The organism is Nocardioides mangrovicus, from assembly GCF_003674065.1.
Classification (GTDB): Bacteria; Actinomycetota; Actinomycetes; order Propionibacteriales; family Nocardioidaceae; genus Marmoricola; species Marmoricola mangrovicus.
Window position 1 is genome coordinate 288,683 of sequence record NZ_RDBE01000010.1, and the last position, 225,773, is coordinate 514,455.

General features: G+C 70.7%; 214 protein-coding genes, 4 tRNA genes and 4 pseudogenes (2 of these 222 running past the window's edge). 100 read left to right on the forward strand and 122 right to left on the reverse strand.

Annotation, left to right across the window (positions count from 1 at the left end; all coding sequences use genetic code 11):
• From D9V37_RS15990 to D9V37_RS16005, 4 genes are all read right to left on the reverse strand, one after another.
• Nucleotides 1–219, reverse strand: the 5' portion of a protein-coding gene (locus tag D9V37_RS15990) for a DUF2516 family protein (RefSeq protein ID WP_121807166.1). The gene continues 42 nt to the left of window position 1, outside the view; the window shows 219 of its 261 coding nt (coding positions 1–219); it begins with the start codon at nt 217–219; its stop codon lies off the left edge, out of view.
• 88 nt (nt 220–307) lie between these two features.
• Nucleotides 308–877, reverse strand: a complete 570-nt coding sequence (locus D9V37_RS15995) for a hypothetical protein (RefSeq protein WP_121807167.1) — start codon at nt 875–877, stop codon at nt 308–310.
• Between the two features lie 3 nt (nt 878–880).
• Nucleotides 881–1,201, reverse strand: a complete 321-nt coding sequence (locus D9V37_RS16000; protein WP_121807168.1) for a helix-turn-helix domain-containing protein — start codon at nt 1,199–1,201, stop codon at nt 881–883.
• A 74-nt stretch (nt 1,202–1,275) separates the two neighbouring features.
• Nucleotides 1,276–2,238 (reverse strand): asparaginase, encoded by a 963-nt coding sequence (locus D9V37_RS16005; protein ID WP_121807169.1) that lies wholly within the window; start codon nt 2,236–2,238, stop codon nt 1,276–1,278.
• A 30-nt stretch (nt 2,239–2,268) separates the two neighbouring features.
• Here D9V37_RS16005 and cysC point away from each other — a divergent pair, with 30 nt between their 5' ends.
• The 4 genes from cysC to cysN are packed head-to-tail and all read left to right on the forward strand — an operon-like array spanning nt 2,269 to nt 6,706.
• A complete protein-coding gene (cysC, locus tag D9V37_RS16010) occupies nt 2,269–3,483 on the forward strand; it encodes an adenylyl-sulfate kinase (protein WP_121807858.1) in 1,215 nt (404 codons plus the stop codon).
• Nucleotides 3,476–4,411: a sulfite exporter TauE/SafE family protein gene (locus D9V37_RS16015; protein WP_121807170.1), complete on the forward strand. Its 936-nt coding sequence runs from the start codon at nt 3,476–3,478 to the stop codon at nt 4,409–4,411. The genes cysC and D9V37_RS16015 overlap by 8 nt, the downstream gene beginning before the upstream one ends.
• 52 nt (nt 4,412–4,463) lie before the next feature.
• Nucleotides 4,464–5,378 carry a sulfate adenylyltransferase subunit CysD gene (cysD, locus tag D9V37_RS16020; protein WP_121807171.1) on the forward strand — a complete coding sequence of 305 codons (915 nt, stop codon included), beginning with the start codon at nt 4,464–4,466 and terminating at the stop codon, nt 5,376–5,378.
• The gene (gene cysN, locus D9V37_RS16025) at nt 5,378–6,706 is read left to right on the forward strand and encodes a sulfate adenylyltransferase subunit CysN (RefSeq protein ID WP_121807172.1); all 1,329 of its coding nucleotides are present in this window, start codon (nt 5,378–5,380) and stop codon (nt 6,704–6,706) included. Before cysD ends, cysN begins: the two co-directional genes overlap by 1 nt.
• A gap of 586 nt (nt 6,707–7,292) precedes the next feature.
• Here cysN and D9V37_RS16030 read toward each other — a convergent pair.
• The 5 genes from D9V37_RS16030 to D9V37_RS16050 form a co-directional block, all read right to left on the reverse strand.
• A complete protein-coding gene (locus D9V37_RS16030; RefSeq protein ID WP_121807173.1) occupies nt 7,293–7,664 on the reverse strand; it encodes a phosphomannose isomerase type II C-terminal cupin domain in 372 nt (123 codons plus the stop codon).
• Between the two features lie 44 nt (nt 7,665–7,708).
• Complete coding sequence (ygfZ, locus tag D9V37_RS16035; RefSeq protein ID WP_121807174.1) at nt 7,709–8,677, reverse strand: CAF17-like 4Fe-4S cluster assembly/insertion protein YgfZ; 969 nt, start codon at nt 8,675–8,677, stop codon at nt 7,709–7,711.
• Nucleotides 8,674–9,147 (reverse strand): Fur family transcriptional regulator, encoded by a 474-nt coding sequence (locus tag D9V37_RS16040; RefSeq protein WP_121807175.1) that lies wholly within the window; start codon nt 9,145–9,147, stop codon nt 8,674–8,676. The genes ygfZ and D9V37_RS16040 overlap by 4 nt, the downstream gene beginning before the upstream one ends.
• Nucleotides 9,140–9,646: an FABP family protein gene (locus tag D9V37_RS16045; protein ID WP_121807176.1), complete on the reverse strand. Its 507-nt coding sequence runs from the start codon at nt 9,644–9,646 to the stop codon at nt 9,140–9,142. Before D9V37_RS16045 ends, D9V37_RS16040 begins: the two co-directional genes overlap by 8 nt.
• A 120-nt stretch (nt 9,647–9,766) precedes the next feature.
• Nucleotides 9,767–10,591, reverse strand: a complete 825-nt coding sequence (locus D9V37_RS16050) for a BKACE family enzyme (protein ID WP_121807177.1) — start codon at nt 10,589–10,591, stop codon at nt 9,767–9,769.
• A gap of 24 nt (nt 10,592–10,615) precedes the next feature.
• Here D9V37_RS16050 and dtd point away from each other — a divergent pair, with 24 nt between their 5' ends.
• Both dtd and D9V37_RS16060 read left to right on the forward strand, forming a co-directional pair.
• The gene (gene dtd / locus D9V37_RS16055) at nt 10,616–11,044 is read left to right on the forward strand and encodes a D-aminoacyl-tRNA deacylase (RefSeq protein ID WP_121807178.1); all 429 of its coding nucleotides are present in this window, start codon (nt 10,616–10,618) and stop codon (nt 11,042–11,044) included.
• 83 nt (nt 11,045–11,127) lie between these two features.
• Nucleotides 11,128–12,633 (forward strand): P-loop NTPase family protein, encoded by a 1,506-nt coding sequence (locus D9V37_RS16060; RefSeq protein WP_121807179.1) that lies wholly within the window; start codon nt 11,128–11,130, stop codon nt 12,631–12,633.
• Here the strand turns inward: D9V37_RS16060 and D9V37_RS16065 are convergent.
• From D9V37_RS16065 to D9V37_RS16090, 6 genes are all read right to left on the reverse strand, one after another.
• Nucleotides 12,622–13,140 carry a hypothetical protein gene (locus D9V37_RS16065; RefSeq protein WP_147455974.1) on the reverse strand — a complete coding sequence of 173 codons (519 nt, stop codon included), beginning with the start codon at nt 13,138–13,140 and terminating at the stop codon, nt 12,622–12,624. The genes D9V37_RS16060 and D9V37_RS16065 overlap by 12 nt on opposite strands.
• Before the next feature lie 129 nt (nt 13,141–13,269).
• Entirely contained in the window at nt 13,270–13,569 is a 300-nt protein-coding gene (locus D9V37_RS16070) for a DUF1416 domain-containing protein (RefSeq protein ID WP_121807859.1), read from the reverse strand.
• Nucleotides 13,569–14,417: a sulfurtransferase gene (locus D9V37_RS16075; protein ID WP_121807181.1), complete on the reverse strand. Its 849-nt coding sequence runs from the start codon at nt 14,415–14,417 to the stop codon at nt 13,569–13,571. Before D9V37_RS16075 ends, D9V37_RS16070 begins: the two co-directional genes overlap by 1 nt.
• A 31-nt stretch (nt 14,418–14,448) precedes the next feature.
• Entirely contained in the window at nt 14,449–14,883 is a 435-nt protein-coding gene (locus D9V37_RS16080; protein ID WP_121807182.1) for a DUF4395 domain-containing protein, read from the reverse strand.
• A 223-nt stretch (nt 14,884–15,106) separates the two neighbouring features.
• Nucleotides 15,107–15,556 (reverse strand): thioredoxin family protein, encoded by a 450-nt coding sequence (locus D9V37_RS16085; protein WP_121807183.1) that lies wholly within the window; start codon nt 15,554–15,556, stop codon nt 15,107–15,109.
• Nucleotides 15,557–15,648: 92 nt separating this feature from the next.
• On the reverse strand, nt 15,649–15,951 hold the full coding sequence (locus D9V37_RS16090; RefSeq protein ID WP_232524958.1) for a MoaD/ThiS family protein: 303 nt from the start codon (nt 15,949–15,951) through the stop codon (nt 15,649–15,651).
• 100 nt (nt 15,952–16,051) lie between these two features.
• On the opposite strand from D9V37_RS16090, the gene D9V37_RS16095 reads away from it, so the two are divergent.
• Together D9V37_RS16095 and mshD are read left to right on the forward strand one after the other, a co-directional pair.
• Complete coding sequence (locus D9V37_RS16095; RefSeq protein ID WP_121807184.1) at nt 16,052–16,771, forward strand: winged helix-turn-helix transcriptional regulator; 720 nt, start codon at nt 16,052–16,054, stop codon at nt 16,769–16,771.
• A 5-nt stretch (nt 16,772–16,776) separates the two neighbouring features.
• Nucleotides 16,777–17,658, forward strand: coding sequence for a mycothiol synthase (gene mshD, locus D9V37_RS16100; protein ID WP_232524959.1), 882 nt, complete (start codon nt 16,777–16,779; stop codon nt 17,656–17,658).
• Between the two features lie 104 nt (nt 17,659–17,762).
• Here the strand turns inward: mshD and D9V37_RS16110 are convergent, their stop codons facing one another.
• Nucleotides 17,763–18,824 carry an alpha/beta hydrolase gene (locus D9V37_RS16110; protein ID WP_232524960.1) on the reverse strand — a complete coding sequence of 354 codons (1,062 nt, stop codon included), beginning with the start codon at nt 18,822–18,824 and terminating at the stop codon, nt 17,763–17,765.
• A gap of 174 nt (nt 18,825–18,998) precedes the next feature.
• Here D9V37_RS16110 and D9V37_RS16115 point away from each other — a divergent pair, with 174 nt between their 5' ends.
• A complete protein-coding gene (locus D9V37_RS16115; RefSeq protein ID WP_198412667.1) occupies nt 18,999–21,104 on the forward strand; it encodes an RNA degradosome polyphosphate kinase in 2,106 nt (701 codons plus the stop codon).
• Nucleotides 21,105–21,130: 26 nt separating this feature from the next.
• Here the strand turns inward: D9V37_RS16115 and D9V37_RS16120 are convergent, their stop codons facing one another.
• Both D9V37_RS16120 and D9V37_RS16125 read right to left on the reverse strand, forming a co-directional pair.
• A complete protein-coding gene (locus D9V37_RS16120) occupies nt 21,131–22,105 on the reverse strand; it encodes an ArsR/SmtB family transcription factor (protein WP_147455976.1) in 975 nt (324 codons plus the stop codon).
• Between the two features lie 50 nt (nt 22,106–22,155).
• Nucleotides 22,156–23,214, reverse strand: a complete 1,059-nt coding sequence (locus D9V37_RS16125; RefSeq protein ID WP_158604497.1) for a hypothetical protein — start codon at nt 23,212–23,214, stop codon at nt 22,156–22,158.
• 18 nt (nt 23,215–23,232) lie between these two features.
• Here D9V37_RS16125 and D9V37_RS16130 point away from each other — a divergent pair, with 18 nt between their 5' ends.
• The 6 genes from D9V37_RS16130 to D9V37_RS16155 all read left to right on the forward strand — a co-directional run bounded on the left by D9V37_RS16130 (nt 23,233) and on the right by D9V37_RS16155 (nt 29,429).
• Nucleotides 23,233–24,096, forward strand: coding sequence for an NUDIX hydrolase (locus D9V37_RS16130; protein WP_158604498.1), 864 nt, complete (start codon nt 23,233–23,235; stop codon nt 24,094–24,096).
• A 206-nt stretch (nt 24,097–24,302) separates the two neighbouring features.
• Nucleotides 24,303–25,406 carry a phosphate ABC transporter substrate-binding protein PstS gene (gene pstS, locus D9V37_RS16135; protein WP_198412604.1) on the forward strand — a complete coding sequence of 368 codons (1,104 nt, stop codon included), beginning with the start codon at nt 24,303–24,305 and terminating at the stop codon, nt 25,404–25,406.
• A 9-nt stretch (nt 25,407–25,415) separates the two neighbouring features.
• Nucleotides 25,416–26,351 carry a phosphate ABC transporter permease subunit PstC gene (gene pstC, locus D9V37_RS16140; RefSeq protein ID WP_121807189.1) on the forward strand — a complete coding sequence of 312 codons (936 nt, stop codon included), beginning with the start codon at nt 25,416–25,418 and terminating at the stop codon, nt 26,349–26,351.
• Nucleotides 26,348–27,418: a phosphate ABC transporter permease PstA gene (pstA, locus tag D9V37_RS16145; protein ID WP_121807190.1), complete on the forward strand. Its 1,071-nt coding sequence runs from the start codon at nt 26,348–26,350 to the stop codon at nt 27,416–27,418. Before pstC ends, pstA begins: the two co-directional genes overlap by 4 nt.
• A gap of 48 nt (nt 27,419–27,466) precedes the next feature.
• Complete coding sequence (gene pstB, locus D9V37_RS16150; protein WP_121807191.1) at nt 27,467–28,246, forward strand: phosphate ABC transporter ATP-binding protein PstB; 780 nt, start codon at nt 27,467–27,469, stop codon at nt 28,244–28,246.
• 130 nt (nt 28,247–28,376) lie between these two features.
• Entirely contained in the window at nt 28,377–29,429 is a 1,053-nt protein-coding gene (locus D9V37_RS16155) for a hypothetical protein (RefSeq protein ID WP_121807192.1), read from the forward strand.
• A 91-nt stretch (nt 29,430–29,520) separates the two neighbouring features.
• Here the strand turns inward: D9V37_RS16155 and D9V37_RS16160 are convergent, their stop codons facing one another.
• Nucleotides 29,521–30,525 carry an inorganic phosphate transporter gene (locus D9V37_RS16160; protein WP_121807193.1) on the reverse strand — a complete coding sequence of 335 codons (1,005 nt, stop codon included), beginning with the start codon at nt 30,523–30,525 and terminating at the stop codon, nt 29,521–29,523.
• Between the two features lie 5 nt (nt 30,526–30,530).
• On the reverse strand, nt 30,531–31,148 hold the full coding sequence (locus D9V37_RS16165) for a DUF47 domain-containing protein (protein ID WP_121807194.1): 618 nt from the start codon (nt 31,146–31,148) through the stop codon (nt 30,531–30,533).
• A 112-nt stretch (nt 31,149–31,260) separates the two neighbouring features.
• Here D9V37_RS16165 and D9V37_RS16170 point away from each other — a divergent pair, with 112 nt between their 5' ends.
• Together D9V37_RS16170 and D9V37_RS16175 are read left to right on the forward strand one after the other, a co-directional pair.
• Nucleotides 31,261–31,572, forward strand: coding sequence for a metal-sensitive transcriptional regulator (locus tag D9V37_RS16170; RefSeq protein WP_121807195.1), 312 nt, complete (start codon nt 31,261–31,263; stop codon nt 31,570–31,572).
• An 11-nt stretch (nt 31,573–31,583) separates the two neighbouring features.
• Nucleotides 31,584–33,722: a heavy metal translocating P-type ATPase gene (locus D9V37_RS16175; RefSeq protein ID WP_121807196.1), complete on the forward strand. Its 2,139-nt coding sequence runs from the start codon at nt 31,584–31,586 to the stop codon at nt 33,720–33,722.
• 47 nt (nt 33,723–33,769) lie between these two features.
• Here the strand turns inward: D9V37_RS16175 and D9V37_RS16180 are convergent, their stop codons facing one another.
• Together D9V37_RS16180 and D9V37_RS16185 are read right to left on the reverse strand one after the other, a co-directional pair.
• A complete protein-coding gene (locus D9V37_RS16180; protein WP_121807197.1) occupies nt 33,770–33,967 on the reverse strand; it encodes a hypothetical protein in 198 nt (65 codons plus the stop codon).
• A 183-nt stretch (nt 33,968–34,150) separates the two neighbouring features.
• Nucleotides 34,151–34,354: a cold-shock protein gene (locus D9V37_RS16185; protein WP_121807198.1), complete on the reverse strand. Its 204-nt coding sequence runs from the start codon at nt 34,352–34,354 to the stop codon at nt 34,151–34,153.
• Nucleotides 34,355–34,698: 344 nt separating this feature from the next.
• On the opposite strand from D9V37_RS16185, the gene D9V37_RS20300 reads away from it, so the two are divergent.
• Together D9V37_RS20300 and D9V37_RS16195 are read left to right on the forward strand one after the other, a co-directional pair.
• The gene (locus tag D9V37_RS20300) at nt 34,699–37,239 is read left to right on the forward strand and encodes a hypothetical protein (protein WP_158604499.1); all 2,541 of its coding nucleotides are present in this window, start codon (nt 34,699–34,701) and stop codon (nt 37,237–37,239) included.
• The gene (locus D9V37_RS16195) at nt 37,236–38,015 is read left to right on the forward strand and encodes an IclR family transcriptional regulator (RefSeq protein ID WP_121807199.1); all 780 of its coding nucleotides are present in this window, start codon (nt 37,236–37,238) and stop codon (nt 38,013–38,015) included. The genes D9V37_RS20300 and D9V37_RS16195 overlap by 4 nt, the downstream gene beginning before the upstream one ends.
• Here D9V37_RS16195 and D9V37_RS16200 read toward each other — a convergent pair.
• Nucleotides 37,985–39,586 carry a thiamine pyrophosphate-binding protein gene (locus tag D9V37_RS16200; RefSeq protein WP_121807200.1) on the reverse strand — a complete coding sequence of 534 codons (1,602 nt, stop codon included), beginning with the start codon at nt 39,584–39,586 and terminating at the stop codon, nt 37,985–37,987. The genes D9V37_RS16195 and D9V37_RS16200 overlap by 31 nt on opposite strands.
• A 101-nt stretch (nt 39,587–39,687) precedes the next feature.
• Between D9V37_RS16200 and D9V37_RS16205 the strand changes: the two genes are divergently transcribed.
• Nucleotides 39,688–40,392: an SDR family NAD(P)-dependent oxidoreductase gene (locus D9V37_RS16205; RefSeq protein WP_198412605.1), complete on the forward strand. Its 705-nt coding sequence runs from the start codon at nt 39,688–39,690 to the stop codon at nt 40,390–40,392.
• 29 nt (nt 40,393–40,421) lie between these two features.
• Here the strand turns inward: D9V37_RS16205 and D9V37_RS16210 are convergent, their stop codons facing one another.
• The 5 genes from D9V37_RS16210 to D9V37_RS16230 form a co-directional block, all read right to left on the reverse strand.
• The gene (locus tag D9V37_RS16210) at nt 40,422–41,909 is read right to left on the reverse strand and encodes a sugar ABC transporter ATP-binding protein (protein WP_198412606.1); all 1,488 of its coding nucleotides are present in this window, start codon (nt 41,907–41,909) and stop codon (nt 40,422–40,424) included.
• 29 nt (nt 41,910–41,938) lie between these two features.
• On the reverse strand, nt 41,939–43,000 hold the full coding sequence (locus tag D9V37_RS16215; RefSeq protein WP_121807202.1) for a sugar ABC transporter substrate-binding protein: 1,062 nt from the start codon (nt 42,998–43,000) through the stop codon (nt 41,939–41,941).
• Nucleotides 42,997–44,082 (reverse strand): ABC transporter permease, encoded by a 1,086-nt coding sequence (locus D9V37_RS16220; protein ID WP_121807203.1) that lies wholly within the window; start codon nt 44,080–44,082, stop codon nt 42,997–42,999. Before D9V37_RS16220 ends, D9V37_RS16215 begins: the two co-directional genes overlap by 4 nt.
• 91 nt (nt 44,083–44,173) lie before the next feature.
• Nucleotides 44,174–45,634 carry an aldehyde dehydrogenase family protein gene (locus D9V37_RS16225; protein WP_121807204.1) on the reverse strand — a complete coding sequence of 487 codons (1,461 nt, stop codon included), beginning with the start codon at nt 45,632–45,634 and terminating at the stop codon, nt 44,174–44,176.
• On the reverse strand, nt 45,634–46,761 hold the full coding sequence (locus D9V37_RS16230) for a 5-methyltetrahydropteroyltriglutamate--homocysteine S-methyltransferase (RefSeq protein ID WP_121807205.1): 1,128 nt from the start codon (nt 46,759–46,761) through the stop codon (nt 45,634–45,636). The genes D9V37_RS16225 and D9V37_RS16230 overlap by 1 nt, the downstream gene beginning before the upstream one ends.
• 122 nt (nt 46,762–46,883) lie before the next feature.
• Here D9V37_RS16230 and D9V37_RS16235 point away from each other — a divergent pair, with 122 nt between their 5' ends.
• Nucleotides 46,884–48,113, forward strand: coding sequence for an MFS transporter (locus tag D9V37_RS16235; RefSeq protein WP_198412607.1), 1,230 nt, complete (start codon nt 46,884–46,886; stop codon nt 48,111–48,113).
• An 18-nt stretch (nt 48,114–48,131) separates the two neighbouring features.
• Here D9V37_RS16235 and D9V37_RS20960 read toward each other — a convergent pair whose 3' ends face one another.
• From D9V37_RS20960 to D9V37_RS16255, 5 genes and pseudogenes are all read right to left on the reverse strand, one after another.
• Entirely contained in the window at nt 48,132–48,497 is a 366-nt protein-coding gene (locus D9V37_RS20960; protein WP_332835770.1) for an HPr family phosphocarrier protein, read from the reverse strand.
• Nucleotides 48,471–48,881: pseudogene (gene dhaM, locus D9V37_RS20965) on the reverse strand (dihydroxyacetone kinase phosphoryl donor subunit DhaM); the annotation flags it as partial. The gene D9V37_RS20960 and the pseudogene dhaM, both read right to left, overlap by 27 nt.
• Nucleotides 48,878–49,507 (reverse strand): dihydroxyacetone kinase subunit DhaL, encoded by a 630-nt coding sequence (gene dhaL / locus D9V37_RS16245; RefSeq protein ID WP_408636213.1) that lies wholly within the window; start codon nt 49,505–49,507, stop codon nt 48,878–48,880. The pseudogene dhaM and the gene dhaL, both read right to left, overlap by 4 nt.
• Nucleotides 49,495–50,496: a dihydroxyacetone kinase subunit DhaK gene (gene dhaK / locus D9V37_RS16250; RefSeq protein ID WP_121807207.1), complete on the reverse strand. Its 1,002-nt coding sequence runs from the start codon at nt 50,494–50,496 to the stop codon at nt 49,495–49,497. The genes dhaL and dhaK overlap by 13 nt, the downstream gene beginning before the upstream one ends.
• A gap of 44 nt (nt 50,497–50,540) precedes the next feature.
• Nucleotides 50,541–50,882: a winged helix-turn-helix transcriptional regulator gene (locus D9V37_RS16255; RefSeq protein ID WP_121807208.1), complete on the reverse strand. Its 342-nt coding sequence runs from the start codon at nt 50,880–50,882 to the stop codon at nt 50,541–50,543.
• 95 nt (nt 50,883–50,977) lie between these two features.
• Here D9V37_RS16255 and D9V37_RS16260 point away from each other — a divergent pair, with 95 nt between their 5' ends.
• Entirely contained in the window at nt 50,978–51,589 is a 612-nt protein-coding gene (locus tag D9V37_RS16260; protein ID WP_121807209.1) for a malonic semialdehyde reductase, read from the forward strand.
• A gap of 79 nt (nt 51,590–51,668) precedes the next feature.
• Nucleotides 51,669–51,741 (forward strand) — tRNA-Lys (locus D9V37_RS16265).
• A 176-nt stretch (nt 51,742–51,917) separates the two neighbouring features.
• Here D9V37_RS16265 and D9V37_RS21015 read toward each other — a convergent pair.
• Nucleotides 51,918–53,060: pseudogene (locus D9V37_RS21015) on the reverse strand (tyrosine-type recombinase/integrase); the annotation flags it as partial.
• Nucleotides 53,057–53,671: a helix-turn-helix domain-containing protein gene (locus tag D9V37_RS16275; protein ID WP_147455977.1), complete on the reverse strand. Its 615-nt coding sequence runs from the start codon at nt 53,669–53,671 to the stop codon at nt 53,057–53,059. The pseudogene D9V37_RS21015 and the gene D9V37_RS16275, both read right to left, overlap by 4 nt.
• Nucleotides 53,672–54,094: 423 nt before the next feature.
• Between D9V37_RS16275 and D9V37_RS20090 the strand changes: the two genes are divergently transcribed.
• From D9V37_RS20090 to D9V37_RS16295, 4 genes are all read left to right on the forward strand, one after another.
• Nucleotides 54,095–54,646, forward strand: coding sequence for a hypothetical protein (locus tag D9V37_RS20090; RefSeq protein ID WP_147455978.1), 552 nt, complete (start codon nt 54,095–54,097; stop codon nt 54,644–54,646).
• A complete protein-coding gene (locus tag D9V37_RS16285; RefSeq protein ID WP_147455979.1) occupies nt 54,643–55,497 on the forward strand; it encodes a bifunctional DNA primase/polymerase in 855 nt (284 codons plus the stop codon). Before D9V37_RS20090 ends, D9V37_RS16285 begins: the two co-directional genes overlap by 4 nt.
• On the forward strand, nt 55,481–56,662 hold the full coding sequence (locus D9V37_RS16290; protein WP_158604500.1) for an AAA family ATPase: 1,182 nt from the start codon (nt 55,481–55,483) through the stop codon (nt 56,660–56,662). The genes D9V37_RS16285 and D9V37_RS16290 overlap by 17 nt, the downstream gene beginning before the upstream one ends.
• Before the next feature lie 612 nt (nt 56,663–57,274).
• Entirely contained in the window at nt 57,275–58,018 is a 744-nt protein-coding gene (locus tag D9V37_RS16295) for a hypothetical protein (RefSeq protein ID WP_121807214.1), read from the forward strand.
• Between the two features lie 320 nt (nt 58,019–58,338).
• Here the strand turns inward: D9V37_RS16295 and D9V37_RS16300 are convergent, their stop codons facing one another.
• The 3 genes from D9V37_RS16300 to D9V37_RS16310 are packed head-to-tail and all read right to left on the reverse strand — an operon-like array spanning nt 58,339 to nt 62,828.
• Nucleotides 58,339–59,043 carry a hypothetical protein gene (locus D9V37_RS16300; protein WP_121807215.1) on the reverse strand — a complete coding sequence of 235 codons (705 nt, stop codon included), beginning with the start codon at nt 59,041–59,043 and terminating at the stop codon, nt 58,339–58,341.
• Nucleotides 59,040–59,315: a hypothetical protein gene (locus D9V37_RS16305; RefSeq protein WP_121807216.1), complete on the reverse strand. Its 276-nt coding sequence runs from the start codon at nt 59,313–59,315 to the stop codon at nt 59,040–59,042. The genes D9V37_RS16300 and D9V37_RS16305 overlap by 4 nt, the downstream gene beginning before the upstream one ends.
• A gap of 54 nt (nt 59,316–59,369) precedes the next feature.
• Nucleotides 59,370–62,828 (reverse strand): FtsK/SpoIIIE domain-containing protein, encoded by a 3,459-nt coding sequence (locus tag D9V37_RS16310; RefSeq protein WP_158604501.1) that lies wholly within the window; start codon nt 62,826–62,828, stop codon nt 59,370–59,372.
• Nucleotides 62,829–63,308: 480 nt separating this feature from the next.
• Here D9V37_RS16310 and D9V37_RS16315 point away from each other — a divergent pair, with 480 nt between their 5' ends.
• From D9V37_RS16315 to D9V37_RS20095, 3 genes are all read left to right on the forward strand, one after another.
• Entirely contained in the window at nt 63,309–64,694 is a 1,386-nt protein-coding gene (locus D9V37_RS16315; RefSeq protein ID WP_147455981.1) for a tetratricopeptide repeat protein, read from the forward strand.
• An 881-nt stretch (nt 64,695–65,575) separates the two neighbouring features.
• The gene (locus D9V37_RS16320) at nt 65,576–66,004 is read left to right on the forward strand and encodes a hypothetical protein (protein WP_147455982.1); all 429 of its coding nucleotides are present in this window, start codon (nt 65,576–65,578) and stop codon (nt 66,002–66,004) included.
• 569 nt (nt 66,005–66,573) lie between these two features.
• A complete protein-coding gene (locus D9V37_RS20095) occupies nt 66,574–67,038 on the forward strand; it encodes a hypothetical protein (RefSeq protein WP_147455983.1) in 465 nt (154 codons plus the stop codon).
• A 153-nt stretch (nt 67,039–67,191) separates the two neighbouring features.
• Here the strand turns inward: D9V37_RS20095 and D9V37_RS16325 are convergent, their stop codons facing one another.
• The 3 genes from D9V37_RS16325 to D9V37_RS16340 all read right to left on the reverse strand — a co-directional run bounded on the left by D9V37_RS16325 (nt 67,192) and on the right by D9V37_RS16340 (nt 69,270).
• Nucleotides 67,192–68,061 (reverse strand): hypothetical protein, encoded by an 870-nt coding sequence (locus D9V37_RS16325; RefSeq protein WP_147455984.1) that lies wholly within the window; start codon nt 68,059–68,061, stop codon nt 67,192–67,194.
• Between the two features lie 110 nt (nt 68,062–68,171).
• The gene (locus tag D9V37_RS16330) at nt 68,172–68,417 is read right to left on the reverse strand and encodes a helix-turn-helix domain-containing protein (RefSeq protein WP_198412608.1); all 246 of its coding nucleotides are present in this window, start codon (nt 68,415–68,417) and stop codon (nt 68,172–68,174) included.
• A 307-nt stretch (nt 68,418–68,724) separates the two neighbouring features.
• Nucleotides 68,725–69,270, reverse strand: coding sequence for a hypothetical protein (locus D9V37_RS16340; protein ID WP_121807222.1), 546 nt, complete (start codon nt 69,268–69,270; stop codon nt 68,725–68,727).
• A gap of 330 nt (nt 69,271–69,600) precedes the next feature.
• On the opposite strand from D9V37_RS16340, the gene D9V37_RS16345 reads away from it, so the two are divergent.
• The 7 genes from D9V37_RS16345 (at nt 69,601) to D9V37_RS16375 (ending at nt 78,734) form a co-directional block, all read left to right on the forward strand.
• Nucleotides 69,601–70,896 (forward strand): PDDEXK family nuclease, encoded by a 1,296-nt coding sequence (locus D9V37_RS16345; protein WP_121807223.1) that lies wholly within the window; start codon nt 69,601–69,603, stop codon nt 70,894–70,896.
• 9 nt (nt 70,897–70,905) lie between these two features.
• Entirely contained in the window at nt 70,906–72,027 is a 1,122-nt protein-coding gene (locus tag D9V37_RS16350) for a PGN_0703 family putative restriction endonuclease (protein ID WP_121807224.1), read from the forward strand.
• The gene (locus tag D9V37_RS16355; protein WP_121807225.1) at nt 72,021–72,743 is read left to right on the forward strand and encodes an 8-oxoguanine DNA glycosylase OGG fold protein; all 723 of its coding nucleotides are present in this window, start codon (nt 72,021–72,023) and stop codon (nt 72,741–72,743) included. The genes D9V37_RS16350 and D9V37_RS16355 overlap by 7 nt, the downstream gene beginning before the upstream one ends.
• A 291-nt stretch (nt 72,744–73,034) precedes the next feature.
• Nucleotides 73,035–73,826, forward strand: a complete 792-nt coding sequence (locus tag D9V37_RS16360) for a hypothetical protein (protein WP_198412609.1) — start codon at nt 73,035–73,037, stop codon at nt 73,824–73,826.
• The gene (locus D9V37_RS16365) at nt 73,823–75,382 is read left to right on the forward strand and encodes an Eco57I restriction-modification methylase domain-containing protein (RefSeq protein WP_198412610.1); all 1,560 of its coding nucleotides are present in this window, start codon (nt 73,823–73,825) and stop codon (nt 75,380–75,382) included. The genes D9V37_RS16360 and D9V37_RS16365 overlap by 4 nt, the downstream gene beginning before the upstream one ends.
• Nucleotides 75,379–77,976 carry a GIY-YIG nuclease family protein gene (locus D9V37_RS16370; RefSeq protein ID WP_147455985.1) on the forward strand — a complete coding sequence of 866 codons (2,598 nt, stop codon included), beginning with the start codon at nt 75,379–75,381 and terminating at the stop codon, nt 77,974–77,976. Before D9V37_RS16365 ends, D9V37_RS16370 begins: the two co-directional genes overlap by 4 nt.
• Before the next feature lie 149 nt (nt 77,977–78,125).
• Entirely contained in the window at nt 78,126–78,734 is a 609-nt protein-coding gene (locus D9V37_RS16375) for a DUF6642 family protein (protein WP_147455986.1), read from the forward strand.
• Between the two features lie 48 nt (nt 78,735–78,782).
• On the opposite strand, the gene D9V37_RS20535 is transcribed toward D9V37_RS16375, so the two are convergent.
• Both D9V37_RS20535 and D9V37_RS16385 read right to left on the reverse strand, forming a co-directional pair.
• The gene (locus tag D9V37_RS20535) at nt 78,783–79,751 is read right to left on the reverse strand and encodes a hypothetical protein (protein WP_198412611.1); all 969 of its coding nucleotides are present in this window, start codon (nt 79,749–79,751) and stop codon (nt 78,783–78,785) included.
• An 80-nt stretch (nt 79,752–79,831) separates the two neighbouring features.
• Entirely contained in the window at nt 79,832–81,715 is a 1,884-nt protein-coding gene (locus D9V37_RS16385; RefSeq protein WP_121807228.1) for a DUF262 domain-containing protein, read from the reverse strand.
• Between the two features lie 201 nt (nt 81,716–81,916).
• On the opposite strand from D9V37_RS16385, the gene D9V37_RS16390 reads away from it, so the two are divergent.
• Entirely contained in the window at nt 81,917–82,885 is a 969-nt protein-coding gene (locus tag D9V37_RS16390) for a PGN_0703 family putative restriction endonuclease (RefSeq protein ID WP_121807229.1), read from the forward strand.
• 44 nt (nt 82,886–82,929) lie between these two features.
• Here the strand turns inward: D9V37_RS16390 and D9V37_RS16395 are convergent, their stop codons facing one another.
• Nucleotides 82,930–84,420 (reverse strand): hypothetical protein, encoded by a 1,491-nt coding sequence (locus tag D9V37_RS16395; protein WP_198412612.1) that lies wholly within the window; start codon nt 84,418–84,420, stop codon nt 82,930–82,932.
• Here D9V37_RS16395 and D9V37_RS16400 point away from each other — a divergent pair.
• Nucleotides 84,419–85,561 carry a DUF4062 domain-containing protein gene (locus D9V37_RS16400; protein ID WP_121807230.1) on the forward strand — a complete coding sequence of 381 codons (1,143 nt, stop codon included), beginning with the start codon at nt 84,419–84,421 and terminating at the stop codon, nt 85,559–85,561. The two genes, D9V37_RS16395 and D9V37_RS16400, sit on opposite strands and share 2 nt — an antisense overlap.
• 246 nt (nt 85,562–85,807) lie before the next feature.
• Here D9V37_RS16400 and D9V37_RS20100 read toward each other — a convergent pair whose 3' ends face one another.
• From D9V37_RS20100 to D9V37_RS16445, 8 genes are all read right to left on the reverse strand, one after another.
• Nucleotides 85,808–87,769 (reverse strand): hypothetical protein, encoded by a 1,962-nt coding sequence (locus tag D9V37_RS20100; protein WP_147455987.1) that lies wholly within the window; start codon nt 87,767–87,769, stop codon nt 85,808–85,810.
• Between the two features lie 465 nt (nt 87,770–88,234).
• Nucleotides 88,235–88,837 (reverse strand): YkvA family protein, encoded by a 603-nt coding sequence (locus D9V37_RS21020; RefSeq protein ID WP_408636214.1) that lies wholly within the window; start codon nt 88,835–88,837, stop codon nt 88,235–88,237.
• Between the two features lie 144 nt (nt 88,838–88,981).
• Nucleotides 88,982–89,356: a hypothetical protein gene (locus D9V37_RS20305; protein WP_158604502.1), complete on the reverse strand. Its 375-nt coding sequence runs from the start codon at nt 89,354–89,356 to the stop codon at nt 88,982–88,984.
• Nucleotides 89,357–89,456: 100 nt separating this feature from the next.
• A complete protein-coding gene (locus D9V37_RS16425; RefSeq protein ID WP_121807235.1) occupies nt 89,457–89,789 on the reverse strand; it encodes a hypothetical protein in 333 nt (110 codons plus the stop codon).
• A gap of 224 nt (nt 89,790–90,013) precedes the next feature.
• Nucleotides 90,014–90,874 carry a shikimate dehydrogenase gene (locus tag D9V37_RS16430; RefSeq protein ID WP_121807236.1) on the reverse strand — a complete coding sequence of 287 codons (861 nt, stop codon included), beginning with the start codon at nt 90,872–90,874 and terminating at the stop codon, nt 90,014–90,016.
• Nucleotides 90,871–91,659: an N-acyl homoserine lactonase family protein gene (locus tag D9V37_RS16435; RefSeq protein WP_121807237.1), complete on the reverse strand. Its 789-nt coding sequence runs from the start codon at nt 91,657–91,659 to the stop codon at nt 90,871–90,873. The genes D9V37_RS16430 and D9V37_RS16435 overlap by 4 nt, the downstream gene beginning before the upstream one ends.
• Nucleotides 91,656–92,996 carry an MFS transporter gene (locus D9V37_RS16440; protein ID WP_121807238.1) on the reverse strand — a complete coding sequence of 447 codons (1,341 nt, stop codon included), beginning with the start codon at nt 92,994–92,996 and terminating at the stop codon, nt 91,656–91,658. The genes D9V37_RS16435 and D9V37_RS16440 overlap by 4 nt, the downstream gene beginning before the upstream one ends.
• A 77-nt stretch (nt 92,997–93,073) precedes the next feature.
• Complete coding sequence (locus D9V37_RS16445) at nt 93,074–93,709, reverse strand: TetR family transcriptional regulator (RefSeq protein ID WP_121807239.1); 636 nt, start codon at nt 93,707–93,709, stop codon at nt 93,074–93,076.
• Nucleotides 93,710–93,779: 70 nt separating this feature from the next.
• Here D9V37_RS16445 and D9V37_RS16450 point away from each other — a divergent pair, with 70 nt between their 5' ends.
• Nucleotides 93,780–95,579, forward strand: a complete 1,800-nt coding sequence (locus D9V37_RS16450) for a bifunctional sugar phosphate isomerase/epimerase/4-hydroxyphenylpyruvate dioxygenase family protein (protein WP_121807240.1) — start codon at nt 93,780–93,782, stop codon at nt 95,577–95,579.
• On the opposite strand, the gene D9V37_RS16455 is transcribed toward D9V37_RS16450, so the two are convergent.
• Nucleotides 95,564–98,071, reverse strand: coding sequence for a bifunctional FO biosynthesis protein CofGH (locus D9V37_RS16455; protein ID WP_232524961.1), 2,508 nt, complete (start codon nt 98,069–98,071; stop codon nt 95,564–95,566). The two genes, D9V37_RS16450 and D9V37_RS16455, sit on opposite strands and share 16 nt — an antisense overlap.
• Nucleotides 98,072–98,238: 167 nt before the next feature.
• On the opposite strand from D9V37_RS16455, the gene D9V37_RS16460 reads away from it, so the two are divergent.
• Complete coding sequence (locus D9V37_RS16460) at nt 98,239–98,805, forward strand: TetR/AcrR family transcriptional regulator (protein WP_121807242.1); 567 nt, start codon at nt 98,239–98,241, stop codon at nt 98,803–98,805.
• Between the two features lie 13 nt (nt 98,806–98,818).
• Entirely contained in the window at nt 98,819–101,008 is a 2,190-nt protein-coding gene (locus D9V37_RS16465; RefSeq protein WP_121807243.1) for an MMPL family transporter, read from the forward strand.
• Nucleotides 101,009–101,023: 15 nt separating this feature from the next.
• Here the strand turns inward: D9V37_RS16465 and D9V37_RS16470 are convergent, their stop codons facing one another.
• Complete coding sequence (locus D9V37_RS16470; RefSeq protein WP_198412614.1) at nt 101,024–103,126, reverse strand: MMPL family transporter; 2,103 nt, start codon at nt 103,124–103,126, stop codon at nt 101,024–101,026.
• An 11-nt stretch (nt 103,127–103,137) separates the two neighbouring features.
• Here D9V37_RS16470 and D9V37_RS16475 point away from each other — a divergent pair, with 11 nt between their 5' ends.
• Nucleotides 103,138–104,682, forward strand: a complete 1,545-nt coding sequence (locus D9V37_RS16475) for an adenylate/guanylate cyclase domain-containing protein (RefSeq protein ID WP_198412615.1) — start codon at nt 103,138–103,140, stop codon at nt 104,680–104,682.
• On the opposite strand, the gene D9V37_RS16480 is transcribed toward D9V37_RS16475, so the two are convergent.
• The 4 genes from D9V37_RS16480 to D9V37_RS16495 are packed head-to-tail and all read right to left on the reverse strand — an operon-like array spanning nt 104,610 to nt 109,874.
• Nucleotides 104,610–106,172, reverse strand: a complete 1,563-nt coding sequence (locus D9V37_RS16480; RefSeq protein WP_121807245.1) for a hypothetical protein — start codon at nt 106,170–106,172, stop codon at nt 104,610–104,612. The two genes, D9V37_RS16475 and D9V37_RS16480, sit on opposite strands and share 73 nt — an antisense overlap.
• A gap of 51 nt (nt 106,173–106,223) precedes the next feature.
• Nucleotides 106,224–107,549 carry a sensor histidine kinase gene (locus D9V37_RS16485; protein WP_121807246.1) on the reverse strand — a complete coding sequence of 442 codons (1,326 nt, stop codon included), beginning with the start codon at nt 107,547–107,549 and terminating at the stop codon, nt 106,224–106,226.
• Between the two features lie 43 nt (nt 107,550–107,592).
• The gene (locus D9V37_RS16490) at nt 107,593–108,264 is read right to left on the reverse strand and encodes a response regulator transcription factor (RefSeq protein ID WP_121807247.1); all 672 of its coding nucleotides are present in this window, start codon (nt 108,262–108,264) and stop codon (nt 107,593–107,595) included.
• A gap of 26 nt (nt 108,265–108,290) precedes the next feature.
• Nucleotides 108,291–109,874 carry an MFS transporter gene (locus D9V37_RS16495; RefSeq protein ID WP_121807248.1) on the reverse strand — a complete coding sequence of 528 codons (1,584 nt, stop codon included), beginning with the start codon at nt 109,872–109,874 and terminating at the stop codon, nt 108,291–108,293.
• A 98-nt stretch (nt 109,875–109,972) separates the two neighbouring features.
• Between D9V37_RS16495 and D9V37_RS16500 the strand changes: the two genes are divergently transcribed.
• Nucleotides 109,973–110,869 carry a MarR family winged helix-turn-helix transcriptional regulator gene (locus tag D9V37_RS16500; protein WP_121807249.1) on the forward strand — a complete coding sequence of 299 codons (897 nt, stop codon included), beginning with the start codon at nt 109,973–109,975 and terminating at the stop codon, nt 110,867–110,869.
• A gap of 85 nt (nt 110,870–110,954) precedes the next feature.
• Here the strand turns inward: D9V37_RS16500 and D9V37_RS16505 are convergent, their stop codons facing one another.
• Together D9V37_RS16505 and D9V37_RS20925 are read right to left on the reverse strand one after the other, a co-directional pair.
• A complete protein-coding gene (locus D9V37_RS16505) occupies nt 110,955–112,085 on the reverse strand; it encodes an NAD(P)/FAD-dependent oxidoreductase (RefSeq protein WP_269778387.1) in 1,131 nt (376 codons plus the stop codon).
• A gap of 109 nt (nt 112,086–112,194) precedes the next feature.
• Nucleotides 112,195–112,344: pseudogene (locus tag D9V37_RS20925) on the reverse strand (NAD(P)/FAD-dependent oxidoreductase); the annotation flags it as partial.
• A 112-nt stretch (nt 112,345–112,456) separates the two neighbouring features.
• Here D9V37_RS20925 and D9V37_RS16510 point away from each other — a divergent pair.
• Together D9V37_RS16510 and D9V37_RS16515 are read left to right on the forward strand one after the other, a co-directional pair.
• Entirely contained in the window at nt 112,457–113,839 is a 1,383-nt protein-coding gene (locus D9V37_RS16510) for a mycothione reductase (RefSeq protein ID WP_121807250.1), read from the forward strand.
• A gap of 135 nt (nt 113,840–113,974) precedes the next feature.
• Entirely contained in the window at nt 113,975–114,937 is a 963-nt protein-coding gene (locus tag D9V37_RS16515; RefSeq protein ID WP_158604503.1) for an ATP-binding protein, read from the forward strand.
• Nucleotides 114,938–114,975: 38 nt separating this feature from the next.
• On the opposite strand, the gene D9V37_RS16520 is transcribed toward D9V37_RS16515, so the two are convergent.
• From D9V37_RS16520 to D9V37_RS20930, 3 genes are all read right to left on the reverse strand, one after another.
• Nucleotides 114,976–115,049 (reverse strand) — tRNA-Asp (locus D9V37_RS16520).
• Nucleotides 115,050–115,088: 39 nt separating this feature from the next.
• Nucleotides 115,089–115,280, reverse strand: a complete 192-nt coding sequence (locus D9V37_RS16525; RefSeq protein ID WP_121807252.1) for a hypothetical protein — start codon at nt 115,278–115,280, stop codon at nt 115,089–115,091.
• Between the two features lie 3 nt (nt 115,281–115,283).
• Nucleotides 115,284–115,406: a hypothetical protein gene (locus tag D9V37_RS20930; protein ID WP_269778388.1), complete on the reverse strand. Its 123-nt coding sequence runs from the start codon at nt 115,404–115,406 to the stop codon at nt 115,284–115,286.
• A 171-nt stretch (nt 115,407–115,577) separates the two neighbouring features.
• Between D9V37_RS20930 and D9V37_RS16530 the strand changes: the two genes are divergently transcribed.
• Both D9V37_RS16530 and D9V37_RS16535 read left to right on the forward strand, forming a co-directional pair.
• Complete coding sequence (locus D9V37_RS16530; RefSeq protein ID WP_232524962.1) at nt 115,578–116,525, forward strand: proline iminopeptidase-family hydrolase; 948 nt, start codon at nt 115,578–115,580, stop codon at nt 116,523–116,525.
• A complete protein-coding gene (locus D9V37_RS16535) occupies nt 116,522–117,892 on the forward strand; it encodes an APC family permease (RefSeq protein ID WP_121807253.1) in 1,371 nt (456 codons plus the stop codon). The genes D9V37_RS16530 and D9V37_RS16535 overlap by 4 nt, the downstream gene beginning before the upstream one ends.
• On the opposite strand, the gene D9V37_RS16540 is transcribed toward D9V37_RS16535, so the two are convergent.
• Entirely contained in the window at nt 117,889–118,575 is a 687-nt protein-coding gene (locus tag D9V37_RS16540; RefSeq protein WP_147455988.1) for an ABC transporter, read from the reverse strand. The two genes, D9V37_RS16535 and D9V37_RS16540, sit on opposite strands and share 4 nt — an antisense overlap.
• 357 nt (nt 118,576–118,932) lie before the next feature.
• Between D9V37_RS16540 and D9V37_RS16545 the strand changes: the two genes are divergently transcribed.
• On the forward strand, nt 118,933–119,469 hold the full coding sequence (locus tag D9V37_RS16545; RefSeq protein WP_147455989.1) for a hypothetical protein: 537 nt from the start codon (nt 118,933–118,935) through the stop codon (nt 119,467–119,469).
• A gap of 80 nt (nt 119,470–119,549) precedes the next feature.
• On the opposite strand, the gene D9V37_RS16550 is transcribed toward D9V37_RS16545, so the two are convergent.
• Nucleotides 119,550–119,623 (reverse strand) — tRNA-Phe (locus tag D9V37_RS16550).
• 52 nt (nt 119,624–119,675) lie between these two features.
• Nucleotides 119,676–120,032 (reverse strand): metallopeptidase family protein, encoded by a 357-nt coding sequence (locus D9V37_RS16555; protein ID WP_121807256.1) that lies wholly within the window; start codon nt 120,030–120,032, stop codon nt 119,676–119,678.
• Nucleotides 120,033–120,225: 193 nt separating this feature from the next.
• On the opposite strand from D9V37_RS16555, the gene D9V37_RS16560 reads away from it, so the two are divergent.
• From D9V37_RS16560 to D9V37_RS16575, 4 genes are all read left to right on the forward strand, one after another.
• Nucleotides 120,226–121,344 (forward strand): sugar ABC transporter substrate-binding protein, encoded by a 1,119-nt coding sequence (locus tag D9V37_RS16560; protein WP_198412616.1) that lies wholly within the window; start codon nt 120,226–120,228, stop codon nt 121,342–121,344.
• Nucleotides 121,345–121,433: 89 nt separating this feature from the next.
• On the forward strand, nt 121,434–122,465 hold the full coding sequence (locus D9V37_RS16565) for an ABC transporter permease (protein ID WP_121807258.1): 1,032 nt from the start codon (nt 121,434–121,436) through the stop codon (nt 122,463–122,465).
• Nucleotides 122,458–123,240 (forward strand): ATP-binding cassette domain-containing protein, encoded by a 783-nt coding sequence (locus tag D9V37_RS16570; protein ID WP_121807259.1) that lies wholly within the window; start codon nt 122,458–122,460, stop codon nt 123,238–123,240. Before D9V37_RS16565 ends, D9V37_RS16570 begins: the two co-directional genes overlap by 8 nt.
• 29 nt (nt 123,241–123,269) lie before the next feature.
• Nucleotides 123,270–124,319 carry a LacI family DNA-binding transcriptional regulator gene (locus D9V37_RS16575; RefSeq protein ID WP_198412617.1) on the forward strand — a complete coding sequence of 350 codons (1,050 nt, stop codon included), beginning with the start codon at nt 123,270–123,272 and terminating at the stop codon, nt 124,317–124,319.
• A 76-nt stretch (nt 124,320–124,395) separates the two neighbouring features.
• Here the strand turns inward: D9V37_RS16575 and xylA are convergent, their stop codons facing one another.
• Nucleotides 124,396–125,571, reverse strand: a complete 1,176-nt coding sequence (xylA, locus tag D9V37_RS16580) for a xylose isomerase (protein ID WP_121807261.1) — start codon at nt 125,569–125,571, stop codon at nt 124,396–124,398.
• A gap of 39 nt (nt 125,572–125,610) precedes the next feature.
• Between xylA and D9V37_RS16585 the strand changes: the two genes are divergently transcribed.
• The 6 genes from D9V37_RS16585 to D9V37_RS16610 all read left to right on the forward strand — a co-directional run bounded on the left by D9V37_RS16585 (nt 125,611) and on the right by D9V37_RS16610 (nt 132,047).
• On the forward strand, nt 125,611–126,582 hold the full coding sequence (locus D9V37_RS16585) for an aldose epimerase family protein (RefSeq protein ID WP_121807262.1): 972 nt from the start codon (nt 125,611–125,613) through the stop codon (nt 126,580–126,582).
• Nucleotides 126,583–126,662: 80 nt separating this feature from the next.
• Entirely contained in the window at nt 126,663–128,312 is a 1,650-nt protein-coding gene (araB, locus tag D9V37_RS16590; RefSeq protein WP_121807263.1) for a ribulokinase, read from the forward strand.
• The gene (locus D9V37_RS16595) at nt 128,309–128,998 is read left to right on the forward strand and encodes an L-ribulose-5-phosphate 4-epimerase (RefSeq protein WP_121807264.1); all 690 of its coding nucleotides are present in this window, start codon (nt 128,309–128,311) and stop codon (nt 128,996–128,998) included. Before araB ends, D9V37_RS16595 begins: the two co-directional genes overlap by 4 nt.
• Entirely contained in the window at nt 128,995–130,500 is a 1,506-nt protein-coding gene (gene araA / locus D9V37_RS16600; RefSeq protein ID WP_232524963.1) for an L-arabinose isomerase, read from the forward strand. The genes D9V37_RS16595 and araA overlap by 4 nt, the downstream gene beginning before the upstream one ends.
• A 23-nt stretch (nt 130,501–130,523) precedes the next feature.
• On the forward strand, nt 130,524–131,954 hold the full coding sequence (gene xylB, locus D9V37_RS16605; RefSeq protein WP_232524964.1) for a xylulokinase: 1,431 nt from the start codon (nt 130,524–130,526) through the stop codon (nt 131,952–131,954).
• Between the two features lie 17 nt (nt 131,955–131,971).
• Nucleotides 131,972–132,047, forward strand: a tRNA-Glu gene (locus D9V37_RS16610).
• A 48-nt stretch (nt 132,048–132,095) separates the two neighbouring features.
• Here the strand turns inward: D9V37_RS16610 and D9V37_RS16615 are convergent.
• The 3 genes from D9V37_RS16615 to D9V37_RS16625 all read right to left on the reverse strand — a co-directional run bounded on the left by D9V37_RS16615 (nt 132,096) and on the right by D9V37_RS16625 (nt 134,850).
• Nucleotides 132,096–133,004 (reverse strand): hypothetical protein, encoded by a 909-nt coding sequence (locus D9V37_RS16615; protein ID WP_121807265.1) that lies wholly within the window; start codon nt 133,002–133,004, stop codon nt 132,096–132,098.
• A complete protein-coding gene (locus D9V37_RS16620; RefSeq protein WP_121807266.1) occupies nt 133,001–133,555 on the reverse strand; it encodes an RNA polymerase sigma factor in 555 nt (184 codons plus the stop codon). The genes D9V37_RS16615 and D9V37_RS16620 overlap by 4 nt, the downstream gene beginning before the upstream one ends.
• 110 nt (nt 133,556–133,665) lie before the next feature.
• A complete protein-coding gene (locus D9V37_RS16625) occupies nt 133,666–134,850 on the reverse strand; it encodes a TDT family transporter (protein ID WP_121807267.1) in 1,185 nt (394 codons plus the stop codon).
• A 93-nt stretch (nt 134,851–134,943) separates the two neighbouring features.
• Here D9V37_RS16625 and D9V37_RS16630 point away from each other — a divergent pair, with 93 nt between their 5' ends.
• Together D9V37_RS16630 and D9V37_RS16635 are read left to right on the forward strand one after the other, a co-directional pair.
• Complete coding sequence (locus D9V37_RS16630) at nt 134,944–135,840, forward strand: LysR family transcriptional regulator (protein ID WP_121807876.1); 897 nt, start codon at nt 134,944–134,946, stop codon at nt 135,838–135,840.
• Entirely contained in the window at nt 135,837–136,472 is a 636-nt protein-coding gene (locus D9V37_RS16635) for a uracil-DNA glycosylase (RefSeq protein ID WP_121807268.1), read from the forward strand. The genes D9V37_RS16630 and D9V37_RS16635 overlap by 4 nt, the downstream gene beginning before the upstream one ends.
• A 105-nt stretch (nt 136,473–136,577) precedes the next feature.
• Here D9V37_RS16635 and D9V37_RS16640 read toward each other — a convergent pair whose 3' ends face one another.
• Together D9V37_RS16640 and D9V37_RS16645 are read right to left on the reverse strand one after the other, a co-directional pair.
• Entirely contained in the window at nt 136,578–137,810 is a 1,233-nt protein-coding gene (locus D9V37_RS16640; RefSeq protein ID WP_121807269.1) for an acyl-CoA dehydrogenase family protein, read from the reverse strand.
• Between the two features lie 25 nt (nt 137,811–137,835).
• Nucleotides 137,836–138,591, reverse strand: a complete 756-nt coding sequence (locus D9V37_RS16645; RefSeq protein WP_121807270.1) for an SDR family oxidoreductase — start codon at nt 138,589–138,591, stop codon at nt 137,836–137,838.
• 79 nt (nt 138,592–138,670) lie between these two features.
• On the opposite strand from D9V37_RS16645, the gene D9V37_RS16650 reads away from it, so the two are divergent.
• Nucleotides 138,671–139,279 carry a TetR/AcrR family transcriptional regulator gene (locus tag D9V37_RS16650; RefSeq protein ID WP_121807271.1) on the forward strand — a complete coding sequence of 203 codons (609 nt, stop codon included), beginning with the start codon at nt 138,671–138,673 and terminating at the stop codon, nt 139,277–139,279.
• Here D9V37_RS16650 and D9V37_RS16655 read toward each other — a convergent pair.
• Nucleotides 139,259–140,134, reverse strand: a complete 876-nt coding sequence (locus tag D9V37_RS16655) for an amidohydrolase family protein (RefSeq protein WP_121807272.1) — start codon at nt 140,132–140,134, stop codon at nt 139,259–139,261. The two genes, D9V37_RS16650 and D9V37_RS16655, sit on opposite strands and share 21 nt — an antisense overlap.
• A 30-nt stretch (nt 140,135–140,164) precedes the next feature.
• On the opposite strand from D9V37_RS16655, the gene D9V37_RS16660 reads away from it, so the two are divergent.
• Nucleotides 140,165–140,668 carry a GNAT family N-acetyltransferase gene (locus D9V37_RS16660; protein ID WP_121807273.1) on the forward strand — a complete coding sequence of 168 codons (504 nt, stop codon included), beginning with the start codon at nt 140,165–140,167 and terminating at the stop codon, nt 140,666–140,668.
• A 167-nt stretch (nt 140,669–140,835) separates the two neighbouring features.
• On the opposite strand, the gene D9V37_RS16665 is transcribed toward D9V37_RS16660, so the two are convergent.
• From D9V37_RS16665 to D9V37_RS16675, 3 genes are read right to left on the reverse strand one after another with little or no spacing between them, the layout of a single operon-like run.
• Nucleotides 140,836–141,636: a carbohydrate ABC transporter permease gene (locus D9V37_RS16665; protein ID WP_198412618.1), complete on the reverse strand. Its 801-nt coding sequence runs from the start codon at nt 141,634–141,636 to the stop codon at nt 140,836–140,838.
• On the reverse strand, nt 141,633–142,526 hold the full coding sequence (locus D9V37_RS16670; RefSeq protein WP_198412619.1) for a carbohydrate ABC transporter permease: 894 nt from the start codon (nt 142,524–142,526) through the stop codon (nt 141,633–141,635). Before D9V37_RS16670 ends, D9V37_RS16665 begins: the two co-directional genes overlap by 4 nt.
• Entirely contained in the window at nt 142,523–143,827 is a 1,305-nt protein-coding gene (locus D9V37_RS16675; protein ID WP_121807274.1) for an ABC transporter substrate-binding protein, read from the reverse strand. The genes D9V37_RS16670 and D9V37_RS16675 overlap by 4 nt, the downstream gene beginning before the upstream one ends.
• Before the next feature lie 102 nt (nt 143,828–143,929).
• On the opposite strand from D9V37_RS16675, the gene D9V37_RS16680 reads away from it, so the two are divergent.
• On the forward strand, nt 143,930–144,754 hold the full coding sequence (locus D9V37_RS16680) for an LLM class flavin-dependent oxidoreductase (RefSeq protein ID WP_121807275.1): 825 nt from the start codon (nt 143,930–143,932) through the stop codon (nt 144,752–144,754).
• Here the strand turns inward: D9V37_RS16680 and D9V37_RS16685 are convergent.
• Entirely contained in the window at nt 144,751–145,254 is a 504-nt protein-coding gene (locus D9V37_RS16685) for an NAD(P)H-dependent oxidoreductase (protein WP_232524965.1), read from the reverse strand. The two genes, D9V37_RS16680 and D9V37_RS16685, sit on opposite strands and share 4 nt — an antisense overlap.
• A gap of 32 nt (nt 145,255–145,286) precedes the next feature.
• Here D9V37_RS16685 and D9V37_RS16690 point away from each other — a divergent pair, with 32 nt between their 5' ends.
• Nucleotides 145,287–146,510 carry an arylsulfotransferase family protein gene (locus tag D9V37_RS16690; protein WP_121807879.1) on the forward strand — a complete coding sequence of 408 codons (1,224 nt, stop codon included), beginning with the start codon at nt 145,287–145,289 and terminating at the stop codon, nt 146,508–146,510.
• On the opposite strand, the gene D9V37_RS16695 is transcribed toward D9V37_RS16690, so the two are convergent.
• From D9V37_RS16695 to D9V37_RS16710, 4 genes are read right to left on the reverse strand one after another with little or no spacing between them, the layout of a single operon-like run.
• Nucleotides 146,486–147,880: an MFS transporter gene (locus D9V37_RS16695; RefSeq protein WP_121807277.1), complete on the reverse strand. Its 1,395-nt coding sequence runs from the start codon at nt 147,878–147,880 to the stop codon at nt 146,486–146,488. The genes D9V37_RS16690 and D9V37_RS16695 overlap by 25 nt on opposite strands.
• 20 nt (nt 147,881–147,900) lie before the next feature.
• Nucleotides 147,901–149,076 (reverse strand): hypothetical protein, encoded by a 1,176-nt coding sequence (locus D9V37_RS16700; protein ID WP_121807278.1) that lies wholly within the window; start codon nt 149,074–149,076, stop codon nt 147,901–147,903.
• The gene (locus D9V37_RS16705; protein WP_198412620.1) at nt 149,073–149,819 is read right to left on the reverse strand and encodes an RNA polymerase sigma factor; all 747 of its coding nucleotides are present in this window, start codon (nt 149,817–149,819) and stop codon (nt 149,073–149,075) included. Before D9V37_RS16705 ends, D9V37_RS16700 begins: the two co-directional genes overlap by 4 nt.
• 33 nt (nt 149,820–149,852) lie before the next feature.
• On the reverse strand, nt 149,853–150,854 hold the full coding sequence (locus D9V37_RS16710; RefSeq protein WP_121807279.1) for a hypothetical protein: 1,002 nt from the start codon (nt 150,852–150,854) through the stop codon (nt 149,853–149,855).
• Between the two features lie 74 nt (nt 150,855–150,928).
• On the opposite strand from D9V37_RS16710, the gene D9V37_RS16715 reads away from it, so the two are divergent.
• The 3 genes from D9V37_RS16715 to D9V37_RS16725 all read left to right on the forward strand — a co-directional run bounded on the left by D9V37_RS16715 (nt 150,929) and on the right by D9V37_RS16725 (nt 153,790).
• Complete coding sequence (locus tag D9V37_RS16715; protein ID WP_121807280.1) at nt 150,929–151,711, forward strand: GNAT family N-acetyltransferase; 783 nt, start codon at nt 150,929–150,931, stop codon at nt 151,709–151,711.
• A gap of 10 nt (nt 151,712–151,721) precedes the next feature.
• On the forward strand, nt 151,722–152,738 hold the full coding sequence (locus tag D9V37_RS16720) for an NADPH:quinone reductase (protein ID WP_121807881.1): 1,017 nt from the start codon (nt 151,722–151,724) through the stop codon (nt 152,736–152,738).
• 107 nt (nt 152,739–152,845) lie between these two features.
• On the forward strand, nt 152,846–153,790 hold the full coding sequence (locus D9V37_RS16725; RefSeq protein WP_121807281.1) for a lipid kinase: 945 nt from the start codon (nt 152,846–152,848) through the stop codon (nt 153,788–153,790).
• 108 nt (nt 153,791–153,898) lie between these two features.
• Here D9V37_RS16725 and D9V37_RS16730 read toward each other — a convergent pair whose 3' ends face one another.
• Entirely contained in the window at nt 153,899–154,114 is a 216-nt protein-coding gene (locus D9V37_RS16730) for a BldC family transcriptional regulator (RefSeq protein WP_121807282.1), read from the reverse strand.
• A 161-nt stretch (nt 154,115–154,275) separates the two neighbouring features.
• Complete coding sequence (locus D9V37_RS20545) at nt 154,276–154,479, reverse strand: hypothetical protein (protein ID WP_198412691.1); 204 nt, start codon at nt 154,477–154,479, stop codon at nt 154,276–154,278.
• 9 nt (nt 154,480–154,488) lie between these two features.
• On the opposite strand from D9V37_RS20545, the gene D9V37_RS16735 reads away from it, so the two are divergent.
• Nucleotides 154,489–155,520, forward strand: a complete 1,032-nt coding sequence (locus D9V37_RS16735) for a Leu/Phe/Val dehydrogenase (RefSeq protein ID WP_232524966.1) — start codon at nt 154,489–154,491, stop codon at nt 155,518–155,520.
• Between the two features lie 47 nt (nt 155,521–155,567).
• Here the strand turns inward: D9V37_RS16735 and D9V37_RS16740 are convergent, their stop codons facing one another.
• The 3 genes from D9V37_RS16740 to purF form a co-directional block, all read right to left on the reverse strand.
• Nucleotides 155,568–155,759 carry a DUF3073 domain-containing protein gene (locus D9V37_RS16740; protein ID WP_121807283.1) on the reverse strand — a complete coding sequence of 64 codons (192 nt, stop codon included), beginning with the start codon at nt 155,757–155,759 and terminating at the stop codon, nt 155,568–155,570.
• 232 nt (nt 155,760–155,991) lie between these two features.
• Nucleotides 155,992–157,065 carry a phosphoribosylformylglycinamidine cyclo-ligase gene (purM, locus tag D9V37_RS16745; protein WP_121807284.1) on the reverse strand — a complete coding sequence of 358 codons (1,074 nt, stop codon included), beginning with the start codon at nt 157,063–157,065 and terminating at the stop codon, nt 155,992–155,994.
• Entirely contained in the window at nt 157,062–158,639 is a 1,578-nt protein-coding gene (purF, locus tag D9V37_RS16750; RefSeq protein ID WP_232524967.1) for an amidophosphoribosyltransferase, read from the reverse strand. The genes purM and purF overlap by 4 nt, the downstream gene beginning before the upstream one ends.
• A 22-nt stretch (nt 158,640–158,661) precedes the next feature.
• Here purF and D9V37_RS16755 point away from each other — a divergent pair, with 22 nt between their 5' ends.
• Nucleotides 158,662–159,090: a helix-turn-helix domain-containing protein gene (locus D9V37_RS16755; RefSeq protein WP_232524968.1), complete on the forward strand. Its 429-nt coding sequence runs from the start codon at nt 158,662–158,664 to the stop codon at nt 159,088–159,090.
• A 10-nt stretch (nt 159,091–159,100) separates the two neighbouring features.
• A complete protein-coding gene (locus D9V37_RS16760; RefSeq protein WP_121807286.1) occupies nt 159,101–159,514 on the forward strand; it encodes a VOC family protein in 414 nt (137 codons plus the stop codon).
• A gap of 148 nt (nt 159,515–159,662) precedes the next feature.
• Here the strand turns inward: D9V37_RS16760 and D9V37_RS16765 are convergent, their stop codons facing one another.
• The gene (locus tag D9V37_RS16765; protein WP_121807884.1) at nt 159,663–161,009 is read right to left on the reverse strand and encodes a dipeptidase; all 1,347 of its coding nucleotides are present in this window, start codon (nt 161,007–161,009) and stop codon (nt 159,663–159,665) included.
• 38 nt (nt 161,010–161,047) lie between these two features.
• On the opposite strand from D9V37_RS16765, the gene D9V37_RS16770 reads away from it, so the two are divergent.
• Both D9V37_RS16770 and D9V37_RS16775 read left to right on the forward strand, forming a co-directional pair.
• Complete coding sequence (locus tag D9V37_RS16770) at nt 161,048–162,433, forward strand: amino acid permease (protein ID WP_121807287.1); 1,386 nt, start codon at nt 161,048–161,050, stop codon at nt 162,431–162,433.
• 10 nt (nt 162,434–162,443) lie between these two features.
• Nucleotides 162,444–163,088 carry a M15 family metallopeptidase gene (locus D9V37_RS16775; RefSeq protein WP_232524969.1) on the forward strand — a complete coding sequence of 215 codons (645 nt, stop codon included), beginning with the start codon at nt 162,444–162,446 and terminating at the stop codon, nt 163,086–163,088.
• Here D9V37_RS16775 and D9V37_RS16780 read toward each other — a convergent pair.
• Nucleotides 163,061–163,429, reverse strand: coding sequence for a sterol carrier family protein (locus D9V37_RS16780; RefSeq protein ID WP_158604505.1), 369 nt, complete (start codon nt 163,427–163,429; stop codon nt 163,061–163,063). The genes D9V37_RS16775 and D9V37_RS16780 overlap by 28 nt on opposite strands.
• A gap of 54 nt (nt 163,430–163,483) precedes the next feature.
• Between D9V37_RS16780 and D9V37_RS16785 the strand changes: the two genes are divergently transcribed.
• Nucleotides 163,484–164,296 (forward strand): Fpg/Nei family DNA glycosylase, encoded by an 813-nt coding sequence (locus D9V37_RS16785; RefSeq protein ID WP_121807288.1) that lies wholly within the window; start codon nt 163,484–163,486, stop codon nt 164,294–164,296.
• A gap of 61 nt (nt 164,297–164,357) precedes the next feature.
• Here the strand turns inward: D9V37_RS16785 and purL are convergent, their stop codons facing one another.
• Nucleotides 164,358–166,682, reverse strand: a complete 2,325-nt coding sequence (gene purL, locus D9V37_RS16790; protein WP_121807289.1) for a phosphoribosylformylglycinamidine synthase subunit PurL — start codon at nt 166,680–166,682, stop codon at nt 164,358–164,360.
• A 172-nt stretch (nt 166,683–166,854) separates the two neighbouring features.
• Between purL and D9V37_RS16795 the strand changes: the two genes are divergently transcribed.
• Entirely contained in the window at nt 166,855–168,177 is a 1,323-nt protein-coding gene (locus D9V37_RS16795) for a glycoside hydrolase domain-containing protein (protein ID WP_121807290.1), read from the forward strand.
• 113 nt (nt 168,178–168,290) lie between these two features.
• Here D9V37_RS16795 and purQ read toward each other — a convergent pair whose 3' ends face one another.
• The 5 genes from purQ to D9V37_RS16820 are packed head-to-tail and all read right to left on the reverse strand — an operon-like array spanning nt 168,291 to nt 172,071.
• Nucleotides 168,291–168,959, reverse strand: coding sequence for a phosphoribosylformylglycinamidine synthase subunit PurQ (gene purQ / locus D9V37_RS16800; RefSeq protein WP_121807291.1), 669 nt, complete (start codon nt 168,957–168,959; stop codon nt 168,291–168,293).
• A complete protein-coding gene (purS, locus tag D9V37_RS16805; protein ID WP_121807292.1) occupies nt 168,956–169,201 on the reverse strand; it encodes a phosphoribosylformylglycinamidine synthase subunit PurS in 246 nt (81 codons plus the stop codon). Before purS ends, purQ begins: the two co-directional genes overlap by 4 nt.
• 21 nt (nt 169,202–169,222) lie before the next feature.
• The gene (locus D9V37_RS16810; RefSeq protein WP_121807293.1) at nt 169,223–170,707 is read right to left on the reverse strand and encodes an LCP family protein; all 1,485 of its coding nucleotides are present in this window, start codon (nt 170,705–170,707) and stop codon (nt 169,223–169,225) included.
• Nucleotides 170,708–170,732: 25 nt separating this feature from the next.
• Nucleotides 170,733–171,167, reverse strand: coding sequence for an SRPBCC family protein (locus D9V37_RS16815; RefSeq protein ID WP_121807294.1), 435 nt, complete (start codon nt 171,165–171,167; stop codon nt 170,733–170,735).
• A 10-nt stretch (nt 171,168–171,177) separates the two neighbouring features.
• Nucleotides 171,178–172,071: a phosphoribosylaminoimidazolesuccinocarboxamide synthase gene (locus tag D9V37_RS16820; protein ID WP_121807295.1), complete on the reverse strand. Its 894-nt coding sequence runs from the start codon at nt 172,069–172,071 to the stop codon at nt 171,178–171,180.
• Nucleotides 172,072–172,222: 151 nt separating this feature from the next.
• Here D9V37_RS16820 and D9V37_RS16825 point away from each other — a divergent pair, with 151 nt between their 5' ends.
• The gene (locus tag D9V37_RS16825; protein ID WP_121807296.1) at nt 172,223–173,194 is read left to right on the forward strand and encodes a sulfotransferase family protein; all 972 of its coding nucleotides are present in this window, start codon (nt 172,223–172,225) and stop codon (nt 173,192–173,194) included.
• Nucleotides 173,195–173,198: 4 nt separating this feature from the next.
• On the opposite strand, the gene D9V37_RS16830 is transcribed toward D9V37_RS16825, so the two are convergent.
• From D9V37_RS16830 to D9V37_RS16840, 3 genes are read right to left on the reverse strand one after another with little or no spacing between them, the layout of a single operon-like run.
• Nucleotides 173,199–174,089: a glycoside hydrolase family protein gene (locus tag D9V37_RS16830; RefSeq protein WP_121807297.1), complete on the reverse strand. Its 891-nt coding sequence runs from the start codon at nt 174,087–174,089 to the stop codon at nt 173,199–173,201.
• A gap of 32 nt (nt 174,090–174,121) precedes the next feature.
• The gene (locus D9V37_RS16835) at nt 174,122–175,228 is read right to left on the reverse strand and encodes a hypothetical protein (protein WP_121807298.1); all 1,107 of its coding nucleotides are present in this window, start codon (nt 175,226–175,228) and stop codon (nt 174,122–174,124) included.
• A complete protein-coding gene (locus D9V37_RS16840) occupies nt 175,225–175,797 on the reverse strand; it encodes an RNA polymerase sigma factor (RefSeq protein WP_232524971.1) in 573 nt (190 codons plus the stop codon). The genes D9V37_RS16835 and D9V37_RS16840 overlap by 4 nt, the downstream gene beginning before the upstream one ends.
• Nucleotides 175,798–175,848: 51 nt before the next feature.
• Here D9V37_RS16840 and D9V37_RS16845 point away from each other — a divergent pair, with 51 nt between their 5' ends.
• Both D9V37_RS16845 and D9V37_RS16850 read left to right on the forward strand, forming a co-directional pair.
• Entirely contained in the window at nt 175,849–176,400 is a 552-nt protein-coding gene (locus D9V37_RS16845) for a DUF421 domain-containing protein (protein ID WP_121807300.1), read from the forward strand.
• Nucleotides 176,401–176,405: 5 nt separating this feature from the next.
• Complete coding sequence (locus D9V37_RS16850) at nt 176,406–177,185, forward strand: DNA-formamidopyrimidine glycosylase family protein (RefSeq protein ID WP_121807301.1); 780 nt, start codon at nt 176,406–176,408, stop codon at nt 177,183–177,185.
• Nucleotide 177,186: 1 nt separating this feature from the next.
• Here the strand turns inward: D9V37_RS16850 and D9V37_RS20105 are convergent, their stop codons facing one another.
• Nucleotides 177,187–177,387, reverse strand: coding sequence for a hypothetical protein (locus D9V37_RS20105; RefSeq protein WP_147455990.1), 201 nt, complete (start codon nt 177,385–177,387; stop codon nt 177,187–177,189).
• Between the two features lie 17 nt (nt 177,388–177,404).
• Here D9V37_RS20105 and D9V37_RS16855 point away from each other — a divergent pair, with 17 nt between their 5' ends.
• Genes D9V37_RS16855 through D9V37_RS16865 form a run of 3 tightly spaced genes read left to right on the forward strand, consistent with a single transcriptional unit; the run spans nt 177,405 to nt 179,215 of the window.
• Nucleotides 177,405–177,989, forward strand: coding sequence for a TetR/AcrR family transcriptional regulator (locus tag D9V37_RS16855; protein ID WP_121807302.1), 585 nt, complete (start codon nt 177,405–177,407; stop codon nt 177,987–177,989).
• Between the two features lie 18 nt (nt 177,990–178,007).
• Nucleotides 178,008–178,616: a hypothetical protein gene (locus D9V37_RS16860; RefSeq protein ID WP_121807303.1), complete on the forward strand. Its 609-nt coding sequence runs from the start codon at nt 178,008–178,010 to the stop codon at nt 178,614–178,616.
• A 5-nt stretch (nt 178,617–178,621) separates the two neighbouring features.
• Nucleotides 178,622–179,215 carry a hypothetical protein gene (locus D9V37_RS16865; RefSeq protein WP_121807304.1) on the forward strand — a complete coding sequence of 198 codons (594 nt, stop codon included), beginning with the start codon at nt 178,622–178,624 and terminating at the stop codon, nt 179,213–179,215.
• 114 nt (nt 179,216–179,329) lie between these two features.
• Here D9V37_RS16865 and D9V37_RS16870 read toward each other — a convergent pair whose 3' ends face one another.
• The 5 genes from D9V37_RS16870 to D9V37_RS16890 form a co-directional block, all read right to left on the reverse strand.
• On the reverse strand, nt 179,330–179,599 hold the full coding sequence (locus D9V37_RS16870) for an acylphosphatase (protein ID WP_198412621.1): 270 nt from the start codon (nt 179,597–179,599) through the stop codon (nt 179,330–179,332).
• Nucleotides 179,600–179,874: 275 nt separating this feature from the next.
• Complete coding sequence (gene purB / locus D9V37_RS16875; protein WP_121807306.1) at nt 179,875–181,293, reverse strand: adenylosuccinate lyase; 1,419 nt, start codon at nt 181,291–181,293, stop codon at nt 179,875–179,877.
• 11 nt (nt 181,294–181,304) lie between these two features.
• Nucleotides 181,305–182,102, reverse strand: coding sequence for an alpha/beta fold hydrolase (locus tag D9V37_RS16880; protein ID WP_121807307.1), 798 nt, complete (start codon nt 182,100–182,102; stop codon nt 181,305–181,307).
• Entirely contained in the window at nt 182,102–183,328 is a 1,227-nt protein-coding gene (purD, locus tag D9V37_RS16885; protein WP_121807308.1) for a phosphoribosylamine--glycine ligase, read from the reverse strand. The genes D9V37_RS16880 and purD overlap by 1 nt, the downstream gene beginning before the upstream one ends.
• A complete protein-coding gene (locus D9V37_RS16890; RefSeq protein ID WP_121807309.1) occupies nt 183,325–184,614 on the reverse strand; it encodes an adenylosuccinate synthase in 1,290 nt (429 codons plus the stop codon). Before D9V37_RS16890 ends, purD begins: the two co-directional genes overlap by 4 nt.
• Nucleotides 184,615–184,803: 189 nt before the next feature.
• On the opposite strand from D9V37_RS16890, the gene D9V37_RS16895 reads away from it, so the two are divergent.
• On the forward strand, nt 184,804–185,718 hold the full coding sequence (locus D9V37_RS16895; protein ID WP_121807310.1) for a diacylglycerol/lipid kinase family protein: 915 nt from the start codon (nt 184,804–184,806) through the stop codon (nt 185,716–185,718).
• A 91-nt stretch (nt 185,719–185,809) separates the two neighbouring features.
• On the opposite strand, the gene mctP is transcribed toward D9V37_RS16895, so the two are convergent.
• Genes mctP through D9V37_RS16910 form a run of 3 tightly spaced genes read right to left on the reverse strand, consistent with a single transcriptional unit; the run spans nt 185,810 to nt 188,156 of the window.
• On the reverse strand, nt 185,810–187,474 hold the full coding sequence (mctP, locus tag D9V37_RS16900; protein ID WP_232524972.1) for a monocarboxylate uptake permease MctP: 1,665 nt from the start codon (nt 187,472–187,474) through the stop codon (nt 185,810–185,812).
• Nucleotides 187,471–187,725, reverse strand: a complete 255-nt coding sequence (locus D9V37_RS16905; RefSeq protein WP_232524973.1) for a DUF3311 domain-containing protein — start codon at nt 187,723–187,725, stop codon at nt 187,471–187,473. Before D9V37_RS16905 ends, mctP begins: the two co-directional genes overlap by 4 nt.
• Before the next feature lie 38 nt (nt 187,726–187,763).
• The gene (locus D9V37_RS16910) at nt 187,764–188,156 is read right to left on the reverse strand and encodes a DUF3151 domain-containing protein (protein WP_198412669.1); all 393 of its coding nucleotides are present in this window, start codon (nt 188,154–188,156) and stop codon (nt 187,764–187,766) included.
• 83 nt (nt 188,157–188,239) lie between these two features.
• On the opposite strand from D9V37_RS16910, the gene D9V37_RS16915 reads away from it, so the two are divergent.
• The gene (locus D9V37_RS16915; protein ID WP_269778389.1) at nt 188,240–189,781 is read left to right on the forward strand and encodes a DHA2 family efflux MFS transporter permease subunit; all 1,542 of its coding nucleotides are present in this window, start codon (nt 188,240–188,242) and stop codon (nt 189,779–189,781) included.
• 6 nt (nt 189,782–189,787) lie between these two features.
• Here D9V37_RS16915 and fbaA read toward each other — a convergent pair whose 3' ends face one another.
• Nucleotides 189,788–190,819 (reverse strand): class II fructose-bisphosphate aldolase, encoded by a 1,032-nt coding sequence (gene fbaA / locus D9V37_RS16920; protein WP_121807313.1) that lies wholly within the window; start codon nt 190,817–190,819, stop codon nt 189,788–189,790.
• A 322-nt stretch (nt 190,820–191,141) separates the two neighbouring features.
• Between fbaA and D9V37_RS16925 the strand changes: the two genes are divergently transcribed.
• Nucleotides 191,142–191,315, forward strand: coding sequence for a DUF2867 domain-containing protein (locus D9V37_RS16925; RefSeq protein ID WP_158604506.1), 174 nt, complete (start codon nt 191,142–191,144; stop codon nt 191,313–191,315).
• 54 nt (nt 191,316–191,369) lie between these two features.
• On the opposite strand, the gene D9V37_RS16930 is transcribed toward D9V37_RS16925, so the two are convergent.
• Nucleotides 191,370–191,996 (reverse strand): TrmH family RNA methyltransferase, encoded by a 627-nt coding sequence (locus D9V37_RS16930; RefSeq protein ID WP_121807889.1) that lies wholly within the window; start codon nt 191,994–191,996, stop codon nt 191,370–191,372.
• Between the two features lie 166 nt (nt 191,997–192,162).
• Here D9V37_RS16930 and D9V37_RS16935 point away from each other — a divergent pair, with 166 nt between their 5' ends.
• Nucleotides 192,163–192,870, forward strand: a complete 708-nt coding sequence (locus tag D9V37_RS16935) for a DedA family protein (protein ID WP_232524974.1) — start codon at nt 192,163–192,165, stop codon at nt 192,868–192,870.
• Here D9V37_RS16935 and pyrE read toward each other — a convergent pair.
• Nucleotides 192,836–193,357, reverse strand: coding sequence for an orotate phosphoribosyltransferase (gene pyrE, locus D9V37_RS16940; protein ID WP_198412622.1), 522 nt, complete (start codon nt 193,355–193,357; stop codon nt 192,836–192,838). The two genes, D9V37_RS16935 and pyrE, sit on opposite strands and share 35 nt — an antisense overlap.
• Nucleotides 193,358–193,380: 23 nt before the next feature.
• Between pyrE and D9V37_RS16945 the strand changes: the two genes are divergently transcribed.
• Together D9V37_RS16945 and D9V37_RS16950 are read left to right on the forward strand one after the other, a co-directional pair.
• Nucleotides 193,381–194,538, forward strand: coding sequence for a pyridoxal phosphate-dependent aminotransferase (locus tag D9V37_RS16945; protein WP_121807315.1), 1,158 nt, complete (start codon nt 193,381–193,383; stop codon nt 194,536–194,538).
• A 41-nt stretch (nt 194,539–194,579) separates the two neighbouring features.
• Nucleotides 194,580–195,452 (forward strand): methylenetetrahydrofolate reductase, encoded by an 873-nt coding sequence (locus tag D9V37_RS16950; RefSeq protein WP_121807316.1) that lies wholly within the window; start codon nt 194,580–194,582, stop codon nt 195,450–195,452.
• Nucleotides 195,453–195,506: 54 nt separating this feature from the next.
• Here D9V37_RS16950 and D9V37_RS16955 read toward each other — a convergent pair whose 3' ends face one another.
• From D9V37_RS16955 to D9V37_RS16975, 5 genes are read right to left on the reverse strand one after another with little or no spacing between them, the layout of a single operon-like run.
• Entirely contained in the window at nt 195,507–196,121 is a 615-nt protein-coding gene (locus D9V37_RS16955) for a DUF1638 domain-containing protein (RefSeq protein ID WP_198412623.1), read from the reverse strand.
• A 46-nt stretch (nt 196,122–196,167) separates the two neighbouring features.
• Complete coding sequence (locus D9V37_RS16960; RefSeq protein WP_121807318.1) at nt 196,168–198,114, reverse strand: ASKHA domain-containing protein; 1,947 nt, start codon at nt 198,112–198,114, stop codon at nt 196,168–196,170.
• Nucleotides 198,114–198,992: a dihydropteroate synthase gene (locus D9V37_RS16965; RefSeq protein ID WP_121807319.1), complete on the reverse strand. Its 879-nt coding sequence runs from the start codon at nt 198,990–198,992 to the stop codon at nt 198,114–198,116. The genes D9V37_RS16960 and D9V37_RS16965 overlap by 1 nt, the downstream gene beginning before the upstream one ends.
• Nucleotides 198,992–199,657 (reverse strand): corrinoid protein, encoded by a 666-nt coding sequence (locus tag D9V37_RS16970; RefSeq protein ID WP_121807320.1) that lies wholly within the window; start codon nt 199,655–199,657, stop codon nt 198,992–198,994. Before D9V37_RS16970 ends, D9V37_RS16965 begins: the two co-directional genes overlap by 1 nt.
• Nucleotides 199,654–200,421, reverse strand: coding sequence for an IclR family transcriptional regulator (locus tag D9V37_RS16975; RefSeq protein ID WP_121807321.1), 768 nt, complete (start codon nt 200,419–200,421; stop codon nt 199,654–199,656). Before D9V37_RS16975 ends, D9V37_RS16970 begins: the two co-directional genes overlap by 4 nt.
• A 78-nt stretch (nt 200,422–200,499) precedes the next feature.
• Here D9V37_RS16975 and D9V37_RS16980 point away from each other — a divergent pair.
• Nucleotides 200,500–201,951 (forward strand): annotated as a pseudogene (locus D9V37_RS16980) (trimethylamine methyltransferase family protein); the annotation flags it as partial.
• Nucleotides 201,952–202,124: 173 nt separating this feature from the next.
• Nucleotides 202,125–203,660 (forward strand): RCC1 domain-containing protein, encoded by a 1,536-nt coding sequence (locus tag D9V37_RS16985; RefSeq protein ID WP_121807323.1) that lies wholly within the window; start codon nt 202,125–202,127, stop codon nt 203,658–203,660.
• Nucleotides 203,661–203,864: 204 nt separating this feature from the next.
• Here the strand turns inward: D9V37_RS16985 and D9V37_RS16990 are convergent, their stop codons facing one another.
• Both D9V37_RS16990 and purU read right to left on the reverse strand, forming a co-directional pair.
• Entirely contained in the window at nt 203,865–204,092 is a 228-nt protein-coding gene (locus tag D9V37_RS16990; RefSeq protein WP_232525043.1) for a hypothetical protein, read from the reverse strand.
• Nucleotides 204,093–204,281: 189 nt separating this feature from the next.
• On the reverse strand, nt 204,282–205,172 hold the full coding sequence (purU, locus tag D9V37_RS16995) for a formyltetrahydrofolate deformylase (RefSeq protein WP_121807325.1): 891 nt from the start codon (nt 205,170–205,172) through the stop codon (nt 204,282–204,284).
• A 47-nt stretch (nt 205,173–205,219) separates the two neighbouring features.
• Here purU and D9V37_RS17000 point away from each other — a divergent pair, with 47 nt between their 5' ends.
• The 11 genes from D9V37_RS17000 (at nt 205,220) to D9V37_RS17045 (ending at nt 219,203) form a co-directional block, all read left to right on the forward strand.
• Nucleotides 205,220–206,002, forward strand: coding sequence for an IclR family transcriptional regulator (locus D9V37_RS17000; protein WP_121807326.1), 783 nt, complete (start codon nt 205,220–205,222; stop codon nt 206,000–206,002).
• 42 nt (nt 206,003–206,044) lie between these two features.
• Complete coding sequence (locus tag D9V37_RS17005) at nt 206,045–206,458, forward strand: hypothetical protein (protein ID WP_147455991.1); 414 nt, start codon at nt 206,045–206,047, stop codon at nt 206,456–206,458.
• Nucleotides 206,459–206,471: 13 nt separating this feature from the next.
• Nucleotides 206,472–207,062: a hypothetical protein gene (locus tag D9V37_RS20550; protein WP_198412624.1), complete on the forward strand. Its 591-nt coding sequence runs from the start codon at nt 206,472–206,474 to the stop codon at nt 207,060–207,062.
• Nucleotides 207,063–207,199: 137 nt separating this feature from the next.
• Complete coding sequence (locus tag D9V37_RS17010) at nt 207,200–208,669, forward strand: aldehyde dehydrogenase family protein (RefSeq protein WP_198412625.1); 1,470 nt, start codon at nt 207,200–207,202, stop codon at nt 208,667–208,669.
• 112 nt (nt 208,670–208,781) lie between these two features.
• On the forward strand, nt 208,782–210,512 hold the full coding sequence (betA, locus tag D9V37_RS17015; RefSeq protein ID WP_121807329.1) for a choline dehydrogenase: 1,731 nt from the start codon (nt 208,782–208,784) through the stop codon (nt 210,510–210,512).
• Nucleotides 210,509–211,588 (forward strand): quaternary amine ABC transporter ATP-binding protein, encoded by a 1,080-nt coding sequence (locus D9V37_RS17020; RefSeq protein WP_232524975.1) that lies wholly within the window; start codon nt 210,509–210,511, stop codon nt 211,586–211,588. Before betA ends, D9V37_RS17020 begins: the two co-directional genes overlap by 4 nt.
• Nucleotide 211,589: 1 nt before the next feature.
• A complete protein-coding gene (locus tag D9V37_RS17025) occupies nt 211,590–213,731 on the forward strand; it encodes an ABC transporter permease (protein ID WP_158604507.1) in 2,142 nt (713 codons plus the stop codon).
• Between the two features lie 51 nt (nt 213,732–213,782).
• Nucleotides 213,783–214,778 (forward strand): ABC transporter substrate-binding protein, encoded by a 996-nt coding sequence (locus D9V37_RS17030; protein WP_232524976.1) that lies wholly within the window; start codon nt 213,783–213,785, stop codon nt 214,776–214,778.
• Nucleotides 214,779–214,955: 177 nt separating this feature from the next.
• A complete protein-coding gene (locus tag D9V37_RS17035) occupies nt 214,956–217,472 on the forward strand; it encodes a GcvT family protein (RefSeq protein ID WP_121807332.1) in 2,517 nt (838 codons plus the stop codon).
• 1 nt (nt 217,473) lies between these two features.
• On the forward strand, nt 217,474–218,226 hold the full coding sequence (locus tag D9V37_RS17040) for an electron transfer flavoprotein subunit beta/FixA family protein (protein ID WP_121807333.1): 753 nt from the start codon (nt 217,474–217,476) through the stop codon (nt 218,224–218,226).
• Nucleotides 218,223–219,203, forward strand: a complete 981-nt coding sequence (locus D9V37_RS17045) for an electron transfer flavoprotein subunit alpha/FixB family protein (RefSeq protein WP_121807334.1) — start codon at nt 218,223–218,225, stop codon at nt 219,201–219,203. The genes D9V37_RS17040 and D9V37_RS17045 overlap by 4 nt, the downstream gene beginning before the upstream one ends.
• Before the next feature lie 99 nt (nt 219,204–219,302).
• On the opposite strand, the gene D9V37_RS17050 is transcribed toward D9V37_RS17045, so the two are convergent.
• The 6 genes from D9V37_RS17050 to clpB form a co-directional block, all read right to left on the reverse strand.
• Nucleotides 219,303–220,367, reverse strand: a complete 1,065-nt coding sequence (locus D9V37_RS17050) for a hypothetical protein (RefSeq protein ID WP_121807335.1) — start codon at nt 220,365–220,367, stop codon at nt 219,303–219,305.
• Between the two features lie 70 nt (nt 220,368–220,437).
• Nucleotides 220,438–221,160 carry a FadR/GntR family transcriptional regulator gene (locus tag D9V37_RS17055; RefSeq protein WP_121807336.1) on the reverse strand — a complete coding sequence of 241 codons (723 nt, stop codon included), beginning with the start codon at nt 221,158–221,160 and terminating at the stop codon, nt 220,438–220,440.
• An 82-nt stretch (nt 221,161–221,242) separates the two neighbouring features.
• On the reverse strand, nt 221,243–222,775 hold the full coding sequence (locus tag D9V37_RS17060) for an APC family permease (protein ID WP_121807337.1): 1,533 nt from the start codon (nt 222,773–222,775) through the stop codon (nt 221,243–221,245).
• 102 nt (nt 222,776–222,877) lie between these two features.
• Nucleotides 222,878–223,855, reverse strand: coding sequence for a carbon-nitrogen hydrolase family protein (locus tag D9V37_RS17065; protein ID WP_198412626.1), 978 nt, complete (start codon nt 223,853–223,855; stop codon nt 222,878–222,880).
• Between the two features lie 28 nt (nt 223,856–223,883).
• The gene (locus tag D9V37_RS17070; RefSeq protein ID WP_121807339.1) at nt 223,884–225,311 is read right to left on the reverse strand and encodes a glutamine synthetase family protein; all 1,428 of its coding nucleotides are present in this window, start codon (nt 225,309–225,311) and stop codon (nt 223,884–223,886) included.
• A 222-nt stretch (nt 225,312–225,533) separates the two neighbouring features.
• Nucleotides 225,534–225,773, reverse strand: the end of a protein-coding gene (gene clpB / locus D9V37_RS17075) for an ATP-dependent chaperone ClpB (protein ID WP_121807340.1). Its footprint extends 2,346 nt past the window's final position; only the last 240 of its 2,586 coding nucleotides appear in the window; its start codon lies beyond the right edge, outside the window — the gene reads right to left on this strand; the stop codon is at nt 225,534–225,536.

Consider the following 225,773-nt stretch of genomic DNA (forward strand, 5'->3'; position numbering starts at 1 on the left):
GAGGAAGTAGACCAGCATGGCGATCGCGCCGACGAACATGCCGAGCGTGCCGAGGAAGTACTCCGCACCGAGGGCCACCACGAGCAGCAGCACCCAGCCGTTCTTGGTCAGCTTGCCGGCCGCCTCGAAGAGCGGGGCCTTGCGGATGACGACGTCGACCAGCGCGACCAGCGTGGCCACCAGCAAGATGATCTGGATGATCGCGATCACGCTGTACATGGGTCGAGTCTAGGCGACGGGGACGACAACGGCCCCGGACGAGTCGTCCGGGGCCGTTGGCCGAGCCCCAGCAGAGCTCGGGCAGAGCTCAGCTCTCGTCGCCGACCTTCTGCGCGGCGTCCTCGACGGCGGCGGCGGTCTTCGCCGCGGCCTTCTTGGCCGCGGTGCCGGTGGCCTTCGCGGTGCGCTTGGTGGCGGTGGCGCTCTTCTTGGCCGTGGTGCGGGTGGCCTTGGCGCGCGAGGTGGCGGTCTTGGTGGCCGCGACGGCGTCCTGGGTGCTCTGCTGGCGGCGGATGCGGGCGACGAGCTTCTCGCCGCGGCTGGCCAGCTCGCCGTAGGTCTCGCCCAGGTCGCTCACGGCGTCGTTGACGTAGGCCTCGACCTTGCCGGGGATCGCCTTCGCGTCCTTGGTCAGGCCCTCGACGCGGCCGGTGACGGCGGCGCGGGCCCTGGCCTGCAGCGCCTTGGGCTCCAGGTCGGTGGAGCGCACGGACTTCTGCACCTTGCTGACGCGGCCCTGCACCTGGCCCTGGGCCTCGGTGACGTAGCCGCGCGCGAGCTCGACGGCGAGGTCGGTGGCGCCGGCGACGGCGTAGACCGGCTTGGGGACGCTCACCTTGGGGACGGTGACCTTCGGCAGCGTGGGGGTCTTCGGCATGGTTCAGCTTCCTTTCGNCTGCCGCTCGGTGAGCGCGGGGTCGGCCAGCACGGCCAGCTCCACCGAGCGGTGCTCGGCGCTCTGGTCGAGGGGCTGAGGGCTGACGATCCCGGCGCGCACGTAGAGCTGCTCGGCCGAGATCCGCAGCGCCTTCGCCAGCTGCTGCAGCACCTCGGCCGACGGCCGGCGAAGACCGCGCTCGATCTGGCTCAGGTAGGGGTTCGACACCCCGGCCTGCTCCGCCAACTGGCGCAGGGAGAGCTGCGCGCTGACGCGCTGCTCGTGGAGGTAGTCCCCCAGCTTGCCCTTCGCCATGTCCCCCATGGTGCTAGCAGCAGCTAGCAGACTCAACCGCGGCGCGCGTGAAAGACCTCACGATCGGCCTTGTTCACAAAGACTTAACCTGCGCTAGCGCTGCTAGCAGGGAGAACTGCTCGCAGCTCGCCCACCGGCCGGCCCGCGCCCAGGACGGGCACCTCGCCGGTGCGCTGCACGGCCTCCTCGACCAGTCCGACCTGCGCGAGCAGCGCGGCCATCGTGACCGGCCGCGCCCGCGCTCCGCCGTCGTCGTGCTTGAGCGCGAACGCCCGGCCGTCGGGCAGCGCCACGACGTAGCAGGACTCCGCGCCGGCCTTGCCGATGGCGCCGGGCAGGGCCCGCAGCAGCGCGAGCTCGTCGCGGGTGGTGCCGCTGACGTACTCGGGATGCTGCCGGATGGCCTCGGCCACCCGGCGCTCGGGTCCCTCGGTCGCTGTGGCGAGCCGCGCGAAGGCGCGGGCCAGGCCGCTCAGCGACGTCGACAGCAGCGGCGCACCGCACCCGTCGACGGCCACCACCTCGACCGCCTCGCCGGTCAGGTCGGCGAAGGTCGCCGCGATCTGCTGCTGCAGCGGGTGCGCCGGGTCGCGGTAGGTCGCGGTGTCCCAGCCGTTGGCCGCGCAGGTGGCCAGCATCGCGGCGTGCTTGCCGGAGCAGTTCATCAGCACCGGCTCCCGGTGACCGCCGTCGCGGATCACCGTCTCGCGCGCGTCGTCGTCGAGCGGGTAGTCCGGCGGCGTCTGCAGGTCGTTCTCCGCCAGCCCGGCGCCGGCGAGGATCCGGCGGACCCCCTCGACGTGGAACGGCTCGCCGGAGTGCGACGCGCAGCCGAGCGCCAGCAGCTCGCCGTCCAGCTCCAGACCCGCGCGCAGCATGCCCACGGCCTGCAGCGGCTTGTTGCACGAGCGTGGCAGCACCTGGCCGGCCACGTCGCCGACGGCGTAGGCGAGGGAGCCGTCGGCGGCCAGCGCGACGGCCGAGCCGTAGTGGTGACCCTCCACGAACCCGTTGCGGACGATCTCGACGAGAGCGGGCTGGATCATGCACGGAACGTTATGCGGCACGATGGCCGGGTGCCCGCGGTGCCCCAGTACTTCCCGAGCCAGCGCGAGCTGGACGACCTCGAGCTGCTGCTGACCGGCGCGCTCGCCCCTCGCGTCGGGTTCGACACGACCGGCCCGATCACCCTCGTGCTGCCCGACGAGGTCGCCGTCGCCGCCCGGGAGGCCGGCGGCGTCGAGCTGACCGACGCCGAGGGCATGCCGCTGGCCCGCGTCGACACCGACGGCACCGCGCACGCGCTCGCCGCGCACGTCACCGGCCCGTTCCGCCGGCTCTACCGCGCCCCGCAGCAGGTGCGCCAGGACCACGCCGACGCGCTGTTCGCCGCGCTCGCGGCGCCACCCTCGGAGGACGACCTGGCCGAGGTGCAGCAGGCGCGCGAGGGCCGCGAGGTCGTGCTGGTCGCGCTCGTCGGCGACGGCACCCCGCGCGGCGTCGGCCCGGTCGGGCTGCTGCGGGCGGCCCTGATCGCCGCCCGGATCCTCGGCGACGCGCACGTCGTGGCCGTGCCGCTCGCCTCCCACGGCGACGCCGCGCTCGACGCCCAACTCACCGCCCAGGTGCTCGAGGCCTACGCCGGCGGGCAGCCCCTCCTGCTCACCGGCGAGGGACCGCTCCCGGCCGACGTCGAGGACGTCGTCGCCCAAGACCACCCGCCCCGCGAGGAGCAGGGGCTGGTCGTGTTCTTCACCGGCCTGTCCGGCAGCGGCAAGTCGACCTTGGCCCGCGAGCTGCACGACCTCCTCCTCGAGGACGGCCGACGCACGGTGACGAGCCTCGACGGCGACGTCGTGCGACGCAACCTCAGCGCCGGGCTGGGCTTCTCCCGCGAGGACCGCGAGACCAACATCCGCCGCATCGGCTGGGTGGCCGCCGAGATCTCGCGGCACCGCGGCGTCGCGATCTGCTCCCCGATCGCGCCGTTCGAGCAGACCCGCAGCCAGGTGCGCGCCGACGTCGAGCGCGCCGGCGGCGCCTTCTTCCTCGTGCACGTGGCCACGCCGCTGGCCGAGTGCGAGCGCCGCGACAAGAAGGGCCTCTACGCGAAGGCCCGCGCCGGGCAGATCCCCGAGTTCACCGGCATCTCCTCGCCCTACGAGGAGCCCCACGACGCCGACGTGCGCGTCGACACCACCGGCCGCTCGGTGGCCGAGGCGCTCGCCGACGTGCTCGGCGCGCTGGCCACCGCCGGCTACCTGGACCTGCGGGAGGACCGCGATGACTGACCTGTTCACCACCGACGCGCTCTCGGTGCTCGTCGTGAGCTTCGGCGTCGGGATCGTGGTCGGGCTGACCGGCATGGGCGGCGGTGCGCTGATGACGCCGGCCCTGATCTTCCTGGGCATCAACCCGGCCGCTGCCGTGGCCAACGACCTGGTGGCGGCCTCGGTGAACAAGTCGGTCGGCGCCGCGGTGCACTGGCGCACCGGCACCCCGAACCTCCGGCTGGCCGGGCTGCTGATGGTGGGCTCGGTGCCCTTCGCCTTCGCCGGCGGCTTCATCGTCAAGGCCGTCGGCGAGCAGGAGGCGCAGACCACCTTCCTCACCTACGCCATCGGCGCGGCGCTGCTGTTCACCGCGGCCACCTACGCGCTGCGGATGTACCTCCAGCTGCGCTACACCACCTCGGGCAACCAGGTGCCGGCCCAGGAGCCGGCGATCCGGGTGGTCCCCACCATCCTCATCGGCGCCGTCGGCGGCCTGCTGGTCGGCATCACCTCGGTCGGCTCGGGCTCGCTGATCATGGTGGCGCTGCTGCTGCTCTACCCGACGCTGACGGCCGTGCGGCTGGTCGGCACCGACCTGCTGCAGGCGGTGCCGCTCGTGCTCGCGGCGGCGGTAGGTCACGTGTTCTCCGAAGGAGTCACCTGGGCGGTGCTGATCCCGCTCGTGCTGGGCGGCACGCCCGGTACCTACCTCGGCTCACGCCTGGCGGCCTGGGTCTCGCAGTCGGTGATCCGTCGTGGCATCGTGATCGTGCTCACCCTCACCGGCCTGAAGATGCTCGGGGTCCCACCCGGCTGGGTCGGCATCATCGGCGCCGCGATGCTGCTGCTCGGCCCGCTGGCCTGGGGCTTCGTCCGGCAGCGCCGCGGGCTGCCGGCCTTCGACAACAACCTGGCCGCATGGCGGCTACCCGACAAGACACCGTGAACACCACCGATACGATGCACATTGGCCCGGACCCCCTTCTCGAGAGTTCCCGATGACGCAGACCCATGCCGACTACCGGCTCAGCCAGCTCGACCAGCTGGAGGCCGAGTCGATCCACATCTTCCGCGAGGTAGCGGCGGAGTTCGAGAAGCCGGTGCTGATGTTCTCCGGCGGCAAGGACTCCATCGTGATGATGCGCCTGGCCGAGAAGGCGTTCTACCCCGCGAAGATCCCGTTCCCGGTGCTGCAGGTCGACACCGGCTACGACTTCCCCGAGGTGCTCGAGACCCGCGACCACTGGGTCAGCCGGCTCGGCGTGCGGCTGATCGTGGCCAGCGTCGAGCAGGCGATCGCCGACGGTGTCGTCGTCGACGACGGCAAGACCAGCCGCAACCGCCTGCAGATCGGCACCCTGCTCAACGCCATCGAGGAGAACGGCTTCACCGCGGCCTTCGGCGGCGGTCGGCGCGACGAGGAGAAGGCCCGCGCGAAGGAGCGGGTCTACTCCCACCGCGACGACTTCGGCCAGTGGGACCCCAAGAACCAGCGCCCCGAGCTGTGGAGCCTCTACAACGGCCGCATCCACGGCGGCGAGCACATGCGGATCTTCCCGCTGTCGAACTGGACCGAGCTCGACATCTGGCACTACCTGGCCCAGGAGCAGGTCGAGATCCCCTCGATCTACTTCTCCCACCAGCGCCGGGTGTTCCAGCGCGACGGGATGTGGCTCTCGGAGTCGGAGTTCAACCCCACGCGCGACGGCGAGGAGGTCCAGGAGCGGACGGTGCGCTTCCGCACCGTCGGCGACCTCACGCTCACCGGCTGCGTCGAGTCCGAGGCCGACACCATCGACAAGATCATCGACGAGATCGCCATCGCGCGCGTCACCGAACGAGGCGCCACCCGCGGTGACGACCGGTTCTCAGAGGCCGCCATGGAGGACCGGAAGAAGGAGGGCTACTTCTGATGGCCACCCCCACCGACAGCAGCACCGAGACCGGCGCCGAGACCGGCACCGAGACCGGCGCCGAGGAGCGTCCCTCGATGGACCTGCTGCGCTTCGCGACCGCCGGCTCCGTCGACGACGGCAAGTCGACCCTGATCGGCCGGCTGCTGCTGGACTCCAAGTCGATCTTCGAGGACCAGCTCGAGGCCGTGGAGGCCACCAGCCAGTCCAAGGGCTACGACTACACCGACCTGGCCCTCCTGACCGACGGTCTGCGCTCCGAGCGCGAGCAGGGCATCACGATCGATGTCGCCTACCGCTACTTCGCCACGCCGTCGCGCAAGTTCATCATCGCCGACACCCCCGGCCACGTGCAGTACACGCGCAACATGGTCACCGGCGCCTCCACCGCCGACCTGGGTCTGGTGCTGGTCGACGCCCGCCAGGGTCTGACCGAGCAGTCGCGCCGCCACGCGGTGATCCTCTCGCTGCTGCGGGTGCCGCACCTGGTGCTGGCGGTCAACAAGATGGACCTGATCGACTACGACCAGGCCACCTACGACCAGATCCGCCGCGACTTCACCGCGTTCGCGACGAAGCTCAACATCCCCGACCTCGAGGTCATCCCGATCTCGGCGCTCAAGGGCGACAACGTGGTGAACCGGTCGGAGAACATGCCCTGGTACCAGGGCTCCTCGCTGATGCACCACCTGGAGAACGTCCACGTCGCCTCCGACCGCGACCTGGTCGACACCCGCTTCCCGGTGCAGTACGTGGTGCGCCCCAAGTCCGATGAGTTCCACGACTACCGCGGCTACGCGGGGCAGGTCGCCGGCGGCGTCCTCAAGCCGGGCGACGAGGTCGTCGTCCTGCCCAGCGGCATGACCTCGAAGATCGAGGCCATCGACTTATTCGACGAGGAGATCGGCGAGGCCTTCCCGCCGATGTCGGTGACGGTGCGGCTGGCCGACGACGTCGACGTCAGCCGCGGCGACATGATCGCCCGCGTCAACAACGCACCGAAGCCGGCCCAGGACATCGACGCGATGATCTGCTGGATGACCACCGAGCCGCTGCGTCCGCGCCAGAAGCTGGCCATCAAGCACACCACCCGCACCGGCCGGGTGCTGGTCAAGGACATCCAGTACCGCCTCGACGTCAACACCCTGCACCGCGACCAGGAGACCAAGGAGCTCGGCCTCAACGAGATCGGCCGTGTCCAGCTGCGCACCACGGTGCCGTTGCTGGCCGACGCCTACTCCAAGAACCGGACCACCGGGTCGTTCATCCTGATCGACGAGGCGACCGGGGTGACGGTCGGGGCAGGGATGATCAACGGCACCGCCTGAGCGAGCCCCGGCGAGCGAAGGCGGTAGGAGCCGAGCCGTCGCACACCCGTAGGTGCTCCCGCGCGAAGCGCGCTTCCGCCTATGGGTATGCGACGGCTCGGCGAGACCACCGCAACGCGCGAGGAAGCCACCGCGTGCGGTAGGAGCGGGTTGGCTTGCAGCTGGGCACGGGGGTGTTCGTGCCCGGTGGCTCAGACCGGGGCTGCGTACCCGGCGTTTCAAACCCCGGCTCGTACCCGGGGTGTCAGACCAACTCGCTCCTACCGCACCCCTGCGGGCTCATGACGGCTGCTGGTGGTCTCGCCGAGTCGTCGCAAAGCGCGGGGTAGGCACGAGCGCGCTTCGCGCGGCGAAGCCGACTCCACCCTTTCCAACGACTCGGCTCCTAGGCAGACAAGGTCGCTAAGCGACCGTGCCTACCTTCCGTCCTCGATCTGCGACCGAATGATGCGGGCATCGAGCTTCGCGCCGAACAGCCGGATTCACTTTCCGACGACTCGGCTCCTAGGCAGCCAGGTCGCTACGCGACCGACCTGCCTTCCCACGTCATCGTCTACTGAACGGTCGGCCCCTACGACCTAACTGCCTACCTGCCGTAGTCGTCCTGCAACCGGACGATGTCGTCCTCGCCCGTGTAGCTGCCCAGCTGCACCTCGACGATGACGAGCTCCTCGTCGTGCTCGTTGGCGATGCGGTGCTTGGCGCCGAGGGCGACGTCGACGGAGTGGCCGACGTGCGCCACGACCTCGACGTCGTCGACGAGGCAGGTGGCCGTGCCCTTGACGACCACCCAGTGCTCCGAGCGGTGCTCATGGGTCTGGTAGCTCAACCGCGAGTGGGGTTGGACGCGGATCGTCTTCACCTTGAAGCCGTCCTCCACGTCGATCACCTGCCACGATCCCCAGGGCCGCTCCTCGGAGTCCAGGGGCGTGGTCGCGTCGCTCGTCGGCTCGCTCATGCACCCCATTCTCGCAAATGCGCGGTCCGCGGGCCGACCCCGGTTCAGCCGCGCAGCCGGGGCCGCACGTGCAGGCCCACCTCGGGGTCGACGACGGCCTCCTGGGCCACCGGCATCTCGCCGCCGTCGGTGGCCGCGAGCAGGACGGCGTCGAGCGGCACGTTGCGCTTGACCAGCCCCAGGGCGATCGGACCGAGCTCGTAGTGGCGCGCGGAGCTGCCCACGAAGCCGACGGCGCGGCCCTCGAGCGTCAGCGGGGTGCCGACGTCGGGTAGGCGGTTCTCGGAGCCGTCGAGGTGCAGCAGCGTCAGCCGGCGCGGCGGGCGGCCCAGGGTGTGCACCCGGGCCACGGTCTCCTGCCCGCGGTAGCAGCCCTTGTCGAGGTGGACCGCGGCCCAGGGCACGGCCGGGCCGTCGGCCACCCAGCCCACCTCGTTGGGGATGGTGCGCACGTCGGTGTCCAGCCCCAGCCGGGGCTCGCCGCGGGCGATGCGCAGCGCCTCGAAGGCCCACAGCCCGCACGCGGGGCCGGCGGCCTCGGCGAACGCCGCCAGGCGCTCGCGCGGCACGAGCACGTAGCCGGTCGTGGGCCGCCAGGTCACCGCCACCTCGTCGGTGACGTCGGTGACGTCGACCCGCATCATGAAACGCATCGAGTCCAGCCAGGCCACCAGCGCGGGCGCGGCGCCGGGCTCGACGTGGGCGGTGAACGCCTCACCGTCGTCGCTGCCCTGCATCGCGTGCTCCACGTGGCCCTGCGGGCTGAGCACCAGCGCGTGCACGGCCACCCCGGGCTGCAGCCCGTCGAAGAACTGGGTGGTCAGCGAGTGCAGCCAGGCCAGCCGGTCGGGTCCGCTGATGCGGATCACGCCGCGGTGGGAGAGGTCGACGAAGCCCTCGTCGGCCGCGAGCGTGCGCTGCTCGACGTTGAAGGAGCCGTAGTGCGCGGCGACGACCGCGTCGGTGCCCTCGCCGGCGACGGCCCCCGGGAGGTCCAGCAACGGACTGCTCATGACGTGCTAGAACCGCCCTCGGCGTCCGGACATTCCTGGCCCGGAGCTTCTTGGCACGACGCGCAGGTGCCGAAGACGGTGAGATGCCCGACGTCCACGGCGAACCCGTGGTCGGCCGCGGCCTGGAGCACGAACGGCGCGGCCTGGTCGGCGCCGAGGCTGATCACCTCGCGGCACTGGTGGCAGACCAGGTGGAAGTGCTCGTGGCCGCGGGTGGAGTGGTAGGTCGGGGTGCGGTCCTCGATGTGGGCGTGGTGGATCAGACCGAGCTCGTCGAGCAGGTCCAAGGTGCGATAGACCGTGGAGAGGTTGACCGCGGAGGAGTGCCGCCGCACCTCGGCGTGCACCTCCTCGGGCGTCGCGTGGCCCAGCGTCTCGACGGCGGCCAGCACCAGCTCGCGCTGGGCGGTCAGGCGGTGGCCGGAGGAGCGCAGCCGCTCCTGCCAGTCCTGCTCGGCGGTCTCACTCATGGATCCTCACGAGCTGGGCGTGCGTGTGTGACTGCAGGGGTTGGCCCATCGCCGCCATGTCGAAGGCGTAGAGCAGGTCGCCGTCGACGTAGCCGTAGAGCCGGGTGCCACCGGTGTACTCCTTGGCGCTGGAGGTGCGCACGACGGCGTCGGTGGTGATCTCGAAGCGCGGCTGGTCGGGGTGGATCTCGCCGTACCAGATCTCCACGAAACCGGTGTTGTGCGTCAGCAGCAGCTCGATCTGGCGGTCCGGCAAGCAGCGGATGAAGCCGGTCTCCTGCGCCGCCTGACGGACGGTCTCGCCGGCCTCGTCGACGATCCAGGAATGGCTGAAGTAGTGGATGAACGGCCGGCCGTCCTGCTGGAAGACCAGCTCCTGGCCGAACTGGAAGGGCTCGATGGTCGGGTACTCGCCGTGCCCGTTGCCCTGCCAGCGACCGATCAGCCACGCCAGCGGCGCGACGTCGGGGTGGATGTTCTCCGGGATCTCGAACGGCATCAGGGCTTCCTGACCAGCTTGAGGAACGCGGTGGCGCACACCAGCCCGACCACCACGACCGTGGCGACGACCGCGACCGCGGTGACCATGTCCATGGCGCCAGGTTAACGAGAGGTCGGGCTAACGAGAGACGCCGAGGAGCTCGCGGGCCTGCGCGCCGGTCATGGGCTCGCGCTGCGCGAGACGGCCGATCTCCACCACGCGCTCGACCAGCTGCCGGTTGTGCTCCACCGGCACGCCCTTGGCCAAGGTGAGCACGTCCTCCATGCCGACGCGCAGGTGCCCGCCCTTGGCCAGCGAGGCCAGCGCGACGGCGAGGGTGGAGCGGCCGATCCCGGTGGCCGACCAGCTCGTCACCGACGCCGGCAGCGCGGCCACGGCGGCCACCAGCGCGTCGGCGGTGCCGGGCATGCCGCCGGGCACGCCCATCACCAGGTCGACGTGCACGCGACCGCCCGCGGGCGGGCCGAATCGGTCCAGCAGCCGGTGCAGCGCCGCTACGTGCCCGAGGTCGAACAGCTCGAACTCCGGCACCACGCCGCGGTCCTGGGTCTGCCGGTAGAGCTCGGTGACGAACGGCCACGGGTTGAGGAAGACGTCGTCGCCGAAGTTGGTGGTGCCCATCGTCAGGCTGCACGCGTCGGGGGCGGCGTCGAGCACGGTGAGGCGCTTCTCCAGCGGGTCGTGCACCGAGCCACCGGTGGAGAGCTGCACCACCAGGTCGGTCGACTCCCGCAGCGCCGCCACGGTCTCCTTGAGCCGGCCGGCGTCCAGCGTGGGCTGGTGGTCGGCGTCGCGGATGTGCACGTGCACCATCGCCGCGCCCGCCTGCTCGCACGACGCCGCGGTCTCGACCAGCTCCTCCAGCGTCGTGGGGAGCGCCGGGCAGTCGGCCTTGCTCGTCTCGGCCCCGGTCGGGGCGACGGTGATCAGCAGCGGGTCCACGGGCCTATGGAACCATCGGCGAGCATGAGAGCCGTGGTCAGCCGCGTGAGGTCGGCGAGCGTCAGCGTCGAGGGTCGGGTGGTCGGCGCGGTCGAGGGTCCCGGACTGCTCGTCCTGCTCGGCGTCACGCACGGCGACGGGCCCGAGCAGGCCACCTGGCTGGCGGGCAAGATCGCCACGCTGCGCATCCTGCGCGAGGAGGTCTCGGTACTCGATGCCGGCGGCGCCGTGCTCGCGATCAGCCAGTTCACGCTCTACGGCCAGACCCGCAAGGGACGCCGGCCGACCTGGGAGGCAGCCGCGCCCGGGCCCGTGGCCGAGCCGCTGTACGAGGCGTTCTGCGAGGCCCTGGCCGCCACCGGCGTGCGCGTCGAACGGGGCGTCTTCGGCGCCGAGATGGCCGTGGCCTCGGTCAACGACGGCCCGTTCACCCTCGTCGTGGACTCTGTGTGAGGGGCTCCCGCACGGGACAGGAGTCCTCTACTGTGACGACGTCGGGGGGCCGGCACGCCCAGGAGCGGACCCAGGAGCAGACGATGTCACGACGACTGCGCGCGACCCTCACGGTGACGACCGCTGTCGTCGTCGGCCTTCTGGTCGCCACCCTGGCGACCCTGCTCGCCGGGCGGGCCTGGACCGCCCGGGGCGAGGTGTACTTCGCCCCCTCCGCCACGCTCGACGCCTCCGCACACGCGCGGGTGGCCTCCTACGCCCAGCTGGTCGACGGCGCCGACGGCGTGCGCGCGCGGGTGCTGCCCGACAGCCTGCTGGTCCGGTTGACCGCGACGTCGGCGTCGGCCGCCTCGGCCGCGAGCGAGCTGCGCTCGGCCGCCTCGCGCCTCCAGCAGCGCGCGGCCTCGCTGGAGCCGCGCCAGCGAGGACTCACCTCCACCGTCGTCGCCACCGGCACGCCCTCGCGCCCGGACGCCCCGTGGGCCCGCAACCTCCTGATCGGGCTCATCGCCGGGCTGTTGGTGGGCCTGGGCCTGGCCCTCGCCCTGCTCCGCCGGCCGCGCCGGCTGCGCACGCGCACCGACGTCGAGGCAGCGCTGCCGGTCTGGGTCGCCGACCGCGTGCCGGTGGCCGGGCAGGTCTCCGCGCTGGTGCAGCTGGCCGACCCCGAGGACCGCTACGTCCGCCTCGCCGCCGACTGGCGCTACCTCGACGTCGACACCGCCGACTCCGCGCTCGTCCTCGCCCCGGCGCACCCGAGCCACGACGCCACGGAGGTGGCGGTACGGCTGGCCGCGCGGCTGGCGGCGGCGGGCGACGACGTGGTGCTGGTCGACGCCGCGTTCACCCGACCCGAGGTGGCCGGCCTGCTGGGGCTCGACACCGGACATCACACCGGCCCCGGCCTGGTCGCGGTGCTCGCCGGCGAGGGCACTGCCGACGACGCGCTGGTGCACCACGGCCCGACCGGCCTCGCCGTCCTGCCGACGGGAGGCTCGGCGCCCGACCCGGCGTCGCTGGCCTCCTCGCGGGCGATGCTGCGCCTGCTCGACGAGCTGCGGCGCGACCACGGCACCGTCCTCGTGGTGGCCGATGCCCTCGACGTCTCCGACTCCGCGGCGCACCTGGCCGCCGGAGCCGACGGACTGCTGGTGGTGCTGCGCGAGCGGACCGGCACCGATCGCGAGCTGCTGCGCCGGACCGAGACGCTCGAGGCCCGCGGCGTCCGGCTGCGCGGGGTGATGCTCACCCGACTGGCCCCGGCCCACGGGATCGAACGCCCCGTCGCGGCCGAACCGGCCGGCGGCCTGGTCTTCCCCCGGGTCGAGGAGGAGCCGGCAGAGCCCGCCCCAGCGGTGCCGCGCATCCCCCAGCAGCGAGCGCCCGAGGCTGTGCCCGAGGCCCTACCCGAGGCCCTGCCCGACGCTCTGCCCGCCGATCTGCCCGCCGATCTGCCCGAGGAGGTCGACGAGTCTTTGAGCCTGTTCGACGACTTCCTGCGCGGCGACGAGCCGGCGCCGGCCGCCAACTGGGCCGTCGAGGACGACGAGACCCCCTCGATGTGGCGCCCGCGCGGTTCAGCGCGGTGAGGTGATCCGCGGCGCCGTGGCGAGGTCGTTGTCGGCGGTGACGCGGCCCAGCACGAAGGCGCCGGCGATGAGCATCAACGCCAGCGCGAGGAGCACCAGCAGCGGCACCCAGGTCGACCCGGTGCGCGGCACGCCGCGGTGCCGGTGGCGACCGGCCGGCGCCACCGCCACCTCCACCTCAGGTTCCGGCTCGGCGACAACGGGAACCACGGCAGCTTCGGCCGGGGGCTCGACCACGACCGGGGCGGATTCCCGGACCGGTACGCCCGCGCGCCGGGCGCCCCCGCGACGCTGGGAGCGCGGGACCGAGGTGGTCTCCGGCGACGAGCGCTGCCGGGGCACGGCCACCCGGCGACCCCGGCGCGGCGCGATCGGCAGCGTCGGCGACTCCTGGTCGACGCTCGTCGCGGCGCCGCCCAGACCCTGCTCGTAGGCGCGACGGTAGGCCCGCTCGTACACCTCGGCGTACTCAGGCGGTACCTCGAAGCGCGGCTCCGGAGTCGGCAACAGCAGTCACACCCGATGGTCAGTCGCTGGCCCCCGTGGCGCAGACGATCGGTCGTTTCAGGACAGAGAAAAAGCCCGAAAGGGACATTTCCGTATCCCTTCGGGCCTTTGCCCTGACTTCATTGTTGCTTATGACAGGGAAACCGTCACCTCAACCACGGAACCGATTTCGGCCACGACCTTTTTGTCGATTGTTTCCGATTTGGGGGCCAACGTCCGCAAGGTCCACTCCCCCGGCCCGGCGAAGAACCGGAAGTGCCCGGTGGCCGACGTCGGCACCTCGGCGGTGAACTCGCCGCTGCGGTCCAGCAGCCGTACGTAGGCGTTCGGCACGGGCTGGTCGCCACGGGTGACGACACCCTGCACCACGGCCTCCTTCGCCACGTCGACGCCGTCGAGGGAGAGCCCGCCCTCGGTCGCTCCGCACATCACAGGCTCCCGGGCTCGTCACCCAGCACGACCGGCACGCCGACCAGCGAGCCGTACTCGGTCCAGGACCCGTCGTAGTTCTTCACGTTGGACTGGTCGAGGAGCTCGTGGAAGACGAACCAGGTGTGGCTCGAGCGCTCACCGATGCGGCAGTAGGCGATGGTGTCCTTGTCCCAGTCGACACCGGCCTCGGAGTAGATCTGCTTGAGGTCGTCGTCGGACTTGAAGGTGCCGTCGTCGTTGGCCGCCTTGCTCCACGGCACGTTGGCCGCGGTGGGGATGTGGCCCGCGCGCTGGGCCTGCTCCTGCGGCAGGTGGGCGGGAGCCAGCAGCCGGCCGGCGAACTCGTCGGGGCTGCGCACGTCGACCAGGTTCTTGGTGCCGATCGCCTCGACGACCTCGTCGCGGAACGCCCGGATCGAGGCGTCCTGCTCGCTCGCGGTGTAGGAGGTGGCCTCGCGGCCGGGGACCTCATCGATCAGCTCGCGGCTGTCGAGCTCCCACTTCTTGCGGCCGCCGTCGAGCAGCTTGACGTCGCCGTGGCCGTACAGCTTGAAGTACCAGTACGCGTAGGCGGCAAACCAGTTGTTGTTGCCACCGTAGAGCACGACGGTGTCGTCGTTGGCGACGCCGCGCTCGGAGAGCAGGGCCTCGAACTGCTGCTTGTTGACGAAGTCGCGGCGGACCTGGTCCTGCAGGTCGGTCGTCCAGTCGAGCTTGATGGCGCCCTTGATGTGGCCCTTGTCGTAGGCGCTGGTGTCCTCGTCGACCTCGACGAGCACCACCTTCGGGTCGTCGAGGTGCTCCTCGACCCACGCGGCGGTGACGAGAGTGTTCTCGCGGCTCATCAGTTTCCTCTTCTCTTGGTGGTGGTAGGTCTCAGCGTGCCGGCGCGAGCCGGCGGATCAGCAGGTACATCTCGCAGCCCAGGCAGAACCTGAAGACCGCGTTGAGCAGGGCGGCGACCAGCGCCAGTCCGGTGGCCACGGCACCCAGCAGCCCGAGCCCGACGACGTAGCCCACGAGCCCGACGACGGCGAAGGCCAGGCCGACGCCCTGCGCGAACCGGGGCGGCTCGGGGTCCTCTAGGTGGTCGGGCGGGGCGAGCCGGGGGCGCACCAGGCGCCGGAAGACCAGCGACCACGGTCCGGCCTGCACGCCGCGGGTGGCCCCGATGGCGAACAGCACGGCCTGCGCGGCGAGCAGTGCGACGCCGACCGGGCGCGGCGCGGTGAGCAGCACGACGGCGAGCACCAGCGCCGTGACGGCGGCGGTGAACTGCGGCCCTCGTGGGTCGAGGCCGGGGGCTGACATGGGTCTCTCCTGGGTCCGGGCGGGCATGGGACGGCTACCGGGGACGCGCGAGGACGCGGGCTCCGGTCAGGAGCGCCGACACAGCGAGGAGCGCACGCGGCAGTGGTCCACTGCGCGCCGCTTCGTCAGCCAGGTCGTCGGCATGTCCACGACAGTAGGCGTAGCCAGCCACCCCTTCGTAGCGATGCGTCCGCATGATGGACAGCCGTCTCGCGATATGGGATCAGAGGGCGCTGTCCAGGGCTGCCAGCACCTGCTGCTTCGACGGTGCACCGCTGGCCCGGGTGATCTCGTCCCCACGGGCGTCGAGCACGATCGTCGTCGGCGTCCGCATCACCTCCAGGCGGCGCACGAGCGCGAGGTGCTGCTCGGCGTCGACCTCGACGTGGGCGACGCCCGGCACGGTCTCGGCGACGCCCGCGAGGACCTGCCGCGTGGCGCGGCACGGTGCGCAGAACGCAGAGGAGAACTGCAGCAGGGTGGCGCGCTCGCCGAGGCGATCGGCGAACTCCGTGCCGGCCAGGAGGCCGGCGGGCGCCGGCGCGGGGAGGCCCGGCGCGTCGGAGGGGGCGCCCGGAGCGGACGCGGCGAACCGGCCGTCGGTGAGACGACGCCAGACGCCGAAGGCCAGCGCGGCCACCACCGCCACGACGAGCACCACGACACCGGTCACGGCCAGGCCAACGCCGCCGGCGAGCCCGGTGTTCCTCGAGCCCGGTGTTCCTCGAGCCCGTTGTTCCTCGAGACCGGTGTTCCCGATGCCGGCTAGCCACCCGCGAAGGGCGGGAGCAGCTCGACCGACTCCCCCGGGCCGACCATCACCTCCGCCGGATCGCGCTGACCCACCGGCCGCTCGCCCACCAGCACCGAGCACACCCCCACCACCGACTCGAACCGGACGTCGGGGTGCAGCGTGCGCACCTGCTCGAGCACGTCGGCCAGGCTCACCGGTCCAGACGGGGCGGGCAGCCGATCGAGGGCGGTTCCCGCGGCGGCACGGGCCGCAGCCCAGTACCGGACGGTGATGTTCGTCCCGTCCTGCGGATCCACGGTGTCACCGGCGCTCACGTTCGTTATTCTTCCCGTCACCCCACGGAAACCGTGAGTCACGTCCGACGACGAGGTCGGCGCGGCCAGGATTCGCCCCCGCCCCACGAGCGGAGACACCATGAGCACCCTGCTCCTCCTGACCAGCGCCCTGCAGCCCTCGGCCGAGGTGCTGCCCGGCCTGGCGCTGCTGAACCACCAGGTCAAGATCCTCCCTGCCGAGGGCAGCGCGCTGCTCGAGGCGCCCGAGTGCGACCTGGTCATCGTCGACGGCCGGCGCGAGCTGGCCCACTCGCGCGACCTGTGCCGGCTGATCCGCACCACCGGCGTCGACCAGCCGGTGCTGCTGCTGGTCACCGAGGGCGGGCTCGCGGCCGTCTCGGCCGATTGGGGCATGGACGACCTGCTGCTGGTCACCTCCGGCCCCGCCGAGATCGAGGCACGCATCCGGGTCGCGCTGGAGCGGCTGGCCGCCCGCAAGGACGACGACGACCCCGAGGCCCACGTCATCCGCAGCGGCGAGGTGGCCGTCGACGACGCCACCTACACCGCCAAGCTCGGCAAGCGCACGCTCGACCTGACCTTCAAGGAGTTCGAGCTGCTCAAGTACCTGGTGCAGCACCCGGGCCGCGTGTTCACCCGCGAGCAGCTGCTCCAGGAGGTGTGGGGCTACGACTACTTCGGCGGCACCCGCACCGTCGACGTCCACGTGCGCCGGCTGCGCGCCAAGCTGGGCACCGACAACGAGGCGCTCATCGGCACCGTCCGCAACGTCGGTTACCGCTTCGTGGTGCCGCCGAAGGAGACGCGCGACGCGGTCGAGGAGTCCGTGGCACCCTGAGCGTCGTGCCCCGCCGCATCACCGCCGACGAGTTCGACTGGTCCGCCTCCACAGGCCCCGCCGCGCAGCTGCGCGCGATCGCGGCCGCGGCCGATGAGCACGACGGCGTCGTCAGCCTCAACGAGGCCGCGCAGCTGCACCTCAAGCATCGCGGTCTCGACGGCTCGACCCTCGTGCTCGACGAGGGCGGCTTCGCCCTGCTCACCGGCAGCGACCTGGACCTCGTCGTCGCCCCCGAGGCCCGGAGCCACGGGCTGGGCACGGCGCTGGCCCGCGAGGCGCTGAGCGGCGTCGACCGCGAGATCGACGCGTGGTCGCACAGCGACTGCGGCGCGGCCGCGCGCATCGCCGAGCGCCTCGGCCTGCCGCGCGAGCGCGAGCTGTGGGTGATGTCGCGCCCGCTCGACGCGACGCTGCCGGCGGCCGAGCCGAGCGCCGGCTACACCGTGCGCACCTTCCGCGACGGCGACGAGGAGGGGCTGCTGGAGACGAACGCGCTCGCGTTCTCCCACCACCCCGAGCAGGGCCACATGAGCCTGGCCGACTTCCGCGAGCGTCAGTCCGAGGACTGGTTCGACCCCGCCGGTCTGTTCCTGGCCGTCGACTCCGAGGAGCAGATCCTCGGCTTCCACTGGACCAAGGTGCACCGCGAGGAGAACCTGGGCGAGGTCTACGTCGTCGCCGTCAACCCCCGCGCCGCCGGCCGCGGCATCGGCAAGGTGCTCACCAACGCCGGCCTGCTCCACCTGCGCGACCTCGGCCTGCCCACGGTCATCCTCTACGTCGACGGTGACAACGCCCCGGCCATCGCCGTCTACGACGGCGCCGGCTTCACCCGGGTCCGGGTCGAGGCGCAGTACCGGGGCGTCCCGGCGCTGGCCGGATAGCGCCGGGCCGGCCAGCAGGACGGGTGGCAGGACGGGTAGCAGGACGGGTAGTCCGTGACGATCGGACCCCGAAAGGCCCCGGAAGAGGGTCCGTTCGTCACGGACTAGCGGTCCTGGCGGCTACCGGTCCTGGGGGTGGCCAGCGACCGCGCCACCACCCCGGCGATCTCCTCGGTCGCCGCGCGCGAGCTGGGGGCGACCAGGACGTTGAGGAAGCCGTGGATCTGGCCGTCGAAGCGGCGGCACTCGACCTCGACGCCGGCGGCGCGCAACTTCGCGGCGTAGGCCTCGCCCTCGTCGCGCAGCGGGTCCAGTGCCGCCGTGGCCACGTACGCCGGCGCGAGGCCGGCGGGCGGCTCGGCCAGCTGCGGCGAGGCGCGGGGGTCGGCGCGGTCGGCCTCCTCGGGCAGGTAGGAGGCGGTGGCCAGGTCCATGAACTCGGTGGTGAGGAACAGGCCGCGGCCGAAGACCTCCCGGCTGTGCGAGGCGGTGACCATGTCCGTGGCCGGGTAGACCAGCAGCTGCAGCGCGCACGGCAGTCCCTCACGGGCGGCCGTCGCGGCGGTGGTGGCCGAGAGCAGGCCGCCCGCGGAGTCGCCGCCGACGCCGATGCGCGCGGGGTCCGCGTCGAGCGAGGCGGCGTGCGTCACCGCCCACCGGTACGCCGCGGCCGCGTCGTCGACCGCCGCCGGGAACCGGTGCTCGGGGGCCAACCGGTAGTCCACGGCCAGCACCCGGACGCCGGCGCGCTCGGCCAGGAACCGGCAGACCGCGTCGTGGGAGTCCAGGCTGCCGTAGATCATGCCGCCGCCGTGGAGGAAGACCAGGAGTCCGGAGGGCCCGGTGTCGGCCGGCACCAGCGCGCCCGGCACGTAGAGCCGCGCGTCGAGCGGCCCGGCGGCACCGTCGACCTGCAGCACGCGGATCGCGGCGACCGGCTGCCGGCCGCCCACCAACGCGGCCTGCCGGTCCATCGCCCGCCGGCCGGCCGGGATGGGCAGCGACTCGATGGCGGGTTCGCGGGTCAGCCGCTGCAGCCGGAGCATCAGCTGGGTGTCGCCGGCCAGCCGTTGGCCGTCGACGTCGACCGCGCGCCCGGCCAGCCGCCGGACCAGCCGGGGCGACGCGCCGAGCAGCCAGCGCAAGAGCCGACCTCGAGCATCCACGGGGGGAACCTACCGTTCACCGGGGAGTGGGACACTCCAGGTGTGACCAACAACCCCTACCCCGGCCGGCACGTCAGCGAGGCCGACGAAGGCCCCCTCGACGCGGCGTACGACGGCGGGCTGCGGGTCATCTCCTCGAAGACCTTCGACGTCGAGCCGCCGTACGAGCCGGAGATCGACGACCTCGACACCGCCGACTTCGACGACCGCTTCTTGGACCGGGAGCTGTCGTGGCTCCACTTCAACGCCCGCGTGCTCGAGCTGGCCGAGGACGACACGCTGCCCCTGCTGGAGCGGGTGCGGTTCCTGGCCATCTTCGCCAGCAACCTCGATGAGTTCTTCATGGTGCGAGTGGCCGGCCTCAAGCGCCGCATCGCGGCCGGCGTGGCGGTACGGGCGGCCTCGAGGCTGATGCCGCGCGAGGTGCTGGACCAGATCTGGACCACCACGGCGGCCCTGACCTCGCGCCACGCCGCGCTGTTCCGCGACCGGATCGTGCCCGCGCTGGCCGAGCAGGGCATCGAGCTGGTGCGCTGGTCCGAGCTCGACACCGCTGAGCAGAAGCACTGCAAGAAGCTGTTCCGCGACCGCATCTTCCCGGTGCTCACCCCGCTGGCGGTCGACCCCGCGCACCCGTTCCCCTACATCTCGGGTCTCTCGCTCAACCTCGCGGTCATCGTCCGCAACCCCAAGACCGGCAAGGAGCACTTCGCGCGGGTCAAGGTGCCGCAGAACTTCACGCGGTTCGTGCCGCTGCCCGACGACGTCTCCCACAGCGGCGGCCGGGGCTCCCACCGCTTCGTCCCGGTCGAGGACGTCATCGGCGAGCACCTCAAGCGGCTCTTCCCCGGCATGGAGGTGCTCTCCGCCCACACCTTCCGGGTCACCCGCAACGAGGACCTCGAGGTCGAGGAGGACGACGCGGAGAACCTGCTGGCCTCGATGGAGAAGGAGCTGCTGCGCCGCAAGTTCGGGCCGGCGGTGCGCCTGGAGGTCGAGGAGTCGATCGACGCCCAGATCCTCGACCTGCTGGTCTCCGAGCTCGGGGTGAGCGACTCCGAGGTGTTCCGGCTGCCCGGCCCGCTCGACCTGCGGGGCCTGCACGACGTCGCCGACCTGGACCGCGACGACCTGAAGTACCCCACGTTCATCCCGGCCACCAACCCGCTGCTGGCGCCGGTGGAGTCGGCCTCGCCGGTGGACGTCTTCAAGGCGGTCTCGCGCGCTGACGTGCTGCTGCAGCACCCCTACGACTCCTTCGCCACCTCGGTGCAGCGCTTCATCGAGCAGGCCGCGGCCGACCCGCACGTGCTCGCCATCAAGCAGACCCTCTACCGCACCTCCGGCGACTCCCCCATCATCGACGCCCTCATCGACGCCGCCGAGGCCGGCAAGCAGGTGCTGGTGATCGTGGAGATCAAGGCCCGCTTCGACGAGGTGGCCAACATCCGGTGGGCCCGCAAGCTCGAGCACGCCGGCTGCCACGTCGTCTACGGGCAGGTGGGCCTGAAGACCCACTGCAAGCTGGCCATGGTGGTGCGCGAGGAGCCCGACGGCATCCGTCGCTACACCCACATCGGCACGGGCAACTACAACCCGAAGACCGCGCGCATGTACGAGGACCTCGGGCTCATCACCACCGACGAGGTCATCGGCGAGAACGTCGCGAACCTCTTCAACAACCTCAGCGGCTTCTCCCGCAAGCCCTCCTACGACGACCTGCTCGTCGCGCCCGGCTCCGCGCGCACCGGCCTCATCGAGCGGATCCGCGCGGAGGTGGAGCACCATCGCGCCGGGCGTCCGGCCCGGATCCGGTTCAAGGCCAACTCGATCGTCGACGAGGCGATCATCGACGAGCTCTACCGGGCCTCGCGCGCCGGCGTCCCGGTCGACCTGCTCGTCCGCGGCATCTGCGCGCTGCGCCCCGGCGTGCCCGGCCTGTCGGAGACCGTGCGCGTGCGGTCGGTGCTGGGCCGCTTCCTCGAGCACAGCCGCATCTTCTGGTTCGCCGACGGCGGAGCGCCCACGGCCTACATCGGCTCCGCGGACCTGATGCACCGCAACCTGGACCGCCGCGTCGAGGTGCTGGTGAAGCTGCCGGGCAGTGCCGAGGTCGACCAGGTGGGCGAGATCCTCGACCTGGCCTTCGACCCGCGGACGTCGGCCTGGCAGCTCGCGGCGGACGGCGAATGGACCCGACCGGCGACCGCTCCCGACGGCGGACCGCTGCAGGACCTGCAGGAGACGCTCATCGAGCAGCACCGCCGCCGCCAGCGCTGATCCGACCCCCGGGTGCGCGGGTGTCGCTACTCGGCCCGGCCGAGCAGGAGCTCCCCCAACGCCGTTGTGCGGTGCTCGATCGAGCGACCCTGTCGGCCGCTGGTCACCAGGCCCGCATCGCGCAGCACGGCCAGGTGCTCGCTCACCGAGGACGCCGGGAGCTCCAAGCGGCTCGCGACCGCTCCGGTGCTGCTGCCGGAGGAGACCGCAGCGAGCACCGCGGCACGACGGCGGCCCAGCAGCGCCTGCAGCGGACGCCCGGGGCCGCAGGTGGCGCCCACGGCGACGTCGCGGGCCGCGGGGTAGACCACGGTCGGGCGCCCGGAGGTCTTGGCCGGCGTGACGGCGCGCTGCCAGCAGAAGGTCGAGGGGATCAGCACCAGACCCCGCCCGCGCAGCTCGACGTCGGCTCCGGGGGCGAGCACGTCGAGCACCGGCGGGTCCCACCGCATGACCTCGGGGTCGAAGCCGTCGAACAGCGCCGCCACCCCGCGCCGCAGCGCCGAGCGGCGCCGCTGGCTCTCGCGGGCGACCGTCTCGACCAGCTCGCTCTCCAGCGGCTCGATCGCCAGCCGGTAGTACCTGCTCAGCGACGCCCGAAGCACGCCCGCGGTCGCCCGGGGGTCGCGCCCGAGGTCGCGGAGCCAGGCGGTGCGCGGCCGCCGGCGGCACAGCCGGTCGATCTCCTCGCGCACCAGCTCCGGAGGCGTCGAGACCACGCGCCGGATCGCCTTGACCGGCGAGAGGTCGGAGATGTCGGGGGTGAGGAAGTCCGGGAAGTAGGAGTCGTTCGGGTCCAGCTCGCACAGTCGCCGCACCGCCTCGCGCAGCGAGCTCTCGCCCAGGCCGTGCTCGACCGTGCGGCGCCAGACGTCGAACACGTCGGCGCCGTCGTCGTGCTGGAGCACGTGGAGGCTGAGCACGGTCTCCCACATGACGTGTGGTCGCTCGGCCACGGTGACCCGGTCAAGGTCGCCGTCCGAGAAAACGATCCGCGGCACCTCCTCGTCCTCCCCCGAGCAGCGCGCGTCAAACCTGCGCGACCCGCTGCTCAGCACGTCGCGAAGAGCACCGGCCCGTCGTCGACCTGGCTGAGCACGAACCCGTCCTTGGCCCGCGGCTTCGCGGTGAGCAGGACGGCGTCGCCGTCGGTGCGGCTGCGGGTCAGGCGGAAGTCGTCGGCGTAGGAGCCGGCCCGGCCGACCGCGGGACCCACGAACAGCCGCGCCCGCGAGCGCAGGTTGTCCTTGGCCTGCTGGTCGTTCTCGAAGCCCAGGGTGACGTCGAGGCCGCGGTCGGCGCGCATCCCCATGACGACGCCGTCCAGGGAGTCCACGCCGCCGGCCCGGCGGACGAGCCGGTCGGCGGTGCGCTGGTCGCTGGCGTCGGCCTGGCTCATCGAGAGGTCCTCGCAGGCGAAGCCGCCGCGCCACAGGTAGGCCGCCGCCGGTTCGGGCGACCTGCCCGCCAGCGACGGCAGGCTCGAGCCGGACAGCGAGTCGGCATCGCCGCTCAGCACTCGTGCCGAGCGCCCGGCGTACCCGGCGTTGTCGCTGGTGAGCACCAGGTGCTTCGCGGCGTCGACGACCACGTACTGCAGCTCCGGTGAGATCGTCGGGTCGATGGAGGCGACCAGGTCCACGCCGCCCTTCCACACCCCCAGGTCGCTGCCGGGCCGGGTGTAGCCCAGGGTCTCGAGGTGGTCCTGCACCGCGTCCATGTCGGTGTCGGAGGGCAGCTGCAGCACCATGACGGCTCCGCTGCGCGACTGCGCGTACGCCTCCCACTCGGCGTTGGCCGGTGAGAAGCCGTAGTGCTGGTCCAGGGCGGCCGCCGACTCGTCGATGCTCGAGGCAGCGCTCAGGTCGGTGCGGTAGCCGCGGTCCATGAAGGCCTGCACCCGCGCCTTGGTGCCCAGCTTCGGATGCAGCTCCTCGCGCACCAGAGCCCAGTCGGTGAACGCGATCCGCAGCGAGGAGGCGGGCAGCAGCGCCAGCGCCCGCTGCAGCGGCGAGCGGTCGTGGCGGCGCACCTCGACGACGACCGCGGCCACCGCGACGACCAGGACCAGGACCAACCCGACGACCAGGAGGTTCCGCCGGCGCCGCACGGTGGAACACTACTGAGTGTGGCCGAGGAGCCGGTGGTCGCTGCGGGAACGGTCGTCCTCCGCGACGGGGGCGTGCTGCTGCTGCACCGACCCAAGTACGACGACTGGTCCTTCCCCAAGGGCAAGCAGGAGCCCGACGAGCACGTCGTCACCACCGCCGTCCGGGAGACGCTGGAGGAGACCGGGCTCGCGGTGCGGCTGGGACGACCACTGCCGACCCAGACCTACGTCCAGCGCGACGGCCGCAGCAAGCTGGTCCACTACTGGCGGGCCGAAGTCGTCGGCGACCCCGGCGTCTCCGGCTACGAGCCGAACGACGAGGTCGACCAGGTGGCATGGGTGCCGATCGAGGAGGCCGCCGCGCGGCTGACCTACTCCCGCGACGTCGCGGTACTCGGCGACGCCGTGAAGCACCCCAAGCCGACGACGCCGCTCGTCCTGCTGCGCCACACCAAGGCACTGGGCCGCAAGTCCTGGGACGACGACGACCGGCTGCGTCCGCTCACCGAGCAGGGGCGGGCCCAGGCGCTGGCCCTGGTCCCGGTGCTGGCGGCCTACGGCATCACCCGGGTGGTGAGCTCCACGAGCACCCGCTGCGAGCAGACCGTGAGCCCGTTCGCCGCTGAGCAGGGGCTCAGCCTGACCGCGACCCCGGTGCTCGCCGAGGAGCACGAGCCCAACCCGCAGGACGCCTGCGCGCTGCTCGACGAGCTGCTGGCCGACCCCGAGCCGACGGTGGTCTGCACGCACCGTCCGCTGCTGCCGGGGCTGCTGGACCACCTGGGCATCGACGTCCCGACGCTCAGCCCGGGCGATCTGGTCGTCGCGCACCACCGCCGGCAGCGGCTGCGAGCGGCCGAGCTGCACGAGACCGACGTCTGATCGGGCGTCCCAGCAGCGGCGGCGACGACGGTTGAGCCGGCAACCACTGGTCGCCTGTTGTTCACCGAATGCCCCGATGTGCGCTGGGACACGGCGCCAAAGCCTCGGGCTGCGTTCACCGGCCGTTCATGCGGCTCCCCGGGTCACGTCACCTGTCGTCCCTACGTTCACTCCCGATACGTCATCGACGACTGTAGGAGAACCACGTGAAGTCCAGCACCTCTCGCCGGCTGATGGTGCCCGGCGTCGCCGCCCTCGCCCTCGGCTTCGCCCTGACCGGCTGCGGCGCAGGCAACGAGGGTGGCAGCAGCAGCTCCTCCGACTCGTCCCTGTCCGGGACCCTGAGCGGGTCCGGCTCCAGCGCCCAGCAGACCGCCATGCAGAGCTGGCGCAGCGCCTTCCAGACCAAGAACTCCAAGGTCACCGTGAACTACGACCCGGCCGGTTCCGGCGCGGGCGTGGAGAAGTTCAACGGCGGCGGCGTCGACTTCGCCGCGTCGGACTCCCCGCTGAACGCCGACGCCGGCGAGATCGACGCCGCGAAGAAGCGGTGCGGCGGCGACGCCATCGAGGTGCCCGACTACATCAGCCCGATCGCGGTGATCTACAACCTCAAGGGCGTCGACAAGCTGCAGCTCGACCCCAAGACGGTCGCCGGCATCTTCGAGGGCAAGATCACCACCTGGGACGACGCCGCGATCAAGGCCGACAACCCCGGCGTCTCGCTGCCCTCGACGAAGATCACGCCGGTGCACCGCTCCGACGACTCCGGCACCACCGACAACTTCACCGACTACCTCTCCCAGGCCGGCGGCGGCGCGTGGACCTCGCCGCACAGCAAGACCTGGCCGCTCAAGAGCGGTGAGGCCGGAGCGCAGAGCTCTGGCATGGTGGCTGCCGTGACCAATGCGGAGGGCTCGATCGGCTACGTCGACGACAGCGCCGCCGGCTCGCTGTCCAAGGCCTCGATCAAGGTCGGCGACGCTTACGTCGCCCCCTCGGCCGACGCCGCCGGCAAGGCGCTGGCCGCCTCGCCGCTGGACGACAGCCGCCCGGAGAACGACATCGCGGTCAAGGTCGACCGCACCACCACCGAGTCCGGCGCCTACCCGCTGATCCTGGCCTCGTACCTGATCGCCTGCCCGACCTACAAGGACAGCGGCAAGGCCGACGCGGTCAAGGCGTTCATGGCCTACATCGTCTCCGACGACGGCCAGCAGGCCGCCGCCAAGGCCGCCGGCTCGGCCCCGCTCCCCTCGGAGCTGGCGAAGAAGGCCCAGGACGCGGTCGACACGATCAAGGCCGGCTGACCAGCAGCCTTGTCCACCACCGCTCCGAAGACCAGGTCACCCCGGCGCCGCCTGGGTGACCTGGTCTTCTCCGGAACCACCTCCGGCGCCGCGCTGATCATCTTGCTGGCGCTCGCCGGGGTCGCGATCTTCCTGACCGCGAAGGGCGTCCCGGCCCTCAAGGCCACCGGCGACGACCTGTCCGGCGCGAAGAACATCGTCAGCTACACCGCGCCGCTGGTCTTCGGCACGCTGTGGGCGGCGCTGCTGGCGCTGCTCATCGCGACGCCCCTCTCGATCGGGGTGGCGCTGGCGGTCTCGCACTACGCGCCCCGCCGCATCGCCACGGTGCTGGGCTACCTCATCGACCTGCTGGCCGCCGTGCCCAGCGTCGTCTACGGCCTGTGGGGCAGCCTGTTCCTGGCGCCGCGGCTGGTGCCGAGCTACTCCTGGCTGGGCGACCACGCGCACTGGCTGCCGCTGTTCAGCGACAACTCCTCGGCCACCGGGCGCACCATCTTCACCGCCGCCATCGTGCTGGCGATCATGGTGCTGCCGATCATCACCGCGATCTCGCGGGAGATCTTCGCCCAGACGCCGCGGCTCAACGAGGAGGCCGCGCTGGCCCTGGGGGCCACGCGGTGGGAGATGGTGCGGCTCTCGGTGTTCCCCTACGCCCGCTCGGGCATCGTCTCGGCGGTCATGCTCGGCCTGGGCCGCGCGATGGGCGAGACGATGGCCGTGGCCATGGTGCTCAGCGCCAGCGGCGTCGTCACCTTCGACCTCAACTCCTCGACCAACCCCTCGACGATCGCGGCCAACATCGCCTTGAAGTTCGCCGACGCCACCGGGCTGCGCGTCAACGCGCTGATCTTCACCGGGCTCGTGCTGTTCGTCATCACCTTCGTGGTCAACTTCATCGCCCGGGCGATCGTCTCCCGCGCCGACCGGAGGCTCGCGGCATGAGCGCCACCCAGCAGAGCGTCCAGGAGCACATCCCGCTGCGTCACCCGCGGCTGCCCCGGTGGGCGCCGGTCCTGGTCGGCGTCGCCTCCCTGGCCCTGTCGGGCATCCTCTCGCTGGCGCTGGGCTGGCACGTGGTGCCGTGGGTGATCGTGGCGCTGCTGCTCTACGTGCTGATCCTGCCGGGCTGGTCGCGGGTGGTGGAGAACCCGCGCGCCGCCAAGGACCGGCTGATGACCAGCCTGGTCTGGGCCTCGCTCGGTATCGCCCTCGTGCCGCTGGTCTCGCTGCTCTACAAGGTGGTGGCCAAGGGGCTGCCGCAGATCGACGGCAACTTCATGACCTACTCGATGCGCAACATCGTGGGTCCCGGCGGCGGCGTCTACCACGCGATCATCGGCACGCTGCTCATCACCCTGGCCGCCACGATCGTCTCGGTCCCGATCGGCCTGCTCACCTCCATCTACCTCGTCGAGTACGGCTCCCGCTCGCGCATCGCGTCGTGGATCCGGTTCCTGGTCGACGTCATGACCGGCATCCCCTCGATCGTCGCCGGCCTGTTCGCCTACGCGCTGTTCGTCCTCATCACCGGCACCGAGGGCATCCACCTCGGGTTCGGCGGGTCCATCGCGCTCTCCCTGCTGATGGTGCCGATCGTCGTGCGCTCGGCCGAGGAGATGCTGAAGCTGGTGCCCGGCGACCTGCGGGAGGCCTCGTACGCGCTGGGCGTGCCGAAGTGGCTCACCATCGTGCGCGTCGTGCTCCCGACGGCGCTGCCCGGCATCGTCACCGGCGTCACGCTGGCCATCGCCCGCGTCATCGGCGAGACCGCGCCGCTGCTGATCATCGCCGGCTTCACCGACTCGGTGAACACCAACCTGTTCGGCAACGCCCCGATGGAGACGCTGCCGGTCTTCATCTACTACAGCTACACCCAGCCCGGCGTGGACGCCTCGGTCGGGCAGAACTACGCCTGGGGCGCCGCGCTGGTCCTCATCGTCATCGTCATGGTGCTCAACGTGGGCGCCCGGCTGCTCGGGCGGCTGTTCTCCCCCAAGTCGGGTCACTGACCGCGCCGTCCCTCGACGCAGCGCCCCCGGAAAGGAAGACTTCCCCTCATGGCCAAGAGCATCGACGTCTCTGACCTGAACATCTACTACGGCGACTTCCTCGCCGTGGAGGGCGTCAACATGACCATCCCGGCGCGGTCGGTGACCGCGCTGATCGGCCCGTCGGGCTGCGGCAAGTCGACCTTCCTGCGTTCGCTCAACCGGATGCACGAGGTGATCCCCGGCGCCCGCGTCGAGGGCAAGGTCGTCGTCGACGGCCAGTCCATGTACGACCCGGCCGTCGACCCGGTCGAGGTGCGCCGCCAGATCGGCATGGTCTTCCAGCGTCCGAACCCCTTCCCGACGATGTCGATCCGCGACAACGTGCTGGCCGGGCTGCGGCTGAACAACAAGAAGCTGAAGAAGGCCGACGCCGACGACGTCGTCGAGCGGTCGCTGCAGGGCGCCAACCTGTGGAACGAGGTCAAGGACCGGCTGGGCAAGCCCGGCATGGGCCTCTCCGGCGGCCAGCAGCAGCGGCTGTGCATCGCCCGCGCGATCGCCGTCCAGCCCCAGGTGCTGCTGATGGACGAGCCCTGCTCGGCCCTCGACCCGATCTCGACCTCGGCCGTGGAGGACCTCATCCACGAGCTGAAGACCGACTACACGATCGTCATCGTCACCCACAACATGCAGCAGGCGGCCCGCGTCTCGGAGGACACCGCCTTCTTCAACCTCGCCGGCGCCGGCAAGCCCGGCCGGCTGGTCGAGATGAACCCCACCAAGAAGATCTTCTCCGTCCCCGACCAGGAGGCCACCGAGGCCTACATCTCGGGGCGGTTCGGGTAGGTCGCCCGCTGGCGGGATAGTCAGAGACGAAATGGCTGTCGGATCGGTGATCTGACAGCCATTTCGTCTCTGACTATCCCGCCTGTGGATGACCGAAGCGAGGGCGGCCAGTTCTGGGCAGGATGCGCCCGTGCTGGAGCCCGCGTACCGACCGACCCGGAGCGACGTCGTCGCCCCGGTCATGGTCGACCCCTCGGGGCAGCGCGGGCCGACGCGCGCTCGAGCCCGCGGGCCGCAGTGGCGTCGCACCAGCCATGGTTTCTACGTCCCGGCGGACGTCGACGGCGACGCTCCGCTCCAGCGCATCGCCGAGGCAAGTGTCGCGATCCCCGAGATCGGCGGGCTGACCGGCTGGGCGGCCCTTCGCTGGCTCGGTGCCACGTGGTTCGACGGGACGGCCGATGGCGGCCGACGCCAGCGGCCGGTCACTCTGGCGACCTGCTACATGGACGTGCGCACCCAACCGGGCATCGAGATCTGCCAGGAACGTCTCGCCCCCACCGAGCTGGTGATCCATGAGGGCATCCCGGTGACCGAACCTGCTCGGTCGGTCTGCTTCGAGGCCCGCTACGCCAGGTCGAAGCTGGACGCTTTGGTCACCATCGAGATGGCGGCGTTCCACGATCTCGTGAGTGCCGCGGAGTACGCCGACTTCACACTCGAGCGCCGCGGCTGGACCGGAGTCCCGCAAGCGCGCGAGCTCATCGACCTCATCGACGAGAACAGCTGGTCACCGATGGAGACGCGCCTGCGCATGCGGTGGTGCCTGCACCTGGGGCTTCCTCCACCGCTGGCCAACCGGCCGTTGTTCGACCTGCAGGGCCGGCACATCGGAACCCCGGACCTCTTCGACCCGTCCCGGGCGCTGGCGGTCGAGTACGACAGCCATCTGCACCTCACCACATCGCGACGCGCCGTGGACCGCGACCGCGAGACACTCTTCCGCGACCATGGCGTCGAGGTGGCCACCATCTTGACCGCCGACGGCGCCCACAGCGGGGCTCTGGCCAAGCGTCTGGGAGAGGCCGTCGACCGGGCCGAGCGGACCCTGCCCTCCCGCACCGCCCGCTGGACCCTCCAGCAACCCGCCTGGTGGCTGCCGTCGCAGACCGTCGAACAGCGCCGTGCTCTCGCCGCCCGCGGCCTGTTCCGCTACCTGCCCAGTCACCGACATGCCGCGTAACCCCGCGGTGGCGGGATAGTCAGAGACGAAATGGTCGGCAGATCACCGATCCGACAGCCATTTCGTCTCTGACTATCCCGCTACGCCGGGCCTACGGCAGCTGGAGCACGTACCTCAAGACGGCATAGACGGCGGCGGCGGCAAGTCCGGCGGCGGGGAAGGTGAGGATCCAGCCGCCGACGATGGTGCCGGCCATGCCCCAGCGGACGGCGGAGAGGCGCTTGGTGGCCCCGGCGCCCATGATGGCCGAGGTGATGGTGTGGGTGGTCGAGACCGGGGCGTGGGCGAGCAGGGCCATGCCGTAGAGGACGGCGGCGCCGGTGATCTCGGCCGAGAAGCCGCGGGCGGGGTCGAGGTGGATGATCCGGCGGCCCAGGGTCCGCATGATGCGCCAGCCGCCAGAGTAGGTGCCCAGCGAGATCGCGCCGGCGGCGCTGATGACGATCCACAGCGGCAGGTCGGTCTGCTGCGGGGAGTAGTAGCCGGCGGTGACGACGGCCAGGAAGATCACGCCCATCGTCTTCTGGGCGTCCTGCAGGCCGTGGCCCAGCGCCAGGGCGGACGCGGAGACGGTCTGCAGCAGCCGGAACCCGCGTTGCACCCGGTGCGGGTTGCGCCGCCGGAAGATCCACATGATCGCCAGCATCACCACGAACGCCGCCGCGAAGCCGATCAGCGGGGAGAGCACCATCGGGATGAGGACCTTGTCGATGATCGTCGACCAGTGGATCTCGGTGCCCGAGGCCAGCGCCGCGCCGACCAGGCCGCCGATCAGCGCGTGGGAGGACGAGGAGGGCAGGCCGTAGTACCAGGTCACCAGGTTCCAGGCGATGGCGCCGAGCAGGCCGCCCAGCACGATCGAGAGGCCGTGGTTGCCGCCCGGCGGCGCGATCACGTCCTTGACGGTGTTGGCGACCTCCTGGCCCAGCAGGGCGCCGACGAAGTTCATCACCGCCGCCAGCCCGAGCGCGATCCGCGGGGTGAGCGCGCGGGTCGAGACCGAGGTGGCGATCGCGTTGGCGGCGTCGTGGAAACCGTTGGTGTAGTCGAAGGCGAGGGCGACGACCACCACCGCGACCACGATCGCGAGATCCACCGGGGCTACGACTCCTTGACGTGGATCTGCTCGACGATGTTCGCGACGCGCTCGAAGGCGTCGATGGCCTTCTCCAGGGAGTCGACGATGTCCTTGAGCTTGAGCACCTCGAGCGCCTCGTAGGCGCCGCTGAACAGGGTCGCGAGCGTCCGTCGGTAGCTCTTGTCGCCGAGGTTCTCCAGCCGGTTGACCTCGATCCAGTACTCGTCGAGGTCCTTGAGCGACTGCAGCCGCGGCATCGACTCGGCGGTGAGCACCGCACACCGCTGGATCACCTCGACCAGGGCGGTCAGCTCCTCGGGCAGCGAGGTGACCTCGTAGAGGGAGACGAGGTCGACCGCCTCCTCCATGTAGTCCATGACGTCGTCGAGGCCGGAGGCGAGCGCGTAGATGTCCTCGCGGTCGAACGGGGTGACGAACGTGGAGTTCACCCGCCGCACGATCTCGTGGGTGATCTCGTCGCAGGCGTGCTCGGCCTCGCGCATGCGCTGCGCGACCGCGGCACGGTCGGCGTCGCGCGCGAGCAGCTCGGCGAGCAGCTCGGCACCGCCGACGAGGGCGGTCGCAGAGCGGGTGAACAGCTCGTAGAACGTGCTGTCGACCGGGCGCAGTCGCAAGGCCACGGTGATGAACTCCTGATGAGCAGCGGATGGCCCGACGAGCGTAACCACCTCCTCGGCTCGACGCATCGTCGCCACCGGTTGAATACCCCGGGGGGGTATGTAGTATCGAGGGGTGACGACCACTCCGGGCTACACCGACACCAAGGCCGCGTACCTGCGTCGGCTGCGCCGCATCGAGGGCCAGGTCCGCGGCCTGCAGCGCATGGTCGAGGACGACACGTACTGCATCGACGTGCTCACGCAGGTCTCCGCGGTCAACCGCGCGCTGCAGGGAGTGGCCGTCGGGCTGGTGCAGGACCACCTCGCGCACTGCGTGAGCGACGCCGTGGGGCGCGCGGCCGACGGATCCAGCGAGGGCCGCGCCGAGGCCGACGCGAAGGTCGCCGAGGCCGGCGCCGCCATCGCCCGACTGCTCAAGAGCTAGGAGCACACCACATGAGCGAGACCCGGGAACGAAGCCACGTCGACCTGCGCGTGGAGGGCATGACGTGCGCCTCGTGCGTCAGCCACGTCGAGAACAAGCTGAACGGCCTGCCGGGCGTCCAGGCGAGCGTCAACCTGGCCACGGCCTCGGCCTCGGTCGACTACGACCCGACGCACGCCGACCCCGATGCGCTCATCGCGGCCGTCGACGAGACCGGCTACCGCGCCTCGGTACCGGCAGCCGACGCCCGCGGCGAGGACCTCGAGGCCGCCAACGGCACCCAGCTGCTGCGCCGGCTGCTCGTCGCGGCGCCGGCCACCGTCGTGGTCGTCGCGCTGACGATGACCCCCCTGGGTGACCACGCCTGGGCGCAGTGGACGGCGCTGGTGCTCACGCTGCCGGTGGTGCTCGGCGCCGGCTGGATCTTCCACCGCGCCGCGCTGGTCAACGCCCGGCACGGCACCTCGACGATGGACACGCTCGTCTCGCTGGGCACCCTGGCCGCGTTGGGGTGGTCGGTCGTCTCGCTGCTGCGCGGCGAGGGCCACCTCTACCTGGAGGTCGCGGCCACCGTGACCACCTTCCTGCTGCTCGGGCACTGGCTGGAGGCACGCGCGAAGTCCAGTGCCGGGGCCGCGCTGCGCGAGCTGCTCAGCCTCGGCGCGCGCGACGCCGTCGTCGTGGCGCCCGACGGCAGCGAGCACCACGTGCCGGTCGACCGGCTCGACGTCGGCGCGACCGTCCTGGTGCGCCCCGGCGAGCAGGTGCCGGCCGACGGCGTCGTGGTCGAGGGCAGCTCGGCGGTCGATGAGTCCCTGGTCACCGGTGAGAGCCTGCCGGTCGACAAGGCCGTCGGCGACGAGGTCGTCGGCAGCACGGTCAACGCCGACGGCCGCCTGGTCGTCCGCGTGACGCGGGTCGGCGCCGACACCGTGCTCGCCCGCATCGCCTCGGTGGTCGAGCGCGCCCAAGCCGGGAAGGCCCCCGTGCAGCGGCTGGCCGACCGGGTCTCGGCCGTCTTCGTACCCGTCGTCCTGGCGATCGCGGTGCTCACCTTGGCCGGGTGGCTGCTGACCGGTCAGCCCGTCGACGACGCCTTCACCGCCGCTGTCGCCGTGCTGGTCATCGCCTGCCCCTGCGCCCTCGGACTCGCCACGCCCACGGCACTGCTGGTCGGCACCGGACGCGCCGCACGGCTCGGCATCGTCATCCGCCGGGCCGAGGTGCTCGAGACCGCCCGGCGCATCGATACCGTCCTGCTCGACAAGACGGGCACCTTGACCACCGGCGAGATGACCGTGCACGACGTCACCGCCCTCGACGACGACGCGCTGCGGCTCGCCGCGGCCCTGGAGGCGTCCAGCGAGCACCCGCTCGCCCGCGCCGTGGCCTCCTACACCGATCCGGCCGGCGCCCGGGTCGAGGGCTTCGCCAACCAGCCGGGGTTCGGCGTCACGGGTCGCGTCGAGGGCCACGCGGTCACCGTCACCCGCACCGACGGCGACCTCCCCGACCCGCTGGCGCAGGCCGTCGAGCACGCGTCGCGGTCGGGACGGACCGCGGTCCTGGTCAGGGTCGACGACGTCCCGCAGGCGGTGCTCGAGATCGGCGACGCGCTGCGGGAGGAGTCCGCCGCCGCCGTCGCGGACCTGCGGGAGCTGGGACTCCAGGTGCGGCTGCTCACCGGCGACCACGCGGCGGTCGCCCAACAGGTCGCCGCGGCGACCGGGATCGACGAGGTCGTCGCCGGGGTCCGCCCCGAGGGCAAGCTCGAGGAGGTGCAGCGGCTACAGCAGCAGGGCCACGTGGTGGCCATGGTCGGCGACGGCGTGAACGACGCGGCCGCGCTGGCCGCGGCCGACCTCGCGGTGGCCATGGGCTCGGGATCGGCGGTGGCCATCGAGACCGCCGACATCACGCTGGTCCGCGGCTCGGTGGCGCAGCTGGGCCAGGCGCTACGGCTCTCGCGGCGCACCCTGCGGGTGATCCGACAGAACCTGGGCTGGGCCTTCGGCTACAACGTCCTGGGCATCCCGCTCGCGGCGGCGGGCCTGCTGAACCCGATGGTCGCCGGCGCGGCGATGGCGGCCTCCAGCGTCTGCGTGGTGGCGAACTCGCTGCGACTGCGCAGGCACGCCGCCCGGCCGTGAGCGGCGGGGTGGTCGGAGGAGCGAGGGGCTGATCCGGGTGGGGGCCCTCAGTGGCGCACGGTGTCGGGCCGGTCATTCACCGTGCGCTGACGAGGGAGCTCCGGTCTGACCCCGAGGACCTCGTCGATCTCCTGCTGGCTCAGCGGCCGATCGGCCCGGTTGGCGGCGACCATCAGGTTCGCGGTCAGCTCCACCTCGTCCAGCATCTCGTCGTCCTCGAGGGACACGTCGAACTGATCGTCCATCCGTCCCTCCCACTCCTGCGACCCTTGACTTCCTGATTCCCCGCCGCAGACCGGGCAAAACACCCAACCGCTCGACAAGATCAACCGGTCCAGACACTACAAAGGTTCCCTGGGCGGGGAGAAAACGGCAACGGACCTCGCCCCGGGGGTCCGGGGCGAGGTCCGTGACCTCAGCGGTTCCGACTAGAGCGGGCGGACGTTCTCCGCCTGCGGGCCCTTGGGGCCCTGGGTGACGTCGAACTCGACCTTCTGGTTCTCGTCCAGCGACTTGTATCCCTGCGTCTGGATCGCCGAGTAGTGGACGAAGACGTCGTCGCCACCGTTCTCCTGGGCGATGAAGCCGAAGCCCTTCTCGGCGTTGAACCACTTGACCGTGCCTTGAGCCATGCTGGTTGTACTCCTTGTTTCATGTGAGGCGCGAGGCGGACCCGGGTCGGGTCGCCCCCGCAGAAGCGGTGCACGCCGTCCCGCCTCGCAAAGCAAAGAGAAACGCCGTTGGCCGACAAAACCCCAACTGGCGTTGATGTAACCGCTGGAACTTGCCTCTTCTGCACCTCCCAGCCTAGCAAGAGACCGGCCCAGATCACCCCCCACAGGGGTGCGCGCAGTCATGAAGAACAGGTGAACGCCCACGAATCGCCTGCTCGCGATGGTGGGTTCGTTCTGCGATCCTGTGGTGGATGAGACAGGATGGACCTGTCTGGTCACATCGGAGTCAGAAAGGTGGGCGCGTGACGTCCGAGGGTCCCCGCACCCCGCCGTCGCCCCGCGAGGGCGGCAACGGGAGTACCGGCGCGCGTCCGGCCGCCGCCGCAGACCTGCTGCAGATGTGGGTCGGAGGCGGCGCCAGCACGTCCACCGAGCAGACGCCCGAGCAGACGGCGCAGGAGCCCGAGCCGACCTCGGAGCAGACGACGGAGACCGCCGCCGCGAGCGATCCGACGCTGTGGCCCGAGACCGAGGACGCCCCCGAGACGGGCGAGGCCGAGTGGTGGCCCTACGACGAGCGGGCGGTCACGCAGGCCGTCGGACAGGTCGCGGAACCCGAGCCCACCCCCGAGCTCGCACCCGAGCTCGCCCCCGAGCCCACCCCAGAGCCCACTCCCGCACCTGCCCCTCCCGTCGAGGCTCCGGCGGCCTTGCAGGACGAGAGCCTGCTCGACGAGCCGTGGGACGAGTCGATCGAGTCCGAGTGGACCGACGTCCAGCCCGAGACCGACCCACAGCTCGAGACCGACTCCCCGGTGGCGACCGAGCCGCTGACCGACTCCTCGGAGATCTCGGACGCCGACGAGACCCGCGAACGCGGCTGGGCCTCCTTCGGTGCCGCCCAGACCGCGGAGGACGTGCTCGACCAGCTGGGACGCGAGGACGGCTGGTCGCAGAGTCCGGCCGCCGCGGCCCCCGCCGACGAGCCGGTCGAGGAACCCGCCGAGGAGCCGGCCACCGAGCCGGTCGCCGAGGAGGAGTCGCCGGTCGAGGAGCCGACACCGCTGCGGCCCCGCCAGGGACTGGACCTCAGCGCCACGACGCACTGGAGCCTGGACGACTTCGAGTCCTACATCCGAGCCCAGGGCAGCAACGAGCTGGCCGGGTGGATGTCCGAGCCCGAGCCCGAGCCGGTTGCGGTCGAGCCCGAACCCGAGCCGGTCGCGGTCGAGCCCGAGCCCGAGCCGGTTGCGGTCGAGCTCGAACCCGAGCCGGTCGCGGTCGAGCCGGAGCCCGAGCCGACCCCCGAGCCGGAGCCGACCCCGGAGCCCGAGGCGGCCTCGTTCGCCGAGCCCGCTCCGGTCGACGTCGAGCCGCCCGGCGAGCAGACGGTGGCCTGGAGCCCGGCACCGGTTCCCACCACCGACGAGACCAGCGCCGACACCACCGACACCACCCCCGAGACCGATCAGGCCAGCGACGAGGACGCCGCCCCCCGCAAGCGGGGCCTGCTGGCCAAGATGGGCCTGACCCGCGACAGCGAGCCGGAGCCCGAGCCGATCGAGTCTGATCTGGCCCAGTCTGATCTGGTGGAGCACGACGTGGCCTGGGAGGCCGAGGAGCCGGCCACCGAAGCGCCGTCGTTGTTCTCGGTGCCCGACCCCGCTCCCACCCAGCCCGGCGGCGCTGTCGAGCCCGCCTGGGACCCCGACGCCACCCAGTACTTCGACTGGACCCTGTACGACGTCGAGGAGAGCGGGGCGCCCTCCGAGCCGGAGCCGCAGGCGGCAACGCCGGAACCGCAGCGCGAGCCCGAACCCGAACCTGAGCCCGAGGACCACGACTACCAGGAGTGGTACGACGACCAGGGGCTGCGCTGGGTCTCCCGCGACGGCGGCTACACCTGGTTCTCCGACGACGGCCAGGGCTGGGACGCCGAGGTCGGCGAGCCCATCGACGTCCCCGCCGACACCGCCCCGGCGCCGGCAGCAGTGGCCGCACCGGTGGTGACCGAGGCGCCGGCATGGTCGGCCCCGGCGGCACCGGTCGCGCAGACGCCCGAGGAGGCTGAGGAGGTCTGGCCGACGGGCACCCAGCCGGCGGTCGACCCGGCCGACGACCACACCAGCGCCGAGGACCAGACGGGCGACCAGACGGGCGACCAGACGGGCGACCAGACCAGCGACGACGGCTGGCCCGCACCCGAGGCCGACACCACCGCTTCGGCCGCGGACCCGTACGCCTCGCTCTACGCCGAGCCCGCTGCCGCCCCGAGCCCGGCCGCCGACCCCGACGTCACCACCACGCAGCCGGCGGTCGCGGAACCGACCGCACCGGGCGCACCGGGCGCACCGGCCGCATCGGCGTCGGCCGCGGCGGAACGGCCCGGCAGCCCCGAGATCCCGCCGTTCGTGGAGTACAAGCCTCGCGGCGCCTACCGACCCATCCTCGGTGTGCTGTTCGTGGCGGCGGCGATCCTCGCCGTCGTGGCGATCTTCTGGGCCGTCTCCAAGGGTAGCCAGGCCGCTACGGGCATCGCGGCCGGTGTCACCGGATTCGCCCTGGCCTTCTGGTGGGGCCTGCTGAGCTGGACCCCGACGGTGGTCTCGCTGAGCGGGTCGGTGCTGGAGGTCTCCCGCGGCTCCGACGGCGAGCGCTTCGACCTGCGCAGCCCGAAGCTGGTGATCGAGGTCGACGACGACATCGACTCCCGCAACTGGCGCACCACCATCACCCGGCCCAACGGCACCGAGCTGGTCATCCCGGCCTCGGCGGTCGACCCCGAGGAGTTCAGCCGGATCGTGCGCCACTACCGCGCCGAGGTCACCGCAGCGGGCCGGTGAACCAGCCCGCCCGGTCGGTGATCGGCCGGGTGCTCGACGTCGTCGAGGCCTTCGAGCACGCCGAGTGGCAGGTGAGCCTGGCCGAGCTGACGCGCCGCACGGGGCTGCCCAAGGCGACGGTGCACCGCATCGCCGGCGACCTCGTCGAGCACGGCGTGCTCGAGCGCTGCGAGAACGGCTACCGCCTCGGGATGCGACTGTTCGTCCTCGGCGAGCGGGTGCCGCACCAGTTCAGCCTGCGGGCCATGGCGGTGCCCTACCTGGAGGACCTGTACGAGGCCACGCACGAGAACGTCAACCTGGGCGTCCTGCACGGCCGTGAGGTGCTCTACCTCGCCCGCGTGCAGGGCCACCGCTCCTCCGACGTGGTGCTGCGGGTCGGCGACACGCTGCCGGCCCACAGCACGTCGATCGGCAAGGCGATCTTGGCCCACGCCGCACCCGAGGTGGTGCACGACGTGCTCCAGGCCGGGCTGACCCGGCTGACGCCGCGCACGGTCACCATGCCCGGGATGTTCCTGCAGCAGCTGCGAGGGGCCGCCGAGCGCGGCTACGCGGTCAACGACGAGGAGACCCACGTCGGCGTCGTCTCCGTGGCGGCGCCGGTGCTCGACGCACGGGGCGCCGCCATCGCCGCGATCTCGGTGACCGGCCGCGCCGGCCGGGTCGACCCGCACCGGCTGGCCCCGGCCATCCGCACCGCGACGCTGAGCCTGGGCCGCCGGCTGGCCAGCAGCGGCGCGCCCTACGACGAGGCCGGCGCCGGCCCCTCGTAGGGCGTCACGGGCACCTCGATCAACAGCGGACCGTCACCGTGCCCGGCCCGGCCGACCAGCGCGGTCAGGTGGTCGGTGCTCTCGGCCACGACCCCGGGGACACCGAGGGCGGCGGACAGGTCGGTCCAGGCGACCCGGGGCGGCTCGAGGTCCATGCCCACGAACTTCTCCTGCTCTCCCCCACGCATCGTGGTGAGGGTCTGCTTGAGCGTGCGGTACTCGCCGTTGGCGAACACCACGAAGGTGGTCGACGTCCCCTCCCTGGCGGCGGTCCACAGCCCCTGCAGACCGAACATGGCGCAGCCATCGCCCAGCGCCGCCACCACCGGTCGGTCGGGACGTCCCAACGCCACCCCCACGGCGGCACCGATCCCCCACCCCAGGCCGCCCCCGACGGTGTGCTGGAACGACCCGGGCTCGCGCAGCCGCAGCCGTTCGCGCAGCAGTAGTCCGGTGGTGATCGACTCCTCCACGAGCACCGCGCCCTCGGGCAGGCCGGCGGCGAGCGCGCCCGCGGCCGCCCGGGGGCTCAGACGCCCGGTCTCGGACGCCAGCGGTGCCGGCGGGACGGGTGCGTACTCCCGCGAGGTCGCCGAGAACGCTTCCGCGAGGCCGGCCAGCACCGGTCCCACCGCGCCGACCAGACCGACCTCGACCGGGTAGGTGCGCCCGACGGTGGCCGGATCCTCGTCGATCTGCAGCAACCGGGTGCCCGGTCCCACGGCGGGCGGATCGGAGTAGTGGTGGGGCACGAAGGCGCGCAGGCCGGCCAGCAGCACGACGTCGTGGCGGTCCAGGACGGCGCGGATGCGCTCGTTCTCGGGCACCAGCATGCCGGCGTAGGCGGGGTGGTCGAGCGGGAAGTCCAGCTGGTCGTACATCGGGGCGCCGTAGACCACCGCGCCGAGCGACTCGACCAGCCGTACCGCAGCGTCGACGCCGCCCGACCGGCCGATGCCGTCACCGGCGACGATCGCCGGGCGCTGCGCCTCGCGCAGCAGCTGCACGGCGCGGTCGAGGTCGAGCGCCGGCTCTCCGGGCTCGAGCACCGACCCGGGTGGGATCCCCTCGACGTCCTCCTCCATCAGGTCCATAGGCACCGACACGAACACCGGCCCGCACGGCGGGGTGGCGGCCGCCCGGAACGCGCGACGCAGCATCGTCGGGACGTCCTGCGCGCGGCGGGCCTCCTCGGCGTGCTTGCAGGCGGCCGCGGCGAGACCGACCAGGTCGCCGGCGAGCATCGGCTCCTGCACCAGGTGCCGGCTGTCCTGCTGCCCGGCGACGACGACCAGCGGGATGCGCGAACGCATCGCGTTCAGCATCCCGATCAGACCGTTGGCGGTGCCGGCGGCGACGTGCAGGTTGACGAACGACGTGCGTCGAGTGGCCCGGGCGTAGCCGTCGGCCATCGCCACCAGCGGGCCCTCGTGGACGCCGAGCGTGTAGGGCAGCGCGTCGGCGCCCACCAGGCTGTCGACCAGCGGCAGCTCGGTCGTGCCGGGGTTGCCGAAGACCCGGTCGACACCCTCGTCGCGGAGCACCTCCACGACCACCTCGGAGAGTCTCATCGTCCTCCTCCGTTCCGCTGTCCGGAACGCGTGGCCGTCGGCTCCGCACGGCGCCGACCACACTGGGCCGGGTGAACGGGATCGCAGGACGAACGGCCGTCGTGACGGGAGCAGCCGGTGGTCTGGGGCACGCCTTCTGCGTGGGCCTGGCCGAGGCGGGAGCAACGACGGTGGTGGGCGTCGACCTCGCCGACCAGTCCCGGGTGCAGGCGGCGGTGCAGACCACCGGCGCCCACTACGTCGCGGTGAGAGCCGACGTCACCTCGGAGGCCGACTGCGCGGCGCTGGCCGCGCAGGTGGGCCAGGTCGACATCGTGGTGAACAACGCCGGGATCTTCCCCTCGATCCCGTTCCTCGAGACCAGCCTCGAGGAGTGGCGCCGGATCCACCGGCTCAACGTCGAGGGCACGTTCCTCATCACGCGTGCCCTGCTCCCGGGCATGATCGAGGCCGGCTACGGCCGGGTGGTGATGGTGGCCAGCGCGGTGGTCTGGCTGGGCCCACCCGGCATGGTCGCCTACACCGCGTCCAAGGGCGCCCTGGTCGCCATGGTGCGCAGCCTGGCCACCGAGGTCGGCCACACCGGCGTCACGGTGAACGCCATGACGCCCGGGCTCACGCGCACCGAGACCGCGCTGAGCAGCGCGGTCAACGAGGACTTCCCCCGCGTGGTCGGCAACCAGGCCGTGCCGCGGGCCGAGGAGCCCGAGGACCTCGTCTCCACCCTGCTGTTCCTCTGCGACGAGGGCAGCGGCTTCGTGACCGGCCAGGCCATCAACGTCGACGGCGGGTTCGCCAAGCACTGAGGTGCGCCGGGCGTCGCTCGGGTGGGCGTTCACGACACCACCCCCGCGACGAAGCCGGCGTTCATCGCTCGGCTCAGGCCCAGCTGCTCGAGGTCGGCTCCGCCCAGCTCGGCGACGATGCGGCCTCGCTGCAGCACTGCCACACGGTCGCACAGCTCGCAGAGCTCGGCGAGATCGGAGGAGGCGAGCAGCACCGCGCGGCCGCGAGCCGCGAGCCGCCGGATGACGTCGTGCATCTCCGCCCGGGCGCCGATGTCGACGCCGCGCGTGGGGTCGTCGAGCACCATCACGGCCGGATCGGTCTCCAGCCACTTGGCGAAGACGACCTTCTGCTGGTTGCCCCCGGAGAGCTCCTGCGTGGGCGCGTCGAGGTCGCCTCGGAAACCGAGCGAGCCCAGCACCTCCACAGCCCGTGCGCGCTCGGCCGAGCGTCGCAACCACGGGCCGCCCCGGCCGATCCCGAGCCACCGCGCCGCCGCGACGTTCTCCCACGCCGACCGGTCGAGCATCAGGCCCACGCCCTTGCGGTCGCTGGGGACCAGGCCGACGCCGTGGCACAGCGCGTCGCGCAGGCTCCGCGGCTGACGTCCGCCCGGCAGCCGCACCCGCCCGGCACTGGGCCGGACCTGCCCGCACACCGCCCGCAGGACGTCGACGTGACCCGCGCCCTGTAGCCCGGCGACCCCGACGATCTCGCCGGGCGCCACCTCCAGCGACACCCCGTGCAACCGGCCGGGCACCTCGACGTCGACCAGCCGCAGCCGGCGGTCGTCGGCCTCACGCATCTCGGCCGGCGCCGGCCGGGCCGCCTCTCCCGTCGGCTGCTCGCCGATCATGGCGACGACCAGCCGGTCGAGGTCGACCTCGGGCCGCGCGACGTCGTCGAGCACCGTGCGGCCGTCGCGGAGCACGGTCACCCGGTCGGCGAGGCTCAGCACCTCCTCGAGGAAGTGGGAGATGTAGAGCAGCGCCATGCCGTCGTCGGCCAGTCCACGCAGCACCCCGACCAGCCGCTCGACGCTGTCGCGGCCCTGGGCCGACGTCGGCTCGTCGAGCACCAGGACGCGCGGGTCGCTCAGCATCGCGCGGCCGATCTCCAGCAGCTGGCGGTCGGCCAGGTCGAGGTCGCCGACAGCGCCGGCGGGGTCGACGCCGAGTCCGAGCCGCTCCAGCACGGGCGCAGCGCGGCGGTCGAGGGCCTTGCGGTCGACCAGCCCCAGACGGCGCTCGGGGCTGAGCGGGAAGAGGTTGTCGCGCACCGAGAGGTCCGGGAACAGGCTGAGCTCCTGGGCCACGAAGCCGATGCCGTGCGCGGTCGCCTCGCGCGGGTTGGCCAGGCTGAGCCGGGCCCCGTCGAGGGTGACCTCACCGGCGTCGCTGGGCGTGATGCCGCACAGCACCTTGACGAACGTCGACTTGCCCGCACCGTTCTCGCCCACCAGCGCGTGGATCTCACCCTCGCGCAGCGTGATCCGGCCCTCCCGCAGCGCGGCCACCCCGCCGTAGGACTTGGCCACGCCGCGGGCGAGAAGGACCTCCCGGGCGGTCAGCGCGCGTCCTTCAGCGGCTTGAGGTTGGCCTTCTCGTCGCCCAGCATCGAGTCGATCTGCTTCTCGTAGAAGTCGTAGGCGGCCGTCGGCGACTTCTGCCGGGCGATGATCGAGTCGACGTTGGCGGAGTTCACCACCAACCCCGTCGTCTTGAACCAGCCCGTCGGCATCTTCTTGCCGCGGTTGCCGTCGATGAGCAGCTTCATCGCGATGTAGCCCTTGAGGAAGTGCTCGGGGTCCAGGGTGCAGAACAGCACGCCCTGCTTGACGTACTCCAACGTCTTGGCGTCGACGTCGAAGCCGGCCACGAGGTACTTCCCACCCTGCTGCTGCTTGATCTTGGCCAGGTCGTAGCTGTCGGCGTCGCCGACACCGAGGTAGGCCAGCGCGCCGGAGTGGGCGTTGACCAGCGACTGCCAGGCGCCGAAGTTCTGGCTGGGGTCGGAGTAGGTCTGGTAGGGGCCGAGCACCTTGATGTTCGGCGCCTTCGCTTCCAGCTCGTCCTTGATGCCCTTCGCACGGCTGTCCAGCACCGGGGTGCCGGGGTTGGGCACGCCGACGACGACGGTGCCGCTGGTGTTGGAGCCCAGGTTCTTCAGGGTCTCATCGGCCAGCATCTGGCCCAGCTCGTAGTTGTCGTTGCCGACGTAGAGGTCGACCTTGCTGCCGTCGGTGGGCGAGGTGTCGAGCGCGACCACCTTCACCCCGCTCTGCACGGCCTGCGCGGCGGGCCGGGTGAAGATCGGCGGGTCGAGGTTCTCCAGCACGACGCCGTCGGTGGCGGTCTTCACCAGGGAGGAGAACAGCGCCTGCTCGGCCGGGCCGTCGGTGTTGGGCGGACCCACCACCTTGAGGTCGACGTTCTTCGAGTGCGCGGCGGCCTGCTTGGCGCCGTCGGCCATGGAGGAGGCGAAGTTGAGGCTGATGTTGGCCACCGCCATGCCCAGCTCGAGCTTCTTGTCCGACGACGACCCCGAGCCGCCGCTGCTCCCGCACGCGCTCAGGCCGAGCGCCATGACGCCGGCGACGCAGCCGGCGCGCAGCAGGTTCTTCTTCATCGGTTCTCCTCGGTGGACGTGACGGGGGCAGGGGTCGAGGTGGAGGTCGAGGTCGCGGTAGCGCGGCCGCGGGAGCGGCGCAGGCCCGCGTCGAGCGCGACGGCGAGCAGGATGACGGCGCCGGTGGCGAAGGTCGTGAAGTTGATCGGCACGTGGAAGAACACCAGGCCGGTGGCCACCACCGAGAGGATCAGCGAGCCCATGAGGGCGCCCGGCACGGAGCCCTTGCCGCCCATCAGCGGGGTGCCGCCGATGATGCAGGCGGCGATGGCGCTGAGCTCGTAGCCCTGACCGATCGTGGGGTCGCCGGCGATGAAGAACGCCAGCCCGAGCGCCGCTGCGACGCCGGCGGCGAGGCCGGAGACGGTCAGCGCGAGCACCCGGACCCGGGCGATCGGCAGCCCCGTGTAGACCGCTGCTGCCGGGTTGGACCCGACGGCGCGCACCTGGGCGCCGAAGCGGGTCATCGTGAACACGACGCTCAGCACGACCGCGAACACCACCAGCACCCATACCGACGTCGGCACCCCGGCGACGTCGCCGCCGACCACGTCGAAGAAGGAGCTGCCGGCCGGCAGGTCGGCGATCTGCTTGCCGTTCGCGAGCGCCAGCGCGCCGCCGCGGAACAGCAGCGACGAGGCCAGCGTCACGATGAACGACGGCGCACCGATGAGGGTGGTGACGATGCCGTTCAGCGCGCCGAGCAACGCGCAGGCGACGACCAGCGCCACGGCCGCGAGCCACGGCGTCCAGCCGTGCTGCATGAGGACCGCCCCGAGCACGACCCCGAAGGCGTAGTTGCCGCCGACGGAGAGGTCGACCTCGCGCATGGCCAGCGGGAACACCATCCCGCAGGCCATGAGCCCCACGTAGGACGAGCTCTGCGCGGTCGAGAGCAGGTTGCCGGTGCCCAGGAAGGCGGGGCGGACGATGCCGACCGCCACCACCAGCAGCGCCAGGACGACCACCACGCCGAGCTCGTCACGCAGCAGCCGGCGCCCCCAGGTCCGGCTCGAGCGACTCCGGCGCGACGGCGTGCTCGCCGTCGCGCCGGGTCGGGTGTGCGTGTCGGTGCGGGTCACCCACGCAGCCTGGAGTGACTCCCGTCACGCGGAGAACGGTGGCGTTCCACTCAACGGAACGCCGCCGCCGCGCCTCTCGAGGTCGAGGCCCCTAGAACGGGTACTGTGCCGGCTCACCGCGCACGGTGATCCACCGGGTCTCGGTGAAGGCCTCGATGTTGGCCTCCGCCCCGCCGAACCGGCCGATGCCCGACGCCCCGACGCCGCCGAAGGGCGCGTTCGCCTCGTCGTTGACCGTCTGGTCGTTGATGTGGACGATGCCGGTCGGGATCTGCTCGGCCACCGCCAGGCCGTGCATGACGTCGCGGGTGACGATGCCCAGCGACAGCCCGTACTCGCTCGACGAGGCGAGCCGGATGGCGTCCTCGACCCCGGAGACCTTCGTGACCGGAGCGACGGGGCCGAAGATCTCCTCGGTGAAGACCGGAGAGGTCAGCGGGACGTCGGCGAGCACGGTGGGGCGGTAGAACAGCCGGTCGTACTCGCCGCCCGTGGCCAGGCGGGCGCCCTGGTCGACGCTCGCGGTGACCAGGCCGTGGATCTTGTCGCGCGAGCGCTCGTCGATGACGGGGCCCATGACGACCTGCTCGGTCGACGGGTCGCCGACCGGCAGGTGGCCGGCCTTGGCGGTGATCGCCTCGACGAAGTCGTCGTAGAGCGGCTCGGCCACGAAGTAGCGGCCGGTCGTCATGCAGATCTGGCCCTGGTTGAGGAACGAGGCCCAACCGGCCAGGCCGACCGCCTGCTCCACGTCGGCGTCGTCGAGCACCAGCAGGGCGGAGTTGCCGCCCAGCTCGAGGTGGGCGCGCTTGAGGTGCTTGCCGGCCAGCTCGCCGATGCTGCGGCCCACCGCGGTGGAGCCGGTGAAGGAGATGACCCGCACGTGGGGGTCGGTCACCAGCGCCTCGCCGACGTCGGCGCCACCGGGCAGCATCTGCAGCACGCCGTCGGGCAGCCCGGCCTCCTGGAAGATCCGCGCCATCAGCGTGCCGCCGGTGACCGCGGTGCGCGGGTCGGGCTTGAGCAGGACGGCGTTGCCCAGGGCCAGAGCCGGCGCCACCGAGCGGATGCCGAGGATGATCGGCACGTTGAAGGGCGAGATGACCGTGACGACGCCGGCCGGCATGCGCTTGGCCATCGACAGCCGGGGCTGCTCGCTCGCGAGCAGCTGGCCGATCGGGTGGCTGGGCAGCGCCGCCGCCTCGTAGCACTCCTGGCCGGCCGTGTGGATGGCGAACTCGGCCATCGGCGGGATCGAGCCGACCTCGCGGACGTTCCAGTCCCGGATCTCCTCGGCGTGCTCGGCCCACAGGTCGCCGGCACGACGCAGCACGGCCGCGCGGGCCGGGTGCGGCAGCGCCGCCCACTCCCGCTGCGCCTCGGCGGCGGACTCGGCCGCCGCCGCGACGTCGGCGACGCTGACCTGCCCCATCCGGCCCAGCTCCTCGCCGGTCGACGGCGAGACGACGGCGTAGTCGCCCCCGCCTCCGGCGCGCCACTGCCCGCCGGTGAAGACGTTGCCCTCCCAGGCGATGCCGTCCAGCAGTCCCATCACTGACCTCCCCAGACCTCATCGGCGATCTCCACGATGAGCGCGAGCTTCGCCTTCTCCTCCTCGACGCTGAGCACGTTGCCCTCCACGGTGGAGGAGAAGCCGCACTGCGGCGAGAGGCACAGCTGCTCGAGCGGCACGTACTGCGCCGCCTCGTCGATGCGCTTCTTGACCGCGTCCTTGTCCTCCAGCTCACCGCTCTTGGTGGTGATGAGCCCCAGCACCACCTGCTTGCCCTCCGGCACGAACCGCAGCGGCTCGAAGCCGCCCGAGCGCTCGTCGTCGTACTCCAGGAAGAACCCGTCGACGTCGAGCTGGCTGAAGAGCACCTCGGCGACGAAGTCGTAGCCACCCTCGGCCGCCCACGAGGAGCGGAAGTTGCCGCGGCACATGTGCGTGGTCACCTGCATGCCCTCGGGGCGCCCCGCGATGGCGGCGTTGACGTTCGCGACGTACTGCTCGTGCAGGTGGTCGGGGTCGCCGCCCTGCGCGGAGACCATCGCCCGCTGCTCGGGGTCGTTGAGGTAGGCCAGGCTGGTGTCGTCGAGCTGCAGGTAGGTGCAGCCGAGGTCGCCCAGCCGCCGCACCTCCTCGGCGTACGCAGCGGTGAGGTCGGCCCAGAACGGCTGGAGGTCGGGGTAGACCTTCTCGTCGATCGCAGCGCGACCGCCGCGGTAGTGGACCATGTTGGGCGAGGGGATGGTCAGCTTCGGCGTCTGGCCCTCGGCCACGACGCCCTGCAGGAACCCGAACGCGTCGCCGAAGATCGTGTCGGTCAACGAGACCTTGTCGTGCACGCTCAGCGCGGCAGACTCGAAGTCGAGGTCGCCCCCGGCGTTCTTGAAGTGCACGGCCAGCTTCTCGTCGGTGCTGTCGATGCCACCGAGCTGGTAGATGAAGTCCATGTGCCAGGAGGTCCGGCGGAACTCCCCGTCGGTGGCCGTCCGGATGCCCGAGGCCGCCTGCAGCGCGACGACGTCGCGGATGGCGGCGTCCTCGACCTCGCGCAGCGCCTCGGCGTCGATCTCGCCGGAGGCGCGTCGGGAGCGGGCGTCGAGCAGGTCCGGCGGGCGGAGCAGGCTGCCGACGTGGTCGGCGCGGAAGGGTGGAGCTGTGCGAAGCGTCATAGGGGCAACCTAGCCATGCCGCCCAGCGCACCGGTGAGGCCTCTTCCGCTGAGCGGGAGCGTCGGCTTGGCGCGATGATGTGACCGCTGTCACGGTGTCGGTTTCCGCTCGAGGAGGACCCCGTGACCGACGCCGACCCTCTGTCCGACACCGGATCACGGGCCTCCGCCACGAGCTGGCCGATCGTGCTGTGCTGGCTCGCCGTGGCCCTCGAGGGGTTCGACCTCGTGGTGCTGGGCGCCACGATCCCGACGCTGTCGCGCACCGACGCACTCGGATTCACCGACGCCTCGCTGACGACCGCCTCGACCGTGGGACTGGTCGGCGTCGGGATCGGTGCCGCCTCGATCGGCCCGGTCACCGACCGCTTCGGCCGGCGGCGCACCCTCCTCGCCTGCGTCGCGTGGTTCTCGCTGCTCACCATCGCCACCGCGGTCGCGCCCACCAAGGAGGCGTTCGTGCTGATCCGTTTCGTCGCCGGTCTCGCGCTCGGCGCGGTGCTGCCGATCGCACTGACCTACATGAGCGAGCACGCTCCGCGTGGCGGGAACGCCCGCGCGGTCACGCGCACCATGACCGGTTACCACGTGGGGGCGGTCCTCACCGCGCTCCTCGGGCTGCTGCTGCTCGAGCCGCTCGGCTGGCGCGCGATGTTCTGGGTGGGCGGCCTGGCCGGGCTGCTGGTGCTGCCGCTGATGTGGGCCCGGCTGCCCGAGTCGCAGGCGTACCTGCGCGCCGACCACGACGAGCGGACCCGCACCTCCGACGTCGTGCGCGGCCGGCTGCTCTGGGTCAGCGTCGGGCTGTGGGTCGCCTCGTTCATGGGCCTGTTGCTGGTCTACGGGCTCAACACCTGGCTGCCCAAGATCATGGGCGAGGCTGGCTACTCCATCGAGGCCGGCACGGCGCTGCTGCTGGTGCTCAACGTCGGCGCGGTGCTCGGCCTGCTGCTGGCCGGCGTCGTCTCCGATGCGCGGGGCAACAAGCCCACCCTGCTGGTCTGGTTCGCGCTCGCCGCGGTGTTCCTCTCGCTGTTGTCCATCAAGCTGCAGGCAACCCCGCTGGTCTACGTGGCGGTGCTGCTCACCGGCATCTTCGTGTTCAGCGCCCAGGTGCTGGTCTATGCGTTCGTGGGGCAGCTCTACCCGCCGCAGATCCGCGGCACCGCGCTCGGGCTGTCCTCGGGCGTCGGGCGGCTCGGCGCCATCAGCGGACCGTTCCTCGGGGGTGTCCTCGTCACCGCCGGGATCTCCTACCCGTGGGGCTTCTACGCCTTCGCCCTCGCGGCCGCCCTGGCCGTGGTGGCGCTGGTGCTGGTGCCCGCGCGGACGGAGCCGGCCACCGCCGGCTGAGCCCACTCGGGCGTGCGGTCAGCCCTCGTCGCCGAAGCCCGCCGCCGCCAGCGCCTGCAGCTGGGCGAGGGCCTCGGCCGCGCCCGGGCCGGACGCGTCGACCCTGACCTCGTGCCCGTGCTCGGCGCCCAGCGTGCTCACCCACATCATGCTGTCGCCGGGCACCGGCCCGGCGCCGGTGGTGAGGTTCCTGAGCGTGACGGTGGCGCCCAGCCCGGCCACCGCCTCGACCAACCTGGCCGCCGGGCGGGCGTGCAGGCCGTGGGCGTTGCCGACCGTGAACGTGCCGGTGACCTCGGCGTCCTTCCCGGCCGACGGCTTGGGCTCCGGCTCGGGCTCCGGCTCTGGCGCAGCGACGTCGCCGAGCTGGGAGGTCTTGCCCAGCAGGCCCTGCGCGGCCTCGGCCGCCACCTCGTCTCGGGTGGCGCCGCCGGCGGCCGCGACGACGGCCGCCACCAGGCCCTCCACCAGCGGCGCCGGCGAGAGCAGCACCCGCTCGCGCGCCGCGTCGTCCTCGAGCAGCTCCAGGGCCATCTCGGCGCTGAGCACCGCACTGCCCAGATCCATCAGCACGACGACGCCGCTGGGATCGTCTGCCTCCTCGATCGCGTCCTTCACCGCCACCGCGTCGGTGCCGAAGGTCGTCTCGTCCAGGCCGGCGGCCACGCCGATCGCGACCTCGCGCCCGTTCAGCATCTCCTCGGCCAGCGCCACGGCTGCCGTCGCGAGCGCCCGACTGTGGGAGACGACGACGATCCCGACGCTCACAGCGTCTGCGCCGCTGCCGCCACGAGCAGCGCGACGCTCGTCGCGCCGGGGTCCTGGTGGCCGGCACTGCGTTCGCCGAGGTAGCTGGCGCGACCCTTGCGGGCGACCAGCGGCTCGGTGGCGTCGCGCCCGGCGTCGGCGGCGGTGCTGGCCCGGCCCAGCGCCTCGCTCAGCGACGCTCCCTCGGCCAGCACCGCGTCGAGCTCGTCGACGGCCGGGGTGAGGGCGTCCAGCAGCGTCTTGTCGCCCACCTCGGCCTTGCCGCGGGCGGCGACGCCCACGAGGCCGGCACGCAGCGCGGCCGCGAAGGCCGGGCCGTCGACGTCGGTGGCCTCGCCCAGCGATGCGCCCATGCGCAGGAACAGCGTGCCGTAGAGCGGTCCGCTGGCACCGCCGACCGTGGAGACCAGCGTCATCCCGACCTTCTTGAGCAGCTCGCCCGGAGCGGCGTCGCCGAGCTCGCCGGCCGCTGCGGCCGCCGCCTTCATGCCGCGGTCGAGGTTGGAGCCGTGGTCGGCGTCGCCGACGGCCGCGTCGAGCTCGGTGAGCCGGTCGCGCTCGGCGTGCACCAGCTCGGCGAACCGGTCGATCCAGCTGCGTACGTCGGGCACGCTCACGCCCCCCACCGCAGCCCGGGGGTGCTCACCGGTGCGTCCCAGAGCCCGACCAGCTCGTCGTCGGCCTTGAGCAGCGTCACGGAGGCGCCTGCCATGTCGAGGGAGGTGATGTAGTTGCCCACCAGCGAGCGGGCGACGCCGATGCCGTGCTGGTCCAAGATCGACCGCACCTCGTGGTAGAGCACGTAGAGCTCCAGCAGCGGGGTGCCGCCGAGACCGTTGACGAAGGCGATGACGCCGTCGCCGCTGCCGAACGGCAGGTCGGCCAGCACCGGCTCGACCAGCAGCTGCGCCATCTCCTTCGCGCTCGCCATCGGCACGCGCTCGCGCCCGGGCTCGCCGTGGATGCCGACGCCGAGCTCCATCTCGTCCTCGCCGATCTCGAAGGTCGGCTTCCCGGCGGCCGGCACCGTGCACGAGGTCAGCGCGAGCCCCATGCTGCGGCCGTTGCCGTTGACCTTGCGCGCCAGCTCCGCGACCGCGGCCAGGTCGCGCCCCTCCTCGGCCGCGGCGCCGACGATCTTCTCCAGCAGCACCGTGACGCCGACCCCGCGCCGGCCCGCCGTGAACGTCGAGTCCTGCACGGCGACGTCGTCGTCGGTGACCACCGAGACCACCTCCACGCCGGTCTCGGCTGCGGCCATCTCGGCGGCCATCTCGAAGTTCATGACGTCGCCGGTGTAGTTCTTCACGATCTGCAGCACCCCGGCGCCGTCGTCGACCAGCTTCGTGGCCGCGATCATCTGGTCCGGCACCGGCGAGGTGAAGACCTCGCCCGCGCAGGCGGCGTCGAGCATGCCCAGCCCGACGAAGCCCCCGTGCAGCGGTTCGTGCCCCGACCCGCCGCCGGAGACCAGTCCCACCTTGCCCGGTCGTCGCTCGTCACCGCGGTAGACGACCTTGTTCTCGTGGTCCACCCGCAGCTGGGGGTAGGCCTCCTCGATGCCGAGCAGGGCGTCCGCGACGACGGTGTCGGGGTCGTTGATGATCTTCTTCATGGGCCCCAGCGTGGCCCGCCGGGCCCCGACACGCTAGGTGCGCGCTAGCCGCGCTTCGGCAGGTTCTCGCGAGCCCACTGGCCCAGTGACTGCAGCGAGGGCAGCAGGGCCACCCCGGCGTCGGTGAGCCCATAGGTCACCGCCACCGGCGGACCCGGCTCGACGGTGCGCTCGACCAGGCCGAGCCGCGTGAGCTCCGAGAGCCGGTCGGAGAGCACCGAGTCGCTGACCCCCAGGCTGCGCGCGATGGCCGAGAAGCCCGCCGGGCCCTGGCCCAGCACGCTGAGCAGCATGCCGTTCCAGCGCTTGCCCAGCACCTCGAAGACCGCCGACAACGCGGCGTCGCAGACCCGGGGCTCGTGCTCCACCGCGGGCTGCGCCTTCATGTGACCCACGGTACAACCACTTCTGTCTTGACACCTACTTTGTTTTTAGTAGTAACCTCGTGATCAAGAGCAACCCGCCGATCAGGAGTGATCCCATGAGTCTCACCGCCACCGAGCCGCTCGACGACACCGGCCGCGCGCTGCTGTTCACCGAGGCCCGCACCGCCAACGCGTTCTCCGACGAGCCCGTGACCGACGAGGAGCTGCAGGGCATCTGGGAGCTCACCCGCTTCGCCCCCACCATGGCCAACAGCCAGCCGCTGCGGGTGCTCTTCGTCCGCACCGAGGGGGGCAAGCAGCGACTGATCCCCCACCTGGCCGAGGGCAACCGCGCCAAGGCCCTGTCCGCCCCGGCGGTGGCCGTGCTCGCCTACGACGCCGACTTCCACGAGCACTTCCCCACCACCTTCCCGGCGCGCGGCGACGCGATGCGCGAGCAGTTCGGCTCGATGCCCGGCGACGCCCGCTCCCACGTCGCCACCTACAGCGCCGCCCTGGCCTCGGGCGTCTTCTTCCTCGCCGCACGCGCGCACGGCCTCGCCGTGGGCCCGATGGGCGGCTTCGACCGCGAGGGCGTCGACGCGGAGTTCTTCGCCGGCACCACCTGGCGCAGCCACCTGGTGGTCAACATCGGCCACCCCGGCACCGACCCCTGGTTCGACCGGCTCCCCCGCGTCGCCCTCGACGACGCCGTCAGCTGGGCCTAGGGTCAGGTCCGGCCCCGACCTCCTAGCCCCGCGCTGGCTTAGACTCGCCCGGACGCGGGGCACGTACACCGCAGGTCGCGGGCCTCTAGCTCAACCGGCAGAGCAGCGGACTTTTAATCCGCGGGTTCAGGGTTCGATCCCCTGGGGGCCCACCCACTTGGGATCCGTCATCGGCGCTGGTCAGGCCTACGTCGTCGCGGTCAGGCGCGATCATCGCGCCATCGTCCGAGGGGTGACTGGTCACCGATTGGTCACAGCTTTCTCGTGAGACGAGCCCGTCGATGAGCTCAGCGGCCTCCCGTCCGGCGCCTGGGAGCAGGTGTCCGTAGATGTCGGAGGTGATGGCCAGGGTGGAGTGGCCCAGCATCTTCGACACCTTGGCGATGTCCATGCCTGAGCCGAGGGCGAGCGCGGCCCATCCGTGTCGTAGGTCGTGAAACCTAACCCGGCGCACTCCGGCCGCCTCGACCGCTCGGGTGAAGCTCTTGGTGATGAACTCAGGCCGGAGGGGGTCACCGTTCCCGCGGCAGAAGACCAGATCGTGGTCGCGGTAGGCCCGAACGAGCGCCCCCTGCTCGGACTCCTGGCGAGCTCGGACGCCGACTAGGCGTTCGACCATCCGCCTACTGACCTCGACCCGACGCGCCTCCCCGCACCTGGTCTTGGGTGGTCCGAAGACCAGACCTCTATGCCGAGCACCACAGACCGCGCACGGCGCGGGTTCGTCATCGACCTGGACGATCTGCTGCCGCACGACGATCAGACCGGTCCAGAGGTCGATGTCCTTCCATCGGAGTCCGACGACCTCTCCCCTGCGCATGCCGGTCATCGCGGCGATCTCGAAGACGGGACCCAGAGGCGTGCCGTTGACGTGGTCCAAGAAGCGCCCCAGCTCGCTGGGGCTCCACGGCTCGATCAGCGGTCTGCTTGCTGACGGGAGAGAGACGTTCGTGGCGGGATTGCTGCGCACCAGTCCGAGTCGGACCGCGTCATGCATCGCACTGCGCAACGTCGCATGTATCCGGCGGAGATTGGCCGGGGACATCGAGCGGCGGTGGCGCAGGTCGTCGTAGGCGCGCTGGATCGTGAAGGTGTCGAGGTCCGAGAGCCATTCGTCGCCCAGCATGGGGATGAGGTAGGAGGAGACGTGTCGCCGGTACTCGCGCATGGTCGTGCCGCGGACCTCCGCCGACTTGCGATCCAACCAGTCCTGCAGGTACGCGCCAAGAACCTGCCTTGCATCCGATCCAGAGCTGCGATAAGCGCCGGCCGCCATCGCCTCGACGAGGGCCGCCTCCGCGGCCGACCGGGTCGGGAACCCGCCCCTCTTGATCTGTTCGCGTGCTTCACCGCGACGCGCGGACCTGTCGAAGACGAAGTACCACGAGCCGTGGTCCTTTCGGCAGGTAGATCCCGCGCCCTCCTTATCCCGGGTGAGACAGGGGCACCTCTTGAACACTGAGCCCCTCATGCCTGGTCCTCTGCGTGATCGGCGATCGCTTTGATCTTCACCAGAAGCTCGATGAGCTTCTCGACATCCTCACCGCTCAGCGCGGCCACAGCTTTCGCGACCCGACCAGCGCCGTCCTCGAGGGAGGCGAGGCGGTCGTCCCAGACCTGATCGGTAGCGCCCAGCGCGGTCGCGATCCAATAGAGCTGGTCGCCACCGATGGCAGCCGATGCGTGGCCCGGATCAGCCCGCCCCAGGGTCACCTGGACGTCATTCGGATTCCTGGCGGTGCCAGGAGCGGTCGGATCGGGCGGGAGGAAGAACCAGGGCAGCGGGACCCGAAGCGCCAGCGCGAAGGACAACAGCTCCTCGGCGTCGAACGCTCGCGGTCGAGGGGCGTCGGCGCTCCACGTACCCTCGGCAGCGCTGACCGCGGCGTTGGTCCATGTTCGACCTGTCTGCTCCTGCAGCCTCTGGGCCAACTCCCCCTGGTTCCAGCCCCGCTGCTTCCGGGCACGCCGCACGTTCCAAGCCACCACCTGACGGATGTTGACCGTTCGCGGCCTCTCCGATCCCAGCGAAATCGGGGGATGCGAGAAGTACACCGAGCGGTGCTCCGGGGGCTTGCGCATCATTGCCTCCTTATGCTTACCCTGTTGATGCGATCGCGAATCAACTTCGCATCTGTCAGAAGTACCTTAGGAGAGCAGTGGCCAGATCACAAGCATGGACGCCTGAGTCGGTGCGGGCGCTAGGGGTCCAGACCGACCTGCCGACCGCCGCGTCGGTGCTAGGCGTCGGTCGCACCACGGCGTACGAGCTCAACCGCCGAGGGCAGTTCCCAGTGCCCGTCATCCAGCTGGGCCGCAGGTTCATCGTTCCGACGGCGCCCCTCCTGCAGCTCCTTGCGGCAGCCGAGGCCTAGCCGGAGCTGATCAACGCGCTCGTTCCACGCCAGCGGCGGCCGCCGTTGATGGGGTCATCGAGTTATGCCCAACCGACCAATCGGACACCATCAAGACGATCGCCACATCGGCGGTTAGAGAGGTACAAACATGGAGCTTTCATCGACCCTCCAGATCAGTCGTGATCCCCTGCTCGCTGCGCTGCAGTTCGTGCGACAGGGGCTGACGGTGCGTGCCCTTGAACCTGGACGTACGCGCCTGCTTCAAAGCAGCTCGGTCGACCCTTCATCCATCACTACCGAGGAACAGGTCCGGGAGGCATGGGGCACCGAGCGCACCCCCAACCTCGGGCTGTGGACAGGTGAGGCCAGCTGGGACAGGGTGACCGTGGAGTTCTGGCACCCGGCGTTCCGCCGCTGGCACGAGATCCTTCAGGCCGCCGGCGTGTTCCGCAGCGCCTGCGCGGTCGTTGCGGTCGGAGATCGCCGGGTGGACTACTGGTTCCGAGGCACGAGCCGCGGGTGCGTCTCCTACGGTGGCGACTTCATCCGGATCGTCGGAGCGCGCGGCACCCTGATCGCGCCTCCGTCGCGCAGGGCGACGTTCGGCTGGACCTTCACCAAGCAACCCGGTCCAGGCAACGTCGCGCCGCGGGCGGAGATCAAGAAGATCGTCAGCTCGCTCGAGGCCCTCGAGCGGTGAAGGGCGTGGTCGACAGCTGGAACAGCACCAGAGCGCGCGACGGCACGTATGCCGAGGCCCTGCACCTGGAGCTGCTGGCGGGTGCCCTGCGTCTGGCCCGCCTGGGTTTCCGGGTTCACCCGTGCGCCCCGGGCGGCAAGGCCCCGATGCTCCGCGACTGGCCGCGCCGCGCCAGTAGCGACGCCTATACCATCACGGCCTGGTGGGACCGCTACCGGATGGCCAACGTCGCCGTGGTGACAGGTGCGCCTGGGCCGGACGTCCTCGACGTCGATGTGAGGCCGGGCGGTAACGGCTTCGACGCCCTGGAGGTCCTGCGCTCGCACGGACTCCTCGCCGGGGCCACCGCTGTCGTCGACACACCCTCGGGCGGTCAGCACCTCTACTTCGCCGGCACCGGACGGCGGACGTCGTCACCGGCGGGCCGCTTCCTCGACTACAAGGCGACCGGCGGCTACGTCCTCGTGCCGCCATCGCAGATCTGGTCGGGTGACGACCTTGTCGGGGGCTACCGATTTCGCGCGGAGCTCACCGGACTCGACACAGCTCTTGACTGGCCCGCCGCCCTGGACCTGCTGCGTCCCCCGCCGCAGCCACGTCCGGCAGCAAAGCCGGGCACCCGGTCGTTCGGTCGACGAGTATCCCTGTGGCAGCTGGCGGCGTCGGTGCGATCAGCACGCGCAGGGGAGAGGAACAATATCCTCTTCCGCGCCGGATGCGCGGCACGTCGCCACGGTCTCGACCTCGAGACACTAAGGGAGCCTGCACGGGAGGCCGGGCTGTCCGAGGCAGAGATCGACCAGACCCTCGACAGCGCCAAGCGAATGGTGGACCGTGAGCGAGGCGCCTGACAGCGGAACCGGGCCGCATCGTGCCGCGGCAGAGCGAGCAGACGAGAGTTCGCCGCATGGCGGGACCGAGGTCGCCCGGGACCTTGGCCGCGCCTGGAACACCGCCGACGTGCGTCTGTACCTACGAGGGGACCTGCCCGGTATCCGGCCGACGGTCGGTCGGCGCAGCGATGGGCAGTGCCTGCTCTATCCGGGTTCCACCCATTCCCTGGCCAGTGAGCCGGAGGCCGGGAAGTCGTGGCTCGCGCTCGCGATCTGCGTGCAGGAGATCAAGGCCGGCCGGCCCGTCGTGTACCTGGACTACGAGGACGGACCGGTCGGCATCTCACAGCGCTTGGTCGCGCTCGGGGCAACCGCGGAGGACCTAGCCGGGTTCACTCTCATCCACCCACAGGACGGTGCGTCCGGTGATGACGTGACCCGACTGTGCGAGGCGGTCACCGCGCACCACGTCAGTCTTGTCGTTCTCGACGGCATCACGGAGGCGTTCACCCTCCAAGGGCTCTCGAACGAGAACAACCAGGACGCCGCATCGTTCTTCGGTTTCCTCCCCAACCGGCTGGCCCAGGCCGGGGCAGCGGTCCTCCTCCTAGATCACGAGGTGAAGCGGTCCAACGACCGAGGGCGCTTCGCGCTCGGCGCCGGGCACAAGCTGGCCGCCATCCGAGGGGCGGCCTTCAAGCTGCGTTCGCGGGAGCGGTTCAGCATCGGACGATCGGGCAGCTCGGAGCTCTACGTCGTGAAGGACCGGCCGGGTGCGGTGCGCCGCCTCGGGACACAGATCGGCCGCGACGACGTCCTTGTCGCCACACTGAACGTGCGAAGCGGAGGCCCTGACATGGTTGAGGTCTCTATCGACCCTCCGGACCTCGACCTCCACTTCCGCGAGGAGGAGTCGAACAAGGACCGCATCAAGAAGGAGATGGCCCTGGCCCTGCAGGAGTCCCAGGACGACCAGGAGGGAGGCTTCGAGAAGAAGAGCGACGTCTATGGCCTCATCCAGGGCCGGACGCAGGACAAGAGCGACGCCCTGCGCGAACTCATCGAGGACGACTTCGTGAGTCCGAAGCCATACCGCCTGCTCAGGCCTTATCCCATTGACGGGGATGACCGGGATGAGGATCGCGTCAAGGACCTGCCAGCAGAGCCCGGTCGGGCTTCCTGATCCTCTTCATCGGTGCTGTTCCCCCTATCCCGCCATAGGGGCGGGGGAAAGGGGAGAACACGGCGCACCCTGCCCCTCCACGGGGCGCAGGAACGTTCCGGAAAGACTCGGCACACGGCCGAGTGATCGGATGCGATCTCCGATCGCCCCGAGGGGAAGGCCAGAATCACGACAAACGCTCAGCGTTGTCGAGTCGCAGAAGACGTTCGCCCGAGCAAGCCGCGCCCGGTAGTCCACGCAAACAGCCGGGCCCAACTGTGGGGCGGGTGCCTCTCGAACTCAATCGAGCCCGAGGAACCGCAGCGTGGTTGCAGTCCTGCCGCAGTTGCCTGCAGGCGCCCTTTGCGTCTCGTGGGCTGAACGTCGACAGTGCTACTTGCAGCCGCCGTACGACGAGCAGGCTCCGTGCCTTCCCTGCTTGCAGTGAAGGCACTTGTTGCCAGCACCGCGGTCCTTCTCACAAGCACAAGCCATGATCGGTCCCTTCCTCGGCGGGGCCCTACGCCCCGAGGTGGAGTCATCGTCAACTGGCGAGCGGTGGCGAGCAAGGGCTGCATAGACAAGGTCGGTCCAGGACTCAGTCCGACGTCGATCCTGCCTTAACCTCCTGCCGTGCCGCTGTTCTCACGCCGACCCCGGAACCTCGTCCCGCAGGAGATCGTCGAGCAGCTCAACTCGTTCGGTAACGCGTCCTGGGAGGCGAAGCTGAACTCAGAGACCCTCGTCGACGACCGCTTCAACTGGCCTAACTTCTTCGCCAGGTTCCTGCCGGCCTATCAGACTGATCTCGCTCGGTCGATCGCTGAGCTGCATGCGGCGGCCGGAGCGGACGGGCTCGCCCGCTACGGCGGCTACCGCTTGGTGGCGGAGTTCGATGCCGCCTGCGAGGACCCCAATTACCTCGAGATGATGGACGCGGCCCTGGACCTCATGTACGAGCACGACTTGTCGAGCATCCATCTCACGGGCTATGAGCGAGATCGGTGGATGACTACGCGCGGCGACGTGAAAACGACGTTCGACCGCATCGTGGAGGTCGAACTCGACCCGAGGCTGGTGTCCGGGCTTGAGATCGAGCCGGGGCAGAGGATCATGCTCGCATTGATGGGTCCGAAGCCTCTAGACAACCAGTTCTGGATCGAACGGCGCGAAGACTCGATGTACGAAGGCTTCTCGATGCGTCAGTGGGACTCGGACGCGGGCGTGTTGACGCGATGCGAGGAGAAGGAGATCGGTTCCTCGGCGACGGTGGAGGAAGCGCTCGCGAGCCTTGGTCGCTACCTCCGTCGAGCCCCGTACTGGGCGCATTCCGCACTCGATCCGTTCTTCCCTGAGAAAAGGGAGACCTCAGGCTGATGTCCGGCGAGCTCGTTGACGTCGAACCGATCCTCGCTGTGACGTTCCACGAATCGTTGTTGCGGCCGATATCGCTTGCTCGTTTAAGGTCAACAAAGTGCCCCGGGTGCTGCGCTACCTCAGAAGTTTGCTCGCGGCTTCGCATTGCTGGGATGCCTTGGCGAGCGCCTGCAGCAATGTAGCTGCGGAGTTGCCCAGTGGCAGCAGCCGCTGCTTGTCGAACTGGTGGCGTTGAGGGTCCGACCAGGCGCTAGCAGCCTGGCTGGCGTTAGCGAGCTCGGCCCTCGCGCTCTCGACGCGACGCGTGGCTTCGTCAAGCACTAGTCGCCCCCCTGCAGGTCGCCCCAAAGTCGCTCACTTTCGGCCTTTCTGGTCTCGTCCAGCACGTAGTGCCGATTGGTCTCGTTCTGACGCTCGACCAGATCAGCGATACTGGCGTCCCCGCCAGACGTGCTGATGTCAAAGGCATGCGCCGCGTTCGAGAGATCCATCGCTGCTCCGTGACCGGCACCGAATATCTCGGCGCCTACCACTAGTCCGGTTCCGGCGCTGCGGAGATGCTGTTCGAACGTACCGCGCAGGGTGGCGATCTTGGCATCGAGATCCGCGAGAGCCGAGGATGCCAGTGAGGAATGTTCAGCCACCTTGCTCTCGATGCCGCGCATGACACCGCCTAGATCATGATCGGCCTGCGCGATCAACTGAACCGCTCGGCGACTCTTGTCGAGCTGTTGTTTGCACTCCGCTGTGCGCGCGGTCAGAGCTGAGACCCGGGCTCGCAGCGGACCACAGTTGTCCCGGCACTGCGATAACGCCGACTTTGCGTTCTGGAGTTCTCGTTCAGCCCGCTGCAACTGGCTACGCCGCGACTCCACAGACTGCTCGGCGCTACGGCGCTGCGCTGCCAAGTCCTTGCGGGCGAGCGCCATCGCCTCGCGCATGGTTTCCGCGAATCGTGTTACGCCGGTCCTCAGACTCTTGACGGCCGGGCGCTCGTTCTTGACCTGATCAGTCAATGCCGTCACATCCTGACGTTTCGGATATCTTCAAGCTTGCTGGCGAGCTGCTTCAATCCCTTAGCCATCTGATCGACGTCACTGGACATGAAACTGTCGATCTTCTTCTGCAGGTCGCGATACTTGCCCTCGAACTGTTGCTTGCGCGAGTCGTGCCAGTTGGCTTGGGCGAGGGCTCCCTGCACCTTCTTTGAGGCCTTAGTCACCTCATCCCTGTAGGCAGCCAACGCGCCCGCCAGCTTCCGGATGTCTTGCGGGCTTGCATTGACCATGTCACTCATTAAGAACTCCTACCGTTGTGGTGGTCGCCGCCGAGAGTCGGCCGTTGATCAATGTCATTGTGTTGCGCGCGCTGGCGAGTTGCTCGGACGCTTGTCCCCTCTCAAGAGGGGGCGGTACCCGCGGACCCGCTTGGCCGTGCCTTTCAGACGGTCGCCGATCAGGAGCTGTCCGTATCGCAGCGGTGGCACATCGCCGTAGTCGCCGCTCACCAGCAAGAGATCTCGTTCGCCTACGGAGCTTCCGGCTATGCGCAGGGTTAACTCGTTGATGAGCTCGGGGCCGAGGCGCATCTCTACAGACCGCGCTCGGTCAGCGGCGACCACCACATGGATGCCAACCTCGGGACCGTTGATAAGAATGCGGGCGAGGTGGATCGCAGGGCCAGAACTATCCTCGGCTGCGTCATAAGGGTCGAACGGTGTGAGGGCCAGAGCTCGTTGCACCCCGCATAGGACGAGGAGTCTCCCTGGCGCTCCGAACTCCTCGGCGGTCTGCCTGGCGTTTACGGCGTCGCGGAGGTCGCGCAGGGTGGCCTCCATCGCTCTCGACCTGAGGTAGCGCGCACTTGTCAGTTGAGCGATTTCAGCGACACGTAGGTCGTCTTCAGCAGGGTCTTCACCAAGGAAGTCGATCAGGGTGACTTCGACCTCGCGCTGTCGAGCAGCTAGCAGCACGGAGTGGAGTGCTCCGCGTATAGCGGGATCGGTGGACTCTTCGTCGACGTTGTCGCCTAACAGGAGCAGGTTGGATCCCTGCATTCGTGAGAGAACGATGGATTCGGTGTCGGCGAGACTGAAGGGCTCGCCGATGTCGATCGTGAATCGCCCTCCCACGATCGGATCCATCCGCGGCGAAGGTCGCGAGACAGCGGCGTCCCCATCGAAGACCCGCGGACGGCGTGTCCACCCGAAGGCCGCGGCTTTGGACGCGAGGTCTCTGAGGATGGCGCTGCGGTCGGCGGTCGGCACGTAGAGCCCTTGGAACGGCTGGTTCCTCGACTCCTCACCTCGAGAGGGGTTGAATAACCCCTCTCCTGTCTTAGTAAGCAGTCGTGTTGCCTTGTTGCTCTCACCCATGACGATCTCCGCGTCGTACTCGTTGCACATGAATGCCACGCGCTGGGGGAGCAAGGTCAACGTCGGGCGGTCCATTGCTGGCATGTTGGAGAGAGTCTGGGAAGCCACGACGACATGCGCACCCGAGAACGGGCCCATCCTGACGATGTTGCTGAATGCCGCGAAAGCTGCAAGACCGATATCGTCGGCTTCCTCGAAGAGCTCGTGAAACTCGTCGACAATCACGACGATCCGCGCGAGCTTCTCGCCGGTCGTCGCGCGGTACTCGGTGATGTTCGCTATGCCTGTGCCATGGTGCTTCATGAGTTGTGCGCGGCGTTGAATCTCCCGCTCGATGCCGACGAGGACTGCAAGCGAGAACTCACGTTCTGAGCGGATAGAGACCATGCGCGCGTGAGGAAGGTTCTCGTACACCTTGAACTCGACGCCGTGCTTGGCGTCGATGAGATATAGCTCGAGCTCCTCTGGCGAGTAAAGCATCGCCAAGGTGAGGATCATGGAGTGAAGCGAGGTGGTCTTGCCCGAGCGAGGCAGGCCGACCATGATCGCACCGCCCGCGACCTCGGTCGACGAGAAATACATCGAGGTCACCCCCTGCGCACCGGAGCGGCCGATGGGTGCGACGGCGTTATTGACGGTGGACCCCTGCCACCAAGAGTCTGGATCGGTGGACAACGCCGGCCTCGCTTGGTCGAGGTCGGGGAGGATCCCCACGCGCGCTCGGTTGAAGACGGGCAACAAGGAGTCCAGGGTGACCGCGGCAGGGTTCGCCTGAACCTCTCGAACCGCTGCGCCGATGCGGGTAAGGAGTCGCGCAAAGCCCGTCTCGGGGTTGCCATCGGCATCGAACACGAGTGGCGCCGGGGGGTCGGGGCGGAGATATAGAGCCACCTTGCCGACGGGCGCGCCAAGTTCGAGCCGCGCAACTGCGCCTCTCGCCGGGTCCACAAGAGGCGGCGCCCGCAGGATAACTGGCTTCAGGTTCAGCAGTCCGTCCTGGTTGCCGCCGGTGACCTCGACGGTCAACTTCTGCCCGGCGCTGAGACCATTCGGCCAGCGACCCGGGCTGAGGGCCTGAAGCTCGGACAAGTCGATCGTGCCGCGCTCGCCGTCGGGAAGCGAGAGGACGGCGTGCGTGGAGGTCGAGCTGACGACCGTCCCTGAATATTTGGCTCGGGGAGCGGATTCAAACGGTTCACGGACCGGTTGCAAGGTGTGCCCGAAGTCGACCTTTTGCATGCTGCGAATCAGACGGTTGATCTCGATGTCGTCGTATGGCTTGGCCCTCTCCACTTCCTTGTTGTACTGCAGGACCGTGTAGACGCCGCAACGCGGACCGTTCTCAATCAGACTCAGAAGCTGTTTCGCCGCCTTGGTCGAGAAGCCGGTCGGGTAATCGAAGATGGCGATTAGGCGATAGGGCTGCGCAACCTCGCCAGCGTGCTCGTTGTAGTCGTCGATCGACTCGAACTGTCCTCGGAGATACTTGGAGATAACGACCTCGAGGTGGTCGGAAAGATCGTCCATAAGTCGTTCGATATCCCGCTCGGTGGTCCAAGTCTTCTCATCGACCAGTTGCCCGTCGTAGTCCGCCAAATGGCGAAACCCGGCGACCGACTGACCGAGAGCGACCGGGTCAACAGCCTTGACATGAAGGGCACCCGGTGGGACAGCGGCGAAGAGGCGGAGCAGGAGAGATTTCACCAGGTCGATTGCCTGCTCCCGATCGCCGACGTCGGCTCCTACCGACAATCCGGCCTCGAACGGGAACGAAATGAGTGCAGGGATGGGGAGGACGCTGAGAGCCTCAGGCAGTTCGGGGACCAGTTCGCCGAGCCGGATCAGTCGCTGGACCTCGTCGACTGTCGATGGTGAGTCCCAGCGGGGATCGGACCAGCCTGCACCGGAAAGGTTCAGGCTCACCTCCACGTCACTGATGGTCTTGTTCAAATCGTCTGTAAGTTCGCGCTGGCGCGCCCGTTGCTTCTCGCGCTCCGCCTGCAGGAGTACATCGACCGACGCAGACACTTCGCTGACCCGCTCAGAGATCCAGTGCTGGGTCAGAGACGGGATCGCACGGTGAATCAGGTCCAAGCGATCGAGGTCCTGCCACACTGCGTCGGGGACTTGGGGACAACTTGAAGCTCTCTTGAACACTTTCGCGCTCCACGCCTTGTGCTCAGCCTGGAACTTGCCAGCGGTGTCGTTGACCCGCGAGAAGATTGCCTTCCACTGCTCGACTGCTTCCCACAGAGTGGAAGGCAGGTCTCCGGGCGGCATGTGCTTGATGCGTACGCCCTCATAGGAGCCGAACTTTGCACGCAGGATTGAGCCGTAGGAGCGAGCAGCGCCAAGTTCCGGTGCTGCCTCGACAGCACGGCTCGCCTGTTCGCGCGCGTCGGCCTCGGCGCTCGCCATGCCCGTCCGGCGGCTCATGCCCAGTGCCTCGATCGCTGCGCAATCATCGCGGTAGGAGCCTTGAAGCCGAACAGTTTCGTTCAGCATGCGGCGCATGAGTTGGTCCGCGCTGACTCGCGGGCCGGCGTCTGGGTCACTCACGGGCTGCCCTCGGATCTTCGCGGTTCGCTTCTACAGGATTTGGGCCGCGCGGAACACTCGGCGCCGGCTGGCACGCTACGTCTTCCCGGTGCTGACAATCCGTGTTTTGGCGGTTCTGATTCTGCCTGCTCTTCGCGGCCACAGGTCGCGTTCCATCGACTCGACTGGGCGAGGGGGCGCCGACTACGCGATGCATTTGACTGGATGCTCCAGCAGAGCCCTTGCACGTCGTCTAGGCCAGCCAGATGGATAAATCGGTCGTAGCGCACCACGGTTGGGCATCTGCAGCCAAGCTCTGGACGGCCGTGTAATCGTGCGCAGGACTCGCTCCATTGTCTGCGCATCATGGGTCGCTGAATGGATGACCCGGCGCACTCAGCGGTGCGCGTGCCCGCAACAGGAACCCACGACCGCAACCGGATCACCCATCGGTGGTCCTCGGTGCCGACTTGGAAGGTCACGAAGATGGGATTATTCAACCGCGCCAAGGCGCAGGAGTCCGTCGCCAGATCAGCAGGACACCCGCGACCCCCGGCGGTGGACTGGGCTGACATCGACAGCGTCCGAGCCGAGTGGCCGCGCGCCGAACTCGAACCCAGCCGCGACCTGCAGCAGTGGCAACGTGCCGTTGCAATATATGAGGCGCGCGACGATTACTCGTCGATGATGCAGTGCGCGACGATGCTCGGCAACGCACTCGCGCATTCGCTGTACGGAACGGGGATTCTGAGGGGCAGCGATCTCCCCGAGACAGCACACAAGGTCCTCTACTGCTCTCTATGCCCGCCACCCGACGGCCAGACCTTCGCCGACAGCGCTCAGCGAGCAGCGCGACTCGCCCTGACGGTCATCCGCGAGAACGGTTGGCGTCCTCCATCGATGGGCGGGACCGAGGGCTACTTCGAGGCCCTGATCATGGACCGCGGCAATCGCATGCTCCTAAGTTCAGCCATCGGACCCGCGGACGCGCCTTGGAGCGGGGATCTAAGGGCGTTCTTCGAGGTCCCCCCACAGCCGATGGTGGGCGAACTTCCGCCCCACGGCCAGCCGGCTGGCGAGGTCGTCGCACGGATTGCGGAAACGCTCCGACAGGCCGAGGACGGCGACCAAGGCAGCACCCTCTACGCAGACGCTATGGCTCGCCATGCCGCGGGCGATCCGCACGGTGCGCTCGAGCTCTACGGGCAAGCGGGGCGCCTAGGCTCGGTGGAGGCCATGGCAGCAGCGGGTGACCTTGCGAGCGACCTGGGTCGGACCGAGGAGTCCGATTTCTGGTACGAGACTGCAGCCAGTGCTGGCCACACTGTCTCAATGTTCAACACGGGCGCAGCAGCCTATCGCCGGCAGGATCTGGCGACCGCAATGCAATGGTTTCAGCGGTCCGCCGAAGCCGGCAACGTGGAGGGCTATGCGGCGCTGACACAGCTGTCGAGCGAGGCCGGTGATGAACGATCCGAGGCATATTGGGCCCGGCTCGGAGCTGAGGCAGGCCATACCTTCTGCATGGGCCGCCACGGGCTCCTTCTGGCGCGCGAGGCAGACGGTGACGTCCCGACACTTCGTCGTGCTCGAGATGTCGTGGAGCAGGCTGCCGATCGGGGTGACATCCAGGCTGCCACGTTGGCGGTCGATCTCAACCACCAACTTAGCGACGCGCCCCGCGCGCAGCGGTTTGTGACAATGGTCGTGCAGAACGGCGATGCCGAGGCGAACGATCGCCTGCGGCGATTCGGCTACCTCTGATTCTCGGCCAGAAACGGACCCAACTGAGAGCCGGCGTTCCGCGGGGTTTGTATCGCTGACAAGGGCTGGTCGCCCGGGTCCGGCGCCGGAGCTGCGGGCCGGTCTCGTCCGTAGAGGTCGGGCTCGAACATTGATAACGCATACCGGCCGTGCACGGACGGGCTCCAGCTCATTCGAGCGAGCTTGTGAGCAATCCGGGGCCGGTTTGCTGATGTGCCTCGGCGTTGCTCCCTTTGAGCCAGTCAACTTGGACTCGACGCCCAAAGTGCCTTGGCAAGCAGGCCGTCTAGGCCGGACCGACGACAAAACGGGCACCGCCGAGGTTCCGGCCCTGCCGGGGCCGTGCTCGTGCCAAGGTCCCACTCGTAATCGAAACCGAAAGGCGCTCGTGGGAACCGCAGTCCAGATCATCATCGGGTGGTACTTCGTCACCGCGATCGCGTGCGGCCTGTACTTCGGGTCCCGGTTGATGAAGCAGGGCCACAACGACCGCGATATTCACATGGGCGCCCTGTCGTATCCGGGTCGCACGGTCGCCTCGGTCACCCGATCAAGAGCCCGATAGGACCTCTGCGTCGGACCGACAGTCGAAGGGAGTCAGCCATGGCCACATCCAAGTGCTGCGGCGCACCGACCGAAAAGTGGAACGACGGGACGGTGCGCTGCTCAGAGTGCAGCAAGAAGCAGTGATTCATAGCAAGACATCGGCGCAGAGCGAAGCATCGAGATCTGCGACCGGCTGCGCGGCGGGACAGCGATGGCCTGCTGCCACGGTGCCTCACCGTCCAGCGTCCGCGGATGGCGACGCCGTTACCGGCGCTCGGCCATTCGAGTGCTCGACTCGAAGCGCATAACTATCCGAAGGAGCAGGAGGTACGTCCATGGGTCTCTTCTCGTCCAAGAAGCCTTCGGCACCGAACCCTAACGAGGTGGTGCCGATGCAGATACGCGACACATTTATCGAGGAGCTGTTGACGAAGGCAGGATTTCCGAACAGCCCCGATAACCGCGCGGTCATAGCGGATCGACTGACCTCGATGGTCCAGATGCAGTGCTCATCGTGGCTCGCGACCATCGCGGGGCAGGCAGAAGCAGATCGCAGGCGTCTTATCTGGGAGACCAACTCGGCGGTGGGCGCGTCGGGGACCAAAGCATGTTCCTACATTTTGGGCGACATGCTCCTGTGGGCCGCCGTGTTCCCCGCCCAAATGCCCACCGAGATGCTCACTAGTCTTCCTGATCACGTCGCCGGCATCATGCTGGAGAGCGTCGGGGACTCTGGGACGTTCTGGGATTGGGTCTCGACGTAGCTAGCTGGCTAGGTCTTCTGGTGTCGCAAGCCCGTCTACGTCTCGGCTGGGAACAGGCTGCGACGGCGAGAGCCAGCCATCTAGCAAGACCTGCCGTCGCTGCGGGAGCGAGCGGCTGCCCGTTGAGGACCTTCAAAAGTGGCGGCGTCACACGCGTAGAAAAAACGACGAAAGCCGACCTCCCCCGGTCTAGATATTCCTGCGTTCAACGGCAGCTAATAACTACAAAGCGGATATATTGAGCGGACGAAGCGGAATTTCCATTTTCGTCTCACCGAAGAGACGTATCTTCCGAACTGTTGGGAACCACTGCACCAACGTCGAAGATGCAACAGGGAGAAACTAATGGGATACGACCCCGAGAAGACGAACGCGAACACTAGTGGCTACCAACCTACTCCAAAGGAACTGAGCGACGCGGCCAAGCGCAAACTGGGTCAGATCGCTTCGAGGTAAGCGTGACGTACTTGTACAGGGTCTGTTGACCCCGTACCAGTGTCAGCCGGTAGTAGTCACTTTTGTTTTTAACGTCATCCGGGCGGATTAGGCCACTGAGAAGAGCATTTAAGATGGGAATTTTTAGCGGCCCAGCGGAGCCAGTCGACCAGGTCCCTCTCCAGAAGCATGTTGTTTCGGACAAGGACCTCAAGGGCGCCAAAAAGGCCCTAGCACGCAACCAAGCCGTCATCAACTCAGACTTGTCTAGCAGCGGCGAGGGACTGCTTCTCCTCGCTGTTGGTCCGGTCAACGGGTCGATGACGACGGGCGTTCTGGCGGTGACGAATCAATCTGTTGCCTCATACGTCAAAGGTAAGTGCGACAAAAGGTATGACCTTTCCGAAGTCCACAGCACGAAATTGATGACCCGTCCCACTGGAACAATGCTGGCCTACATCCACACGTTCAAGTCAGAATTGGATTTCTCACGTTCTGACGTGATGCGTTTCGGGCACATCATCTCGATCGAGGTGGGAACCCCCCGACCGGCACAGGCGATCTGCTCGGTCATTGACGGCGTCACTGGGCGGGCTTGAATAGAGCGGTCGGCAATCAACGCTGGATCGCTGAGATGTACCAAGAGTCTATTCCGGCATGCTCGGAGCATCCCGGTCGAACGGCTAGGTGACCGGCCAATGGGAGTCGAACTCAGATAGCCCAGCTCCGATGCCGCTACCGCCTCCAACGGGCTAGCTGATGCCGAACCTGGCGGCCATCCAGGCTGCGATCAGCCCACCCAGAGCTCCGCTGCTGCTGTTCTGGAGCAGCAGGTAGAGCTGCCCGATCGTCTTCTTCACCAGCCCGGGCTCTTCTTCGGAGGTGAGGACCTGCAGTGAATTCACTATCTGCAGCTCCAGCTCTTTGGAGAGGTTGAGGACCGGTGACGCCTGCAGCAGCAGGCGCGCCAGCTCCTCGAGGGCGTCAGGGTCGAGCGTGCTGACGGTCAGGTTCGCTATGGCTCCAGGACCAGCCGCCGCGGCTAGGTTGTTGACGTTGCCAGTGACGATGGTGGTCTGGTCGACTGACGCGGTCTGCCTCGCGATGAAGTCTGCGGCGTCGAGACCGCTATCGACGCACTCCACGCCCTCGTCGGTGAGCCAGAGCAAGATGTGGCTCTCCTGGGCTGCGCTGATGCTATCGATCAGGTCCCGGTCGTAGAGCCACTGCGCTGCCGCCTCGGACTCCGCTGCCGTGAAGGCCGCCAGGTCCTCGGACTCGTTGAACTCGTCACGACCCACGCGAGAGCCCTGGGAGTGGGCGTTGCGCTCGTCTAGCCAACGCAGCATTGCGTCTCGCGCTGTCGCTCGGCGGTGTCCCCGGCCCCGTTGCCGCTGACGCAGTGCGTCGAGCCGCGAACGACCGGCAGGACTGAGCCCATGAAGTGCACCCAACCGGACCGGAGCGAGGACTTGGCCGGTCTCACGTAAATGACCCAAGGTGATGAGCGCCTGGTCCTGCCCAAACTGGACATAGAGCGGTTGGATGCTGTGCTGCTCCGGGGTCCCCTCTACCTGCTCGAGATACATCAGGATCCGAAGCTCCCGCTCGTCTTGCTCCATCAGCCGCACTCCCTGTCCGCTCTTGGCTCCAGGAGGCTAGAGGAGGAGGCCGACAGCGACTCACGACCCGAGAGAGGCTCGCGGTGGCCGCGGGTGACGCAGATGGTGGGTCAGGGCCAGGAGAGCCCGCTGACGAGATCGGCAGGGTCAACCTCGAGGACCGCAGCGAGCCGGAGGATGTTGTGCAGCGACAGGTTGCGCTGCCCGCGCTCGACCTGGCCAACGTAGGTCCAGTGCAGGTCGCTGACCGCTGCAAGGCCCTCCTGGCTGAGCTCGAGCTCGTGGCGGCGTGCCCGCACGAGGCGACCGAACTCGGCGGTCGCCTCGGACAGCGGCGGCTTGCCGGGCTGGGGCACACATAGAGCCCATCGGTCCCAAGATCTCCAATCCAGAGACGATGAATCTCAAGACTATGTACCTTATGGCGGAGTCGACATGGGAGCATCTGATGACCATGCTGGCGAGCGAACACGTGGCGACTCCAACGGCTCAAGTCGGTGACCAGCGTCACTACGCGACCGCGGACCCCGTCGAACGACTGAGAGGCAAGAAGGCAAGGAGTGCGACGGCGTTTCAGCCTAGCGACCGGGCTTGCAGAAACAGCTACGCGATGGGGTTGGCCGCGGCGGTCCGCCGCAGCAGAGACCCGGTGCGCCTGATCGCCTAGGGCGAATAGAGCTCGACGTGCTCGCAACCGACGTACCGGTCCTGCGGTTCGCGTCGGTCGAGGTACTGCACGATGTCCTTGCCAGCACCGCACCGGATCACGTCAGGCAGGCCGTTGGCCTCCATGAAGATGTAATCGTTCCCCCCGCCCGCGTAGACATGGAACGCGTGAGGCGCCATGGCTGTGAGGTCGATGGAGTTGCCACGGTCGTTCTTCTGAATCACCTGCACGTCCGTGGCCGAGACCGCGGACCAGGCCTTGCCGTCGACGACAGCAGGTCCCCGCCGGGGCATGTAGTAGGTGACGAAGACGCGACCCTCGGGGTTGTCGCACCGCGGGTAGGCCAGCGTGTACCCACCACACCCGCCCTTGTGGAATGTCGCTGGAGCGGAAAGGATCTGCTTCGCATGCTTCTTCGTGTCGCCGCGTTGCAGGTGGACGTACTCAGACTCACTGGCGCAAGTCGGGCCGGAGGAGGCCTGCGCCGCGGCCGGAACGAGTGAGAGCCCGATCAGGACACCTACTGCTGTGCCCGCGGCCACTCGGCTCGATCGTCTTTCGTGTAGGGCCATCTCTACCTCCCGCGGGTTCGCCCCTCGCGAGCATCTGACCACAGACCGTCGCGGTTGGCGGCGTTCTCGGGCCTCCGACGAGACACACGGGGCCCTGACCCTTCCGCCCGCCTCGCCGGTGGGCTCGGCAGAGTCTGAGCAGCTGCTCTCTTGGGCATGACCGCCGGGCCCGGCCACGGACCGGGACTCGCAGTCGGCTCTCGGATGTCGAGGATGCTGTTCAACCGATCTGCCGATGATGCGGATTCCGCGCCGCGAACCTGGTTCAGACGTAATCTGAGACCCGAAATATCCCATTTGATGGACCAGGCCAGCGACGCTTTTGAGGGTGATCCGATGACGACGGACTTGGCGTTCCCGGCCGGCGACCTCGCGGCCCGCGTCCTCGGGGCCACGCCGGAGCCGTTCGCGCCACGACGGATGACGAGCCACGCGTCATGGTTCGTCGACGACACCAACGAGCGCTTAGTAGCGGTGGCCTCACCGGCAACTCCGCCGACAGCCGCGGACGAGATCCTCGCCTACGCCCTGGCCTGGCAAGGCGACCGCGATCTCCATCTCGTCCTGCCGACGCCGATGATCGCCCAGACGCTCATGCGGCTGCCCTGGATTCAGACCACCGTGCGGGTGTGGGAGACCAACGGCTCTGGCGAGCCGCATCCGGTGCCGATACCCAGCCGGCACCAGATTCTGGACCTAATGGCCACCTACCCGTCGCGACCGACCCACCCTTGGCGGATACGCCCTGATGAGGACAGCTGGCTCTCAGGACTCGAGCTCGGCGGTCTCGACGCCCAACAGCGGCCCAGCTATCTCAGCTGGCACCACCGCGGCCTCCAGGTCCTCAAGGTGAGCCGCACCCGTCACGGCCTGCGGGTCCAGGCCGGGGTGCAGTACTCGATGCCACGGGCAGGCTTCGAGGTCTTCGACCAGACCATCAACGGACCGCTGACCCAGGATCAGCGACGCGAGATCGAGGACACGATCCGCACCGCCAAGACCCACGGCAGCCAGACCAACACGATGGGTGAGCACCGCCTCCAGAGCACTCTGCGGCAGCAACCTGAGGCTCTGGGTCTGGTTCACCTGGAGAGGGAGTACCCCGGATACCGCGGACCCGGATGGGACCCCACCGGCATCCCTGGCCGAACCGGCTACATCGACTTCCTGGGTGTGGACAGGCGTGGCGGGCTGCACGTGGTGGAGACGAAGATCGGCCACGACGCGTGCGTCGTGCTCCAGGTCCTCGACTACGCGATCTGGGTGCAGGCCAACCACACCGCGATCAGGGACGACATCCGCACCCGGCTCCACCTCCACGTCGGCCCCGCTTCCACCTCGCTGACACCGATGCACCTGGCGCTGGCCGGTGGCAAACACAGTCCCGCGTTCAACGCCTACCTCGCCGGCCAGATCGAGGCACTCAGCCTCGACACCACAGTCCGGGTCCACTTGGTGGAGGACCCTCAGGCCGACCCCATCCAGCTGACCAGCCTGGACACCAGGCAGATGTGGGAACCGACGTCACCCCTGGTCGCCCCGCCTGTGCGAGGTCGTCGCTGGCCCACCCGTCTCACCGCGGATCTCAGCAACTAGGGAGCAGCAATGAGCCCGCTCATGCACACCGACGACATTGCCGTCGCACTACCCGCCGCCAGGTGGGCGTTCGACCAGGTGCGCGCCGCCGACCGAGCCCACCGCTACCTCAACCACGTCCGCAGTAGCCAGGCGTTCGCGCTCAACCTCTTCGCACCCCTGGACGACCGAGGCGTTCGTCGCTGCTTCGCGCTGCTGGGGATCGACGCGGTGAAGGTCGAGGCGCCCGTCTTCGAATACGAGGATGCGACTGACCGCATAGGGGAGGCCTCGACGCGCAGTCGCCATCTCACCCAGGTCGACGTCGTCCTGCAGTGCCTCGACAGCAACGCGCTACGTCACCGGGTGCTCATCGAGGTCAAGCTCGGGGAGACAGACTTCGGTGACTGCTCAGCTTTCCAGAACCCCGCCAACGACGCCCTCGACGTCTGCCACCAGCCGGGCATGTTCGGCGGTGAGCCATCGCGATGCTTCCAGCTCCGCAACCACGGCTACGGTCACCGCCGCTATTGGGACCTTCTCGAGCACTTGGTCATCGAAGCCCCCACCGACGCGGCCGACGACGGTGGCTGCTGGGTACGGGCCGACCGCAGCCAACCCATGCGGAACCTTGCTTTGGGTCATCTGTTGATCGAGCAGGCTGAGGCCGACGTCGTCACCTTCGCGCTCTGCGCACCCTCCGCACATCCCACCATCTGGCGACGATTCGAGGAGTTCGCAGCCGTGCTCCCCGGCACCGACACCGTCCGCATCGCCCGGGCGCGGGCCGAGGACGTGGCCCGACTGCACGAGGACGAGGGCGCTACGTTCTTCGACCGCTACGGCCCGGCCCTGACCGGGAAGGCAGGCGGCCTAGCCCTGCTCCACTACGAGCCCCTCGGGGAGCTCCTCGGAGTCTGGACCCAACACGCCGAGCAACTCACGTGCTACTACCGCCCCGGTGACGATGACGGGACGGGCGGTTCCGCGATAGGCGAGAACGCTGTCCTCGGTCAGGACTGGGACCACCTCACCGAACGCCTCCCCAGCTCCTCGCCCCACGTCGCCGACTGGCGCGCGCTCCCGTGCACCCCGCACGAAACGCCACACGAGATCTACCAGCGCCTCCTGCAGCCGGTCCTGCCGTGCTGAGCGCGGACCCCCTGACACAAGTTCACGCCCGCGACCTCCCCAGTCAGGACAAGGTCGACCGGCAGTTCGTCAGGATCTCCGCCGCCTGGTGGGAACGGCATCTCGTCGAGCACGGGTTCGCGCCTCTCACCCTGACCGTCCGCGACGGGCACAGGGGTCTGGACCGATCCGACCTCTTCGCCATCGCCCGCGACGCCACCCATGATCCGCTCCCACTGTTGTGGGCCGCCATCGCTTGGGGTGCGGGCTCCCACCGGCGCTTGTGCCTCCAACGGATCCGCTCGGTCGCCGAGGACCCTGCCCGAGCCCGACGTCTCCTTTCCGAGGCTGCCTCTGCCAGTACGGCCGACCCCGAGGGCGCCTACCGAGCTCTGGCACCCGACAGCCGTCCAGCCATTCGCTACCTGGGGGCCGCGTTCTTCACGAAATTCCTCTACTTCGCCGGCGCGGGCGATCAGGCTCATCCCTGCGTCATCCTCGACAGCAACGTGGCCTTCGGGCTGCGCAGCCTCGGCGAGACCGGCTGGCCCACCTCCGGGTGGTCAGCTTCTCGATACGGCGAGCTCACGACCCGCCTCCGGCAAGTAGCCGCGCACCTCGACACCGCCGAGCGGCCCGTGCGACCCGACCAGGTCGAGTACTGGTTGTTCCAGATCGGCAAGCAGGGGCTCCGACCCGCCGTCGCAGGCGCCGGCGTACACCCGGCTCGCGTCTGAGTGATCGGATAACCAATCCGATCGCCCGACGCGCTTCCTGTCTCGGCGACGCTCCAGCAAGCTCAGCTTCTTCAACGAAACCCCAAAGACCGTGTCTGCCGGGTACCTGAGCCGCCCTGCCGGCCGTTTGGGACTATCGGACCGTGTCGCTCCGCGGCACGATGTGGGGGTGGGGTCATTTGGAGAACTTTTCCGTCATGCGTCGGGAGTGTCTGCCGGCAAGTCGCCTTCGGCATTGAAAAATGAGACTTTCATGATCATCTCTCGTCGAGTTCGCGGGAGGCGTTACGGGTGCTGATCGAGAACTCGCATGCGGTTGCGGAAGGCTGTGGGTCAGCTGACGGGCATGTGGGCGACGGTCTTCGGGTGCCGATCCAGCAAGCCCGTTCGCTCGGGGCTCAGATCAAGACCAAGCAACGCGTGCGTGATCTCGCCGAGGTGTACACGCACGAGCGTGAGGTCAACGCGATGCTGGACCTGGTCGCTGATATGTTCCCGTCCGAGGAGCGGCCTCGCGATATCGGCCGGACGTTTCTGGAGCCCTCCTGTGGAGCCGGCAACTTCCTGGTCGCGATCCTGGACCGGAAGTTGGCCTACGTAGGGTTCGGCGCGCTGTACCGCAGCGTGGCCACCTTCGAGACCGCGGTGCTGAAGGCGCTGTCGTCGATCTACGGCATCGACATCGACTCCGAGAACGTGGAGCAGTCGCGGGCGTTCCTTCGCGCGGACGTCGCCCAGCACATGAACCTGCACCTGAACACGGTCCCGGTCAGTGAGGGGTTCTGGCCGGCTGTCGAGGCGGTCCTGGCGACCAACATCATCCGCGCCGACACCATCAAGGATGCCCAGCGGATTTTGCTGGTCGAGTACCGCTGGCAGCGGCGCACCGGGGAGGTGATCCGCGCCTGGTCACACCTGAAGGAGCCGGACGGCCAATTAGACCTTTTCGGTCAAACCGGCGACGGGCCGCTCGGCGATGAGGTACCCATTCACTACGGCCTGCTCGGCGACCACCCCGAGCCGGTGCGCCGTCAGAAGTCGACGTCGCGCCGTGCCGGCCGGACTGAGGGGTCCCAGGCGTGAGTGTTCACGAGGCAACGAGGCAGATCCGCACAGGGCAGTACATCCCCGACATCCTCGACTGTCTGGCACAACTGTCCAACGACGAGGTGCCGACCCCGCCGAAGTTGGCGCGAGCGATGCTGGACATCCTCCCGGCTGAGGTATGGGGCCGGTCCGACTACCGGTGGCTGGACCCGTTCGCCAAGTCCGGCGTCTTCCTGCGCGAGGCCGCGGCCCGGCTGCTCGACGGCCTCAGCGACCAGATCCCCGACTTCGCAGCGCGCCGCGAGCACATCTACCGCGAAATGCTCTGGGGCACGTCGATCACCGAGATGACCGGGATGATCGCGCGCCGGTCCCTGTACTACAGCCGGGACGCCTCGGGACCCGAGTCGGTGGTCCACTTCGACGTCGAGGCCGGCAACCTGCCGTTCGTCCGAGCCGAGCACACCTTCCCGAAGACCAAGGACGGCACCGTCACCGGCGGCTGCACCTTGTGCGGCGCACCCCTGGAACTCGAACGCGGCGCTGGCCGCGAGAACTACGCCTACTCGTTCATCCACGGGGCTTTCCCCACGGAGGAGATGAAGGACATGAAGTTCGACGTGATCGTCGGCAACCCGCCCTACCAGATCGACGACGGCGGCCACAACGCCAGTGCGACCCCGGTGTACCACCACTTCGTTCAACGGGCGATCGACCTCGACCCCCGTTACGTCGTCATGATCACGCCATCGAGGTGGTTCATGGGCGGAAAGGGACTCGACAAGTTCAGGACCAAAATGCTCAACGAGCGGCGCCTGCGCAAGATTGTCGACTACCCGAAGCTCTACGACTGTTTTCCGGGCGTCAAGATCCGAGGTGGTGTGTCCTATTTCCTTTGGGACCGGGACGATCCCGGTGACTGCGCGATTCAGACGATGTGGGACGGCGAGCCGATCGGCCCGCCGGTCAGTCGGCGCCTTGACGACTACGACGTCCTCGTTCGTCGCAACGAAGCCATCGGCATTCTCAACAAGGTGCGCGCCCGAGGAGAAGCCACCCTTGACGCGGACGTCTCGGCCATGAAGCCGTTCGGGCTGCGGACTTTCTTCCACGGAAGCGACACCCCTAGTGGGATCGCCGAGCCAGTCAAACTTTTCGGATCCCAGCGTCAGACCTGGATCGCACGGCCGGAGATCCCTTCCAATGCGGACTGGGTGGACGACTGGAAGGTCCTTATGAGTCGAGTTCAGGGAACCAGCAGCGCTATCGAGACCCAGTTCCTGGCGAGGCCGATCGTCGCCGGGCCAGGAACCGCATGCACTGAGACCTACGTCGTAGCGGGGCGCTTTAAGGACGAGGTGTCCGCTGAGCGTCGTGCCGCCTACCTGCGCACGCGCTTCGCGCGGTTCTTGGTGTCGCTACGCAAATCGACACAGGACGCAGCCCGGGACGTGTATGGGTTCATCCCTAGCCTCCCGGTGGATCGGGTGTGGACCGACGCCGACCTCTACAAGAGGTATCAACTGTCCGCTGTGGAGATCGAGTTCATCGAGTCCCAGGTTCGGGAGATGCTGCCGGCGGACTCAGTATGACTGCCGTTGGCGACTCGGCCGAGGTCGAGACCGCTCCGACGCCGGATGTGGAGCGGCGGATCTACGTCTACCGGATCACCAACGAGAACGACATCCGCTGGGCTCGGCACGTGGGCTCCTCCAGGGAGATCGGGTACGGCCTGCTGAAGGTCGGGGACACCACCCAGGCGGTGGAGGCCAGGGTCAAGCAGCAACTGGGCACGCCCTACCCAGACCTGAAGGGTGTCGAGATACTGCTCGACGAGCCAGCCCAGCGCGATGACGGCACCTGGTTCCGCGACCACGACGTGCACCGCATGCTGAAGCGGCGCGGGGTCCGCGCTCGCCGCCACGCGAAGAGGGACTCGGAGAAGTTCGAGGCGACCCTCGACGACGTAAAGGCCGCCCTGGTCGCGGTCCGGCGGCGGAGCAAGCCTTCGAGCTTCCGGACCCAGGACTTCGGGATGCGCCCCGAGCAGGAGCGCGCCGTCGCGCTCACCTCGGGCTACTTCCTCACCCACGCCGAAGGCTCCCGCGCCCCGAAGTTCCTGTGGAACGCCAAGATGCGGTTCGGCAAGACCTTCACCACCTACCAACTGGCCCGGGAGATGGGCTGGAAGCGCGTGCTGGTGCTGACCTACAAGCCCGCTGTTCAGACGGCGTGGAAGGCGGACCTGCTCGACCACGTCGACTTCGACGGGTGGGAGTTCGTCGACAAGGACACGCCGCTGAAGGTGGCCAAGGCGTTCGCCGAGGAGGAGGACCGCCCGTTGGTTTGGTTCGCCTCGTTCCAGGATCTGCGCGGCAAGGACGCCGACGGTGCGATCAAGGCGCGCAACAAGGAGATCGCATACGTCGAGTGGGACTGCATCGTCCTCGACGAGTATCACTTCGGCGCCTGGCGCGACGGAGCCCGTGAACTCTATGACCCGGCGGACGCGAGCCTGGCCGATGATGAGGAGCCCGACGAGCCGGTCGAGGTCGCCGAAGACCTCGGCCTGGACACCAACCACGTGCTGTACCTGTCGGGAACCCCGTTCCGCGCCATCACTGGCGGTGAGTTCACCGAGGACCAAATCTTCAACTGGACCTACGTCGACGAGCAGCGCGAGAAGGAGCACTGGCCCGCCGAGCACGGGCCGGGCACGCCGAACCCGTACCTCGACCTGCCGGGCATGCGGATGTACGCCTACGAGATGGGCGCTGGTGCGACCGCCTGGGCCGAGGACGGCGAGTTCAACGGGTTCTCGCTGACCGAATACTTCCGCGCCCACCGGGCCGACCCCGAGACGAAGGTCAAGCAGACCGCCCCGGGTACCTACGTCTTCGACGACGAGACGCGAGTCAGCGAGTTCCTGGAGATGCTGCGCGGGAAGTTGACCGAGCAGATGAAGGCCCAGGTGCTGGGCGGGTCAGCCAAGAAGGCGCCGTTCCCCTACGAGTCGCCCGACTTCGCTGACTCGATCAGGCACTCGGTCTGGTACCTGGCCGACGTCGCCGCGTGCTTCGCGATGCGCGACATGCTCGCCGAGCACTCGTATTTCGGCGCCTTCGAGATCGTCGTGGCGGCAGGTCCCGGGGCAGGCATGGGCGCCGCCGCGAAACCGCCGGTCGAGCACGCCATCGCGCGCGTCGGCGACGACCACAAGTCCGGGTCGATCACCCTCTCGTGCGGGAAGTTGATGACCGGGGTGACGATCCGCGAGTGGGGCGCCATCCTCATGCTGCGCTCCCTGAAGTCGCCGGAGTCCTACTTCCAGGCCGCGTTCCGGGTCCAGTCCCCGTGGTCCTACCGGAAGGCCGACGGCACCGTCGTCGTCCTGAAGGAGCCCGTGCTCGTCTTCGAGTTCGACCCCAACCGGGCCCTGTCCCTTGTCGCCGAGTACGGGCTGAAGTTGGCCTCGACCGGCGACACGACCCCGCAGCAGGCCATCGGAGACCTGATGAACTACCTGCCGATCTTCCAGTTCGCTGGCGGGGCGATGCTGCAACTCGACGCCGCCGACGTCCTCAACATCGCCACCACCGGCGTCGGGGCCAGCGCCCTGGCCCGCCGCTGGAACGACCCGCTGCTGGTCGAGGTCAACACCTCCACCCTGGACCGCCTGCTGGCGGAGCCGGACCTGCTGGAGGCGCTGGAGCAGATCGAGGACTTCCGCAACCTCGCCGACCTGGCCCAACAGGTCGTCACCAGCGAGAAGAAGTTAAAGAAGGCCGAGCGGGTGAAGGGCAAGACCGGCCTCGACGAGAGCGAGAAGAAGAAGCGCAAGGAGTCGAACTCGGTCAAGAAGCAGATCCGCGAGAAGTTGCAAAAGTTCCTCTCCAAGATCCCCGTCTTCATGTACGTGACCGACGTCCGCGAGGAGGCACTCGTCCACGTGATCGAGTCCGTCGACTCTGAACTCTTCACGCGCGTCACCGGTCTGACGGTCGACGACTTCCGGCTGCTCAACAGCATCGGGGTGTTCAACGCCGAGCACATGAACGCTGCCATCTTCCAGTTCAAGGCGTTCGAGAACGCCAGCCTTCACTACGCCGACGCCGACGCCGAGGGCGTAAGGGAGCTCTCAGGCAAGGTGGGGTTGTTCACCACGGTCGTCGAGGTCGAAAACTGATCGAACTGGCTCTCCGATCATCGTCACTGGGGACAAGCTTGGGGCGGCGAGCGAGAACCGCCGCTGCTAGAGCAACTGTCGACCGCCGGACCCCGCCGCGTTCACGAAAGGCGTGACCGCGAGCTGAGGAGTCCGGTTGAATGCTGACCATGGCTCTGGGATCAGGCATCTTCTGTCTTGAAGGCCAATGGGACTCCGATCTCCGGGACCGGAAGAGCGTGCGGCCCATCCTTGAGCTGTTGGACAGCCTGAGGATCGCAGCGTTCATCCACCGCGACGTCGCGACGACTGATGAGTTCGAATACTTCGTAAACAAGTGGGTCCAGAAGCGCTACGACGACTACCGCGTCCTATATCTGGCGATGCACGGCGAGGACGGATCGGTGTACCTCGGTCGCGATGACGTGATGTTGGAAGACCTTCAGGAGATGCTGCGCGGGAAGTGCGGCGGGAAGGTGATCTACTTCGGCACCTGCCTGACCCTGAGGGGCGACGCAAAGCGGATTCAGGAGTTTGCGCGAGTCACGGGGGCACGCGCGGTCGTCGGATATCAACGCGAGGTGGACTGGCTACAGGCCGCAGCGTTCGAGGTCCTCCTCCTGCAGAGGTTAAGCACCGGCCTGAGGAGCGACGCGATCTTCAACCGACTCGTAAAGGAGCACGGGCTGTTCGCGAAGTCCCTCGGCCTCGTCGTCGGCACCAAGAACCAGGTCCACCGGGTTCCGTTGCGCGAACCGCGAAGCAGTGCAGCCCATTAGTCCAAGGCGGAGCACCAGCCGACCTGGGTACGCTCCGGATGGTTCGCCTCACGCGATCCATCGATAACCACATGTCTCACAGTGCCGGTCACTGGGTGCGCCGTCCACGACGCACCCGCCCAGACTCATCCAGGGCGCGAGGCCACCAGGATCAGCGGGCATCCCGAACAGGACGTGGGTGACGGCATCGGAACCGCAAGAAGGGCAACGACCGCGTCGCTCCCCTGAGATCTGGGTACTAAGGAAGAGAGTGAGCCAGTCGAGAGAGGGGCCCCCTCCGCGCCAGATCTCGGCGGCCCATCCAGCCTCCTCGTAGGTCTCTCCGTCCAGAACCAACTCATTCGGCGAGCGACCCCCGGCAGGGCGATAGATGTAGGCGTTGGCGTTGTCGAAGGCGACGACTGCAGTCCCGGACCAGAAGAAGTTGGTCGGGTGGCTGCTCGACCCGACCCAGTCGAGGTCGAGTGGTCGCCAAGCGTCGCCGAGTGTTGCTGTGAACTCCTGCGGTGTCGTGCGAAGGAACTCCGCGAGCATCGGCACGAGGCTTGGTTCGCCGTCGTTTCTCCACGATTGGACATCCGGAAACGCTTCGAGCCGCTTCTCCAACGTCACCCGTTCGTCGAACTCGAACAGGTAGTCGTCGAACTCGGCCGCGGTGACCGGGAACTGAAGCGACCACATCGCCACACCGGGTCTGTACATGTTCATCGAGTCACCCTCATCAATGATGAACACATCGCCGGGGTCCTCGGGCAGGCTGCCGGCCAGATAGTCCTCGAGATCGCCAAGTCGCTCGCACCCGTAGACCCTGAGGAGTCCGTCCACGCCGTCTACGACACGACCCGCCGGCCAGGTCGCTTCATCCACGATCCGCAACAGTTCACCGCGTGGCACTATCGGTCCGTCCTCCATGTCAATCCGAGCAATCGGGAGCGCTGCACCTAACTGCAGGTCCGCAACAGCCTCGTCCCGATCTTGACATCGGCTAGCGACGAAGTCAGTCGTTCCCAGCACCACGGACGAAGAGGGTGCCCAGCATCCAGGTCAGCGCCAGCACGCGGTGATCGGATCACATATCCGATCGCTCCGATGCGGGCTCAGTCGGTCGCTCCCGCCGTGCCGGGCGGTCCCGGCCACGCTCGGCACAGAAGGGACGTGAGGTGCACCGAACGCGCGTCGATGTCGTCGTCCGTCCAGCTCGACCGCTGCTCATCGACCAGATCCTTATTCAGCACCAGGAGGCTGTACTTCGAGATTAACGATCGTTTGCCGAGGTTGGCGTCCTCACCCTTGCCACTGATCGCTGCCGACTCCGAGTCGGTCCAGGGACGGTTGGACAGCGAACCGTTGAGCTTCTTGGTCAACAGGGTCAGGTTCCCCAGACGATTGACCCGTGCATCCCGCTCAGCCGCATCCGTCGGCGACAGCGGTGGTTCGTCGTCCCAGTACTGCCTCCATCCCTGCGGCATCAGGTGCTCGACCTCGAGTGCCGGCTGGATGGACACCACTTCATGTCGATCGGTCCTCAGCTGGCGTTCGATGGCCTCGAGGATGACGCGCAGTCGGGTCTGGCGCACGTTGCCGTAGAGCCGGATGGTGGGCAGGGAGGCGAGCATCTCGTCGTCGTTGGGCCAGAGACGGGCATCGGCACTCTGGGCGGCCAGGAAGGACCTCACGCCGGCACCGATGTCCGACAGGCTGTCGTCGATCTCGGTGAGCAGCGCGACCATGAGCTTGTTGACGTCCTTCATGGTGTAGCGCAACAGTGTCCGACGGATGACCCAGCTCTCCAGGGCCTTGAGCGCCTCGGCGCGTTGCTCGGCCGCGACCGGGTGGTTCTCCGACAGCATCCGCAGCAGCAGTGGCGTGGTGGCTCCGAGTTCGAAGGACTCGACGACGCGGGTGTAAAAGCGGCCCTCGGCCGTCTCGGTGTCCAGCTGGGCGAAGGAGCGGAAGGTGTCGGCGTCGCGCCTCAGCTGCCCCAGAAGGCCTTCGGCCCCATCGGCGTCCTTCATGAGGGGCCGTGCATAGTTCATGAACTCCCGGAAGACCTCGTCGGTGAGGATCTCCGAGCGTGTCCGCATCGTCAGCCAGTACTGGAGGAAGATGTCGATCCGGGACCGCATGTGACGTCCTTGACTGATCTCGGTGCGCCACCAGTCGTCGTCGAAGTCGACCCAGTGGGTGTCCGGCCAGTGAGCGACCGCGGCCCCGACCTGTTCCCCGATCTGGAACACCCAGTTCTTGATGAGGTCGGCCTTGAGGAGGGGTGTCCCCCTGTCGTTGAGTGTCTCGAAGATCACTTGGTCGTCGTCGTGCCCGGCGAGGTTGATCGCTACGACGTACAGGCGGGTCTGCATGACCTCGGTGAGCGCTCGTACCCGGTGGGCCTCGCTCCCGATAGGTGGCTCCTCGTCCTCGAGGGGCGAGCCGGCCAGCCACTCGCCTACTTGGGCCTTGAAAAAGTTGTGCGCGTTCACGACGCGGTGGTCGGCGAAGGAGGCTCCGCCTGATCCATCCATGGCCGTCTCGAAGGCCTCCCGGTCGGACCTGGACGGCCATAGTTTGAACCGCTCGGGTCTTCCCAGGAACCGCTTGGCGCCGTTGAGGATGAGTTCCTGGAGAGCTTCGGCCTCTGCCTCGTGGCCCCGGTTCTCGACCGCCTCCTGGACGGCGTCGAGGAGGATCTGCAGGGTCGTGGTGCGCTGTTGCCCGTCGATGACTGAGTGACGGGTGACGTCTCCGGCGACCGGGGACTTCGACTTGAAGACGACCGCCCCCAAGAAGTGGCCACCGATTGCCGCCAGCTTGTCGACGTCCTCGCCCGCCCGCAGCACGCGTTCGGCCACGCGCCTGACGTCCTGCCAGAGCGGCTCCCATTGATCCTCCTCCGACCAGACGTAGGGCCGCTGGAACGGAGGGATCTCGTAGTGGACCGAGCCTTCGAACAGTTCGCGTGGGTTGAGCGCTTCGGCCTTCATGAGGGAGAACTCCTTCGTCCGAGGTCTGTCAGGTTCTCAGCGGGTGCGCGCAGTGGGCCTTGCGTTCATCCTGATGCATCTGGCACCTGCTCGTGGACGTTGAAGGTATTCGCCGCCTGCGCAGCTACCCGCTCACTGCTCATGCACCACGAGGACGGCAGCCACGCTGCGTGGGTGCGTTCCGATCTAGGATCTTGAGTCGTGCCCGTTGACCGTGCAGCGCTCGAAGCGGAGTCCTGCTGGTTCGGGGTGGACCGTGTCAGCGACACAACCATGACCGACTTCAAACGTGAGGCCAGGTACCGGCAGGCGTTGTGGCGCAGGGACCGCGGACTCGCGATGGGCAGCCACAAGAACAGCAGTGCAGCGGTTCGTGCCGGCGGACCTGTGACTATCGCCAACGGGTCTCGTCTCGATCCGGTGGATGCGGACCTGGGCCAGAACTTCCTCAGTGAGCCCATCTGGAACAGCGTGCGCGACCGTCTGGCGAACCCCCAGCCGAACCAGACACTGAACCCGGCGAGGCTCAGGGGTGATCTGCTCTCCTCGATGCCGATGTGCTTCAACCTCTTCGGCGAGCTGTCGGATGACCCGGGGCGGTCCAGCCGTGCGGCCGAACTCCTCCTCCCGTCGGTCGGGGGCGGTGAGGTCGACGTGCGGTTCGAATGGTCCCCTGAGCGCTCGTCGACGCACTACACCAACGACCGGACCGCCTTCGACGTGGCGCTGCTGGTCGACCCAGGCCCGAAGAGCGTAATCGGCGTGGAGACGAAGTACCACGAGCATGCGCTCCCCGAGAAGAAGCCCGGCGCTGCACAGCTCGAGCGTCACGAAGCTCAGCGAGCGATGTATACACGATTGGCGGAACAGTCCGGAGTCTTCAGGTCCGGGTGGCAGGACAGCATCTACGACACCGACCTCGAACAGATCTGGCGCGACCACCTGCTGCTGCTCTCGATGCTGAATCATCCGGACCAGTGGGACCGCGGCCGCTACGTGATCGTCTTCCCCTCGCGAAACGTCAGTTTTGCTGACGCTAGCGCTCGCTATCACGAACTTCTCGTCGACGACGAGACCTTCGCCGCGTTGACGCTAGAGGAGCTCCTTGGCGCCCAGGTCCTGCACACCGCAGAGACCCGGGCGGCGTTCCGAAAGCGTTATCTCTGGTGACACCCAGGCCCGGCTCACGGGTCAGTCCGCGAGCTACAGGCGACTCACCGTGCTGTGGGTTCGCTGCCACCTCTAGGCGATCCACCCCGGTCCTCGTCGTCGTCGCCGCCCATTGTTGGGGTTGAACGGGGTGAACGGGCAGCGACTCTGCGGGAGAGGACACCCGTCGCGGACGCCGCGCGATCGACGGTCTGATGACCGACCCGCCTGGCCACGCCCACGCCGTCCACACCCGTCGCCCACGTCCTGGCTCTGACCTCGGCCGCGGCATCCCTCCATCGTCTGGCCTCGACCAGCTCGCGGTCGACGGTGATACCGAGGCTCCTGTGAAGGTCGGAGACAGCTGCGGCGACACGGTCGCTGGACCTGACCGCGGCTGGCGACTTGGTCGGGTGGAGCAGCACCTTGGCGTTCGCGGTGTCCACTCGGTCAAGGAGGCGTTCGGTCGTGGCCGAAATGGTGTTCAGGCGCTTCCGGCGGGCGGCTTTGATGCCGAGACGGTGGCCATGAACCTCGTCCGGGGTCCCGTCGAGTACCCGATCGAGTTCGAGTACGGCGATCGCGTCCTGGAGTTGGAAGCAACGGGCCAGGACAAAGAGCCATTCCACTGCAGTGGACTCAACTTCCTCGACCGTCTTGGCGATCGCGCCGACCCGCGCCACGTCTTCCATCGTCCGCGCAAGAGCGTCTAGATGACGTAGCGCGTACGCCTGGGTCCGCGCGATCGTCTCGACCGTGCCTTGCACCTTCGACCAGGTGATGGCGTTGACCCGGCCACCGTGCTCGCGGATCGACCACGCCTCATCAATGACTGCCGCGACCCCAGCCAAGTCAGCCATAACGGCATCCTTCTGGGCCCGCAGCACCTGATCCAGCTTTTGGTCGATCTCGGCCAGGCAGTCAGTCATCTCACTGATGCTCTGTTGCATCGCGACCTGCGCCATGAGGCCAGCGGCTCCGGCCAAGAGGGACGGATTCGCCAGCATCGACCGAGGACTCTTGGCGAACTGGACAAATCCTCCGATCTGACCGCTCTTCGACCCTTTGACCACCCCCGTGCTGAGACCCGTCTTCGCGTCCTGACGTAGCCCGTGCTTCTTCACGAGCTCGGCGGAGTGCTCTGTCAGTCTCAACCACCGTCCTGAGGTGGCCGCCAGTTCGGATCCCACTTGAGCTGCCATAGAACCCGTTCGCAGGACGTCTTGGAGTCGGACCGAGTTCAACCCGCCGAGTTCGATCCCCTCGGCATCGAGGAAATGCTCGACGGCTGTCGGATCACCGATGAGCACCAAGCCCTCATCATCAGAGATGAGCTGGATGTCGCTGGCCATCTTCAAGCTCCCAACCCACAGGTCGCCCCTAGTTCGGCAGTCATTCGACGGATTCTCGCATCGCAGGAGCAAGAGCATCAGATCTCTTGCGGCAGGTGCCCTGCCGTAAGGGACGCGGTCAAGGCAAGCCTTGGAGTCCGGTTCGTGGGCGTCCGTCATCCCGACAGCCGGCCGCAGTCGGTGGCGCATGGTGAACTGACGCATGTCCGAAAGCCTGCTCATCGACCTACGATCCGCTTCGTCGGATCCCGCAGACGCAGATCTGCGTGCTTGGGCGTCGGGCAGGAGGGTGTTCGTATCGAGCCTCATTGCCGACATGCCGGAGGAGCGTGCGGCCGCGCGGCAGGCTGTGGAGTCCTTCGGCGCAGTACCGGTGATGTTCGAACAGGACCTTGCCGCTCAAGACATTCGCGCCGACCAGGCCTATCTCGCGGGAGTCAGGAGCTCCGACATCTACCTAGGGCTTTTCGGACCCCGATACGGGGTTCGGATGAGCGATGGCTACTCGGCCACCCACGCCGAGTTCAACGAGGCCGAGCGAGCAGGACTCAGACTCTGTCTGTTCGTGCCGGCAGGCGACATTAGCGAGATGGACGGCGCCCAGCAGGATCTCGTCGCGGGTGCACGCAACCTCTACGTCACCAGCTCGCGGACGACACCCGAGAGCCTTCAAGCGGCGATCGGTCGCCGGCTCGTCAGCCTCGCTGCCGAGGACATCGCCCCCTGGATCCGTCTCGGGCGAACTGTCTTCCGCTCCACACAGATCGCCAGTAATGGTTCAGAGGTACTCGTTACCGCAGAGGTACGCAGCGTCGAGGTGCATGCCGAACTGGTGGACATGAGAAACGACCGCGCTGGTGACGTGCCTTTCGCATCGCCCGTCGAGGCCTTCAAGGTCCGAGTGGCAGACGTCTCCACCGACACCTTCTCCACGCAGACGTTTCACGAAAAGCTGGCGCTGTCCGGCAACGGGTCACCCGCGGTCTACCGAGGGATGGGCATCAACGGTATGTCCGCTGACGAGATCGGCCGACGAGCCTTAGCTGATGGCCTGTTCGGTACAAGCACTCTTGGAGCGGCGACATTTGGTGTCCAGGCGGTGGATCCGCTGGCCCCGCTGCGAGGGAAACAGCTAGATGATTCGATCGTCAGACCAGTGGCTCGTCTTCTGATCACAGAACACCTGCTCCAAACGGGCGCGGCTCGGTCGGTCACCGATTTCACGCTGGGGCCCGCTCACTCAGAGGTGCGCCAGTTGCGAGTCGCCTGGAACCCGCCCAAGCGGTACATCAACGAGGACGACCCTGAACCAGTCGCCGTCGAGGGTCCCGTCCGAGATCTATGAAAGTCGCCCGCATGTGGTACGGGCTTGCGGTCCGAACCCGCGCGAGGTCACTGGGGAAACGTCGAAGCGGAGGTCCGACAACATCACGAGCGGATTACCTATGCGATCGCCCCCGCCTCACGGTGACCTCCGGGATCGGGGATCGAGAACGGTTGGGCAGCGCACCCGGATCATCCTCAAGGGCAACCCTGCTGTCAGATCGCTCCCTTTTCGGACCAGCAGGGATCCGGAATGCCCGAGCCTCCCCTAGGCGCCGTCGTGCTGTTCGTCCTGAGGCTGCTCGGCCTCGACGAGCCCTGCCCTTTGCAGGGCGCTTTTTTCGAATCGCGCTTGTAGGGCTGCCTGCTGAATCCCTACGTATTCGAGGATGCTCTTGCCCTTCGCAAGGATCAAGATGCTAATCGTGAAAGCGACTGCTCCTGCGATGAGGATCGGGAGCCGCAGGGGTCGCAAGATGAACTCATTGACCACTGGGAAGAATGTTGCGATTCCAGCAATGGTGGCTCCAACCAGCACGACGACTACGAGAGCCTTCACGAAAAGCCCCAATGCTCCAGCTCTGCGTTCAGCGCTTTTTCGGATGGCCGATACGCGGCGCGTGTCGCGCGCTTCGAGCGAATCGAGGCGCGTTCGAAGAGCCTGGGCTTCACTCGCCTTTTCATGGGCCAAGAACCGGCTGGCCGCTTCGGCTTCCTCCGCCTTCTCTGCGCGGCTTTCCGCCTGCCTTTTTTCGTCGACCGCTGGGGCCGCTGCACTCTCGCGAGCTCTTGCTAGGGCCGTGGAGATGGCCTTTGGTGATACTCGGCGAGGGTCTCCGAGGGTCATATCCATAAGCGATTGCTGAGCCTCATTGGAGTACCGGAGCAGTGCGACGTCCTCCGCAGAGATACTGCCCCGTTGGTCGAGACGATCGATCTCGTCGGCAACTTTTAGCCATAGGTTTGGCGAGGGCGCGAGCGCCGCGTAACAGTCCGCAATAATCCGCTGTCGCGGAAGGTCTGGGGCCTGCGTCGGCTCTTTCACCCAAACCAACGCCGCGAGCGTGTGATCGAGCATCGCGAGCGGCCACTCGTGTCTTCCAGAGTTGAAGAAGCTCCGTGAGGCACGAACGAGAGCCGAGTTGTCAGTGATCAGTACGGCTTTGCACGTTTCTAGATGAGGTCCACTCTCACCTCCACGCAGTCTATGGATGGCGGTGAGGCTGTTGAGATCCGGAAGGAGGGTGTGCTCATACTTGTAGTTGATCTTCTCTTGAAGAACGTGTTCGAGCTCGTTCTCGTCAACGCCGAAGTGCGTCGTGTGCTCTGGAGTATCGACGACACGAATGCGGACCTTGTCGAGATCCCTTTCGAGTCGCTCGACAGCAAGGTTGACGTCGTTCTCGTTGTAGTCCGATGACCGGAAGTGCGTGGCGACTCCGCGCATGGCACTCTCTGCGCCCACCGTCCTCCGTAGCGCCACCTTGGTCCCTTCAAGGATGCCTCGCATCTCTTTGACGCTGTGCGAGAAGCACGCGAGCGATGCCCCTTGGGACATCGCGAGGCGAAGAACTTGCTGGGTGGCTTCTTGGGCGTCTGAGCCTTCGTGTCCAAGGGCGCGAAGGCAGATCGGGGTGTCAAGGTAGAGAATGGTCCGCCTGAAGCGTCGCTGAACGTCGTTCGGCACCTCGAGGTAGAGCGCAGACGCAAGCATCGATCCCTTGACCATCTGATCGAGGTAACCAAAGGCGGAGGGGTTTCCCTCGGCCACTAGGGCTATATACGCGGCGACGATGTAGCCGCTCCCTTGATCTGCTCCTTCGTAGTCTGCTGGATTCCTGCCCCGTACCGAGAAGGAAAGCAGTGAGACCGCGTGCGATTCGATGTAGTCGACCAGCGCTGTCTCTGCTGTGGTCTCGTCCCACTCGATCTCGAACCGCGTTTGTGCGAAGCTGATGAGCCCGCGTACGAGCGCGGTTTGCTCTCTGCGACAGGCTAGCTGTTGAGAAGCGATGTCGGGGAGCTTGGCGGCTGCGCCTTCGGAGAGGGTGAGTTCCCGTGTTCGAGGGGCGCGTTTGACGAGACTCTGCTTGGCTCCGCGTCCGATGAGCGACGAGACAACGTTGACTGGCAGGTCAAGCCCGAAGAGGTCAAAGACCCGATCTTTGACCTCTCGGTCGGTCAGCGGCCTGTCGCCGCTTAGGCGGAGCGCTTCGAGGGCGTAAGGCACGAAGTTGTCAAGATAACTGGTTCGGTTGCTTTGCCAGTTGACGTTGATGATCGCGAGGCTGGTGAGGGTGGCGTCGCTGTTCTCCCGAGGGCGTTGTAGCGCGAATTCGTGGTGATTGTTCGTCTACACCTCTCGGTCATCACTTCGGTGCGCACACGCTGGGTGCTGGTCAAGCCTCGCCTGTCCCATTGCTGGCGATACACGTGGCCACCGCTCTAACCGCAGCCCATGTGTTTTCGCCCGTCTTCAGATGTTCGCAGGTCGCGCCGTCAGCGTCTCAAAGTTGTCTCCTGCGTTGCCTAGAGTCGGTCAACGACGAAGATGCCGTGAAGCCTGATCAGCCGACAATCGAATGATTGAGGAGTGGACCGCCGCGGAGCGTGGGTCAAGCGATCGGAGATCGTGTCCGATCCCCAGTGCCCGACTACAACGGCCGGCCCTCCAGGCAGCAAATCGGGGAGCTAGCTACTGGCCCAGTTCCCATGCGCGGAACGCATCGAGTTCTTGCCTGACCGATTTGATCACCCATCCCACGACCACTGCGTCGTCTAGGTAGCCAACGCCTGGCACCACGTCAGGGATCGCGTCGAGCGGCGAGACCACATAAAGCAAACCCGCCACTACCAGCGCAAGCGAGTCAGGCGGGATCTCGCGGTAGTGCCCACGGCCATAGGCCACGACGAGGCGCACCAACGTGCGAAAGTCATCGATGACCGCGGTGAAGGGCCCGCTCCTAGATGCTCCGCTGCGATAGGACTCTTCGGCGACTCGCTTCAGCGCTTCCGGGTCGTCAAGCATTCTTTGGGCGCGAGAGCGGGCGCGGACGAAGTACTTCGACATCGGCGCGCTACGTGCGACTCGTCTTACGCCGCTCAGCGTTCGGCTGCTCGCTGGGATGGAAGTCTCTGCTCCGGTCTTCTTGGCCGGGGTCTTCTTGGCCGGGGCCTTCTTGGCCGGGGCCTTCTTGACCGAGGCCTTCTTGGCCGAGGCCTTCTTGGCCGAGGCCTTCTTAGCCGAGGCCTTCTCAGCCGCTCTGATGTGCCGTCCGGCGGCGTCGGCCTCAGCCATCGGCATTCCGTCCTTGATTGGGCTCTGCAGGTTGAGCCCCCGAGATGCACGGGGCTTGCGGCTGCAACAACGGGTCGCTCATCGGCCTGGAGGTTACCGACTATCCCTTCAATCTGGACTGAGTGTTGCTCCCCTGGGTTGCCCTCAGGACCAGTCGGACAGAAGGATCCCGCGAGGTGTCGCCGGACTCCTCGGCTTGTCGAGCCCCAGCAGCCGGTCCCTCTTCCCCATAATCCGCAGTACCACGTCGATGGCCTTGATTTGTCCATTCATTGCGTCGTCCCACACGGCGACCTGCAGCTGATCCAACCGTGCCAGCTCGAGCTCGCGGAACTCATCGATGCTCTCTACCTCACGCTCAGCAAGAGCCTTACTCACAGCACGATGCGCAGACCCTCGGTTCGTGAACCCGACCTGTCGGGCGATCTCCTCGTAAGACGACCCCTCCGCGAGTAGCTCCACTGCCCGCACTCGCTTCAGACGTGCCGGGCAAGCGACTTCATGCTCGACCTCCATCACCAGCAGACCACCGCCGTCCAGCCACCTCCGTGGTCGCTGGACCAATCCGACCGACACCGCAGAACTCACTTGGAGCGCTACGGGCCGGCCGGAGTTCAGGTCACTCGTCCGAGGAATCGGGCATGCGGATCTTCTTCTCGGCCATCTCTTCCTCGATGTCGTCGCCCACCTGCCCGACGTAGTCCAGTTCCTGCTCGCAGATCTCGCGAGGGTCGAACCCAGCCTGCTGAGCGGCGAGCAACAGGGTGCCGACCGCATCGCCGATGTCGGTCTCCAGATCGGGTACCTCGAGCAGGTCCACATCGGACCACTGGGCGACCGTGGTTTCCATGGGGATGCGAAGCATCTGGTGCGCGTGGTGAATCTCGTAGCCACGGTAGAGACCCCATTCGGTCTGCGTGCTGGCCTCGTCGTAACCCTCAGGCTGCTCCACACATGCACCTTCCTTGGTCACCAGCTGGTCACGAACGACACAGGACGCAACGTCAGACGACGTCACCAGCCAGTACCAAATGAAGCGCGAAGCCGGACAGAACGGCATCTAGTAGAACGGGTCGTAACCACGCGGGACGTCATCGACCGGACTTTTAATCCGCGGGTTCAGGGTTCGATCCTCTGGGGGCCCACCCACACGGTCACGCCGGCCGATCGGACCTCTCAGCGCGAGGCCAGCCGGGCGAAGTGGGCTCCCATCCGGTCGCGGTCGGGCTCGTGGCCGGTGACCAGCGCATAGGTGTCGGCAGCCTGGTGCAACGCCATGCCGCCGCCGTCGAGAACGCGGCAGCCGCGCTCGCGGGCGCCGGCGACGAGCGCGGTGAGCAGGGGGCGGTAGACGATGTCGGCGACCCAGAGGCCGGGGTGGAGCAGGTCGAGGTCCAGCGGCGCGCCGGGGTGCTCGGCCATGCCGGTGGGGGTGCAGTGGACCAACCCGGTGGCCTCGCCCAACAGCCGGGGCAGGTCCTGCGGCGCGGCGGCAGTGACCGCGACGTCCGCGAACTGGCCGGCGAGCCGGTCGGCGAGGGCCTCGGCGCGGGAGGCGTCGGGATCGACGATCCGTAGCGCCTGCGCGCCGGAGCGGGCCAGGGCGTGACCCACCGCCGCGCCGGCGCCGCCCGCGCCCAGCTGCACCACGAGATCGAGGGAGGCGTCGGGCAGGCCTCGGCGCATGGCCTCGGCGAAGCCGGTGACGTCGGTGTTGCACGCCCAGGTCTTGCCGTCGCGGAAGATGACGGTGTTGGTCGCTCCCACCTGCTCCACGACGTCGTCGAGGTGGTCGAGGTGGGGCAGCACCAGCTGCTTGCAGGGGTGGGTGATGTTGAGGGCGTCGAAGCCGAGCAGGCCCGCGTAGCGCACCAGGTCGCCGACGTCCTCGGGTACCAACCCGAGCGCGTCGAGGTCGAGGGTGCGGTAGACGTAGCCGATGCCCTCGGCGGCGGCCTCCTGCTCGTGCAGGCGCGGGGTCAGCGAGGGGCCGATGCCGGTGCCGATCAGGCCGGCGAGGTAGGTGCGCCCGCTCATGCCACCACCACCAGGGCCGGGTCGGCGTCGAGCCGTTCGGGATGACGCTGCAGCACCTCGGGGTCGTGGCCGGGCACCACCGTGCCGCGCGCGCCGGCCAGCTCGCCGACGCGGTCCCACGCGGCGTAGACGTCGGGCATCGAGCTGAGCAGTGGCGCCGGCCTCTCGGCCTCGAGGTTCTCGTAGAAGTGGCTGGCGTCGGAGGCGAGGACGACCGAGCCGGCGTCGGTGTCGGTCTCCGTGACGACCGAGACCACCTGCATGCCGGGCGTGTGACCACCGACCAGGTGGACGCCGACACCCGGGGTCACCTCGGTGCCGCCGTCGAGGAGCTCGAGCCGGCCGTCGCGGTCCAGCTGGTCCAGCGCGGCGAGGTCGGTCGCCGAGCGCAGCCACCGCTCGTGGCGCACGCGCTGCCACGGGCCGTGCCAGTACTCCCACTCTCGGCGCTGCACCAGCACCTGCGCGCGCGGCAGCTCGGCCACGACGCCGGTGTGGTCGTAGTGCAGGTGGGTGAGCACCAGGGTGTCGACCTCGGCGGGCGCCACACCCGCACGTTGCAGCAGGTCCAGCGGGTGCTCGTAGTGACGCAGCCCGGCCAGCTGCCGACCCACCTCCGGCCCGATGCCGGCGTCTACCAGCACCACACGGTCCTCGGTGCGCACCAGCCAGCAGAAGTACGACGTCGGGTGCGGCGCCAGCGACTCGTCGTCCAGGCCGAGGAAGTGCTCCCCGCGACGTCCGTCGCGCTGTGCGTAGTGCAGCGCCACCACGTTCGCGCTCACCCGGCCGCCCGGGCCGGCTGCGCGAGAGGGGTGCGGTCGAGCCCGAGCCGGGCCGTGGGCACCCGGTAGGTCTCGCGTCCGGTCGCGACGGCGGTGACGTTGACCAGGCAGATCACGGCGACCAGCAGCGAGACCGGCCACCACGCGCCGACCCCGTCGCCGCCCAGCGCCGAAGCGATGGAGGGCACGAACCCGCCGAAGGCGAAGCCGATCTGGGTGCCGAGCGCGGTGCCGGTGTAGCGCACCGAGGCCGGGAACATCTCGGCATAGAAGGACGGCCACACCGCCGACGTCGCCGCCTGCGGCACGCCGAACATGAGGATCCCGGTGATGAAGATCAGCGGATAGCTGCCGGTGGAGATCGAGTAGAGGAAGGCCGTCGTCATGACGATGAGGCCGAGCGAGCCGGCCAGGAACACCGGCTTGCGGCCGATGCGGTCCGAGAGCATGCCCAGCGTCGGGATCATCACGATCGCCAGCAGGTTGGCCAGCACCACCACCCAGAGCATCGGGGTCTTGGACAGCCCAACGTTGTTGACGGCGTAGGAGAGCGCGTAGGGGCTGAAGATCGTGCTCACCGAGGCGATGGTGGCGGCGAACACCACGCGGATCAGCGAGCCGAGGTGGTCGCGCAGCAGGTCGGCGATCGGCAGCCGGGAGAGGTGGTCGCGCTCCGCCTCGGCGGCGAACACCGGGGTCTCGGTGAGCCGGCTGCGGATGACGACGCCGACGCCGAGCACCACGATGCTGGCCCAGAACGGCACGCGCCAGCCCCAGCTGAGCAGCTGGTCCTCGGGCAGGCTCGCGATCGGCAGGAAGACGGCCGTGGCGAGCACCAGGCCGCCCTGCGTGCCGCCGAGGGTGAAGCTGGTGAAGAACGCGCGCCGGCCCTCGGGGGCGTGCTCGAGGCTCATCGAGTTCGCACCGGCCTGCTCGCCGCCGGCGCTGAAGCCCTGCAGCAGCCGCAGCACCACGAGCAGGATCGGCGCGGCGACGCCGATGCTCGCGTGGCTGGGCAGGCAGCCGATGAGGAACGTCGAGGTCCCCATCAGCACCAGCGTGAAGACCAGCACGTTGCGCCGCCCGAGCCGGTCGCCGACGTGGCCCAGCACCAGGCCGCCGAGCGGGCGCGCCAGGTAGCCGACACCGAAGGTCGCCAGCGCCAGGAGGGTGCCACTGGCCGGAGAGGAGTCGGGGAAGAACACCTTGCCGAACACCAGCGCGGCGGCCGTGCCGTAGATGAAGAAGTCGTAGTACTCCATCGCGCTGCCGATCCAGCCGGCTGCAGCAGCACGGCGGGGCAGGTGCCGGGCGTCGTCGATCGCTGTCGAGGTCATCGGGTTCCAGACGTTGTATGAACTAGTTAGTTCATAAGACAGTGGCGGTCCTCACACCACCTGTCAAGCCTCTCGTCTCAGGCGGTGAGCCAGGCGACGACGACGTCGCCGATCACCGCGCGCAGCCGCTCGCGCTGGGAGGCCGCCTGCAGGTCACGGCCGAAGAGGTGCTTGAAGGTGTAGCGGTTGGCCACCTGGAACACGCAGTAGGAGCTGATGACCAGGTGGACGTCGAGAGCGTCCACGTCGTGCCGGAAGACCCCGGCCTCGCGGCCCCGCTCGAGGATCTGCTCGAGCAGGGTGACCGCGGGGTTGGCCACGCGCCGCAGCGAGTCCAGCTGCGAGATCGAGCCGCCGCGGTGGATGTTCTCGATGCTGACCAGCCGGATGAACGCCGGGTGCGCCCGGTGGTGGTCGAAGGTCAGCTCGGCCAGCCGGCGCACGGCGTCGGCGGGCTCGAGGTCGCCGACGTCGAGGCGCTGCTCGGCCTCGCGGATGCCGAGGTAGGCGTTCTCCAGCACCGCGAGGTAGAGGTTCTCCTTGCTGCCGAAGTAGTAGTAGAGCATCCGCTTGGTGGTGCGGGTGCGCTCGGCGATCTCGTCCACGCGGGCGCCGGAGAACCCGTCCTCGGCGAAGACCTGGGTAGCCACCTCGAGCAGCTCGGCACGGGTGCGCTCCGCGTCGCGCACGCGCGGCTGGACCTCGCTCGCCATGGCGACAGCGTAGGACGCGGCGCTTCCCGATCTATGAACCATCCAGTACGTTCAGTACCGGAGGAGATGGATGCGGACCTCGATCGCCACGGTGTGCCTCAGCGGCGCACTCGTCGACAAGCTGCACGCCTGCGCCGCCGCGGGCTTCGACGGCGTCGAGGTCTTCGAGCCCGACCTCGTCGCCAGCGACCACAGTCCCGAGGAGATCCGCGCCCTCGCCGACCGACTCGGGCTCGGCCTCGACCTCTACCAGCCGTTCCGCGATCTCGAGGGCGTCGACGACGCGCTGTTCGCCGACAACCTGCGCCGCGCCGAGCAGAAGTTCGCGCTGATGAACCGGTTCGGCATCGACACGATGCTGCTGTGCAGCAACGTCGCCACCGCGACCATCGACTCCGACGAGCTCTTCGCCGCCCAGCTGCGCGAGCTGGGCGACCTCGCGGAGCGCTACGACGTCCGCATCGCCTACGAGGCGCTGGCCTGGGGCCGCTACGTCGCGGACTACCGCCGCTCGTGGGACGTCGTCAGGCTCGCCGACCACCCCCGCGTCGGGCTCTGCCTGGACAGCTTCCACATTCTCTCCCGCGGCCACGACCCCGCGGCGATCGCCGACATCCCCGGTGAGCGGATCTTCTTCCTGCAGCTCGCCGATGCGCCCACGATGACGATGGACCTGCTCTCCTGGAGCCGTCACCACCGTCTCTTCCCCGGCGAGGGCAGCTTCGACCTGGCCCGGTTCCTCGACCTGGTGCTGGCCACCGGCTACGACGGGCCGGTCTCGCTGGAGGTGTTCAACGACGTCTTCCGCCAGACCGACCCGGGGCGCACGGCGCTGCACGCGCGACGGTCGCTGACCTGGCTGGAGGACCGCACCGCCCACCGCTCCCCCGCGCTCGGCCTGCGGCTGCTGCCGCCGGCCGCCCCGCCGTCCGGGGTCGACTTCGTCGAGGTCAAGGCCGAGGACACCACGGACGTGGAGGTGCTGCTCGAGCAGCTCGGCTTCGACTTCGGCGGCCGGCACCGCAGCAAGCCCGTGCGGCTGTGGAGCCAGGGCGAGGCCCGCGTGGTGGTCAACGAGCAGGGCGCCCGCGGCCAGCTGCCGCACCTGGCAGCCCTCGGTTTCGGCGTGGCCGACGCCGATGCCGCCGCCGACCGGGCCGCGGTGCTCCGCGCGCCGCGGGTCGCAAGACGGACCTACCGCAGCGAGCTCACGCTGACCGCGGTCGCGGCCCCCGACGGCACCGAGGTCTTCTTCTGCCCGACCTCCGCCGACTGGGTGAGCGAGTTCGAGGAGGGCACACCGGCCGCCGGCGAGTCGCTGGTGACCCGCGTCGACCACGTCAACCTTGCCCAGCCCTGGGACGACTTCGACGAGGCGGTCCTGTTCTACGCCAGCACCCTGGGCCTGGTGGCCGACGCCGGCACCGAGGTGGCCGGACCGCGGGGACTGGTGCGCAGCCAGGTGATGCGTACCGAGGACTGCTGCGTCCGGCTGCCGCTCAACGTCGCGCCCGTCTCGGAGGAGGGCCTGCTGCCCCAGCACGTCGCCTTCGCCTGCACCGACGTCGTGGCGCTGGCCGAGCGCGCCCGCGCCGCGGGCCTGGTGAGCCTGCCGGTGCCGGCGAACTACTACGACGACCTCATGGCCCGCTTCGACCTCGACCCGGCCCTGCTCGCACGCCTGCGCGAGCTGGACCTGCTCTACGACCGCGACGCCCACGGCGAGCTGCTGCACTTCTACACGCCCACGGTGGCCGGGGTGTTCTTCGAGGCGCTCGAGCGGCGCGGCGACTACGCCGGCTACGGCGCCCCGAACGCACCGGTGCGCCTGGCCGCGCAGCAGCGGTCGACGCCTCAGACCCTGCCGTAGACCGTGCTGCGCTCCTGGGGGAAGCGGCCGGGCAGGGCCGCGACGATGTCGTGCATCTCCTCGACGGTCTTGGCCGAGCCGTACGTCGAGCCGGCCATCCGGCTGATGGTCTCCTCCATGAGGGTGCCGCCGAGGTCGTTGGCGCCGCTGGTGAGCATCAGCCGGGTGCCGTCGGGACCGAGCTTGACCCAGGAGGTCTGCACGTTCTCGATGCGGCCGTGGAGCATGATCCGGGCGACGGCGTGCACGGCGACGTTGTCGCGGGTGGCCGGGCCCGGGCGGGCGGCGCCGGCGAGGTAGAGCGGGGCGTTGGTGTGCACGAACGGCAGCGGCACGAACTCGGTGAAGCCGCCGGTGTCGTCGTGCAGGTCGCGCAGCACCCGCAGGTGGCGGACCCAGTGCAGCGGCGAGTCGACGTGGCCGTACATCATCGTCGAGCTGGACCGGATGCCGAGCCGGTGCGCGGTGCGGACGACGTCGATCCAGGTCGAGGCGGGCAGCTTGCCCTTGGTCAGCACCCACCGGATCTCGTCGTCGAGGATCTCCGCGGCCGTGCCGGGGATGGTGTCGAGGCCGGCGTCGCGCAGCTCGATGAGCCAGTCGGCGATCGACACCCCGCGGCGCGAGGCGCCGTTGACGATCTCCATCGGTGAGAACGCGTGCACGTGCAGGTCGGGGAGCCGAGCCTTCAGCGCCCGCAGCAGATCGGGGTAGAACGACGCCGGCAGGTCGGGGTCGATGCCGCCCTGCATGCACACCTCGGTGGCGCCGTCGTCCCACGCCTCGACGGCCCGCTCGACCACGTCGGGGATCGAGAGCGAGTAGGCGTCCGCGTCGCCCTTGCGCTGCGCGAACGCGCAGAACCGGCAGCCGGTGTAGCAGATGTTGGTGAAGTTGATGTTCCGGTTCACGACGTAGCTGACGGCGTCGCCGACGGCGTCGCGACGCAGGCCGTCGGCGAGCCGGGCCACCTGCCGGAGCTCCTCGCCCTCGGCCGTCATCAGCGCCAGGTACTCGTCGTCGCTCAGGCCGGCCGGGTCGGCCTCCGCACGGGACAGCGCGGCCGCGACCGACGACGACGCCACCAGCGGCGCGGCCCCCGACAGCCGGCTCGCCTCGCTGCGCAGCTGGTCCCAGTCGCCGTAGACGGAGTCGAAGTCGTCGCGCCGGTCGCCGCTGCGTCCGACGGTGTCGACCTCGACGTGCAGGTCGACGCGTCCGCTGCTGGCCACAACGTCGTCGGGCTCCTGCCACGCCCGCGCCACCGGCATCGCGTCGAGGTCCTTCAGCCCGGCCGCGTCGGCCAGGGCTCCGACGTGTCCGGACAGGCGCGGGTCGAGCCACGGCGCCTGCTGGTAGCCGGGGTAGACGGTCAGCCGCGGGCGCAGCTCGAACCCGGCGTCGGCGGTGCGCGAGGCGAGCTCGTCGAGCGCGGGCCAGGGCCGCTCGGGGTTGACGTGGTCGGGGGTGAGCGGCGAGACGCCGCCCCAGTCGTCGATGCCGGCGCGGATCAGGAGCCGGTAGGCATCGGTGTGCCCGTCGGGCTCGCCCAGCAGGTTCGGTGGCGCCTGGACCCGGGCGGTCGGGCCGAGCAGCAGCCGGGTGACGGCCACCGTGGCGGCGAGGTCGTCGATCTCGGCGTCGGGCACGTCGCGCATCGCCGTGTCGGACTTCGCGCGGAAGTTCTGGACGATGACCTCCTGGACGTGGTGGTGGGTGCGGGCGCTGGCCCGGATCGCGAGGATCGTCTCCACCCGCTCCTTCGGCGTCTCGCCGATCCCGACGAGCAGGCCGGTGGTGAAGGGCACCGAGAGCCGGCCGGCGTCCTCGAGCACCCGCAGCCGCACCGCCGGGTCCTTGTCCGGGGAGCCGAAGTGGGCCTCGCCCTTCTCGGCGAAGAGCCGGGTGGAGGTGGTCTCGAGCATCATGCCCATCGACGCGGCGACCGGCTTGAGCCGGTTCAGCTCCTCCCAGCTCATCACGCCGGGGTTGAGGTGCGGCAGCAGGCCGGTCTCCTCGAGCACGGCGATCGCGCAGGCGCGGACGTAGTCGAGGGTGGAGTCGTAGCCACGCTCGTCGAGCCACGTGGCCGCGGCACTCCAGCGGTCCTCGGGCCGGTCGCCAAGGGTGAAGAGCGCCTCGGTGCAACCGAGCTCCGCGCCCGCACGCGCGATGGCGAGCACCTCGTCGCGCTCGAGGAACGCGGCCGGCACACGGTGCGGGGTGGTCGCGAAGGTGCAGTAGTGGCACCGGTCGCGGCACAGCCGGGTGAGCGGGATGAACACCTTCGGCGAGTAGGTGATGACGCCGGGCCGACCGGCCTCGCGCAGACCGGCGTCACGGACCCGGGAGGCGTGGTCGAGGAGCTCCTCGAGCGCCGCACCGCGGGCCCGCAGCAGCGCGACCGCCTCGTCGGTGTTCAACGCGACGCCGTCGCGAGCGCGACGCAGCGCCCGACGCAGACCCGAGTCCCGCTCCCCGGTGAGCTCCATGGGCACTCCTCCCTCGACGAGGTTCATCATGGCGGGTGCCCGTCGCGGCGCGGTCAAGGCCCCGGTGTGCGCCCTGCCATCGCTGTCGGCGCAGCGTCGCGCAGGTCACAGCCCGATCCTGACCGATCGGGCAGACACTGTCCGATCGGTCAGTCACACTGGGTGCCGTGCCCCGACCGCCCCGTGACGCCCTGCGCACCGAGATCCTCGCGGTGTCGCTGCGGCTGTTCAGCAGCATCGGGTTCCGGGCCAGCTCGCTGCAGATGATCGCGGCCGGCGCCGGCTGCTCGAAGGCCGCGCTGCTCTACCACTTCAGCAGCAAGTCGGCGATCCTGCAGGCGCTCTCGACCGACCTGGTCGAGGACATCGAGCAGATGCGCTCGGTGCTCGCCGAGGTGCCGGCGCCGCAACGCCAGACGCGCACCCTGGAGCTCGCCGTCGCCATCGTGGTGCGCCATCGCCAGGCGATCGCCATGCTGCGCGGCATCGGCGACGTCGAGGAGCTGCGACCGCTGGCCGAGCGCGGCGCGCAATGGGCCGAGGAGATGCGCACCGGGCTGATCGGCCCCCTGCCGCACCAGCGCGACCGGGTGGCGGCGATGACCTTCGAGCACGGCCTGGTCGGCGCCTGCCTGACCCTGCACGACCTCACCGACGAGGAGCTCGCCGACGAGCTGCTCGCCCTCGGCGGCCGGATCTTCGGCCTCGATGTCCCGATCTCCATCCCCAGCTGACGAAGGATCACTCATGGCCACCTTCCTCTACCGCGTCGGGCGGTTCTCCTTCCGCCGCCGCGGCGCCGTCGTCGGCGTCTGGCTGCTCCTGCTCGTCGCGCTGATCGGCGCCGTCGTCTCGATCGGCGCCGCCTCCTCGGCCTCGATCACGATCCCCGGCACCGAGTCCCAGCGCGCGCTGACGGCCCTGTCGAAGGAGTTCCCGCAGGCCAGCGGAGCCTCGGGCACGGTCGTCGTCCGCGCACCGAAGGGCCAGAGCGTCACGGCCGCCACCGGCCAGCAGGTGATCGCAGGCGTGGTCTCGAAGGCCAAAGAGGTGCCGGGTGTGGTCGGTGTCGTCGGGCCCGCACAGAGCAAGGCGATCAGCCGCGACGGCCGCTTCGCCCTGGTCACCGTGCAGTTCTCGAAGCAGGCCGACGCCCTCACCGACCGCCAGCGCACCGCCTACGACGACCTCGGCAAGGACCAGCCCTCGGGCTGGACCGTCGCCGCGGGCGGCGAGCCCACCCAGGCCCCGCCGGAGGTCGGCTCCACCGAGGGCATCGGCGTGCTGGTGGCGCTGGTGGTGCTGGTCATCACCTTCGGGTCGCTGGTGGCGGCGGGCATGACGATGCTCAACGCCCTGGTCGGTGTGGGCATCGGGTACGCCGCCATCACCCTGCTCGGCCACGTCTTCGACTTCACCAGCGTCACGCCGGTGCTGGCGCTGATGCTGGGCCTGGCCGTCGGCATCGACTACTCGCTGTTCATCACCTCCCGGTACCGCCACAACCTCAGCGCCGGCCTCGACCGCGAGGAGGCCGTCGGCCGCGCCGTCGGCACGGCGGGCTCGGCGGTGCTCTTCGCCGGTCTCACCGTGGTGATCGCGCTGGCCGGGCTCTCGGTGGTCGGCATCCCGTTCCTGACCTCGATGGGCCTGGCCGCGGCCGGCACGGTCGCCGTCGCCGTGCTGGTGGCGCTGACGATGCTGCCCGCCGTGCTGGCCTTCGCCGGCGACAAGGTGCGCTCCAAGCGCGAGCGCCGCGCTGAGCACATCGAGGACAAGCCCGGCTTCGGCTTCCGCTGGGGCCGGTTCACCACCCGCTTCCGGGTGCCGGTGCTGGTCGGCGGCGTCATCGTGCTCGCGGTGCTGGCGCTCCCGGTCACGCACATGCGGCTCGCCCTGCCCGACGACGGCACGGCGCCCTCGGGCACCAGCAAGCGCGTGGCCTACGACCTGATCTCCGAGGGCTTCGGCCCCGGCTTCAACGGCCGGCTCATCGCCGTGGTCCACGGCGACGACGCCACCGCCGTGCAGCAGGGGGTGGCGCGGGTGACCCAGGTCGCCACCGGTGAGGACGACGTCGCGGCCGCGACGGCCTCGGGCATCAGCCAGGACAACCGCACCGCGCTGGTCAGCGTCGTCCCGAAGAGCGGGCCGAGCGACCAGGCGACGTTCGACCTGGTGCGCGACCTGCGCTCCGACCTGGCAGGCACCGCGACGAGCACCGGCACCACCGTGTCGGTGACCGGCGCGACGGCGATCGGCGTGGATGTCTCCGACAAGCTCAAGAACGCGCTGCCGGTCTACCTCCTCGTGGTGGTGGGTCTCAGCTTCCTGCTGCTGATGCTGGTCTTCCGCTCGCTGCTGGTGCCGCTCAAGGCGACGCTGGGCTTCCTGCTGACCGTCGGCGCGGCGTTCGGCGTCACGGTGGCCGTCTTCCAGGACGGCCACCTGGCGAGCCTCGTCGGGCTGGACACCAGCGGCCCGCTGGTGAGCTTCCTGCCGATCCTGCTCATCGGGATCCTGTTCGGCCTGGCCATGGACTACGAGGTGTTCCTGGTCTCGCGGATGCGGGAGGACTTCGTGCACGGCGACCCCGTGCCCGACGTTGCGCAGCAGGCGATCGTCTCCGGTATCGGCCACGGCGCACGGGTGGTGGTCGCGGCGGCGCTGATCATGATCTCGGTCTTCGCCGGGTTCGTGCTGGTCGACGACCCGACCATCAAGTCGATGGGCTTCGCCCTGGCCTTCGGCGTGCTGGTCGACGCCTTCGTCGTGCGGCTCTCGCTGGTGCCGGCGTTCCTGTCCTTCCTGGGCAACGCCGCCTGGTGGCTGCCGAGGTGGCTGGACAAGGCGCTGCCCGACGTCGACGTCGAGGGCGAGTCGCTGCGCCAGCTCGACGAGCCGGGCGAGCCCGACCGGGAGCCGCAGCCGGTCTGAGCCGAGCCGGAGCGGCTACTCGGGTCCGGCGGCGTGGCCGGGCTCGGGCACCGGCCGCGCCCGGAGCACCGCCCGCAGCCACCGCGGCATCGTCCAGTTCGCGCGGCCCAGGACGCCCACCAGCGCCGGGGCCAGCAGGCTGCGCACCACCACCGCGTCGATGAGGATGCCGAGGGCGAGGGCGGTGGCGAGGATCTTGACGTCGACGCTCGGCACGGTCGAGAGCGCGATGAAGGCCAGGAAGAGGATCAGCGCGGCCGAGGTGACCAGCCGTCCGGTGTGGGCGATGCCGTCGACCACGGCGCGCGGGGTGTCGCCGTGGCGGTCGTAGCTCTCTCGCATCCGGGAGAGGATGAACACCTCGTAGTCCATCGAGAGCCCGAACAAGAACGCGAAGGCCGCGATGGGCACCCAGGTGGTGACCGCCCCGGCGGCGGGCTGCCCGAAGAGCAGGTCGGTGCCGTGGCCGCCCTGCCAGATCCAGACGGTGATGCCGTACGCCGCGGCGATCGAGAGCGCGTTGAGCACCAGCGCCTTGACCGGCAGCCACAGCGAACGCAGCGCACGGGCCAGCAGCAGGAAGGTCACCACGACGACGGCGAGCACCACCCAGCCGATGTCGTCGTAGACCGCGGTGACGAAGTCGGCGTCTTCGGCGGGGCTGCCGCCCACCCGGGCGTCGAGCCGGGAGGCCGTCGAGCGCACGCGGTCCAGCGCCGCCCGGCCGGCCGAGGAGGCGGGGTCGGCACGCAGGTAGACCTGGAGCAGCCGCTGGTCGCCCTCGCTCCAGGTGGTGGGCGCGGCCACCGCGGCGACGCCGTCCACCTCGCGCAGCCTGGTCGCGAGGGCTACAGCGCTCCCCTCGGTCAGCACCTGCACGGGGCGCACCACACCGACCGGTACGCCGCCGGAGACCGCGGCGGAGACCGCGCGCGCCGAGGCGGAGTCGCCGATCACTCCGCTCAGCTGCGCCGATCCCAGCCGCAGCCCCAGCACCGGGGCGGCGAGCACGAGCAGCACCACGACGCAGCCCGCGATGGTCAGCCAGCGCGCGCGCAGCACGCCGGCGGCCACGCGTCCCCAGAACCGGCTGGGCCCGACGGTGGCCTGGCGTCGCGGCCAGGTCAGGGCGGGACCGACCGCGCTGAGCAGCACCGGCACGAGGGTCAGGGTGGTGGCCACGCTGAGCAGCGGGATGAGGAGCCCGCCCAGGCCGATGCTGCGCAGGAACGGCAGCGGCACGAGCACGAGCGCGGCCAGCGAGACGGCCACGGTCACCCCGCTGAACAGCACGCTGCGCCCGGCGGTGGCCATCGCCGCCGCCACCGCCTCGTCGTTGTCCAGCCCGGCCGAGCGCTCCTCGCGCCAGCGGGTGACGACCAGGAGCGAGTAGTCGATGGCCACGCCCAGCCCGACGAGGGCCACCAGGTACTCCACGACGGCGCTGACGTCGGTCAGGACGGTGAGCCCGAGCAGCGCGAGGAAGGTGCCCAGGATCGACACCGCCGCCACCAGCAGCGGTACGCCGGCCAGCAGCGAGGCGAAGACCAGGACCAGCACCACCAGCGCGCCGGCGGCGCCGAGCACCACCTCGGCCAGCACGGAGCGGCTCCCGCCGCTCGAGCCGCCCTCGGAGAGCAGCTCGAACCCGGTCAGGCGGGCATCGACGCCCTCGGATCGGGCGGCGGTGACCACCTTCTCCAGCCGCGGCTGCGTGGCCGCGTACGGCTCGGGGCCGCCGCTCACCCGCGGGTAGACCACGACGACGCTCGCCCGCCCGTCGGCGGTGGTGAGGTGGGAGGCGTCGGCGGCGGTGACCACCCGCGTGCCGGGCACGCCCTGCTGCAGCCGCCGGGCCAGGTCCTCGGCGCTCGTCGTGGCGTCGCCGCCGCGGACCACGACCAGCAGCGGGTCGTCGACGCCCGCGGTGCCGAACGTCTTGGTGATGGCCTGGTTGGTCTCGAAGGCGGGCTGTCCGGGCAGGTCGAAGCTGAAGCTGAGTCGATCGGCGGTCGTCGGGGCGGTGACCCCGCCGGCCACCGCGACGGCCGCCCAGAACAGCGCCACCCACCACCGGTGACGCAGCACCCACGCCGTCAACCGGACCATGTCCGGCATGCTTCCCCATGATGCGTACCGGCCGAGACCACCCGTTCGGGTCCTGGCTCCTCGGCCCCACGGGGCAGGGAGCCAAGCGGCTGCGCGTCCGCGTGCAGGTGCTGCTGACGTTCCTCATCCTCGGCGACAACATCATCGGCGCGGTGATCGCGTCGCTCTTCGCGGCATACGTGCTGCCCAGCCCGGCCCCGACGCCGGCCGTGCGCACTGCGCTGCTGCTCTTGGTGCCGGCGTACGTGCTGCTGGCCGGAGCGGTCGGCGTCGTCGTGGGCACGGCCGGGACGTTGCGGGTGAGCAGATGGCTGCGCGACGACCGTGACCCGAGTGACGCCGAGCTGCGCGGCACCTTGCGCACTCCGCTGCGGATCACCTTGGTGCAGGCCTCGTTGTGGGCGGTGGCGACGCTGCTGTTCACCGGCGTCTCGGTGGCACTGCAGCCCGAGCGCGCCTTCGCCACGGCCTTCGTGGTGGCCATCTCGGGCCTGGTGACGTCGGGCTTCGCCTATGTGCTGACCGAGTTCGCGATGCGGCCGGTCGCGGCCCGCGCCCTGAGCCGGCGGCGGGCGGACGGCGTGGTGGGGCTGGGGATCCGCTACCGGCAGCTGGTGTTCTGGCTGCTCGGCACGGGCGCCCCGGTGGTCGGGCTGATGACCGCGGCCGTGTTCGTCCTCGTGCAGCGTGACGCCACGGTCGACCAGCTGGCCGTGGTGATCCTCGTCCTGGGCGCGATCGTGCTCGTCTTCGGATGTGCCCTAACGGTGATCAACGCCCGCGCGCTGGTCGGTCCGATCGTCGCGGTGCGCGAGGCGCTGGAGGAGGTCGAGCGCGGCCAGATGGACACCGAGGTCGTCGTCTACGACGGCACCGAGCTGGGCCGGATGCAGAGCGGCTTCAACGAGATGGTGGCCGGGCTGCGCGAGCGCGAGCGGCTGCGCGACGTCTTCGGCCGCCACGTCGGCCGCGACGTCGCCGCGGTGGCGCTCGACGACGTGGAGCTCGGCGGCGAGGCACGCGAGGTGTCGGTGCTCTTCGTCGACCTGGTCGGCTCCACCGGCTTCGCCGACGAGCACGAGCCCGCAGAGGTGGTGGAGATGCTCAACCGGTTCTTCACGGTGGTGGTCGAGGAGGTCGACCGGCACCACGGGCTGGTCAACAAGTTCATCGGCGACGCCGTGCTGGCGGTCTTCGGCGCACCCAACGAGCTGGCCGACCACGCCACCTGCGCGCTGGCCGCGGCCCGGGCGATGTCGGCCCGGCTGGCCCGCGAGGTGCCCCAGATCGGTGCCGGGGTGGGCGTGGCCACCGGTGAGGCCGTTGCCGGCAACGTCGGCGACGCCTCGCGCTTCGAGTACACCGTCATCGGCGACGCCGTGAACTCCGCGGCCCGGATCACCGACCTCGCCAAGGACGTCGACGGTGCGCTGCTGGCGGCCTGGGACTCGGTGGCGGCGGCCCACCCCGACGAGGCCGCCCACTGGCAGCGCTACGGCACCGAGCGGCTGCGGGGTCGCTCGAGCGACACCGAGCTCGGGGTGCCCAGCAGCGAGCCGACGTAGGGGCTCAGCGGCAGCCGGCAGTCGGTGACGGCCGCGGCCGGCGCGCCGCGATCGGCGTCGTCGCGCAGGTAGACCAGCCGCCCGCACAGGTCGTCGACCAGGTGGTAGCGGGTGCGCAGCGGCGACCCGGCCGGCCCCTCGGCCAGCGCGGCGACCGTGCCGCCCTCGCGCACCACGAGCCAGGTGGGGGCGGCGGGGCCCGCGAGCAGTCTCCCGAGTCCGGCGGCGCCGGGGTCGAGCACGTGGGCGGGCAGGCTCCACAGGTAGCGGTAGGGCGAGTCGAGACCGGCCGTCGCCGCCACCTCCGGGCCGCCGAAGACGCTGACCAGGGTGTCGCCCGGCGCGGCTACGTCGCCGATCGCCCGCCCGACCACCACCCCGGGGGCCTGGACCCGGTGGGGCAGGGCCGCGACGTAGGAGAGGCTGGCCAGGACCAGCACGACGGCGGTCAGCAACCGGCCGGGGCGCAGCGGCGCCACCAGGCCGGCCGCCATCGCGGTGACCGGCACCAGCTGCACCAGGTAGTGCATCCAGTAGCTGCTGCCCGCCGCCACGGAGAACAGGTCGTAGGCCGCGAGCGCCAGCAGCGCGATCCCCAGCGGGGCGTGACGGGTGCGCCGCAGCACGACGGCGACCAGGAGCGCGAGCAGCAGCAGCGGGAGCAGCGAGGTCGCCCACGAGCCGGCCAGGGCCAGCAGGTGCGGTCCCCGACCGGGGAAGCCTTCGCGGCCGAGCAGCGCCGTGGCACGGAACCGGAAGGGGTACATCGCGTAGAGCACCCCCCACGGCCGGGTGCCGAGCAGGGCCGCGCCGCCGAGCACCAGGGTCGCCGTGGCGATGCCGCCGGCGCCGAAGCGGAGCCACAGCCGCAGGGTGGCGCGGTGGCGCATCGCGACCGCCAGCACGGCCGCGAGCACGGTGACGTCGACGAAGTTCTGCTTGACCAGCACCGCGGCGGCCGCGCACGCGCCGGCGGCGACGGCGGGCCAGGCTCCGGCCGGCGTGGTGACCGCCCGCAGCAGCAGCCACGCACCGATCGCGACGAAGGGCACCCCGAGCAGCTCGCCGTCGACGTTGACGCCACCCAGGGCCGGCACGCTCAGTCCGACGCAGGCGACGGCTGCCGCCCACGCGGCGGGCCGGCGTCCCGACACGTGGTCGACGGCGAGGCCGACGCCGAGCACGGTCACCGCCGCGGCCAGGCAACCGAGCACGCGCAGCCCCACCAGCCCGCCGACGTCGGCCAGCGCGTACAGCGCCACCAGCAGCGGCGGCCGGTCGACCCAGAAGCCGCCGTAGAGCGACCCGTGCCCGGACGCCCACTGCCGGGCGAGCATCGCGAAGCCGGCCTCGTCGGAGGAGACCGGCGACGCCAGGTAGGGCAGCCGGAGCAGCACGGTGAGCACCGCCAGGCCGAGCACCGCCACCGGGAGCGTCCGGCGCACGGGCGGCGAGGCGACGGTCGTGCGGAGGGCCAGGGTGGTGGTCACGGAGCCACGGTGGGACGAGCGTGCTGAACCGAGCCTGACGGCGGGTGGACCTCAGGCGGCGGGCAGGGAAACGACGAAGCACGCACCGCCCTGGGCGGTGTCCTCGACCCGGACCGTGCCACCCGCCCCGGTCACGACCTTGGTCACGATGGCCAGCCCCAGCCCGCTGCCACCGGCGTCGCGGGCCCGCGCCTCGTCGAGGCGCACGAAGCGCTCGAAGACCCGCTCGCGCTCGTCGGGGGCGATGCCCTCGCCGTCGTCGGCCACGGTGAGCACCACCTGGCCCTCGGTCTCGCCCAGCGTCACGACGACCCGGCTGCGGGCGTGCCGGACGGCGTTGCTGAGCAGGTTGCGGACCACCTGGCCCAGCAGCACGGTGTCGCCCACCACCTGGCCGGCGGTGACCGCCGAGGCATCGACGTCGATGCCGGCACCGACACTGCCGATCGGCACGCGGCGCACCTCGTGGAGCACGACGTCGTCGAGGTCCACCGGCGCGGCCGCCGGCCCGGCCGGCGCGTCGTCGGCGCGGGCCAGGATCAGCAGCGCGGAGACCAGGTCCTCCATCCGGAGCTCCTCGGCCAGCACGTCGCGCGCCAGCTCGGCGGTCGACACCCGGTCCGGGTAGCGCTCGGCCACCTCGGCCAGCTGGCGGATGGTGGCCAGCGGTGAGCGGAGCTCGTGGGAGGCGTCGGAGACGAACTGGCGCTGCTGCCGGTTGCCGGCGTCGATCCGGTCGAGCATCTGGTTCAAGGTGGCCGCGAGCCGCGGGATCTCATCGGCCCCCGGCGGCACGGCCAGCCGCCGGTCGAGGCGGTCGGCGGTGATCGACGCGGCCTCCCGGCGCATGTCCTCCACCGGTCGCAGCGCCCGCCCGACGGTCAGCCACACGCCACCCGCGATCAGCAGCAGGCCCACCGGCACGCTCACCGCGAGCAGGGTGGCGACGGTCGTCGTGGCCGACCCGACGTGCTCGGAGGAGCGGGCGACGATGATCAACCCGTGGCCGTCGGGGCGATCCCGCGCGACGACGACGTAGGGGTCGCTGAGGCCGCGGAACCGCACGCCGCGGTCCTGCCCGACGGTGCGCCGCAGAGGCCGCGTGACCTGAGGATGGTCGGTGGCGACGACGTGGTGGTCGGCGTCGGTCACCTGCACCACGAGGTCGTTCTTCCCCGAGAGCACCGCTCGTCGGGGCGACTCGTGCTCGCGGAGGCGGGCCTGGATGCTGGCGACGTCCTGCTCGGCGGAGCCGACCAGGCTGGACTCCAGCGCGCTGCGCAGCACGCTGAGGAAGACCAGCGAGCCGACGACGGCCGCCACCAGCGCCACCAGCGTCGCCACCGCCGTGACCCGGGTGCGGACATGACTCCTCACGAAGACATCATCGGGCTGGTCACGGGGTTGGACATCGGGCTGATCACGGGGGCCGGAGCCGGTAGCCGCTGCCGCGCAGCGTCTCGATGTCGGCGCGGCCGAAGGGCCGGTCGACCTTGTTGCGCAGCCGCGCGACGTAGACCTCGACGATGTTGGGGTCGCCCTCGAAGTCGAAGTCCCAGACGTTGCCGAGGATCTGCTGCTTGGTCACGACGTCGCCCGCGCGACGCATCAAGAACTCCAGCAGCGAGAGCTCGCGAGCGGTGAGCCGCACCTCGGTTCCAGCGCGGGTGACGGCCTTGCTGGCCGGGTCCAGGCGCAGGTCGCCCACCTCGAGCGCGGTCGGGCGCTCGCTGACGCCGCGGCGGACCAGCGAGCGAATCCGGGCGAGCAGCACCTGGAAGGAGAACGGCTTGGTGACGTAGTCGTCGGCACCTGTGTCGAGGGCCGTGACCTGGTCGACGTCGCCGTCCTTCGCGGTGAGCATGAGGATCGGCGTCCAGTCCTGGTCGTCGCGCAGCCGGCGGCAGACGTCGTAGCCGTTGAGCACCGGCAGCATCAGGTCGAGCAGGATGACGTCGTAGGCGTTCTCGCGGGCGTACCAGAGCGCCTCGCCGCCGTCGGGCGCGACGTCGACGGCGAAGCCCTCGGCCTCCAGCCCCGCTCGCAGCGACGCCGCCAGCCGGGTCTCGTCCTCGACGACCAGCACCCGCATCGGACCATGGTGCCAAGCGCGACCTGTCAGCCGGCTGACGCGTGCGCGCCGCCGCGCGCCGGCGCGAGGTGCTGGGGGGTGTGGTCCTGCTGCTGCGGCGGCGGGCCGCCCTGGGTCACGAAGTCCTTCTGCCGCACCAGCAGCAGGGTCAGCACCGCCGCGGCGAACGCGATGCCGGCCGCGATCAGGGTGATGTCGTTGAGCGCGTCGACGTAGCTGGCGGTCATCGCCCGCCCGACGCTGGCCCGCGACGCCGCGGGCACGTGGGCCAGCACCTGCTGGGCCTGGCCACCGGTGAGCGCCTCGGCGATCTGGCCGACGCGACCGGCCACCGGCGAACCGGCGAGCCGGTCGCCGAGCCCGTTGGCGACCTGGTGGCTGAAGATCGAGCCCAGCGCCGCGATGCCGGTGGCCACGCCGACCTGCCGGAAGGTCGAGTTGACCCCCGAGGCCATGCCGGAGCGCTCGTGGCTGACGACGCCGACCGCGGTCGAGGCCAGCGGCGTGTTGATCATGCCGATGCCGAGGCCGGCGACCAGCAGGCCCGGGATCAGGTGCGTCCACGAGGAGTCCACCTGGAAGCCGTGGATCAGCAGCAGGCCGCCGCCGAGCACGAGGAATCCTGGCGCGATCAACCACTTGGCGGGCACGTGGCTGGTGAGCCGGCCGGCCACGGCTGCGGCCACGAACGAGGCACCGGAGAGGAACAGGAACCGGACGCCGGTCTGCACCGCGGAGTACCCGAGGAAGTTCTGGACGTAGATCACCAGGTAGGTCAGCAGCGAGAAGATCGAGGCCGAGACGCCGAACGCGGCGAACAGGCCGCCGGTGAACGTGGGCTTGCGCAGCAGGGAGAGGTCGAACATCGGGTGCCGCTGCACCAGCTGGCTGACCAGGAAGACGACCAGCAGCACCGCGGCCGCACCGAAGCAGATCAGCACCCGCTCGTCGCCCCAGCCGCGGCGGCCGGCCTCGATGAGCCCGTAGACCAGCGAGCCGAGGCTGACGCTGAAGGTCACGAACCCGATGAGGTCCGGGCGGCCGGCGCGCGGGTCGTGGGACTCCTCGACCTTCCAGAAGCTCACCACGAGCGCGACGACGCAGATCGGGATGTTGACGAAGAAGATCCAGCGCCAGGAGAGCCCGCTGGTCAGCACGCCGCCGAGCACGGGCCCGACCGCGATGGCGATGCCGGTGGTGGCCCCGAAGACGCCGAACGCGGTGCCGCGGTCCTTGCCGTGGAAGGCCGAGGCGATCAGGGCCAGGGCGGTGGCGAACATCGCCGCGCCGCCGACGCCCTGCGCCGCCCGGGCCAGGGTCAGGAAGAGCAGGCTCGGCGCCGCGCCGCACAGCGTCGAGCCGGCGGTGAAGACCACCGCCCCGACGATGAAGACCCGCTTGCGGCCGTAGAGGTCGGCCAGCGAGCCGGCGGTCAGCAGCAGCGCCGCCAGGCTCAGAGCGTAGGCGTCGATCACCCATTGCAGGTCCGAGAGGCTGCCGGAGAACTGGTCCTCGATGTCGGGCAGCGCGACGTTCACGATGGTGACGTCGAGCAGCAGCATGAACACGCCGGTGCAGACGGCGACCAGGGTCCACCACTTCGCGGCCACGGTTCCTCCTCGGATCGTCAGTGACCTAATCGTCACGCACTTAACGATCACCCGCGGTACGGTTCGTGTCAAGTCCAGCGCGAGAGGAGCCTTCGGTCATGGGCGTGCGCGGCGACGTCGAGCTGGTCGACGCCCCCGAGCTGCTGCCGGCGTTGGCGCGGCTGCCTGGTCACATGTTCTGGCGGGCGGCCGCGCGGGTCGACCAGACGATGGAGGAGTTCCGGCCCGACGGTTTCGACATCTACGCCTACGCCACCTTGGTGGCGCTGGGCGAGGCCGAGCCGCGCTCGCAGCAGGCGGTCGCGCGCAGCATCGGCACCAGCCGTACGACGCTGGCCCGCGTGGCCGCGTCGTTGCAGGCCGCCGGCCTGGTCGAGCGGGTGCGCAACCCCGGTGACCGGCGCTCCTACCTGCTCACCCGCACCCCGGCCGGCATCGAGGCCGCCGACCTCTGGCAGCAGCACGCCCTCGGCCTCGAGGACCGGCTGACCGCGGCCCTGAGCCGCGCGCAGACCAGCGAGCTGCGGTCCCTGCTGGTCCGCGCCGCCGCCCCCGGCCTGGCCGAGGACACCCCGGCGGCCATGCGCGCCAGCATCGGCTTCCTGGTGCACCAGATCCACCTGCGGATGCATCCGGCGTTCCTGCAGGCGCTGCGACCGCTGGGCATCGAGCCGCGCCACTTCGGCTCGCTGGTCTCGCTGCAGCACATCAGCCCCGCCCCCCAGCACGAGCTGGCCCGGGTGATGGGCGTGAGCGGGGCCAGCATCGTCGGCATCGTCGACGACCTCGAGGCCCGCGGTCTGGTCGAGCGCCGACGCGACGAGGCCGACCGGCGTGCCCAGATCCTCACCCTGCGCCCCGGCGCCCCCGACACCATCGGCCGGGCCATGTCGGTCTCGCGCGACCTCCACGCCGCCCAGCTCGCCGAGCTCTCCCCCGCCGACGCCGAGCGACTGGTCGAGCTGCTGGCCACGCTGGTGTCGGTGCCGGGCTGACGGCGGGGCTTGGGGTCAGGAATTTGACGGAGCGGTCGAGGCTGTTTCGTTCCCCGCGCCCGCAATTCCCCGCACGTGCGGGGAGTTACTGCTGCCGGCCCCGCTCCCCGGCGTCGGTCAGCCGGGCCTCCTCGACGGCCCGCGCCTCGAGCTCGGCCCGGGTGGTGGCCAGCAGCGCCTCGGTGGCGGCGTAGGCCCCTGGGGAGCTGACCAGCTCGCTGGTGCCGCCGCGCAGCCGTTTGATGGCCGAGCGGGCGAAGACCTGCTGCTCGGTGGCCGTCCGCTCGGCCCGGCCGCGGCCCAGGAAGCTGACCGACCAGTGCCCGAGCGCCGAGAAGCGGTTCTTGAAGCCGGTCAGGTAGACGAGGTGGACCGCCAGCCACATCAGCCAGGCGATGAACCCGGTCAGCCGGATCTTTCCGATCAGCGCCACCGCCCGGAAGCGGCTGATCGTGGCCATGCTGCCCTTGTCGAAGTAGTGGAACGGCGGGGCGTCGGGGCGGCCGGCCAGCCGGTTCTTGATCTGCTTCGCGGCGTACTTGCCGCCCTGGATGGCCACCTGGGCCACGCCGGGGAGGTGGTCGAGGTTGATCATGTCGCCGACGACGAACACGTCGGGGTAGCCGGGCAGCGTGAGGTCGGGGTTGACGCCGATGCGCCCGGCACGGTCCAGCGAGGCGCCGGTCTGCTCGGCCAGCGTGCGACCCAGCGGGCTGGCCTGCACCCCGGCGGCCCACAGCTTGGTGACGGCGCGGATCTCGCGACGGCTGCCGTCCTTGTCCTGCACCACCAGGCCGCGCTCGTCGACGTCGACGACCATCGCCCCCAGCTGCACCTCCACGCCGAGCTTCTCCAGCTCGCGCTTGGTGCTCTCACCGAGCTTCTCGCCGAACGGCGGCAGCACCTGCGGCGCGGCGTCGAGCAGGATCACCCGCGCCTCGCGGCTGCTGATGGCGTGGAAGTCGCGGCTCAGCGTGCGGTGGGCCAGCTCGGCGATCTGCCCGGCCAGCTCGACGCCGGTGGGTCCGGCGCCGACCACGACGAAGGTGAGCAGGTGGTCGACGTTCTGCCCGTTGCTGGCCATCACCTCGGCCATCTCGAAGGAGCCGAAGATCCGGCCGCGGATCTCCAGGGCGTCGTCGATGCTCTTCATGCCCGGCGCGTACTCGGCGAACTGGTCGTTTCCGAAGTAGGACTGCGAGGCACCCGCCGCCACCAGGAGCGTGTCGTAGGAGGTGACGCTGCGGCGGCCGANNNTTCTTCTGGTCGGCGAGGATCTCACGCGTCGGCGGGGCAATCTCGCCCTCGGAGAGGATGCCGGTGGCCACCTGGTAGAGCAGCGGCTGGAACAGGTGCTGGGCGGTCTGGGCGATCATCGTGACGTCGACGTCGGCGCCGCGCAGCGCCTTGGTGCTGAACAGGCCGCCGAACCCGGACCCGACGACGACGACGTGATGGCGGGGCTGTTGCTCCATGACGGTCCTTACTCGACGGGGACGACAACGACCATTCTCACCAGTCTCAACCCCGTCGGGCGAGCCGGGAGTCCCTCCCGGGGGGTGATGCTCGTCGCCGCATACTGAGGCGGTGACCCATTACGACCTCGTCGTCATCGGTACTGGCTCGGGCAACACCATCGTCACCGACGACTTCGAAGGGCGTCGTGTGGCGATCATCGAGCGCGGCGTCTTCGGCGGCACGTGCATCAACGTCGGGTGCATCCCGACCAAGATGTTCGTCCACCCGGCGGACATCTCGCGCTCGGCGGCCCACGGTCCGGACCTCGGCGCGCGCACCAGCTCCGACGGCGTCGACTGGCCGGCCGTGCGCGACCGGGTGTTCGGCCGTATCGACCCGATCTCGGTCGGGGGGCTGGACTACCGCGAGGGCCTGGACTACGTCGACATGATCGTCGGCGACGCCCGCTTCACCGGGCCGCGCACCCTCACCGTCGCCCTCGACGCCGGCGGCGAGGTCGAGATCAGCGGCGACCAGGTCGTCATCGCCGCCGGCAGCCGCGCACTCGTGCCGGACCTGCCCGGCCTCGACAGCGTCGAGCACCACACCAGCGACACGGTGATGCGCCTGGCGACGCTGCCCGACCGCATCGCCATCGTGGGAGGCGGCTACATCGGCGCGGAGTTCGCGCACGTCTTCTCCGGCTTCGGCTCGCAGGTCACCCAGATCCACCGCGGCGACGCGCTGCTGCAGGCCGAGGACACCGACGTGGCCACCCGCTTCACCGCGATCGCCCAGCAGCAGTGGGACGTACGCCTGCTCACCACGGTCGCATCGGTGGAGAAGACCGCCGACGGCATCCGGCTGCACCTCTCCGAGGGCGACGACGTCGTGGTCGACACGCTGCTGCTGGCCACCGGGCGGGTGCCCAACGGCGATCAGCTCGACCTCGACCGCGCCGGCGTCGACCTCGACGACCAAGGGTTCGTCGTCGTCGACGAGCACCAGCGCACCACCGCCGAGGGCGTCTGGGCGCTGGGCGACGTCAGCAGCCACGAGATGCTCAAGCACGTGGCCAACCAGGACGCCCGGGTGGTGCAGCACAACGTGCTCCACCCCGACGAGCCGATGACCACCGACCACCGTCACATCCCGCACGCGGTGTTCAGCTCGCCGCAGGTCGCGGCGGTCGGCCTCACCGAGCGGGAGGCGCGCTCGCAGGGTCTCGACGTCGCCGTGGCGACCAAGGCCTACGGCGACGTCGCCTACGGCTGGGCGATGGAGGACACCTCGCACTTCGTGAAGCTGGTCGGCGAGCGCGGCACCGGCCGGCTGCTGGGCGCGCACCTGATCGGTCCCGAGGCCTCGATCCTGGTCCAGCCGCTGATCCAGGCGATGAGCCAGGACGTGGGCGTCGAGGGGCTGGCGCGGGGGCAGTACTGGATCCACCCGGCGCTGACCGAGGTGGTTGAGAACGCGTTGCTCGATCTCGCCGCCGCGGTACTGGAATGAACTAACGGGACCTGCGAGGATTAGAAGCGGTCCGGGTGGGGATGATCCGACCGCTCGGTGGGCTCGGCATCGAGTACGTGGCGGAATGGGAGCTGCCGCGTGTCCGTATGGGGATCGGTTCGCGAGGAGTTGCTCGTGTCGCTGAGCAGGCAGCACGCGCTGACGCTGCCTGCCACCCCACGAGCGGTGAAGGTCGCCCGCGAGTGGGTCGCCCGGGTGCTGCGCGAGATCGGCCGTGGCGACCTCGCCGACAGCGCCGAGCTCGGGGTCTCCGAGCTGGTCACGAACGCGATCATGCACTCCAGCCCGCCGGTGGCGGTCCGCGTCCGGGGCACGCAGGCCCACCCGCGCATCGAGGTGGCCGACCGCTCGCTGGTACCGCCACGGCCGATCGACGCGAGCATCGACCTCGATGCGCCCGATGAGGACCTCCTGACCTTCGGGCGCGGCCTGGCCCTCGTGGCGCTGCACTCCTCGCGCTGGGGCTCCGACATCGACGCCTTCGGCATGGGCAAGGCGGTCTGGTTCGAGCCCGTGGCCGAGCCGCGCGAGGACCCCGAGGTCAACGAGGGCGACCTGTTCGACCTCGAGCAGCTCGTGGCCGAGCACACCGGGTCCGAGTCCGACGAGATGATGACGGTCCGGCTGCTGGCCACGCCGGTGACCTCGCTGTCCGACGTGCGCCGCAAGTTCAACGAGCTGCGCCGCGAGCTGCGGCTGCTGGCACTGACCAACGCCGAGCACTACCCGCTCGCGGTGGAGTTCTCCGAGGTGGCGCTGCGTGCCGAGATCGAGCTGCGCCGCTACCGCGGCTTCGAGGTGCTCGCCGACGCCGAGCACGACGGCGTCGACCGGCTCGACCTGGTCGTCGACGTGCCCCGCACAATGGCGCGGACCGTCGGGCGGCTGGTCGAGCTGCTCGCCGAGGTGTACGCCTTCTTCGACGAGGCGGAGCTGCTGGTCACCCCGCCCACCCCGCGCCAGCAGCAGGTGCAGGCCTGGTACCTCGGCGAGTTCGTGCGGCAGGGCGACGGTGACGACCCCGCCCCGTGGACCGGCGGCTATCGCGACCACCGCGGCGGCGCTCAGACGGCCTGACCGTCCGCGAGGAGCCGGTCGGAAACGACCGGCAGGAGCGACCCCGACGGGACTTGAACCCGCGGCCTCCGCCGTGACAGGGCGGCGCGCTAACCAACTGCGCTACGGGGCCTTGTGAAGCAGGACGAGCCTAACGGATGGGGGCTCGAACTCACGAATCGGCCGGTACGGCCCGCAGCAGGCGACTGGACTCGGTCCAGGCGAGCGCCTCCTGGGTGCGCCGGTTGCGTTCGCCGGCGAGGTGGTCGGCGCACGAGCCGCAGACCGGCGTGCCCTCCCAGGCGGTGACGGCCGCCTGCGGAACGGCGCTGAGACCTTCGACCAGGCAGTAGGTGCAGGTCACCGCTCAGCCCAGCAAAGTGATGAGGGCCAGCACGACGGCCAGCGCGGTGACCAGTGCGATGTTGCGCCGGTAGCGACGCGGGAGCCGGTGACCGGCGTGGTGCTCGACGACCTCGACTGCGCTCATGGTGAGGACTCCCTTGTCTCGACCCGAGGTCCGGCCCTGAGCGGGTCGCGACTGCGGTGCCTCCTACATTCCCCCGGCGGCCGTGCGCAAACCAGTTGTCGAAGGTTTGTCGAAAGAACACCCGAGCGGGTGGCTGGTCGTGGACCCCCGGTCCGTGGTTCGTTGGGCATCGTGGCCCCGACGTACGCGATCCCCGAGCCCACCAGCACCGGCGAGATGGCGTTCTCCGCGCCTGGTCTGGCCGGCACCACCTGGTACCGCGTGACCGGCGAGCTCGGCGCCGGCCCGCCCCCGCTGGTGGTGCTGCACGGCGGCCCCGGGGCCGCGCACGACTACTGCCTGTCGATGGCCAACCTGGCCGGCGTCGGCGAGGGCCGGGCGGTGGTGCACTACGACCAGATCGGGTGTGGCCGCAGCAGCCACCACCCCGACGCCGACCCGGCGGTCTGGAAGCCGGAGCTGTTCGTGGCCGAGCTGCAGCAGCTGGTCGAGCACCTCGGTATCGCCGAGGACTTCCACCTGCTCGGCCAGTCCTGGGGCGGGATGCTGGCCCCGGAGTACGTGCTGGCCCATCCCGCCGGCGTGCGCAGCCTGACCATCTGCGACTCCCCCGCCTCCATGGAGCTGTGGCTTCAGGCGGCCAACCTGCTGCGCGCGGAGCTGCCCGAGGAGGTGCAGCAGACGCTCACCCGCTACGAGGCCAGCGGCGACTACGACGACCCGGCGTACCTGGCGGCGATGCAGGTCTTCTACGACGCCCACGTGTGCCGCGTCGTGCCGAACCCGCCCGAGGTAGCGGCCACGTTCGCCCAGATCGAGGCGGAGCCGACCGTCTACCACACCATGAACGGGCCGACCGAGTTCCACGTCGTCGGGTCGATGAAGGACTGGACGATCGTCGACCGGCTGCCGGCGATCTCGGTGCCGACACTGGTGGTGAGCGGCGCCCACGACGAGGCGATGCCCCTCGTCTGGCAGCCCTTCCTCGACGCGATCCGGGGCTCGCGCAGCCACGTGTTCCCGGCCTCCAGCCACATGCCGCACGTCGAGGAGCACGAGGCGTTCCTCGAGGTGGTCGGCGGCTTCCTGGCCGAGCACGACGGGCAGGCGGGCGCGTGAGCAGCGCCGAGGACGAGCTCGCCGAGTTCGGCTACCGCCAGGAGCTCGACCGGCGGCTCTCCACCGCCGACCTGGTGGTCTACGGCCTGGTCTTCATGGTGCCCATCGCGCCGTGGGCGATCTTCGGCGTCGTGTTCAACGCCTCGAAGGGCATGGTGCCGCTGGTCTACGTGATCGGGCTGGTCGCCATGATCTTCACCGCGCTCTCCTACGCCCAGATGGCCAAGGCGTTCCCGATCGCGGGCTCGGTGTACTCCTACGTCGGCCGCAGCATCCACCCGAACCTGGGCTTCCTGGCCGGCTGGACGATCCTGCTGGACTACCTGTTGGTGCCGACCCTGCTCTACGTCATCGCCGCGGAGTCGATGTCGGGCATCTTCCCCGGGGTCCCGAAGTGGGTCTGGATCGTGGTCTTCCTGCTCGTCAACACCTCGGTCAACTTCGTCGGCATCTCGTTCACCGCCATCGTCAACCGGCTGTTCCTCGTGGCCGAGGTGCTGTTCCTCGCCATCTTCGCCGTGATGGCGATCGTCGCGATCGCCCACGGCACCGACGGCGCCACCCTCACCTTCACCCCGTTCTTCGACTCCTCCTCCTTCACTCCCGGCCTGGTGGGCACGGCGCTCTCGATCGCGGTGCTCAGCTTCCTGGGCTTCGACGGCATCGCGACGCTCTCGGAGGAGGCGCGCGGCGGACGTCGCTCGGCCGGCATCGCCATGGTCTCCGCACTCGTGGTGGTGGCGCTGTTCTTCATCACCCAGACCTGGCTGGCCGCGATGCTCGTGCCCGACACGAAGCAGTTCTCCGAGGCCGACACCAACAACGCGTTCTTCGCCATCGTCGAGAACATCAGCTCCCATGGCTGGCAGGTCGCGTTCTTGGTCATGAACGCCCTCGCGGTGGGCCTGGCCAACGCGGTGGCGGCGCAGAGCGCGACGTCGCGGCTGCTGTTCTCGATGAGCCGCGACGGCCGGCTGCCGCGTTTCCTCTCCCACGTCAACGTCCGCACCAAGGTGCCCGAGCGGGCGATCCTGCTCGTCGGCGCGCTGACGTTGGTGCTCGGCCTGTTCTTCGTCGGCCAGCTGGCGCTGATCTCCTCGCTGGTGAACTTCGGCGCGCTGACGGCGTTCTTGCTGCTGCACGTCTCGGTGGTGGCCTGGTACGTGGTCAAGGGCGCCCGCCCGAACTGGTTCCTCCACCTGGTCTCGCCGGTCATCGGGTTCGTCGTCATCGGCTACGTGCTCGTCAACGCCGAGACCAACGCCAAGGTCGGCGGTCTGGTGTGGCTGGTGATCGGCGTCGCGGTGCTGCTGCTCTACCGCTCGCGCGGCATCGACGTCAGCCGGGACAACGAGACCTCGACCTAGGCGGGACCGGCCTTCGCCGCGCGCTTGCGGCCCGGCAGCCGCCCGGCGAGCTCCGAGAGCGGCCCGACGGCCTCGCCCAGCGCGTCGGCGGAGGCCTGCAGCTGGGGCAGCGCCTCCTCGATGAGCTCGGTCAGCACCGGCTGCAGCCGCTCGAGCCGTGCGCCGAGATCGACCAGCTGGTCCAGCGTGCCGCCCTCGGCGACCAGCTTGTCGACGAAGCCGTCGTCGGCGAACGAGCGCTCCACCAGCCCGTCCTCGGCCAGCAGCTGGTCCAGCAGCCCGTCGGGCCGGGTGATCCGGTCCAGCGCGCCGTCTCGCACCAGCAGCCGCTCCAGCGCCCCGCCGGGCTCCAGAAGCCGTTCGACCGCACCACCGGGGGCGAGCAGCCGCTCGACGGGTCCGCCGTCGGCCAGCAGCCGACGCACCGGACCGTCCTCGGCGAACGCCCGGTCCAGCGCACCGCCGGGCGCGATCGCCTGGCCCAGCGGCCGGTCGCGCGAGAGCGCCTGCGCGAGCGCGCCGATGCGGCCCAGCGGGCTGTCGGGGTCGTCGGCCATCCGCTCCAGACGCCCGATCAGCCCGTCCTTGGACAGCAACCGCGCCAGCCCCGCGGTGACCTCGGCGCTGGCACTGGCCAGGCGCGAGGGCATCCCCAGCAGGTCGCCCGGTGTGGGAATCGGCATGGTCATCAATGTAGGGCGGACCGCCCGCCGGCGACGAGGAAGCCGGGGCGGGTGCGTTGACGGCGCGCCGCAACCGTTCGGTGTGGAACGGTCTGTCCCGATGAGCGAGCATCGGGACGTGAACGCGGCCCGACGGCAGTTCCTCGAGATCGACGGGCCCGACGACGAGGCCGCCCTGCAGCGGCTGCACGAGCTCGCCGCGGTGGACTGGTCCGACATGGGTCAGGTGCGGGACACCTTCCGCGCCTGGCCAGGCCCCGGGTTCTGGGTCCCGTACGCCCTGCTGTGGCTGCTGGGGTCCCGTTCGTTGTCGCCACAGCGCCAGATCGGGGCGAAGCCGTCTTCCGCGGGGCTCTCATGGCAGGGGTCATGGTGTTCTGGGGAGGCCCACTGTTGTTCTTCCACGGCCTGGAGCGGCACCGGGTCTGCGATCACGGGTTGGTCCTGGGCTTCAAGAACTCGGCCTACGTCGTGCCCTGGGAGACCCTCGACCCCGGCCGTGTCCGGGTCGGGGTCCGCATGGGGCTGCTCGGGCGGCGTGAGGACATGCCCCAGACCTCACCGAACTACCGCATCGGCGTCTTCGGCCTCAACGGGCTCGTCGTCAACGGCCTCGACACCGCCATCACCAGCTCCTGGAAGTCCTTCGACCCCCGCCACCGCGTGTTCAGCCTCTTCACCTGGTGGCTGCTCGGCACCCGCCACGCACCCGAACTCGCCGCCGCCATCGAAGAGGCCATGGTCGCCGACGGCTACGACGCCGCCGGCCTCGCCGACCGCGCCCTCGCCCAGCAGTTGACCGGCCACTGGAACGACCGAGAACCCAGCCCGGTGCCACCACGACTCGGCACCGACCCCGCCATCGGCGTCCACGGCCCCCTCATGGATCCGTGAACCCGCACCCGCCGACGAACAGATGCCCCCGCCGGCAGCCGGCGGGGGCATCGCTGCAGGTCAACAGCCCTGCGTGCTCGTGGGCAGGGGCGGGGTCGAACCGCCGACCTTCCACTTTTCAGGCGGACGCTCGTACCAACTGAGCTACCTGCCCGAGCGGTGAGAACCATACCGGAGCACCTGCGGCGAGGTGGAATCGGCGCTGCTCAGCCGTAGCCGAGCTCGCGCAGCCGGTCGTCGTCGATGCCGAAGTGGTGCGCGATCTCGTGCACCACGGTGATGCGCACCTGCTCGACCAGCTCGGCCTCGTCGGCGCACATGGCCAGCAGCGGACGGCTGAAGACGGTGATGCGGTCGGGCTCGCGGAAGGTGTAGCTGCTGTCGCGCTCGGTCAGCGGGACGCCCTCGTAGAGGCCCAGGAGATCCGGGGCGTGGGTGGGTGGATCGTCGGCCACCAGGACGACGACGTTGCGCGCCAAGGTGGCGAGCTCGTCCGGGACGCCGTCCAGGGCATCGTCGACGAGCCGCTCGAACGGCCCGCGCGCCAGGTCCACGCCTGCCATCGTGGCAGCCGTCCCCAGAACCTGATGTCGCCCGGTGGCGCGGTGGCTCGTCCGGGCGCCTGTGATGCTTGACACACCCGATGTGAGCGATAACAATCCGACTGCCGCGGGGATCCCTGCGGCGGCCGGCATCAGACGTGGGAGCGCGGACATGCACGAAGAACGAGGTATCGGCGGCTCAGGTCGCTCCGAGGTGAACGCTGACATCGCGGCCGAGGCACTCGACCGCCTGGAGTGGCGCGACGCCCGCCGCTCGACGCCCGAGCGCGCACCCCGCTTCGCCATGGCCCGACGCGCCGCTCTCACCGGTGGCGGCGCCGCGCTGGCCTCCGCCATGCTCGCCGCCTGCAGCTCCGGCTCCGATGCGAAGGCGTCCTCCGGATCCGCCGGGGACACCTTCGGGTCGTCGAAGAAGCTGAAGTTCGTCTTCGTCAACCACGTCACGACGAACACGTTCTTCGTGCCCACCCGCTACGGCGCCCAGGACGCCTGCGACCTGTTCGGGGCGCAGTACCAGTGGACCGGCTCGGAGAATAGCAACGTCAACGAGATGGTCAATGCGATGAACACCGCCATCACCGGCGGTGCCGACGGCCTCGCGGTCGCGCTCGTCGACGACAAGGCCTTCAACTCCCCGACCGACGCCGCCATCAAGGCCGACATCCCGGTGGTCGGCTACAACGCCGACGCGAGCACCAACTCCCGCCTCGCCTACATCGGGCAGGACCTCTTCGCCTCGGGCCAGGAGATGGGCAACCGCATCGTCGACCTCGTCGGCTCCGGCCCGGTCGCCCTGTTCATCGCCACCCCCGGCTCGACGAACCTGCAGCCCCGCATCGATGGCGCGCTCTCCGTACTCAAGGCCCATCCCTCCATCACCACCTCGACCGTGGCCACCGGCGCGGCCATCCCGGCCGAGCTGTCGACCATCGACTCCTACGTGACCGCCCACTCCGACGTGAAGGGTCTCTTCGCGGTCGACGCCGGCAGCACCCAGAGCATCGCCCAGACCATGCAGAAGCACTCGCTGCGCGGCAAGGGCGTCAAGGCCGGCGGCTACGACCTCACCCCGATCACCCAGAAGCTGCTGGCCTCCGACCAGCTGGACTTCACGATCGACCAGCAGCCGTACCTCCAGGGCTTCCTGCCCGTCCTGGAGCTCTACCTGTACACCGTGTCGAAGACGCTGAGCGGCATGGCCGACGTCAACACCGGCCTGAAGTTCCTCGACAAGACCACGGTGAAGCCGTACAACAGCACCAAGTCCCGCTACGAGGGATCGTCGAAGGCGGCGGGGGTCTCGAAGAGCTGATGGCCACCTCACACGCGGAGTCGCCGACCTCGACGACACCGCCGCCGGCCTCGGGGCGGGGCCCCGGCCCGGGGGCGGGGACGTCGACCATGAGACGGCTGCTCACCCTGCGCGAGGGCAGCATCGTCGTGGTGACGATCCTCGCGATCGCCTACTTCGCCGTGGCCAACGACCGGTTCCTGACGAGCGCGAACTTCAAGACGCTGCTGCCCTACTTCGCCCCTTTCGCCATCCTGGCGGTGGGCGAGGTGATGCTCATGGTGGCCGGCGAGATCGACCTGTCCATCGGGTCGGTCTACCTCTTCGCCCCGTTCATGTTCTACGAGTTCCACCAGCTGGGGCTGCCGCTGGTGGTGGACCTGCTCCTGTGCCTCGTGTGCGCCGCGCTGATCGGGGCGCTGAACGGCGTCCTGACCGCGGTCGTGGGCATCTCCTCGTTCATCGTCACGCTGGGGACGCTGCTCGGCGTGGGCGGCCTGACGCTCATCATCTCGGGGGCCGCCCCCGTCGCCATGCCCGGCGCCGAGGTTCACACGACGACCGAGTCGGTGAAGAAGGTCGTCAACGGCCACACCATCACGCTGCAGGAGCAGGTCAACCACGTGGGCGGCTTCGCGAGGGTGTTCGGTGCCGGCATCTACTCCGAGCTGATCTGGGCGCTGCTCGCGGTGGCGCTGCTCCACGTGGTCCTGCGATCCACGCGCTGGGGCATGTACACGGTCGCGGTGGGCGGCAACCGGCACGGCGCGGCGGAGGCCGGGATCAAGGTGCGCAGCATCGTCATCCGCAACTTCGTGCTCTGCGCCCTGCTGGCCGGGTTCGTCGGCGTGCTGGAGGCGATGCGCGCCAGCTCGGTCACCCCCGACACCGCCGGGGCCTCGGAGACGATGTTCCGCGCGGTCTCGGCGGCGGTCATCGGGGGCACCCTGCTCGCCGGCGGCGAAGGCACGGTGGTGGGCGCGCTGCTCGGCGCGCTCTTCCTCGGCGTCCTGCGCGACGGACTCGTGCTCGACGGGGTCAGTGCCGACTACCTCGACTTCATCCTCGGCTTCGCGATCCTCATCGCGATGGCCGTCAACATCTACGTCGGCCGCGTGCGGAAGGGGTCCGGGCATGCCTGAGACGGAGGGCGACGACGACGTCCTGCGGGTCGAGCACGTCTCCAAGCGGTTCGGGGCGGTCACGGCGCTGCGCGACATCAACCTGCACCTGCGCCGCGGCGAGGTGCTCGGCCTGCTCGGCGACAACGGCGCCGGCAAGTCGACCCTGATGAAGATCATCGCCGGCTTCCAGAACCCCGACGAGGGCCGCATCGTCGTCAAGGGCGAGCAGGTGAGCTTCCGCGACGTCGACCACGCCCGCTCGCTGGGCATCGACTGCGTCTACCAGGACCTCGCCCTGGTCAACGAGCTGGACGTCGTGCAGAACATGTTCCTCAAGCGGGAGCTGGTCTCGCGGCCCATCCCGCTGCTTGCCCGCCGGGTGATGCGCGAGCGCACCCGCGAGGCCCTGGAGCGGATCGGGATCAACATCCCCCGCCTCGACGTACCGGTGGCGCGCCTGTCCGGTGGGCAGCGCCAGGCCATCGCGGTGGCCCGGACGGTGACCTCCGAGGCCGACGTCATCCTGCTCGACGAGCCGCTGGCGGCGATGGGCGCCAAGGAGGGGGCGATGATCCTCGACCTCGTGCAGCAGCTGCGCGAGGCGGGCGAGGTCTCGATCATCATGATCGCCCACAACTACGTGCACGTGCTCCAGTCGTGCGACCGGGTCAACCTCATCCAGGGCGGCGAGATCACCTTCGACAAGCCGACGGCGGACACCTCGGTGGAGGAGCTGAACGAGATCGTGGTCGAGGAGTACCGCCGGGCCCGGCGGGCGGCGCAGGCGGGCTGAGGCGACGACGCGTGCCCGATACTGGGGCCATGGCCGCCTCCTCACCCGTCGGTGAGCCGCGGCCGACGGCTCCACCCCGGCCGCAGCGCGGCCCGGCCATGACCGACGTCGCCCGGCTGGCCGGCGTCTCGCACCAGACGGTCTCACGGGTGCTCAACGCCCACCCCAACGTCGCCGAGACCACCCGGCTGCGGGTCCAGGCGGCCATGAACGAGCTCGGTTACCGCCCCAACCGCGCGGCCCGGGCGCTGGTCACCGGCGCGTCGCAGACCATCGGCGTCGTCACCCAGGCCACCCCGCTGTTCGGCCCGGTGCGGTTGCGCACGGCGCTGGAGCTGGCCGCCTCCGAGGCGGGGTTCGACGTCTCGACCGCCAGCATCCGTGGCGTCGACCGGTCCTCGGTCGAGGCCGCCGTGGAGCGTCACCTGGCCCAGCGGGTCGACGGCATCGTGGTCATCGTGCCGGTGGTCTCGGCGCAGGAGGCCCTGGACGGCGTCCGGGGCGACGTACCGGTGGTGGCGATCGACGGCGACCCGTCGCGGCCCTCCGGCCTGGTGACGGTCGACCAGGCGGAGGGCGCGCGGCTGGCCACCCAGCACCTGCTCGACGCCGGGCACCGGACCGTGTGGCACGTCTCGGGACCACCCGACTGGTTCGACAGCGCCGGTAGGGCGGCGGGCTGGCGCGAGACGCTGGACGCGGCGGGCCGTGAGGTGCCGCCGGTCATCGCCGCGGACTGGACGCCCGAGGCCGGCTACCGCGCCGGCCAGATGCTGGCGCGCATGCCGGAGGTGACGGCGGTGTTCGCCGCCAACGACCACCTCGCGCTCGGCATCACCAAGGCGCTGCGGGACCAGGGCCTCGACGTCCCCGACAGGATCAGTCTGGTGGGTTTCGACGACATCCCCGAGGCCGGCTTCCTCTCGCCACCGCTCACCACCGTGCGCCCCGACTTCGACGCCGTGGCGCACCAGGCGCTGCAGGCGATCCTGGGCTGGCGTGACCACGGCGGCGCTCCGGCGGCGGAGGCGGTGCCGCCCACACTGGTCCAGCGCGACAGCGTCGCCGCGCCACGGTGACGCGCGGCGCCCGCCTGCACGGCGCGGGCGTTCACCGCTGCAGCCGCCCTCGCTGGGGACGAGGTGGTCGTCGAGGTCAGCCGACGAGGTGCTCGAGCGCCAGCTGCTGGAGCGCGACGAAGCCGTAGTCGCGCTCGGCCGCGACCTCGGGGTCGAAGGAGTCGTCGCCGGCCAGTAGGTCGGCGGCCGTCTCACCCTCGTCCAGGGTGGAGACGGCGAGGTCGGGCACGCCGGAGTACGCCATGGCCTCCTGCACCCGAGCGTCGGCGCGGAACGCGCGAGCGCGCTCGGCGAGCATGAGGTAGGTGCTCATGCAGGCTCGGGCCGACTCCCACACACCGTCCATGTGCTCGGTGCGCGAGGGCTTGTAGTCGAAGTGCCGCGGGCCGGCGTAGCGCGGGCCCTCGGGGTGGTTCGGGAACCCGTTCTCGAGCAGGTCGACGGTGAAGAACGCCGAGAGCAGGTCGCCGTGGCCGAAGACGAGGTCCTGGTCGTACTTCAGGCCCCGCTGGCCGTTGAGGTCCAGGTGGAACAGCTTGCCGCTCCACAGCGCCTGGCCCAGCGCGTGGTTGTAGTTGAGGTTGGCCATCTGCTCGTGACCGGTCTCCGGGTTCAGCCCGACGACGTCGCCGTGCTCGAGCTCGGCGATGAGGGCCAGCGCGTGGCCGACCGTGGGCAAGAAGATGTCCCCACGCGGCTCGTTGGGCTTCGGCTCCAGCCCGATCCGCAGGTCGTAGCCCTGGGTCTTGATGTAGCCGGCGACCGTGTCGAGCCCCTCCTTGTAGCGCTCGAAGGCGGAGTACACGTCCTTCGACGAGTCGTACTCGGCGCCCTCGCGGCCGCCCCACATCACGAACGTCGAGGCGCCCACCTGGGCGGCGAGGTCGACGGCGCGCAGCACCTTGCGCAGCCCGAACCGGCGCACGCCGCGGTCGTTGGAGGTCAGCCCGCCGTCCTTGAACGCCGGGTGGGTGAAGGTGTTGGTGGTGACCATCTCGACGACGAGCCCGGCGGCGTCGGTGGCGCGGCGCAGGCGCTCGACGCGCTCGGCCTTGGTGGCCTCGTCCGCGTCGAAGTCGAAGAGGTCGTTGTCGTGGAAGGTGATGCCCCACGCGCCGAGCCCCGCCAGCCGCTCGGCGTACTCCCACGGGTCGAGGGCGGGCCGGCTGGCGGTCCCGAAGGGGTCCACCCCCAGCCAGCCCACCGTCCACAGGCCGAAGGAGAACCGGTCGTCCGGCGTGGGTGTGCGCACGCTTCCTCCACATCGTCGTGTGAGCGCTAACCTACCGCGATGAGCCTGCGGATCGGCAGCCGCGACGGGGTCGAGGTCGAGCTGCTGCCGCTCGGCGCAACGGTGCGGAGCGTATGGGTCACCGGATCCGACGGCGTGCGACGCGACGTCGTGCTGGGCTACGCCGACCCGGCGGACTACCGGGCCGGTCACGACTACCTCGGCGCCACCGTCGGTCGCTACGCCAACCGCATCGCCGCCGGCCGGCTGCTGGTCGACGGCGTCGAGCACCGGCTCGCCCGCAACGACCGGGGCCAGCACCTGCATGGCGGCCCCGGCGGCTTCCACTCCCGGATATGGGAGGTCGTCGCCCACGAGCGCCACCGCGTGCGGCTCGCGCTGGAGAGCCCGGCGGGGGAGGAAGGCTTCCCCGGCCGGCTGCGGGTGGAGCTCGACGTGTCGGTGGCCGGTGCGAGCGTCGCCCTCGAGTACCGCGCCGAGACCGACGCCGCCACCGTGGTCAACCTGACCAACCACAGCTACTTCAACCTCGACGGCGACCTGCCGGGACGCGACGTGCGGGACCATGTGCTGAGCGTCCCGGCGTCGCGCTACACGCCCGTGGACGACGTCGGCATCCCCACCGGCCCCGGCCGCGACCCCGACGTCGAGGTGGCCGGGACGCCCTTCGACCTGCGCGCGGGGATCCGCCTGGACGGCGTCGCGGACATCGACCACGACCTGCTGCCCGACGGTGCAGGCCTGCGCGAGGTGGCACGGCTGATCTCCTCGGCCGGCGGTCTCGCGCTCAGCGTCCGCAGCGACCAGCCCGGCCTGCAGGTCTACGCAGGATCCAAGCTCGACGGGAGCACCACGTCGCGCGCCGGGCACCCCATCACGGCCTATGCCGGTGTCGCGCTCGAGCCCCAGCTGCCGCCGGACAGCCCCAGCCGGCCCGGTAGCGGCGGCGCCGTGCTGCGGCCGGGCGAGCGCTACCGGCACCGCATGGCCTGGCGCTTCGGCCCTGCTTGACGCTAACGGGTGTTAGCGCTCACACTCACCTCGGGTGACGTGGGTCACTGGCGTCGTCGGGCGTCGTGAGGAGGCAGCGGATGGGCGATGAGTACGTCGTCGGGGTCGACTTCGGCACACTCTCCGGGCGCGCCGTCGTCGTCCGCGTGAGCGACGGCGAGCAGGTGGCCGACGCCGTGGTCGACTACCCGCACGGGGTGTTGGAGGAGTCGCTCCCGGACGGCACCCGGCTCGGCGCCGACTGGGCGCTGCAGGTGCCGGACGACTACCGCGAGGTCCTGCGCGTGGCCGTCCCCCGGGCGCTGCAGGAGTCCGGCGTCGACCCGGCCCAGGTCGTCGGCATCGCCACCGACTTCACCGCCTGCACCATGGTGCCGACCCTGGCCGACGGCACCCCGCTCGACGAGCTGGCCGAGCTGGCCGGTCGCCCGCACGCCTACACCAAGCTGTGGAAGCACCACGCCGCGCAGCCGCAGGCCGACCGCGTCAACCGGCTGGCCGAGGAGCGGGGCGAGGCTTGGCTGCCGCGGTACGGCGGGCTGATCAGCTCCGAGTGGGAGCTGGCCAAGGGGCTCCAGCTCTTCGAGGAGGACCGCGACGCCTACGACCGGATGGAGCGCTTCGTCGAGGCGGCCGACTGGATCGTGTGGCAGCTGTGCGGCACCTACGTCCGCAACGCCTGCTCAGCGGGCTACAAGGGCGTCCTCCAGGAAGGCCGCTACCCCTCTGCGGCCTTCCTGGAGGGCCTGGCGGAGGGGTTCGGCGGCTTCGTCGCGGACAAGCTCCATCAGCCGATCGGCCGGCTGGGAGCGCGTGCCGGCGGGCTGGGTGCACGGGCGGCGTGCTGGACCGGTCTCCCGGAGGGCATCGCCGTGGCCGTGGGCAACGTCGACGCCCACGTGACCGCGCCCGCCGTCCGAGCCGTCGAGCCGGGGCAGATGGTCGCCATCATGGGCACCTCCACCTGCCACGTCATGAGCGCCGATGTGCTGCGCGAGGTGCCCGGCATGTGCGGCGTGGTCGACGGGGGCATCGTCGAGGGCCTCTTCGGCTACGAGGCCGGGCAGAGCGGCGTCGGCGACATCTTCGCCTGGTTCGTCGAGCACGGCGTGCCCGAGGCCTACGCGGTGGCCGCACGCGAGGCCGGCGAGAGCCTCCACGAGCACCTGACCCGGCTGGGCGAGAAGCAGGCGGTGGGCGAGCACGGGCTGGTGGCGCTCGACTGGCACTCGGGCAACCGGTCGGTGCTGGTCGACCACCAGCTCTCCGGCCTCGTCCTCGGCCTCACCCTCGCCACCCGGCCCGAGGACGTCTACCGCGCGCTGCACGAGGCCACCGCCTTCGGCACCCGGGTGATCGTCGAGACGTTCGCGGCCGCGGGCGTGCCGGTCGATGAGCTGGTGATGGCGGGCGGGCTGACCCGGAACCGGGTGCTCATGCAGCTCTACTGCGACGTGCTGGGCCTGCCGCTCTCGGTCGCCGCGTCGGCCCAGGCCCCCGCCCTGGGCTCCGCGATCCACGCGGCGGTGGCGGCGGGTCGCTACGCCGACGTGCCCGCGGCGGCGGCCGCGATGGGACGCGTCGAGCGGCACGCCTACCTGCCCGACGCGACCAGGTCGGCCGGCTACGACGACCTCTTCGCCCTCTACCGCGAGCTGCACGACCACTTCGGCCGTGCCACGCCGCTGATGCGCCGGCTCCGGACCCTCCGCTATCAGGCCCGCCGATGACGCTGACCCAGGACGTCGCCCGTACGGTGGCCGGACTGCGAGACGACGTCTGCGCGCTGCACGCGGAGCTGCCCCGCTACGGCCTCGTGGCCTGGACCGCCGGCAACGTCTCGGCCCGGGTGCCGGGTGCCGAGCTGCTCGTCATCAAGCCGTCCGGCGTGCGCTACGAGGACCTCACCCCGCAGAGCATGGTGGTCTGCGACCTCGACGGCACCGTGGTCGAGGGCGACCACGCGCCGTCGTCCGACACCGCGGCCCAGGCCTACGTCTACCGCCACCGCGCGGACGTCGGCGGGGTCGTGCACACCCACTCGCCCTACGCCACGGCCTGGGCGGCGCGGGCGGAGCCGGTGCCGTGCGTCCTGACGATGTGCGCCGACGAGTTCGGCGGCGACATCCCGGTGGGCCCCTTCGCGATGATCGGTGACGACTCGATCGGCCGCGGCATCGTCGAGACGCTGGCCGGGAGCAGGTCGCCGGCGGTGCTCATGCAGAACCACGGCGTCTTCGCCGTCGGCCCCACGGCCCGCGACGCCGTCAAGGCCGCCGTCATGTGCGAGGACGTCGCCCGGACCACGCACCTCGCCCGGCAGCTCGGGGCGCCGGTGCCCGTCTCGGAGGCCGACACCGATCGGCTCTTCGAGCGCTACCAGCACGTCTACGGACAGCAGGAGGAGCGATCGTGAACGCAGACGACGCCGCCGAGGTGTGGTTCCTGACCGGCAGCCAGGCCCTCTACGGGCCCGAGATCCTCGAGCAGGTGGCCACCCAGTCGCGCGACATCGCCGGCCGGTTGGCGGACCGGCTCGACGTACCCGTGCGCGTGGTGTGGAAGCCGGTGCTGCTGGAGTCGGACTCGATCCGACGCCAGGTGCTCGCCGCCGACGCCGCGCCGCAGTGCGTCGGCGTCATCACCTGGATGCACACCTTCTCCCCGGCCCGCATGTGGATCGCCGGACTCAGCGTGCTCACCAAGCCGCTTCTGCACCTGCACACGCAGGCCGGGATGGAGCTCCCGTGGAGCACCATCGACATGGACTTCATGAACCTCAACCAGGCCGCGCACGGCGACCGGGAGTTCGGCTACGTCCAGACCCGCCTCGGGGTCGCCCGCAAGACCGTCGCCGGCCACGTCGAGTCGCCCTCGGTCGTGCGCCGGGTGGGCGAGTGGGCCCGTGCGGCGCTCGGCGCGGCCGAGCTGCGCACGCTGCGCCTGGCCCGTTTCGGCGACACCATGCGCGACGTCGCGGTCACCGAGGGCGACAAGGTGCAGGCTCAGGCCACCTTCGGGGTCTCGGTCAACGCCTACGCCGTCACCGACCTCGTCGCGGAGGTCGATGCCGCCGACCCGGCCGACGTCGACTCCCTCGTCGAGGAGTACGCGGACCGCTACGACGTCGCCGCCGAGCTGCTGCCGGGCGGGGGGCGCCACGAGTCCCTGCGCTACGGCGCGCGCATCGAGGTGGGGCTGCGCACCTTCCTCACCCGTGGCGGGTTCGGCGCCTTCACCACCAACTTCGAGGACCTCGGCGGCCTGCGCCAGCTGCCCGGGCTGGCCGTGCAGCGGCTCATGGCCGACGGCTACGGCTTCGGCGGCGAGGGCGACTGGAAGACCTCGATGCTGCTGCGCACCATGAAGACGATGGCGCAGGGCCTCGCGGGCGGCACCAGCTTCATGGAGGACTACACCTACCACCTGGTCCCGGGTGAGGAGGTCGTCCTCGGCGCGCACATGCTCGAGGTCTGCCCGAGCGTCACCACCTCGACGCCTACTGTGGAGGTGCACCCGCTCTCCATCGGCGGCCGCGAGGACCCGGTGCGGATGCGCTTCGTCGCGGACCCGGGACCGGGTCTGGTGGCGGGCATGTCCGACGTCGGCGGCCGGTTCCGGATCACGCTGAACGACATCGACGTCGTCGAACCGGCTCGGGACCTGCCGCGACTCCCCGTCGCCTGCGCGGTGTGGCGTCCGCGGCCCTCGCTGGAGACGTCGGCCGAGGCCTGGCTCATGGCCGGGGCGCCGCACCACACCGTGCTCTCGAAGGCGCTCCCCCGCGCAGCGATGGAGGACCTCGCCAGCATCGTCGGCGTCGAGCTGGTGGCGATCGACGCCGAGACCACCATCGCCTCGGTCACCCGCGAGCTGCGCTGGAACGCCGCCTACCATCGCCTCGCGGCGCGGCTCTGACCCGCGGCGCAGGAGGAGCGCGCGTGGCCGAGCACCGCCGGAGACGACGCCTGGTGACCGGGGTGGACACCTCCACCCAGTCCTGCAAGGTGCTCACGGTCGACGCCGAGACCGGCGACGTCGTCCGCTCCGGCGCGGCGCCGCACCCCGAGGGGACCTCGGTGGACCCGCGTCGCTGGTGGGACGCGCTGCTGGCGGCGTCCGGCGGCGCGCCCGTCCCCGACGACGTCGACGCGGTCGGGGTCGGCGGCCAGCAGCACGGGATGGTCGCGCTCGACGAGGCCGGCGAGCCCGTGCACGACGCGCTGCTGTGGAACGACACCCGCTCCGCCGACCAGGCCGCCCGGCTGCGGCAGCACTGGGGCGGTCGGTGGTGGGCCGAGGAGATCGGCGTCGTGCCCGTGGCCTCGTTCACCGCCACCAAGCTGGCCTGGCTGGCCGACCACCACCCCGAGCTGGCCGACCGCGTCGAGGCGGTGATGCTGCCCCACGACTACCTGACCTGGCGGCTGCTCGACACCCCCGCGGAGGCCGTCACCGACGCCAGCGACGCCTCCGGCACCGGCTACTGGTCGGTGCCGGACCGGGCCTACCGTCCCGAGGTCCTGGCCTACGCCTTCGGCCGCGCACCGCGGCTCCCGCGCGTGCTCGAGCCGCGGGAGGCCGCCGGGGAGACCGCGGGCGGGGTGGTCGTCTCGGCCGGGTGCGGTGACAACGCCGGTGCCGCCTTGGGCCTCGGCCTGCGCGAGGGCGAGGTCGCGGTCAGCATCGGCACCAGCGGCACCGTCTTCACCTCCACCCGGACGGACGTCGCCGACCCGTCGGGCGGCATCGCGGGCTTCGCCGACGCTCGCGGCGGCCGGCTGCCGCTCATCGCGGTCATGAACTGCACCCAGGTGCTCGCCGACACCGCCCGGCTCCTCGAGGTCGACCTGGCCGGTCTGGGGCGGTTGGCCGAGTCCGCCGCCCCCGACGCCGACGGCCTGCTGCTGGTGCCCTTCCTCGGCGGCGAGCGGACGCCGGACCTGCCGCACGCCAGCGGCACCCTGCTCGGCATCACGCGCTCGAGCTACACCGCGGCCAACCTCGCCCGCGCCGCCTACCTGGCCGTCGCGCTGAGCCTCGACCACGCCCTCTCGCTGCTACGCGGTCACGACGTGCCCGTCGAGCGGGTGGTCACCCTCGGCGGTGGCGCCCGGTCCGCGACCCTGCTGCGCACCGCGGCCGCCCTCTGGCACGCCGACGTCGAGGTGCCCGAGCCCGCCGAGTACGTCGCCCTGGGCGCCGCTCGGCAGGCCGCCTGGGCCCTGGACGGGGCGGCAGAGCCTCCGACCTGGCCCCGCGTCGTCCGCGACCGCGTCGAGGGCACCGATCCCGGTTGGGCGGCCGACGTCCGGGGCCGCTACGCCGAGGCGCTGCAACGGGTGTACGGCGTCGCCGGCGCCACGTTCTAGGATGGCGCGCGGCGCAGGCCCCCATCGTCTAGCGGCCTAGGACCCCGCCCTTTCACGGCGGTAGCACGGGTTCGAATCCCGTTGGGGGTACCACCGTGGAACCAGTGACCCAGGGTGCACAGTCCGGATCGCCACGCATCTCTAGGGCGTCGCCGGGTAGTCGACACCCGGCTGGTGGGCGCGGAACTCGCTACGAACCGAGTCCGGCAGGTGGTCGAGGGACTGCGCCTGGGTCGTCGTGGAGACGTAGGTGTGCAGCTGACTGGTCTGGCGCAGCGACAGCACCTCGCCGCTGGAGCGATCGACGATCAGGGACTCGCGGAACCGAGTCCGCGGCTCCTCGTAGGAGATGACGATGGCAGGTCGCCCCGCCGCTCGGCTGTGGGTCGTGCTGACCCGGTCCAACGTGGCGAGCGCATCGAAGACCGCAGCGAGCGTGGTGGGCGGAAGCATGTGTGACGACGCCAGATCGACCAGCGCCGCGTACATGGCCTCGTCGTGGCTGGAGGAACCCTCGACCCGGGGCTGCAGATAGCCCAAGATGCCCCGCGCCGTGTGGGGCAGCGTTCGCGCGAACTGGAGCGTCGGGTTCTCGTAGCTCGGGTGCCGCGGGGCCGGGATCACCTCGTAGGTGGTGCGACCCGTCGCGGGCTCGCGCTCGACCAGGAACACCTTGCCGTTCCACCCGGTCCACGTCTCGCGGTCGACAGTGGCACCGACGCCCGGCTCATCCGAGTTGCGCTGCACCGTGTTCGACCGCTCGTGCAGCCATCCACCCGGTGGGTAGGACGAGCCGTGCGCCGCCACAGCCGCCGACAGGCTGCGCAGGTCGGCTGCGCTGGCTGGGATCGGGGTGGAGAGGGCGGGGACGACGAGCGCAGCAGCGGCACCCGCCGCTGCGACCGCTCCGGCGATCCACCTGCGGCGGGGGTTGCGGGTCGAGCTGCGAACGCGCTCGAGCATGACGAGGCGCTCGGCCGGGCCCCACATCCGGTCCAGCTCGGCCGTCGTGGGCCGGGCCCGGCGCAGTCGGTCCTCGAGGTCGATCATGGGTGGTGTCCTTCCGTGATGGTCATCAGGTGGGTGCCAGTGATGGGGGATGAGGTCTGCGCCAGGTCCTCCAACCGAGATCGCGCGCGGTGCACACGCACGCTGAAGGCGTTGGGGGTGATCCCCAGCACCACTGCTGCCTGGCGGGCGGAGAGCCCCTCCCACGCGATGAGCAGCAGGGCCTCGCGGTCGACCTCCGTCAGCTCGCCCAGCAGGCGCAGGCACGAGTCGCGCTCTGCGACGACGTCTTCTGCCGACCCCTCCGAGCCCAGGTGCCAGGCGTCGCGAACCGCCCCCTGCCACCACTGCGACGACGTCTGCGAACGACGCCGCCCATTGGCGGCCAGCTTGCGCACGGTGCCGATCAGCCAGGCCCGCGCCTCGTCCGGTTCCACGGGCACGGCCTCGATCCGACGCATCGCCACGATGAACGCATCTGCGACGAGGTCCTCCGCACTCTCCGGCGCAGCGTGGCGACGGGCGTAGGCGTAGACACGAGAGGCGTGCTCCTCGTAGAGCTCGGACAACCGGTCGCGCTGGTCTTCTCTCACACCTCTGACATGTCCTGGACCACCGACTTCTTACGCGCGGACGTGCAGTTTCCCCGACGGGGCCACCGCAGGAGCTCCTGGCCCTACCGAACCCCGCGGCGGCGATGAGCTCAGCGGACGGGCGCCGTCAGCAGTCGACCGGAGTGCACCCCACGCAGGGTGAGGACGAAGACCGTGACCCACGCCAGCGCCAGCCCGGCGAAGAGGATCACCGCGGCGACCTTGAGCAGGTCCAGGCCGGTGACGACGGCCAAGGCCGAGGTGCCGGTGACCACCGTGCCCAGGGGGAAGGTGAAGGACCACCAGGTCAGGGTGAAGGGCAGGCCGTGGTGAGCGTCGCGAGCCGTGCGCAGGGTGAGCAGCAGCGCGAGGCTGAGCCACATCATCGCGAAGCCCCACATGGGAATGCCGAACACCAGCGTCAGGCCCTGGAAGCCCTTCCCGTACACGCCGGGCACGATGGTCGGTGCGACCTGCCCGAGGTGGTGCGCGGCGGTGATCGACTGGCCGACCGGGCCGAGCACGATCCAGATGGTGGGCACGGCCCCCGCGGGTCCCGGGCCGTGGCGCAGCAACCGTTTCCAGATGAAGGCGATCATCACGAAGCTGACCATCAGCGTCAGGCCGAAGAACATGTAGCAGGTCAACAGCATGGTCTCGCGGGGTTGGCCGGCGGGCAGGTGCGGCACCAGCAGCGCGCCGGTGGCGGCGCTGACCATGGGCGGCACGACGGGCATCAACCAGCCACCGAAGGCCGAGTCCTCGCGCACCTCGTGGGTGGTGACGGCCCGATAGGGCACGAGCACCGCGGTGACGAGGCCGAACGCGGTGCCAGTGGTCCACAGCACGGCGTCCACGATCAGCGCCGGACCGCTGCCGATGACCCGGTAGCCGGCGACCATCGCACCGGCACCAACGGTCATCAGGGCCATCGCGGGAGCGCCGTAGAAGTGCGACATGACCGGATCGGCGAGGTGGCTGGCCGCGGTGCGGGGGTGCAGGCACAGGTGGGCCGCGGTCGCCAGGGTCACCACGACCAGCACCACCGCCGCGAGCACCCACACCCCCGCCGCGACCACCCCGGCACCGGGGATCTGAATCGGGAGGCCGGACAGCGCCACCGCCACGATGCCGGTACCCATCACCGAGGCGAACCAGTTGGGTCCGATGTAGCCGAACGCCGGCGCGCCTTGCAGCGCATGGAGGACACCGCCGCGTCGAGCGGCGTGCTCGGGCCTCGGTGCGGACGTGGGCGCTGGGGGGGCGTCCCGCGTATTCGCAAGCGCTGTGGTCATGCCTCCACGCTCTCGCCAGCCGTCGGCCGACGGTAGTGAGCGCTCGGCTGTGAGGTCACAGGCGTTCCTTGTGAGCTGGGTAGGGTGGGCGGGGTGCACCTGCTTCCCGACCTCGGCTCGTTGCGGTTGCTCGCCGACGTGGCACGGCTGGGGAGCATCGGTGCGGCCGGTCGTGCGGGCGGCATCTCCCAGCAGTCGGCTTCCGAGCGGCTCCGAGCCATGGAGACCCAGACCGGGATCGCGCTCGTGCATCGATCGACGGGTGGGTCGTCACTGACACCGGGCGGGCGTCTGCTCGTCGAGTGGAGCTCGCGGCTCCTCAGCGACGCCGACGAGGTCGAGCACGCTCTGCTCACCCTGCGCGAGGACAACGTCCGGCGACTACGCGTGTTCGCCAGCATGACGACCGCCGAGTACCTGGTACCGCGCTGGCTGGTGACGCTGCGGCGCGAGCGCGGCACGCTCGCGAGTCTGCAGGCCGCGAACTCCGACCTCGTGCTCGATGCGCTACGCGAGGACCGTGCCGACCTGGGGTTCGTCGAGGGGCCGGCCGACCTCGCCGGTCTCGCGCATGAGGTGGTGGGTGGCGACCGGCTCGTGCTGGTGGCGTCGCCCGACGACCCGTGGGCGGTCCGTCGTAGGCCCGTCCTCCCCCAGGAGCTGGGGAACCGTGCCCTGACCACTCGCGAGGCAGGATCGGGAACGCGCCGGACCGTCGAGGAGGCGCTCGCCGCAGCGACGACGACGCCGACCCCGCCGGAGGTCGAGCTCACCACCAACGCCGCGGTCATCGCCGCCGTGCGTGCGGGCAGTCCGCCGGCGTTCGTCAGCGAGCTCGCCGCGTCGTCGGATCTCGCGGCGGGCCGCCTGGTCGCGATACCGACTGCCCAGATCGACCTTCGCCGACGCTTCACGGCCGTGTGGGTCGGCGACACCCGGCCACCTCGCGGTCCCGTCCGCGACCTCCTGGGAATCGCCTTGCGAAGATGAACCGGCCTGATGACCCGTTCGTGGCCAAGCGAGGGCGGGTGGATGCACCCCACGTGCGAGACCTCAACGACCTCGCACGACGCCTCCGGCGGGCTGCGAGCGGGCCCCGCTTCGTCCCCTGGTTCGACCCCGACTCGGCAGGAACGCAGTCGCGGACGCTGGTGCTGATGGAGTCACCCGGGCCACGGACCGTCCGCGCTGGCGACCTCGGGTTCAGCTCCGAGGACAACGGCGATCCCACAGCGCAGGCGTTGCGTGCGGCCAGGAGCGCTGCGGGCCTCGGTCGAGGCGACTACCTGCGCTGGAACGTCGTCCCGTGGGCCCTGGGGGACGACGCCGGGCGGACCCGGGCCCCGCGCCGCCGAGACCTCGACGAGGCCCGGCCGGCGCTGGTCGAGCTGATCTCCCTGCTGCCGAACCTCCGCACAGTCGTCGCGGTCGGTTCGTCGGCCCTGACCGGCGTCATGCAGTGCCTCACGCTCGAGGACGATCTCCCCCCAAGGGTTCCGGTGGTCCTCGGCGTTCCCCACCCCTCACCCCGCAACGCGACGCAGCACCAGGAGGCACGGGAGCGGTTGCGCAACGCGCTCTCGACAGCAGCCCGGCTGGCCGCTCCGCACGATCGTCGCTGACGGCACTTCCCACGGTGGGCCGCCGCTTCCCACAGGTCCTACGTCATGGGAGGCGGCCGTTCACCATGGCACCATGGTGAACGAGCCCAGGTCGGGTCGCGCGCGTCAGCGTGCCGTCCGCCGCGTCGCCTGGCGGCCCAGCTCGGTCTTGGCCAGCGCGTTCTTGTGCACCTCGTCGGGGCCGTCGGCGAACCGCAGCGTGCGGATGCCGGCGTAGGCGCCGGCCAGCGGGAAGTCCTGGGAGAGCCCGCCGGCGCCGTGCACCTGGATCGCCTTGTCGAGGATCCACTGCACCGTCTCGGGCGTGGCGATCTTGATGGCCTGGATCTCGGTGTGCGCGCCCTTGTTGCCCACGGTGTCCATGAGCCAGGCGGTCTTGAGCACCAGCAGGCGCAGCTGCTCGAGCTTCACGCGCGACTCGGCGATCCAGGTGCGCACCACGCCCTGGTCGGCGATCGGCCGGCCGAACGCGACGCGCGCCGCGGCCCGCTCGCACATGAGCTCGATGGCCCGCTCGGCGACGCCGATCGAGCGCATGCAGTGGTGGATCCGGCCCGGTCCGAGCCGGGCCTGCGCGATGCCGAACCCGTCGCCCTCGTTGGCGATCAGGTTCGAGGCGGGCACCCGGGCGTCGGTGAAGGTCAGCTCGGCGTGGCCGCCGTGCTCGTGGTCGTCGTAGCCGAAGACCTCCATCCCGCGCACCATCTCCAGGCCCGGGGTGTCGCGGGGCACCAGGATCATCGACTGCTGGCGGTGGCGGTCGGCGCCCGGGTCGGTCTTGCCCATCACGATGAGGATCTGGCAGTTCGGGTTCATCGCCCCGGTGATCCACCACTTGCGGCCGTTGAGCACGTACTCGTCGCCGTCGCGGACGATCGCGGTCTCGATGTTCGTCGCGTCGGAGGACGCCACCGCCGGCTCGGTCATCGCGAACGCCGAGCGGATCTCACCGGCCAGCAGCGGGTCGAGCCACCTCTGCTGCTGCTCCGGCGTCCCGAACTGCGCGAGCACCTCCATGTTGCCGGTGTCGGGGGCGGCGCAGTTCAGCGCCGCCGGCGCCAGGTGGAGGCTGCGGCCGGTGATCTCGGCCAGCGGGGCGTACTGCAGGTTGGTCAGCCCCGCACCGCGCTCGCCGGGCAGGAACAGGTTCCACAGCCCGCGGCTGCGCGCCTCGGCGCGCAGCTCGGCCAGCACCGGCACCGAGTCCCAGGCCCAACGCTGGCTCAGCGCCTCGACCTGTTCGGCGAACACCGCCTGGGCCGGGTACACGTGCGCGGCCATGAAGTCCTCGAGGCTCTCGCGGAGCTCCTCGGTACGGGCGTCGAAGGCGAAGTCCATGTGCGGCGTTCCTCTCGTGAAGGGATCAGTCGGTGACGGAGCGGAGGGTGGCGCCGCCGTCGACGACCAGGGTCTGACCGGTCATCCAGCCGGCGTCGTCGCTGAGCAGGAACGCGACGACGCTGCCGACGTCGTCCGGCACCCCGAGGCGCTTGAGCGGGTAGGCGCTGCTGACCTCGGCCTCGCGGCCCTCGTAGAGCGCCTTGGCGAAGGCGGTCTTCACGACCGCGGGTGCGACGGCGTTGACGCGCACCTGAGGCGCGAGCTCGACGGCGAGCAGCTCGGTGATCGAGTTCAACATGGCCTTGGTGGCGCCGTAGAAGCCGATGTTCGGGGCCGGTCGCACGCTGGCGACCGAGGAGACGTTGACGACGGCACCGCCGTGCTCGCCCATCCACGCGGCGTGGGCCTTCTGCACCCAGGCGAGCGCGGCGAGGCAGTTCACCTCGACCATCTTGCGGGCCGCGGCCAGGTCGAGCTCGACCATCGGCCCGTACGTCGGGTTGATGCCGGTGTTGTTGACCAGGAGGTCAACGCCGCCGAAGGTCTCGGTCGCCGCGGCGATGGTGGCGTCCTGGTGCTCGGGGTCGTCGGCTCGACCGGCCACCCCGAGCGCGTGCTCGGGCCCGCCGAGCGAGGCCACCGCCTCGGACAGCGCGTCCTCGTGGCGCGCGGTGAGGACGACCCGAGCGCCCTCGGCGACCAGCCGCTCGGCCACGCCCAGCCCGATGCCGCGGCTGGCTCCCGTCACGATCGCGGTCCGACCGGCCAACCGGTTCATCCACTCCTCCTCGAGTGACTAAGCGCTTGCTTAGCCCTACTCTGGTGGAACGTCGGCCGACGGTCAACCAGGAGGTGCGGTGAGCCAGACCCACGATGCCTCGCGGGGCGAGGTCACCCGCGCCCGGCTGCTCGCGGCGGCGACGACCGCCTTCGCCGAGAAGGGCTTCCACGGCACCACCACCCGCGACATCGCGCAGGCGGCGGGCATGAGTCCCGCCGCGCTCTACGTGCACCACCGCTCCAAGGAGGAGCTGCTGCACCTGATCTCGCGCGAGGGTCACCTGACGACGCTGCGCCTGGTGCGCGAGGCGGTCGCCTCGACCGAGGACCCCGCCCTGGCCCTGCGACGACTGGTCCACGACTTCGCCATCCACCACGCCGAGGGCCATACGGGCGCGCGCATCGTCAACCAGGAGCTGGCCGCGCTCTCGCCCGAGCACCTGGTCGAGATCCGCGGCATCCGCGACGAGATCGACTCCGAGGTCCGCCGCCTGGTCGACCGGGGTGTGGCGGCCGGCCGGTTCGACGTCGCCGACTCCCGGTTGGCGGCGGCCGCCCTGCTCTCGTTGGGCATCGACCTCGCCCGCTGGTACCGCGAGGACGTGCGGTGGTCGCCCGAGCAGATCGCCGAGCGCTACGCCGAGATGGCGCTGCGGCTGGTCGGGTCAGCCGCGGGCCCGGCGTAGGTGGTCGAGGCCGGCGTAGACGTCGAGGGCGTGGCCGCCGAGCACACCGGCCGCGAGGTCGGCGTCCAGACCGAGGTCGACGACGGCGCGGGCGTTGGCGGCCGTGCCGGGCACGCCGGGCCAGTCGGTGGCGAAGATCCACTTGCGCGCCAGCCGCCCCAGGTCGAAGCGGGCGTAGTAGTCGGGCAGTCGCTTGGGCGGGAGACCGGAAAGCTCGATCCACACGTGCGGGTTGCTCAGCGCCATGAACGCGGCCGCGTCGTACCACCAGCCGCGACCACCGTGGGCCAGCACGACGTCGAGCTCGGGGAAGTCGCGCACCACCGGCAGCAGGTGGGCCGGGTCGGCCAGCTCGTTGCGCGAGCCCGGGAAGCTGCTGGTGCCGCAGTGCACCACCAGCGGCACGCCCCGCTCGGTTAGCACCTGGTAGGCGGGGTAGAGCGCGGCGTCGTCGCACCGGAAGCCGCCGTGCACCGGGTGCAGCTTGAGCGCCGCAGCGCCGAGGTCGAGCTGGCGGCGCACCTCCGCGGCGATCGGGAAGTGCAGGTGCGGGTTGACGTTGGCCACCGGACGGAACCGCCCCGGGTGGTGCTCGACGATCGGGAGCAGGTCCTCGAAGCGCTGGTAGCCGGTCGCGCGGGGGCTGTACTCGCAGAACAGCAGCACGGCGTCGACGCCCTGCTCGGCGAACAGCTCGTCGAGCACGGCCGGTCGCGGCATGCCGTCGGCGTCCCAGCAGCGCTCGAGGATGCCCTCGGGACCGTAGTCGCGCGCCCACTCCAGCCACGCGGGCTTGAGGCTGCCCAGCACCGGCACATGCGTGTGGGCGTCGACCAGGACATGACCGTCGAGCACGGGCCCACCCTCCCACGTCAGACTGGCCCGATGAGCCAGGTCCGCGTCGCGCCCTTCGCGGCCGAGGACTGGGAGGCGGTGGCCGCGATCTACGCCGCGGGCATCGCCACCGGGCACGCCACCTTCGAGCAGCAGCCACCCGACTGGGGGAGATTCGACGCCACCCGGCTCCCCGACCACCGCCTCGCCGCCCGCGACGCCGACGGCTCGCTGCTCGGCTGGGCCGCGGTCAGCCCTACCTCGGCCCGGGAGGTCTACGCCGGTGTCGTCGAGCACTCGGTCTACGTCTCCCCCGCCGCCCAGGGCCGCGGCGTCGGCCGCACCCTGCTGCGAGCATTGCTGGACTCCACCGAGCGCGCCGGCATCTGGACCGTGCAGTCGGGCATCTTCGCCGAGAACCTCGCCAGCCTGCGGCTGCACGAGAGCGTCGGGTTCCGCGTCGTCGGCACCCGCGAAAGGGTCGGGCTGATGGCCTACGGCCCGCTCGCCGGGCAGTGGCGCGACGTGGTGCTCGTGGAGCGGCGGGCGGGGTGAGCGCGGGCGGGTACCCGGTTTCACCGGCCGGCGGGTGAAACCGGGGTACGAATCACTGCGAACCGCCCACCGAACGACCGGGTTCGCGCGCCCGTCGCCCGATTCATCGCGACTGCACACCCATGCGCACGCCGTCGCGCGCCCTGACGCAACGACTCCCGATCCCGCTACCGCAGCCCGCTCCGGGCAAACCCCTGGACGAAGTACCGCTGGAAGACCAGGAACACCACGACCATCGGGACGACGTCGATCAGCGCGAAGGCCATGGTCGCGCCGTAGTCGGGTCCGAACTGGCCCTGCAGGTAGAGCAGCCCGATCGGCAGCGTGTAGAGCTCGTTCTGCTTCAAGGCGATCAGCGGCCAGGCGAAGTCGTTCCACGACTGCAGCAGGCTCATGAAGAACAGCACCGCGAGCAGCGGCTTCGACAGGGGCACGACGATGCGCCAGAACACCCGCCAGTGGTCGGCGCCGTCGAGGCGGGCGGCGTCCATGAGGTCGCGCGGGATGCCGCGGATCGACTGCCGGGCCAAGAACATGCCGAACGCCGAGCCCGAGGTGGGCAAGATGACGGCCCAGTAGCTGCCGTAGAGGCCGAGGCCGGTCACCAGCCGGAACAGCGCCACCATGATGACCTGCACGGGCAGCACCAGGGTGCCCAGTCCCAGCACGAACAGCACGCCGGAGCCGCGGAAGCGCAGCTGGGCGAACGCGTATCCGGCCAGCATGTTGCACAGCACGGTGACCACCGCGACGGTGAGCGCGATGGCCACCGAGTTGCCGAACCAGGTGCCCACAGGGAACTGCGCGACCCGGTGGAAGTTGTCCGTGGTCAGGTGTCGCGGCCACAGCCGCAGCCGACCGGCCGCCAGCTCGCGGCGGCTCGAGAGCGCCACCACGACCATCCAGTACAGCGGGAAGGCGACGACCGCGCTGACCAGCGTCGCGGCCACCACGCGCAGCGCCTTCACGACTCCACGTCCCCACCGCGCGAGGCGCGCCACTGCACGGCGGTGAAGGCCAAGGTGAGCACGAGGAGCACGACGCCGATCGCGGCGCCGTAGCCCTGGTCGCGCTGCGAGAACCCCGTCTCGTAGGCGTAGGTCACCAGCACCGACGTCGCGTCGCCCGGGCCGCCGCCGGTCATGACGAAGACGATGTCGAAGACCTGGAAGGAGTAGATGACGTTGATGACCACCAGGAAGCCGGTCGAGGGGGCGAGCAGCGGGACGGTGACGTGGCGCAGCCGCTGCCACCAGCCGGCCCCGTCGAGGGCCGCGGCCTCCTGCAGCAGCGGGTCGAGCGCCTGCAGGCCGGTCAGGTAGATCAGCATGTTGAACCCGACCCGCCACCACAGCGTCACGACCACCACCGAGACGAACGCGGCGACGCCGCCGGACTGCCAGTGCACGGCGTGCAGGCCGAGCGAGCGCAGCCCGGCGTTGACGATGCCGCGGTCCTGGTCGAAGACCAGCAGCCCGGTCAGCGCGGTAGCCACACCGGACACGGCCATCGGCAGGATTAGCACCGAGCGGAACAGCGCACGCAGCGGCAGCGCGGAGTCCAGCAGCAGCGCGACGCCCAGCCCCAGCAACATCGACAGCGGGGTGACCAGCACCGTGAACAGGACCGTGTTGGCGGCCGCCCGCCAGAAGCGAGCGTCGGTGAGCAGCCGGCCGTAGTTGCGCAGGCCGACGAAGCCGCCCTCGCCGAAGCCGTTGGTGTGCTGCAGGCTGATCAGCAGCGCCCAGCCCAGCGGCACGAACACGAACAGGCCCAGCAGCAGCACCGTCGGTGAGAGGAAGGCGTACGCCGTCCGCGTCTCGGCGGACCGGGCCCGCGGCAGCGCCGCACCGCTCACGCGGCGAGGGCCTTGGCGATGCCGGAGGTCATGCCGCTCAGCGCGGCCGCCGTGGCCTGGTCGCCGACGAAGGTCTGCTCGAGCTGGTCCTGCAGCACCGAGATGATGCCCGACATCGACGGCGAGGCGACCTGCCCGGAGTCCGAGGCTCGCACCACGCCGGCCTGGCCGAGGAAGACCCGCGACAGGTCGGGACGCACCTGGAACCGGATGCCCTTGGCGACCAGGTCACGGCGGGTCGGCAGCAGCGAGGCCCGCTCGCAGAACGCGCGCATCTGGTCCTCGCCGGTCACGTGGGCCAAGAAGCTGGCGGCCAAGCCCGGCCGCTTCGTCTTGGCCGTGGCCACCAGCGCGTTGCCGCCGAAGTCGCCACCGCCGCGCACGTCACGCGGCGCGGGCGAGGCGCCCCACTCGAAGTCGACCGCGGAGTCGGCGTCGGGCAGCTGGAACGCGCCGCCGAACGAGAGCGGCACCGTGCCGCCGTACCAGAGGTCCGCGGCCAGGGTCGTGGACTTCACCGAGTTGTTCGGCGGCACCAGCTTGTCGGGGAACAGGGCGCGGGTGAAGTCGACGGCCGCGGTGCCGGCCGCCGACTGGATCGCCGGCTGGGAGAGGTCGGCGGACAAGAAGCGGCCGTCGGCCTGGAAGAGCCAGCTCAACCAGCGGGTGACGCCGTTGCCCTGCCAGTTCACGGCCAGCGGGTACTGCGACGCCGGCAGCGCCGTCCGCAGCTTGCGCAGCACCTGCTCGAGCTGCTGCCAGGTCCACGCCTGGTCGGCCCGGGTGGGCACGTCGGTGACGCCGACGTCGGCCAGCGCCTTTTTGTTGTAGAGCAGCACCGAGGTGTCGGTGTGGTGCGGCACCCCGTACGGCTTGGCCTTGCGCTGCACGGCAGCCCACGCCTGCGGGGTGAACCGGTCGGAGAACCCCGAGGGCAGGTGGCTGCTGAGGTCGAGCAGCTGGCCGCGGCCTGCGTAGGCACCGAACGTGTAGTACGGCACCCGGAACACGTCGGGCGGGTTGCCGGCCTGCAGCTGTGCGTCGATGTTGGTGAACATCTGCTCGTACGGCACCGCGTTGAGCTCCACGCGCGCACCGCCGTGGGCCTTCTCGAAGGCCGCGATGGTGGTCCGGAAGCCGGCCAGCTCGGCATCGGTGCCCCAGGTGGTGAACCGCAGGGTGTCCTTCGCCGAGTCCGAGCTCGACGGCGCGAAGCCGCACCCGGCCAGTCCCGCGGCCGATCCCGCGGACAGCCCCGCAGCGCCCGCCCCCGCCAACACCGCACGCCTGCTCAGCCCCATGGACGCCCACGCTGGTCGCTGCGAGGGGGCCTGTATCCACCCGCAGGGGTTCTCGTGGACGCCCGGCGATGAGTTCGCGGCTGCGGCAGAGTCCTTCCTGCCATGACCGACCAGCCGAGCCGTCCGCGTCCGATCCGCTTCGGGGTAGTGACCCCCGTGGCGCCCGAGGTGGGTGCCTGGCGCGACGAGGTGCGCCGCATCGCCGACTGGGGCTATGAGGTCGTCCTCGTGCCCGACGTGCCGGGATGGCAGCCGGCCCCGGCGGTGACCCTGGCCGCGGCGGCCATGCTGGCCGACGTCCGGGTGGGCACCTGGGTCTACGCCGCGCCGGTGCGGCCGGCGTTCGTCACCGCCTGGGAGGCGCACTCGCTCACGCAGCTGACCGAGGGCCGCTTCGAGCTCGGCCTCGGCACCGGCCGCCCCGGGATCGGCGAGCACCTGGTCGAGCTGGGCATCCCCGACGTCGCGCCGGCCGACCGGGTCACCCGGATCCGCGAGGTGGTCGAGGCGCTGCGCGACCTCGACGGCGACGACCTGCGGACGCCGGTGGCGATGGCGGTCAGCGGTCCGAGGTCGACCGCGTTGGCCGCCGAGATCGCCGACACGGTGAACTTCGCCATCGCGCCCGGCGAGGGGCCCGAGGCGCTGGAGCGGCGCGTGCGGGAGTTCACCTCCGAGCGCGACCCGGAGCTGGCGCTGCACATCTCGATCGTCGGCGACACCGTCGCCCCGTTCATGGCCGGTCCCGGCACCGACCCGGTCGCGCTGCGCGAGCAGCGCTCCTACCTGGTGCTCCCCGCCGACCCCGCGGCGGCCGCCGAGGAGATCCTCCGCCGCCGCGAGACCCTCGGCTTCAGCTACATCGTCTGCGGCAGCAACTCGGCCGCGACGCTCGCCCCGGTCGTCGCCGAGCTGGCCGGTCGCTAACGGCGCAGCAGCGCCTCCACGACGGGCTTGGTGGCGGCGAGCCAGTCGGCGTACGCCGCCGGGTCGTCGTGGTCGCGGTCGATCACGTAGAGCCCGCGACCGGGGATCGTGGCGCCGAGCTCGGCCAGCACCGGCCGCAGCGTCAGCTCGGGGGCCAGCGAGTGCGCGGGGCTGCCGCCGAGCATGAGGGGCACCGCCACGCCGCGCAGCCCGGTGCCGCCGGCGAAGCGGTCGAGGAAGAGCTTGAGCAGGCCGGTGTAGGCGGCCTTGTAGGTCGGGCTCGCCACGACCACCAGGTCGGCCTCGCCCACCTGGGCGACCAGGTCGGCGACACCCTCGTCGCTCCAGTCGAGCAGGCGCGCGCCGAGCGTGGCGAGGTCGACGACCAGGTCGGGCTCGGCGACCAGCTCCCGGGCGACGTGGCTGGCGGCGGCGAGCGTCCGGCTGGCCGGCTTGGGATTGCCGACGACGACGGCGGTCCGAAGGAGGGGCTGGGTCACCCGCCGGAGCATAGTCGACTAACGTGATCGACATGCATCAGAAATCTCGTCGCGGACTCATCGGCACTGCCGTCGCGGCGCTCGCGCTCACCGGCACCGGGGTCGCCCACCCCGCTGAAGCAGCCCAGCCTGCTCGGGCGGCCCAGCGACCGCCATCGCCCCTGACCACCGCGGTCGGCCGGCCCACCGGCGCCGGCGACGTCTTCGTCACCCCGACCTCCAGCGCGCCCGGCTTCGTCAACGGCGCGCAGATCATCGACAAGCGCGGCCGCACCGTGTGGTTCCACCGGGCCGCCGCGGGCACCGTCGACGCCGACTTCCGCTCCCAGACGCTGCACGGCGAGCGGGTGCTGACCTTCTGGGAGGGCACCGGTCTCGGCGGCCTGGCCGACGGCACCGACTACGTCTACGACCGCCACCACAAGCTGATCGCCAAGGTCCACGCCGGGCGTCACCTGACCACCGACGGCCACGAGTTCCTGCTCAACGACGACGGCACCGCGTGGGTGCTCTCCTACGACCGCTCGACGGCCGACCTGTCCGCCATCGGCGGCTCCGATCATCAAGCCGTCATCAACGGCATCGTGCGCAAGGTCGACATCCGCACCGGCCGGGTGCTCTTCAGCTGGAACAGCGCCCGGCACATCCGCTACAGCGAGTCCTACCAGCCGCTGCCGGCATCGGCCGACACCCCGTGGGACTGGTTCCACGTCAACGCCGTCCACCTCGACCGCGGCGGCCGGCTGCTGGTCGACGCTCGCAACACCTGGGCCGCCTACCGGCTCGACCGGCACACCGGACGCGTGCTGTGGCGTCTCGGCGGGAAGCGCTCCACCTTCCGGCTCACCGCCGCCCGCGGTCAGCAGCTCAACCGCGGCGGCGCCATCGTCGCCTGGCAGCACGACGTGAACGCCGTCGGTGCGAACCGCTACACCTTCTTCGACAACGAGTCGGCCGGCACCGCCAACACCGGCCAGGACGCCGACTCCGAGCTCGACCGCAGCCGCACGGTGACCGTCCGGCTGTTCCCGAAGCACCACGTGGCGCGGCTGGTGGCCTCGAACGACCAGCCCGACCACCTGCTGGCCTCCTCGCAGGGCAACGCCCAGCGGCTGGCCAAGGGCCGCACCTTCGTCGGCTGGGGCAACCTGAACGAGGTCTCGGAGTTCGACCGCCGCGGCCGGCTGCTGTGGCACGCGCGCTTCCCGACCGGGGTGAACTCCTACCGGGCCTACCTGCTGCCCTGGAAGGCCTGATCCGCGGCGGCGCCGGGACCGTGGGGGCCCGGCGCCGTCCGGGGGGCGACGACGGCACCGAGCACCGCCAGCACCACCACGACGCCGAGCACCAGCGTCAGCCCGAGACCCCGGGGGTCGACGGCCGCGATGACCGCCCCGCCGGCGCCGATGAAGACCGCCTGGGAGAGCTGGTCGGTCAGCTGCGCGGCCGCCGAGTGGTAGCCGACGTCGCTGGTCGCCGAGGCCTGCAGCAGCAGGTAGGACAACGACGAGAACGCCAGCCCCATCCCCAGTCCGGCCACGCCCCACAGCGGCAGCGACACCCAGGCCGGACCGGCCTGCGGTGCCGCGACCACCAGTCCGCCCGCACCGGCGGCGATGCCGAGGAAGCCGAGACGCACGAGCGTGCCGCGGCCGACGTCGGGGTGGCGGGCCTGCCAGGCCGCCGAGGCCGACCAGCCCAACGAGCCCACGATCAGCGGAACCCCGGCGGCCGCGAGCGACCAGCCGTGCTGGGCGGTGAGCAGCAGCGGCAGGTAGGCGTTGACGGTGAAGAACGCACCGGCCACGAGACCGCGCGCCGCCACCACCGCCGGCGCACCCGCCCGCGCCCGCGCCGTGCCCGTCGGCCAGAGCCGGGCCACCGAGGGCACCAGCACGACGAGACCGACGACCACCACCGCCAACCCGGTGAGCGTCGGCCGCTCCCCGGCCCAGCTCAGCGCGGCCACGCCCGCCGCAGCGCCGAGCGCGGCCACCACCGGGGCCCGACGCCCCGCGTCCTGCGGCTGCGCCTCGTCCGGGCCGCGCACCAGTGAGCGCACCGCCGGCAGCACCAGCGCCGTGGCCAGCACCACCAGCGGCAGCAGGCCGAGGAACACCACGTGCCACGACCACCGCTCGGTGACCCAGCCCGAGATCGGCGGACCGAGCAGCGACGGCACCACCCAGGCCGAGGAGATCAGGCCGAACACCGCCGGCTGCACCCGCGCGGGGTAGACCTCCGCGATGAGCACGTACACCGCCACTCCGAGCACGCCGGAACCCAGGCCCTGCAGCACCCGCCCGCCCAGCAGCTGAGTCATCGTGTCGGCGGTGCCGGCCACCACCAGCCCCACCCCGAACGTCGCGGGTGCGACCAGCAGCGCACGACCAGGACCGCGGGCGTCGCACCAGCGCCCGCCGAGCACCGTGCCCACCACGTTGGCGGCGACGAAGGAGACGAACGGCCAGGCGTAGGACGACACCGACCCCAGGTCGGCGATGAGCGCCGGCATCGCGGTGCTGACGCCCATCGCCTCGAAGGCGACCAGGCTGATGAGCAGCACGATGCCGACCGTGACCTCGCGGCGCCCCGGGGCGAGCAGCTCCTGCCGTACCCCGCTCACACCCTCACTGTGTCACCGCATCAGGGGCGCTGCACGACGACGGTGGTACGCGACGCGGTGTGACGCCGGCTGGGCGGGAGCATCACGACGTAGCGCACGCGCTGCTTGGTCGCAGGCACGGTGAAGGCGACCGTGCCGTCGGCGGCCAGCCGGGTGCGTGCCACCGTCACCAGCTCGCCGTCCTGCCGGGTCGCCAGCGTCACCAGGTCGCCGGGGTAGCCGCCGTCACCGTCGACCACGAGCGTCGCCTGCTTCGTGGCCACGGAGGTCGTCACCGAGAGCAGCGGGTGCATCGCCACCCGCCAGGTCAGGCTGTGCACGCTGCCCGAACGGAACCGGAAGTACGACGTCCGATCCAGCGGCAGGGAGCTCACGGTGACCTGACCGTCGGCCCCCGACACCGCGGTCGAGACCCGCGCCCAGTGCCGGTCGAAGCGCTGCTCGAGCACCACGCGCTGCGCCGGGTTGGGTGTCGCACCGCTGGTCATCACCTGGGCGGTCAACCGGACACGCGCGCCGACGTCGGCCCGGTGGGCGGTGGCGGTGATGCCGACCCCGGTGACCACGGGCGTAACGCCGGCGCTGGGGCTGGTGGTCGGGCTGCCCGACGGGCCGGCGCTCGCGGAGCCGGTCGGGGCGACCGGGATCGTCGGCGAGCTCAGCGGATCGGGTGAGGGCGAGGGCACCACGTCCGACGGCGTGGCGCTGGGCCGGTGCGAACGGTGCGGGCGCGACTCGTGGCCGGCGCGGTGACTGGGCGAGGTGGTCGGCCGCGGCGTCAGGGCGGTGGCCGACGGGCGGTGGGTCGTCGCACCGCCGGCGGCACCGCTCGAAGTCGGCGGGGTGGTCTCCGGCGTGGCCTCGGGCGCGCCGATCACGTGGTGCGCGAACGTCTGGATCGGGTCGGGCAGCGAGCCGGTGTACGCCGCGGCGACCCCGCCGGTCGCCAGCGCGATGACGCAGCCCGCCGCTGCACCGATGGCCACGCGCCGGGGTGCGCGGGAGTGGAGCGCGACCACCGGTGCGGGCTCGCCGACGTCGTCCACGCGGTCGGGCCGGCTCTGCCGGAACATCGCCCGGTAGCGCTCCTCGTCGGCCAGCTCGGCTTGCGTGCCAGGTGCCTGCAGCGCCCGCATCAGGTCCTCCTGCTGCTCATCGGTGGTCGGGTTCGTCTCGTCGTCGGGTGGCAGCGTCACCAACCCACCTCCCGCCCCGGTGGGGCCTCGGGACTCTCCCGGAGCCCCTTGGCCAGGGCGCGCAGCGCCCGGTGGACGGTGACCCGGACGGTGCCGGGCTTCTTCCCCAGCAGCCGGGCGACGTCGGCGACGTCGAGGCCCGCCACCACCCGCAGCACCACCATCTCGGCCTGCAGGGCCGGCAGCGTGGCCACCAGCCGCAACGCCCGTGCGGTCGCCTCGCGCTCGTCGACCTCGTGCTCGGCGCTGGGCGCGACGCCGGTCTCGGGCATGGCCGCGTCGTCGGCGCCCAGCACCAGGCGTGGACGGCGGTCACGGGCCCGCGCCTGGTCGACCGCACGGTGCCGGGCGATGGTGAACAGCCAGGCCCGGAACTCCGGGACGCCACCGCTGAAGCCGGCCAGCCCGCGCACCACGTGCATCCAGGTGTCGGCGGCGAGGTCCTCGGGAGCGTCGTCGCCGCGCACCGTCAGGTAGCGCAGCAGCGGCGGGTGCAGCGCCCGCCAGACCTCGGCGAACCCCTGCTCGTCCCCTGCGCGCGCAGCGGCCAGCGCCGACTCCAGGTCGTGCCGTCCTCCCCACGAGGCCTCGACCGCGTCCTGGCCCAGGTGCTGGCCGGACTCCTGGCCGGACTCCTGACAGGTCCCCTCGTCGGGCTCCTGCACGACCTCACGGGTCCGAGGCAGTGAGGCCTCGGACCCGTGGGGCGCCGTTCGGTGGTCGCGCTCGGTCAGCGCGGTCACCTCCGCAGGATGAGTACTGATGGGACTGGGCGGCTAGTTCACCACGGTCCCGCTGGTGCTGGCCGCGTAGCGCTGGTTGCCGTCGAAGGCGAGGCGGTACGCGGTGCCCGGGGACTGCGGTCGGCGGAACTGGACGACACCGCGCGAGCCGGTGCGGTGGGTGGCCACCTCGACCCAGGTCGTCGAGCCCGCCGCGTGGGTCCACAGGCTCACGCGGGTCGAGCGGACGGCGTGGCCGCCACTGCGCAGCTGACCACTGACCACGAACCGCTGGTGGGCGCCGTCGCGGCCCCGGATCGACAGCGACGTCGCGGCCTGCTGGCGCACGTGCACCCGCACGGTGCCGCTGTGCGAGGGCCGGAAGACCTGGCTGCCCAGGTACTGCAGCCGGTACGCCGTGGTGCGGCCGGGGCGGACGTGGAACGCGATGCCGCCGTGGGCGCCGGTGCGGGCGATGTTGACGAAGTGCCAGCCGCTCTGCCCGGACCGGTGACCCAGGAGCAGCACCTGACGGTTCGGCAGCCCGACGCGGCCCGAGCGCAGGTGCCCGCGGACGATGGCGGTGCCGTTGGGCCCGATGGCCCGCTTCGTGGCGCGGACCGAGAGCGTGGTGCCCAGGCGGTGGGCGTGGTGGGTCTTCTCGCTGACCACGACCCGCACGGTGCCGCTGCTGCTCGGGCGCGCGTCGGTGGCGCCGTCGTAGTGCCAGCGGTAGAGGGTGGTCACATCGGGCGTCACCTGCAGCGAGACACCGCCGTTGGTCCCCGCGACGCTGGTGCCCACCGGCGCGTAGCCGGAGGTGCCGGGCGTGTGCGCCTCCAGGCTCACCGTGCGGCCGGCCCCCGAGCCGCCGGCCACGGCGAGGTCGCCGGTGATGGTGTCGGTGCCACCGGGCTGCACCGTGGCCTGCAGGCTCCGGATCGAGATCGACGTCGCGGCCAGGTCGTCGGCGTGCGCCGGTGCGCTGACCAGCGCGCCCGCCGTGGCCGCGGTCAGGGCGACGGCGGCGCCGCCCAGTCTCCACAGATTTCTCATGTCCTCGCTCCTTCGCGGGGTCGTGTCCTGCCACCTAGAGCGCCCCGGTCGACCCATGCGTTACAGATGGACGCATGGACCAGCGATCGGCCTATCTCGCCGCCTACGACGAGCAGCTGCGCGGGGCGGCGGAGATCCCGAACGCCGTCTCGACGACCCGGCTGGGACCGCTGTACCTCGCCCGCTTCCGCAGCGGCCGAGGCTTCGTGGGCTACCGCGACCTCGCCGGCGCCGACGCGGCGACCATCGCCGGGTGGGTGGGCGAGGTCGTCGAGCACTTCGCCGACCCGCCGGTCAACGACCTGGAGTGGAAGACCCGCGGCCACGACGACGCACCCGGCCTGCACGACGCGCTGCTCGCGCACGGGTTCGTCCCCGAGGAGCAGGAGTCGGTCATGGTCGGGGAGGCCCGACTCCTGACCGAGGCGGTCGAGCTGCCCGCCGGCGTGAGGCTGCGCGCCGTCACCGAGGAGGGCGACGTCCGCGCCGCGAGCGCCGTGGCCGACCGGATCTTCGGCGACCCGGTCTCGACCCACCGGGCCGACAGCGTTCTGCGGAGCCTGGCCGGCGGCTCGCAGCTGTGGGTGGCCGAGGCCGACGGGGAGATCGTCTCCACCGGCCGCATCGAGCCGGTGCCCGGCACCGAGTTCGCCGGTCTGTGGGGCGGGGTCACCGTTCCGCAGTGGCGCGGCCGCGGCGTCTACCGGGCGCTGACCGCGGCCCGCGCCCGGGCGGCCCTCGACCTGGGCAAGCGGCTCCTCAACAGCGACTCCACGCAGTTCTCCCGCCCCATCCTCGAGCGGTCCGGCCTGGTCAAGGTCACCACGACCACGCCCTACCAGCGCGGCGCGTCATAGCGTGGGGCTCATGCGAGCAGCCGTGTACCGAGAGACCGGGGACGCCGACGTCGTGGAGCTGGTCGAGCGCGAGCCGGGCGAGCCCGGGCCCGGTGAGGTCCGGGTGCGGGTGGTCCGCTCCGGCGTCAACCCCACCGACTGGAAGATCCGGGCCGGGCTGAGCGGCTCGATGGCGGCCGAGGAGGTCGTGCCCAACCAGGACGGCGCCGGCGTCGTCGACGCCGTCGGTGAGGGCGTCGACCTCACCGTCGGCGACCGCGTCGGCATCATCCTCGCCGCCTACCAGCGGCCCACCGGCACCGCCCAGGAGCAGACCGTGGTCCCCGCCGAGCGGGTGTTCGTGCTGCCCGAGGGCGCGAGCTTCGACGTCGGCGCCGACGTCGGCGTGCCCGCACTGACCGCCCATCGCGCGCTGACGACGTCCGAGGGTGGGCCCGAGCGGCTCTCCCCCGGCGCGCTGGCGGGCCGCACCGTGCTGGTCGCCGGCGGTGCGGGGGCCGTGGGCAACGCCGCCATCCAGCTCGCCCGCTGGGCCGGCGCCACGGTGATCACCACCGTCAGCGGGCCCGAGAAGGCGGAGCTGGCCACCGCCGCGGGCGCGCACCACGTGCTGAACTACCGCACCGAGGACGTCGTCGCCGAGGTCCGTCGCGTCGCGCCCGACGGCGCCGACGTCGTCGTGGAGGTCTCGCCGGCGCAGAACCTCGCGCTGGACCTGCAGCTGCTGCGCACCGCCGGCACCATCGCGATCTACGCCAACAACGGCGGCGACGAGGTGCCGCTGAAGATCCGCGAGACGTTCGCGACCAACGCCCGGTTCCAGTTCGTCTTCCTCTACACCGTGCCGCCGGCCGCGCTGCGCGCCGGGATGGACGACGTCGTGGCCGCGATCGCCGACGGCGGCTTCGGCGTCGGCGAGGAGCACGGGCTGCCGCTGCTTCACTTCTCCTTGGAGCAGACCGCCGAGGCGCACCGGGCGGTCGAGGACGGCGCGGTCGGCAAGGTCCTCATCGACGTGGCACCCTGACACGCCCACGACACCTGCTCGGCGGTGACCGCGAGGACGCGATCCCACCGTCGCGCACCAGCGCTCGCTCAGCGGCCTCTCAGTGCCACTGGCTACTGTCGAGCGACATGCTGCACGCCTCCGACGCCCGCCGGGTCGCCGTCGTCCTCAACGCCGGATCGCGCCGCGGTGCCGCCAGCACCGCGCAGGTGCGCCGGCTGCTGGCCGACAGCCCCTTCGCCGACCTCAGCGTCGACGAGGTGAGCGACCCCCGCCGGCTGCCCGACGTCATCGCCGAGCGGGTGGGCCAGCAGGTCGACCTGCTGGTGGTGGGCGGCGGCGACGGCACCATCAGCTGCGCCGCCGACCACGTGGCCGGCACCGCGGTCACCTTGGGCGTCCTGCCGCTGGGCACCGCCAACGACTTCGCCCGCACGCTGCAGCTGCCTACGGACCTGGGCTCGGCGGTCCACACGCTGGTGGCGGGCAAGGTGGTCGACGTCGACCTCGGGCGCGTCGACGGACGGGCCTTCCTCAACGTGGCCTCGGTCGGGCTGTCGGTGGGCGTCACCGAGCGGCTGACCCCGGGGCTGAAGAAGCGGCTCGGGCCGCTGGCCTACCCCGTGGCCACGCTGGCGGCCTACCGCCACCACGAGCCGTTCACCGCACGCCTGGAGTTCCCCGACGGCGACCATGAGCCCCGCGAGCTCACCGATCTGCTCCAGGTGGCCGTCGGCAACGGCCGCCACTACGGCGGCGGCAACGCGGTCTCGCCGACCGCCTCGCTCGACGACCACCTGCTCGACGTCTACGCGGTCGTGCGCGGCCGGTTGCGCGACCACCTGCGGATCGTGGGTGGCCTCAAGGACGGCCGGCTGGTCGAGCACGAGCAGGTCGCGCACGTGACCACCCGCCGCGTGCGGGTCGTCACCGACCCGCCGCTGCCGGTCAACCTCGACGGTGAGGTCGCCGCGCTCACGCCGGCCGAGTTCGCCGTCGAGCGCAACGCGGTGCACGTCGTGGTGCCGCTGGCCACCGACACGGTCCGCCTCGACGGCGAGCGCGCCGGCTGATGGCCGGCGGCCGGCCCACCCGGGGCTGGACACGCGGACCGAAACGTCTCAGGGACCCGGCACCATCGTCGGTGCCGAGCCCCTGAGGCGTTGAGCCGTGGTCGGCCTTCAGGCCTGACGGCGGTCGCGCTGCTGCGGGATGACGCCACCCAGCAGCTGCTTGACCTCGGACTCCAGGTAGCGCCGGTGTCCACCCAGCGTGCGGATCGACGTCAGCTTGCCGGCCTTGGCCCAGCGGGTCACGGTCTTCGGGTCGACCCGGAAGAGCGCGGCCACCTCGGCCGGAGTGAGCAGAGTTTCTGAATCATCAGGACGCACAACCATGATGCGGCCCCCCTTTGGTGTGGTTGCTTCGGTTAACGGGCTTCGGCGGCTCCCCAACCGCTTCGGCTTGCCTAGAGTGTGCCACTCCCTGGCGGAGATGGAAACCCCTAACTTCACGATATTTGCGGACAAACGCTCAGGGCAGTCCGTCCGGACTGCTCCTAGACTGTCCAGACCTGGGCGATGAAGGCGTACACGCCGGGAATCGTCACCACTGCGCCGTGCGTCCGCTCTCGCGCGACCCGGCCCCCGACGACGACCTGGATCGAGGCGCCACCATGTCCGGCCACGACGAGCAGTCGAATCGCCCCATTCGTCACATCGATCACACCGATGCCACCCTGTTCGGTCTTTTCGAGGACCACGAGCAGGTCGTGTTCTCCCAATCGAGGCGCTCGGGGCTGCAGGTGATCGTCGCGATCCACTCCACCGCGCGCGGGCCGGCCCTGGGTGGCACCCGCTTCTTCGACTACCCCGGCGGCGAGGCCGAGGCGGTCCGCGACGCCCTCGCGCTCTCGCGCGGGATGACCTACAAGGCCGCGCTTGCCGGTCTAGACCTTGGGGGCGGCAAAGCGGTGATCCTCGGCGATCCACCGGTGGCGAAGACCGCGCCGCTGCTGCGCGACTACGGCGCCTTCGTGGAGTCGCTGGGCGGGCGCTACATCACCGCCTGCGACGTCGGGACGTCCTCGCCCGACATGGACGTCATCGCCGGTGAGACCAGGTTCGTCACCGGACGGGCGGGCGACAGCTCGGTGCTCACGGCCTACGGGGTCCACTGCGGCATGCGGGCCGCGGCCGAGGCGGCGTGGGGCGAGCCGTCGCTGGCCGGGCGCACCGTCGGGGTGGCCGGCGTCGGCAAGGTGGGCGGCCATCTGGTCGACCTGCTGATCGAGGACGGCGCGCGGGTGGTCGTCACCGACGTCCACCGGCCCGCCGTCGAGGCCCTGCTCACCGCGCACCCCGAGGTCGGGGTGGTCGACTCCGAGCGGGCCCTGGTGGCCGCCGAGCTCGACGTCTACGCCCCGTGCGCGATGGGGGGCGCTCTGAGCGACGACGTCGTGGCGGCGCTGCGGGCGCGGGTGGTGTGCGGGGCCGCCAACAACCAGCTGGCCCACGCCGGCGTGGCGCAGCGGCTCGCCGAGCGCGGGATCCTCTACGCCCCGGACTACTGCGTCAACGCCGGCGGACTGATCCAGGTCGCCGACGAGCTCGACGGCCTCGACCTCGACCGCGCTCGCTCGCGGGCCGCCCTGATCTACGACACCACCCGCGAGGTGCTGCGCATCGCCGAGCAGGAGTCGATCCCGCCCGCGCTCGCCGCCGACCGACTGGCCGAGCAGCGCATCGCGCACGGACCGGGTCTACCCGCCTCCGCACCGGCATCTGGACCGGGGCAGGGCTGAGCCGCCGAGGAGGCGGCTAGCGCCACCCCGTCCCCGCCGTGGAGGGGTCAGTCGGAACGACGGGAATAGTCGGACCACTCGTCGTGACCGTCGAGCTCCTCCTCGGAGTCGACGTCGGCGGCATGATCCTCACCCCCGTGAAGCTCACGAGCCAGGGCGCCGAAGTCCGTCTCGTGAGTGCGGTACTTCAGATCCCTGGCGACCTTGGTCTGCTTCGCCTTTGCACGGCCGCGCCCCATAGGGTCCGACCCCCTCGCAGAATCGGCCGGCGTCGCCCCGGTTGTACAACCGAAACCCGCCGGTCAGGTGTCCAGTCTCTTCGTGCCCCCAAAGATACCTGCCCGGGCCCAGGTTCTGCACGTCTGGTCCCGGCGTGGACACCCGTGATCTTCGACGGAAACGACGGACTCGGGCGCTCGGCCCGTCACCCGCGGCGATCTCAGAGGTGGCCGACGGCCGGTTGGCCGGGCCTCAGCGGTGCTCGCCGACGAGCCGGACGGTGCCGGCCTCCTCGGCGGTGGCGGGCAGCACCTCGCCGGCCACCCACGCGTCGACACCGTGGGCGGCCAGGGTGGCGAGCACGGCCTCGGAGTCGGCGTCGGGGCAGATCGCGACCATGCCGACGCCGCAGTTCAAGGTGCGCTCGAGGTCGTCGACGGCGACGTCGCCGGCCCGGCGGACCAGGTCGAAGACCGCCGGCAGCTCCCAGGTGGACCGGTCGAGCACGACACGCACCGCCTCGGGCAGCACCCGCTCGAGGTTGGCGGCGAGACCACCACCGGTGATGTGCGACATGGCGTGGGTGCGGGTGTTGCGGGCCAGGTCCAGGCAGGCCTTGGCGTAGATCCGGGTGGGTTCGAGCAGCTCCTCGCCGAGACTGCGACCGAGCTCCTCGACGTGCTGCTCGAGCTCGAAGCCGCCCCGGTCCAGCAGCACGTGGCGCACCAGCGAGTAGCCGTTGGAGTGCAGGCCCGAGGAGGCCATGGCCACGACGACGTCGCCGGGACGTACCAGCCCGGGGCCCAGGAGCGAGCCCGCCTCGACGACGCCGGTGGTGGAGCCGGCCACGTCGTACTCGTCGACCCCCAGCAGCCCGGGGTGCTCGGCGGTCTCGCCGCCGATGAGCGCGCACCCCGCCTCCAGGCACGCCTCGGCGATGCCCTTGACGATGGCCGCGATGCGCTCGGGGACGACCCGGCCGGTGGCGATGTAGTCGGTGAGGAAGAGCGGCTCGGCGCCGCAGACGACCAGGTCGTCGACCAGCATGCCGACCAGGTCGAAGCCGATGGTGTCGTGCTTGTCCAGCGCCTGCGCGATCGCGACCTTGGTGCCGACCCCGTCGGCCGAGGTGGCCAGCACCGGCTGGTCGTAGGCCTTGAGCGCCGAGGCGTCGAAGAGCCCGGCGAAGCCGCCGATGCCGCCGAGCACCTCGGGGCGGCGGGTCTTCTCGACCCAAACCTTCATCAGGTCGACGGCGGCGTCGCCGGCGGCGATGGAGACGCCGGCGGACTCGTAGCTGGCGCCGCCGGCCGCAGTGGTGCTCACGGTCGCTCGAGGGCGTCCGCGGCGCCCGCACCGGCCAGCGAGGCCGAGAGGCCGTCGACGTCGAGGGTCGCCGGCATCTGCTCGGGGAAGCTCTCCAGCAGGTGCTTGCCCAGGTGTTCAGGCTCGGGCAGCGCGACGGGGTAGACGCCGTCGAAGCAGGCCCGGCACAGGTCGTCGGCGGGCACCGTGGTGGCCTCGACCAGGTCGTCGAGGCCGATGTAGCCCAGGCTGTCGGCGCCTATCGAGGAGCAGATCTCGTCGTTGGACAGGCCGTTGGCGATCAGCTCGGCGCGGGTGGCGAAGTCGATGCCGTAGAAGCAGGGCCACTTCACCGGCGGCGAGGAGATGCGCACGTGCACCTCGCGGGCGCCCGCCTCACGCAGCATCCGGATCAGCGCGCGCTGGGTGTTGCCGCGCACGATGGAGTCGTCCACGACGACCAGCCGCTTGCCCTCGATGACGTCGCGCAGCGGGTTGAGCTTCAGCCGGATGCCGAGCTGGCGGATGGTCTGGCTGGGCTGGATGAAGGTGCGCCCGACGTAGGAGTTCTTGACCAGGCCGGTGCCGTAGGGGATGCCGGAGGCCTCGGCGTAGCCGATGGCCGACGGGGTGCCCGACTCCGGCACCGGGATCACCAGGTCGGCCTCGGCCGGGAAGGCCCTGGCCAGCTTGCGGCCGATCTCCACCCGGACGCTGTGCACCCGCTGGTTGGAGATGCGGGTGTCGGGCCGCGCGAGGTAGACGAACTCGAACAGGCAGCCCTTGGGTGCGGCCTCCGCGAAGCGCCGGGTGCGCAGCCCGTCCTCGTCGACCGCGACCAGCTCGCCGGGCTCCACCTCGCGGACGTAGGAGGCGCCGACGATGTCCAGCGCCGCGGTCTCCGAGGCGACCACCCAGCCGCGCTCGAGCCGGCCGAGCACGAGCGGCCGGATGCCCTGGGGGTCGCGGGCGGCGTAGAGCGTGGTCTCGTCCATCCACACGAAGGAGAACGCGCCGCGCAGCTGCGGCAGCACCTCGATGGCGCGCTCCTCCAGCGAGGTGTCGGGGTGGTGGGCCAGGAGCGCGGTGACCAGACTGGTGTCGTTGGTGGAGTGCTCGAGCTTGCGGGCGTGGATGTCGAGCTCCCCGGTGCCGCTGGGTAGCCGCTTGACCATGCGCAGCAGGTCGGAGGTGTTGGTCAGGTTGCCGTTGTGGCCCAGCGCGATGGAGCCCTCGGCGGTGGGCCGGAAGGTCGGCTGGGCGTTCTGCCAGGTGCTGGCGCCGGTGGTGGAGTAGCGCGCGTGGCCGACGGCCACGTGTCCCTTCAGCGCCTCCAGCGTCGACTCGTCGAAGACCTGGGAGACCAGGCCCATGTCCTTGTAGACCAGGATCTGGCGGCCGTTGCTCACCGCGATCCCGGCCGACTCCTGGCCGCGGTGCTGCAGCGCGTAGATGCCGTAGTAGGTCAGCTTGGCGACGTCCTCGCCGGGGGCCCAGACGCCGAAGACGCCGCACGCGTCCTGGGGTCCGCGGTCGTGGGGGTCGATCTCGTGGGTCAGGCGGCCGTCTCCGCGACGGCGATGGCTGTCCGGCACGTATTCATCGTACGGTCCGGGAGTGCCATCGGCCCAACTGAACCGCGCGATGCTCACGGTGCGGGACGCCCTCGACACGCGGTACGCCGAACCGCTCGACATCGCGACGCTGGCCCGTCTGGTCCACGTGTCGCCCGAGCACCTCATCCGCAGCTTCAAGTCCGTGTTCGCCGAGACGCCGCACCGCTACCTCCAGCGGCGCCGCGTGGAGCGGGCGATGTTCTGGCTGCGCACCACCGACCGGCCGGTGACACAGGTCTGCCTCGACGTCGGGTTCGAGAGCCTGGGCACGTTCACCCGTACGTTCCGGGCGGTGGTCGGTGAGACCCCGACCGCCTACCGCCGCCGCGGGCCGCTGCCGCCGGCGCCCGGCTGCGTGACGCGGGCGTGGACGCGGCCGGCGTCGTACGCGTCAGTTTCGGAGAAGCCGGAGGGGGCCCGCGTCTCCTAGCGTCACGGCCATGCCGATCACATCGAACCGACTCTCGTCCATCTTCGTCCTCGACCACCCTCAGGCACTCGACTTCTACTGCGGCGTCCTCGGCCTGGAGGTCGGCACCGACGCCGACCTCGGGTTCATGCGCTGGCTGACCGTGATGGCTCCCGGGGACACCAAGGAGATCCTGCTCGAGCTGCCCGGCCCACCCGCCCACGACCCCGGCACCGCCGAGGAGGTCCGCAGCCTGGTCAGCAAAGGCGCCGGTGGTGGCTGGCTGGCCTTCACCTCCGACGACGTGGACGGCCTGCACCAGGAGCTCGTCGCGCAGGGGGTCGAGGTCACCGACCCCCCGCAGACGCGCGACTACGGACGCGACTTCGGCATCCGCGACCCGTTCGGCAACGCGATCCGGATCGGCCAGATGCCGCTTCCCTGACCTCGCCGCCCGACGGTCCGTTCGCACGGGGCCCCGGCCCGGGCGCGACCCGACGGGGTGCGTTCGTGGGCTGGACGCCCCCGCGGTGGGGTGGTGCAGCACGTTCTTCATGGCCCAGAGCGCCTCGGACCACGAGGAACGTTCTGGACTACGCGTCGCCGAGGCGTTGGAGCAGTAGGGCCTCGGCGACCAGGACCTTCTCGAACTCGGGTAGGTGGAGGCCCTCGTTGGCGCCGTGGGCACGGGTGTCGGGGTCCTCGACGCCGGTCACCAGCACGCTGGCTTGGGGGAAGGTCTCCAAGAACTCGGCGATGAACGGGATGGAACCGCCCACGCCCATGTCGACCGGGTCGGTGCCGTCCCAGGCGTCGCGGAAGGCGCCGCGGGCGACGTCGTAGGCGGGGCCGGTGGCCTCGATCCGGGTGGCCTCGCCGGTGTCGACGACGGTGACGTCGAGGTGCGCGCCCCACGGCACATGGGTCTCGAGGTGGCGACGCAGGCAGGCCAGCGCGTTGTCGGTCGTGTCGCCGGGTGCCACGCGCAGCGAGAGCCGTGCGCGGGCGGCCGGCACGAGCGTGTTGCTGGCTCCGGCGACCTTCGGCGCGTCCAGGCCGGTGATGGTGAGCGCGGGCTGGGTCCACAGCCGCTCGACCGCGGAGCCGTGGCCGACCCACTGCAGCCCCTCCAGGGCCCCGGACTCGGCGCGCAGCCGCTCCTCGGGGTAGTCGACGTCGGCCGCCGGTCCGGCGACCAGGCCCTCGACGGCCAGCCCGCCGGCCTCGTCGTAGAGCGAGTCGAGCAACCGCACCAGGGCCATGAGCGCATCGGGCGCGAGGCCGCCCCACATCCCCGAGTGCACGGCGTGGTCGAGGGTGCGCACCTCGACGTCGACGCGGACCAGCCCGCGCAGGCTGGTGGTGAGCGCCGGGACGCCGATGTCCCAGTTGCCGGAGTCGGCGATGACGATGACGTCCGCGGCCAGCTCGTCGCGGTGCTCGCGCAGCAGCTCGACCAGGGTCTCGGAGCCCACCTCCTCCTCGCCCTCGATGAAGACGACCAGGTTGACCGGCAGGTCGTCGCCGAGGACGCGCGCGGCCGCCAGGTGCGTGATGACGCCGGCCTTGTCGTCGGCGGCGCCGCGGCCGTAGAGACGATCGCCCCGCTCGGTGGGCTCGAAGGGCGGGGAGTCCCAGTCGGCGTGGTCGTTCTCGGGCTGGACGTCGTGGTGGGCGTAGAGCAGCACCGTCGGGGCCCCCTCGGGGCCGGCCTTGCGGGCGATGACCGCCGGCGGCCCGGACTCGCCGATGCGGGCGATGGTGGCGTCGAACCCCTCGGCCGCGAACAGGTCGCGGACCGCCTCGGCGCTGCGCTCGACCTCCCCGGCGCGCGCCGGGTCGGCGCTGACGGACTCGATCCGCACCAGGTCCTCCAGGTCGGAGCGGAGGGCGGGCAGCAGCTCGCGTACGCGGTCGCGGATCTGAACCTCGGTGTCCATGATGTCCACCCTAGGACCGGGCGGAGTACGGTCGCGCGATGGCTACCGACACCCCGACCGACAGCGAGGCCGAAGCAGCGGCGCCCGCGCTCGGCGACTCGCTCAAGCCGCGTCACATCACGATGATCTCGATCGCCGGGGTGATCGGCGCCGGGTTGTTCGTCGGCTCGGCCACCGCGATCGAGAAGGCCGGTCCGGCGGTGCTGATCTCCTACCTCCTGGCCGGGACGCTGGTGGTGATGGTGATGCGGATGCTCGGCGAGATGGCCACCGCGAACCCCGACACCGGCTCGTTCTCCGTCTACGCCGAGCGGGCGCTGGGGCGCTGGGCCGGCTTCACCGTCGGCTGGCTGTACTGGTGGTTCTGGGTGCTGGTCATCCCGGTGGAGGCGACGGCCGCGGCCACGATCCTGCACGACTGGATCGGGGCGCCGCAGTGGACCTGGGCGCTCGCGGTGACGGTGCTGCTGACCGTCACCAACCTGGTCAGCGTGGGCAACTACGGCGAGTTCGAGTTCTGGTTCGCCCTCATCAAGGTCGTGGCGATCGTCGCCTTCATCCTCATCGGCGTCGCCGCCATCCTCGGCGTCTTCCCAGGCTCCGACGTCAGCGGCGTGCGGCACCTGTGGCAGCCCGACGGCTTCATGCCCCACGGGTTCGGGGCGGTGATCGCCGGGATGCTGGTGACGATGTTCTCCTTCATGGGCACCGAGATCGTCACCATCGCCGCGGCGGAGTCCCCCGACCCGGAGAAGGGCATCCGCAAGGCGGTCAACTCCATCATCTGGCGGATCTCGATCTTCTACCTCGGTTCGATCCTGGTCGTGGTCGCTCTCGTGCCCTACGACCGGCTGCCCGACGGCAGCTACCAGACGGTGCTGCAGGCCATCGGCATCCCGGGCTCGGGACCGTTGATGGACGTCGTCATCCTCACCGCCGTGGCCTCCTGCCTGAACTCCGCGCTCTACACCGCCTCGCGGATGCTGTTCTCGCTGGGCAAGCGCCACGACGCGCCGCAGGCCGTCCGGCGGCTGACCGGCAACGGCGTGCCGTGGGTGGCGGTGCTCGCCTCGATGGTGGTCGGCTTCCTGGCCGTGCTCGGCAACTACGTGCTGCCGGACAAGATCTTCACCTACCTGCTGGCCACCAGCGGTGCCGTCGCGCTGTTCGTCTACCTCACCATCGCCGTCAGCCAGCTGGTGCTGGGCCGTCGGATGCGCGCCGAGGGCGAGGAGGTCGCCGTACGCATGTGGGCGTTCCCCTACCTCACCGGCGTCGTCATCGCGTTCATCGTCGTCGTGCTGGTGCTCATGGCCTTCGACCACGACCAGCAGCAGGCGATCGGGCTGTCGGTGGTGTCGGCGATCGTGGTCGTGGCCGCCGCGCTGGTGGTGCAGCACCGCCATCGCGTCGACGCTGGGTAGCGTGAGCGGCGTGGCCGACCCGGTCGTGCTGATGGCCGACGAGCGCGTGAGCGCGATCCCCGTGGTCGACAACGGCGACAAGATGGTGGACGTGCGCCTGGGCGGCATCGCCTACGACGGCGCCGACGAGGCAGGGGCGTGGCTGCGGGTCGGTCTGGCCCGTCGGCTGCGCGTGGCCGACCTCGCGCTCGGCGAGGACCTGCGGCTGCTGGTGCGGGAGGGGTTCCGGCCGGCGGCCCTGCAGGAGCAGTACTTCGAGCGGTACCGCCGTGGCCTGCTGGCGGCCGACCCGTCGCTCTCGCAGGAGTCGAGCGTGATGCTGGCCAGCCGGTTCATCTCCCCGCCGGCGGTGGCGCCCCACGTCAGCGGTGCGGCCGTGGACCTGACGCTGGCCGACCACCTCGGCCAGCCGCTCGACCTGGGCACGCCCATCGACGCCACGCCCGAGGAGAGCGAGGGCGCCTGCTACTTCGCCGCCGAGAACGTCGGCGGCACGGCGCGCCAGAACCGGGAGACGCTGGCGCTCGCGCTGCAGTCGGCCGGGCTGGTCAACTACCCGACCGAGTGGTGGCACTGGTCCTACGGCGACCGCTACTGGGCGCTGAGCACCGGCCGGCCGGCTGCGGTCTACGGACCGGTCGGCAGCGGCAGGTAGGGGCTCAGGTCGGTGCGCTCGCCCGACGCGCGCACCCGCCCGGCGGCGACGACCTCGGACCAGCTGAGCCGACCGGTGGCCACCGCGACCCAGGTCTCGGCGTCGGTCTCGACCACCGCCGGCGGGGTGCCGCGGGTGTGGCGGACGCCGGGCACCACCTGCACCGCGGCGTAGGGCGGCACCCGTACCTCCACCGAGGCCCCGGGGGCGCGACGCTGCAGCAGCGCGAGGAGGTGCTTGACCAGCAGCCGCAGGTCCTCGCGCTCGCGACCCCCGGCGTCGAACCGGTTCAGCGCCTCCTGGACCTGGTCCTCGGGTGCGGGGGTGAGCTGGCGGGGCACGTCGCTATTGGACCACCGGCCGGACTGCCCCCAGCCGACAGGCAGGCTGGACCCGTGCCGGAGGGAGACAGCGTCTGGAAGGTCGCGCGTCGTCTCGACGACGCGCTGCTCGGCCGACGCCTGGAGCGGGCCGACCTGCGGGTGCCGCGGCTGGCCACCAGCGACCTGACCGGCCGCACGGTGGAGGCAAACGCCACCCACGGCAAGCACCTGCTGACCCGGCTCAGCGGCGACCTCACCCTGCACACCCACCTGCGCATGGACGGCTCGTGGACGGTGACGCGCCCCGGGCGCCGGCTGCCGGCGCGGCTGATGGGCGACGTCCGGGTCGTGCTCGCCACCGCCGGCGGCCCGACGGCGTACGGGATCCTGCTGCCGGTGGTGGAGCTGGTGGCGACCTCGCAGGAGGCGTCGGTGGTGGGCCACCTCGGCCCCGACCCGCTGCGCGAGGACTGGGACCCCGAGGAGGCGGTGCGCCGCCTCGGCGCCGACCCGGCCCGCCCGCTGGTCTCGGCGCTGCTCGACCAGCGACTCATGGCGGGGCTCGGGAACCTATGGGCCAACGAGCTGTGCTTCATCGCCGGCCGCAGCCCGTGGACGCCGGTGGCCGAGGTGGACCTCGCCGGTGTGGTGCGCACCGCTGCCCGGGCACTGCGGCACTCGGCGCGGGTGCCGGGCGCCTACCAGGTCACCACCGGCCGCGGTCGCCGCGGCGAGGACCACTGGGTCGCCGGGCGCTACCGGCGTCCGTGCCGGCGCTGCGGCACCCCGGTGCAGATGGTGCCCGAGATCGCCAACGACCCCGACAACCGGCGGACGTGGTGGTGCCCGGCGTGCCAGCCGGGGCCGGGCCGCGGGTCTGGGTAACGGATCTTGGGTAAGGGATCTGGGAGTTCCCCGCACGAGCGGGGAGTCGTGGGGAACCCGCTCAGCCCAGCGCGGCCGGCAACGTCGCGCTCCAGGTCGCCTGCAGCTCCTCGACGCCGATGGAGAACCAGCCGCTGACCTCGAGGGTGTCGCCGATGGTGGTGCCCAGCTCGGTGGCCGGGACGCCGGCGGTGCGGGCGGCCTCGAGGAAGGCCGGCAGCTGCTGCGGCGCAAGGGTCACCAGGGCTCGGGCGGAGGACTCGGAGAACAGGCTGACGAAGGGGTCGTCGTCGGTCAGGGTGACCGCGGCGCCGACGCCGTGGCGGATGACCGACTCGGCCAGCGCCTGCGCCAGGCCACCCTCGGAGAGGTCGTGCGCCGAGGTGAGCAGGCCGTCGCGGACGGCGTCGGCCAGGAGACCGGCCAGCGCCTGCTCGGCGGGCAGGTCGACGACGGGCGGGCGGCCGCCGAGGTGGTCGTGGACGACGTGGGCCCACTCGCTGCCGGAGAGCTCCTCGCGGGTCTCGCCGAGCAGCACGACGGTCTCGCCGGGCTCGACGAACCCCGAGCGCACGCGCCAGGTGACGTCGTCGATCACGCCGAGCACCGCGACCACCGGGGTGGGGAGGATCGCGGTCTCGCCGGTCTGGTTGTAGAGGCTGACGTTGCCGCCGGTGACGGGCACGCCGAGCTCGAGGCACGCGTCCTTGAGGCCGCGGCAGGCCTCGGCGAACTGCCACATCACGGCAGGGTCCTCGGGCGAGCCGAAGTTGAGGCAGTCGCTCACGGCGAGCGGACGCGCACCGCTGGTGGCGACGTTGCGGTAGGACTCGGCGAGCGCGAGCTGGGCGCCGGCGTACGGGTCGAGGCGGGCGTAGCGGCCGTTGCAGTCGGTGCTGACGGCGACGCCGAGGCCGGTGTGCTCGTCGACGCGCACCAGGCCGGAGTCGTGCGGCTGGGCCAGCACCGTGTTGCCCTGCACGTAGCGGTCGTACTGGTCGGTGATCCAGGACTTGTCGCACAGGTTGGGGCTGCCCAGCAGCTGCAGCAGGGTCGCGCGCAGCTCCTCGCCGGTGTCGGGCCTCGGCAGCGCCTCGGCGGCGTCGGCCTGCAGCGTGTCCTGGCTCTGGGGCCGGGCGAACGGTCGCTCGTAGGTCGGGCCGTCGTGGGCCACCGAGCGCGGCGGCACGTCGACCACCCGCTCGCCGTGCCAGTCGACCTGGAGGTGGTCGCCGTCGGTGACCTCGCCGACGACGGTGGCGTCGACCTCCCACTTGGCGCAGATGGCCAAGAACGCCTCGACGTCGCCGGGCTCGACGACCGCCATCATCCGCTCCTGGCTCTCGCTCATGAGGATCTCCTCGGGCGAGAGACTGGAGTCGCGCAGCGGCACGAGGTCCAGGTCGACGTGCATGCCGCCGTCGCCGGCGCTGGCCAGCTCCGAGGTCGCGCAGGAGAGCCCGGCGCCGCCGAGGTCCTGGATGCCGGCGACCAGGCCGGCGGCGAACAGCTCGAGCGTGCACTCGATGAGCAGCTTCTCCATGAAGGGGTCGCCCACCTGCACGCTGGGCCGCTTCGCCGGACCCGTCCCCCCGCCCGCCGACTCCGTGAAGGTCTCGCTGGCCAGCACGCTGACGCCGCCGATGCCGTCGCCACCGGTGCGGGCGCCGTAGAGGATCACCTGGTTGCCGACGCCGGAGGCCTTGGCCAGGTGCAGGTCCTCGTGGCGCAGCACGCCGACGCACAGCGCGTTGACCAGCGGGTTGCCCAGGTAGGTGGGGTCGAAGACCGCCTCGCCGCCGATGTTGGGCAGGCCCAGGCAGTTGCCGTAGCCGCCGACGCCGGCGACGATCCCGGGCAGCACGCGGTGGGTGTCGGGCGCGTCGAGCGGGCCGAACCGGAGCGGGTCCATCACCGCCACCGGGCGAGCGCCCATGGCGAGGATGTCGCGGACGATGCCGCCGACGCCGGTGGCCGCCCCCTGGTAGGGCTCGACGTAGCTGGGGTGGTTGTGCGACTCGACCTTGAAGGTGACCGCATAGCCCTGGCCGATGTCGATGACGCCGGCGTTCTCGCCGATCCCGGCCAGCATCTTGCCCACCGGCGTCTCCTGCGGCAGCTCGCCGAACTGCTTGAGGTGCACCTTGGAGGACTTGTAGGAGCAGTGCTCGCTCCACATGACCGAGTACATGGCCAGCTCGGCCGAGGTCGGGCGGCGCCCGAGGATCTCGCGGATCCGCTGGTACTCCTCGGCCTTGAGCCCGAGCTCGGCCCAGGGCTGCTCGCGCTCGGGGTCCTGCGTGGCGACGGCGACGGTGTCCAGGCCGGAGGTCACGCGGGGAACGCTATCCGGTCGACCGAGCCGACCGCGCGGGCGGCGGTGCATGGGACCGGGAACGAGCATCCGAACCCGGTCCCCGATCTCGCCGTCCGGCGGGCGGCGGTGAATTACAAGAATGTAGTTAGACCACTCGTCTGTTACTCGTGTGACTGGTGTGGTTTCCTCGTGGGGCCAGACGAACCTTTCGCCCGATTTTGCACCCGGAGACCTCTTCCCCATGAGCCCCCGCTTGCCCGCTCGCGTCCTCGCCGGCCTCGCCGTGCTCGTCGCCACCTCGACGTCGCTGGTCGCGGCCGTACCCGCCCAGGCCGCGAACCCGGTGACGCCCGGCGACATCACCGGCTACGCCTTCGACCAGTGCAACGCGCCGTCGGCCGCAGCGATGGACACCTGGATGGCGAAGTCGCCCTACCGCGGCGCCGGCATCTACATCTCCGGCGACTCCCGTGCGTGCAAGACGCAGGCCAACCTGACCCCCGACTGGGTCGCCCACACCCAGGCCACCGGCTGGCGGCTGCTGCCGCTGACGGTCGGCCCGCAGGCCGGGTGCGCCACCCGCTACTCCAACCAGGTCCGCATCAACGAGGCGACCGCCAGCAACTACGCCGCCGCCCTGGCCCAAGGCAAGGCCGAGGCCGACAAGACCGTGGCCGCGGCGACCGCGCTGGGCATCTCGGCGGCTAGCACCATGTGGTACGACCTCGAGGCCTACAACATCAAGGACGTCGCCTGCCGCGAGTCCGCCCTGCAGTTCCTCTCGGGCTGGACCCAGGAGCTGCACGCCAAGGGGTTCGCCTCGGGCGTCTACTCCAGCGCGGCCTCGGGCATCAAGGCGCTCTCCGACGCCCTGCAGACCCGCCCGACCGCCTTCACCTTCCCCGACCAGATCTGGGTCGCGGACTGGAACAACGCCGCGAACACGCACAGCGACTACATCCCCGACACGGTGTGGGGCAACCGGCAGCGGATCCACCAGTACAAGGGCGGTCACAACGCCACCTACGGCGGAGTCACCATCAACATCGACAGCAACTGGATGGACCTCGGCCCCGTCACGACGGTGCTGAACTCCGCGCAGGTGTGCGCCGGCGTCAACCCGACGCTGAAGAACTACCAGACGCTGACCCCCTCGCACTCCAAGCCGATCTCGACCCGCGTGCTGCAGTGCCTGCTGACCCAGCAGGGCCTCTACTCCGCGCCGGTCACCGGCAGCTACGACGCCACCACCATCGCCGCCGTCAAGGCCTACCGGGCGCGCTACCGGTTCCCCGCCGGGACGACCTGGGGCCGCGCCCAGTGGATCTCGCTGCTGGCCAAGGGCCAGTCGCAGCCCTACATCGGCAAGCGCTGGCACAGCGACGCGCTCAAGCAGGTCCAGCGCGCCATCGTCGCCAGCAAGGCGGCCAAGCCGCTCATCACCGGCCGCAACGGCAAGTCGACCCAGAGCGCGATCCGGTCCTACCAGCGCGCGGTGGGGCTCAAGGCCACCGGGATCGTGAACAAGAAGCTGTGGCGCAAGCTCAACGCCGGGAAGTACTGAGCCGGTGGACGGTTTCCCCGCCTGGGCGGGGAAACCGTCCACCACACCTGGGCGAACCGGGCAGCACGGGGCGGTTTGCTCCCGCGCGCCCGATAAGCCGGTTCGATGAAGACTCAGGACACCAGCGAGCGCAGCACCGAGGTGAAGAACCCGAGGCCGTCGGTGCCCGGGCCGCAGAGGTCGTCCACGGCGTGCTCGGGGTGGGGCATGAGGCCGACGACGTTGCCGCGCTCGTTGCTGACGCCGGCGATGTCGCGCAGCGAGCCGTTCGGGTTGCCGGCCACGTAGCGGGCCACGACCCGGCCCTCTCCTTCGAGGCGGTCGAGGGTCTCGGCGTCGGCGACGTAGCAGCCCTCACCGTTCTTGAGCACGATCGTGACCTCCTCGCCGGCGACGTAACGAGAGGTCCAGGCGGTCCGCGTGCTCTCGATGCGCACCCGCTGGTCCAGGCAGCCGAAGCGGCGCCGCTCGTTGCGGATCAGCGCACCCGGGAGCAGGTGCGACTCGCACAGGATCTGGAAGCCGTTGCAGATGCCGAGCACCGGCATACCGCCGGCCGCCTGCTCGACGACCTGCTCCATCACCGGCGAGAACCGGCTGATCGCACCGCAGCGCAGGTAGTCGCCGTAGGAGAAGCCGCCGGGCAGCACCACGGCGTCGACGCCGTGCAGGTCGGCCTCGCCGTGCCACAGCGCCACCGCCTCGCCGCCGGCCAGCCGCACGGCCCGGGCGGCGTCGACGTCGTCGAGCGAGCCCGGGAAGGTGACGACGCCGATCCTCACTCGACGACCGTCACGGCGTAGTTCTCGATGACCGGGTTCGACAGCAGCGTCTCGGCCATCTGGTGGACCTCGGCCAGCCGGTCCTCGGTGGCCTCGCCCTCCAGCTCGAGCTCGAACCGCTTGCCCTGGCGGACGTCGACGACACCGCTGAAGCCGAGCCGCGGGAGCGCACCGTGGACGGCCTTGCCCTGGGGGTCGAGGATCTCCGGCTTGGGCATCACGTCGACGACCACTCGCACCATGACGCCGATCCTAGAGGGAGCTCATTCGATGCTGCTGTCGGCCTGGGCGTCGGTCTCGGGGTGGTAGCCGCAGTCGTCGGTGGTGCTCGTGGCGGCGGTGGAGTCGGTGGGAGTCGACGTGGCACCGGCCGACGGCGAGGCGGACGGCGTCGAGCTCGGCGTCGAGCTGGCCGCGACCTGCGGGTGGTGCTTGGCCCACAGCCGCGGGTAGAGCGCCTTGTAGACCGCCTGGTGCACGACGCTGAAGTCGGGGTCGTTGGGGTCGAACTGCGCCGAGCGGCTGAACACCACCGAGCGCAGCGGCTGCTGCTTCATCTTCAACGCGAGCTCGACGAACGCCGGCAGCAGCCGCTGCGGGATGTCGGTCCGCATGATCTTCTGCGCGGCGTGCGCCAGCCGGGTGTAGCGCTCGAGCAACCGGGCCGGTGACGCCTCGTCGACGATGGCCTGGATGGCGCATCGCTGCCGGTCCATGCGCAGGTAGTCGCTCAGCCCGTAGCGCCCGCGGGTGAACCACAGCGCGTGGAAACCGTCGAGGTGCTGGTTGGCGCCGGGCTCGATGTAGCCGGTCGGCGGGATGTTCTTGTCGTCGTTGCCGTTGATCGGCACCGGGTAGTTGACGTTGACGGTGATGCCGCCGATGGCGTCGACGATCTGCTGGAAGCCGTGCAGGTTGACCAGCACGTAGTAGTCGACCGGGATGCCCAGGGCGCCCTCCACCGCCTCCTTGACCGCGTCGGCGCCCTCGTTGTCGCTCTTGCCGAGGATGCCGGGGTTGTACGCCGGCACGTTGCGGTAGATGGCGTTGAGCATCGACTCCCCCGGCGAGGAGCCCTCGATGAACCCGTCGGGGTACTTCGCGTGGAGCGGGCTGTCCTTCGGGAACGGGACGTTGCGCAGGTTGCGCGGCAGCCCGAACATCACCGTCCGCCCGGTGCGGGTGTCGATGCTGACCAGCTCGACGGAGTCGGTGCGGATGCCGGTGCGCCCCACCCCGCCGTCACCGCCGAGGAGCAGCACGTTGACCCGCTTCTTGTTGCCCCAGCGGCTCTTCTTGGTGGCGCGGATCGTCGGGGTGGTGGCGGTGTGCTCGTTGGTGACGACGGCGTTGATGGTCTGGCGCTGCACCATCGAGTAGTAGGAGGTGGTGGCCAGGGGGGCGGTGACCAGCACGCCGAGCACCATCGTCATCGCGGCGCCGATGAAGCGCTGCGGGCGGGTGGGCCGCAGCGGCCGGGTGCGCATGTACGTGGCCAGCAGCACCGTCAGCCAGGCGACCAGCAGCAGCCCGGAGGCCACCGCGATCACCATCAGCGTGCTCGGCACGACCGCGAACCGGGCCAGCGAGAGCCCCTGGGACCGCACGTAGAGCGCGGCCACGATCCCGAGCACGACCATGGGGACGACGACGACGCCGATGGTCCAGCGCACGCTGCGCCCGAAGCTGCGCGGGGCGAGCAGCCGCCGCGCGCCTGCGCGATGCGTCGCCTCCGGTCGTCCGCCCACGGGCCGGAATCCTAGACCGGTTTCCTCAGCGGCCCGAGCGCTCGGCGAGAATCTGTGCGGCCCGCCGCAGGTCGGCCCGGACCGCGGGCACGGAAGCCCTGGTCAGCGCCACGCTGAGCGCCGCGGGCACGTACGGCAGGTGGATCGCGAAGCGGAAGCCGACCTCGCAGCCGCCGTCGTGCTCGAGCAGCTCGAGCGACAGGTAGGCACGCACCCCACGCCACTCGCCGTGCTCGGCCCAGAAGTCGTAGGGCTCGTAGGCCTTGGTGCGCATCCGTGGCCGCAGGCCCGGCTTGGTGACGTCGGTCCAGGTCTGGCCGTTGCCGACCTCGCCCACCACGTCCTCGACCCGGCGCAGGCTGGCCTGCCACTGCGCCCGGTTGGCGGGGTCGGCCAGGTAGTCGAAGGCCGTCTCGCGCGGTACCGCGAAGCGGACGGTCCCGCCGGCGGCGCCCTTCACGGCCCCACCCTCACCAGGACTCGCCGGTCAGCAGCTCGAACGCCTCGACGTAGCGCGCCCGGGTGCGCTCGACGACCTCGTCGGGAAGCGCCGGCGGACGGTCGCCGGAGGTGCGGTCCCAGCCGCTCTCGCGCATGAGCCAGCCGCGGACGATGTCCTTGTCGAAGGAGGGCTGCGGACGGCCCGGCTCCCACTCCGAGGTCGCCCAGAAGCGGCTGGAGTCGGGGGTGAGGACCTCGTCGGCCAGCACCACGCGGCCGTCGTCGCGGCGGCCGAACTCGAACTTGGTGTCGGCCAGCAGGATGCCGCGCTCGCGGGCCATGTCGGCGGCGGTCGTGTAGACGCGCAGGGTGAGGTCGCGCAGCTCCTCGGCCGCGGCCGGCCCGACCTCGCGCGCGACCGCGTCGTAGGTCATCGCCTCGTCGTGCTCGCCCACCTCGCCCTTGGTGGTCGGGGTGAAGATCGCCTCGGGCAGCCGGCTGCCGTCGCTGAGACCGTCGGGCAGCGCGATCCCGCACACCTCGCCCGACACCTCGTACTCGCGCAGACCGGAGCCGCTGAGGTAGCCGCGCGCGACGCACTCCACCGGGTACATGGCCAGCTGCTCGCAGACCACGGCCCGCCCGGCGACGGCAGCGGGGACGTCGGTGGACACGACGTGGTTGGCCACGACGTCGCGCAGCCGCTCGAACCACCACAGCGACATCCGGGTCAAGATCGCGCCCTTGTCGGGGATCGTGGTCTCGAGCACGTAGTCGAAGGCGCTGATCCGGTCGCTGGCCACCATCAGCAGCCGGCCGGCGTAGTCGCCGTCGGTGAAGCGGTAGAGGTCGCGCACCTTGCCGGAGTGCACGTGCTCGGTGCCCGGGATGCTCGGTGCCGGCGGGATGTTCGGGTCGGCCACGGCACGAGCCTAGAACGTCCACCGGGGTGCGCCTACCGCGCACGTGCGACGACGGCGCACGAATGCGCGGGGAATCGACGCGCCGGCTGCGCAGGTGTGCGGTTGGCGCACCCCCATGCAGTTTCTCGATCGATTCAGTAGTCTTACCCGCATGCGCGCCCCGCAGCCCGACTTCCTCCTCGTCGGCGCCCCCAAGGCGGGCACGACCGCGCTCCACGCGGCCCTCGCGCTGCACCCGCAGGTCTTCGTCAGCGACCCGAAGGAGCCGAAGTACTGGCTCTGCGACGACGCCCCGCCGCCGGCCTGGCGGGGTCCGGGCGACGCGCACTCCCAGCAGGAGTGGACCTGGCGCCGCCAGGAGTACAGCCGGCTCTTCGAGCCCGCGCCGGCCGACGCGGTCCGCGGCGAGAGCACGCCGTTCTACCTGTGGAGCCGCGGCGCGCACCGTCGCATCGGCGAGCAGCTGCCCGACGTCAAGGTGATCGCGGTGGTGCGCGACCCGGTCGACCGGGCCTACAGCAACTGGATGCACCTGTGGTCCGACGGCTTGGAGCCCGAGGCCGACTTCATGACGGCGTTCGCGCTGCAGGACGAGCGGGTGGCCGCCGGGTGGGCTCCGTTCTGGCGCTACCGCGAGCTGGGGCTCTACGGCGAGCAGCTCGCCCACCTCCACCGCTACGTCGACCCCGCGCAGGTCCTGGTGGTGCGCTACCGCGACATCGTCGACGACCCGCCCGCCACCTTCGACCGCGTGGCGCGCTTCCTCGGCATCGCCGAGGGGCAGGTGGGCTCCGTGCCGCGCGACAACTCCAAGCCGTTCGTGGAGCCCGGCTGGCGCCCGCGGGTGTTCGGCCCGGCGGTCCGAGCGGGGGCGTGGGCGGGCCAGTTCGTGCCGCCACAGGTCTGGCGCCGGGTCAGCGTGCCGGTGATCCAGCAGCTGCGCAGCTCCGACGACGCCCACCGCCCGATGCTCACCCCCGGTGAGCGCGCTCGGCTGGTCCCGTGCTTCGCCGACGACGTCGCGCTGCTCTCGACGATCACCGGCGAGGACTACTCCGACTGGCTCTCCGAGGAGGCCAAGGGATCGTTCGCACAGCGCGCCAAGGCCGCCGGCGCCACGTAGGCGCTCAGCGCACGCAGGTCAGCAGGTCGTGGGCCCCGTCGGGGCGGGCGGCCTCGACGTAGAAGCGGGTGCGGCCGTCGGGCAGCACGACGGCGCTGGCGTAGCGCAGCGCGCCGTCGGAGTACGGCGAGCGCAGCGGCGGCAGGGCGTCGTCGGGCACGAGCCGGGTGCCGTCCCAGCGGGCGACGCCGGTGGTCTCGTACCAGTTCGAGGCGGCGTCGCGGCGGCCGTCGTAGAGCACGGTGAGCGACTCCCCGGGCAGCACCGTGGTCACCCGGGCCCCCCGCTCGTCCCACTCCCCCGGGCGTCCGGCGAGCACTTCTCCGCGGTCGGTCCACTCCAGGCCGTCGGGGCTGGTGAGCCGGCGGGTGGTCATTCGGTCCTCGTGCCCGGCGACGTCGAGCGGGTGGCAGCACAGCCACATCTCCCACGTGCCGTCGCCCAGCTGCCGCACCACCGGATCCTTGACGGCGGTCTCGGCATCGCCGGGCAGGGTGATCCAGCGCTCGCCCGAGGCGAGCTGCTCGGGCGTCTGAGCGGTGAGCGTGTCGACCCACCAGTGCTTGGACGCCGGAGTGGCGCACGAGAGGTAGAGCCGCCAGCCGACGCCGGGTACGGGCACCAGCACGGGCCGCTCGAAGGACTCGGCGGCGAAGTCGCGGCGGTGCACCTCGGTGACGGTCTCGAAGTGCTCGCCGTCCTCGGAGCGGGCGACCCGGACGGTGACGCCGCGACCGTCGGTGAGCGGGCGGCGGTCGCGCCAGGTCAGCCAGAACACGCCGTCGACCAGGACCGCCGACGCCGCGCCGGCCCAGTTGCCCGGTCCCGCCGCCGGCGCGGGCACGACGACGCTCATGTCGTCGTAGCTGGGGAGGGGCAGGGCGCTGACCGGCATGGTCCGATCTTAGTCGACTGTGAGACTCGACATTAGTGCGCGCAGCCCAGTGCGCCCTCGAAGCCGGTCGGCGCCCGGCCGGCGGCGAGGTCGTCGGCGTACTGCCAGACGACCGCGGGGAAGTCGCCGCTGGCGCTCATCTGCTTCAAGATCGCCCAGTCGTGGCTGGTGGAGAGCGCCTGGACCGCACGCTGCCGCGCGGCGGCGTCGCCGTCGGTCCAGCTCCGCAGCCAGCCGCAGGCGACGGCCCCGGTGATCTTCACGCCGTACTGGTAGGAGTCCTGCGGGCCGGTGGCGCTCAGCACGTCGCGGTCGAACCCGGGCGGGAGCGGGATCCCGGCGAGCAGGTCGGTCGTGGTGGTGGCATCGGGCACGACGACCGTGCTGGGCAGGGAGGCCAGCCAGGTGCGGGCGTCGACCTGCCGCAGCTGGGCGACCAGCGCCCGGTAGCCGGCCAGGCCGGGCAGTCCCTGGCTGCGGATCTCGACGAAGATGCCCCGTGCCGGCGGCAGCATCACGGCGTAGTCGCCGCGCTCGTAGGTGACCATCCGGCCCTCGACACCCAGCATCCGCAGGGGCCGCACCGCGCTGACCCGGGCGCGGTCGTCGCGGTAGCCCGCGTAGGAGGAGGCCGGGTACCAGTCCACCTCCAGCGTGCGCGTGCCGGAGCCGAACCCCATCTCGCCGGTGCGGTCGTCCATGGCCAGGTGGGTGACGCTCCAGCCGGGAGCGTCGAGCACCAGCCGCGGGCCGGAGGCAGCCAGCGCGAGGTTGTCGGCGCTGTACGTCGCGACGGCGGTGGAGCTGGCGCTCGGCGTTGCGCTGCTGGTCGTGCTGCTGGTCGTGCTGGTGGTCGTGCTGGTGGTCGCGCTGGGGGTCGTGGAGGCGGCGGGTGCCGGGGCGGGGGCGCTCGCCCGCCGTCCGACGACGGTGGACACGACGACCAGCAGCACGACGACCGCGGCCACGCCGGCCAGCAGCACCACCGTCCGCTGGAGGGGCGGCCGGCGCGCGGCCGGGCCGTGGACGATCTCCTCGAGGAGCTGTCGCTGGGCGGCCTCGAGCCGCGGGTCGAGCGGGACGCCGTCCGGGTACGGGTCACTGGCGGCGAGCGCCCGGTCGAGCTCGGTGTCGTTCATCGGTTCTCCTCGGGGACGAACATGGTGGTGACACCCGAGACATGTCCTGACGGGTCGGCGGCGTCACCGAGCTCGCGGCGCAGCCGGGCCCGCGCGCGGCTGAGCCGGGTACGGACCGCGGCCGGCGCCAGGTCGAGCGCGACCGCGATCTCGCGCGGCTCCAGCTGCTCCCACGCGTGCAGGCGCAGCACCTCGCGATCCAGGTCGCCGAGCCGGTCCATCGCCTCGCGCACGGTGCGCTCGGCCACGACCGCGTCGGCCGGATCGGGTGCGACCCTCGCCGCGAGCGCCCCCCGTAGCTGCCCGCCGAGGCGGGCAGCCAGCCGCTCGCGGCGCATGAGCGTGCGGCGGTGGTTGGCCAGCACGCGACGGGCGACACCGAAGAGCCAGAGCACGGCGTCTTCCCCGTCAGGCAGGTCGCGACGACGTCGCCACGCGACGAGGAACGTCTCCGCCACGATGTCGCCGGCGTCCTCGGCGTGCAGCACGCGACGCATCGCGTACGCCAGGACGCGGTCGACGTGGGCGGCGTAGACCTCGCGGAAGCGCGCCTCGTCGTCCTGCCTCACGACACGCCCATGTCCGGCCGCGGGCGCATCGTGACAGGCAACCATGGAGCCATGTGGAACGACATCCTCGACATGGGCGTCTCGGTGCCGGACAAGATCGTCCGCACCATCGCCGTCTACGTCGCCCTCGCGGTCATCCTGCGGCTGGCCGGCAAGCGCGACCTGGCCCAGCTCAACAGCTTCGACCTGGTGGTGATGCTGCTGCTCTCCAACGTGGTGCAGAACGCCGTCATCGGCCCCGACAACTCCCTGGTCGGCGGGGTGCTCGGGGCGGCCGTGCTCATCGTCGTCAACGCCGGGATCGACCGGCTGGCGCGCCGCTCGTCGAGGTTCGACGCCCTCTTCGAGGGCACGCCGACCGTCCTGGCCCGCGACGGCGCCTTCGTCGAGAAGGCGCTGCGCCACGAGGGCCTGCGCCGCGCCGACGTCTCGGCCGCCGTGCGCCGCCAGAACGCCACCGGCATCGGCGACGTCCGCGAGCTCACGCTCGACCCCGGCGGCGCGCTGGTGGTGGAGCTCAAGGAGGACGCCTGCTCGGCGACCGTGGCCGACGTCCGGCGGCTGGAGGCGAAGCTGGACCGCTTGCTGGCGCAGGCAGGGTAGGAGGCGTGCCGGAGCTGCCCGAGGTCGAGTCCGCGCGACAGGTGATCGCCGACGCGGCCCTGGGCCGCACCATCGCCGACGTCGACGACACCGACCGCTACGAGTGCCGTCCCCACGAGCCCGGGGAGATCCGTGAGGCGCTGCTGGGCCGGACGCTGCTCGACGCCCACCGCCGGGGCAAGTCGATCTGGTGCCCCACCTCCGACGGTGGCCCGGACCTGGGCATCCACCTCGGCATGAGCGGCCGCATCGTCGTCGACGCTCACGAGGGCGGCGACCGGCAGCGTGGACCGGCCCGCAAGGAGGGGTGGTACCGGTTCTCGCTGACCTTCGACGACGGCGGGCGGCTGCGCCTGCTCGACAAGCGGCGGCTGGGCCGGGTGCGGCTCGACCCGGACGTCGAGGCGCTGGGACCCGACGCGGGCGACATCGGCCGCGAGGAGTTCCGCGAGCGCGTCGGGCGTGGAACGGCGCCGCTCAAGGCCCGGCTGCTCGACCAGGCCACCCTCGCCGGGGTCGGCAACCTGCTGGCCGACCAGACGCTGTGGCAGGCGAGGCTCGACCCACGCCGTCCGGCCGGCTCCTTGTCGACCGAGGAGCTCGACGAGCTCAGACGTCAGCTGCGCCAGGCGATCCGCCACGCGATCCGCCACGGCGGCGTGCACACCGGCGAGGTGATCGGCCATCGTGGCCGGGGCGAGCACTGCCCGCGCTGCGGCGCCGAGATGGCGCGCGCCACGGTCGGTGGCCGCACCACGTACTGGTGCCCGGCCGAGCAGGGCTGACCTACGAGGTGCGCGTGCGGGCACCGAGCCAGAACAGGAAGGCGACCGCCGCCACGACCACCACCACGCCCGCCACGGCGCCCGCGTGAGCGACCCCGATCGCGCGCAGCACCAGCCACAGCACGATGCCGACGACGACGGCGCCGGCGAATCCCCCGACGAACGCCAGGCCGCGCCGCGGTCCCGCAGAAGTTCCGCTCATCTCATTACGCTAACTGCATGAGCGGAAATCGTCCAGGCCGCCCGCGCAGCCGAGCCGTGGACCGGTCCGTCCACGAGGCCGCGTGGGCGCTGCTGGCCGAGGGCCACGCCCGCGACCTCTCGCTGGAGCAGGTGGCGCAGCGGGCCGGCGTCGCCACGTCGTCGGTCTACCGGCGCTACCGGTCGGTCGACGACCTGCTCGGTGCGCTGATGGAGGAGGTCTACGCCGAGGTGCCGGTGGCCGACACCGGGTCGGTCGAGGAGGACCTGAGCGCGCTCATGCTCGACGTCGTCGGAGCGTGGTCGCCCCCCGAGCGGCGGCGTGGCTTCCTGGTCGCGCTCGTCGCGGCCCAGGAGGACAACGCCGACCTGGCCGAGGCGTACGGCCGGCAGCTGCGCGCCCGTCGCGAGCAGACCACCCGGATCCTGACGCGGGGAGTCGAGCGCGGTGAGGTCCGCTCGGACGTGGACGCCGAGCTCGTGATGGAGCTGCTGGCCGGCCTCACCGCCCAGCGGCTGCTGGTCTCGCGCCGCCCCTTCACGGAGAAGGAGGCGAGGGCCGTCGTCGACCTTGTGCTCAACGGCGTACGCGGAGCCCGCTGAGGCTGGCAAGGTGGACACGTGCCCGAGTCTCCCGAGGAGTTCTACGCCCGCATCAGCGCCGCGGCCGGCGCCGACGGTCGTCTGCCGCTGCCCGACATGAGCGACTGGCGGCAGTTCCCGTGGGAGGTCGTCGACGGGACGCTCGTGGCGAAGGTGCTGCAGCCACCGGTCGACGCCGAGGAGCCCCGCGAGGGCACCGACCCGTGCCGGGTGTGCCGCAGCTACGGCAGCGACCGGACGATCTGGGAGAACGACCACTTCTTCGTCTCGATGCTTGGCTCGCACTCGCTGCCGCTGGTGCTGTTCCTGCAGACCAAGGAGCACCTCGACTTCCCCGAGCTCGACGACGACCTCGCCGCGGAGTGCGGCCGGCTCGAGGTGACGCTCTGCCGGATCATGGAGGCGCTCCCCCACATCGGGCGCGTTCACGTGATGCGCATCGGCGACGGCGCCGAGCACATGCACGACTGGTTCATCGCCCGACCCGAGCGGTTCGCCCAGATCATCGGCTCGCTGGCGGTCGAGTGGGACGAGATCCTGCCGCCGGTGCCCGAGGAGATCCGTCGCGCCGACGCCCACGAGGTGGCCCGCCACCTCGCCACCCACGACGGCCGGGCGCTGGTGTAGCCGGCGTGCCCGAGTCGCCGGAGGCGCTCTACGCCCGCGTCACCGCGAGCGGGTTGAACCGCACCGACGTCGCGGCGGAGGCGACCTTCCCCTGGCAGGTCGTCGACGGCACGCTGGAGCCGAAGCCGCTGGCGCCACCGGCCGCCGAGCCGGTGGCGCGCACCGGTGCCGACGGCTGCCCGATCTGCGCCTCGCTACCGACCGAGCGCACCATCTGGGAGAACGACGACTTCTTCGTCTCGCGGATGTTCCGCCCCAGCGGCCTGCTGATCCTGTTCCTGCAGACCAAGCAGCACATCGACTTCACCGAGCTCGACGACGACCTCGCCGCCGCGACCGGCCGCTGGGAGGTGATCCTGTGCCGGATCGTCGAGCGGCTGCCGCACGTGGCGCAGACCTACGTGATCCGGTTCGGCAGCGGCGCAGAGCACCTGCACCTGTGGTTCGTGGCGAGACCCGACGGCTTCCCGCAGATCCGGGGCTCCCTGGGCCTGGAGTACGACGAGATCCTCCCGCCGATCCCCGAGGAGGTGCTCGGGCCCGACCTGCACGAGATCGCGCGGGAGTTGGCCACCCATGGCGGTCGGGCGCGGGTCTGAGGGGGCCGCTGGGCGGCGGGGGTTTTGCCGGGTGCCCGGCAAAACCCCCGGAAATTGGCTCCAGATTCGGTAGCGGAGACGAGTTTCGTGGGTCCACCGCCCGTTTCGCGAGGTTCAGGCGACCGTCCGGAAGCCCGACCCGCCCTCGACGGACCCGCTGGTGACCTCGACCCCGGCCACCGACGCCGCGGCCGGGCCGCGGCGGCACCAGTCGACGAGGGCGTCGACGGCGTCCTCGTCGCCCTCCGCGTGGGCCGAGACCGACCCGTCGACCTCGTTGCGCACCCAGCCGACCACACCAAGTCGGGCGGCCTCGTGCTCGCACGCCCAGCGGTACCCCACGCCCTGCACGGTGCCGGTGATCCGGAGCTCGACGGCCTTCACCGCACCGACGCTACCGCCCCGCCGAGGCGTCACATCTCCGCGCGTCAGCGGCGTCGAGACGTCGCATCCCACCGCTCAGGAGGCGGTGAGGCGTCCGGTTTCGACAGCCGACGCCTCAACCGCCCAGACGCGCGGGAACCCGACGCCTCAGCAGCCCCGACGCGCGGGAACCCGACGCCTCAGCCGCCCCGACGCGCGGGAACCCGACGCCTCAGCGTCCCGGACGCGCGGCAACGTGACGCCTCAGCCGCCCAGACGCGCGGAGACCCGACGCCTCAGAGGATCGCGCCGGGCACGTACGCCGCGGCCTCGGGGTCGGCGGCGACGACCTGCTCCACGCGACGCACCACCGCGTCGACCTGGTCGACCGCCGCGCCGGTGAAGTCGATCGGCTCGGCCACCAAGGTGGTGAGCTGGTCGGGGGTCAGGCCCAGGCGGGGGTCGGCGGCGAGCCGGTCGAGCAGGTCGTTGGCGGCGAGGCCCTGGCGCATCTCGAGGGCGACGGCCACCGCGTGCTCCTTGATCGCCTCGTGCCCGACCTCGCGGCCGACGCCGTTGCGCACCGCGGCCATCAGCACCTTCGTGGTGGACAGGAACGGCAGGTAGCGGTCGAGCTCGCGCTGCACCACGGCCGGGAAGACACCGAACTCGTCGAGCACGGTGAGGAAGGTCTGGAACAGCCCGTCGGTGGCGAAGAACGCGTCGGGCAGCGCCACGCGGCGGACGACGGAGTCGGAGACGTCGCCCTCGTTCCACTGGTCGCCGGCCAGCTCGCCGAGCATCGTCAGGTTGCCGCGCACGACGACGGCGAGCCCGTTGACCCGCTCGCACGAGCGGGTGTTCATCTTGTGCGGCATCGCACTGGAGCCGACCTGGCCCTCCGCGAATCCCTCGGTCACCAGCTCGTTGCCGGCCATCAGCCGGATGGTGGTGGCCAGGTTCGAGGGGGCGGCGACCGCCTGCGCGAGCGCGGAGACCGCGTCGTAGTCCAAGGATCGCGGGTAGACCTGGCCGACGCTGGTGAGCACGTGCTCGAAGCCCAGGTGCGCGGCCACCGAGCGCTCGAGCCGGGCCAGCCGGTCGGCGTCGCCGTCGAGCAGGTCGAGCATGTCCTGCGCGGTGCCCATCGGGCCCTTGACGCCGCGCAGCGGGTAGCGCGCGAGCAGGTCGTCGACGCGAGCCAGCGCCACCAGCAGCTCGTCGGCCACGGTGGCGAACCGCTTGCCCAGCGTCGTGGCCTGGGCGGCGACGTTGTGGCTGCGTCCGGCCATCACCAGGTGCTCGTGCTCGGCCGCGAGCCGGGCCAGCCGCGCGAGCGTGGCGACCATCCGCTGCCGCACCAGGCGCAGGCTGTCGCGCACCTGCAGCTGCTCGACGTTCTCGGTCAGGTCGCGCGAGGTCATGCCCTTGTGCACGTGCTCGTGGCCGGCCAGGGCGTTGAACTCCTCGATGCGCGCCTTCACGTCGTGCCGCGTCACCCGCTCGCGCGCCGCGATGCTCTCCAGGTCGACCTTGTCGACGACGTCCGCGTAGGCCTCGACCACCCCGTCGGGCACCGCGACGCCCAGCGACCGCTGCGCCTCCAGCACGGCGAGCCACAGCTGCCGCTCGAGGACGACCTTGTGCTCCGGGGACCAGATCTGGGCGAGGTCGGCGCCGGCGTAGCGCCCGGCGAGCACGTTGGGGATCGTCACGTGACCTCAGTCTAGGCCCGGTGGTGGGCCGCCAGCTCCGGCACCAGCGTCGCGGTGGGCACGCTGTGGAAGTCCCCCGACAGCTGCACGAAGGTGCCGTCGGGCACGGCGTCCCCCGCTGCCCGGGCGGCGTCGACGAGGAACGCCGGGCTGCCGGTGCTGGCGATCGAGGGCACCGGGGTGCTCACCGTCGCGAGCAGGTCGGCGGGCAGCACGGCCTCGCTGCTGCCCAGGCACAAAGCGTCGTAGAGCACCGTCAGCCCGACCCCGAGGAGCGCGTCGAAGTCCGGGCCGTACGTGATCGCGTCGACCGCCTCGGGCGGCAGCCCCACGCCCGCCAGGAAGAAGTACTCCAGCATCGACTGCGGGTCGTCGAGGTCGTAGAGCTCCTGCAGCGTCTCGATGTAGTCCGCCGGCGGCGTCGGGTGGTCGCCGACGCGGTAGGGCGTCTCGAGGACCGACAGGGTGCGGATCGGCACCCCGGCCGCGGCGGCACGGTAGGCCAGGGCACCGCCGGAGGAGACGGCGTGGACGCCGGCCGGATCACCGACCGGGGCACCGACCGCCTCGATCACGGCGGCGAGATCCTCCACCTCGCGCTCCACCTCATAGGGACGCGTGCCGCCGCTCCCGCCCCGCCCGCGCCGGTCGTAGGTGACACCGGTGAACCCGTCGGTCGCGAGCGCCTGGCACAGCTCGGCCCAGGCCTCCTTGGTGTTGGTGGCACCGCCGACGACGATCACCGCCGGGCCGTCGCCGTAGGCCTCGTAGGCGATCGTGGTCCCGTCGGCCGAGGTCGCCGTGCCCATCAGCGCTCCTTCGCGATGTCGGTACGCCACTGGGCGCCCGGGAAGTCGACCGCGGCGACGCCGTCGTAGGCCAGGCCCCTCGCGGCGGCGACGTCGGCACCGGTGGCCACGACGGCGAGCACCCGACCACCCGCGGTGACGAGCTGCTCGTCCTCGAGCGCCGTGCCCGCCTGAACCACCGACACCTCGGCCGGCAACGCGCCGACCGTGATCGGGTCGCCCTTCGACGAGCCCTCCGGGTACCCCTTCGACGCCATGACGACGGCCACCGCGGCACCCGACCGGAAGACCGGCGGCGGCACGGACGCGAGCGAACCGGTGGCCGCCGCGTGCAGCAGCGGCGCGAGCGGGGACTCCAGCAACGCCAGCAGTGGCTGGGTCTCGGGATCGCCGAAGCGGGCGTTGAACTCCACGACGCGCACACCGCGGGAGGTGAGCGCGAGCCCGGCGTAGAGCAGCCCCGCGAAGGGGGTGCCGCGGCGGGCCATCTCGTCGACGGTGGGCTGCAGCACCGTGCGCTGCACGTCGGCGACGAGGTCCGCAGGCGCCCACGGCAGCGGCGTGTAGGCGCCCATGCCGCCGGTGTTGGGGCCATGGTCGCCGTCGAAGACCCGCTTGAAATCCTGGGCGGGCTGCAGCGGGTAGACGGTGGAGCCGTCGCACACGGCGAAGAGCGAGACCTCGGGACCGTCGAGGAACTCCTCGATCACCACCCGCTCACAGGCCGCCGCGTGGTCGAGCGCCGCCTGCCGGTCCTCGGTGACCACGACGCCCTTGCCGGCGGCCAGGCCGTCGTCCTTGACGACGTAGGGCGAGCCGAGCTCGTCCAGCGCAGCGGCCGCCTCCGCGGACGTCGTGCACACCCGAGCGGCCGCGGTGGGCACCCCGGCCGCCGTCATCACGTCCTTCGCGAACGCCTTGGACCCCTCGAGCTGGGCGGCGGCTCGCGTCGGACCGAAGCAGGCGATCCCCTGCGCACGCACGGCATCGGCCACTCCGGCCACCAGGGGCGCCTCGGGGCCGACGACGACCAGGTCGACGCCCAGCGACGAGGCCAGTGACGCGACGGCCTCGCCGGACATGGCGTCGACGTCGTGCAGCGACGCCACCGGAGCCATCCCGGGGTTGCCTGGTGCGGCGTGCACCTCGGTGACCTCGGGGTCGCGCGCGAGCGCCAGGCACAGCGCGTGCTCGCGCCCGCCCGGGCCGACGACGAGGACCTTCATGCGCCGATCAGGTCGTGCCGGACGACGGTGGCCTCGCGGTCGGGGCCGACGCCGACGGCGGAGATCCGCGCACCCGACATCTCCTCGACGGCGAGCACGTAGTCGCGAGCGTTCTTCGGGAGGTCCTCGAACGACCGGGCCTCGGAGATGTCCTCCCACCAACCGGGGAGCTCTTCGTAGATCGGCCGGGCGTGGTGGAAGTCGGTCTGGTTCACCGGCATCTCGTCGTGGCGCACGCCGTCGACGTCGTAGGCCACGCACACCGGCACCGTGTCCAGGCCGGTGAGCACGTCGAGCTTGGTGAGCACGAAGTCGGTGACGCCGTTGACGCGAGCGGCGTAGCGGGCGATGACGGCGTCGTACCAGCCGCACCGACGTGGCCGCCCCGTGGTGACGCCGTACTCCGCCCCGGTCTTGCGCAGGTACTCGCCGTGGTCGTCGAAGAGCTCGGTGGGGAAGGGCCCCTCCCCCACGCGCGTCGTGTACGCCTTGACGATGCCGATCACCTGGGTGAGGCGATTCGGCGGGATGCCCGAGCCGGTGCAGGCGCCGCCGGCGGTGGCCGAGGAGGACGTCACGAACGGATAGGTGCCGTGGTCGACGTCGAGCAACGTGGCCTGGCCGGCCTCCAGCAGCACGGTCTCGTCGCGGTCGAGCGCCTGGTTGAGCAGCAGCCCGGTGTCGCACACCATCGGCGCCAGGCGGTCGGCGTACTCGCGCAGCTCCTCGACCGTCTGCTGCACCTCGGGCGCGCGGCGGTTGTAGATCTTGGTGAGGATCTGCGACTTCAGCTCCAGCGCCCCCTCGACCTTCTGGGTGAGGATCTTCTCGTCGAAGATGTCCTGGATCCGGATGCCGATCCGGTTCATCTTGTCGGCGTACGTCGGGCCGATGCCGCGGCCCGTCGTGCCGATCTTCCGGCTGCCGAGGAACCGCTCGGCGACCTTGTCCATGGTGCGGTTGTAGTCGGCGATGACGTGGGCGTTGGCGCTCACCTTCAGGGCGCTGACGTCGAGCCCGCGCGCGATCAGCGCGTCGAGCTCCTCGAAGAGCACCTCGAGGTCGACGACCACACCGTTGCCGATGACCGGCGTGCAGCCGGGGGTGAGGATGCCGCTGGGCAGCAGGTGCAGGGCGTACTTCTGGTCGCCCACCACGACGGTGTGTCCGGCGTTGTTGCCGCCGTTGAACTTCACCACGTAGTCGACGCTGGAGCCGAGCAGGTCGGTCGCCTTGCCCTTGCCCTCGTCGCCCCACTGGGCACCGATGATCGCGATGGCGGGCACCGGCGAACGCTACCAACCCGGCCGGAGTTCCGATCAGCTACCGCATACCACCGCCGCGATCGCTCGCTCGCGCAGAGGTGGGACACCCACCGCCGTACGGGGTCGACCAGGGCCCCCGCGTCCCGGGCGGCGCTCGTGGGCGCGCCAGGCGAGATCGCCGAGCAGGCGCCGCATCGGTAGGTTGCCCCGATGGATCCGCTGCTCGTCATCGCCAACGCCGCGGCGGGTACGGCCGAGGAGGAGTCGCTCGACGCCGCGCTGCGGGTGCTGCGCGCGGCCACCGACGTCGAGGTCGCCCACACCGCCAACCCCGGCGAGCTCGACGGCGTGCTCCACCGCGCGGGATCGCGGCGCATCGTCGTGGCCGGCGGTGACGGCAGCCTGCACGCGGTGGTCTCAGCGCTGCGCCGGCGCCACGACCTCGAGCACTCCGTGCTGGGGCTGGTGCCGCTGGGCACCGGCAACGACTTCGCCCGCGGCGTCGGCATCCCGCTGGAGCCGGCGGACGCCGCCCGCGTGGTGCTCGAGGGCGAGGTGCGGTCGCTGGACCTGGTGATCGACGAGGTCGGCGAGGTGGTGGTCAACAACGTCCACGCCGGCGCGAGCGCGCAGGCCAGCAGACGCGCTGCCCGCTGGAAGGGCCGGCTGGGCCGGGTCGGCGTCGGCAAGGTGAACCTGGGCAAGCTCGGCTACCCGATCGGGGCCGCGCTGGCCGCGGTCAAGCCGCCCTTCATCCGGTTGCGGGTCGAGATCGATGACGACCTGGCCGCCGACCTCGACCGGCCGGTGCTCATGGTGTCGGTAGGCAACGGCCCCGACGTCGGCGGCGGCACCCCCATCACCCCCGACGCCGTGCCGGGCGACGGCTTGGTCGACGTCATGGTGTCGTTCGCCACCGGCCCCGTCGAGCGGATCGGCTACGTCGTGGCGATGCGACTGGGCCGCCATCCGGCGCGCGACGACGTGCTCTACCGCCGCGCCAGCCGCGTCCACATCAGCGGCGAGGAGTTCTACTGCTCCGCCGACGGCGAGGTCTACGGGCCGGAGCGTCAGCGCACCTGGACCGTGGAGCCCGGGGCGTGGCGGATGGTGCTGCCTCGGTAGCGGGGCCCGTTCACCATGGTGGCATGGTGAACGGCCGCCTCCCACGACGTAGGACCTGTGGGAAGCGGCCGTTCACCGTGGGAAGCAGCGCTCAGGTGGTCGGCTTGGTGGCCGGGTCCTCCAGCATCAGGTCGTGAGCGACGCGCGGGTCGTCGGTGTCGGCGTAGTAGTCGCCCGGCACGGTGTGGTCGGCACCGTTGGGCACCTTCACCGCGTGGAGGATCGCACTGAGCACGACGGCCACCACGACGTTGATGACGAAGGCGGACATGGCGATGTAGCCGAGGTCGCCGATCACCGGGATCGCCGAGAGGCTGCCGCCGAAGTGCTTCGTGGCGGGCGAGGCGACCTTGTAGGCGGCCACCGTGCCGTAGACCATGCCCACGGCCCAGCCGGCGAGCAGGGCGTACTTGTGGAACCAGCGCGTGTAGAGGCTGAAGACCACCGTGGGGAAGATCTGCAGGATCCACACGCCGCCCAGCAGCTGGAAGTTGATGGCGTTCTGCCGGTCGAGCACGAGCACGAAGACGAGCGCGAACGCCTTCACCAGCAGGGACATGATCTTGGAGACCTTGGCCTCCTGCTGCGGCGTGGCGTCCTTCTTCAGCCACTCCTTGTAGATGTTGCGGGTGAAGGTGTTGGCGGCGGCGATCGACATGATCGCGGCGGGCACCAGGGCGCCGATGGCGATGGCGGCGAACGCGACGCCGGCGAACCAGCCCGGGAACATGTCCTCGAAGAGCTGGGGGATCACCAGCTGCGGGTTGGGCTTGCCGTTGAGCCCGACCGGCTGCGTCCCGGCCTTGATCGCCACCCAGCCCAGGAGCGCCAGCAGGCCGAGGACGAACGAGTACAGCGGCAGGATCGCGGCGTTGCGGCGGATCGTGTTGCGGCTGCCCGACGACAGGCTCGCGGTGATCGAGTGCGGGTACATGAAGAGCGCCATCGCCGACCCGAGCCCGAGGGTGGCGTAGGCCCACGACTGGCCGAGGCCCGGCACGAAAGCGCCGTTGGGCTTGCCGGTCAGCTCGTTGGTGGCGGCCATCTTCTCCTTGGCGGCACCGAAGATGCCGTCCCAACCGCCGAGGTGGGCGGGGATGTAGATGATCGCGACGATCACCACCAGGTAGATCAAGATGTCCTTGACGAAGGCGATGACCGCAGGGGCCCGCAGCCCGCTGGTGTAGGTGTAGGCGGCCAGGATGATGAAGGCGACGAACAGCGGGATGTCGTTGAGGAACTTGTTGGCGGTGCTGCCGACTCCGGCCACCTCCAGCACGGCCTGGATGCCGACCAGCTGCAGCGCGATGTAGGGCATCGTCGCGACGAACCCGGTGACGGCGACGGCCAGGCTCAGGCCGCGGTCGTCGTAGCGGCCGCGGACGAAGTCGGCGGTGGTGACGTAGCCGTGGCGGTGGCTGACCGACCACATCCGCGCCATGAAGACGAAGATGATCGGGTAGAGCACGATCGTGTACGGCACGGCGAAGAAGCCGGCGACCGCTCCGGTGGCGAACATCGCGGCGGGCACCGCCACGAAGGTGTAGGCGGTGTAGAGGTCGCCGCCGAGGAGGAACCAGGTCACCCAGGTGCCGAACCGGCGACCGCCCAGGCCCCACTCGTCGAGGTTGTCCAGCGGTCCGCCCGCCTGGAAGCGGGTGGCCAGGAAGCCGGCGACGGCCACCAGCGCGAACAGCACGATCAGCACCACCAGCGCCGGGCCGTTGACGCCGGAGTGCGCGGCCAGCGGGCTCACCGGTGCGTCCCGCGGCGGGCCGCGAGGGTGAGCCGGTACGCGCTCCAGGTGGCCGCGGCGCACAGGAAGACCCAGGCGAACTGGTACCAGAAGAAGAACGGGAAGCCCCACAGCTTCGGCGTCTCCTGGTTGTAGGACGGCACCCAGACCAGCGCCACGACAGGGATGAGCAGGAGGATGCCGGCAGCGACCATGGGGCCGCGTCGCGTACGGGGCACCTCGGGCACCCGCTCCCGAGATTCAGCAGTCATGGCCGGCACCCTACTCACAGGTGACGTCGCTCACAGCCCTAGAGCAGAGCGTCGGCCGCCTCGGGGCTGGAGTCGCGCAGGAAGTCGCGGCAGCGCTCGGCCTCACCGGTCTCGCCGATCGCCTCCGCCGCCTTGGTGAGCGCCGCCAGCGACCGCAGGAAGCCACGGTTGGGCTCGTGCGCCCACGGCACGGGGCCGTGCCCCTTCCAGCCGTTGCGGCGCAGCAGGTCCAGGCTGCGGTGGTAGCCGACGCGGGCGTAGGCGTAGACGCTCACGTCGTCGGCGCCCTCGGCCCGCGCGGTCTCGGCCAGCGTCGCCCAGGCCAGCGGGGACTCGGGGTGGTGGCGGACGACGTCGATCGCCGCGGCGCCGGCGTCGAGCTCGCCTGCGGCCGGGTCAACCGGCAGCTCGGTGGGCGGGGGGCCGGCCATCAGGTCGTTGAACTGGGTCACGCCGCCAGCATCTCAGGGGTGCGGGGGAAGCAAATGTCGGTGCCCGGGTGTTGGCTCATGCTGTGACCACGACCCAGGCCCCGGCAGCGATTCCCGGCACCGACGAACTCCGTCCCTGGCGTGCCCTGGCGGCGCTCGTGCTCGGGTTCTTCATGATCCTGGTCGATCTCACCATCGTCACGGTCGCGACGCCGACCATCATCGAGAAGCTCGACGCCAGCGTGAACGAGGTCGTCTGGGTCTCGAGCGCCTACATGCTGGCCTACGCGGTGCCGGTGCTGATCAGCGGGCGGCTGGGCGACCGTTTCGGCTCGAAGTACCTCTACCTCGCGGGTCTGACGGTCTTCACGCTCGCGTCGCTGTGGTGCGGGCTGACGAACAGCATCGAAATGCTCATCGTGGCCCGGGTCGTCCAGGGTCTCGGGGCGTCGATGATCACGCCTCAGACGATGGCCATCATCACTCGGATCTTCCCGGCCGCCGAGCGGGGCAAGGCCATGGCGGCCTGGGGCGCGACCGCCGGCGTCGCGATGGTGGTCGGGCCCGTCCTGGGCGGGGTGCTGACCGACGGTCTGGGCTGGGAGTGGATCTTCTTCGTCAACGTGCCCGTCGGGGTGATCGGCTTCGTCCTCGCGATGCGCTGGGTGCCGGCCCTGCCCACGCACGAGCACAGCTTCGACTGGCTGGGTGTGGTGATGTCCGGCGTGGGTCTGTTCCTCCTGGCCTTCGGCATCCAGGAGGGTCACGACAAGCACTGGGCGTCATGGATCATCGCGATGATCGTCGGCGGCGTGGTCATGATCGGGCTGTTCGTCCTGTGGCAGGCCCGCAACAGGCGTGAGCCGCTGGTGCCGTTGGGTCTGTTCAAGGACCGCAACTTCTCCGTCTCCAATGTCGCGATCAGCGTGATGGGCTTCGTCGGCGTGTCCATGGGCTACCCGCTGATGCTCTGGGCGCAGGCCGTACGCGGCTACTCCCCGACGCAGTCGGCGCTCCTCCTGCTTCCGATGGCCGTCATGTCGATCGTGCTGGCTCCCTACGTCGGTCGCCTGACCGACCGCGTACATCCGCGCCTGGTGGTCGGCACCGGGTTCGCTCTCACCATCATCGGCATGTTCACCTTGGCGACCCAGCTCCAGCGCACGTCGCAGATCTGGCTGCTCTGCGTGTTCCAGGTGGTCCTCGGCACCGGCAACGCCTTCATCTGGGCGCCGACCGCGGCTACCGCCAACCGCAACCTCCCGCTGCGCCTGGCTGGAGCGGGGGCCGGCGTCTACAACGCTGTCCGGCAGGTCGGCTCGGTGGTCGGGGCGGCGGCGATCGCAGTGATGATGGACAGCCGGCTGTCGCACTACCTGCCCGGGGCCGCCGCCCACGGCGACGCCGGTGCGGCAAGAATCACCGACTCGCGGGCGGCCGACCTCTTCTCGAAGGCGATGCAGCAGTCCTTCCTGCTGCCGGCGGCGATCTGCGTGCTCGGGCTGGTGGCGGTGCTCTTCTACGAACCCTTCAAGCACACGGCCGGGGCTCCGGCGAGCTCACCTGACCTCCGCGGCCGACACGTCGACCGAGGAGTTGCGGTCGACGCCCCGGCTCGGGGGTAGGGCAGCTCAGCCGACCCGGTGACCGGCGGACCGCAGGTTCTCGCACGCCTCGACGACCCGGGCGGCCATGCCGGCCTCGCCGGCCTTGCCCCAGGCGCGGGGGTCGTAGGTCTTCTTGTTGCCGACCTCGCCGTCGACCTTCAGCACGCCGTCGTAGTTGGCGAGCATGTGGCCCGCGATGGGCCGGGTGAAGGCGTACTGGGTGTCGGTGTCGACGTTCATCTTCACCACGCCGAAGTCGACGGCGTCGCTGATCTCCTGGGCCGTGGAGCCCGAGCCGCCGTGGAAGACCAGGTCGAAGGGACGGGCGTCGGCGCCCTGGCCGAGCGCTTCGGCCGCCTCCTGCTGGGCGCGCTGGAGGATCTCCGGGCGCAGCTTGACGTTGCCGGGCTTGTAGACGCCGTGCACGTTGCCGAAGGTGAGCGCGGTCAGGTAGCGGCCCTTCTCGCCGGCGCCGAGTGCCTTGACGGTGGCGATGGCGTCCTCGGGTGTGCTGTAGAGCTTCTCGCCGCTGCCGCCCTCCACGCCGTCCTCCTCGCCGCCGACGACGCCGATCTCGACCTCGAGCACGATGTGCGCCTCCGCGCACTGCGCGAGCAGCTCCTCGGCGATCTGGAGGTTCTCCTCCAGCGGGACGGCCGAGCCGTCCCACATGTGCGACTGGAACAGCGGCAACCCACCGCCACGTACCCGCTCCAGCGAGATCGCCAGCAGCGGCCGGACGAAGCCGTCGAGCTTGTCCTTGGGGCAGTGGTCGGTGTGCAGCGCGATGTTGACCGGGTACTTCTTGGCCACCTCCTGGGCGTACGCCGCGAAGGCGACGGAGCCGCTGACCATGTCCTTGACGGTCGGGCCCGACAGGTACTCCGCACCACCGGTGGAGACCTGCACGATGCCGTCGCTGCCCGCCTCGGCGAAGCCGGCCAGCGCGGCGTTGAGCGTCTGGGAGGAGGAGACGTTGATGGCCGGGTAGGCGAAGGACCCCTCCTTCGCCGAGTCGAGCATCTGGGCGTAGACCTCGGGGGTCGCGATCGGCATGCGGGACACTCCTGTGGCAGTGGCTGGACGTCGCCCACGACCCTAGTTGCTACCCGCGGGTTGCCTCATTCCTAGGCTCGTGGGATGGACCTGCTCGCCAGCACCCGCCGTCGCGACCTCGACCTCTCGCCGGCCGCGGCATGGTCGCGGCTGACCGCGGCCGGGCCGGGCCCGCACTGGTACCTCGACGCCCTCCCCTTGCGGCTGCGCGGCTCCCTCGACCGCCTGGTGGGCGGACCGCCTCCGGTCGAGCCGCCGGATGCCGAGCAGCTCGGCGCCGGTGACCGCGCCGGCTTCTGGGAGGTCCGCAGCGCCGAGNCAGGTGCGGCTGACGACGAAGGTGCTGCCCCGCGGCGAGGGCACCACCCTGGTCCAGACGGTGAGCTTCCGCCCCCGCGGCCTGCTCGGCACGGCGTACCTCCTGGCCGACCTGCCCGCCCGCGAGGTGGTCATCGAGCTGGTCCACCGCCGGACCCTGCGCGAGCTCCGGGGGTAGTCCAGATCAAGATGTGCCGCCTTCGCGCGGTCGGACCGACACGAACGATCTGAACTACCCCCGCCAGGCCTCCCCCAGCTCCGCATGCCGCACGACCCAGGCGTGCATGGCGATGGCCGCGGCGGCCGAGGCGTTGATCGAGCGGGTCGAGCCGAACTGGGCGATGGAGAAGGTGGCGTCACACGCCGATCGGGCCTGCTCGGAGAGGCCCGGGCCCTCCTGGCCGAAGAGCAGGCATACCCGCCGCGGCAGGTCGACGCTCTCGATCGGGACCGAGCCGGGGAGGTTGTCGATGCCCCACAGCGGCACGTCGCCCAGGTCGCGCGCCAGGTCGGCGACCGAGGCGTGGTGGCGCAGGTGCTGGTAGCGGTCGGTGACCATCGCACCGCGGCGGTTCCAGCGGCGGTTACCGACGATGTGCACCTCGCGCGCCAAGAACGCGTTGGCGGTGCGCACCACCGTGCCGATGTTGAAGTCGTGCTGCCAGTTCTCGATGGCCACGTGGAAGTCGTGCCGGCGGGTGTCGAGGTCGGCGACGATCGCCTTCAACGACCAGTAGCGGTAGCGGTCGACCACGTTGCGCCGGTCGCCCTCGCGCAGCAGGTCGGGGTCGTAGCGCTCGTCGTCGGGCCAGGTCCCCGGCCACGGCCCGACGCCGACCTCGGCCGGGCCGTACGGCATCGGGTCGTAGGGCGCGCGCTGGTCGGCGTCGTCTGCGGGCACGCGCCGCAGCGTCGCACAGGAGGTTGCGCCACAGCTGGCCCAGGAGGTCGCACTGGACGCTCCACAGGAGCGGGACAGCGCGCGGTCAGACTCCCGTCAGGGCCGACTCATAGAATCAGGCAGCGTGAGTGTCTCGACCCCGCTGCTGCTCGGGATCTCCTGGATGGACCCGAACTACCTGCTGCACGAGTTCGGCGGCACCCTGTTCTGGATCAGCCTGGTGATCGTCTTCGTCGAGTGCGGGCTGTTCTTCCCGTTCCTGCCCGGCGACACACTGCTCTTCGCGCTGGGGCTCTTCATCGCCGGCGGCCGGATCGAGGTGCTCGGCAGCTCCTCGAAGCCGGTCGAGCTCGTCTTGGCCATCGTGCTGCTGACGCTGGCCGCCTTCTTGGGCAACGTCGCCGGCTACGAGATCGGTCGACGCCTCGGGCCACCCCTCTACGAGCGCGACGGGCGCATCCTCAAGCGCAAGTACCTCGACAACACCCGCTTCTTCTTCGAGCGCCACGGCACCAAGGCGCTGGTCATCGGCCGCTTCGTGCCGTTCGTGCGCACCTACATCACGCTGGTCGCCGGCATCACCCGGATGGACCGGCGCCGCTTCTTCACCTGGAGTGCGATCGGCGCCGTGGCGTGGGTCGTGTTCATCACGCTGCTCGGCTACTTCCTGGGCCGGGTGGAGTGGATCGGCGACAACCTCGACGCCGCCATGATCGCCATCGGCGTCTTCACCGTCGTCCCGCTCATCATCGAGGCCGTGCGCCATGCGAAGGACATCGGCGGCGAGGAGGACTCGGCTAGCCCCGAGCCGCGTCGAGAGCCGACTTCGTAAGCACGGGGCGCACCTCCAGGCCGACGTCGGCCAGCGGGTTCTCGCCCTCGGGGCTGCGGTCGATCGCACAGACCACGACCTCCACGTGAGCTCCTGCGGCCCGCAGCGCGTTGGTGGCGTCGCGCACCGCTCCACCGGTGGTGATGACGTCCTCCACCAGCGTCACCCGGCGCCCGGCGAAGTCGGGCCCCTCGGCCAGCTTGCAGGTGCCGTACTCCTTGGCCTTCTTGCGCACGAACAGCGCCGGCAGCCCGACCCGCATGCTCAGCGCGGTGGCGATCGGCACCCCGCCGAGCTCGAGTCCGCCGAGGAGCTCGGTGCCCTCGGGCACTAGGGCGACCATCTCGTCGGCCACGCGGCCCAACAGCACGGGGTCGGACTCGAAGAGGTACTTGTCGAAGTACTCGTGGGAGACCTGCCCGGAGCGGAGCGTGAACTCGCCGGTCAGCCGGCAGATCGAGTCGATGTCCTTCGCGAGGTCGGCCACGGCCCCGAGCCTAGGGTGATCAGATGCGACACGCTCAGCGGCTCCAGGGGATCGAGAGCACGATCTTCGCGACGATGTCGGCGCTCGCGGTGCGCACGGGCGCGGTCAACCTGGGCCAGGGGTTCCCCGACGAGGACGGTCCGACGTCGGTGATCGCGCAGGCCGAGTCGGCGATGCGCGCCGGGCGCAACCAGTACCCGCCCGGCCACGGCACGCCCGAGTTGCTGGACGCGGTCATCGCCCACCAGCGCGGCTGCTACGGCCTCGAGCTGGACCGCAGCCAGGTGGTCGCCACCACCGGCGCCACCGAGGCGATCGCGGCGGCCGTGCTCGGGCTGGTCGACCCCGGCGATGAGGTGGTGATGCTCGAGCCGTACTACGACAGCTACGACGCCGTGGTGCAGCTGGCCGGCGGCGTCCGGCGTGGCGTCACGCTCCGCGCACCCGAGTACCGCCTCGACGTCGACGTGCTGGCCGCGGCCATCACCTCGCGCACGAAGCTGATCCTGCTCAACACCCCGCACAACCCGACCGGGACGGTGCTCACCCGCGAGGAGCTCGAGGCGGTCGCCCGGGTGGCGATTGAGCACGACCTGGTGGTGGTGAGCGACGAGGTGTACGAGCACCTCACCTTCGACGACGCCGCGCACCTGCCGATCGCCACGCTGCCGGGCATGTTCGAGCGCACCGTGACCATCTCCAGCGTCGGCAAGACGTTCTCGCTCACCGGGTGGAAGGTCGGCTGGGCCAGCGGACCCGCCGAGCTGGTGACCGCGGTGGAGGCGGCGAAGAACTGGCTCACCTACACCTCCGGTTCCGCCTTCCAGCCGGCCACGGCGTACGCGCTCACCCACGAGCTCGACTTCCCCCGGCGTCTCGCCGGCGAGCTGCAGGCCAAGCGCGACCGGCTGTGCGCGGGACTCGCCACTCTCGACGTCGACGTTCACGTGCCGCAGGGCACCTACTTCGTCGTCACCGACGTCGCTCGCTACGGCTGGGAGGACTCGCTGGCCTTCTGCCGGGCCCTGCCCGAGCGGGCCGGCGTGGTGGCCGTGCCGTGCCAGGGGTTCTACGACGACGCCGCGGAGGGCGCGCACAAGGTGCGATGGACGTTCTGCAAGAAGAACGAGGTCATCGACGAGGCGCTGCAACGTCTGGCGGAGGCCGACCTGCATCGGTAGTCTCGGACGCGTCGAGTGCGTGATACGAAACGAGATGCACGATGCGCAACAAGCTCGCTGTCCGTCGGCCGTCCCGCGACGAGGTCCGCCAGGGCCTGCTCCGGCTGCTCGCCCATGCCCGCTACGAGGTGCTGCCCACCGCGACGACGGAGCAGAAGATCCTCGACGCCGTGGCGGTCGACCGCACCATCACTGTCACCGCGTCGCCCTCCAAGGGCCTGGAGGCGACCTTCGACCTGGCCGAGCGGCTCGCCGGTCACGGCTACACCGTCGTCCCGCACGTGGCGGCCCGCATGGTCAGCGGTCGTACCGAGCTGAGCGAGATCTGCGAGCGGCTCACCGCGCAGGGCATCACCCACGTCTTCGTGCCCGGTGGCGACGCCGAGGCGGTGGGTGACTACCCCGACGCGCTGGCGCTGCTCACCGACCTCAAGGAGCTGGGCAACCCGTTCAGCCACGTCGGCATCACCGGCTACCCCGAGTCGCACCCGACGATCCACGACGACCTCACCGTGCAGTCGATGTGGGACAAGCGCCACCACGCCACCACCATCGTCTCGAACCTGACCTTCGACCCGTCGGCGATCGCGAGCTGGGTCGGCCGGCTGCGCGCTCGCGGCGTGACCATGCCGCTGCTGCTGGGCATGCCGGGACCGGTCGAGCGCGCCAAGCTGCTCTCGATGGCCACGAAGATCGGCGTCGGGGAGTCCACGAAGTTCCTGGCCAAGAACAAGGGTCTCTTCGCCCGCCTCGCCGCTCCCGGCGGGTTCACCGGCGAGCGCTTCCTCACCCAGTGCGCCCCCGCGCTCGTGCCCGCCGAGGCCCTGGTCGAGGGACTCCACGTCTTCACCTTCAACCAGATCGCCGAGACCGAGGCCTGGCGCAGCGAGCTGGTCGCCCGGCTGGAGGCGTAGTCCAGCGCACTCGTCATGGTCGAAGGCTCCGGCGACCATGAACCACGTAACGGGCTACGCCGGCAGGAGCGAGCGGAGCGCCTCCTCGAGACCGCTGACGCCGGTGGGCTCGACCTCCAGCGGCAGCCCGATCTTCGCGGCGGCGGCCTGGGCCAGCGGGAGCAGTTCCGGGTCGGCCGGGTCCTGGGCGAGCCAGACGACGCGGGTGTAGGAGCCGAAGTAGTCCTCACGCAGCTCGGGCCAGCGGTCCAGGCCCAGCTCGCGCTCGACGGTGCGGGCGAAGGAGCGCACCAGGAAATCGGTGAGCAGGTACGTCCCTGGTTGGGTCTCGAAGATCTGCTCGATGCGGCGCTGCCCGGCGTAGACGTCGTAGCAGTGCAGCCCCGGCAGCCGTTCCAGGCCGAGGTCGCCGCAGACGGTGTCGAGCGCGCCGTACGTGCCGCAGTCGGCGTAGCCGACCACCACGCGCTGGTACCGCTCGGCCAGCTCGGAGGCGAGCGCCCGGACCTCCCCGGCGATCCGCTGCGGCTGGTTGTGCAGCAGCGGCGGCAGCGGGTGGACGTCGACCGGCCACCCGTGGCGCGCGACGATCTCCCCCGCCGGCTGGGCCAGCGCCCCGCAGGCGATCAGGGCCGTCGGGATAGTCAGAGACGAAATGGCTGTCGACACGCCTGCCGGAGCAACCATCTCGTCTCTGACTATCCCGCCTCCCGGCTCAGAACCCGAGCTGGTCGACGAAGGCGTCGTTGAAGTCCGGTCGGTCGGAGAGCTCGACATACCTCACCTCCTCGAGCAGGAGGTTGGCACCCTCGCGCTCGCGGCGGGAGAGGAGCGCCATCTTCGCGCCCTCGCCGGCGACGTTGCCGGCGGCGACGATGCGCAGCACCGGCAGCTTCGGCACCAGGCCGATCCGCACCGCCGACGCCGGGGAGAGGTAGCTGCCGAACGAGCCGGCGAGCAGCACCTGCTGCACGTCGCGGTGCTCCAGGCCGAGCTCCTCGAGCAGCAGCGACCAGCCGGTCGAGATCGCGGCCTTGGCGAACTGCAGCTCACGGACGTCGCGCTGGCTGAGGTACACGCACTCCTCGGGCGGTGCGTCGGGGCTGGGTCGGTGCAGCACGAAGACCCGCTCCTCGCCCACCGCGGTGAGCCGGTCGGCCAGCGCCGGCGCCACCGAGGCCGCGTCGTCGTTCGGCACGAACCGGCCCGAGGCGTCGAGCAGTCCGACCTTGACGAGCTCGGCCACGGCGTCGACCAGCCCGGAACCGCACAGGCCCTTCGGCTCGACGTCGCCGATGACGCCCAGCTCCACCGTGTCACCGAGCTTGATGGTCTCGATCGCGCCGTCGGCCGCGCGCATGCCGCAGCGGATGGCACCGCCCTCGAAGGCCGGCCCCGCCGGCGCCGCCGTGGAGAGGATGGTGTCGCCGTCACTGAGCACGATCTCGCAGTTGGTGCCGACGTCGATGAACAGCCGGCACCGCTTGTCGCGGTCCATACCGCTGGCCAGCATGCCGGCGACGATGTCGCCGCCGACGTAAGCGCCCAGCGCCGGGAACAGCATCGCCCGGGCGCCCTGGTGCAGCGCGAGGCCGAGATCGGCGGCCGGCACCGACGGCGGCTGCGCCACCGACATCACGAACGGCGCGACGCCGAGCGGCTCGGGGTCGATGCCCAGGGCGAGCGCGGTCATCGTCGCGTTGCCGGCCACAGCCACCTCGTAGACCGAGGCGGGGTCGACGCCACCCTCGGTGAGCACCTGCGTGGCGAGCTCCTGCAACGTGGCCGCCGCCGCGTCGCGCAGCCGACCCAGGGACGAGGGGTCCATCATCGTCGCGGAGATGCGGGTGATGACGTCGCCGCCGAAGGGCTGCTGCTTGTTGAGCATCGAGGCCACCGCCACCGGGGTGCCGGTGGCCAGGTCCAGCAGCGTCGCCACGACCGTGGTGGTGCCGAGGTCGAACGCGATGGCGTACTGGGTGTCGGTGGTGTCGCCGGGCTCGACGTCGACCAGCACCTCGTCGACCAGCACCGCCGTGACCTTCCAGTCGGCCTGCCGCATGACGGTGGCCATCCGGCGGATGGCGTGCAGGTCGGCGGTGAACTCCAGGTCCGTGACGGCCTCGGTGAGCCGCACCAGGTCGGTGCGCTGGTCGGCCAGCGTCGGCTCGTCGAGCTCGACGTAGCGCTTCTGCACGGCCGGGCGCAGGATCACCTGCCGCCCGACGCCGACAGTGGCGGCCTTGGGTCGTGTGGTGAGGGGTGGCACGTCGACCCGTAGGTCGCGGGTGGCCTTCACCAGGCAGCCGAGCCGCCAGCCGGCGGCGATCTGGTCGGAGGTGAAGGTCTTGACGTCGTGACGGGTGATCGGGAGCGCGTCGCCCTCGACGCGCACCTTGCACTTGTGGCAGGTGCCGTGGCCGCCGCACGTCGAGTCGATCGCGATGCCGTTCCACGACGCCGCGTCGAACACCGTCACGCCCGGTGGCACGCGCACCTGCCGGTCCTGCGGGTCGCCGCTGCCGGTGTCGACGCGGTAGTGCAGCTGCACGCGGCCGGTGCCGTCGTGGGTCGCCTGGTCGGCCTCGTGGGGTTGGAGCAGTCCCTCGCGGGCGACGTCGTCCGCGAGCGCCGAGGCGAGCTCGAAGTCGTCCTGCGCCATCAGGTGGCTACGGCCGCCTGCTTGGCCCGGTGTGCGCCGATCCACGCCATGCCCCACTCGTCGTGGCCGAGCAGCAGGTCGGCGGCCTTGACCGCCTCGACGATCTGCGGGGTGCGGGTGTCCATGATGGCGCTGGTCAGGCCCGCGGTCATCGCCATCGGCAGGAACGCCGCACCGAGCTCGTGGCGACCAGGCATGCCGAAGGAGGTGTTGGAGGCGCCGCAGGTCATGTTGGCGCCGAACTCCTCCTTGATCGCGGCCACGCACTCGAAGAAGGTGTTGGCCACCGACTGGTCGGCGCCGATGGGCATGGCCAGCGGGTCGATGACGATGTCGGCCGCGGCGATGCCGTACTCGGTGGTGGCGACCTGGAAGATCTTGCGGGTCAGCTCGATCCGCTTCGGCGCCTCCATCGGGATCTCGTCGGCGTCGTTGGGCAGCGCGATGATCGCGGCGTCGTACTTCTTGACCAGCGGCAGGATCTGCTCCATCCGCTCGTCCTCGGCGGTGATGGAGTTGACCAGCGCGCGGCCCTGGTAGACTGACAGCCCGGCCTCGAGTGCCTCGACGACCGAGGAGTCGATGCAGATCGGCTTGTCGGTGAGCTGCTGCACCAGCGTGATCGCCTTGGCCAGCAGGTCGGCCTCGTCGGTCAGCGGCACGCCCATGTTGACGTCGAGCACGTCGGCGCCGCCGTCGACCTGGGCCTTGACGTCGCGCTCGATGGCGGAGAGGTCGCCGGCGCGCAGCTGCTCTTGGAAGATGCGACGGCCGGTGGGGTTGATGCGCTCGCCGATGAGGGTGAACGGCCGGTCGTGGGAGATGACGTGCTCGCCGCCGGCGCCGCGCAGCACGGTCTCGAGGTGCGGGGCGGACATCAGGCGGGGACCTTCGAGCGCTTCTCGTCCAGCAGCGCCTTGGCGCGCTTGACGCAGGCCGAGGCGTCGGCGGCGTAGCCGTCGGCCCCGACGGCGTCGGCGTACTCCTGCGTGACGGGGGCGCCGCCGACCATCACGATGACGTCGCCGCGCATGCCCGCCTTCTCCAGGGCGTTCAGGTTGGCCTTGAACATCGGCATGGTCGTGGTCAAGAAGGCCGAGAAGCCGACGATGTCGGGGTGGTGCTCCTCGATGGCGGCGACGAACTTCTCCGGCGCCACCTGCACGCCGAGGTCGATGACCTCGAAGCCGGCGCCCTCGAGCATGATGTTGACCAGGTTCTTCCCGATGTCGTGCACGTCGCCCTTCACGGTGCCCATGAGGAACGTGCCGATGGTCTGGACGCCGGTCTCGGCCAGCAGCGGGCGCAGGCGCTCCATCGCCCCGGCCATGGCCCGGCCGGCGATGAGCATCTCGGGGACGAAGAAGTCGCCGCGCTCGAAGCGGGCGCCGACCTCCTCCAGCGAGGGGATGAGCGCGTCGAAGAGCAGCGTCTGCGGCTCCATGCCCTGGTCGAGACCCTCGTTGGTCAGCTCCAGGACGCGCGGGCCGTTGCCCACGAGCGTCTCGTCGTAGAGGCCCTGCAGGATCTCCTCGGGGGTCATGCCACACCTTCCTTCGGGTTGGACTTGCGCAGCTGGGAGGTCAAGAACTCCGCCCGCTTCTTCAGCCGGTCGGCCACCTCGTCGAGGCGGCCGGCCAGCCGCTGGTTGGGTCCGGAGACCCCGAGTGCGGCGACCACGCTGCCGTCGCTCCCACGGACCGGCACTGCCACGGCGCAGAGCCCGATCTCCAGCTCGTCGACGGTGCTGGCCCAGCCCTCGGCCACCACTGAGCGCAGCCGCCGGCGCAGCTCGGTGAGGCTGGTGACCGTCGCCTCGGTGACCGGCTCCAGCCGCGCGGTCATCGGCAGCACGTCGTAGGCCAGCAGCACCTTGCCCAGCGCCGAGGCGTGGTTGGGCACCTCGACCTGCGTCCAGTCGCGGGCACCGAGCATGAAGGTGGAGTCGACCTGCGCGACGTGGACGACCCGGTCGCCGCGCGCGACCGCCAGGTTGACCGTCTCGCCGGTGTCCTCGCCGACCAGCTCCAGCGTGGGCTGCGCGACGCGCACCCACTCCTCCCAGGGGTCGTGGCGAGCGGCGTAGAGCCAGAACAGCGGGCCCGCGACGTAGGAGCCGGCGTCGTTGCGCTCGACCAGCTCGGTGCGCTCGAGCGCGGTGAGCAGCCGCGAGGTCGTCGACTTCGGCAGCCCGCAGGTGTCCTGCACCTCCACGAAGGAGAGCGGCTCGTCGGCGCGCACGACGGTGGCGACGAGCATCGCTGCCCGGTCGATCGCCTGCGTGCCCGTCGGGCTGCCCTCGGTCACTGCGCTCCCTTGCTGCTCGGTTCCATGATGTGGAACTGTACTTCCATATCGTGAAGCGACACCCCCGAACGGGTCAAGCAGGAGGCCTGGATGTTCCAGAACAAGATGCCGCGCTACGAGGTCCTCTCCGAGGACGCGATGGCCAAGCTCGACGTCGCCTGGCGTCGGCTGATGACCGAGGTCGGCGTGGAGTTCATGGACGACCGCGCCCTGGAGCTGTTCCGCAAGGCCGGTCAGAAGGTCGAGGGCAACACCGTCTTCCTCGACCCCGACTTCGTGCTGGAGCAGGTGGCCAAGGCCCCCGCTGAGTTCGACATCCAGGCCCGCAACCCCGCGCACAACGTCCACATCGGCGGCGACTCGATGGCCTTCGGCTGCGTCTACGGCCCGCCGTTCGTGCGGCAGGGCGAGGTCCGTCGCGACGCGACGATGGAGGACTTCCGCAACTTCACCAAGCTGGCGCAGAGCTTCGACGTGCTCGACTCGGCCGGCGGCGTCATCTGCGAGCCCAACGACACCCCGCTCGACAGCCGCCACCTCGACATGGTCTACGCGCTCCAGACGCTGACCGACAAGATCTACATGGGCAACGTCGTCTCGGGCGTCAACGCAGCCGACACCATCGCGATGAGCTCGATCCTGTTCGGCGGCCGCGAGAAGATCGAGCAGACCCCCGCCTCCATCCAGCTCATCAACTGCAACTCACCGCTTCGCTGGGACGACCGGATGCTGGAGGCGCAGTTCGAGTACTCCGCCGCCGCGCAGCCGGTGGTGCTGACGCCGTTCATCCTCATGGGCGCCATGTCGCCGGTGACGATCCCCGCGGCCCTGGTGCAGCAGATCACCGAGGCGCTCTCGGGCATCGCGCTCTCGCAGCTGATCAACCCCGGCTGCCCGGTGGTCTTCGGCTCGTTCCTGTCCAACATCGACATGCAGTCCGGCTCGCCCACCTTCGGCACGCCCGAGTCGGGCATCGGGCTGCTGTGCACCGGCCAGATCGCGCGCCACTTCGGGCTGCCGTTCCGCACCGGCGGTGGGTTGACGTCGTCGCAGACCTCCGACGCCCAGTCCGGCTACGAGGCGCTGATGACGATGATGCCGACCTTCCTGGCCGGCGCGAACTGGGTCATGCACTCCGCCGGCTGGCTCGAGGGCGGCCTGGTGGCGGGCTACGAGAAGTTCATCGTCGACATCGAGATCCTGCAGATGCTGCAGGCAGAGTTCACGCCGCTGGAGATCGACGAGGGCTCGCTGGCCTTCGACGCCCATGTCGAGGTCGGCCACGGCGGACACTTCCTGGGGTCGATGCACACGATGGAGCGCTTCCGGACCTGCTTCTACCGGCCGTTGCTGTCGAGCTCGGAGAACTACGAGCGCTGGATGCGCAACGGCGCCAACGACGCCACCGCGCGGGCGGAGAAGAAGTACACCGACGTGCTGGAGGCCTACGAGCCCCCGCCGCTGGACGAGGCCATCCGCGAGGAGCTCGAGGAGTACGTCGTGCGGCGCCGGGCCGAGCTGGGCGACTGAGGGTCCGGTCGCCGACGGCGACCAAAATGGTTACTTAACCGACAAAAAGGGTCCCGCTTCGTTACCGTTCCACTGCCGGCTCGCCAGCCGCTGCCCCCTTTCGGAAACGGATCCTCATGACGTTCGTGCATCTCCGCCTGCCCCGACCACGCCCAGCCCTGGCTGTCGCTGTCGTGCTCTCGGTCGCCGTCGGCCTCGTCGGCACCGCGCGTGCTGACGCGCGCCCGGTCGACCGGCCCCGGGCCCTCGCGGCGGCAGCCGGCGTCGACGCCCACGCCGCCGCACTGCGCACGAGCCGCTACGTGGTCAGCCTGCGCCTCTCCTCGACGTCGGTCGGCGCTGGCGGCAGCGTCACGGCCACCGGCCTGGTGCAGGGCAGCGATGCCGTGGGTCGACGTGTCCTGTTGCAGCGCTGGAACGGGCACCGCTTCGCGACCGTCGCCTCTGGCCGCGTGAGCCGCCACCACGGCTTCGCGATCCGCACCACCGTCACGACCTCGGGCGCCTACCTCGCCAAGCTGCGGCGGCACCCCGGCCACCACCGCGCCGGCGCCAGCCCGACGCGCCGCGTCGAGGTGCGCGGCCCCGCGGCGCCCGGGCCTACGAGCTATGCGACCGATTTCCGCCAGCTCGCGGTCAGCACGAGCGCCTGCAGCATCCGGTCCAGCGACGAGAGCCTCCGGTGCTGGGGCTACAACGGCCACGGTCAGCTGGCCACGGGGGGTACCACTCCCACCAGCTCCGGCACTCCGGTGCAGATCGCAGGCAGCTGGAGCAGCGTGAGCACCTCGCCCGGCGCGGTCTGCGGGATCAAGACGACCGGCACGCTGTGGTGCTGGGGCAACAACGCATCGGGCCAGGTGGGCGACGGCACGACCACCGATCGCACCACGCCCGTGCAGGTCGGATCCGACTCCGGCTGGACCCAGGTCTCGACCAGCGCCACCTCCAGCTGCGGGGTGCTCCGCGGCACGGCCTACTGCTGGGGCGACAACGCCTCGGGCAACCTCGGTGACGGCACCACCACCGACGCACTGACCCCGACGGCGGTACGTGGCGACCTCGGCTTCGTCTCGGTGATGCCCGCTGCCACCTTCAGCTGCGGGCGCACCTCCTCGGGCGCGATCTACTGCTGGGGCGCCAACACCGACGGCGAGCTGGGAGACGGCACCACCACGGACCGCATCACGCCGACTGCGGTCTCGTTGGCCCACGTGACCGGGTCGAGGGAGTTCGACAGCCTCAGTGTCGCCACGATCGGCTCGCACGTCTGCGCCGTCACTCGCGAGGGGTCGGCCTACTGCTGGGGCGCCAACACCGACGGCAAGCTCGGTGACGGCACCACGACGAGCCAGGACGCGCCCGTCGCCGTCTCGGTGGCGGGAGTCCCGGGAGTCACCTGGAGCCGGGTGATCGCCAGCCAGGGATCCTCGTGCGGGCTCTCCACCACCGGCTTGGCCTACTGCTGGGGCTTCAACGGGAACGGCGGGCTCGGCGACGGCACCACGACGAGCCGCACGACACCCCAGACCGGCGACCCCGTGGGTACCGGGACCCGGTACACGGTGATCGACATGGCCTACGACGGCGGCTGCGGTCTGACCACCACCGGCGTCACGCAGTGTTGGGGCCTCGACAACGTCCACCAGCTCGGCAACGGCTCCAGCACATCGTCCACCACCACACCGGTGACGGTCTCCGGCTTGTAGAGGCCACGCGACGACGGCGGGCGAGGAATCTCGTCGGCGGCGGCCTTGTGGGTCTCGATGCCACCTCGGGTGGACGTGGCGTCCCGACCAGCCGGACGCGCGAGTTCGAGACGGGACCGTGCCCGCAGGCGAGGCACCCGCAGACCTCTGGCCCAACCCACCGGCCGGCAGAGTAGGCCGACAGGCCGAGGCAGCGGTCCCAGGTCAGTCGGACGGCTGCGCCGCGAAGGCCTTCTTGGTCTCCCGGTACCACTTCATCGCGCCGAGCGGGTGCGCCCAGCGGCCCTTCATCTCCTCGCGGGCCGGCTGGTGCGCGGCGTCGCCGGCGGCCTCGGCGTCCTTGAGGTGCTGGTCCTGGTCCTTGATGACGTCGTCGGCGCTCTCTGCGCGCAGCTCGAGGTCGCACGGGCCGCCGAGCTGGCGGCAGGTCATGGTCTTCACCGGATCTCCTTCGCGATCGTCCTCATCGATGCTGACGCACGCGGGTGCCGACGTGTGACAGCAGGAGCCGAGCTCGTCCTCGGTTGGTCCGGACCCGCGGGCAGGCCTCGACGCCGGCGGCGCCGGAATACCCGGCGAATCGGACCCGCGAGTGAAGGAAACCGCCCCGCTCCGCGCCGGCTACCGGAACACCACCGTCCGGTGCCCGTTGAGGAGCACCCGGCTCTCGCAGTGCCAGCGCACCGCCCGGGAGAGCACCTGGGCCTCGACGTCGCGGCCGGCGGCGACGAGCTGGTCCTGGGCGTAGGTGTGGTCCACCCGCAGGATGTCCTGCTCGATGATCGGGCCCTCGTCGAGGTCGGCGGTCACGTAGTGGGCGGTCGCGCCGACCAGCTTGACGCCGCGCTCGTAGGCCTGGTGGTAGGGCTTGGCGCCCTTGAAGCTGGGCAGGAAGGAGTGGTGGATGTTGATGACGCGCCCCTCCAGACGACGGCAGAGGGCGTCGGAGAGCACCTGCATGTAGCGGGCCAGCACGACCAGGTCCACGCCGAGCTCGTCGACGACGCCGAGCAGCTTGGCCTCAGCGTCGGCCTTGCTGTCGGGGGTCACCGCGATGTGGTGGAAGGGGATCTCGTAGGCGTCGCAGAGCCGTTGCGCGTCGGGGTGGTTCGACACGACCGCCGAGATGTCGACGTTCAGCGACCCGGTCGAGGCACGGAAGAGCAGGTCGTTGAGGCAGTGCAGCTGCTTGGAGACCATGATGAGCGTCTGGTAGGGCGACGACGCGGCCCACAGCTCGTACTCCATGCCGAACGTCGCGGCCACGGGCGCGAAGGCCGAGCGCAGCTCGTCGGCCGTGGTGGACCCGGAGGTCTCGAAGTCGACCCGCATGAAGAACCGGTCGGTGACGCGGTCGTCGTACTGCTGGCTCTCCAAGATGTTGCCGCCGTGGTCGACCAGGAAGCCGGCCACGGCGTGCACGATGCCGGGGCGGTCGGGGCAGACGATGGTGAGTACGAAGTCGCCCGCGGCCTGGCCGGGTGTAGCGACAAGGGGGTGAGTTGCGTCCACGGCAACGCATTCTGCGATACGCAACACGAATGGTCTAGGGTTGCGCGATGAGCAACAGCGACGTCGCTGCCGACCAGTCCGGAGGCGTCCAGTCCGTCGACCGCGCCATCACCATCTTGGAGGTGCTGGCCCGCCACGGCGAGGTCGGGGTTACCGAGGTGGCCCTCGAGCTGGGCGTCCACAAGAGCACGGCGTTCCGGCTGGTGAGCACGCTGGAGAACCACGGCCTGGTCGAGCAGAGCGGCGACCGCGGCAAGTACCGCCTCGGCGTCGGGCTGCTGCGCCTGGCCGGTGCGACGACGGCCCGCCTCGACGTCGTCCAGGAGGCCCGGCCGATCTGCAAGCGGTTGGCCGCCGAGACCGGCGAGACGGTCAACGTCGCCGTGCTCTCGGGGTCCTCGGCGCTCTACCTCGACCAGATCGCGGGCAGCTCCGCCCTGCAGCCGCACAACTGGGTCGGCCAGCACATCCCGCTACACGCCACCAGCAACGGCAAGGTGCTGCTCTCGGGCCTCGACGAGGACGACCTCGACGACGTGCTCCACGAGCTGCCCGCCCTGACCGGCTTGACGGTCACCAAGCGATCGCGGCTGCGCAAGGAGCTCGCCGTGGTCCGCGAGCAGGGGTACGCCACCGCGGTCGACGAGCTCGAGGAGGGACTCACCGCCGCCGCCGCTCCCATCCGCAACGCCCACGGCGACGTCATCGCCTCGCTGAGCGTCAGCGGCCCGACGTTCCGCCTCGGCGAGGAGAAGATGACCACGGTCGTCCCGCAGCTCACCGAGGCGGCGCTGGAGGTCTCCCACCGCCTGGGCTGGGGCCATCGCTGAGGCTGCCGACGGCACCCGGCGCCGTGTGATCCGATGGTGGCCATGACCCCCCTCGCCGCCGACGAGGCCCCGGCCGGCGTGCTGGTGCTGTGGGCGGTGATCTGCGTCCTGCTGCTGGCCTACGGCGTGGGCCACTACCGCGGCTGGAACAAGTCGGGGCTGCTCCTGTGCCCCTTCGACTCGCTGCACTTCATGCCGGCCTGGTTCGGGGCGGCAGCCACCCTGGTGCTGCTGGCCCAGCTGGCGCTGCCGATCACCGTCTGGGTGAGTCTCGTGCTCTTCGCCGCCGCCGTGCCCCCGTTCGCCGTGACCCTGATCGGGCTCTTCTGGCTGCCCGACCGGTTGCTGCCGGCGTGGTACCTGTCGTGGCGCGACCACGGCCGGCCGACGCTCGAGGTGGCCAGCAAGGCCGACAGGAAGTACTACGCGCGACGCCGGAACAGGCGCCGGCCATGACGACGGCGCGGCCATGAGCACATGGCGGGCTCTCGGCGTGCTCGTCGCGGCGCTGAGCCTCGCGGCCTGCGCGACCACCGGATCCTCGTCGAGTCACCAGGCCCGGGTGGCGGCCGAGCTCGCGGCCGGTGCGCCGCCGAAGGACGTCGCCTGGCGGGTGCCGACGCCGCCGGCCGACTGGACGGCCCTGAGCACCGACGCCGCCGGCGAACGGGCTTGGCGCATCGACGGCTCCGACTGCGTCGTACGGCTGCAGCAGCCGTCCGGGCTGAGCACCGCGGCGTCGCCGACCTCCGACCAGCTGGCCGCGGAGCTGCTGCGCGGCATCGCGTCGGGGGTGCCCGGCTCACCGCGCCCCCACGTCGTCATCGAGGCCACCCGGGCGGTGACCAACCGGGTCCACGGCCTGGCCGGCGTGGCCACCGTGCGCTTCAGCACCCGGGTGGCGGTCTTCGGATCCGCGAGCAAGGCCTACGTGATGGCCTACCGCTCGGGCGACGCCGCTCTGGAGCTGAGCGCGGTGTGCGGTGCGCAGCAGTACGCGAGCCAGCGCGGCCACGTCCACGGCTTCGCCGATCGGCTCCAGATGACGACCGTCTACTGAACCAGGACCGTGCGTTACGGTCGCGCTACAGCCCGCGTGACGATCTTGACGATCCGCGCTGCGACGATCATGCTCCCAAGACGTTGAGTTGCGTCACGAGCATTCGGGTGCGCCATGCGCAACAGGAAGGCGGACGAGTGCCGGAGAACTGGATCGCGGGGACCTGGGTGGGCGCGCGCGAAGGCGGGCGCCGCGAGATCCGGTGCCCGGCCGACGGTTCGCTGGTGGCCGAGGTCGACGAGTCGACCGCCGTGGACACCGAGGCGGCCATCGCCGCGGCCCGCGAGGCCTTCGACTCCGGACCGTGGCCCTCGACGTCGGCCCGCGAGCGCGGCGACCTGCTGCTGCGGGTGGCCGACCTGCTCGAGCGCGACAAGGCCGACGTCGCGCGCATGGAGAGCCTCGACACCGGCAAGCGGCTGGTCGAGGGCGAGTACGACGTCGACGACGTAGTCTCGGTCTTCCGCCACTTCGGTCACGTGGCCGACGCCGACGCCGGGCGCGTGGTCGACACCGGCAACCCCGGCGTCGTCAGCCGCGTGGTGCACGAGCCGGTGGGCGTGTGCGGGCTGATCAGTCCGTGGAACTACCCGCTGCTGCAGGTGGCGTGGAAGGTGGCGCCCTGCCTGGCCGCGGGCAACACGTTCGTGCTCAAGCCCAGCGAGCTCACGCCTCACACGGCGATCCACCTCATGAAGCTGCTCGACGAGGCCGGGCTGCCGGCCGGCGTCGCGAACCTGGTGCTCGGCAGCGGTCCCGACGCCGGCGCCCCGCTGAGCGAGGACCCCCGGGTCGACCTGGTGTCCTTCACCGGCGGCCTGGTCACCGGCAAGCGCATCATGGCCGCGGCCGCCGGCACCGTGAAGAAGGTGGCGCTCGAGCTGGGCGGCAAGAACCCCAACGTCGTCTTCGCCGACGCCGACTACGAGACCGCCCTGGACTTCGCGCTCACGGCGGTTTTCCTGCACTCGGGACAGGTGTGCTCGGCCGGCGCGCGGCTGGTGGTGGAGGAGTCGGTCCACGACCGGTTCGTCGACGACCTGGTCGAGCGGGCCCAGCGGATCCGGCTCGGCGGGCCGTTCGACGAGAAGGCCGAGACCGGACCTCTCACCAGCGCCGCGCACCTCGACAAGGTCGAGGCCTACGTCGCCGCCGGCATCGCCGAGGGCGCCCAGCTGCGCTGCGGCGGCGCACGGCCCGACGACCCGGCCCTGGCCGACGGCTTCTACTACCTGCCCACGATCCTCGACGGCTGCACCAGCGACATGAGCGTCACCCAGGACGAGTCGTTCGGGCCGGTGCTCACCGTCGAGACCTTCACCAGCGAGGACGACGCGGTGGCCATCGCCAACGACTCGATCTACGGCCTGGCCGGCGCCGTGTGGACCGCCGACGCCGGCAAGGGCCAGCGCGTCGCGGCCCGGATGCGTATGGGCACGGTGTGGATCAACGACTTCCATCCCTACGTCGCCCAGGCCGAGTGGGGCGGCTACAAGCAGTCCGGCATCGGCCGCGAGCTGGGCGAGGCCGGACTCGAGGAGTACCGCGAGACCAAGCACATCTGGCACAACATCGCCCCCGAGCCGCAGCACTGGTTCAGCTCATGATGCCGCCACGGCTGGGTGGTCGATCAGCACGGCGCTGTGGTGGTCGAGCAGCACGGCGAGCCCTGGCGAGCCTGCGCGTCGAGACCACCCCACAGCTCACCTGGGGCACGCGATGACCGACCACTACGACTACGTCATCGTCGGCGGCGGGTCCGCCGGCGCCGTGCTGGCCAACCGGCTCAGCGCCGACCCCGGCACCAGCGTGCTGGTCCTGGAGGCCGGTCGCTCGGACTACGCGATCGACCCGTTCATCCACATGCCGGCGGCGCTGCCGATCCCGATCGGCAACCGGCTCTACGACTGGAAGTACGAGACCGATCCCGAGCCGCACATGAACGGGCGGAAGGTCTACCACGCCCGCGGGAAGGTGCTCGGCGGCTCCTCGAGCATCAACGGGATGATCTTCCAGCGGGGCAACCCGATGGACTACGAGCGCTGGGCCGCCGAGCCCGGACTGCAGGACTGGGACTACCTGCACTGCCTGCCCTACTTCAAGCGCATGGAGACGCTGCTGCTCGAGGACGGCACCATCGGCGCCGACCGCTGGCGCGGCGGGTCCGGCCCACTGCGGCTGGAGCGCGGCAAGGCCGACAACCCCTTGTTCGGTGCGTTCTTCGAAGCGGTGCAGCAGGCCGGCTACCCGCTCACCGACGACGTCAACGGCTACCGCCAGGAGGGATTCGCGCGGTTCGACCGCAACATCCACCGCGGCCGCCGCTGGTCCTCGGCACGGGCCTACCTGCACCCGGTCAAGCACCGCAAGAACCTCACCATCGAGACGCTCGCCTTCGCCACCCGCGTCAACTTCCAGGGGCAGCGCGCGGTCGGCGTCGAGTACACCCGCGCCGGCCGCGTGCACCGCAGCGTCGGCGCCGGCGAGGTGGTGCTGTGCGGCGGCGCGATCAACACCCCGCAGCTGCTCCAGCTCTCCGGGGTCGGTGACAAGAAGCTGCTCGAGAGCCTGCGGGTGCCGGTGGTGACGCACCTGCCCGGCGTCGGGGAGAACCTGCAGGACCACCTCGAGGTCTACATCCAGTACGCCTCCAAGCAGCCGGTCTCCATCGCGCCCGGGCTGCGCTACCGCGAGCGGCCGAAGATCGGCTACCAGTGGCTCTTCCACCGCAGCGGGCTCGGCGCCACCAACCACTTCGAGGGTGGCGGCTTCGCTCGCAGCAACGACGACGTGCAGTGGCCGAACCTGATGTTCCACTTCCTGCCCATCGCCATCCGCTACGACGGCAGCGCCCCGAAGGGACTCGAATCCGGCGCCCACGGCTACCAGGTGCACATCGGCCCGATGTACGCCGACACCCGCGGCTGGGTGCGCATCAAGAGCGACAACCCGCGCGTGCACCCCTCGATGCAGTTCAACTACCTCTCCACGCCCACCGACCGCCGCGAGTGGGTCGAGGCGGTCCGCGTCGCGCGCGACATCCTCAACCAGCCGGCGTTCGCGCCGTTCAACGCCGGCGAGCTCTCCCCGGGCGGGTCGGTCGCCACCGACGAGGAGATCCTGGACTGGGTGCGCGAGGACGCCGAGACCGCGCTGCACCCCAGCTGCACGGCCAAGATGGGCGACATCTCCGCCGACGACCTCGCCGTCACCGACCCGTCGTCGATGGCGGTGCACGGCACGGAGGGGCTGCGCGTCGTCGACGCCTCGGTGTTCCCGTTCGTCACCAACGGCAACATCTACGCACCGACCATGATGACGGCCGAGAAGGCCGCCGACCTCATCGCCGGCAACACCCCGCTGCCGCCGGCCGACGTGCCCTTCTACCGACACGGCGACGGCAGTCCGCTCTATCCTCCCGGGGACCCTCGCAACCAGGAGACGCCATGACCGCGAAGACGATGACGACCGGTCAGGACTCCTCCGCTGCGGCCGGCCACCAGGGTGCCGCGCTCCACGTCGAGGGACTGTGGAAGATCTTCGGTCCCCGCGCCGACAAGATCATCGGCACGCCCGATGCGAACCTCTCCCGCCAGGAGCTGCAGGCCAAGACCGGGCACGTCGTCGGCATCCGCGACGTCTCCTTCGACGTCGCGCCGGGCGAGGTGTTCGTCGTCATGGGCCTCTCCGGTTCGGGCAAGTCGACGCTCGTCCGGCTGCTGACCCGGCTCATCGAGCCCACCGCCGGCACAGTCCAGCTCTACGGCGAGGACATCACCGGGATGGGCGACGGCGGGCTGCAGGAGATCCGCCGGCGCAAGGTCTCGATGGTGTTCCAGCACTTCGGGCTGCTCCCGCACCGCAAGGTGATCGACAACGTCGGCTTCGGCCTGGAGGTACGCGGCGAGGCCAAGCGCGAGCGCCGCAACCGGGCCCAGGAGATGGTCGACCTCGTGGGCCTCTCGGGCTACGAGAACAACTTCCCCGACCAGCTCTCGGGCGGCATGCAGCAGCGGGTCGGCCTGGCCAGGGCGCTCGCCGGCGACCCCGAGGTCTTGATGTTCGACGAGCCGTTCTCCGCGCTCGACCCGCTGATCCGGCGCGACATGCAGAACGAGGTGATCCGGCTCCACCAGGAGGTCGGGAAGACGATGGTCTTCATCACCCACGACCTGAGCGAGGCCCTCAAGCTCGGCGACCGGATCCTCATCATGCGCGACGGTGAGATCGTCCAGATCGGCACGCCGGACGAGGTGGTCGGCGCCCCGGCCGACGACTACGTCAAGGACTTCACCTCCGAGGTGCCCAAGTCGCACGTGCTGACCCTGAAGTGGGTGATGCGCACCGACACCTCGCAGCTGAGCGAGACCTGCCGCTCCGTGCAGCAGAACCAGATCGTGCGTGATGCGGCCAAGACGGTGCTCGACGCGCCGTGCTGCTGCCGGGTGCTGGACGGCGACAAGACGGTGGGGGTCATCGACGACGAGGACATCTTGCGGGTCGTCGTCGCCGAGGAAAGTCACTGACATGTCCGACCTGCTGACCCCGCAGGCGGAGGCTCGCGAGAAGGGGGTCGCCCTCTCCAAGGAGGAGCAGCCCTACGTCGAGGTCGGCCGCGACCGGCACACCGGCTGGTGGCTGCTGGGCACAGTGGCGGTGTGGTTGGTGCTCTTCGCGCTCTTCCACGGCCACGACACCCGTGCGCTCGGCCTGCAGAACACCACCGGGTTCCACGAGTGGCTGAACCACCGCCGCGACTGGATCCAGCTGCACGGGCCGGACAACTGGTTCTTCGGCGGCGTGCTCGGCCACATCGGGTCCGGTGCGACCAACCTGGTCACGGCCTTCCAGAACCTGCTCAGCCTGCCCTCGCTGGGCGGAGTGGTGCCGCAGATCGGGTGGCTCGGTGTGATCGCCCTGGCGGCCTGGGTCACCTGGGCCCTGGCCGGCCCGCGGTCGACGGCGCTCGTGGTCGTCGCCCTGCTGGTCTTCGGCATCCTCGGCTACTGGGCCGACAGCATGGACACCTTGATCCTCACCCTGCTCGCGGTGGCGATCTGCTGCCTCATCGGCCTGCCGGTGGGCATCGCCATGGCGCGCAGCCGGTCGGTCTCCGCGGCCATCACCCCGTTCCTCGACGGCATGCAGACGATGCCGGCGTTCGCCTACCTGACCCCGTTCGCGCTGCTCTTCGGCATCGGCTCGGCCACGGCGCTCATCATCACGCTCATCTACGCGATCCCGCCCCTGATCCGCATCACCGAGCACGGGCTGCGCTCGGTGCCCGAGACCACCGTCGAGGCCGCCCGCTCGATGGGCCTGACCCGCGGCCAGCTGCTGCGCCAGGTGCAGCTGCCGATGGCGCGACGCACCATCGTGGTCGGCATCAACCAGGCGATGATGGCCGCGCTGTCGATGGCCACCTTCGCGACCTTCGTCAACGGGCCCGGCCTGGGCAACCCGGTCAACCTCGGTCTGCAGAACAACAACGTCGGCCAGGCCGCCGTGCCGGGCCTGGTCATCGTGGTCATGGCCATCACCCTCGACCGCATCACCACCGCGGCCAGCGAGCGCTCGGAGGTGCTGAGCCGCTCCGGGGTCGCGTCGGTGAGCGGTCCGGGCGTCATGCTCGCCGGCGTGGTGCTCGAGAAGCTGCCCCGCTGGGCCACCGAGTCGGCCGGCAAGGGCGCGAAGCAGCCCCGGCTGACCCCGGCCGGACGCTGGACGGCGCGCCTGGTGTGGCTGGTCCCGGTCTTGGTGGCGGTCTACCTCTCGCGCACCTTCCTCGGCCTGGCCAACTTCCCGACCCGCCAGGGCTGGCCGTTCATCGCCCCGATCGACCGGCGCAGCCTCCAGAAGCTGATCAACAACGTCACCAACTGGCTGGTCGACCACATCGACAAGCTCACGCTCGCCATCAAGAACGACGTCACCCGCGTGCTCATCGACCCGCTGCAGAGCCTGCTGGCCAGCTCACCGTGGTGGCTGGCCGCGCTCGCCCTCGTCGCACTGGGCTACGTGCTGGGAGGCTGGAAGACCCTGGCGCCCACCGTCGTCAGCCTCGCCGTCATCTACCTCGTGGGCCTGTGGAACGACACGATGGTCACCTTGGCCATGACGCTGATCGCCACCTTGCTGGTGATGGTGATCGCGGTGCTGCTCGGCGTCGCCATGGGCCGGGGCCGGCGCACCGACACGTTCATCCGGCCCTTCCTCGACGCCTTCCAGGTGATCCCGCCGTTCGTCTACCTGGTGCCGGCGCTGGCCTTCTTCGGCGTCGGCCGCTTCACCGCCATCGTCGCTGCGATCGCCTACGCCGTCCCGATCGCCACCAAGCTGGTGGCCGACGGCATCCGCGGCGTCTCGCCCACCACGGTCGAGGCGGTGCGCTCGGTGGGCAGCACCCGCTGGCAGACGATCGGCAAGGTCCAGCTGCCGATGGCGCGCGAGGCGCTGGTGCTGGCCACCAACCAGGGCCTGCTCTACGTGCTGTCGATGGTCGTGATCGGCGGCCTGGTCGGCGGCGGCAGCCTCGGCTACATCGTGGTGTCCGGCTTCAGCCAGGACCAGCTGTTCGGCAAGGGCCTGGCCGCGGCGATCGCCATCACCGCGCTCGGGATCATGCTCGACCGGATCGCGCGGCACACCGCCGCACGCGCCGGAAGGTAGCGGACTTCTCCTCGGGCGGACCGGGGAGCAAGAACAACAAAGGGAGTAGGAATGGCTCGAGGAGCACTCCGGGGCAAGACCCGGATGATCGCCATCGTCGCCTCCGTGGGCCTCGGGCTCGCCGGCCTGGCCGGTTGTGGCGGCACGGTCAAGAGCGCCAGCGGAGACAGCGGCAGCGGCGCCAAGAAGTGCGGCAACTTCCGGATCGCGATGAACCCGTGGGTCGGCTACACCGCCGACGGCGCGGTCGTCGGGTACGTCGCCAAGCACGACCTGGGCTGCACCGTCAGCTACGTCAACGGCAAGGAGGAGGTCAGCTGGCAGGGCATGAACTCCGGGACCGTCGACACCATCTTGGAGAACTGGGGCCACGCCGACCTGACCAAGAAGTACATCACCCAGCTGAAGTCGGTCGTCGACGCCGGCCAAACGGGCAACAAGGGGATCATCGGCTGGTACGTGCCGCCGTGGATGGCCGAGAAGTACCCCGACATCACCGACTGGAAGAACCTGAACAAGTACGCCTCGCTGTTCAAGACCTCCGAGTCCGGCGACAAGGGCCAGCTGCTCGACGGTGACCCCTCCTACGTCACCAACGACGAGGCGCTGGTGAAGAACCTCAAGCTGAACTACAAGGTGGTCGTCGGCGGCTCCGAGGCCGGCCTGATCCAGAGCTTCAAGAGCGCGGAGAAGAACAAGACGGCGCTGCTGGCCTACTTCTACGAGCCGCAGTGGTTCTTCTCGGAGATGAAGCTGGTCAAGGTGAACCTGCCCGCCTACACCGACGGCTGCGACGCCGACGCGGCGAAGGTCGCCTGCGACTACCCGCCGTACAACCTCAACAAGCTGATGAGCAAGAAGTTCGCCGACTCCGGGTCGCCCGCGGCGACCCTGGTCAAGAACTTCCAGTGGACCAACGACGACCAGAACGAGGTCGCCGAGTACATCGCCAAGGACGGCATGTCCAACGAGGCCGCGGCCAAGAAGTGGGTCGACGCCAACCAGGACAAGGTCAAGGAGTGGCTGAAGGGGACCGGCGCGAGCTAGCGGCGGGCGCGGGAGGGACGGTCTCCTCCACTCGCGTGATCGTTCTGCCAGAACCTCGTCCGACTCGGCCCCTCGCACCTTGACAGGTGCGGGGGGCCGAGTCGATTCTGTACTTGTTCCGTATCGCGCACACTGTTGCGTATCGCGCATCGTCGATTCGTCTTCTCAGGAGAGCCCGTGGCCACCGTTCCCAGCAAGGCACAGGTCGTCGTCATCGGCGCCGGCATCGTCGGCAACAGCCTGGTCCACCACCTCGCCCGGCTCGGCTGGAACGACATCGTGCAGCTCGACATGGGTCCGCTCCCCAACCCCGGCGGCTCGACCGGTCACGCCTCGAACTTCATCTTCTTGACCGACCACTCCCGCGAGATCACCGACCTCACGCTGGACTCGGTCGAGCAGTACCAGGAGATGGGCGTCTTCACGAAGTCCGGCGGCTTCGAGATCGCGCGCACCGAGGAGCGCATGGAGGAGCTGCGGCGCCGGATGTCGAGCGCGAAGGCGTTCGGCATCGAGGCCGAGATCGTCGACCCGGCGTTCGTGAAGGAGAAGGTGCCCTTCATCGAGACCGACCAGTTCATCGGGGCGTTCTGGCAGCCCGAGGTCGGCGTCGTCGACTCGCTGCGCGCCGGCACGATCATGCGCGAGCGCGCGATGGAGACCGGTGCGCTGACCGTCGTTCCGAACGTCGAGGTGACCGACCTCGACGTCGAGGACGGCCGCATCACGCGCGTGCACACCACCGACGGCAGCATCGAGGCCGGCACGGTCGTCATCGCCTGCGGCGTGTGGAGCCCGAAGATCGGCGACATGGCCGGGATCTCGATTCCGCTCACGCCCGCGGTGCACCAGATGATCTCGGTGGGCCCGTGCCCGCAGCTGGCCGAGACCGAGGGTGAGATCACCTTCCCGATCGTCCGCGACATGGACACCTTCTGCTACGAGCGCCAGCACGGCGCCGACATGGAGGTCGGCTCCTACGCCCACCGCGCGATCCTGCACGAGCCCGAGGACATCCCGACCATCGAGCAGGCCAAGCTCTCCCCCACCGAGATGCCGTTCACCGACGAGGACTTCGACCCCCAGCTCGAGCAGGCGCTGGAGCTGATGCCCGAGCTGCTCGGCGCCGACGGCGCGGAGATGCGCTACGCCATCAACGGCCTGCTGTCGCTGACCTGCGACGGTCAGCCCATCCTGGGCGAGTCGCTGGTCAAGGGGCTGTGGACCGCGGCCGCGGTCTGGATCAAGGAGGGTCCAGGCGTCGGTCGCGCGGTCGCGGAGCAGATGACGCAGGGCTACTCCGAGATCGACATCCACCACTGCGACATCGCCCGGTTCTACCCCCACCAGATGCGCCGCGAGCACACCCGGCTGCGCACCACCGAGTCGTTCATCAAGACCTACGGCATCGTGCACCCCGCCGAGCAGTACGAGTCCGACCGCGACCAGCGGCTCTCCCCGATGCACGACTCCGAGCAGAAGTTCGGCGCGGTGTTCTTCGAGGCCGTCGGCTGGGAGCGGCCGCAGTGGTACGAGTCGAACTCCGACCTGCTCGAGGTCTACGGCGACGCCGTGATGCCGCGTGAGCACGAGTGGGACTCGCGCTGGTGGAGCCCGATCATCAACGCCGAGCACCTGCGGATGCGCGAGGCGGCCGGCGTCGTCGACCTCACGGCGTTCTGCCTCTTCGACATCGAGGGTCCCGAGGGTTCGGGCAGCGCGCTGGCGTCGGTGCAGCAGACCTGCGTCGCGCAGTGCGACGTCGCCGTCGGCAAGGTCATCTACACCCCGGTGCTCGACGCCAAGGGCGGCTTCGTCTCCGACCTGACGGTGATGCGGCTGGGCGAGGACCACTTCCGCGTGGTCACCGGCGGCGCGCACGGGCAGTCGGACAAGAAGTGGTTCGCCGACCGTCTGGTCGAAGGCGCCACGCTGACCGAGCTCACCGACGAGGTCTCCACCATCGGCCTGTGGGGCCCGCAGGCCCGCGAGATCCTCGCCTCCTTGTCGTCCGACGACCTCTCCCACGAGGGCTTCGGGCTGCTCACCTGCCGTGAGATCACCGTCGACGGCATCTCGGTGCTCGCCTCGCGGATCTCCTACGTCGGCGAGCTCGGCTGGGAGCTGTACGTCTCCTTCGCCGACGCCGCAGCGCTGTGGGAGAAGCTGCTCGACGCCGGTCAGCCGCACGGCGCCCGCCCGGTGGGCATCGGCGTCTACGCCACCACCGGCCGTATCGAGAAGTCCTACCGCGCGTTCGGCTACGAGCTCGACGCCGAGCGCACCATCGTCGAGGCCTCCATGCAGCGGCCCAAGGTGAAGGCGGCCGACTTCGTCGGCAAGGCCGACTACCTCAAGCAGCGCGAGGCCGACCCGCAGGCCGTGCTGTGCACGCTGGCGGTCGACGACCACACCTCGGCCTCGGGCGTGAAGCGCTACATGCTCGGCGGCGAGCCGATCCTCACCCGCGACGGCGGCACGCTCACCGACGGCCACGGCCACCACCCCCACGTCACGACCGCCGGCTCCGCGCCGTCGCTGGGCAAGCACTTGCTGCTGGCATTCCTGCCGCCGGCCGAGGCCAGCGTCGGCAACGAGCTCGCCGTGTCGTACATGGAGGAGCTGTACCCGGTGACCGTCGTCTCCGCCGACGCGACGCCGGCCTTCGACCCCGACAACCTCCGGATGCGCTGAGATGACCGACGTCCTGGTCTGCATCAAGCGAGTGCCCGACACCTCGGGGCAGGTGCTGCTCACCGACGACGAGCAGTCGGTCGACGCCCGCTTCGTCGGGTTCACCGTGTCGAACCACGAGCACGCGGCGGTGGAGCTGGCGATCCGGATGGCCGACGCCACCGGCGGCACCGTCACGCTGCTGAGCGTCGGTCCGGCCGACGCCGTCGAGCAGCTGCGCTCCACTCTCGCGCTCGGCTGCCAGGCCGCGGTGCTGGTCGAGGCCGAGCCGACCGGGCTGGGCCCGGCCGACGTCGCCGCGGAGATCGCCGCCGTCGTGCAGGACAAGGCGTTCGACCTCGTGCTGCTGGGCAACGACGCCGCCGACTCCGGCGACTTCCAGGTGCCGGTGCGGCTGGCCTACGCGCTGGACCGGCCGATCGTGGTGGGCGCGTCGTCGGTGGAGATCGCGGACGGGCGGCTCAAGTCGTTCGTCGACGGTCCCGAAGGCGAGGAGACCTACGACCTCCCGCTGCCGGCCGTCGTCTCCGTGCTCGAGGGCGGCGTCGAGCCGCGGTACCCCTCGCTCAAGGGCCGGATGGCGGCCAAGAAGGTCGAGATCGAGACCCGTACGCCCACGCGTGAGCCGGTGGGCGCCAACCGGGTGCGGCTGACGCTGCCCCCGGCCGAGCCCAACGAGGTGGAGGTGCTGGGCGAGGGCCCGGGCACCGCACCTGCCGTGGTGGACCTGTTCGAGAGGCTGGCCGTGCTGTGATCGTGACCCTCGTGGAGCTGGAGAACGGCTCGGTCTCCGAGATCTCGCTGGAGACACTCGCGTTCGCGCGGTCGCTGGCCGCCGAGGGCGGCGGCATCGCGATCCGCGCGGTCGTCGTGGGCGACGTCGACGCGCCGGACGCGGTGGCCGCCGAGCTCGGCGCCCACGGCGTGAGCGAGGTGCTGCAGGCCACCGGCGACGCCTTCTCCGCCTACGGCGGCGCGGCGTGGGCCGCGGCTCTCCAGGCGGCGCGCGAGTCGACGAAGTCGGTCGTCGTGACGGCCGCCGGCAGCCCGCGGGGCATGGAGGTGCTGGCCCACCTGGCCGCCCGCCTCGACGTGCCGTTCGCGGCCAACGTGGTCAGCTTCTCCGGGCTGGCACCGTTCGTCGTCACCCGTCAGGTGGTCGGCGGCGCGGCGCAGGAGGAGATGAAGCTGGACCGCCGCCCGGCCGTGCTCACCGTCGCCGGCCACTCGTGGACGGCCGCGGCCGTCGGCGGCGACGCGGCCACCTGGACGACCTTCTCCCCCGAGGTGGCCGAGGCCGATCTCGTCGCGCGCGTCGTGGCCACCGGCACCAAGGACAGCGACGACTCGGACTCGCTGAAGTCCGCCCGCGTCGTCGTCGGCGCCGGCCGCGGGGCCGGTGGCCCCGAGGGCTTCGCCGCGGTCGGCGAGCTGGCCGAGCTGCTGCACGGCTCGCTCGGCGTCTCGCGCGTGGTCACCTCGCTGGGCTGGCGGCCCCACCACGAGCAGGTCGGCCAGACCGGCAGCCGGATCTCCCCGGAGCTCTACGTGCCCTGCGGCATCTCCGGCGCCATCCAGCACTGGGCCGGCTGTTCGAGCTCGAAGGTGATCGTGGCCATCAACACCGACGCCGAGGCCCCGATGATGACCAAGGCCACCTACGCCGTCGTCGGCGACATGCACGAGGTGGTTCCCGCGATCGTCGAGGAGATCCGGGGGCGGAAGGGCTGATCCCGGGGTCGGCGGGGGTTTTGCCGGGTGCCCGGCAAAACCCCCGGAAAATGGCTCCAGAATCGGTCGCTGGGACGAGTTCTGGTAGGCCTGCGCCCGCTACGTCCGGTTCGACCGCTGCAGCCAGGCGGTGGTGTCGCGATGCAGCAGCATCGCGACGCTGCCCCCGCAGGCGATCGCGATGATCAAGAAGCCCGGGAACGCGACGCTGCATAGCAGCGCGAGTCCTCCCGCGCCGACGGCGGAGACGACGAGCACCACCCGGGCCCAGGCGCGCCGGCGCCAGACCAGGACGGCGACCAGGGCCGCCAGCCCCGCCCAGACCACGAGCAGCAGGCACACCACCGCCGAGGCCACCTGCAGCTGGTGCACGGTGATCCCCAGCTCCCCGGCCTGCGGGTTGTCGGCCAGCGCCTGCCGGAACTGGCGCCTCACCTGGGCACTGCCCAGCGAGGCCACGGCGATCACCATCAGCACCGACACCAGGGCGGCGAAGACCCACGTCGTCAGGCACGCGGCGCTGACCTGCCGGGGCCGCCCGGCCGGACGAGCCTGCAGGGTGGGCGCGCCGGAGAGCCCGGGGTCGCCGTAGCTGCCGACGTACGGCGGCGGGGTCTGGCCCAGCGGCGATGCGGGTGAGCCCTGGTCGGCGACCGCCGACGGCGCGGCCGAGCTGAATTGACTGTCTGGTGTGCCTGGGCCTAACGAGGGGGTCTGCGGGGCGGGTGGCCGGGGGGTGCGACCGGCGTACCAGTCGCGCGCCGGGGCGCTCCACAGCATCACGGTGGCGGCCACGATGAAGCCGGTCAGGAAGAAGTCGACCCACAGCCCGCACACCACGAGCGGCACCGCCAGCACGGTCATCGCGATGCGCGCGCCCTTGTCGCGGCGGGCGGCGAAGAACGCGAAGACCAGGATCGCCGCCGAGACGGCACCGAGCACCATCAGCCCGGCCCTGGCCAGCGAGAGCGCCTGGTCGACGCCGATGTTGAGGGTGCGTCCCGACCCCCTGCTCAAGAACTCCTCGACCGCCTGGCGCAGGTCGACGGTGTGCCAGCGGGCGAGCAGGCTGCCGACGCTGAGCAGCATCGCCAGGCTGGCGGCGCCGCTCACCAGGGCACCCACGGTCACCTGGCGCGGACGGTCCTGCGTCGGGCTGGCCATGACAGCAGTGTCCCGGACGCCGCCAACACCGGCCGCGGTGGACTGACCCAGCTCGGGCTCCGGATCAGCGTCAGGGGCGGGGCGGCTGCTCGGTCTCGATGAGGTCGTGGGTGGTGGAGACCAGGTGCTCCAGCATGCTCGCCGCGGCCCGATCGGCATCGCGAGCGGCGACGGCGTCGTAGATCTGCTGGTGGTCGGCCAGCGAGCACTGCGGCTGGCCCGGTCGGGTCAACGAGGTCTCCGAGGAGCGGTCGAAGGCGCGCCGGATGTCGTTGATCAGCTCCACCAGGATGGGGTTGCCGCTGGCGCGGGCCACCCCGAGGTGGAAGCGCCGGTCGCCGTCGAGCCCGGGTCGCCCGGCGGCGATCTCCTCGGCCATCAGCTGCAGGCCGGCGCGCATCTCGGCCAGCTGCTCCTCGGTGGCACGCAGGGCGGCCAGCCGCGCGCACTGCACCTCGATGGCCTGGCGGGTCTCCCAGATGAAGGGGTGGTCGATGTGGGCCGCGATCAGCTCCACGGCCAGGGAGGAGACCACCTCCTCGGGACGTTGCTGGAGGTAGATGCCGTCGCCGTGACGGACGTCGACGACCCCCTGCGCCCGCAGGACCATGAGCGCCTCGCGGATCGAGGACCGTCCGACGCCGAGCTGCTCGGCCAGCTCCCGCTCGGTCATCAGCTTGTCGCCCGGCTGCAACTGGTTGACGTCGATGAACTCGCGCAGCCGGTCGGTCACCTGGTCGGAGAGTGACCGACGCGCGACCGGACGCAGCCCGTTCGACGGACCCGACGCCATCGCTGCCTCCTCACCTGGACGACCCGATCCTAGGGCGCCGGGCCCGGCCGGGCCCGGCGCGCCCGGTGACGCCCGGTGTCACTCAGTCGTGGAAGGTGGTGAAACTGCCGATGGCCGCGTAGCGCGGGTCCTCCCGGGAGCGCCACACCAGCGCCGTGACCATGCCGACCACGAACAACGCCACGATCACGAACGGCATGGCCCGGATGAACGTCGCGTCGCCCGCACCCGAGAGCGCACCGGTGTTGGTCAGCAGCAGGAACAGGGCCGCCACCATGGCGGCCAGGCCCAGCAGCGGCGCCACCAGCGTGTGCCAGACCGAGAAGTCCGCGCGAGCCGCGACGAGGAAGTACCTGATCACCGCCACCGAGACCAGCGCCTGGACCGCGAGCAGCCCCATGACGCCCAGCAGCGGGCTCCAGGTGCCCAGCTTGGTCAGCGTGGCCTCCGTAGAGGGGTCGGCGATCACGAAGCCGAGCATGTAGAGACCGGCCACCACCGCGACGGCGGTGGAGGCGCGGTAGGGGCTGTGGTGGCGCGGGTGGGTCTGCGCCAGCCACGACGGCAGCAGGCCCTCGCGTCCCAGGCTGAACAGATAGCGCGAGGCGGTGTTGAAGAAGGCCAGCTGGGCCGCGAAGCCGCTGGTCATCGTCAACACCCGGAAGTACTCGGTCAGCGCCGAGGACCCGTAGCGGTCGGTCAGCGGGTAGAAGGCCGAGTCGTAGGTGCCCTTGAACTGGGCGAGCACGGCGTCGGAGACCTGGCCGACTCCCCAGCCGTTGACGAAGAAGAAGGACACCACGGTGTAGACCACACCGAGCCCGATCACGGTGATGTACATGGCCCGCTTGCCCACCGTCGCCGGGTCGCGGCTCTCCTCAGCGTAGTTGGGCGCCATCTCGAACCCGACCCACGACCAGAACGCACCGAAGAGCGCGATCCCCGCCGCCGAGGCCCCGAACACCTTCACGGCCTGGGCGTTGTCGAAGAATGCGCTCGGGTCGAGAGGTCGTGCGCTGAGGCCGTCGGCCCCGCCGTGCACCGCGACCACGACGACGAAGACGGCCAGGCCGACCAGCTCGAGCACCATCAGCGTGCTCAGGACCCGTGCGGCCAGGCCGACGTGGAACCACGACAGCGCCAGGGACAACCCGAGGATGACGAACACCAGCACCCACGTCGGCACCGTGGCGCCGAACCAGTGCTGCAGCGTGCCGTGGGTGAAGTAGGCGGTGGGTCCGATGATGGCCGCGCAGAAGACGATGTAGCAGACGCTGACGACGTACGCGGTCCCCAGGCCCGGCACCCGACCGAGTCCAGCGGTGACGAAGCTGTAGAAGCCACCGGCGCTGCGCACCTTCTGCGACATCCTCACGTAGCCGACCGAGAACACCACGAGTGCGATGGTGGCGATGACGAAGGCGATGGGCGCTGCGTACCCGGCGCCGTTCACGGTGACCGGGACGTTGAAGAGCATCGCGTAGAGCGGCGCCGCGCCGGCCAGGATCGTGAAGATGACCCCGGGCAGGCCCATGGCGCGCGCGGACAGCGCGCCGGTCGGGGGTGGCGAGGCGGTGAGGGAGCGGTCGGCTGCGTCGCCGGTGAGTTCGGCCATGACGGGTTTCCTCTCGTGCTGAGGTGGGGCGGTGCTGGGCCGGCGACGCTGCCGGGGCCCGTAGGGCCGGGTAGGGGGTAGGGGGAGCCCGGTCGGTCGGGCTCAGAGCTCGCTCACCGCGCCGCGACGGCGCCGGTCGACCTGGGTGACCAGCACGTCGGGGCGGCTGTAGTGGCCGGTGGGGTCGAAGGTCAGCCGTTCCTGCCCGACGCGCCGCAGATCGAGGTCCACCACCACCAGGCCCTCCCCCTCGACCGGCTCGACGAGCCAGGCGCCGTCGGGCCCGGCGACGGCGGAGCCGCCGGTGAACGTGGTGGGGGCGGCGTTCGCACGGAGCTCCGCGGCGAGCGGGAAGTCGTCGGGGATGTCGCCGGCCCCGAGCACACCGCCGACCGCGACGTGGAACTGGCGGCCCTCGATGGCGGCGAACCGGGTGATGTCACGGGTGAGCGCCGGCGAACCGGGCCAGGTGCTGACGTGGACGAGCTCGCCGTCGGCGTAGAGCACCTGACGGGCCTGCGGCATCCAGTTCTCCCAGCAGCTCAGCCCACCCACCTGCACCCCCGCCACGTCGTGCGTGCGCAACCCGGCGGCGTCGCCCGGTGCCCACACGAGTCGCTCGTCGAAGGTGGGGACGAGCTTGCGATGCACACCCACGACGCCCGCACCCGGAGCCACCGTGAGCAGCGTGCAGTAGGCGCTGCCGCGCCCGGCCCGCTCGGGGCGTTCGCTGACCCCGACCATCAGCGTCACGCCGAGGTCGCCGGCCAACGCCGCCAGGGTCCTCGTCTCGGGGCCGCCGACCGTGAGCGCGGAGTCCAGGTAGTAGGCGTAGCAGGCCTTCTGGTCCGGGTCGTCGAAGCGCGTGCCGCTCTCGGTGCGCATCATCCAGAACGGGTAGCCGCTCAGGTACGCCTCGGGGAACACGACGAGGTCCGCACCGGCGTCGGCTGCCTGCGAGGTCGCCGCGACCAGCCGGGCCAACCGGGCGTCGAGGTCGAGCCAAGGGCCGCCCAGCTGCGCGGCCACCACGGTGACTACGTGAGCGGCCGCCCGGTCATCGAGGCGGGCACTGGCCAAGATCTCGAGGGTGCCTCGAGCTGCGGGGTCAGTAGACCTCGAAGTACTCACGCTGCTCCCAGTCGGTGACGTAGGCGTTGAAGCGGGCGACCTCGTGGCGCTTGAGCATCGACAGGTAGCGCACCAGCGGCTCACCCAGCTCGCGTCGCAGCAGCTCACTGCTCTCGAGGTGGCCGATCGCCGCCTCGAGCGTCGCCGGAAGCGCCTGCGCCTCGGCGGCGTAGGGCTCATCGGCCGAGGGGCCCGGATCCAGCGTCCGCCGCACGCCGTCGCGTCCGCTGACCACCTGCGAGGCCAGGTAGAGGAAGGGGTTGGCGGCCGGCTCGCCGATGCGGTTCTCCAGGTGCGTGTTCGCATCACCGCGCACGCCGGCGACCCTGACCATGGCGCCGCGGTTCTCCTCGGCCCACGCCACCCGGTCCGGGGCGAACGAGTCCGGCCGGTAGCGCTTGTAGCCGTTGACCGTCGGCGTGGTCAGGACGGCGCACTCCACCGCGTGGTCGAGCAGACCGGCCATGAACGAACGGCCGACCGGCGAGAGCAGCTCGCCGTCGGACCCGGCGAACGCGTTCGCGGTCTCGGCGCTGCGCAGCGACTGGTGGAGGTGCCAGCCACTGGAGAAGGCGTTGGGCAGGCCGGGCCGGCACATGAACGTCGCGTGGTAGCCGTGACGGCGCGCCAGCTGCTTGATCACGCTGCGCACCAGCAGCGCGGCGTCGGCCGTGGCGGCGCCGACCATCGGCTCGAAGGTGAACTCGACCTGCCCGGGACCCCACTCGTCCTCCACCGTCGCCAACGGCAACCCGAGGGCGACGATGTTGTCGCGCAGCACCGACAGGATCGGCGCAATCTCGTCGCCTCGCGCCTCGGTGAGGTACTGGAAGCCGTGCGAGACCGCGCTGACGCGCGGCGGCTCGGGCGGGTAGCCGGAGTCCTCCCACGAGAGCCGGGGATCCTCGAGTCGCGTGAGGTAGAACTCCAGCTCGATGCCGGAGACGAACTCGTAGCCGTCCTCGGCCAAGAGCTCGAGCTGGCGTTGCAGCACACCGCGGGTGTCGAAGGGAACGCGTTCGCCGGAGCGGTAGTACAGGTCGGCGAGCACCCAGCCGGTGCCGTCGACCCACGGGAGCACCCGGAAGGTGAGCGGGTCGGGCACCAGGACGGCGTCGGGCAGACCGGTCATCCGCGGGTCGCCGAGCGCATCCGCCCCGAAGGGCGCCACCACGGGGTTGTTGGTGGTGTCGAAGATCAGGGTCGCGCTCTGGAAGTCCTTGCCGCTGACCATCGTGGACCAGAAGTGGTCGATCTCCAGCGTCTTGCCCCGCACGATGCCGTGCTGGTCGCCCCAGGCGATACGGACCTGGCGCAGGCCGAGATCGGCGATCTCCGCGCGCAGCCGGGCGGCCGCCTCGACCTGCTCGGCCGACCACAAAGCGTGGTCGTCGATGAACCCCATCAGCGTCTCCTCGGGTGATCCGGTGATCAGACCAATACACCGTGACAGACGCATGTTTCACCCAAATGTCGCCGCCCTGTGGCCCTGCGTGGCGAACCGGTGCAGAACGGTCGTCGACCGTCTGAAACTCGTCCGGGCGACCGAAATCGGAGCCGAATTCCGGGGGTTTTGCCGGGCACCCGGCAAAACCCCCGGCGCCTCACGGCGAGCTCGACGCCCGCCTCACCCCACGAGGAGGACCAGCCCGTCGCCCTCCTCGACCCGGTCGACACTGACCTGCTGACCATCCGCCACCTCGCCGCCGATCAGCATCCGGGCGAGCGGGTCGCCGATGGCGGTCTGGACGAGCCGGCGCAGGGGCCGGGCGCCGTAGAGCGGGTCGTAGCCGGTCGACGTCAGCCAGGCGCGGGCGGCGTCGGTGACGGTGACGGTGATCCGCCGCGGCGCGAGCCGGGCGTCGAA

What these genes read in the sequence shown, in the direction of transcription:
- D9V37_RS15995 (WP_121807167.1), bottom strand. Translation starts at nt 877, where the DNA reads ATGCCGAAGACCCCCACGCTGCCGAAGGTCACCGTCCCCAAGGTGAGC.
- D9V37_RS16005 (WP_121807169.1), bottom strand. Translation starts at nt 2,238, where the DNA reads ATGATCCAGCCCGCTCTCGTCGAGATCGTCCGCAACGGGTTCGTGGAG.
- D9V37_RS16015 (WP_121807170.1), top strand. Translation starts at nt 3,476, where the DNA reads ATGACTGACCTGTTCACCACCGACGCGCTCTCGGTGCTCGTCGTGAGC.
- cysD (WP_121807171.1), top strand. Translation starts at nt 4,464, where the DNA reads ATGACGCAGACCCATGCCGACTACCGGCTCAGCCAGCTCGACCAGCTG.
- cysN (WP_121807172.1), top strand. Translation starts at nt 5,378, where the DNA reads ATGGCCACCCCCACCGACAGCAGCACCGAGACCGGCGCCGAGACCGGC.
- D9V37_RS16030 (WP_121807173.1), bottom strand. Translation starts at nt 7,664, where the DNA reads ATGAGCGAGCCGACGAGCGACGCGACCACGCCCCTGGACTCCGAGGAG.
- ygfZ (WP_121807174.1), bottom strand. Translation starts at nt 8,677, where the DNA reads ATGAGCAGTCCGTTGCTGGACCTCCCGGGGGCCGTCGCCGGCGAGGGC.
- D9V37_RS16040 (WP_121807175.1), bottom strand. Translation starts at nt 9,147, where the DNA reads ATGAGTGAGACCGCCGAGCAGGACTGGCAGGAGCGGCTGCGCTCCTCC.
- D9V37_RS16045 (WP_121807176.1), bottom strand. Translation starts at nt 9,646, where the DNA reads ATGCCGTTCGAGATCCCGGAGAACATCCACCCCGACGTCGCGCCGCTG.
- dtd (WP_121807178.1), top strand. Translation starts at nt 10,616, where the DNA reads ATGAGAGCCGTGGTCAGCCGCGTGAGGTCGGCGAGCGTCAGCGTCGAG.
- D9V37_RS16060 (WP_121807179.1), top strand. Translation starts at nt 11,128, where the DNA reads ATGTCACGACGACTGCGCGCGACCCTCACGGTGACGACCGCTGTCGTC.
- D9V37_RS16070 (WP_121807859.1), bottom strand. Translation starts at nt 13,569, where the DNA reads ATGTGCGGAGCGACCGAGGGCGGGCTCTCCCTCGACGGCGTCGACGTG.
- D9V37_RS16075 (WP_121807181.1), bottom strand. Translation starts at nt 14,417, where the DNA reads ATGAGCCGCGAGAACACTCTCGTCACCGCCGCGTGGGTCGAGGAGCAC.
- D9V37_RS16080 (WP_121807182.1), bottom strand. Translation starts at nt 14,883, where the DNA reads ATGTCAGCCCCCGGCCTCGACCCACGAGGGCCGCAGTTCACCGCCGCC.
- D9V37_RS16095 (WP_121807184.1), top strand. Translation starts at nt 16,052, where the DNA reads ATGAGCACCCTGCTCCTCCTGACCAGCGCCCTGCAGCCCTCGGCCGAG.
- pstA (WP_121807190.1), top strand. Translation starts at nt 26,348, where the DNA reads ATGAGCGCCACCCAGCAGAGCGTCCAGGAGCACATCCCGCTGCGTCAC.
- pstB (WP_121807191.1), top strand. Translation starts at nt 27,467, where the DNA reads ATGGCCAAGAGCATCGACGTCTCTGACCTGAACATCTACTACGGCGAC.
- D9V37_RS16175 (WP_121807196.1), top strand. Translation starts at nt 31,584, where the DNA reads ATGAGCGAGACCCGGGAACGAAGCCACGTCGACCTGCGCGTGGAGGGC.
- D9V37_RS16180 (WP_121807197.1), bottom strand. Translation starts at nt 33,967, where the DNA reads ATGGACGATCAGTTCGACGTGTCCCTCGAGGACGACGAGATGCTGGAC.
- D9V37_RS16185 (WP_121807198.1), bottom strand. Translation starts at nt 34,354, where the DNA reads ATGGCTCAAGGCACGGTCAAGTGGTTCAACGCCGAGAAGGGCTTCGGC.
- D9V37_RS16200 (WP_121807200.1), bottom strand. Translation starts at nt 39,586, where the DNA reads ATGAGACTCTCCGAGGTGGTCGTGGAGGTGCTCCGCGACGAGGGTGTC.
- D9V37_RS16215 (WP_121807202.1), bottom strand. Translation starts at nt 43,000, where the DNA reads ATGAAGAAGAACCTGCTGCGCGCCGGCTGCGTCGCCGGCGTCATGGCG.
- D9V37_RS16225 (WP_121807204.1), bottom strand. Translation starts at nt 45,634, where the DNA reads ATGGGACTGCTGGACGGCATCGCCTGGGAGGGCAACGTCTTCACCGGC.
- D9V37_RS16230 (WP_121807205.1), bottom strand. Translation starts at nt 46,761, where the DNA reads ATGACGCTTCGCACAGCTCCACCCTTCCGCGCCGACCACGTCGGCAGC.
- dhaK (WP_121807207.1), bottom strand. Translation starts at nt 50,496, where the DNA reads ATGAAGAAGATCATCAACGACCCCGACACCGTCGTCGCGGACGCCCTG.
- D9V37_RS16255 (WP_121807208.1), bottom strand. Translation starts at nt 50,882, where the DNA reads ATGAAGGCGCAGCCCGCGGTGGAGCACGAGCCCCGGGTCTGCGACGCC.
- D9V37_RS16260 (WP_121807209.1), top strand. Translation starts at nt 50,978, where the DNA reads ATGAGTCTCACCGCCACCGAGCCGCTCGACGACACCGGCCGCGCGCTG.
- D9V37_RS16275 (WP_147455977.1), bottom strand. Translation starts at nt 53,671, where the DNA reads ATGCGCAAGCCCCCGGAGCACCGCTCGGTGTACTTCTCGCATCCCCCG.
- D9V37_RS20090 (WP_147455978.1), top strand. Translation starts at nt 54,095, where the DNA reads ATGGAGCTTTCATCGACCCTCCAGATCAGTCGTGATCCCCTGCTCGCT.
- D9V37_RS16305 (WP_121807216.1), bottom strand. Translation starts at nt 59,315, where the DNA reads ATGAGTGACATGGTCAATGCAAGCCCGCAAGACATCCGGAAGCTGGCG.
- D9V37_RS16310 (WP_158604501.1), bottom strand. Translation starts at nt 62,828, where the DNA reads ATGAGCCGCCGGACGGGCATGGCGAGCGCCGAGGCCGACGCGCGCGAA.
- D9V37_RS16315 (WP_147455981.1), top strand. Translation starts at nt 63,309, where the DNA reads ATGGATGACCCGGCGCACTCAGCGGTGCGCGTGCCCGCAACAGGAACC.
- D9V37_RS16320 (WP_147455982.1), top strand. Translation starts at nt 65,576, where the DNA reads ATGGGTCTCTTCTCGTCCAAGAAGCCTTCGGCACCGAACCCTAACGAG.
- D9V37_RS20095 (WP_147455983.1), top strand. Translation starts at nt 66,574, where the DNA reads ATGGGAATTTTTAGCGGCCCAGCGGAGCCAGTCGACCAGGTCCCTCTC.
- D9V37_RS16325 (WP_147455984.1), bottom strand. Translation starts at nt 68,061, where the DNA reads ATGGAGCAAGACGAGCGGGAGCTTCGGATCCTGATGTATCTCGAGCAG.
- D9V37_RS16345 (WP_121807223.1), top strand. Translation starts at nt 69,601, where the DNA reads ATGGACCAGGCCAGCGACGCTTTTGAGGGTGATCCGATGACGACGGAC.
- D9V37_RS16350 (WP_121807224.1), top strand. Translation starts at nt 70,906, where the DNA reads ATGAGCCCGCTCATGCACACCGACGACATTGCCGTCGCACTACCCGCC.
- D9V37_RS16370 (WP_147455985.1), top strand. Translation starts at nt 75,379, where the DNA reads ATGACTGCCGTTGGCGACTCGGCCGAGGTCGAGACCGCTCCGACGCCG.
- D9V37_RS16375 (WP_147455986.1), top strand. Translation starts at nt 78,126, where the DNA reads ATGGCTCTGGGATCAGGCATCTTCTGTCTTGAAGGCCAATGGGACTCC.
- D9V37_RS16385 (WP_121807228.1), bottom strand. Translation starts at nt 81,715, where the DNA reads ATGAAGGCCGAAGCGCTCAACCCACGCGAACTGTTCGAAGGCTCGGTC.
- D9V37_RS16400 (WP_121807230.1), top strand. Translation starts at nt 84,419, where the DNA reads ATGTCCGAAAGCCTGCTCATCGACCTACGATCCGCTTCGTCGGATCCC.
- D9V37_RS16395 (WP_198412612.1), bottom strand. Translation starts at nt 84,420, where the DNA reads ATGCGTCAGTTCACCATGCGCCACCGACTGCGGCCGGCTGTCGGGATG.
- D9V37_RS21020 (WP_408636214.1), bottom strand. Translation starts at nt 88,837, where the DNA reads ATGGCTGAGGCCGACGCCGCCGGACGGCACATCAGAGCGGCTGAGAAG.
- D9V37_RS16430 (WP_121807236.1), bottom strand. Translation starts at nt 90,874, where the DNA reads ATGAGCGGGCGCACCTACCTCGCCGGCCTGATCGGCACCGGCATCGGC.
- D9V37_RS16440 (WP_121807238.1), bottom strand. Translation starts at nt 92,996, where the DNA reads ATGACCTCGACAGCGATCGACGACGCCCGGCACCTGCCCCGCCGTGCT.
- D9V37_RS16445 (WP_121807239.1), bottom strand. Translation starts at nt 93,709, where the DNA reads ATGGCGAGCGAGGTCCAGCCGCGCGTGCGCGACGCGGAGCGCACCCGT.
- D9V37_RS16450 (WP_121807240.1), top strand. Translation starts at nt 93,780, where the DNA reads ATGCGGACCTCGATCGCCACGGTGTGCCTCAGCGGCGCACTCGTCGAC.
- D9V37_RS16455 (WP_232524961.1), bottom strand. Translation starts at nt 98,071, where the DNA reads ATGGAGCTCACCGGGGAGCGGGACTCGGGTCTGCGTCGGGCGCTGCGT.
- D9V37_RS16465 (WP_121807243.1), top strand. Translation starts at nt 98,819, where the DNA reads ATGGCCACCTTCCTCTACCGCGTCGGGCGGTTCTCCTTCCGCCGCCGC.
- D9V37_RS16470 (WP_198412614.1), bottom strand. Translation starts at nt 103,126, where the DNA reads ATGCCGGACATGGTCCGGTTGACGGCGTGGGTGCTGCGTCACCGGTGG.
- D9V37_RS16475 (WP_198412615.1), top strand. Translation starts at nt 103,138, where the DNA reads ATGCGTACCGGCCGAGACCACCCGTTCGGGTCCTGGCTCCTCGGCCCC.
- D9V37_RS16490 (WP_121807247.1), bottom strand. Translation starts at nt 108,264, where the DNA reads ATGCGGGTGCTGGTCGTCGAGGACGAGACCCGGCTGGCGGCGTCGCTG.
- D9V37_RS16500 (WP_121807249.1), top strand. Translation starts at nt 109,973, where the DNA reads ATGGGCGTGCGCGGCGACGTCGAGCTGGTCGACGCCCCCGAGCTGCTG.
- D9V37_RS20930 (WP_269778388.1), bottom strand. Translation starts at nt 115,406, where the DNA reads ATGAGCGCAGTCGAGGTCGTCGAGCACCACGCCGGTCACCGGCTCCCG.
- D9V37_RS16540 (WP_147455988.1), bottom strand. Translation starts at nt 118,575, where the DNA reads ATGCCGATTCCCACACCGGGCGACCTGCTGGGGATGCCCTCGCGCCTG.
- D9V37_RS16545 (WP_147455989.1), top strand. Translation starts at nt 118,933, where the DNA reads ATGGCAGGGGTCATGGTGTTCTGGGGAGGCCCACTGTTGTTCTTCCAC.
- D9V37_RS16555 (WP_121807256.1), bottom strand. Translation starts at nt 120,032, where the DNA reads ATGGCAGGCGTGGACCTGGCGCGCGGGCCGTTCGAGCGGCTCGTCGAC.
- D9V37_RS16565 (WP_121807258.1), top strand. Translation starts at nt 121,434, where the DNA reads ATGAGACGGCTGCTCACCCTGCGCGAGGGCAGCATCGTCGTGGTGACG.
- D9V37_RS16570 (WP_121807259.1), top strand. Translation starts at nt 122,458, where the DNA reads ATGCCTGAGACGGAGGGCGACGACGACGTCCTGCGGGTCGAGCACGTC.
- D9V37_RS16575 (WP_198412617.1), top strand. Translation starts at nt 123,270, where the DNA reads ATGGCCGCCTCCTCACCCGTCGGTGAGCCGCGGCCGACGGCTCCACCC.
- D9V37_RS16585 (WP_121807262.1), top strand. Translation starts at nt 125,611, where the DNA reads ATGAGCCTGCGGATCGGCAGCCGCGACGGGGTCGAGGTCGAGCTGCTG.
- araB (WP_121807263.1), top strand. Translation starts at nt 126,663, where the DNA reads ATGGGCGATGAGTACGTCGTCGGGGTCGACTTCGGCACACTCTCCGGG.
- D9V37_RS16595 (WP_121807264.1), top strand. Translation starts at nt 128,309, where the DNA reads ATGACGCTGACCCAGGACGTCGCCCGTACGGTGGCCGGACTGCGAGAC.
- D9V37_RS16615 (WP_121807265.1), bottom strand. Translation starts at nt 133,004, where the DNA reads ATGATCGACCTCGAGGACCGACTGCGCCGGGCCCGGCCCACGACGGCC.
- D9V37_RS16625 (WP_121807267.1), bottom strand. Translation starts at nt 134,850, where the DNA reads ATGACCACAGCGCTTGCGAATACGCGGGACGCCCCCCCAGCGCCCACG.
- D9V37_RS16635 (WP_121807268.1), top strand. Translation starts at nt 135,837, where the DNA reads ATGAACCGGCCTGATGACCCGTTCGTGGCCAAGCGAGGGCGGGTGGAT.
- D9V37_RS16640 (WP_121807269.1), bottom strand. Translation starts at nt 137,810, where the DNA reads ATGGACTTCGCCTTCGACGCCCGTACCGAGGAGCTCCGCGAGAGCCTC.
- D9V37_RS16645 (WP_121807270.1), bottom strand. Translation starts at nt 138,591, where the DNA reads ATGAACCGGTTGGCCGGTCGGACCGCGATCGTGACGGGAGCCAGCCGC.
- D9V37_RS16660 (WP_121807273.1), top strand. Translation starts at nt 140,165, where the DNA reads ATGAGCCAGGTCCGCGTCGCGCCCTTCGCGGCCGAGGACTGGGAGGCG.
- D9V37_RS16675 (WP_121807274.1), bottom strand. Translation starts at nt 143,827, where the DNA reads ATGGGGCTGAGCAGGCGTGCGGTGTTGGCGGGGGCGGGCGCTGCGGGG.
- D9V37_RS16680 (WP_121807275.1), top strand. Translation starts at nt 143,930, where the DNA reads ATGACCGACCAGCCGAGCCGTCCGCGTCCGATCCGCTTCGGGGTAGTG.
- D9V37_RS16690 (WP_121807879.1), top strand. Translation starts at nt 145,287, where the DNA reads ATGCATCAGAAATCTCGTCGCGGACTCATCGGCACTGCCGTCGCGGCG.
- D9V37_RS16710 (WP_121807279.1), bottom strand. Translation starts at nt 150,854, where the DNA reads ATGAGAAATCTGTGGAGACTGGGCGGCGCCGCCGTCGCCCTGACCGCG.
- D9V37_RS16715 (WP_121807280.1), top strand. Translation starts at nt 150,929, where the DNA reads ATGGACCAGCGATCGGCCTATCTCGCCGCCTACGACGAGCAGCTGCGC.
- D9V37_RS16720 (WP_121807881.1), top strand. Translation starts at nt 151,722, where the DNA reads ATGCGAGCAGCCGTGTACCGAGAGACCGGGGACGCCGACGTCGTGGAG.
- D9V37_RS16725 (WP_121807281.1), top strand. Translation starts at nt 152,846, where the DNA reads ATGCTGCACGCCTCCGACGCCCGCCGGGTCGCCGTCGTCCTCAACGCC.
- D9V37_RS16730 (WP_121807282.1), bottom strand. Translation starts at nt 154,114, where the DNA reads ATGGTTGTGCGTCCTGATGATTCAGAAACTCTGCTCACTCCGGCCGAG.
- D9V37_RS16740 (WP_121807283.1), bottom strand. Translation starts at nt 155,759, where the DNA reads ATGGGGCGCGGCCGTGCAAAGGCGAAGCAGACCAAGGTCGCCAGGGAT.
- D9V37_RS16760 (WP_121807286.1), top strand. Translation starts at nt 159,101, where the DNA reads ATGCCGATCACATCGAACCGACTCTCGTCCATCTTCGTCCTCGACCAC.
- D9V37_RS16765 (WP_121807884.1), bottom strand. Translation starts at nt 161,009, where the DNA reads ATGGACACCGAGGTTCAGATCCGCGACCGCGTACGCGAGCTGCTGCCC.
- D9V37_RS16770 (WP_121807287.1), top strand. Translation starts at nt 161,048, where the DNA reads ATGGCTACCGACACCCCGACCGACAGCGAGGCCGAAGCAGCGGCGCCC.
- purL (WP_121807289.1), bottom strand. Translation starts at nt 166,682, where the DNA reads ATGCACCGCCGCCCGCGCGGTCGGCTCGGTCGACCGGATAGCGTTCCC.
- D9V37_RS16795 (WP_121807290.1), top strand. Translation starts at nt 166,855, where the DNA reads ATGAGCCCCCGCTTGCCCGCTCGCGTCCTCGCCGGCCTCGCCGTGCTC.
- purS (WP_121807292.1), bottom strand. Translation starts at nt 169,201, where the DNA reads ATGGTGCGAGTGGTCGTCGACGTGATGCCCAAGCCGGAGATCCTCGAC.
- D9V37_RS16825 (WP_121807296.1), top strand. Translation starts at nt 172,223, where the DNA reads ATGCGCGCCCCGCAGCCCGACTTCCTCCTCGTCGGCGCCCCCAAGGCG.
- D9V37_RS16830 (WP_121807297.1), bottom strand. Translation starts at nt 174,089, where the DNA reads ATGCCGGTCAGCGCCCTGCCCCTCCCCAGCTACGACGACATGAGCGTC.
- D9V37_RS16835 (WP_121807298.1), bottom strand. Translation starts at nt 175,228, where the DNA reads ATGAACGACACCGAGCTCGACCGGGCGCTCGCCGCCAGTGACCCGTAC.
- D9V37_RS16845 (WP_121807300.1), top strand. Translation starts at nt 175,849, where the DNA reads ATGTGGAACGACATCCTCGACATGGGCGTCTCGGTGCCGGACAAGATC.
- D9V37_RS20105 (WP_147455990.1), bottom strand. Translation starts at nt 177,387, where the DNA reads ATGAGCGGAACTTCTGCGGGACCGCGGCGCGGCCTGGCGTTCGTCGGG.
- D9V37_RS16855 (WP_121807302.1), top strand. Translation starts at nt 177,405, where the DNA reads ATGAGCGGAAATCGTCCAGGCCGCCCGCGCAGCCGAGCCGTGGACCGG.
- D9V37_RS16880 (WP_121807307.1), bottom strand. Translation starts at nt 182,102, where the DNA reads ATGGGCACGGCGACCTCGGCCGACGGGACCACGATCGCCTACGAGGCC.
- purD (WP_121807308.1), bottom strand. Translation starts at nt 183,328, where the DNA reads ATGAAGGTCCTCGTCGTCGGCCCGGGCGGGCGCGAGCACGCGCTGTGC.
- D9V37_RS16895 (WP_121807310.1), top strand. Translation starts at nt 184,804, where the DNA reads ATGGATCCGCTGCTCGTCATCGCCAACGCCGCGGCGGGTACGGCCGAG.
- D9V37_RS16905 (WP_232524973.1), bottom strand. Translation starts at nt 187,725, where the DNA reads ATGACTGCTGAATCTCGGGAGCGGGTGCCCGAGGTGCCCCGTACGCGA.
- D9V37_RS16910 (WP_198412669.1), bottom strand. Translation starts at nt 188,156, where the DNA reads ATGGCCGGCCCCCCGCCCACCGAGCTGCCGGTTGACCCGGCCGCAGGC.
- fbaA (WP_121807313.1), bottom strand. Translation starts at nt 190,819, where the DNA reads ATGCCGATCGCGACCCCCGAGGTCTACGCCCAGATGCTCGACTCGGCG.
- D9V37_RS16930 (WP_121807889.1), bottom strand. Translation starts at nt 191,996, where the DNA reads ATGCCGTACGGCCCGGCCGAGGTCGGCGTCGGGCCGTGGCCGGGGACC.
- D9V37_RS16945 (WP_121807315.1), top strand. Translation starts at nt 193,381, where the DNA reads ATGCGACACGCTCAGCGGCTCCAGGGGATCGAGAGCACGATCTTCGCG.
- D9V37_RS16950 (WP_121807316.1), top strand. Translation starts at nt 194,580, where the DNA reads ATGCGCAACAAGCTCGCTGTCCGTCGGCCGTCCCGCGACGAGGTCCGC.
- D9V37_RS16960 (WP_121807318.1), bottom strand. Translation starts at nt 198,114, where the DNA reads ATGGCGCAGGACGACTTCGAGCTCGCCTCGGCGCTCGCGGACGACGTC.
- D9V37_RS16965 (WP_121807319.1), bottom strand. Translation starts at nt 198,992, where the DNA reads ATGTCCGCCCCGCACCTCGAGACCGTGCTGCGCGGCGCCGGCGGCGAG.
- D9V37_RS16970 (WP_121807320.1), bottom strand. Translation starts at nt 199,657, where the DNA reads ATGACCCCCGAGGAGATCCTGCAGGGCCTCTACGACGAGACGCTCGTG.
- D9V37_RS16990 (WP_232525043.1), bottom strand. Translation starts at nt 204,092, where the DNA reads ATGACCTGCCGCCAGCTCGGCGGCCCGTGCGACCTCGAGCTGCGCGCA.
- D9V37_RS17000 (WP_121807326.1), top strand. Translation starts at nt 205,220, where the DNA reads ATGAGCAACAGCGACGTCGCTGCCGACCAGTCCGGAGGCGTCCAGTCC.
- D9V37_RS17005 (WP_147455991.1), top strand. Translation starts at nt 206,045, where the DNA reads ATGACCCCCCTCGCCGCCGACGAGGCCCCGGCCGGCGTGCTGGTGCTG.
- D9V37_RS20550 (WP_198412624.1), top strand. Translation starts at nt 206,472, where the DNA reads ATGAGCACATGGCGGGCTCTCGGCGTGCTCGTCGCGGCGCTGAGCCTC.
- betA (WP_121807329.1), top strand. Translation starts at nt 208,782, where the DNA reads ATGACCGACCACTACGACTACGTCATCGTCGGCGGCGGGTCCGCCGGC.
- D9V37_RS17020 (WP_232524975.1), top strand. Translation starts at nt 210,509, where the DNA reads ATGACCGCGAAGACGATGACGACCGGTCAGGACTCCTCCGCTGCGGCC.
- D9V37_RS17025 (WP_158604507.1), top strand. Translation starts at nt 211,590, where the DNA reads ATGTCCGACCTGCTGACCCCGCAGGCGGAGGCTCGCGAGAAGGGGGTC.
- D9V37_RS17030 (WP_232524976.1), top strand. Translation starts at nt 213,783, where the DNA reads ATGGCTCGAGGAGCACTCCGGGGCAAGACCCGGATGATCGCCATCGTC.
- D9V37_RS17040 (WP_121807333.1), top strand. Translation starts at nt 217,474, where the DNA reads ATGACCGACGTCCTGGTCTGCATCAAGCGAGTGCCCGACACCTCGGGG.
- D9V37_RS17050 (WP_121807335.1), bottom strand. Translation starts at nt 220,367, where the DNA reads ATGGCCAGCCCGACGCAGGACCGTCCGCGCCAGGTGACCGTGGGTGCC.
- D9V37_RS17055 (WP_121807336.1), bottom strand. Translation starts at nt 221,160, where the DNA reads ATGGCGTCGGGTCCGTCGAACGGGCTGCGTCCGGTCGCGCGTCGGTCA.
- D9V37_RS17060 (WP_121807337.1), bottom strand. Translation starts at nt 222,775, where the DNA reads ATGGCCGAACTCACCGGCGACGCAGCCGACCGCTCCCTCACCGCCTCG.
- D9V37_RS17070 (WP_121807339.1), bottom strand. Translation starts at nt 225,311, where the DNA reads ATGGGGTTCATCGACGACCACGCTTTGTGGTCGGCCGAGCAGGTCGAG.